This is a genomic window from Aurantimonas sp. (genome assembly GCF_964217435.1).
In the GTDB taxonomy this organism is placed as follows: domain Bacteria; phylum Pseudomonadota; class Alphaproteobacteria; order Rhizobiales; family Rhizobiaceae; genus Aurantimonas; species Aurantimonas coralicida.
Genome location: NZ_CAXPJM010000037.1, coordinates 113,823 through 295,859 on the forward strand (window position 1 = coordinate 113,823; position 182,037 = coordinate 295,859).

At 68.0% G+C, this 182,037-nt stretch carries 153 protein-coding genes, 1 tRNA gene and 2 pseudogenes (1 of these 156 cut by a window edge); 84 read left to right on the forward strand and 72 right to left on the reverse strand.

The features are described 5' to 3' along the window. A protein-coding gene (locus ACEQX1_RS14530; protein WP_370193793.1) for a glycosyltransferase family 25 protein crosses the window boundary here: on the reverse strand, positions 1-298 show its start. The gene continues 386 nt to the left of window position 1, outside the view; only the first 298 of its 684 coding nucleotides appear in the window; the start codon lies at positions 296-298; its stop codon lies beyond the left edge, outside the window. Between ACEQX1_RS14530 and ACEQX1_RS14535 the strand changes: the two genes are divergently transcribed. Beyond that, positions 179-445, forward strand: coding sequence for a hypothetical protein (locus tag ACEQX1_RS14535; protein ID WP_370193770.1), 267 nt, complete (start codon positions 179-181; stop codon positions 443-445). The two genes, ACEQX1_RS14530 and ACEQX1_RS14535, sit on opposite strands and share 120 nt — an antisense overlap. A 152-nt stretch (positions 446-597) precedes the next feature. Here ACEQX1_RS14535 and xseA read toward each other — a convergent pair whose 3' ends face one another. After that, positions 598-2,235, reverse strand: coding sequence for an exodeoxyribonuclease VII large subunit (gene xseA / locus ACEQX1_RS14540; RefSeq protein WP_370193771.1), 1,638 nt, complete (start codon positions 2,233-2,235; stop codon positions 598-600). 150 nt (positions 2,236-2,385) lie between these two features. Between xseA and ACEQX1_RS14545 the strand changes: the two genes are divergently transcribed. Then, positions 2,386-3,195 carry a pentapeptide repeat-containing protein gene (locus ACEQX1_RS14545; RefSeq protein ID WP_370196972.1) on the forward strand — a complete coding sequence of 270 codons (810 nt, stop codon included), beginning with the start codon at positions 2,386-2,388 and terminating at the stop codon, positions 3,193-3,195. Between the two features lie 31 nt (positions 3,196-3,226). On the opposite strand, the gene ACEQX1_RS14550 is transcribed toward ACEQX1_RS14545, so the two are convergent. Then, positions 3,227-4,180: a LysR family transcriptional regulator gene (locus ACEQX1_RS14550; RefSeq protein ID WP_024349296.1), complete on the reverse strand. Its 954-nt coding sequence runs from the start codon at positions 4,178-4,180 to the stop codon at positions 3,227-3,229. 175 nt (positions 4,181-4,355) lie between these two features. Here ACEQX1_RS14550 and ACEQX1_RS14555 point away from each other — a divergent pair, with 175 nt between their 5' ends. Then, a complete protein-coding gene (locus ACEQX1_RS14555) occupies positions 4,356-4,634 on the forward strand; it encodes a DUF1127 domain-containing protein (RefSeq protein WP_230786708.1) in 279 nt (92 codons plus the stop codon). 100 nt (positions 4,635-4,734) lie between these two features. On the opposite strand, the gene ACEQX1_RS14560 is transcribed toward ACEQX1_RS14555, so the two are convergent. From ACEQX1_RS14560 to ACEQX1_RS14575, 4 genes are all read right to left on the reverse strand, one after another. Further along, positions 4,735-6,042: a hemolysin family protein gene (locus ACEQX1_RS14560; protein WP_370193774.1), complete on the reverse strand. Its 1,308-nt coding sequence runs from the start codon at positions 6,040-6,042 to the stop codon at positions 4,735-4,737. Between the two features lie 111 nt (positions 6,043-6,153). Next, on the reverse strand, positions 6,154-7,164 hold the full coding sequence (locus ACEQX1_RS14565; RefSeq protein WP_370193775.1) for a hypothetical protein: 1,011 nt from the start codon (positions 7,162-7,164) through the stop codon (positions 6,154-6,156). 169 nt (positions 7,165-7,333) lie between these two features. Beyond that, on the reverse strand, positions 7,334-8,707 hold the full coding sequence (locus tag ACEQX1_RS14570) for a glutamate--cysteine ligase (protein WP_370193776.1): 1,374 nt from the start codon (positions 8,705-8,707) through the stop codon (positions 7,334-7,336). 130 nt (positions 8,708-8,837) lie between these two features. Continuing rightward, positions 8,838-9,584 carry a 16S rRNA (uracil(1498)-N(3))-methyltransferase gene (locus ACEQX1_RS14575; RefSeq protein ID WP_370193777.1) on the reverse strand — a complete coding sequence of 249 codons (747 nt, stop codon included), beginning with the start codon at positions 9,582-9,584 and terminating at the stop codon, positions 8,838-8,840. 129 nt (positions 9,585-9,713) lie between these two features. Between ACEQX1_RS14575 and ACEQX1_RS14580 the strand changes: the two genes are divergently transcribed. Further along, the gene (locus ACEQX1_RS14580; RefSeq protein ID WP_370193778.1) at positions 9,714-10,511 is read left to right on the forward strand and encodes an SDR family NAD(P)-dependent oxidoreductase; all 798 of its coding nucleotides are present in this window, start codon (positions 9,714-9,716) and stop codon (positions 10,509-10,511) included. 112 nt (positions 10,512-10,623) lie between these two features. Here ACEQX1_RS14580 and ACEQX1_RS14585 read toward each other — a convergent pair whose 3' ends face one another. The 6 genes from ACEQX1_RS14585 to ACEQX1_RS14610 all read right to left on the reverse strand — a co-directional run bounded on the left by ACEQX1_RS14585 (position 10,624) and on the right by ACEQX1_RS14610 (position 15,403). After that, a complete protein-coding gene (locus ACEQX1_RS14585) occupies positions 10,624-10,836 on the reverse strand; it encodes a hypothetical protein (RefSeq protein ID WP_370193779.1) in 213 nt (70 codons plus the stop codon). Between the two features lie 91 nt (positions 10,837-10,927). Continuing rightward, positions 10,928-11,593 (reverse strand): LysE family translocator, encoded by a 666-nt coding sequence (locus tag ACEQX1_RS14590; RefSeq protein WP_370193780.1) that lies wholly within the window; start codon positions 11,591-11,593, stop codon positions 10,928-10,930. A gap of 130 nt (positions 11,594-11,723) precedes the next feature. Then, the gene (locus ACEQX1_RS14595) at positions 11,724-12,095 is read right to left on the reverse strand and encodes a hypothetical protein (protein WP_370193781.1); all 372 of its coding nucleotides are present in this window, start codon (positions 12,093-12,095) and stop codon (positions 11,724-11,726) included. Positions 12,096-12,230: 135 nt separating this feature from the next. Then, the gene (locus tag ACEQX1_RS14600) at positions 12,231-12,905 is read right to left on the reverse strand and encodes a lactate utilization protein C (protein ID WP_370193782.1); all 675 of its coding nucleotides are present in this window, start codon (positions 12,903-12,905) and stop codon (positions 12,231-12,233) included. Then, positions 12,902-14,338 carry a LutB/LldF family L-lactate oxidation iron-sulfur protein gene (locus ACEQX1_RS14605; protein ID WP_187392082.1) on the reverse strand — a complete coding sequence of 479 codons (1,437 nt, stop codon included), beginning with the start codon at positions 14,336-14,338 and terminating at the stop codon, positions 12,902-12,904. The genes ACEQX1_RS14600 and ACEQX1_RS14605 overlap by 4 nt, the downstream gene beginning before the upstream one ends. A gap of 114 nt (positions 14,339-14,452) precedes the next feature. Further along, entirely contained in the window at positions 14,453-15,403 is a 951-nt protein-coding gene (locus ACEQX1_RS14610; protein ID WP_228238453.1) for a (Fe-S)-binding protein, read from the reverse strand. Between ACEQX1_RS14610 and ACEQX1_RS14615 the strand changes: the two genes are divergently transcribed. From ACEQX1_RS14615 to glcF, 4 genes are all read left to right on the forward strand, one after another. Continuing rightward, complete coding sequence (locus tag ACEQX1_RS14615; protein ID WP_009208277.1) at positions 15,393-16,691, forward strand: DUF3422 family protein; 1,299 nt, start codon at positions 15,393-15,395, stop codon at positions 16,689-16,691. The genes ACEQX1_RS14610 and ACEQX1_RS14615 overlap by 11 nt on opposite strands. A 79-nt stretch (positions 16,692-16,770) precedes the next feature. Further along, the gene (locus ACEQX1_RS14620) at positions 16,771-18,264 is read left to right on the forward strand and encodes an FAD-linked oxidase C-terminal domain-containing protein (RefSeq protein WP_187392085.1); all 1,494 of its coding nucleotides are present in this window, start codon (positions 16,771-16,773) and stop codon (positions 18,262-18,264) included. A gap of 2 nt (positions 18,265-18,266) precedes the next feature. Beyond that, positions 18,267-19,508, forward strand: coding sequence for a glycolate oxidase subunit GlcE (gene glcE, locus ACEQX1_RS14625; protein ID WP_370196973.1), 1,242 nt, complete (start codon positions 18,267-18,269; stop codon positions 19,506-19,508). Positions 19,509-19,571: 63 nt separating this feature from the next. Next, a complete protein-coding gene (gene glcF, locus ACEQX1_RS14630; RefSeq protein WP_370193785.1) occupies positions 19,572-20,915 on the forward strand; it encodes a glycolate oxidase subunit GlcF in 1,344 nt (447 codons plus the stop codon). 64 nt (positions 20,916-20,979) lie between these two features. On the opposite strand, the gene ACEQX1_RS14635 is transcribed toward glcF, so the two are convergent. Together ACEQX1_RS14635 and ACEQX1_RS14640 are read right to left on the reverse strand one after the other, a co-directional pair. After that, positions 20,980-21,714: a L,D-transpeptidase gene (locus ACEQX1_RS14635; RefSeq protein WP_370196974.1), complete on the reverse strand. Its 735-nt coding sequence runs from the start codon at positions 21,712-21,714 to the stop codon at positions 20,980-20,982. 148 nt (positions 21,715-21,862) lie between these two features. Further along, positions 21,863-22,726 (reverse strand): L,D-transpeptidase, encoded by an 864-nt coding sequence (locus ACEQX1_RS14640; protein WP_370196975.1) that lies wholly within the window; start codon positions 22,724-22,726, stop codon positions 21,863-21,865. A gap of 429 nt (positions 22,727-23,155) precedes the next feature. Here ACEQX1_RS14640 and ACEQX1_RS14645 point away from each other — a divergent pair, with 429 nt between their 5' ends. The 6 genes and pseudogenes from ACEQX1_RS14645 (at position 23,156) to hisG (ending at position 28,605) form a co-directional block, all read left to right on the forward strand. Continuing rightward, on the forward strand, positions 23,156-23,350 hold the full coding sequence (locus tag ACEQX1_RS14645) for a hypothetical protein (RefSeq protein ID WP_024349277.1): 195 nt from the start codon (positions 23,156-23,158) through the stop codon (positions 23,348-23,350). Between the two features lie 77 nt (positions 23,351-23,427). Then, a complete protein-coding gene (locus ACEQX1_RS14650; RefSeq protein WP_370193787.1) occupies positions 23,428-24,072 on the forward strand; it encodes a DNA-3-methyladenine glycosylase I in 645 nt (214 codons plus the stop codon). 382 nt (positions 24,073-24,454) lie between these two features. Then, a pseudogene (locus ACEQX1_RS14655) lies at positions 24,455-24,742 on the forward strand (GIY-YIG nuclease family protein). 452 nt (positions 24,743-25,194) lie between these two features. Further along, on the forward strand, positions 25,195-26,757 hold the full coding sequence (gene hisS, locus ACEQX1_RS14660) for a histidine--tRNA ligase (RefSeq protein ID WP_370193788.1): 1,563 nt from the start codon (positions 25,195-25,197) through the stop codon (positions 26,755-26,757). A gap of 4 nt (positions 26,758-26,761) precedes the next feature. After that, on the forward strand, positions 26,762-27,907 hold the full coding sequence (locus tag ACEQX1_RS14665; protein ID WP_370196976.1) for an ATP phosphoribosyltransferase regulatory subunit: 1,146 nt from the start codon (positions 26,762-26,764) through the stop codon (positions 27,905-27,907). Continuing rightward, complete coding sequence (hisG, locus tag ACEQX1_RS14670; protein WP_370196977.1) at positions 27,904-28,605, forward strand: ATP phosphoribosyltransferase; 702 nt, start codon at positions 27,904-27,906, stop codon at positions 28,603-28,605. Before ACEQX1_RS14665 ends, hisG begins: the two co-directional genes overlap by 4 nt. 57 nt (positions 28,606-28,662) lie before the next feature. Here the strand turns inward: hisG and ACEQX1_RS14675 are convergent, their stop codons facing one another. From ACEQX1_RS14675 to groES, 11 genes are all read right to left on the reverse strand, one after another. Then, the gene (locus tag ACEQX1_RS14675; protein WP_370193791.1) at positions 28,663-28,947 is read right to left on the reverse strand and encodes a hypothetical protein; all 285 of its coding nucleotides are present in this window, start codon (positions 28,945-28,947) and stop codon (positions 28,663-28,665) included. A 118-nt stretch (positions 28,948-29,065) separates the two neighbouring features. Continuing rightward, the gene (locus tag ACEQX1_RS14680; protein WP_035694448.1) at positions 29,066-29,446 is read right to left on the reverse strand and encodes a DoxX family protein; all 381 of its coding nucleotides are present in this window, start codon (positions 29,444-29,446) and stop codon (positions 29,066-29,068) included. Between the two features lie 204 nt (positions 29,447-29,650). After that, positions 29,651-31,039 (reverse strand): class II fumarate hydratase, encoded by a 1,389-nt coding sequence (fumC, locus tag ACEQX1_RS14685; RefSeq protein ID WP_228238440.1) that lies wholly within the window; start codon positions 31,037-31,039, stop codon positions 29,651-29,653. A gap of 169 nt (positions 31,040-31,208) precedes the next feature. Continuing rightward, the gene (locus ACEQX1_RS14690) at positions 31,209-31,892 is read right to left on the reverse strand and encodes an Isoquinoline 1-oxidoreductase subunit (RefSeq protein WP_370193794.1); all 684 of its coding nucleotides are present in this window, start codon (positions 31,890-31,892) and stop codon (positions 31,209-31,211) included. Between the two features lie 26 nt (positions 31,893-31,918). Then, the gene (locus ACEQX1_RS14695; protein ID WP_024349266.1) at positions 31,919-34,075 is read right to left on the reverse strand and encodes a xanthine dehydrogenase family protein molybdopterin-binding subunit; all 2,157 of its coding nucleotides are present in this window, start codon (positions 34,073-34,075) and stop codon (positions 31,919-31,921) included. Positions 34,076-34,079: 4 nt separating this feature from the next. Further along, positions 34,080-34,538 (reverse strand): (2Fe-2S)-binding protein, encoded by a 459-nt coding sequence (locus tag ACEQX1_RS14700; RefSeq protein WP_009208293.1) that lies wholly within the window; start codon positions 34,536-34,538, stop codon positions 34,080-34,082. Between the two features lie 272 nt (positions 34,539-34,810). Beyond that, complete coding sequence (locus ACEQX1_RS14705; RefSeq protein WP_187392159.1) at positions 34,811-34,993, reverse strand: CsbD family protein; 183 nt, start codon at positions 34,991-34,993, stop codon at positions 34,811-34,813. A 95-nt stretch (positions 34,994-35,088) separates the two neighbouring features. After that, entirely contained in the window at positions 35,089-35,859 is a 771-nt protein-coding gene (locus ACEQX1_RS14710; protein WP_370195668.1) for a sulfite exporter TauE/SafE family protein, read from the reverse strand. Positions 35,860-36,059: 200 nt separating this feature from the next. Then, complete coding sequence (locus ACEQX1_RS14715; RefSeq protein ID WP_370195669.1) at positions 36,060-36,479, reverse strand: Rrf2 family transcriptional regulator; 420 nt, start codon at positions 36,477-36,479, stop codon at positions 36,060-36,062. 140 nt (positions 36,480-36,619) lie between these two features. Next, complete coding sequence (gene groL / locus ACEQX1_RS14720) at positions 36,620-38,275, reverse strand: chaperonin GroEL (protein WP_009208296.1); 1,656 nt, start codon at positions 38,273-38,275, stop codon at positions 36,620-36,622. 83 nt (positions 38,276-38,358) lie between these two features. Next, complete coding sequence (gene groES / locus ACEQX1_RS14725; protein ID WP_024349261.1) at positions 38,359-38,655, reverse strand: co-chaperone GroES; 297 nt, start codon at positions 38,653-38,655, stop codon at positions 38,359-38,361. Positions 38,656-38,955: 300 nt separating this feature from the next. Between groES and ACEQX1_RS14730 the strand changes: the two genes are divergently transcribed. The 4 genes from ACEQX1_RS14730 (at position 38,956) to ACEQX1_RS14745 (ending at position 44,929) form a co-directional block, all read left to right on the forward strand. Beyond that, entirely contained in the window at positions 38,956-39,846 is an 891-nt protein-coding gene (locus ACEQX1_RS14730; RefSeq protein ID WP_370196978.1) for a TIGR01459 family HAD-type hydrolase, read from the forward strand. Next, on the forward strand, positions 39,846-40,826 hold the full coding sequence (locus ACEQX1_RS14735; protein ID WP_370195719.1) for a bifunctional riboflavin kinase/FAD synthetase: 981 nt from the start codon (positions 39,846-39,848) through the stop codon (positions 40,824-40,826). Before ACEQX1_RS14730 ends, ACEQX1_RS14735 begins: the two co-directional genes overlap by 1 nt. 239 nt (positions 40,827-41,065) lie before the next feature. After that, positions 41,066-44,065, forward strand: a complete 3,000-nt coding sequence (gene ileS / locus ACEQX1_RS14740) for an isoleucine--tRNA ligase (RefSeq protein ID WP_370196979.1) — start codon at positions 41,066-41,068, stop codon at positions 44,063-44,065. Between the two features lie 180 nt (positions 44,066-44,245). Continuing rightward, a complete protein-coding gene (locus ACEQX1_RS14745; protein WP_024349257.1) occupies positions 44,246-44,929 on the forward strand; it encodes a hypothetical protein in 684 nt (227 codons plus the stop codon). A 69-nt stretch (positions 44,930-44,998) separates the two neighbouring features. On the opposite strand, the gene ACEQX1_RS14750 is transcribed toward ACEQX1_RS14745, so the two are convergent. Further along, positions 44,999-45,481 carry a nucleoside deaminase gene (locus ACEQX1_RS14750; RefSeq protein WP_370195712.1) on the reverse strand — a complete coding sequence of 161 codons (483 nt, stop codon included), beginning with the start codon at positions 45,479-45,481 and terminating at the stop codon, positions 44,999-45,001. Between the two features lie 177 nt (positions 45,482-45,658). Here ACEQX1_RS14750 and ACEQX1_RS14755 point away from each other — a divergent pair, with 177 nt between their 5' ends. The 5 genes from ACEQX1_RS14755 to ACEQX1_RS14775 all read left to right on the forward strand — a co-directional run bounded on the left by ACEQX1_RS14755 (position 45,659) and on the right by ACEQX1_RS14775 (position 51,670). After that, on the forward strand, positions 45,659-47,302 hold the full coding sequence (locus tag ACEQX1_RS14755; RefSeq protein ID WP_370196980.1) for a pseudouridine synthase: 1,644 nt from the start codon (positions 45,659-45,661) through the stop codon (positions 47,300-47,302). Between the two features lie 6 nt (positions 47,303-47,308). Continuing rightward, positions 47,309-47,869, forward strand: coding sequence for a 16S rRNA (guanine(966)-N(2))-methyltransferase RsmD (gene rsmD, locus ACEQX1_RS14760; protein ID WP_370195711.1), 561 nt, complete (start codon positions 47,309-47,311; stop codon positions 47,867-47,869). Positions 47,870-47,978: 109 nt separating this feature from the next. Next, the gene (locus tag ACEQX1_RS14765; RefSeq protein ID WP_370195710.1) at positions 47,979-49,433 is read left to right on the forward strand and encodes a M16 family metallopeptidase; all 1,455 of its coding nucleotides are present in this window, start codon (positions 47,979-47,981) and stop codon (positions 49,431-49,433) included. Then, positions 49,414-50,793: a M16 family metallopeptidase gene (locus ACEQX1_RS14770; RefSeq protein ID WP_370196981.1), complete on the forward strand. Its 1,380-nt coding sequence runs from the start codon at positions 49,414-49,416 to the stop codon at positions 50,791-50,793. The genes ACEQX1_RS14765 and ACEQX1_RS14770 overlap by 20 nt, the downstream gene beginning before the upstream one ends. 4 nt (positions 50,794-50,797) lie before the next feature. Then, a complete protein-coding gene (locus ACEQX1_RS14775; protein WP_370195708.1) occupies positions 50,798-51,670 on the forward strand; it encodes a patatin-like phospholipase family protein in 873 nt (290 codons plus the stop codon). A 21-nt stretch (positions 51,671-51,691) separates the two neighbouring features. Here the strand turns inward: ACEQX1_RS14775 and ACEQX1_RS14780 are convergent, their stop codons facing one another. Beyond that, positions 51,692-52,822, reverse strand: a complete 1,131-nt coding sequence (locus ACEQX1_RS14780) for a DNA topoisomerase IB (protein ID WP_370195707.1) — start codon at positions 52,820-52,822, stop codon at positions 51,692-51,694. A 176-nt stretch (positions 52,823-52,998) separates the two neighbouring features. Between ACEQX1_RS14780 and ACEQX1_RS14785 the strand changes: the two genes are divergently transcribed. Further along, positions 52,999-53,217 carry a DUF2945 domain-containing protein gene (locus ACEQX1_RS14785; protein WP_370195706.1) on the forward strand — a complete coding sequence of 73 codons (219 nt, stop codon included), beginning with the start codon at positions 52,999-53,001 and terminating at the stop codon, positions 53,215-53,217. A 64-nt stretch (positions 53,218-53,281) separates the two neighbouring features. On the opposite strand, the gene ACEQX1_RS14790 is transcribed toward ACEQX1_RS14785, so the two are convergent. Next, positions 53,282-55,174, reverse strand: coding sequence for a monovalent cation:proton antiporter-2 (CPA2) family protein (locus ACEQX1_RS14790; RefSeq protein WP_370195705.1), 1,893 nt, complete (start codon positions 55,172-55,174; stop codon positions 53,282-53,284). A gap of 119 nt (positions 55,175-55,293) precedes the next feature. Between ACEQX1_RS14790 and ACEQX1_RS14795 the strand changes: the two genes are divergently transcribed. The 6 genes from ACEQX1_RS14795 (at position 55,294) to lpxK (ending at position 60,959) form a co-directional block, all read left to right on the forward strand. Continuing rightward, on the forward strand, positions 55,294-56,637 hold the full coding sequence (locus ACEQX1_RS14795) for a TldD/PmbA family protein (RefSeq protein WP_370195704.1): 1,344 nt from the start codon (positions 55,294-55,296) through the stop codon (positions 56,635-56,637). Further along, positions 56,634-57,431 carry a 3'(2'),5'-bisphosphate nucleotidase CysQ gene (locus ACEQX1_RS14800; RefSeq protein WP_370195703.1) on the forward strand — a complete coding sequence of 266 codons (798 nt, stop codon included), beginning with the start codon at positions 56,634-56,636 and terminating at the stop codon, positions 57,429-57,431. The genes ACEQX1_RS14795 and ACEQX1_RS14800 overlap by 4 nt, the downstream gene beginning before the upstream one ends. 110 nt (positions 57,432-57,541) lie before the next feature. Beyond that, a complete protein-coding gene (locus ACEQX1_RS14805; RefSeq protein ID WP_370195702.1) occupies positions 57,542-57,778 on the forward strand; it encodes a DUF4170 domain-containing protein in 237 nt (78 codons plus the stop codon). Positions 57,779-57,832: 54 nt separating this feature from the next. Continuing rightward, positions 57,833-58,606 (forward strand): lysophospholipid acyltransferase family protein, encoded by a 774-nt coding sequence (locus ACEQX1_RS14810; RefSeq protein WP_370195701.1) that lies wholly within the window; start codon positions 57,833-57,835, stop codon positions 58,604-58,606. Further along, positions 58,603-59,931, forward strand: coding sequence for a lipid IV(A) 3-deoxy-D-manno-octulosonic acid transferase (gene waaA, locus ACEQX1_RS14815; RefSeq protein WP_370195700.1), 1,329 nt, complete (start codon positions 58,603-58,605; stop codon positions 59,929-59,931). The genes ACEQX1_RS14810 and waaA overlap by 4 nt, the downstream gene beginning before the upstream one ends. Next, positions 59,931-60,959: a tetraacyldisaccharide 4'-kinase gene (lpxK, locus tag ACEQX1_RS14820; protein ID WP_370195716.1), complete on the forward strand. Its 1,029-nt coding sequence runs from the start codon at positions 59,931-59,933 to the stop codon at positions 60,957-60,959. Before waaA ends, lpxK begins: the two co-directional genes overlap by 1 nt. Positions 60,960-60,978: 19 nt before the next feature. Here lpxK and ACEQX1_RS14825 read toward each other — a convergent pair whose 3' ends face one another. The 12 genes from ACEQX1_RS14825 to ACEQX1_RS14880 all read right to left on the reverse strand — a co-directional run bounded on the left by ACEQX1_RS14825 (position 60,979) and on the right by ACEQX1_RS14880 (position 84,331). Continuing rightward, positions 60,979-61,191, reverse strand: coding sequence for a DUF2093 domain-containing protein (locus tag ACEQX1_RS14825; RefSeq protein ID WP_040325093.1), 213 nt, complete (start codon positions 61,189-61,191; stop codon positions 60,979-60,981). 97 nt (positions 61,192-61,288) lie between these two features. Then, positions 61,289-63,160, reverse strand: coding sequence for a DNA mismatch repair endonuclease MutL (gene mutL / locus ACEQX1_RS14830; protein ID WP_370195699.1), 1,872 nt, complete (start codon positions 63,158-63,160; stop codon positions 61,289-61,291). 122 nt (positions 63,161-63,282) lie between these two features. Continuing rightward, positions 63,283-65,337 (reverse strand): glycogen debranching protein GlgX, encoded by a 2,055-nt coding sequence (gene glgX / locus ACEQX1_RS14835; protein ID WP_370196982.1) that lies wholly within the window; start codon positions 65,335-65,337, stop codon positions 63,283-63,285. Between the two features lie 13 nt (positions 65,338-65,350). Then, positions 65,351-66,979, reverse strand: coding sequence for an alpha-D-glucose phosphate-specific phosphoglucomutase (locus ACEQX1_RS14840; protein ID WP_370196983.1), 1,629 nt, complete (start codon positions 66,977-66,979; stop codon positions 65,351-65,353). Further along, entirely contained in the window at positions 66,976-68,427 is a 1,452-nt protein-coding gene (gene glgA / locus ACEQX1_RS14845) for a glycogen synthase GlgA (RefSeq protein ID WP_370196984.1), read from the reverse strand. Before glgA ends, ACEQX1_RS14840 begins: the two co-directional genes overlap by 4 nt. Beyond that, a complete protein-coding gene (gene glgC, locus ACEQX1_RS14850) occupies positions 68,427-69,698 on the reverse strand; it encodes a glucose-1-phosphate adenylyltransferase (RefSeq protein WP_009208321.1) in 1,272 nt (423 codons plus the stop codon). Before glgC ends, glgA begins: the two co-directional genes overlap by 1 nt. 157 nt (positions 69,699-69,855) lie before the next feature. Further along, positions 69,856-72,354 carry a glycogen/starch/alpha-glucan phosphorylase gene (locus ACEQX1_RS14855; RefSeq protein WP_370196985.1) on the reverse strand — a complete coding sequence of 833 codons (2,499 nt, stop codon included), beginning with the start codon at positions 72,352-72,354 and terminating at the stop codon, positions 69,856-69,858. Then, positions 72,351-74,003: a glucose-6-phosphate isomerase gene (pgi, locus tag ACEQX1_RS14860; RefSeq protein WP_370196986.1), complete on the reverse strand. Its 1,653-nt coding sequence runs from the start codon at positions 74,001-74,003 to the stop codon at positions 72,351-72,353. The genes ACEQX1_RS14855 and pgi overlap by 4 nt, the downstream gene beginning before the upstream one ends. A gap of 222 nt (positions 74,004-74,225) precedes the next feature. After that, positions 74,226-75,587 (reverse strand): NAD-dependent succinate-semialdehyde dehydrogenase, encoded by a 1,362-nt coding sequence (locus tag ACEQX1_RS14865; RefSeq protein WP_370195071.1) that lies wholly within the window; start codon positions 75,585-75,587, stop codon positions 74,226-74,228. A 136-nt stretch (positions 75,588-75,723) separates the two neighbouring features. Beyond that, positions 75,724-75,948, reverse strand: coding sequence for a hypothetical protein (locus tag ACEQX1_RS14870; RefSeq protein ID WP_024349233.1), 225 nt, complete (start codon positions 75,946-75,948; stop codon positions 75,724-75,726). A 170-nt stretch (positions 75,949-76,118) separates the two neighbouring features. Beyond that, positions 76,119-82,394 (reverse strand): translocation/assembly module TamB domain-containing protein, encoded by a 6,276-nt coding sequence (locus ACEQX1_RS14875; protein WP_370196987.1) that lies wholly within the window; start codon positions 82,392-82,394, stop codon positions 76,119-76,121. Next, the gene (locus ACEQX1_RS14880; RefSeq protein WP_370196988.1) at positions 82,394-84,331 is read right to left on the reverse strand and encodes an autotransporter assembly complex family protein; all 1,938 of its coding nucleotides are present in this window, start codon (positions 84,329-84,331) and stop codon (positions 82,394-82,396) included. Before ACEQX1_RS14880 ends, ACEQX1_RS14875 begins: the two co-directional genes overlap by 1 nt. A gap of 524 nt (positions 84,332-84,855) precedes the next feature. On the opposite strand from ACEQX1_RS14880, the gene ACEQX1_RS14885 reads away from it, so the two are divergent. The 5 genes from ACEQX1_RS14885 (at position 84,856) to ACEQX1_RS14905 (ending at position 91,743) form a co-directional block, all read left to right on the forward strand. Next, positions 84,856-85,344: a (2Fe-2S)-binding protein gene (locus ACEQX1_RS14885; RefSeq protein ID WP_024349230.1), complete on the forward strand. Its 489-nt coding sequence runs from the start codon at positions 84,856-84,858 to the stop codon at positions 85,342-85,344. A gap of 94 nt (positions 85,345-85,438) precedes the next feature. Further along, complete coding sequence (locus ACEQX1_RS14890) at positions 85,439-87,784, forward strand: xanthine dehydrogenase family protein molybdopterin-binding subunit (protein ID WP_370196989.1); 2,346 nt, start codon at positions 85,439-85,441, stop codon at positions 87,782-87,784. Between the two features lie 136 nt (positions 87,785-87,920). Then, positions 87,921-88,727, forward strand: coding sequence for a xanthine dehydrogenase family protein subunit M (locus ACEQX1_RS14895; protein ID WP_370195336.1), 807 nt, complete (start codon positions 87,921-87,923; stop codon positions 88,725-88,727). A gap of 203 nt (positions 88,728-88,930) precedes the next feature. Further along, complete coding sequence (locus ACEQX1_RS14900; RefSeq protein ID WP_370195337.1) at positions 88,931-90,175, forward strand: putative DNA modification/repair radical SAM protein; 1,245 nt, start codon at positions 88,931-88,933, stop codon at positions 90,173-90,175. Between the two features lie 104 nt (positions 90,176-90,279). Then, complete coding sequence (locus ACEQX1_RS14905; RefSeq protein ID WP_370196990.1) at positions 90,280-91,743, forward strand: UdgX family uracil-DNA binding protein; 1,464 nt, start codon at positions 90,280-90,282, stop codon at positions 91,741-91,743. Here ACEQX1_RS14905 and ACEQX1_RS14910 read toward each other — a convergent pair. From ACEQX1_RS14910 to ACEQX1_RS14920, 3 genes are read right to left on the reverse strand one after another with little or no spacing between them, the layout of a single operon-like run. Further along, the gene (locus tag ACEQX1_RS14910) at positions 91,740-91,892 is read right to left on the reverse strand and encodes a DUF2474 domain-containing protein (protein ID WP_370195339.1); all 153 of its coding nucleotides are present in this window, start codon (positions 91,890-91,892) and stop codon (positions 91,740-91,742) included. The two genes, ACEQX1_RS14905 and ACEQX1_RS14910, sit on opposite strands and share 4 nt — an antisense overlap. Beyond that, positions 91,889-92,890 carry a cytochrome d ubiquinol oxidase subunit II gene (gene cydB, locus ACEQX1_RS14915; RefSeq protein WP_024349225.1) on the reverse strand — a complete coding sequence of 334 codons (1,002 nt, stop codon included), beginning with the start codon at positions 92,888-92,890 and terminating at the stop codon, positions 91,889-91,891. Before cydB ends, ACEQX1_RS14910 begins: the two co-directional genes overlap by 4 nt. Positions 92,891-92,903: 13 nt before the next feature. Continuing rightward, on the reverse strand, positions 92,904-94,325 hold the full coding sequence (locus ACEQX1_RS14920; RefSeq protein WP_024349224.1) for a cytochrome ubiquinol oxidase subunit I: 1,422 nt from the start codon (positions 94,323-94,325) through the stop codon (positions 92,904-92,906). A 217-nt stretch (positions 94,326-94,542) separates the two neighbouring features. Here ACEQX1_RS14920 and ACEQX1_RS14925 point away from each other — a divergent pair, with 217 nt between their 5' ends. The 7 genes from ACEQX1_RS14925 (at position 94,543) to ACEQX1_RS14955 (ending at position 103,481) form a co-directional block, all read left to right on the forward strand. Beyond that, on the forward strand, positions 94,543-95,859 hold the full coding sequence (locus tag ACEQX1_RS14925) for a glycerate kinase (RefSeq protein WP_370196991.1): 1,317 nt from the start codon (positions 94,543-94,545) through the stop codon (positions 95,857-95,859). Beyond that, positions 95,856-96,539: a D-lyxose/D-mannose family sugar isomerase gene (locus ACEQX1_RS14930; RefSeq protein ID WP_187392129.1), complete on the forward strand. Its 684-nt coding sequence runs from the start codon at positions 95,856-95,858 to the stop codon at positions 96,537-96,539. Before ACEQX1_RS14925 ends, ACEQX1_RS14930 begins: the two co-directional genes overlap by 4 nt. 197 nt (positions 96,540-96,736) lie before the next feature. Further along, complete coding sequence (locus ACEQX1_RS14935) at positions 96,737-98,296, forward strand: ATP-binding protein (RefSeq protein ID WP_370194337.1); 1,560 nt, start codon at positions 96,737-96,739, stop codon at positions 98,294-98,296. A 209-nt stretch (positions 98,297-98,505) separates the two neighbouring features. Further along, positions 98,506-99,783, forward strand: coding sequence for a glycosyltransferase (locus ACEQX1_RS14940; protein WP_370194338.1), 1,278 nt, complete (start codon positions 98,506-98,508; stop codon positions 99,781-99,783). Positions 99,784-99,794: 11 nt separating this feature from the next. Further along, positions 99,795-100,979, forward strand: coding sequence for a lycopene beta-cyclase CrtY (gene crtY / locus ACEQX1_RS14945; RefSeq protein WP_370194339.1), 1,185 nt, complete (start codon positions 99,795-99,797; stop codon positions 100,977-100,979). Next, entirely contained in the window at positions 100,976-102,490 is a 1,515-nt protein-coding gene (locus ACEQX1_RS14950) for a phytoene desaturase (protein WP_370194340.1), read from the forward strand. The genes crtY and ACEQX1_RS14950 overlap by 4 nt, the downstream gene beginning before the upstream one ends. Before the next feature lies 1 nt (position 102,491). Continuing rightward, positions 102,492-103,481, forward strand: a complete 990-nt coding sequence (locus ACEQX1_RS14955) for a phytoene/squalene synthase family protein (protein WP_370196992.1) — start codon at positions 102,492-102,494, stop codon at positions 103,479-103,481. A 42-nt stretch (positions 103,482-103,523) separates the two neighbouring features. On the opposite strand, the gene ACEQX1_RS14960 is transcribed toward ACEQX1_RS14955, so the two are convergent. Next, a complete protein-coding gene (locus ACEQX1_RS14960) occupies positions 103,524-104,480 on the reverse strand; it encodes a polyprenyl synthetase family protein (RefSeq protein WP_370194342.1) in 957 nt (318 codons plus the stop codon). Positions 104,481-104,628: 148 nt separating this feature from the next. Here ACEQX1_RS14960 and fni point away from each other — a divergent pair, with 148 nt between their 5' ends. After that, positions 104,629-105,699, forward strand: coding sequence for a type 2 isopentenyl-diphosphate Delta-isomerase (fni, locus tag ACEQX1_RS14965; protein WP_370194343.1), 1,071 nt, complete (start codon positions 104,629-104,631; stop codon positions 105,697-105,699). 10 nt (positions 105,700-105,709) lie between these two features. Here fni and ACEQX1_RS14970 read toward each other — a convergent pair whose 3' ends face one another. Then, a complete protein-coding gene (locus ACEQX1_RS14970) occupies positions 105,710-106,702 on the reverse strand; it encodes a LysR family transcriptional regulator (RefSeq protein ID WP_370194344.1) in 993 nt (330 codons plus the stop codon). Between the two features lie 129 nt (positions 106,703-106,831). Between ACEQX1_RS14970 and ACEQX1_RS14975 the strand changes: the two genes are divergently transcribed. From ACEQX1_RS14975 to ACEQX1_RS15015, 9 genes and pseudogenes are all read left to right on the forward strand, one after another. Next, positions 106,832-107,869 carry a class 1 fructose-bisphosphatase gene (locus ACEQX1_RS14975; RefSeq protein WP_187392121.1) on the forward strand — a complete coding sequence of 346 codons (1,038 nt, stop codon included), beginning with the start codon at positions 106,832-106,834 and terminating at the stop codon, positions 107,867-107,869. A 55-nt stretch (positions 107,870-107,924) separates the two neighbouring features. Then, positions 107,925-108,800, forward strand: coding sequence for a phosphoribulokinase (locus ACEQX1_RS14980; RefSeq protein ID WP_024349213.1), 876 nt, complete (start codon positions 107,925-107,927; stop codon positions 108,798-108,800). A gap of 26 nt (positions 108,801-108,826) precedes the next feature. After that, on the forward strand, positions 108,827-110,827 hold the full coding sequence (gene tkt / locus ACEQX1_RS14985; protein WP_370194345.1) for a transketolase: 2,001 nt from the start codon (positions 108,827-108,829) through the stop codon (positions 110,825-110,827). 34 nt (positions 110,828-110,861) lie between these two features. Beyond that, positions 110,862-111,941: pseudogene (gene fba, locus ACEQX1_RS14990) on the forward strand (class II fructose-bisphosphate aldolase); the annotation flags it as partial. Positions 111,942-112,117: 176 nt separating this feature from the next. Beyond that, a complete protein-coding gene (locus ACEQX1_RS14995) occupies positions 112,118-113,578 on the forward strand; it encodes a form I ribulose bisphosphate carboxylase large subunit (RefSeq protein WP_370194347.1) in 1,461 nt (486 codons plus the stop codon). 114 nt (positions 113,579-113,692) lie between these two features. Then, a complete protein-coding gene (locus ACEQX1_RS15000; protein ID WP_024349209.1) occupies positions 113,693-114,115 on the forward strand; it encodes a ribulose bisphosphate carboxylase small subunit in 423 nt (140 codons plus the stop codon). A gap of 128 nt (positions 114,116-114,243) precedes the next feature. Beyond that, complete coding sequence (gene cbbX, locus ACEQX1_RS15005; protein WP_370196993.1) at positions 114,244-115,185, forward strand: CbbX protein; 942 nt, start codon at positions 114,244-114,246, stop codon at positions 115,183-115,185. Positions 115,186-115,206: 21 nt separating this feature from the next. Further along, the gene (gene rpe, locus ACEQX1_RS15010; protein WP_370194349.1) at positions 115,207-115,887 is read left to right on the forward strand and encodes a ribulose-phosphate 3-epimerase; all 681 of its coding nucleotides are present in this window, start codon (positions 115,207-115,209) and stop codon (positions 115,885-115,887) included. Between the two features lie 133 nt (positions 115,888-116,020). After that, complete coding sequence (locus tag ACEQX1_RS15015; protein ID WP_370194350.1) at positions 116,021-116,326, forward strand: hypothetical protein; 306 nt, start codon at positions 116,021-116,023, stop codon at positions 116,324-116,326. Between the two features lie 55 nt (positions 116,327-116,381). Here ACEQX1_RS15015 and guaB read toward each other — a convergent pair whose 3' ends face one another. Next, positions 116,382-117,887, reverse strand: a complete 1,506-nt coding sequence (gene guaB, locus ACEQX1_RS15020; RefSeq protein ID WP_024349205.1) for an IMP dehydrogenase — start codon at positions 117,885-117,887, stop codon at positions 116,382-116,384. Positions 117,888-118,078: 191 nt separating this feature from the next. Between guaB and ACEQX1_RS15025 the strand changes: the two genes are divergently transcribed. After that, a complete protein-coding gene (locus tag ACEQX1_RS15025; RefSeq protein WP_370194352.1) occupies positions 118,079-118,318 on the forward strand; it encodes an excalibur calcium-binding domain-containing protein in 240 nt (79 codons plus the stop codon). A 67-nt stretch (positions 118,319-118,385) separates the two neighbouring features. Here ACEQX1_RS15025 and ACEQX1_RS15030 read toward each other — a convergent pair whose 3' ends face one another. Further along, complete coding sequence (locus ACEQX1_RS15030) at positions 118,386-119,423, reverse strand: MBL fold metallo-hydrolase (protein ID WP_370194353.1); 1,038 nt, start codon at positions 119,421-119,423, stop codon at positions 118,386-118,388. Positions 119,424-119,616: 193 nt separating this feature from the next. Between ACEQX1_RS15030 and ACEQX1_RS15035 the strand changes: the two genes are divergently transcribed. Beyond that, positions 119,617-121,005, forward strand: a complete 1,389-nt coding sequence (locus ACEQX1_RS15035) for an MFS transporter (protein WP_370196994.1) — start codon at positions 119,617-119,619, stop codon at positions 121,003-121,005. A 31-nt stretch (positions 121,006-121,036) separates the two neighbouring features. Here the strand turns inward: ACEQX1_RS15035 and ACEQX1_RS15040 are convergent, their stop codons facing one another. Then, positions 121,037-121,804, reverse strand: a complete 768-nt coding sequence (locus ACEQX1_RS15040) for an RlmE family RNA methyltransferase (protein WP_024349201.1) — start codon at positions 121,802-121,804, stop codon at positions 121,037-121,039. Further along, positions 121,801-123,291, reverse strand: coding sequence for a Ppx/GppA family phosphatase (locus tag ACEQX1_RS15045; RefSeq protein WP_370197004.1), 1,491 nt, complete (start codon positions 123,289-123,291; stop codon positions 121,801-121,803). The genes ACEQX1_RS15040 and ACEQX1_RS15045 overlap by 4 nt, the downstream gene beginning before the upstream one ends. 644 nt (positions 123,292-123,935) lie before the next feature. On the opposite strand from ACEQX1_RS15045, the gene ACEQX1_RS15050 reads away from it, so the two are divergent. Beyond that, a tRNA-Gln gene (locus tag ACEQX1_RS15050) sits at positions 123,936-124,009 on the forward strand. Between the two features lie 104 nt (positions 124,010-124,113). Beyond that, entirely contained in the window at positions 124,114-124,290 is a 177-nt protein-coding gene (locus ACEQX1_RS15055; protein WP_370194356.1) for a hypothetical protein, read from the forward strand. On the opposite strand, the gene ACEQX1_RS15060 is transcribed toward ACEQX1_RS15055, so the two are convergent. The 6 genes from ACEQX1_RS15060 to ACEQX1_RS15085 all read right to left on the reverse strand — a co-directional run bounded on the left by ACEQX1_RS15060 (position 124,268) and on the right by ACEQX1_RS15085 (position 131,858). Next, positions 124,268-125,365, reverse strand: coding sequence for an AbrB family transcriptional regulator (locus ACEQX1_RS15060; protein WP_372521582.1), 1,098 nt, complete (start codon positions 125,363-125,365; stop codon positions 124,268-124,270). The genes ACEQX1_RS15055 and ACEQX1_RS15060 overlap by 23 nt on opposite strands. Positions 125,366-125,390: 25 nt before the next feature. Beyond that, the gene (locus ACEQX1_RS15065) at positions 125,391-126,869 is read right to left on the reverse strand and encodes an aldehyde dehydrogenase family protein (protein ID WP_370194358.1); all 1,479 of its coding nucleotides are present in this window, start codon (positions 126,867-126,869) and stop codon (positions 125,391-125,393) included. Continuing rightward, positions 126,866-128,407 carry a tripartite tricarboxylate transporter permease gene (locus ACEQX1_RS15070; RefSeq protein WP_024349197.1) on the reverse strand — a complete coding sequence of 514 codons (1,542 nt, stop codon included), beginning with the start codon at positions 128,405-128,407 and terminating at the stop codon, positions 126,866-126,868. The genes ACEQX1_RS15065 and ACEQX1_RS15070 overlap by 4 nt, the downstream gene beginning before the upstream one ends. Positions 128,408-128,425: 18 nt before the next feature. Continuing rightward, complete coding sequence (locus tag ACEQX1_RS15075; RefSeq protein WP_370194359.1) at positions 128,426-128,890, reverse strand: tripartite tricarboxylate transporter TctB family protein; 465 nt, start codon at positions 128,888-128,890, stop codon at positions 128,426-128,428. Between the two features lie 40 nt (positions 128,891-128,930). Next, the gene (locus ACEQX1_RS15080; RefSeq protein WP_370194360.1) at positions 128,931-129,917 is read right to left on the reverse strand and encodes a tripartite tricarboxylate transporter substrate binding protein; all 987 of its coding nucleotides are present in this window, start codon (positions 129,915-129,917) and stop codon (positions 128,931-128,933) included. Positions 129,918-130,031: 114 nt separating this feature from the next. Beyond that, complete coding sequence (locus tag ACEQX1_RS15085) at positions 130,032-131,858, reverse strand: thiamine pyrophosphate-binding protein (protein WP_370194361.1); 1,827 nt, start codon at positions 131,856-131,858, stop codon at positions 130,032-130,034. A gap of 252 nt (positions 131,859-132,110) precedes the next feature. Between ACEQX1_RS15085 and ACEQX1_RS15090 the strand changes: the two genes are divergently transcribed. Beyond that, positions 132,111-133,337 carry a LysR family transcriptional regulator gene (locus ACEQX1_RS15090; RefSeq protein WP_370194362.1) on the forward strand — a complete coding sequence of 409 codons (1,227 nt, stop codon included), beginning with the start codon at positions 132,111-132,113 and terminating at the stop codon, positions 133,335-133,337. Positions 133,338-133,341: 4 nt separating this feature from the next. Here ACEQX1_RS15090 and ACEQX1_RS15095 read toward each other — a convergent pair whose 3' ends face one another. Continuing rightward, positions 133,342-134,043, reverse strand: coding sequence for a class II aldolase/adducin family protein (locus ACEQX1_RS15095; RefSeq protein ID WP_370194363.1), 702 nt, complete (start codon positions 134,041-134,043; stop codon positions 133,342-133,344). 116 nt (positions 134,044-134,159) lie between these two features. Between ACEQX1_RS15095 and ACEQX1_RS15100 the strand changes: the two genes are divergently transcribed. Beyond that, positions 134,160-135,143, forward strand: a complete 984-nt coding sequence (locus ACEQX1_RS15100) for an ABC transporter substrate-binding protein (RefSeq protein WP_230785425.1) — start codon at positions 134,160-134,162, stop codon at positions 135,141-135,143. 29 nt (positions 135,144-135,172) lie between these two features. On the opposite strand, the gene ACEQX1_RS15105 is transcribed toward ACEQX1_RS15100, so the two are convergent. Further along, positions 135,173-135,889 (reverse strand): FadR/GntR family transcriptional regulator, encoded by a 717-nt coding sequence (locus ACEQX1_RS15105; protein WP_277025052.1) that lies wholly within the window; start codon positions 135,887-135,889, stop codon positions 135,173-135,175. Positions 135,890-135,996: 107 nt separating this feature from the next. Here ACEQX1_RS15105 and ACEQX1_RS15110 point away from each other — a divergent pair, with 107 nt between their 5' ends. After that, complete coding sequence (locus tag ACEQX1_RS15110) at positions 135,997-136,683, forward strand: fumarylacetoacetate hydrolase family protein (protein WP_370194067.1); 687 nt, start codon at positions 135,997-135,999, stop codon at positions 136,681-136,683. Between the two features lie 7 nt (positions 136,684-136,690). On the opposite strand, the gene ACEQX1_RS15115 is transcribed toward ACEQX1_RS15110, so the two are convergent. Further along, entirely contained in the window at positions 136,691-137,371 is a 681-nt protein-coding gene (locus ACEQX1_RS15115) for a FadR/GntR family transcriptional regulator (protein WP_370194066.1), read from the reverse strand. Between the two features lie 238 nt (positions 137,372-137,609). Between ACEQX1_RS15115 and ACEQX1_RS15120 the strand changes: the two genes are divergently transcribed. The 7 genes from ACEQX1_RS15120 to ACEQX1_RS15150 all read left to right on the forward strand — a co-directional run bounded on the left by ACEQX1_RS15120 (position 137,610) and on the right by ACEQX1_RS15150 (position 147,218). Continuing rightward, entirely contained in the window at positions 137,610-138,542 is a 933-nt protein-coding gene (locus ACEQX1_RS15120) for a fumarylacetoacetate hydrolase family protein (protein WP_370194065.1), read from the forward strand. A 62-nt stretch (positions 138,543-138,604) separates the two neighbouring features. Next, positions 138,605-139,633, forward strand: coding sequence for an ABC transporter substrate-binding protein (locus ACEQX1_RS15125; RefSeq protein ID WP_370194064.1), 1,029 nt, complete (start codon positions 138,605-138,607; stop codon positions 139,631-139,633). Beyond that, complete coding sequence (locus tag ACEQX1_RS15130; RefSeq protein ID WP_024349185.1) at positions 139,633-140,442, forward strand: ABC transporter ATP-binding protein; 810 nt, start codon at positions 139,633-139,635, stop codon at positions 140,440-140,442. The genes ACEQX1_RS15125 and ACEQX1_RS15130 overlap by 1 nt, the downstream gene beginning before the upstream one ends. Then, positions 140,439-141,308 carry an ABC transporter permease gene (locus ACEQX1_RS15135; RefSeq protein WP_024349184.1) on the forward strand — a complete coding sequence of 290 codons (870 nt, stop codon included), beginning with the start codon at positions 140,439-140,441 and terminating at the stop codon, positions 141,306-141,308. Before ACEQX1_RS15130 ends, ACEQX1_RS15135 begins: the two co-directional genes overlap by 4 nt. Before the next feature lie 3 nt (positions 141,309-141,311). Next, positions 141,312-142,358 carry an Ldh family oxidoreductase gene (locus tag ACEQX1_RS15140; protein ID WP_370194063.1) on the forward strand — a complete coding sequence of 349 codons (1,047 nt, stop codon included), beginning with the start codon at positions 141,312-141,314 and terminating at the stop codon, positions 142,356-142,358. Positions 142,359-142,514: 156 nt separating this feature from the next. Next, complete coding sequence (locus ACEQX1_RS15145; RefSeq protein WP_370196995.1) at positions 142,515-145,874, forward strand: DEAD/DEAH box helicase; 3,360 nt, start codon at positions 142,515-142,517, stop codon at positions 145,872-145,874. Positions 145,875-145,994: 120 nt separating this feature from the next. Next, positions 145,995-147,218, forward strand: a complete 1,224-nt coding sequence (locus tag ACEQX1_RS15150; RefSeq protein WP_370193637.1) for an MFS transporter — start codon at positions 145,995-145,997, stop codon at positions 147,216-147,218. Positions 147,219-147,270: 52 nt separating this feature from the next. Here the strand turns inward: ACEQX1_RS15150 and ACEQX1_RS15155 are convergent, their stop codons facing one another. Continuing rightward, entirely contained in the window at positions 147,271-148,074 is an 804-nt protein-coding gene (locus ACEQX1_RS15155; protein ID WP_370193638.1) for a fatty acid desaturase, read from the reverse strand. A gap of 193 nt (positions 148,075-148,267) precedes the next feature. Between ACEQX1_RS15155 and ACEQX1_RS15160 the strand changes: the two genes are divergently transcribed. From ACEQX1_RS15160 to ACEQX1_RS15210, 11 genes are all read left to right on the forward strand, one after another. Then, entirely contained in the window at positions 148,268-148,873 is a 606-nt protein-coding gene (locus tag ACEQX1_RS15160; RefSeq protein WP_370193639.1) for a DUF2585 family protein, read from the forward strand. 128 nt (positions 148,874-149,001) lie between these two features. Continuing rightward, positions 149,002-149,544 (forward strand): sterol desaturase family protein, encoded by a 543-nt coding sequence (locus ACEQX1_RS15165; RefSeq protein ID WP_024349178.1) that lies wholly within the window; start codon positions 149,002-149,004, stop codon positions 149,542-149,544. 84 nt (positions 149,545-149,628) lie between these two features. Further along, positions 149,629-149,979 carry a hypothetical protein gene (locus ACEQX1_RS15170; RefSeq protein WP_370193640.1) on the forward strand — a complete coding sequence of 117 codons (351 nt, stop codon included), beginning with the start codon at positions 149,629-149,631 and terminating at the stop codon, positions 149,977-149,979. An 86-nt stretch (positions 149,980-150,065) separates the two neighbouring features. Beyond that, entirely contained in the window at positions 150,066-150,575 is a 510-nt protein-coding gene (locus ACEQX1_RS15175) for a 2'-5' RNA ligase family protein (RefSeq protein ID WP_370193641.1), read from the forward strand. A 255-nt stretch (positions 150,576-150,830) separates the two neighbouring features. Then, positions 150,831-152,165 (forward strand): sugar ABC transporter substrate-binding protein, encoded by a 1,335-nt coding sequence (locus tag ACEQX1_RS15180; RefSeq protein WP_370193642.1) that lies wholly within the window; start codon positions 150,831-150,833, stop codon positions 152,163-152,165. Between the two features lie 286 nt (positions 152,166-152,451). After that, complete coding sequence (locus tag ACEQX1_RS15185) at positions 152,452-153,324, forward strand: carbohydrate ABC transporter permease (RefSeq protein WP_024349174.1); 873 nt, start codon at positions 152,452-152,454, stop codon at positions 153,322-153,324. A 13-nt stretch (positions 153,325-153,337) separates the two neighbouring features. Then, the gene (locus ACEQX1_RS15190; protein ID WP_187392642.1) at positions 153,338-154,168 is read left to right on the forward strand and encodes a carbohydrate ABC transporter permease; all 831 of its coding nucleotides are present in this window, start codon (positions 153,338-153,340) and stop codon (positions 154,166-154,168) included. Positions 154,169-154,180: 12 nt separating this feature from the next. Next, entirely contained in the window at positions 154,181-155,185 is a 1,005-nt protein-coding gene (locus ACEQX1_RS15195) for an ABC transporter ATP-binding protein (protein ID WP_370196996.1), read from the forward strand. 119 nt (positions 155,186-155,304) lie between these two features. Next, complete coding sequence (locus ACEQX1_RS15200) at positions 155,305-156,777, forward strand: mannitol dehydrogenase family protein (protein WP_370196997.1); 1,473 nt, start codon at positions 155,305-155,307, stop codon at positions 156,775-156,777. Between the two features lie 563 nt (positions 156,778-157,340). Continuing rightward, the gene (locus ACEQX1_RS15205; RefSeq protein ID WP_009208420.1) at positions 157,341-157,790 is read left to right on the forward strand and encodes a DUF2383 domain-containing protein; all 450 of its coding nucleotides are present in this window, start codon (positions 157,341-157,343) and stop codon (positions 157,788-157,790) included. A gap of 66 nt (positions 157,791-157,856) precedes the next feature. Beyond that, positions 157,857-158,681 carry a manganese catalase family protein gene (locus tag ACEQX1_RS15210; protein ID WP_009208421.1) on the forward strand — a complete coding sequence of 275 codons (825 nt, stop codon included), beginning with the start codon at positions 157,857-157,859 and terminating at the stop codon, positions 158,679-158,681. Between the two features lie 123 nt (positions 158,682-158,804). Here the strand turns inward: ACEQX1_RS15210 and dinB are convergent, their stop codons facing one another. Continuing rightward, the gene (gene dinB / locus ACEQX1_RS15215) at positions 158,805-159,926 is read right to left on the reverse strand and encodes a DNA polymerase IV (protein WP_370196998.1); all 1,122 of its coding nucleotides are present in this window, start codon (positions 159,924-159,926) and stop codon (positions 158,805-158,807) included. Between the two features lie 343 nt (positions 159,927-160,269). Here dinB and ACEQX1_RS15220 point away from each other — a divergent pair, with 343 nt between their 5' ends. From ACEQX1_RS15220 to ACEQX1_RS15230, 3 genes are all read left to right on the forward strand, one after another. Then, positions 160,270-160,488, forward strand: coding sequence for an HNH endonuclease (locus ACEQX1_RS15220; RefSeq protein ID WP_370194516.1), 219 nt, complete (start codon positions 160,270-160,272; stop codon positions 160,486-160,488). Between the two features lie 101 nt (positions 160,489-160,589). Further along, the gene (locus ACEQX1_RS15225; RefSeq protein WP_370194517.1) at positions 160,590-161,204 is read left to right on the forward strand and encodes a hypothetical protein; all 615 of its coding nucleotides are present in this window, start codon (positions 160,590-160,592) and stop codon (positions 161,202-161,204) included. A gap of 241 nt (positions 161,205-161,445) precedes the next feature. Then, positions 161,446-162,570 carry a glycosyltransferase gene (locus ACEQX1_RS15230; protein ID WP_370194518.1) on the forward strand — a complete coding sequence of 375 codons (1,125 nt, stop codon included), beginning with the start codon at positions 161,446-161,448 and terminating at the stop codon, positions 162,568-162,570. Positions 162,571-162,605: 35 nt separating this feature from the next. Here the strand turns inward: ACEQX1_RS15230 and ACEQX1_RS15235 are convergent, their stop codons facing one another. After that, the gene (locus ACEQX1_RS15235) at positions 162,606-163,469 is read right to left on the reverse strand and encodes a glycosyltransferase family 2 protein (protein WP_370194519.1); all 864 of its coding nucleotides are present in this window, start codon (positions 163,467-163,469) and stop codon (positions 162,606-162,608) included. Then, entirely contained in the window at positions 163,466-165,547 is a 2,082-nt protein-coding gene (locus ACEQX1_RS15240) for an HAD-IIB family hydrolase (protein ID WP_370194520.1), read from the reverse strand. The genes ACEQX1_RS15235 and ACEQX1_RS15240 overlap by 4 nt, the downstream gene beginning before the upstream one ends. Positions 165,548-165,607: 60 nt before the next feature. Between ACEQX1_RS15240 and ACEQX1_RS15245 the strand changes: the two genes are divergently transcribed. Together ACEQX1_RS15245 and ACEQX1_RS15250 are read left to right on the forward strand one after the other, a co-directional pair. After that, positions 165,608-166,654, forward strand: coding sequence for a glycosyltransferase family 4 protein (locus ACEQX1_RS15245; RefSeq protein WP_370194521.1), 1,047 nt, complete (start codon positions 165,608-165,610; stop codon positions 166,652-166,654). Further along, positions 166,651-167,844 (forward strand): glycosyltransferase family 4 protein, encoded by a 1,194-nt coding sequence (locus ACEQX1_RS15250; protein ID WP_370196999.1) that lies wholly within the window; start codon positions 166,651-166,653, stop codon positions 167,842-167,844. The genes ACEQX1_RS15245 and ACEQX1_RS15250 overlap by 4 nt, the downstream gene beginning before the upstream one ends. On the opposite strand, the gene ACEQX1_RS15255 is transcribed toward ACEQX1_RS15250, so the two are convergent. Continuing rightward, the gene (locus tag ACEQX1_RS15255; RefSeq protein ID WP_370197000.1) at positions 167,832-168,797 is read right to left on the reverse strand and encodes a hypothetical protein; all 966 of its coding nucleotides are present in this window, start codon (positions 168,795-168,797) and stop codon (positions 167,832-167,834) included. The two genes, ACEQX1_RS15250 and ACEQX1_RS15255, sit on opposite strands and share 13 nt — an antisense overlap. 64 nt (positions 168,798-168,861) lie before the next feature. Next, complete coding sequence (locus tag ACEQX1_RS15260) at positions 168,862-169,710, reverse strand: SDR family oxidoreductase (RefSeq protein WP_370194524.1); 849 nt, start codon at positions 169,708-169,710, stop codon at positions 168,862-168,864. Between the two features lie 237 nt (positions 169,711-169,947). Here ACEQX1_RS15260 and ACEQX1_RS15265 point away from each other — a divergent pair, with 237 nt between their 5' ends. Then, positions 169,948-171,075, forward strand: coding sequence for a siderophore-interacting protein (locus ACEQX1_RS15265; RefSeq protein ID WP_370194525.1), 1,128 nt, complete (start codon positions 169,948-169,950; stop codon positions 171,073-171,075). A 57-nt stretch (positions 171,076-171,132) separates the two neighbouring features. Here ACEQX1_RS15265 and ACEQX1_RS15270 read toward each other — a convergent pair whose 3' ends face one another. The 7 genes from ACEQX1_RS15270 to ACEQX1_RS15300 all read right to left on the reverse strand — a co-directional run bounded on the left by ACEQX1_RS15270 (position 171,133) and on the right by ACEQX1_RS15300 (position 179,471). Beyond that, positions 171,133-172,878: an ABC transporter ATP-binding protein gene (locus ACEQX1_RS15270; protein WP_370194526.1), complete on the reverse strand. Its 1,746-nt coding sequence runs from the start codon at positions 172,876-172,878 to the stop codon at positions 171,133-171,135. A 121-nt stretch (positions 172,879-172,999) separates the two neighbouring features. After that, positions 173,000-173,953, reverse strand: a complete 954-nt coding sequence (locus ACEQX1_RS15275) for an energy transducer TonB (RefSeq protein ID WP_370194527.1) — start codon at positions 173,951-173,953, stop codon at positions 173,000-173,002. Positions 173,954-173,957: 4 nt separating this feature from the next. Next, complete coding sequence (gene exbD, locus ACEQX1_RS15280; protein WP_024349155.1) at positions 173,958-174,425, reverse strand: TonB system transport protein ExbD; 468 nt, start codon at positions 174,423-174,425, stop codon at positions 173,958-173,960. Between the two features lie 4 nt (positions 174,426-174,429). Next, the gene (gene exbB, locus ACEQX1_RS15285) at positions 174,430-175,644 is read right to left on the reverse strand and encodes a tonB-system energizer ExbB (protein ID WP_370194528.1); all 1,215 of its coding nucleotides are present in this window, start codon (positions 175,642-175,644) and stop codon (positions 174,430-174,432) included. Positions 175,645-175,807: 163 nt separating this feature from the next. Further along, positions 175,808-176,584: an ATP-binding cassette domain-containing protein gene (locus ACEQX1_RS15290; RefSeq protein WP_187390444.1), complete on the reverse strand. Its 777-nt coding sequence runs from the start codon at positions 176,582-176,584 to the stop codon at positions 175,808-175,810. After that, the gene (gene fhuB, locus ACEQX1_RS15295) at positions 176,581-178,566 is read right to left on the reverse strand and encodes a Fe(3+)-hydroxamate ABC transporter permease FhuB (RefSeq protein ID WP_370194529.1); all 1,986 of its coding nucleotides are present in this window, start codon (positions 178,564-178,566) and stop codon (positions 176,581-176,583) included. Before fhuB ends, ACEQX1_RS15290 begins: the two co-directional genes overlap by 4 nt. Further along, on the reverse strand, positions 178,563-179,471 hold the full coding sequence (locus ACEQX1_RS15300; protein ID WP_370197001.1) for an ABC transporter substrate-binding protein: 909 nt from the start codon (positions 179,469-179,471) through the stop codon (positions 178,563-178,565). The genes fhuB and ACEQX1_RS15300 overlap by 4 nt, the downstream gene beginning before the upstream one ends. Before the next feature lie 286 nt (positions 179,472-179,757). Between ACEQX1_RS15300 and ACEQX1_RS15305 the strand changes: the two genes are divergently transcribed. Then, complete coding sequence (locus tag ACEQX1_RS15305; RefSeq protein ID WP_370197002.1) at positions 179,758-181,950, forward strand: TonB-dependent siderophore receptor; 2,193 nt, start codon at positions 179,758-179,760, stop codon at positions 181,948-181,950. The last annotated feature ends 87 nt before the right edge of the window (positions 181,951-182,037 follow it).

Here is a 182,037-nt window from a genome sequence, read left to right on the forward strand (position 1 = left end):
GGACGTGCAGGTTTGGCTTCTGTTTAAGGATGGCGGCGACGGCGGCAGGCGTCTCGGGCTTCAGGACGATGTCGTCCTCGCAGATCACCGCGACCGCTTCGCCGGAATCGATCACCGCCTGCAGGGCCGCAAGGTGGCTGCTATAGCAGCCATATTCGCCGGGAAGGATGATCCGTCCATGGCTGCGCCGAAAGCGGTCGTGATCGACGTTGCGCCATTCGGCCACCGGAATGGCCGCGCCGTCAGTGCCGGGAACCCGGGTGACGTCGACGCCGATGTCAGCGGCCGACTGGCCGATCTCGTGCCATCGCTCGGTCGACCGGTCGAGATTGATAACGAAAAACCGCAGTGCCTTCGCCTCGATTGTATGCTGGCCGGCATCCGGCGGATCGCATCCGACCGCCCTGCCGGGTCCTTTGCCGCTTCAGCGCGTGTTCCGTGCTAGCGCGAAAAGGTGTTGGAACCGTTTGCCGCCGCGCCGCAAGCCTTGCGGCGTGGAAAAGCAGATTCCGGCTGATGAATCCAGAGCCGCAGCGCTTGAGCTGGCGGGGGACTCGTTCCTCGGGTCATTGTTCCGCCAAGCGCTCCGGCCCGGCCTCAGAACAGCGTGCCCTGATCCTCTTCGGCGGCTTTGGCGGCAGGACGTCGCTTCGCCCGCGGTTTCGGCGGTTCCGTTTCCGCGGGCTCTGATGCCGCATCGCCCGGACCCGTCGGCGCGACACCGGCACCGGACTCGCCGGTCGCCACCGCGCCGCGCCGCTGGTCATGGGCGAACTGCACCTCGAAGGCCATGCCCGGCTTCAGACCCGACGCCCGCACGATCGGCTCGCCGTCCGGTCCGCGCACGATGGTGTAGCCGCGCTCCAGCACCCGCATCGGGTTGAGGCTGTCGGCCACCCGCCATGCGGAGGCGAGGGCCTGGCGCCGTCCGGTGGCGGCCAGGGCCTGCGCGGCGGCCAGCCGCTCGCCGAGCGTGCCGAGACGCAGGCGCGCGGCCTCGGCCCGGGCATTGATCCGGTGCGGCTGCAGGTCGGCGGCAATGCGTTCGAAACGCTGGCGCTTGCGCTGCACGAGCCCGGTCACGGCGTGGGCCGCATGGCTCTGGTGATGGCGCAGATCGGCGCGCTTTTCGCGTAGCAGCGCCTCGAGGCTGGAGGGCGCGAGCCGGGTCGCGACCTCGCCATAGGCCCGGCGCTTCTCCGACAGGTTCACCCGCAGGCATTGGCCGAGCGAGGTCGCGGCCTCGTCCAGCCGGCGGCGCGGCAGCGCCAGCAGCATGTCGGGCGAGGGCAGGGCGCGGGCGGTGGCGGAGACGGCGCGGCGGTCCTGGTCGAGCCGGCGGGAAATCGCGCCCGAATGGCGGGCGGCGAGCGCGGCGACCGCAGCGACGAGATCGGCGCGCACGGGCACCGCCATCTCGGCGGCACCGGTCGGCGTCGGCGCGCGCATGTCGGCGGCGTGGTCGATCAGCGTCCAGTCGGTCTCGTGGCCGACGGCGGAAATCAGCGGGATCGCCGAGGCAGCGGCGGCGCGCACCACCACCTCGTCATTGAAGCCCCAGAGATCCTCCAGACTGCCGCCGCCGCGCGCGACGATGATCAGGTCCGGTCGGGCGATGGCACCGCCTTCGGGAAAGCTGTTGAAGCCCTCGATGGCGCGGGCGACTTCCTCGCCGGAGGTCTCGCCCTGCACCCGCACCGGCCAGACGAGGAGATGCACCGGAAAGCGGTCGGCGATGCGGTGGTGGATGTCGCGTATGACGGCGCCGGTCGGAGACGTGACGACGCCGATGACGCGCGGCATGAAGGGCAGCGGCCGCTTGCGCTCGGCGGCGAACAGGCCTTCGGCTTCGAGCTTGCGCCGGCGTTCGTTGAGGAGCGCCATCAGCGCGCCGGCGCCGGCCGGCTCGATCTGCTCGATGACGATCTGGTATTTCGAAGAGCCCGGATAGGTGGTCAGCTTGCCGGTGGCGACGACCTCCAGCCCTTCCTCGGGCTTGAAGGCGAGCTTGGAAAAGGCGGTGCGCCAGATCACGGCGTCGATGCGGGCGCGGTCGTCCTTCAGCGAGAAATAGGCATGGCCGGACGAATGCGGGCCGCGATAGCCGGAGACCTCGCCGCGCAGGCGGACATGGCCGAAGCGCTCCTCCACGGTCCGCTTCAGCGCACCGGAGATTTCCGAGACGCTGTATTCGGCGACGTTCGACATGGGGGCGGATTCGGGGCTGCGGCTCATGCCTCCAGTGTCAGGACCACGGCGCCCGGGTCAAGCGAATGTGCCGAGAATGCCGGATACCAAGCCGGGCTGATCACCGCGATGCGCTTTGACCCTGGGGCAGGTCGGGTGTCAGGGTCGTCTGACGATCTGGCCGATTGGGAGCGCATGATGGAACGGCCCGGTGCGACGGAGCGGCGGCGGCGCCATGTGCGTCCGGCCGTCTTCTCCCTGATTCTCTTCATTCTCCTGGCGGTGTCGCTGCTGGTGGTGCCGGCCTCGGGGCAGGACATGATGCGCGGCCTCGACCTGACCTCGCCGCGCATGACCGAAGCCGCGATGACCCGGGCCGAGGTCGAGGCGTTGCTGGCGAGGGCAACGAAAGCCGAGCCCGCCGATCTCAGCCGGGCCGAACTGAACGGCCTCGATCTCTCCGGCCTCGATCTGGCCGGCGCCGACCTGACCAGCGCCTATCTCAACGGCACGGATCTCTCGAACGCCGATCTCGCCGGGGCCAAGCTCGATCAGGCCTGGGGCCTCGGGGCGAAGTTCACCGAGGCGGATCTGTCCGGCGCCAGCCTGTTCCAGTCGCAGATGCAGGATGCGACATTCGACGGCGCCGATCTGTCGGCGGCGCGGATCGCCGGCGATTTCAGTCGCGCCTCCTTCGTGCGGGCGAACATGAGCGGCGCGGATTTTTCCGCCGACATGCGCAACCAGTCGATGGGCCTGATGCGCGGCGTCCTCAACTCCGCCGATCTGACCGAAGCGGACCTTTCCGGCGCCAATCTGTCGCGCGCCGCGGCGGAGTTCGCCGACTTTACCGAAGCCGATCTGTCGGGCGCCGACCTCACGCGTTTCGAGGCCTCGGGCGCCAATTTCAACGGCACGATGGTCGAAGGCGCGGATTTTGCCGATGCCGAACTGCAATCGGCGAAGATGGACGACATTCGCGGCACGGCGAAGAATCTGCGCCGCTAGGCGGTCCGGTTCGCGCCGCGACGCTCCGCCGTCAGCCGGCGACCTTCAACCGGCCATTCCCCAGCGCCGGACGCATGGGCCGCAGTTCCGGCAGGCGCGACGGGCGGGCTTTGCCATCGGGCGGCGACAAATTGGCGAGGCTCTCGCGGATATGCTCGACCAGCGCGGTGATCACCGGCCCGTCGGCATTGCGCGACTTCACGACGCCGATCTCTGTGTCGAGCAGGGTCGGAAAGCCCTCATATTCGCCCAGCACCCGCATGCCCGGTCGCAGCGCGCATTCGGGCAGCACGCTGACCGCCAGGCCGGAGAGAACCGCCGAGGTGACGATCTGTGCCGACCAGGAGGTGAACAGCACCTTGTAGCGCCGGCCGATCCGGCCGAGGGCTTCGCAGCCCTCGCGGCGCCAGACGCAGTCCGGCCGGCCGAGCGCCAGGGGCAGGATCTCTTCATTATGGGTGTCGTGCGAGGCCGAGGTCACGAAATGCAGCGGCTCGCGGCGCACGATCTCCGGCAGCGAGGCGCCGGGATAGCAGTCCGACACCAGCGCCACGTCGAGGCGGCCCTTGTCGATATGTTCGGCCAGGTTGGAGGAGGGCTCGCAGGCGATCTGCAGTTCCACCAGCGGGTTCGAGCGGGAGAACCGCGCGAGGATTTCCGGCAGGAAGCGCTCGGCATAATCGTCCGGCAGGCCGATCCGGACATGACCCTGCATGGCCTCGTCGTCAAAGGCCGACAGGGTTTCCTGGCTCAGCGCCAGCATGCGCCTGGCATAGGTCAGCAGCCGGGCGCCCTCGCTGGTGATGCGGATGGTGCGGCCGTTGCGCTCGAACAGGCTGACGCCGAGGCGCTCTTCCAGCCGCCGCATCTGCATCGACACGGCCGACTGGGTCTTGAACACGTCGTCCGCTGCCCGGGTGAAGCTGCCGGCGTCGACGATGGCGACGAAGGTGCGCAGATGGTCGAGATCGAGGGGCGTGCTCATGGCTTTTCCCATCACCGATGATGATGGCTGAGATTATTAACATTCGTTGGTCTGATCAATAGCGGGCGCATATCTTTGTGGCTGTCAGGAAGAACTTGGGAGCGCCGGTCCGTCACATGCGGAGGGCCTCCCGCCTTTTTCCCGATCCCCCGATGGCACGAAAGGAGACACGGCCATGGCGATCACAACGAAGACGCGGCTCAGCCCGACCCTTGCTCACCCGGCGCAGGCAGCCAAGCTGCTCGTCGTGGCGGCCCGTGCGATCGTCAAAACCATGCTCAACCGCCGCAAGGTCCGCGCGATGAGCGAGATGTCCGACTACATGCTGAAGGACATCGGCCTGCGGCGGGACGATATTCACGAGGCGCTGCACACCGACTGGCGCGAGGACCCGACGTGGCGGCTGGCCGTCGCGGCCGCGCGGCGCCGTCGCGGCGGCTACGACTGGGAATAGGGCCAAGCCCCGCCCGATATTCTTCGAGACATTCACGCGGCGGCCGGCCAGTCCGGTCGCCGCGTTTTGCGTTCAGCCCGCCAGTGCCGGCGGGCGAGGGTCAGCTCTCGGCCGGCCTGGCCGGTGCCTGGTCCGTCGCCATCATCAGGAGCTTGTCGATGCGGTGCCCGTCCATGTCGACCACCTCGATGCGCCAGCCCTTCCACTGGAAGTGCTCGCCGACCTCGGGGATATGGCCCAGCCGGTCCAGCACCAGCCCGGCCATGGTCTCGTAATCCCGCTTCTTGGGGAATTCGAGCTCCGGGATGGCGCTTTCCAGGAGATGGATCGGGATCGCGGCATCGATCAGGCGCGAGCCGTCCTCGCGCTCGACGACATGCGGGTCGTGGTGGTCGCCCTCGGGCAGCGAGCCGGCGATGGCCGCGAGAATGTCGGTCGGCGTGGCGACGCCTTCGAAGGAGCCATATTCGTCGAGGACGATGGCCATGTGGATCTGCGCGGCGCGGAAGCGTTCCAGAAGCTGCAGGATCGGCATCGTCTCGTTGACATAGAGCGGTTCGCGCATCACCGAGGCGACGTCGACCGTGCCGGTTTCCCGCTGCTGCTCCAGCATGTCCTTGGTCTGGACGACGCCGACGACGTCGTCGGTCTCCGTGTCGATCACCGGATAGCGGGAATGATTGGCCTCCAGAATCTTCTCGAAGACCGCCTCGGGACCATCGTCCACCGCCACCCACACGACGCCCGGCCGCGGCACCATGATCGAGCGCACATTGCGGTCGGCCATGCGGATCACGCCTTCCAGAAGCTCGCGCTCCTTCGGCTTGAAGACGCCGATCTGGGTGCCCTCGGCGATCATCGCCCGCACGTCCTCTTCGGTGACGCCATCGTCGCGCTCGCCGTCGCTGAAGATGCTGGTGATGGCGTTGGTCGAGACCCGCAGGAGCCAGACAATGGGTGCACCGACCTTGGCGATGACCGCCATGATCGGGGCGACCTTGATGGCGATCGCCTCGGCCCGGCTGAGGGCGAAGCGCTTGGGCGCCAGTTCGCCGACCACCAGCGACAGATAGGTGATGACCATGACCACAGCGACGAAGGCGACGGTGCCGGCATAGGGGCCGATCAACGGCCAGTCCTCGATGATCCCGGCCAGCGGCCCGGCAAAGGTCGAACCGCCGAAAGCGCCGGCGAAGATGCCGACAAGGGTGATGCCGATCTGGACGGTCGACAGGAAGCCGGTGGGGTCCTCGATCAGCTTGAGGGCGCTGGCGGCGCCACGCCGGCCCTCGTCGCGCATCTGCTCGACACGCGATTTTCGTGCCGAGACGACGGCGAGCTCCGACATGGCGAAGAAGCCGTTGATGAGAACCAGGAGGACGATGATGAAGGCGTAGAAGATGAGCAAGGAGATGGCCGTGTTGTCGGGGCGGGCCACCCGGCGGGCAGCCCTGGACGCTGTGACCTAGCGCGCGGCGGCGCGAGGGAAACGCAGCGCCCGGCTCAACCCTCCTGCCGGCTAGGTCTTGCGGCTGTCCCCGGAGGCCGGTCCGTCGCTGGCGTCGTCGGCGGGTTTCGCCGATCCGGTGCCCTGGAACAGATCGAGCATCTGCCGCGCGAACTCTTCCTGCATGGTCATGCCGGCTCGGGCGAGGTCGTCGAAGCCACCCGCCGCCTTGTCCGACGCCTCGGCCTCGCTCGTCATTTCGGAGGCCGGTTCCTGTGCGGGCGTGCGGGCCTCGGGTTCGGCGGGCTGCTGCGAGCCAGCGCTTCCGGTCGCATCCGCGCCCGACATGCCGCTGGCGAAATGCGCCATCATGGCGTCGAAGGGTTGGAAGGGGTCGAAGGCCGCCGGCGTCTCGTTCGTACGATCCGCGGGCCTGGCGCGGGCGCCGGTCTCGCCGGTGCTCGGCGGCAGCCAGGGCAGGCGGCCATTGAGCGCGTCGGAAAACAGCCCGGTGAGATAGTCCGAACCCATGGCGCCGGGGGCGCTGCGCCGATGCGGTTCGTCGGAGGGCCGGCCCATGGCTTCCATGGCATTGGCGCTGCGCCGCATCATCTCGGCCATGGCGACCGGGTAGTTGCCTTCGGCAAATCCGGCCGGCTGCTGGCGCGCCATGTTGGCCAGCATCATCTGCATCATCGTCTGAATGCTCATCACCGACAGGCTGCGCATCAACTTCTCGACCGTGTCGGGTGCGATGTCGCTCATGGTCGAGACCTTGCGCGCCACCTCCAGAAAGATGTCGCGCGAACCGAACAGATTGTCGGCGAGGTTCTTGGCCGCCGGGCTGCGGGCGGTCTCCGGCCCGGGCGTGCCGACGGCGTTCATGAAGGGCAGGAAGTGCCGGGACACCTCGGACCAGGCATTGGGGTCCGACATCGCCCGCTGCAGGGCCAGTGTGAAGGCCGGCGCGAGGGCTTCCGTGGTCTGGCGGATCTCCCTGCGGCTCAGCTTGAAGGCATCGGCGAGCCTGTCGGTACCAAGGCCGCCGTCATTTACCGTCAACCAGTCGAAAAAGTCCGTCATGGCGACCTCGCTCGCAGGCGTGCCCAGGCAGAACGGGGCACAGACCGATCATCCTGTCAAACCGCCGGGGGAAAGCCAATCACAAAGCAAGACCACCTGTTGCAGCGTCGGGCTGCAACAGGTGGGAACGGTCGAAGGGCGGGGCTGCGGCCGCTCGGCCGGCCGGCGCTCAGTAGGTCAGATGCTTGAAGACGCGCTCCATGGAGCCGTCCCACTGTTCCTCGAACAGCCGGACCAGCTCTTCGCCCGACGTGGTGCCGCGGGCGACGACCTCTTCGAGCGGGGCGAGGAAATGGCTCTCGTCATTGCCTTCCTCGTTGCGCCGGTTGCGGGCAACGAGACCCTGGCGCGACAGCCGGACCGTCTCGCGGGCCAGTTCCAGAACGCTGGAATCGCGGAACGGGGTGCGGAAGCCGTCGCGCGGCACCGCTTCGCGCATCGCCGAGACTTCCTCGAAGGTCCAGTCCTTCGTCAGCGCCTCGGCGGCGTTGAGCGTCGCCTCGTCGTAGAGCAGGCCGACCCAATAGGCGGGCAGGGCGCAGATGCGCCGCCACGGTCCACCATCGGCGCCGCGCATTTCCAGGAAGGTCTTCAGGCGCACATCCGGGAACAACGTCGACAGATGGTTGGTCCAGTCGCCGAGCTGCGGCTCGGGATCGGGAATGCGCCCCTTCAGCGCGCCATCCATGAACTGGCGGAAGGTGACATCGGTGACGTCGGTGTAGCGGCCGTCGCGGGTGACGAAATACATCGGCACGTCGAGGGCCCATTCGGCATAGTCGCGATAGGAGAAATTCTCCTCGAAGACGAAGGGCAGCAGGCCGGAGCGCTGGTTGTCGACGTCGGACCAGACGTCGGAGCGCCAGGAGCAGAGGCCGTTCGGCTTGCCCTCGGTGAAGGGCGAGTTGGCGAAGAGCGCCGTCGCGATCGGCTGCAGCTTCATGCTGGTCTGCATCTTGCGACGCATGTCGGCTTCCGACGAGAAGTCGAGATTGACCTGAATAGTCGCCGTGCGGAACATCATGTCGAGGCCGCGGGTGCCGACCTTGGGCATGTAGCGGCGCATGATCTCGTAGCGCGACTTCGGCATGACCGGGGTCTCGTCGAGGGTCCAGGTCGGCGACGAGCCTATGCCGAGGAAGCCGATGCCGAGTTCCTTGGCGACCGAGCGGACCTGGGCGAGATGCGCGTTGGATTCGCGGCAGGTCTCGTGGATCGTCTCCAGCGGCGCGCCGGACAGCTCGAACTGGCCGCCGGGCTCCAGCGAGATGGCGCCCTGGCCGGCGCTGCCGAACAGGCCGATGATGCGGCCGTCGTCGATGATCGCTTGCCAGCCCGACAGCGCCTGCATGCGCTCCAGAAGCTTGCCGATGCCGCGCTCGCCCTCGTAGGGCACCGGCGACAGGTCTTCGGTGTAGAAGCCGAATTTCTCGTGCTCGGTCCCGATGCGGAACTGCGAGGCCGGCTTCTCGCCTGTCGCCAGATGAGCGGTCAGGTCCTCGACCGAGGTGACCGGCGTCAGATCGGTCGTATCGCGCGCCATGCTCGTCCTTCGAATGGTTCAGCCGGTCCTGCCGGCAGGCGGAGTCCCGCCACAGGAATATCGGCACTGCCGATTTTCCCCTCGGACCGCAACATAATTCGTGTTGACGGTGTGGCCAGTGCGGCGTGCCTCAACCTTGCCGCCAGTCGCCGATCGCGGCCTGCAGCACCGCCATGGCAGCCACCGCCGCCGTGTCGGCCCGCAGGATGCGGGGGCCGAGCGAGATGGCCGTGACGAAGTCGGCGGCGTTCAGCCGCTCGCGCTCCTCGGCCGAAAAGCCGCCTTCCGGGCCGATGACCAGGGCGTACGGGCCTTCGGGCAGCGCGCGCAAAGTATCGATGGGGCTCGCCGCATCGGCCCGTTCGTCGCAGAAGATCAGCCGGCGGCCGTCGTCCCAGCGGTCGAGGATGTCGTTGAACTTCACCGGCTCCTGGCATTCGGGGATCGACAGGATGCCGCATTGCTCGGCCGCCTCGATCGCATTGGCGCGCATGCGCTCGGTATTGAGGCGGGTCGCCTGCACATGCTGGGTCATCACCGGCTGCAGCACGCCGGCACCCATCTCCACGGCCTTCTGGACCATGTAGTCGAGCCGGGCGTGCTTGAGCGGCGCGAAGAGGTAATGCAGATCGGCCGGCGGGGTCTGGTCCCGCACCCTTTCGCGCGGGACGAGGTCGAGCTTCTTCTTGGCCGCCTTGACCAGATCGCAGCGCCATTCGCCGTCGCGGCCGTTGAAGGCCAGCACCTGCGCACCCTCGCCGAGCCGCATGACGTTGAGGAGGTAGTTGGCCTGAACCGGCGTTGCCGGCACCGGGGTCTCGGCGACCAGATCCGCGTCGAGATACAGGCGCGGGCTCTTGAAGTCGTGGTTGGGCATGTCTCGAATCGTCCTTCCCTCGGGCCGTGGCACGGCCCGGATGCGGCATCGTGTCCGCATGGCGGCGAAACCTAATCTCCCCGCAGTCATTGTCACGCGAAACCCTCAGACACAAAGCAAGGACACCGCATGGATCTCCAGATCAAGGATCGTGTCGCGCTGATCACCGGCGCCACCGACGGCATGGGCTTCGAAACCGCCCGCATCCTCGCCGCGGAAGGCTGCAAGCTGGTGCTCTCCGACAAGGAGATCACGCGGCTCGAAAAGGACGCCGCCTCCCTCGACGCGGACTATATCTGCGTGGCGGCGGACGTGACCGACCAGGCGGCCGTCGATGCGATGGCCAGGCAGGCGCTGGATCGCTTCGGCCGGATCGACATCGTCCTGCATACGGCCGGCATCACCGGCGCCAAGGGGCATCCGCTGGAGGTCGCCGACGCCGATTATCTGGAAGCCTGGGAGATCGACTTCATGTCGGCGGTGCGCGTCGCCCGCGCGACCTTCCCGACCATGCGCGCCAACGGCTGGGGCCGCTTCGTCTGCATCACCTCGGAAAACGCCGTGCAGCCCTATTGGGACGAGGCGACCTACAACACCGCCAAGGCGGCGCTGGCGGCCTTCGTGAAGAACCTCTCCTACAAGGAAGCCGAGCACGGCATCCTCTGCAACACTGTCTCGCCGGCCTTCATCGAGACACAGATGACCGACGGCATGATGGAGAAGCGCTCCAAGGAACTGGGCGTCTCCTTCGAGGAAGCCGTCGAGAGCTTCCTGGACGAGGAGCGTCCGGGCATCGCGCTGAAGCGCCGCGGCCGGGCCGAGGAAGTCGCCGCCGCGATCGCGCTGATCGTCTCGGAGCGCGGCTCCTTCATCAACGGCTCGAACATGCGGGTCGATGGCGGCTCGGTGCAGTCCGTCCAGAACTGACCGGACCGACAAAGGCCGGCGGGATCGCCCCCGCCGGCCTTCTTTCTTACCGCGCATGAAAAGCGCCGCGCAGCCCTCAAGGTCGCGCGGCGCTTTTTTGCGTCTGCTGGTGTTACGGCTTGATCGGACCGTCGATGCGGCTCGGCGCGACCGGATCGGAGGCCGGGAAGGTCTCGTCCAGCGCCTCGTCGAGTTCTTCCTCGTCGGTCATCGGCCGGTCGCCGCCACCGGAGGCGGCGTTGTCGTTCGCATCCTTTTCCTCGGCGCGGTCGCGCGGGCCTGCGTGCATGGCATTGTCCATGGCGGATTCGTTCAGCGTCTTCATCTCGGATGCTCCATTCGGAATTGCCAACGAAACGGCGTCACCGGCACCCTGTTCCACGCCGGAGCGAATTCTGCCGGTGCCGGGCGGCGCGTCAGGCCGGCCGGGCGACCAGTGCCGCGGCAATGCCGGCGCCCATCAGGCAGGAGCCGCCGATGCGGACCACGAAGCGCATCACCGACGGGCGGCGGATGAGATCGCGGGCCCGCACGGCGAGCTGCGCATAGAGAAAGGCGTTGCCGGCCGCAAGCAGCACGAAGAGCGCGACGAGGATGGTCGCCTGCGGCCAGTAAGGCCGGCCGGGATCGAGAAACTGCGGCACGAAGGCCACGAAGAACACGATCCCCTTGGGATTGAAGACGGTGACCAGAAAAGCGTCGCGAAAGATGTGGGTGGGCCGCACCGTGCCTGCCTCCGGCAGTCCCGCGGCGGCGGGATCGAGATCGTTCGGCGCCAGCGAAGCCCGCGACAGGGTGCTGCGCCACATGCGCAGGCCCATCCAGACCAGATAGAGCGCCCCCACCCATTTCAGGACGACGAAGGCCGCGGCCGAAGCCGAAAGAAGCGCGCCGACGCCGATCAGCGACAGGCTGGCCGCCACCAGATCGCCAAGTCCCACACCCAGCACGCTGGCCAGCGCGACGTTGCGCCCATGCGCCAGTGCCTGGCCGACGACCATGATGATCGTCGGGCCGGGGATCACGAGAAGGATCAGCGAGGCCAGCGCGAAGGCGGCAAGCGTGGCGGGATCGATGGGCATGAACGCTCCGCTGGCGACCGGGATGCGGAAGAGAGCCATTCGGTGGCGGCGCCGTCAAGCGGGGTTGCGTCGGCACGGGCTGGCCATCCGGAATGTGGTGCCGGCGCCCGGTCTCGCCGCTCAAGAAGCGTCAGTCGCCGCCGCTTCCGTCCGAGGGGACCGTGATGTCGAAGCGTTGCGCGTCGCGGCGTCCGGGCATGAAGATCTCGATGCAATTGCCGGGGCCGTCGGTCAGCATCCAGGGGTGGGTGCGATAGGTCTCGACCCGGAAGCTCTCGCCGGGATTGAGGCTGGCGTAGCTGACCGGCTGTCCGTCGAAGTCGAGGCAATCGACGCTGCGATATTCCCCGGTGCGGTTCACGAAGGTCACGGTGACCGACCGTGCCGATTCCTGCGAGCGCAGGCCGGGAAAGTCCCGGCAGGACGCCGCGCTGGCGGATCCCATGGGAAGCGCTGCCGTGACCACGATCGCCGCAAGGGCCGTCCAAGTCCATCCGGTCATCGCTGCCTCCCTTGGCCGCATCCGGTACGGGCGCGGGAGGGAAAGCCTAGCCCGGTTTGGGGCAAAACTCATCCGCTCCGGCGGAAATATCTCCCCTGCGTCATGCGCGGTCGGCGCAAGCCGCCGCTCGCCGCGTCAGTCGACGATGACGATGTGCAGAGCGCGCGGGCCATGGGCGCCCAGAAGCAGCGTCTGCTCGATGTCGCCGGAGCGCGACGGGCCGGTGACGAAATTCAGCGACCGCGGCATCTCGCCCTTGCCATAGCGCGCGCGCAACATGGGGAAGACGGCTTCCATCTCGCCGCCGATGCTGTCGGCCTTCACCACGACGATGTGGTTTTCCGGCAGGAAGTTGAGGCTGGTCGGGTTCTGTGGACCGGAGACGAGGACCAGCGTGCCGGTCTCGGCGATGGCGGTCTCGGCATGGGAGAGGCCGTTGAGATCGTCGCCGTCGCTGACGCCCTTTCGGATGGTGAGGGACGTGGCGTCGAAATCGGCGTCGGCGAAGCGCGGGTCTTCGGACATTCTGAGATCGGCGGGGAAATTGTTCTCGCGCAGCCAGCGGGAGACCTCGCCGGCCAGGTCGCCATAGCCGGCAATCCGCGCGGTGGTGGCGTTGGCCCGCTCGGCCATGCGGATGAACAGCGCCACCTGCTCGTCCTGGGGCAACTGGCCGCGCCGGGGCACGATGCCGACGGGCGCGCCGGCCATGCGTTCCTCGACGATGCGCCTGCGCTCGGGGTCGTTGGGACGGGCGCCATTGGAGCGGCGGATCCGGCCGAGGACGGCTTCGCGGGTGGATGCGCTCATCGTTTGTCCCCCGTCGTCGCATGGGATTTCTGGGCGTATTGCTGCATGAAGGTGCGCCCTTCGGGCGCCGGCAGGTCGCGCCATTTGGTCCAGCCGCCGGCCAGCGGCAGCGAGGCGAAGCGCCGCTTGCGGCCGGCCGCCAGCTTCAGGAGCGGCATCGCCATCGACACCGCCGCCCGGTAGAGCGCCGGCCGCCGGGCGAAGAACGCCCAGACGCCGAGGCCGGTGCGCTGGGTCCTGGGCTGCAGATGGCTCTCGAACTCCTTCTCGCGCCAGTGCCGCATCATCTTGGGCAGCGGAATGCGCATCGGGCAGACGCTCTCGCAGCGGCCGCAGAAGGTCGAGGCGTTCGGCAGATGGCCGGACTTGTCGACACCGATCAGCGACGGCGTCAGCACCGCGCCCATCGGGCCGGGATAGACCCAGCCATAGGAGTGACCGCCGACGGCGTGATAGACCGGGCAATGGTTCATGCAGGCGCCGCAGCGGATGCAGCGCAGCATTTCCTCGAACTCGGTGCCGAGCATGTTGGAGCGTCCATTGTCGAGGAGGATGACGTGGTATTCCTCCGGCCCGTCGAGATCGGCGTCCCGCTTCGGACCCGTCGAAAGCGTGGTGTAGACGCTCATGTCCTGGCCGGTCGCCGAGCGCGCCAGGATGCGCAGGATCTGGGCGGTGTCCTCCAGCGTCGGCACCAGCTTCTCGATCGAGGCCAGCACCACGTGGCACTTGCCCAGAAGCTGGGTGAGGTCGCCATTGCCCTCGTTGGTGACGATGACCGACGAGCCGGTCTCGGCGATCAGGAAGTTCGCACCGGTCACGCCGATGTCGGCCTCGGCATATTTGCGGCGCAGGATCTGGCGGGCCTCGCCGAGCAGCGTCTCCGGCTCGACCAGATTGCGGTTCGGGTCGAGATCGACATGGACGCGGCGGAAATCCGCCTCGACCTGATCGCGGGTCACGTGGACGGCCGGGGCGATGATGTGGCTCGGATGCTCGCCGCGCAGCTGGATGATGTATTCGCCGAGATCGGTCTCGACCGGCACGATGCCGTTCTCTTCCAGGAAGGCGTTGAGGCCGATCTCCTCGGAGATCATCGTCTTGCCCTTGGTGACGGTCTTGGCGTTCCGCTTCTTGGCGATGTCGAGGAAGATCTTGCGGGCGTGGTCCGCATCCTCCGCGAAATGCACAATGCCGCCGGAGGCTTCGACCTTGGCCACATAGGCCTCGATATAGAGGTCGAGATGCTTCAGCGTGTGGTTCTTGATGGCGACGGCGTTGTCACGCAGGGCGTCGAATTCGGGCAGGGCGTCGACGGCGGTCTGGCGCTTGTCGATGAAGCCCTTCTCGACATGGCCGAGAGCCCGCTGCAGCTCGACATCGGCGAGCGCCTTGACGGTATTGGCCTTGAAGGTATGCGAAGTGATCTGCATGGGGCGGAGCCTATTCGGGCATGAAGTCGGGGTCGCGGCGCTGCTCGACCGTCCACGGGGCGGCGACTGCCGCCGGGACGAGCGCGCGGCCGCTTCGCTGCAGGCGTTGACGCCTCACAGCTTGCCGCCGATCGGCGGAGCGTCGGTCATGCCGGCGAGGACTTCGGCCACGTGACGGACCTCGACGCCGATATTCTCGCGCTTGAGCTTGCCGTCCATGTTCATCAGGCAGCCGAGATCGCCGGCCAGCAGCATGTCGGCGCCGGTCATGCCGACATTGCGCGCCTTCTTGGTGACGATGGCGTTGGAGACGTCGGGATATTTGATGCAGAAGGTGCCGCCGAAACCGCAGCAGACTTCCGAATCGCGCAGTTCCGTCAGTTCCAGCCCCTCGACGCTGTCGAGCAGCATGCGCGGCTGCGCCTTGACGCCGAGCTCGCGCAGGCCCGAGCAGGAATCGTGATAGGTGGCGGTGCCCTCGACCCTGGCGGTGACGCCGGTCATGCCGCGCACGTCGGCCAGGAAGCTGACGAGTTCGAACACCTTGTCGGAAAAGGCGAGGGCACGCGCCTCCCACTCGGCATCGCCGGCGAAGAGCTCGGGATAGTGCTTCTTCAGCATGGCGCCGCACGATCCCGAGGGGGCGACCACGTAGTCGAAGCCCTCGAAGGTGGCGATCACCTGTTCGGCGATGGCTCTCGTGTCGGCCCGGTCGCCGGAATTGTAGGCCGGCTGGCCGCAGCAGGTCTGGGCCGTCGGGACGACGACGTCGCAGCCCGATTCTTCCAGAAGCTTGATGGCCGCGAAGCCGACGCTCGGACGGAACAGATCGACCAGACAGGTAACGAACAGCGCGACTTGCGGACGGGTCTCGCTGCGAACGGCATTCTCGCTCAATGGCTTCTCCTCGTACGTCCTTCGTCGCACATTGGCGGCGGCGTCGGCAACGTTGCAGTTTGGAAACGTTCTGAGCCGGTTTGTCGACAATCGCAATTCCTGCTTGGACCGGACTTGGCCGATCGGGTAGCAAGAGCGGCACCACAAAGGGGAAAAGATGGGCCGCATCACGTTACGCCAGGCGTCGCTCGACCGCTTTCCCACCGATCCGCGCCGGGCCGCCGTCCTCGGCGAGCTGCATGCCAGGCCGTTTCCGCTGATCGAGCTGCCGCGCGCGCTCGTGGTGCTGGCCTTCATGAACGAGGATCACGGCGAGAGCGATCTGGCGATCCTCGCCGAAATGTCGGTGCGCCGCGGCGTGCCGCCGCCGGCCAAGGACGCGCGGACCCATTCCTTCGCCTTCGGCAAGGGCAAGCTGCGCTGGGAGCGGCACACCGAATTCTGCACCTATTCCTGGGAGGGACCGCCGCCCGAACATTTCGGCGACCCGGTCGAAGGCCATCCCTTCGGCGCCGAGTTCCAGGCGCCGGGACCGTTCATCGCCGGAGTGCATCTGGAGTTGCGGCCGAACGACGCTGCCGGCCAGGCGGCGCTCGAGAGCTTCGACAAGTCCAGCTACTGCCATTCGATAATGGAGAGCGGGCTCGCCCATGCGGCGACGGATTTTCGCCAGGACGGCGACGGCATGACGCGCATGCTGGTGCTGGATGACGGGCTGCCGCCGCAACGCGCCGGCGCGCTCGCCATGCGCCTGGTGGAAGTCGAGATCTACCGCACCCTGGCGCTGCTCGGCCTGCCGCTCGCCCATTCGGTGGGGCCGATGGTGGCCTCGCTCGAAAGCCGGCTGATGTCGATCACCGAGGAGATGAAGGGCGGCAACGAGGACAGTCGGCAGCTCCTGCAGGAGATCACCCTGGCGGCGGCCGAGGTCGAGGCCTCCGCCGCCTCGGTGCTGTACCGGTTCGGGGCCAGCCGCGCCTATGACGAGATCGTCAGCGAGCGCCTCGCCTCCGTGGGCGAGCAGCCGATCGCCGGGCAGGAGAGCTGGAGCGCCTTCCTGAAGCGCCGGATGGGGCCGGCCATGCGCACCTGCCGGGCCATCGAGGAGCGGCAGGCCAATCTGTCGGAGAAGCTCAGCCGCGCCGCAAACCTCCTGCGCACCCGCATCGACGTCGAACTGGAGCACCAGAACCGCGACCTTCTGGCCTCCATGGACCGGCGGGCGCGGCTGCAATTGCGGCTGCAGCAGACCGTCGAGGGCCTGTCGGTCGCGGCGATCGGCTACTACGTCGTCGGGCTGTTCGGCTATGTCGCCAAGGCGCTGGAGTATCAGGGACTGCCGGTCTCCGCGACGGTGCTCGTCGCCGGCTTCGTGCCGATCGCGCTGCTCGGGGTCTGGCTGGTCGTGCGCAGCATCCGCAAGCATCACATGCAGGGCGGCGAGGACGGTCATTGAGCCGCAGACGCCTACCGTTCCTCCTGTGGACGCCGGCCCGTGCGGCGCCTAGTTTCGCCTCTCTAATGGGAGTGAGCCGATGTCCGTGATGATGCCCAAGCCGTCCGAGGCGATCCTCGGCCGCCGCCAGTCGATCGTCGACGCCCTGCGCGCGATCGTGCCGGGCGAGGGCGTGGTGGACGCCGCCAACGAGATGGCCGTGTTCGAGTCGGACGGGCTGACCGCCTATCGCCAGATGCCGCTGGTCGTCGTGCTGCCGTCTACGGTCGAGCAGGTCGCACGGGTCCTGCAATATTGTCACGCCAACGAGATCCCGGTGGTGCCGCGCGGCTCCGGCACCTCGCTGTCCGGCGGCGCCTTGCCGCTCGAGGATGGCGTGCTGCTGGTCCTGTCGAAGTTCAACCGGGTGCTGGAGATCGACTACGACAATCGCTGCGCCGTGGTGCAGCCGGGCGTCACCAATCTCGGCATCACCAAGGCGGTGGAAGGCGAGGGCTTCTACTACGCGCCCGATCCGTCCTCGCAGATCGCCTGCTCGATCGGCGGCAATGTCGCGGAGAATTCCGGCGGCGTGCACTGCCTGAAATACGGCCTCACCGCCAACAACGTCCTCGGCATCGAGTTCGTCACCATCGAGGGCGAGGTGGTGCGCCTCGGCGGCAAGCATCTGGAGGCCGAAGGCTACGATTTCCTTGGTCTGATGACCGGCTCGGAAGGCCTGCTCGGCGTCGTGACCGAGGTCACGGTCCGCATCCTGCAGAAGCCGGAGACGGCGCGGGCGGTGCTGATCGGCTTTCCCACCTCCGAACAGGCCGGCGAGTGCGTGGCCGCGATCATCGCCAAGGGTATCATACCGGCGGGTATGGAGATGATGGACCGGCCGGCCATCCACGCGGCGGAGGATTTCGTCCATGCCGGCTATCCCCGCGACGTCGAGGCGCTGCTGATCGTCGAGCTCGACGGGCCGGGCGCCGAGGTCGATCATCTTTTGGCCGAGGTTGCGGCAATTGCCGACGCCAACGGCGCCACCGTCACCAAGGTCTCGAATTCGGAAGAGGAGCGCGCGTCGTTCTGGGCGGGGCGCAAGGCGGCGTTCCCGGCGGTCGGCCGCATCTCGCCGGATTATTACTGCATGGACGGCACCATTCCGCGCAAGGAGCTGCCGCGGGTGCTGGCCGGCATGAAGGCGTTCTCGGAAAAATACGATCTGCGCGTCGCCAATGTCTTCCATGCCGGCGACGGCAATCTGCATCCGCTGATCCTCTACGACGCCAACAAAGAGGGCGAGCTGCACCGGGCCGAGGAGTTCGGCAACGACATCCTGCGCCTGTGCGTGGAGGTCGGCGGCGTCCTGACCGGCGAGCACGGCGTCGGCGTGGAAAAGCGCGACCTGATGCCGGAGATGTTCAGCGAGGACGATCTGCGCCACCAGCAGCGGGTCAAATGCGCCTTCGACGACAAGCATCTGCTCAATCCCGGCAAGGTCTTCCCGCAGCTCCATCGCTGCGCCGAACTCGGCCGGATGCATGTCCACAAGGGGCAGGTGGCCTTTCCCGACCTGCCGAGGTTCTGACCATGAGCGAGTTGCGTTCGACCGGCGCGGCCGGCCCCGCCGCGTCCATCCTGCGCCCCGAGACCGCAATCCAGCTCCGCGACATCGTCGCGGCGGCGGTGTCGCAGGAAGAGCCGCTGGCGGTCGAGGGCACCGGCTCCAAGCGCGGTCTTGGACGGCCGGTGCAGGCGGCGCGCACCCTGTCGCTGTCGGCCATGGCCGGCGTGACCCTGTACGAACCCGAAGAGCTGGTCCTGTCGGCACGCGTCGGCACGCCCATCGCCGAGATCGAGAGGCTTCTGGACGAGGCCGGCCAGCGCCTGGAATTCGAGCCGCTCGACTACGGTCCGCTGCACGGGCTGGAGCCGGGCCTCGGCACGATCGGCGGAGTCGTCGCCTGCAACCTCGCCGGGCCGCGACGGCTGAAGCACGGCGCGGCCCGCGATCACATCCTCGGCGTCCATGCGGTGTCGGGCCGTGGCGAGATGTTCAAGTCCGGCGGTCGGGTGGTCAAGAACGTCACCGGCTACGATCTCTCCAAGGGCCTCACCGGCTCCTTCGGCACGCTGGCGGTGATGACCGACGTGACGCTGAAGGTCCTGCCGAAGACCGAGACCGAGACGACCATCGTGCTGCGCGGTCTCGCCGACGATGCGGCGACCGGCGCCATGGCGGCGGCCATGGGCTCGTCGGCAGAGGCCTCGGGCGCGGCGCATCTGCCGATGTATGTCGCCTCACGCGTCGCCGGCGGCCATCTCGGCAACGACGCGGCGACGCTGATCCGGCTGGAGGGCTTCGGCCCGTCGGTCGCGGCGCGTTCGGCCTATCTCAGCGCCGCGCTCGAGAAGGTCGGCAAGGTCGAGCACCTGGAGGGCGAGGCCTCGCGCGCCGTCTGGCGCGACGTGCGCGACATCCGGCCCTTCGTCGACGGCACCGACAAGCCGGTCTGGCGCCTGTCCGTCACCCCGACGCGCGGCCACGAGATCGTCATGAGCCTGCGCATGCAGGCGGCGATCGACGCCTTCTACGACTGGCAGGGCGGCCTCGTCTGGCTGCGCATGGAAGGCGAGCCGGAGGCCGAGCTGGTGCGCGAGACGATCCGGCGCTTCGGCGGCGGCCATGCCACCTTGGTGCGCGCCTCCGAAAGCGTGCGGGCGGCGACCGCCGTCTTCCAGCCGCAGCCGGGACCGCTGGCGGGCCTCGCCAGCCGGCTGAAGCAGCAGTTCGACCCCGCCGGCGTGCTCAATCCGGGGCGGATGGGCTAGGCGGGCTGCCGCGCCGGCGGTTCGCATCGACGACGTTTCCAGACTCTTTCATGGGCCAGACCTTTGCAAACCACCTTCTCCCCCGCGCAGCTCGCCGATCCCGAGACCGCGCATTCCGAGCAGATCATCCGCAAATGCGTGCATTGCGGCTTCTGCACCGCGACCTGCCCGACCTACGTCACCCTCGGCAACGAGCTCGACAGCCCGCGCGGGCGCATCTACCTGATCAAGGAGATGCTGGAGAACGACCGGCCGGCCGACGAGAAAACCGTCACCCATATCGACCGCTGCCTGTCCTGCCTCGCCTGCATGACGACCTGCCCGTCGGGCGTGAACTACATGCATCTCGTCGACCATGCCCGGGCCCATATCGAGCGGACCTATGAGCGGCCGCTGGCCGACCGGATGATCCGCCGGATCCTGGCGATGACGCTGCCCTATCCCGAGCGGTTCCGCGCAAGCCTCGTCATGGCGCGCATCGGCCGGCCCTTCGCCGGGCTGTTCGATGCGATCAAGCCGCTGAAGCCGCTGGCCGCGATGCTGAAGCTGGCGCCGGGCGCCGTGCCGGCGAAATCGCAGGTCAACGCGCCGGGCGTGCGGCCGGCCGAAGGGCCGCGCAGGAAGCGGGTGGCGCTGCTGCGCGGCTGCGCCCAGTCGGTGCTTGATCCGAAGATCAACGAGGCGACGGTGCGGCTTCTCAACCGGCTCGGCGTCGAGGTGGTGGTGCCGGAGGGCGAGGGCTGCTGCGGCGCGCTGGTCCATCACATGGGCCAGGAAGAGCCGGCGCTGGATTTCGCCCGCCGCAACATCGACGTCTGGTCGCGCACGGCCGAGGCCGACGGCCTCGACGCGATCATCATCACCGCGTCAGGCTGCGGCACGACGATCAAGGATTACGGCCACATGCTGCGGCTGGATCCGGCCTATGCCGAGAAGGCGGCACGGGTCTCTGCCATGGCCAAGGACGTCACCGAGTTCCTGTCCGAGCTGGAACTGCCGCTGCCGGTCAACACGACCGACCTGGTGGTGGCCTATCACTCGGCCTGCTCGATGCAGCACGGCCAGAAGATCACGAAAGCCCCGAAAGTGCTCCTGGCGCAGGCCGGCTTCACCGTTCGCGACGTGCCCGAAGGCCATATCTGCTGCGGTTCGGCCGGCACCTACAACATCCTGCAGCCCGAGATCGCCGCCACACTGCGCGACCGCAAGGTGAAGAACATCGAGAGCATCGCGCCGCAGGCGATCGCCACCGGCAATATCGGTTGCATGACGCAGATCGGTTCGGGCACCGGCATTCCGATCCTGCACACGATCGAGCTCCTCGACTGGGCCTTTGGCGGCGAGAAGCCGGCAAGCCTCGCTGCCGTCCAGCCCCGCGGCGAGCCCGGCCTCGTCGCGGCGGAGTAGCCCTAACGCAAAACGACCCGCCGTCGCCGGCGGGCCGTGATGTCGAAGCGACCGGGCGCTGGGCTCAGCCGCCGAAGATCGAGGCGATGACGTTTTCGCGCACGACGCCGACTTCGGTATAGACGTTCTTCGGGCCCTGGCCGCTGGGGCCGATGACGATGACCTTGGTGCCGTTCGGCACGCGCTCGTACAGGTGCTCGACGTCCTGGTTCATCATGCGGATGCAGCCCGAGGACATGTTCTGGCCGATGGTCCAGGGCTGGTTGGTGCCGTGGATCCGGAACAGCGAATCGCGACCGCCGCGATACAGATACATTGCCCGTGCACCCAGCGGGTTGGCCGGGCCACCCTTCATGTGGGCCGGCAGGATGCGGCCCTTGGCGCGCTCGCGCTTGATCATCGACGGCGGCGGCGTCCAGCCCGGCCATTCGGCCTTGCGGCCGACGCTCATCCGGCCCGACCAGCCGAAGCCGTCGCGGCCGACGCCGACGCCGTAGCGGGTCGCCATGCCGTTGCCCTCGACGAAGTAGAGATATTTGCGCTGGGAATCGACGATGATCGTGCCCGGCTTCTCGCGCGTCTCGATGCGCACCTGCCGGCGGTGATACTGGGCCGCCGGGCCACGCTGGGCGAGGGCCCGGTGCTGCGTGCGGGCGGCGACGCGCTCGGCGCTGACGGTCACCCACTTGTTGGTCGCATGGTCGTAGCGGCGCACGTCTTCGGCGCTGGCCTGTCCGGTCACCGCCAGGGCCATGATCGCCGTCAGGCCGGCTCCGGCCCATCGTGTCCAGTTCTGCATGGGAGGCTCCTCTCGTTTGGCGGGGCGGAGCAAAGCCCACCGTATCCCGCGCCTCGTTGTCGTCATTGTGCCATGGTTTGAACGCATTCTCGCCGCGTTGGTCGCATCGAGTTCCGCATTCCGTTGAGGAAAGTCGGGGCTGTTGCCGTTAGAGCACAACGACCCTGGTGCCGACCTTCACCCGTTCGTAAAGATCCATCACGTCCTGGTTGCGCATGCGGATGCAGCCCGAGGACACCGCCCGGCCGATCGTCCAGGGCTGGTTGGTGCCGTGGATCCGGTAGAGCGTGGAGCCGAGATAGAGTGCGCGGGCGCCCAGCGGGTTGGCTTCGCCGCCCTTCATGTGGGCCGGCAGGATCCGCCCCTTCTTGCGTTCGCGGGCAATCATCGCCTTGGGCGGCGTCCAGCTCGGCCATTCGGCCTTGCGGGTGATCGGATGCCGGCCCTTCCAGCCGAAGCCGGGCTTGCCGACACCGACGCCGTAGCGGCGCGCCGTGCCGTCGCGGCCGACATGGTAGAGGAACTTCGCCCTGGTATCGACGACGATGGTGCCGGGCGCCTCCTTGCCGCTATAGGGCACGGTCTGGGGCAGGAATTGCGGGTCGACCGCATTCGGGGCGGGAAGGTTGCGGGTCGCCAGTGCGGCCTGCTGGCGTCCGGTCACCGGTGCGGCGCTGCGGGTTCCGGGCAGATAGCCGGGCCGCACGCCGGGCGCCTGGCCGCGGACGCGCTGCTGGGTGTAGCCAGGACGCACGACGACGCGGGTGCCGACCGAGGGCGCCGCAGCGCCGCGGCGGCCGCCGAGGACAACCCCCGACGCGGCGGCCCGCTGGTAGCTGCGGGCGACGCCGTCACCCGGCGACAATTGCAGGAGCCAGCGGTCGGCCAGATCGGGCGCGATCTCGACCGGCGGCAGGCTGCGGTATCGCTCCTGCGCCTCGCTCGCCGGGGGGCAGGCCAGAATCGCCAGCAGGCCGACAAGTGCGCGCCGGGCGGATATCGGTATCGCCATGATGTCCCTCGATTGCCGGATTGGGGCCGGCTTGCGCCTGCCGCCTCGACACCAAGCCTCGCTGTAAAGGGCAAGGGAATGGTAAACGCGCCGGTCCGAAACACCCTCGAAAACGGAAACAGTTTCATAAGGTTAAGCAGCGGTTTCGCAGCGTGGTTAAGGGGGCGTTGTGAGTCCGACGCGGATGTGGCGCGCGGAGGTGTCGCAGCATGCCTGCCACACTATGCCGAATTAAAGCGCACGCCGAAATTTCAGGCATTGTGCAATGCAACATAATTGCTAGATTCGATCTCGGCGTCCAAAGGGCGCCATGACGGGCATCAGAACCCGGATGCGGGACGAACGCACGCAATGGCATGAACCGGTCGCACAAGGCTGCGATCGCAACCCCTTCGCCATGGCCGCTGGACCGGCCATAGGAGCCCTGCCATGATCGCTCTGACCCTGATCGTCTGCCTCAACTCCGCCCCTGCCGACTGCCGCCCCGAGCAGGTCGCCTTCGACGGTTCCATCATGCAATGCGCCCTGTTCGGCCAGGCTGCCGCCGTCGAGCATCTGAAGGCGCGGCCGAAATGGCATCTGAAGCGCTATCGCTGCGCGTCGGGCCGCTCGACCAACGCCTGACGCCGGCGGGCGGCGCATCGCTACGGTAGCTTGCCACTTCGACGGGCGCCTGCGAAAACTGCGCCATGGACCCATCGATGCAAGACGCGCCGCCGCCGGACGGCCTGATCCGCGGCCCGGACGGCCTGCTGCGCTGCGCTTGGCACGGCGGCGACGATCTCTATCGTCGCTACCATGACGAGGAATGGGGCCGGCCGACCGCCGACGATGACCGGCTCTATGAAAAGCTCTGCCTGGAAGGGTTTCAGGCAGGGCTCTCCTGGCTGACCATCCTGCGCAAGCGTGAGGCCTTTCGCGAACTGTTCCACGGCTTCACGATCGCGCGGGTGGCGGCGATGGACGAGGCGGACGTGGAGCGGATCGTCCTCGACGCCCGCATCATCCGGCATCGCGGCAAGATCGTTTCGGCGATCAACAATGCCCGCCGCGCCGATGCGCTGCGCGCCGAGCACGGCTCGCTGGCGGGCTTCCTCTGGCGCCACGCGCCGGATGCGGACGAGCGGCCGGCGACGGTGACCGCCGAATGGCTGCGCGCCAATCCGGTCACCCCGGCCTCGACGCGCCTGTCAAAGGCCCTGAAGAAGGCCGGCTTCAGCTTTGTCGGCCCGACCACGGTCTACGCCTTCATGCAGTCGCTGGGCTTCGTGAACGACCACATCGACGGGTGCTGCATGCGCGACGACTGCGCGGCGGCGCGGCACGCGTTCACGCCGCCGGGGTGAGGGGGCGTCGCCGGCGTGTGTAGCGCAGGTGGTGCATGTCGCGGCAGCGGCGGTTGCGGCGTCGCGGCAGGCTATCGCAGTAATCGTCACCGGAGCGGCGGTTGTGGCGCTGAGGCATGGGGCCTCGGGTCAAGCCCGAGGATGACGCCGGGATTTGAGCGATGCCGTCAATCGCCACCGTCTGTGCAGTCGTCGAAGCGTGTGGCATTGAAAGGTCCTCAGCCGCTGCAAAGGTCACAGCCGCTGAAGCCTAGCGAAGACCTTCAACAAGGTCGTCATCCTCGGGCTTGACCCGAGGACCCATGCCAAGCCGGTTCCACCGCCGCATACGCCTCAGAAGACCCTGCTTGACGCCGCCACCGCGACCATCAACGCTTCGACCATGGCCGGCACCGTCTACATCATGGCGTCGCAGAAGAACGGCACGCTCTATATCGGCGTCACGTGAGACCTGCCGCGCCGGGTGTACGAGCACAAGAGCGGCCTGACAAAAGGCTTCGTGAAGGCCCATGGGGTGACGCGGCTGGTCTGGTACGAGGACCATGTCGACATCGGCAGCGCCATCCAGCGGGAGAAATCCCTCAAGCGCTGGCGGCGGCAATGGAAGATCGACCTGAGCGAGGCGATGAACCCGGAGTGGACAGAACTCTATCGCGGCATGGGGTGGTGAGGTGTTGCGCGGGGGTGCGTTGGTGGTTTTCACCGGAGCGGAAGCTGAGATGGCGAGGCATGGGTCCTCGGGTCAAGCCCGAGGATGACGCCGAGATTTGAGCTTTGCTGCCAATCGCCACCGTCTGTGCAGGCGCCGGAACCGGTGGCATCGAAAAGTCCGCAGCCGCCGCAAAGGTCCACAGCCGCTGGAAAGGTCCACAACGGCCGGAGTGTAGCGAAGACCTCCAACAAGGTCGTCATCCTCGGGCTTGACCCGAGGACCCATGCCAAATCGTTGACGTTGCCCTCCGCTTCTCCGATCTGCCGTCTCGCCGCGTTTACGCCGCACCCCACCACGCTACGCTTGCAAAACCGCCTTGCCTTGCCGAAATCGGGCGCACGGGGTAGGGGATCGCCCGCAGGAAAGGGTGCATCCGAGCGCCCGTCAAACCGTTTGGACGCAGCGCATTCATGGCCGACAAGAAGAAGAAACCGTCGAGGGTCCAGGCACGGGTGCCGCGCGGCTTCGTCGATCGCGACGCCAGCGATCTGCGCGCCCAGGACGCCATGCTGGCGAAGATCCGCCGGGTCTACGAGACCTACGGCTTCGAGCCGGTGGAGACGCCGGTGTTCGAATATACAGACGCGCTGGGCAAGTTCCTGCCGGATGCCGACCGGCCGAATGCCGGCGTGTTCTCGCTGCAGGACGACGACGAGGCGTGGATGAGCCTGCGCTACGATCTGACGGCGCCGCTCGCCCGCTATGTGGCGGAGAATTACGAGAGCCTGCCCAAGCCCTATCGCAGCTACCGGGCCGGCTATGTCTTCCGCAACGAAAAGCCGGGGCCGGGCCGCTTCCGCCAGTTCATGCAGTTCGACGCCGACATCGTCGGCGCGCCGAACGTCTCGGCCGATGCCGAGATGGCGATGATGATGGCCGACACGATGGAGGCGCTGGGCATCCCGCGCGGCCAGTATGTCATCCGTGTCAACAACCGGAAGGTGCTCGACGGCGTCCTTGAGGCGATCGGCCTCGGCGGCGACGAGAATGCCGGCCGCCGGCTGACCGTGCTCCGGGCGATCGACAAGCTGGACAAGTTCGGCCCCGAGGGCGTCAAGCTGCTGCTCGGCAAGGGACGCTGGGACGGCGGGCAGGAAGGCGAGGGCGATTTCACGCCGGGCGCCGGGCTGGACGACGCGCAGACCGGGAAGATCCTCGGCTTTGTCGGCGCATCGAAGATCGATGAGCTTGCCGGCATATTTCCCGGCCAGGCCGGCGAAGGACGGATGGGCGAGGGCATTGCCGAGCTGAACGATATCCAGGCGTATCTGGACGGTGCGGGCTATCTGGGCCGGGTTTCGATCGACCCCTCCGTCGTCCGCGGCCTCGAATATTATACCGGGCCGGTCTTCGAGGCGGAGCTGCTGTTCGACGTCACCAACGAGAAGGGCCAGAAGGTCCAGTTCGGCTCGGTCGGCGGCGGCGGGCGCTATGACGGGCTGGTGTCGCGCTTCATGAGCCAGCCGGTGCCGGCGACGGGCTTTTCCATCGGCGTCTCCCGCCTGATGACGGCGCTCAAGAATCTCGGCCGGCTCGACGCTGCCGAGCGGACCGGGCCGGTGGTGGTCACCGTGATGGACCGCGACCGCATGGCCGACTACCAGGCCATGGCGACGACGCTGCGCGCGGCGCTGAACACCGACGAGAACGGCAATCCGACGGCGACACCGGTGTCCGTCGAGGTGTTCCAGGGCAACCCCAAGCAGTTCGGCAAGCAGCTGCAATATGCCGACCGGCGCAATGCCCCGGTGGTGGTCATCCAGGGCGACGACGAGAAGGCGGCCGGCAAGGTGCAGGTCAAGGATCTGGCGCTCGGCAAGGAACTGTCCGCCGAGATCACCGACAATGCCGAATGGCGCGAGGCGCGGGCCGGACAGGAAATGGTCGACGAGGCCGACATGGTCGCGGCGGTGAAGGCGATCCTGGCGCGTCAGAATGGCCGTTCCGGCGGCGATGCCGGCAGCGGAGCCTGAGGCCGTGAGCGCCGAGACACGCGCCGGAACGGGCGCGCCCTACGATGCCGAGCTCGGCGCGCTGTTCGCCGCCCGCGGCGCGGCGCGGGTCGACGTGCCGATCATCCAGCCGGCCGATCCCTATCTCGACACGGCAGGCGAGGCGCTGCGCCGGCGCATCTTCCTGACCCGCGGCGAGGCCGGCGAGACCCTGTGCCTGCGGCCCGACTTCACCATCCCCGTCTGCCGGGACCATGTCGGCCACGGTGCGACGCTGCCGCGCCGCTACAGCTATGTCGGGCTGGTGTTCCGCCAGCGGCCGACCGGGCCCGGCGAGTTCTACCAGGCCGGGATCGAGGATCTGGGCGAGGAGAACGCCGCGACCGCCGATGCACGGGCGCTGGCCGATGCCCTGGCGGGGCTGGAGACCTGCGGTCTCGAAGCCGGCGAGCTCGATCTCGTTCTCGGCGACCAGGGCCTGTTCGAGGCGTTCCTGCGGGCGCTGGGCCTGCCGGAGGGCTGGCAGCGCCGGCTGGTGCGCACCTTCGGCCATGACGATCAGCTGGAAGCGGCACTCGCCGCGCTGGCGCGTGGCGGCAGCGGCGCGCTGGACGCGCTCGATCCGGAATTTGCGGAACTCGCCCGTCTCGGCGAGCAGGGCGCGCTGACTTTCAAAATTCGCGAACGCATGGAGGAGGCGGGGCTGCCGCCGCATTCCGGGCGCTCGCCGGGCGAGGTCGCGGCGCGGCTGATCGAGAAGGTGGCGATCGCCGAGGCCCGGCTCAGCGAGGGCTCCCTGCAGCTTCTGCGCCGGTTCCTGGCCATCGACGCCCCCCTGTCGGAGGCCGGCACGGTCATCGGCGATCTCGCCGGCGCGGCCGGCCTCGATCTCGGCCGGGCGCTGACCTTCTTCGAGACCCGCAATCTCGCGCTGCGGGCGGCCGGCGTCGATCTCGCCGCGGTGCGCTATCGCGCTGCCTTCGGTCGGCCGATCGACTATTACACCGGCCTCGTCTTCGAGGCGCGCCGCAAGGGTTCCAACGAGCCGCTGGCGGGCGGCGGGCGCTATGACCGGCTGTTGAGCATACTGGGCGCCGAGCGGCCCGTGCCGGCCGTCGGCTTTTCGCTCTGGCTCGACCGCATCGCCAGCCGGACGGGAGACGCGGCATGACGCTCACCCTCGCGATCCCCTCCAAGGGGCGGTTGAAGGACAAGGCCGTCGCGGCGCTGGCCGAGGCCGGCATCCATGTCGCGTCGGCCGAGGATTCGCGCAGCTACCGCACCAGCGTCACCGGCGCGCCGGGACTGGAAGTGCTGCTGCTGTCGGCCTCGGAGATTGCTCGCGAACTGCGCGACGGAGCGATCGATTTCGGCATCACCGGCGAGGATCTGATCCGCGAGACCATCGCAGAGCCCGAACAAATGGTGGAAACGGTCGCCCGCCTCGGCTTCGGTCATGCCGACGTGGTGGTGGCCGTGCCCGATGCCTGGGTCGACGTGGAGACGATGGAAGACCTGAACGACGTGGCAGGCGGCTATCGTGCCCGGCACGGGCGCCGCCTGCGCGTGGCGACGAAATACTGGCGGCTGACCCAGAGCTTCTTCACGCGGCGCAACGGGATCCAGAGCTACCGCATCGTGGAGAGCCTCGGTGCGACCGAGGGCACGCCGGCGGCCGGCTCGGCGGATGTCATCGTCGACATCACCTCGACCGGCTCCACCCTGACCGCGAACCATCTCAAGATCCTGTCCGACGGGGTGATTTTGCGGTCGCAGGCCTGCCTGATCCGTTCGCTGGTCGCGCGCGACCGGCAGGATGTGGCCGAGGCGGACGCCCTTGCCGCCCGGTTCGGTTCGGCGCCGGACTGATCAGTCCGGTGGTGCCGCCGCTTCCTCTGGGGAAGCGGCGGTCTGTTCTGCTCAGGACTATCCGGGTCTGTGGCCGCCCGTCGCCTGCAGGCATTCGACGAAGAGATCGAGAACATATTTCCGGTCAGGACTGTTGCGTCTGATGTCGGCCTCCGAATGGATGACCTTTTCCATCAACATCCAGGCGACGTATTCCCGGCTGACCTGGCCGGAATTGATACTGACACGTTCCGTCATATTTCCCCCATCGAACCTGCTGGCCGGCGTCACGTGGCGAATCTCACGCGCCGCGATGCTATAAGAAGAGAATTCGATAAGGCAACAGAACTGACGTAAAGGCATCCGCCGTTCGGCGAGTGTTCGGTTGGGGGGGGGCGGTTCGGGGGCGTGCGCACGAAAAAGCCGCCCCGGCGCGTTGGCGACCGGAGCGGCTGAAGTGTTCTTCGGACCTTTGGGCTCGTCAGGCGTAGCGGCTTTCGCGCTTCGGCTTGTCGACGGCCAGCGCGCCGGCACCGGCGCCGGCAAGGGCGAGGAAGCCGCCGGCAAGGGCGATGTTCTTGAGCAGCGCGGTCTGGTCGTCGATATGGGCGAGGAGACCGGTGGCGACGCAGAAGGCGGCAAGCGCGATGGCCACGGCCCGCGTCTGGAAGCCGACGAGGACCGCGATGCCGGCCAGAAGCTCGAAGGCGCCGACGACATAGGCCATCACGAGCGGTGCGGGCACGCCGAGACTGGACAGATAACCCGAGAAGCCCGCGGCCCCGGCGAGCTTGCCGAAGCCCGACAAGATGAAGATGATCGACAGGAGAACCCTGCCGAGAAGGATGAGATTGGCGTTCATGGCGATGTCTCCTGGGCGGCGTCCTTGCGGTGGATGATGTTCCGCAGTGCCTTTGTCGGTTGAACCGATGCACAGGTAAACTGCCGCGCCGGAACTTGCATCCCGGCCCGGCGCCGACAATTCGTCAACCAAAAACGATACAATCGCAGTTCTGGTGGCGACGACCGATAGGCAGGCATCGATCGTCGCCGTCTGTCACCCGGATCAGCCCGGCGCGATCATGGTGCGCGGATCGACGATCCGGTCGTAATCCGCCTCGGAGACGAGGCCGCTCGCGACGGCTTCCTCGCGCAGGGTCGTGCCGTTCTGATGCGCCGTCTTGGCGATCTTGGCGGCCGCATCGTAGCCGATGGTCGGTGCCAGCGCGGTCACCAGCATCAGCGACTGCTCCATCAGGCTCTGGATGCGCTCCTCGTTCGCCTCGATGCCGTCGACGCAATGTTCGGCGAAGCTGACCATGGAATCGGCCAGAAGCCGGATCGAGGACAGGACGGCGTTGGCGATGACCGGCTTGAAGACGTTCAACTCGAAATGGCCCTGCGAGGCGGCGACCGTCACGGTGGTGTCGTGGCCGAAGATCTCGGTGGCGACCATGGTGATGGCCTCGGCCTGGGTCGGGTTGACCTTGCCCGGCATGATCGACGAGCCGGGCTCGTTGGCCGGCAGGTTGAGTTCGCCGAGACCGGAGCGCGGGCCGGAGCCGAGGAAGCGGATGTCGTTGGCGATCTTCATCAGATCGGCGGCCAGCGAGTTGAGCGCGCCGTGGAAGAAGGTCAGCGCGCCATGCGAGGCCAGCGCCTCGAACTTGTTGGTCGCGGTGCGGAACGCCTCGCCGGTGAGCTTGGCGACCTCGGCAGCAACCGCCGTATCGAAGCCCTCGGGGGCGTTGAGGCCGGTGCCGACGGCCGTGCCGCCCTGGGCCAGCGCCAGGACACCGTCGAGAGCGTCGTTGATGCGCTTCTTGGAGAGCTCCAGCGCCGCGGCGTAGCCGGAGAATTCCTGGCCGAGCGTCACCGGCGTGGCGTCCTGGGTATGGGTGCGGCCGATCTTGATGATCGCCGCATATTGCTTCGCCTTGGCGTCCAGCGAGCCATGCAGCCGGTCGAGCGCCGGCAGCAGCAGGCGCCGGGTCTCCAGGACGGTGGCGACATGCATGGCCGTCGGGAAGACGTCGTTGGACGACTGGCTCATATTGACGTGGTCGTTGGGATGGACCGGCTTCTTGCTGCCCATGGTGCCGCCGAGCATCTCGATTGCCCGGTTCGAGATGACCTCGTTGACGTTCATGTTGGTCTGGGTGCCCGAGCCGGTCTGCCAGACGACGAGGGGGAAGTGGTCGTCGAGCTTGCCCGCGACGATCTCGTCGGCGGCGCTCTCGATGGCATCGGCGATCTGGCCGTCGAGGCGGCCCATCGAGGTGTTCACCCGGGCGACGGCCTTCTTGACGAGGGCAAGGGCGTGGATCAGCGGCAGCGGCTGGCGGTCGCCGCCGATGCGGAAATTGTTGCGCGACCGTTCGGTCTGGGCGCCCCAGTAGCGGTCGGCCTCGACTTCGATGGCGCCGATGGAATCGGTTTCGGTACGGGTGCTCATCTTCTGCCCTTCGCAGCTCGTGTACAGGTCGGGCATGGCTTACCGGGCGCGCCGCCGGATCGGAAGGGGCGGACGCAGGGTAAAATCGGTTTAGGCGGCGGAGCCCCAAACGAAACAGGCGGGCCCCCGGGGAACCCGCCTGCAAGCTGTCGTCATGAATGGTGGCCGGTCAGCCGGCCGGGCAGTGCGCCCCGGTCGCGGCCCAGGCCTCGTAGAGCGCGCCGAACTGCTCCTGCGTGCCCGGCACCTTCTCGCGGCCCTGGCCCGGATTCCAGCCCCAGCCGACCAGATCGTCGGCGGCCATGTGCTCGACGAGCTCGGCCAGGGTCTTGCCGCCATTGCGGTCCTGATCCTTGATCTGCACGCAGATCTCGGCCAGCGAACGGCCTTCCCAGGCCATCTCGATCGGCGCGACATGCCAGTTCGGATTGCCGGGGATCGAGCGGATGCCCTCGGCCTGCGCCACCACCTCGACATTCTCGGGGCCATGGCAGGTGTTGCACATCATGCCGGGGGCGCCGAAATTGGAATCGCCGCGCACGACGGGCGGCTGGTGCTCGCGCATCTCCATGCCCTGGAGCGGCGAATTGCCCGCCGGATGGCAGTTCACGCAGCGCGGATGCAGAAGCACCTTGCCGGTTTCCTCGAAGATGGCGATCGAGCGCTGGGTCTCGTCGGCGATTCCGTCGAAGGCGGAGACCGGCTTCAGGGTCCGCTCGGGATCGGCCTGGGGCGCGACGGCAGGCGTCGAGGGTTCGGGCGCCGCGGGCGCGCGTTCCTGCGCACCGACCGGTCCCATGACGAGGCCGGCGGCGACGAGGATGCCGGCGAAGCGGCCGGCCAGGGATGTCATTGACGTCACAGATGCTGTCCTGTCGTTCACGAGACGAGATTGCCGACGATCGGCAGGCGGCGCACCGGCTGGCCGGTCAGGCGACGCCAGGCATTGGCGACGGCCGGTCCGATCGGCGGAGTGCCGGGTTCGCCGACACCCGTCGGCGGCTCGCTGGAAGGGATGATGGCGACCTCGACCTCGGGCATCTCGTTGATGCGCAGCGAGCGATAGTCGTGGAAGTTGGACTGGACGACGCGGCCGCCGTCGCCGAGCGTGATCTGGTCGTAGAGGATCGCGCCGAGGCCGTAGCCGATGCCGCCCTCCATCTGGGCCCGGATGATGTTCGGATTGACGGCGACGCCGCAATCGACCGCGCACCAGACCTTGTGGACCTTGGGAGCCCCGTCCTCGCCGATGGAGACCTCGGCGATCTCCGCGACATAGGTGTTGAAGCTCTTGTGGACGGCGACGCCGCGCTGACGGCCTTCCGGGGCGGGCGTGCCCCAGCCGGCGATCTCGGCGACCTTCTTCAGGACGGCCGTGTGGCGCGGATGCTCGCCGAGCAGCGCCAGGCGCCCCTCGACGGGATCCTTGCCGGCCTTTTCCAGCATCTCGTCGAGGAAGGTCTCGACGGCGAAGGCAGTGTGGGTGTGACCCACCGAACGCCACCACAGGATGGGAACCGGAAGCTCGGTCTGATGCGCGTAGACCCGGCGATTGGGGATCGCATAGGGCAGGTCCGAGGCGCCCTCGACCGTCGTCTCGTCGAGCTCGGTCTTGTTCATGATCGACTGGCCGGCGATCTTGTGGTCCCAGGCGACGATGTTGCCCTCAGCATCGATGGCGCCCTTGATCGCGTGGACGTAGATCGGGCGGTAGAAGCCGCCGCGAATGTCGTCCTCGCGGGTCCACATGTGCTTGATCGGACGGTCCATGCCGGACGCCTTGAAGGCGGCTGCCGCCTCGCGCATGTAGGGCGAGCCGAACTGGGCGCGGCGGCCGAAGCTGCCGCCGGCAAGCTGCATGTTCACCCGCACCTTCGACGCGTCGACGCCGCAGACCTCGGCGATCGCGGCCTTGTCCTGGCCGGGGAACTGCGAGCCGTTGTAGCAGTCGATCGAGCCGTCCTCCTGCTTGATCAGCACCGCATCGAGCGGCTCCATCGGGGCATGGGCGAGGAAGGGGAAGACGAGGTCGGAGTGCATCGTGGTGATGCCGTTCGCCGAGGAGGCGCCGTCGACATCGCCTTCATTGGCCGCCTCGAGCCCTTCGCCGGAGAACAGCGCGCGGTAATCCTCGTAGATCTCCTCGCTGGAGCGCGACTCGGCGGTGGTCAGGTCCCAGACGATCTTCAGCGCATCGCGCGCCTTCAGGGCGGCATAGGTGTTCTCGGCATAGACCGCGATGCCCTGCGGAATCTGCTGGATGTCCACGACGCCGGGGATCTGGCGAGCCGCAGTATCGTCGAAACTCTGCACCGTGGCGCCGAAATGGGCCGGATGCGCGACCATGGCGATCATCATGTTGTCGGCGAGGACGTCGAGGGTGAAGACCGCCTTGCCATTGGTCTTTTCCGGCGTGTCGAGCTTCGGCCGGTCGGTGCCGATCAGGACGAAGTCCTTCGGATCCTTGAGGACCGGATCGGAAGGTGCATCCATGGTGGCGGCCTTGTCGGCGAGTTCGCCGAAGCCGGATTCCTTGCCGGAGGCCGCATGGGCGATGCGACCCTTGGAGACGGTGATCTCCTCGGCCGGTACGCCCCATTCCTCGGCCGCCGCGGCGACCAGCATGGCCCGTGCGGTGGCGCCGGCCTTGCGCATCTGCTCGTAGGAATTGGCAATCGACGTCGACCCGCCGGTGCCCTGCAGGCCGAAGGCGAGGTTCTTGTAGGTCTCGTCCGCAGGCGCCGCGGCGGCGCGCATCTGGCTCCAGTCGGCGTCGAGTTCCTCGGCGACCAGCGTGGTCAGGCCCGTATAGGGCCCCTGGCCGAACTCGATATGCTTCGACAGGACCGTGACCGTGCTGTCCGGAGCGATGCGCACGAAGGCGTTGAACTCGCTGGCGGGGCCGGCGGGACCGGCCGGCGCACCCTGGATCAGGGCAGCGGCGGCCTTCGTCCGCGAGGCCAGCGCCACGCCGATGACGAGACCGGTGCCGATCAGGAAGTTGCGGCGGGTCGGGTTGATGGTCTGGATACCCATGGGATCAGCCCTCCAGCGTGTCGGAGGCGTCGTGGATCGCCTGGCGGATGCGTTGATAGGTGGCACAGCGGCAGATGTTGCCGGCCATGGCGTTGTCGATGTCTTCGTCGCTCGGCGTCGGATTGAACTGCAGCAGCGAGACGGCCGACATGATCTGGCCGGACTGGCAATAGCCGCATTGCGGCACGTCGATGGCGGTCCAGGCGGCCTGCACGGCCTCCGCTTCCGCGCCCTCGACGCCCTCGATGGTGGTGACGCTGGAGCCGTCGACGGTGGAGATCGGCGTGATGCAGGAGCGCCGGGTCATGCCGTCGAGATGCACGGTGCAGGCGCCGCACTGGGCGATGCCGCAGCCATATTTGGTGCCGGTCAGGCGCTCGGCGTCACGGATGACCCAGAGCAGGGGCGTGTCGGGATCGCCGTCGAACGTCTTCTGTTCGCCGTTGAGTGTGAAACTGATCAAGGGAAGCCTCCTTCAGGGCGGCCGGTCAGGCAGGTGCCGCCACGCGGCTCCGTCATGATTTGGATCGATTCCAAAATAGCCGAACAACGGGAAACGGCAACCACAATCGGGTGTCCGCACCGTCGTCGAGAGGGGAGGAGGGTTCGGAATTGCTGCGGCGCACACAGTGCGTCACGCAGGGCCCAATGGTGCGACGTGCGGCTGGATTCCGCACATGAAAAAGGCCGCCCCATGGGGACGACCTCTCGAAACGTCTGCGGCTCGTGGCGCGATCAGCTGGTCTGGTCGTTCACCGCGTCCTTGACCTTGCCGTAATTCTTCTGGGTCTTGCCTTCGACTTCGTCGGCTGCACCCTCGCCCTTCAGGCGCTCGTTGCCGGTCAGGTCGCCGGCAGCCTGCTTGAGCTTGCCACCGGCTTCGGTGGCGGCACCCTTGACTTCGTTCTTGTCGACCATTGGACATTCCTTTGCTTCGTTGCCGGCAGTGTCTGCCAAGCTTCGATATCCAAACGGTTTTCGGGTGCGGTTGTTCCGGGAAAACTGCGGCGGGTTCAGCGGATGAGGCCGACGATCTGCGTGATGGCCAGACCGCAGACGAGAAGACCGACGATGCGCAACAGCGCCGTCTCCGGGATCCGGCGCACGATCACGCCGGCGAAGGGCGCCGCCGCGACGCCGCCGACGATCAGGCCGAGAATCGCGAGGCCGTGGGTCGTCAGATCGCCGGCCTCCTCCCAATGTCCGGTGACGAGCGCGAAGACGAAGGTCAGCGAGACCGAGAGGGTGACGAGGAACTCGGCCGTGTTGACCGTGCCGATGACGTAGCGCGGCTGGCCGCCGGCGCCGAGCAGGCCGGAGGTCACGATCGGTCCCCAGCCGCCGCCGCCGACCGCGTCGAGGAAGCCGCCGCAGGCGGCCAGCGGCATGGAGGTCGCAGGCGAAACCGGCTTGCTGGGGATTTTCCGGAACGAGCGGACGAGAAGATAGACGCCGATCACCGCCAGATAGGCGCCGACATAGGGGCGCAGGATGCTGCCGGAGATGCTGGTCAGGACGTACGTGCCGAGAACGCCGCCGAGAATGCCGAGGGGCACGAGGCGCCAGAACAGCCTCCAGTCGACATTGCGGTTGGCGAGATGCGCGGTGCCCGACGCCGCCGTGGTGAAGAGTTCGGCCGTGTGGACCGAGGCCGAGGCCGCGGCGGGCGCGACGCCGAAGGACAGGAGCACGGTGGAGGAGACGATGCCGTAAGCCATGCCGAGCGCGCCATCGACGAGCTGGGCGAGGAAGCCGACGGCAAGAAACAGGAGGAAGTCGCTCATGGAAGACCCGGTCGTTGGAGACCGGATCAGGCTACCTTATTCCTATCTCCTGGATAGGAATAGAAGTTCGGCAGAGGGGCTGCCGCGCGCACATCCTGTGCGTATTTCGCCGACCCATGAGATCGCTCATCTTCGACGCCGCGAGCGGTGCGACCGCATATGCCAGGGCGGACGCCGGGGCGGATGGGGTGCATCCCGGCCTAGACGGGATCGTCGGTCCGGTCCCCGTCGCCGAAATGCCGGGCTTCCAGAATGGCGGCGGTGGCGTCGCGCACCGCCAGAAGCGCGGTGCGGGTCTCGCAGGTCTCCACGTCGCGACAATCCTCGCAACGGCGATAGGCGGTGCGGGACGCGCAAGGGGCCAGCGCCAGCGGACCGTCCACGACGCGCAGGACATCGGCGAAGCTGATCTGGTCGCCGGGCCGTGCCAGGCGGTAGCCGCCACGCGCCCCCCGCAGGCTGACGAGGAGGCCGGCCTGTTTCAGCTCGGCCAGGATCGCTTCGAGAAACTTGCGCGGAATCTGCTCTTCGGCGGCGATGACGGCGGCCGACACGGGCGCGGCCCGCGGCGCGATGTTCCTCAGGGAGCGGATGGCGTAGCGGGCGCGCTGCGAGATCATGGCATGTCTATCGCAAGGCGGGCGCGGCCGGGCAAGCCGGTGCTGCCGGGGGAAGGCAAGGGGAGAGCGCACGTAAAAAGGGGCCCGGCGATGCCGAGCCCCTCGATAGTCCGGATGAATGTCCGGCCGGTTCGGACTTCTTAGAAGTCCATACCGCCCATGCCACCCATGCCGCCCATGCCACCCGGCATGCCACCGCCGCCGCCGGCCGACTCCTTCTTCGGAGCCTCCGAGATCATGGCTTCGGTGGTGACCAGCAGGCCGGCGACCGATGCCGCGTCCTGGAGAGCCGAGCGAACGACCTTGACCGGATCGACGATGCCCATCTGGATCATGTCGCCATACTCGCCCGTCGCGGCGTTGTAGCCGAAGGACAGGGACTCGTTCTCGAGGATCTTGCCCACGATGATCGAGCCTTCCGCACCGGCGTTCTGGACGATCTGACGGATCGGAGCCTGAAGCGCCTTGCGGACGATGGCGATGCCGGCGTCCTGGTCGGCATTGATGCCCTTGATGGTGACGGCGTTGGAAGCGCGCAGCAGCGCGACGCCACCACCGGCCACGATACCTTCTTCGACGGCCGCACGGGTCGCGTTGAGGGCGTCGTCGACGCGATCCTTCTTCTCCTTGACTTCGACTTCCGTCGCACCGCCGACGCGGATGACGGCGACGCCGCCTGCGAGCTTGGCAAGACGCTCCTGGAGCTTCTCGCGGTCGTAGTCCGAGGTGGTCTCCTCGATCTGACCCTTGATCTGGCCGACGCGGGCTTCGATCTGGGTCTTCTCACCGGCACCATCGACGATGGTGGTGTTTTCCTTGGTGATCGAGACCTTCTTGGCGCGGCCGAGCATGTCGAGGGTGACGTTCTCGAGCTTGATGCCGACGTCCTCGGAGATGACCGTACCGCCCGTCAGGACAGCGATGTCCTCAAGCATGGCCTTGCGGCGATCGCCGAAGCCCGGTGCCTTGACGGCCGCGATCTTCAGGCCGCCACGCAGCTTGTTGACGACCAGCGTGGCCAGGGCCTCGCCCTCGACGTCCTCGGCGATGATGAGGAGCGGCTTGGAGGACTGCACGACGGACTCGAGGACCGGCAGCAGCGCCTGGAGGTTGGAGAGCTTCTTCTCGTGCAGGAGGATGTAGCAATCCTCGAGCTCGGCGACCATCTTCTCCGGGTTGGTCACGAAGTACGGCGACAGGTAGCCGCGGTCGAACTGCATACCTTCGACGACTTCGAGCTCGGTCTCGGCGGTCTTGGCTTCCTCGACGGTGATGACACCCTCGTTGCCGACCTTCTGCATGGCCGAGGCGATCATCTCGCCGATTTCCTTCTCGCCATTGGCGGAGATGGTGCCGACCTGGGCGACTTCGTCCGAGGTGTCGATCGAGCGGGCGGCAACGCCGAGCGCCTCGACGACCTTCAGAACGGCCGCGTCGATGCCGCGCTTGACGTCCATCGGGTTCATGCCGGCGGCAACGGCCTTGGCACCCTCGCGGACGATCGCCTGGGCGAGAACCGTCGCGGTGGTCGTGCCGTCACCGGCCTTGTCGTTGGTCTTCGAGGCCACTTCGCGCACCATCTGGGCGCCCATGTTCTCGAACTTGTCCTCGAGCTCGATCTCCTTGGCGACCGAGACACCGTCCTTGGTGATGCGCGGGGCGCCGAAGGACTTGTCGATGACGACGTTACGGCCCTTCGGGCCGAGGGTCACCTTGACCGCGTCGGCAAGAATGTCGACGCCACGCAGCATGCGCTCACGTGCGTCGCGGCCGAACTTTACTTCTTTAGCTGCCATGTTCGTATTCTCCCGGGCGCGCCATCTGATCAGGCCGCGCCGTTTCGAAGTTTCGTGGAATTACGGAAATCGCAGGCGCCTGATCAGGCGACGACGCCCATGATGTCGGATTCCTTCATGATCAGGAAGTCTTCGCCGTTCAGCTTGACCTCGGTGCCCGACCACTTGCCGAAGAGGACGCGATCGCCCGCCTTCACGTCCAGCGGCACGACCTTGCCCGAATCGTCACGAGCACCGGAACCGACGGCGACGATCTCGCCCTCCTGCGGCTTCTCCTTGGCGGTGTCCGGAATGATGATGCCGCCAGCCGTCTTGGCTTCGGATTCCACCCGACGGACCACGACGCGGTCGTGCAGAGGACGGAAATTCACAGCTGCCATGTTCGTTGAACCCTTCGTTGACGGATATGGCCGGACCCGCTTTTCGGCATCCGGCGTGAACAACTGGCACTCACCTGGGGCGAGTGCTAACGACGATGGAGATAGTGTCGCAGCCGGCGCGGTGTCAAGCGGTCGGCGCATCGCGTCATCGAAGTTTCGTTAATCGCCGTGCGGGATCGGCCCGGCATCCCTGGGCGGGGTTGATGCGGCAGGTGCAGGCGCTTGCGACAGCGCTTCGCCTTGACCGGTCGGCAGGCCGCCTCTATCGGCACGGGACAGGCAATGGCAGCGTGGACACCGATGGAAACTTCTCTCTCCGACACCGGCCGCGGGGCGGATACCGTCCGACCGCCGCAGGACGTCCGGCCGATCGCCGCGCTGGCCGAGATCGCCGGCGACTACGACGCGATCTTCTGCGACGTCTGGGGCGTCGTCCACAACGGCGTCGTCAAGCATCCGGCCGCCGAGGCGGCGCTGACTGCGGCGCGTGCGGCGGGCGTCAAGGTGGTGCTCCTGACCAACTCGCCGCGCCCGTCGGCCGGGGTCGTTGCGCAGCTCGGCACGATGGATTTCTCCCACGACGCCTATGACGCGATCGTCACCTCCGGCGACGCCACGCGCGCCCTGATCGCCGATGTCGCGGGGCCGGTCTTCCACATCGGGCCGGAGCGCGACTACGACCTCTTCGCCGGTATCGACGTCGATCTGGTCGGCGAGGCCGAGGCGAGGGCGGTGATCGTCACGGGCCTTTACAATGACGAGGTCGAGACGCCGGCGGACTATGCCGACATGCTGGCCCGGCTGCAGGCGCTCGACCTGCCGATGATCTGCGCCAATCCGGACATCGTCGTGCATCGCGGCGAACGGCTGATTCCGTGTTCCGGGGCGCTGGCGCGCGACTACAGCCTGATCGGCGGCACGGTGCGCCTCGCCGGCAAGCCGCACCGGCCGATCTACGACGTCGCGTCGCGCGTCCTCGATCTTAAGTCCTCGTCGCGGGTGCTGGCGATCGGCGACGGGCTGATGACCGACGTGAAGGGCGCCAACGATTTCGGCGCCGACGCACTGCTGATCACCGACGGCATCCACGGCGAGGAACTGGCGTCGGCGGATTCGGCGACGCAGACCGTCGCCGCCGTCCTCTCGGAACGCGGCCTGACGGCGCGCTACTTCATGGCTGCCCTGACATGATGCCAGACGCGATCGCGCGTCTCGGCTCGGTCGCGGACGTGCCGGCGGATCTGCGCGGCGCCGTCGTGGCGGTGGGCAATTTCGACGGCGTGCATCGCGGCCATCAGGCCGTCCTGGGAGAGGCCCGGACCATCGCGGCGGCCGAAGGACGGCCGCTCGTCTGCCTGACCTTCGAGCCGCATCCGCGCTCGGTGTTCCGGCCCGACCAGCCGGTGGCGCGGCTGACGCCGGCGCCGATGAAGGCGCGCCTCCTGGAGATGCTCGGCTTCGACGCGGTGGTCGAACAGGGGTTCACCCGCGAATTCGCCGGTCTTGCGCCGGAAGCCTTCGTAGAGACCGTGCTGGTCGAGGCGATGGGCGCCCATCACGTGGTTGCCGGCTTCGACTTCCATTATGGCGCCAAGCGGGGCGGCACGCCCGAGACGCTGGCCGAGGCGGGCCGGATGCATGGCTTCGGCGCCACCCTGGTGCCGGCCTTCGTCGACGAGGGCGGCGAGACGGTGTCGTCGAGCCGGATCCGCGACTGCCTCGGGGAGGGCACCGTCGCCGAGGCCGCGGGGCTGCTCGGCTATCGCTGGACGATTGCCGGCGAGGTGGTCGGCGGTGCCAGGCTCGGCCGCACGCTGGGCTATCCGACCGCCAACATGGTCATCGAGCCGGACAGCCTGTTGAAGCACGGCATCTACGCGGTGCGCCTGCGCCGTGCTGACGGCACGCTGCATGACGGCGTGGCGAGCTTCGGCCGCCGCCCGACCTTCGACAATGGCGCGGCGCTGTTCGAGACCTTCCTGTTCGACTTTTCGGGCGATCTTTATGGCGAGACCGTTTCGGTGTCGCTGTTCGGTTTCCTGCGCGGCGAGGAGCGCTTCGACGGCGCCGAGGCGCTGATTGCCCAGATGGATCGCGACGCGGACGAAGCCCCGGCCATGCTCGCCGGCGTCGCGCCGCTCGGCGACCTCGACCGGCGCATGGCGTTCTGAGCCTTCACCCGCGAGCGGCGACGCCAGCCCTGCGGCGGGGCGTTCTTTCCATCCGGGCGCGGAGTTGCTAAAGCCACGCCATGTTGGATCCACGCGCAATACTCCGTCCGGGCCGAATTAGTCGCCCGGCCTTCTGACCGGCCAGGCCGGAGAAGGTCCGGGTTGCCGGCCATTTGCGCCACCACGCCTCCTTTTCTCGCGCCGCCGTCACGACCGCGGCAGACGACATGGCTGAATTCATGAGCGACACCAAGAACGACACTGCGGCCGGTTCCGCCACCGGGATCGACTACGCCAAGACGCTGTTCCTGCCCGAAACGCCGTTTCCCATGCGCGCCGGCCTGCCCAAGGCCGAGCCCGAATGGATCGGCAAGTGGGACGCGATGGACCTCTACGGCACCCTGCGCCGGGAATCGGCCGGCCGGCCGAAATACGTGCTGCATGACGGGCCGCCCTACGCCAACGGCAACCTCCATATCGGCCACGCCCTGAACAAGGTGCTGAAGGACGTCATCACCCGCTCGTTCCAGATGCGCGGCTACGACGCCAATTACGTGCCGGGCTGGGACTGCCACGGCCTGCCGATCGAGTGGAAGATCGAGGAGCAGTACCGGGCCAAGGGCAAGAACAAGGACGAGGTGCCGGTCAACGAGTTCCGCAAGGAATGCCGCGACTTCGCCGCCCATTGGGTGGGCGTGCAGACCGAGGAGTTCCGCCGCCTCGGCGTCGAGGGCGACTTCAAGGACCCGTATCTGACCATGGCCTACGGGGCGGAGTCGGTGATCGCCGGCGAGCTCCTGAAATTCGCCATGTCGGGCCAGCTCTATCGCGGCTCCAAGCCGATCATGTGGTCGGTGGTGGAAAAGACCGCGCTGGCCGAGGCCGAGGTCGAGTATCACGACCACGAGTCCGACACGATCTGGACCAAGTTCCCGGTGCGCGGCAGCGAGGCGCTTGCCGGTGCGGCCGTCGTCATCTGGACGACCACCCCCTGGACGATCCCGGGCAACCGGGCGATCGCCTATTCGCCGCGCATCGCCTACGGCCTCTACGAGGTGACGGCCGGGGAAGACGCCGAGAATCCGCGCTGGGCGAAGGCCGGCGACCGGCTGGTGCTGGCCGACGCGCTGGCCGCCGACGTCCTGTCTAAGGCGCGGGTGCCGGAGGACGGCTATCGCCGCGTGGCGGACGTTCCGGCCGGCGATCTCGCGGGCCTCGCCTGCGATCATCCGCTCAAGGGTGTCGGCGGTGGCTACGACTTCGCCGTGCCGCTGCTCGAGGGTGACCACGTCACCGACGATGCCGGTACCGGCTTCGTCCATACCGCGCCGGGGCATGGCCGCGAGGATTTCGACGCCTGGATGGATGCGCGCCGCGACCTCGAAAAGCGTGGCATCGACACGACCATCCCCTTCACCGTCGACGACGACGGCTTCTACACCAAGGACGCGCCGGGCTTCGGCCCCGACGCGGACGGCGGAGCCGCGCGGGTCATCGACGACAAGGGCAAGAAGGGCGATGCCAACAAGCGGGTCATCGCCGCGCTGATCGAGCATGGCAACCTGATCGCCCGCGGCCGGCTGAAGCATTCCTATCCGCATAGCTGGCGGTCCAAGAAGCCGGTGATCTTCCGCAACACGCCGCAATGGTTCGTGCATATGGACCAGGACCTCGGCGGCTACGGCCTCGACGGCCAGTCGGTAAACGCCGGCACCGAGGACACGCTGCGCAACCGCGCGCTCGGCGCCATCGACGCGACGCGCTTCGTGCCGGCGTCCGGCCAGAACCGGCTGCGCGGCATGATCGCCGACCGGCCGGACTGGGTGTTGTCGCGCCAGCGCGCCTGGGGCGTGCCGATCTGCGTCTTCGCCGACGAGAATGGCGAGGTGCTGAAGGACGAGGCGGTCAACGCCCGCATCCTCGAAGCCTTCGCGGCCGAGGGCGCCGACGCCTGGTTCGCCGACGGCGCCAAGGAGCGCTTCCTCGGCAACGGGCACGATGCCGGCAAGTGGACCATGGTCCGCGACATCCTCGACGTGTGGTTCGATTCCGGCTCCACCCACGCCTTCTGCCTGGAGAAGCGGCCCGACCTGAAATGGCCGGCCGACCTCTATCTGGAAGGCTCGGACCAGCATCGCGGCTGGTTCCATTCCTCGCTCTTGGAATCCTGCGGCACCCGCGGCCGGGCGCCCTATGACGCCGTCCTCACCCATGGCTTCGTCATGGACGAGGAGGGGCGCAAGATGTCGAAGTCGCTCGGCAACGTCGTCACCCCGCAGGATGTCATCAAGCAGTCCGGCGCCGACATCCTGCGGCTCTGGGTGGTCAGCTCCGACTATTCGGAGGATCTGAGGCTCGGCAAGACGATCCTGCAGACCAACATCGACAGCTACCGCAAGCTGCGCAACACGTTGCGCTGGATGCTGGGCACGCTCTCCCACGACGAGGGCGAGACGGTGCCGCTGGCCGAGATGCCGGAGCTGGAGCGGCTGATGCTCAACCGGCTGGCCGAGATCGACGAGATCGTGCGCAAGGGCTACGATTCCTTCGACTTCAAGCGGATCAGCCGGACGCTGCTCGACTTCGTGGTGGTGGAGCTGTCGGCGTTCTATTTCGACATCCGCAAGGACGCGCTCTATTGCGATCCGCTGTCCTCGACGCGCCGCAAGGCGTCGCTGCAGGTGGTCCGCATCCTGTTCGACCACCTGGTGACCTGGATGGCGCCGATGCTGCCCTTCACCATGGAGGAGGCGTGGCTGTCGCGCTATCCGGAGGCGAAGTCCGTGCATCTGGAGAGCTTCCGCGACGTCGATCCGGCCTGGCGTGACGGCGAGCTGGCGGCCCGCTGGCAGAAGCTGCGCCGGGTGCGCCGCGTCGTCATGGGGGCGCTGGAGGAAAAGCGCCGCGAGAAGGTGATCGGCTCGTCGCTGGAAGCCTCGCCGGTGGTCCATGTCGAGGATGCCGAACTGCGGGCAGAGGCGGCCTCGGTCGACTTCGCCGAGATCGCCATCACCTCGGGTCTCGTCATCTCGGCCGAGCCGGCCCCGACGGATGCCTTCCGTCTGGCCGACACGCCGGGCGTCGCCGTTGTCTTCCGCAAGGCGGAGGGCACCAAATGCGCCCGCTCGTGGAAGATCACCGGCGATGTCGGCTCGGACCCGGCCTTCCCGGACGTGTCGGCGCGCGATGCGGCGGCGCTGCACGAGCTGAAGGCGGCGCAGCGGCTGACGGCCGCCTGAGCGTCGAGACAATCGAGGCGTGCGGCGGCCCCGGCGGTGGCCGCACGCTTGCAGAACCCATTGCAGCAGCCTAGAACTGCGCCCGGAATTCGCCAGATTTCCGTGACATGCGCAGGGTCCGCCCGACCGGCCGGATGCCGGTATGGGGGGCGGAAATGATCGGCTAGGGGGCCGTACCGGATGACATCGAAGACAGTCCGCAATGCGCTTCGCGCTACGGCTATCGGAGCGGCCAGCCTGGCGCTGACCGGCTGTCTGGGACCGACCTACGGCACCGGCAAGTCGCAGGGCGAGACGCTGTTCGACGACCTCAACAACGTCGTCAGCCTCGGCGGCGACAACAAGAGCGCCGAGATCGCCTATGCGCCGCGCCCCGAGCTGGTGAAGCCCGAGAACACCGGTGTGCTGCCGGCGCCGCAGACGGCGCGCAACACGACCGGTGATCCGAACTGGCCGGAATCGCCCGAACAGCGCAGCGCCCGCCTGCAGGCCGCTGCCTATCAGGGCGACGGACCTATCCCGGCCGATGTCGCGACCGCCCGCAAGGAAGGCGTGACGCAGGCCTATCTCGATCGCACCAGCAGCGACGGCTTCGACTTCGGCAAGAACAACGACGACGCGCCCTTGTTGACGCCGCAGCAGCTGCGCAGTCGCGGCGAACTCGTGCGTGCCCGCCTCAAGGAGCGCGCACAGGGCAGCCCGGCCCAGCGCAAATATCTGAGCGAGCCGCCGGTCGCCTATCGCCAGCCCGCGGCCACCGCCCCGGTCGGCGATCCGGGCGTCGACGAGAGCGTCAAGGAACGGCGCCTGCGCGGCAGCGGCGAGGGCCTCGGCTCGAAGATCCGCGACCTCCTGCCGTTCTGATCACGCCCGTTCGCTGGGCCGTCGGCCCTTAAGACACGCGCATGGGATGTCGCCGGTGGGCGGACGCGGTCAGGACCGCCGCGCCCGGAAGAAACCGCGCAGAAGCTCCGCGCTTTCGCGGGCCGCGATGTCGGAATAGACCTCGGGCGCGTGGTGGCAGGTGGGCTGGCTGAAGAAGCGCGGCCCGGCATCGACGCCGCCGCCCTTGGGATCGGCCGCGCCGTAATAGAGCCGCCGGATGCGCGCAAACGAGATCGCCGCCGCACACATGGCGCAGGGCTCCAGCGTCACATAGAGATCGCAGTCCGGCAGGCGCTCGGAACCGAGGCGGGCACCCGCCGCACGGATCGCGACGATCTCGGCATGGGCGGTGGGATCGTTGCGCTGGCGGGTCTCGTTGCCGCCGCGGGCGATGACCTCGTCGCCGCGCACGATGACCGCACCGACGGGCGTCTCGTTCCGCGCTGCGGCCAGCCGGGCTTCTTCGAGGGCGATGTCCATGAAGGTCGGGCGGGGCAGAGGCGGCTCCTTGGTCTGTAGATCCGGCCGCATGGCGCGGTCCGAATCCCGTTCCCCTTTGACGGGCGATGCTGTAGAGCCACCTGCTAATCCATTCGCGGGTCGGCGCAAGCGTTCCAGCTCCTCAGGGGCGAACCGCGCCGCCGATCCTTTCACCATCTCGACGGTGGTGAGCCGGCGCGAGCGCCGGTCCGAGCAGATAGCCGCCGCATGAGAGGCAGTTGCATGAGCGATACGACGAACGGCGACGACGGAAAAGGTCGCGGACGCGGACCCGGTGGCAAACGGGGCGCAGGTGGCGGTGACCGCGAGCGCGGCGACCGGCCGAAGCCGCGCGAGGGCGGCAAGCCCTTCACGCCGAAAAGCCGTGGCATGTTCTCCCATGGCGGCGCGCGCGACGACAAGGGCGAGGGGGCCAAGCCCCGCAGCTTCGGACGGCTGCAGCATGATGCGCCGAGAGGCGATCGCCCGGAGCGGTCCGGCGGCGAACGCCGCCCGGTGCGTGACGACCGGCCGAAGCGGGCGCCGCGCGACGATCGTGCGCCCCGGGCCGAAACCGAATCCGCCGTTGGCGAGATGCGGATCGCCAAGCGCCTGGCGCGCGCCGGCATCGCTTCGCGCCGCGACGCCGAGGGCATGATCGCCGATGGCCGCGTCAAGCTGAACGGCAAGGTCCTCGACACGCCGGCCGTCGTGGTCACGGCGTCCGACCGGATCGAGATCGACAACGCGCCGCTGCCGGCCATCGAGCGGACACGGCTGTGGCTGTTCCACAAGGCCGCCGGCACGGTGACCACCAACCGCGACCCGGAAGGCCGGCCGACGATCTTCGACCGCCTGCCCGGCGACATGCCGCGGGTGCTCACCGTCGGACGCCTCGACATCAACACCGAGGGGCTGCTGCTCCTGACCAACGATGGCGGGCTCGCCCGAATCCTGGAGCTGCCGGCGACCGGCTGGCTGCGGCGCTACCGCGTGCGCGCCCATGGCGCGATTACCCAGGCACGTCTCGACGAGCTGCGCCAGGGCATTGCCATCGACGGGGTCTTCTACGGCGCCATCGAGGCGACGATGGACCGCGAGCAGGGCTCCAATGTCTGGCTGACGCTCGGCCTGCGCGAGGGCAAGAACCGCGAGGTCAAGAAGGTGCTGGCGCATCTCGGCCTCGAGGTGAACCGGCTGATCCGCCTGTCCTTCGGCCCGTTCCAGCTCGGCGACCTCAAGGAAGGCTCGGTGCAGGAAATCAAGGGCCGCATGCTGCGCGACCAGCTCGGCGAGCGGCTGATCGAGGAATCGGGCGCCGATTTCGACGCGCCGGTGGCCAAGCCCTTCTCCAACCGCCCGGTCGAGGCGGAGCGCACGGAGCGGCCGAAGAAGTCCGACGAGTGGATTTCCGCCAGCGAGACCGCGCCGAACAAGAAGCGGGTCCGCGAGGCCAAGCGCGAGGATGCGCTGGGCCGGCTCGATACCCGTGCGGGACGGCCCGAGCGCGGCGATCGCAAGCCGTTCGGCGAGCGTCCGGGCAAGCGCTTCGAGGGCCCGAAGAAGCCATATGGCGATCGCGACGCCGCCGGCGGCCGCGACGATGCGGCGAGCCCGCCCAAGCGTCCGATCGATGCGCCCAAGCGCAGCGCCAATGTCTGGATGGCGCCGGGCGCACGGCCGCAGGGGACCAAGAAGGCGCTGGGCTCGCAGGCCGGCCGGCCCGACCGGGGCCCGTCCCGCGGCGAACGGCCGTCCGGCCCGTCGGCGCCGCGTGGTGGCGCGGGCAAGCCCGCCGGTCGTCCGCCGCGCTCCGGCGGCGACGCGCCGCAGCGTCCGGGGCGCCCGCCGCGTCCGCCGCGCAAGGGCTGATCCGGCATGCGCATCGTCGGGGGTGAACTGAAGGGGCGGCGGCTGGCCGTCCCGAAGACCGATACGATCCGGCCGACCACGGATCGCAACCGCGAGACCCTGTTCAACATCCTGACGCACCGGCCGGGCTTTCAGCTCGACGGCGCCCGGGTGCTCGACCTGTTCTCCGGCACAGGCGCGCTCGGCATCGAGGCGCTGTCGCGCGGCGCCCGCTTCTGCTTGTTCGTCGAGGAGGGCGTCGAGGGCCGCGGCCTCATCCGCGAGAACATCGAGGCCTTCGGCCTGCAGGGACGGTCCAAGATCTTCCGGCGCGACGCCACCAGCCTCGGCATCGTGGGAACGATGGAGCCGTTCGACTGCGTCGTCGCCGATCCGCCCTATGGTCGCGGTCTCGGCACGGCGGCGCTCGTCTCGGCGCGCGATGGCGGCTGGCTGAAGCCGGGTGCGCTGGTGATCGTCGAGGAAGCGCTGGCCGCGCCGTTCGAGGTGCCGGGCGGGTTCGAGCAGACGGACGAGCGCGCCATGGGCGAGACGGTGCTGCGCTTTCTTGTCGCCCCGGGCCGCTGACCGCCATCCTCACGGCGACCTAAACAAACCTTAATTGGCAAGGATTCTCGGCATCCGGCATAGTCGCGAGGCTTGCAACAGGGTGCAACAACGAGGATCAGACCGAACGATGACGCATCACTTCCGCCCCATCGGCCTGCCGGCGCTCGCCGTCGCTTTCGTGCTGCCCCTGACGCTGTCGGCCGGTGCCCAGACAGAGCCGGCCCCGGCGCAGGCCGAGGTGACCGACCCGTCCGACACGGCGCCGACGACGCCCGAGACCGCGGCGCGCGAAAACGGGCCGGATCTCACCACCTTCACCCTCGACAACGGCCTGCAGGTCGTGGTGCTGCCCGACAATCGAGCGCCGATCGTCACCCAGATGGTCTATTACCATGTCGGCTCGGCGGACGAGGCGCCCGGCAAGAGCGGCATCGCGCATTTCCTCGAACACCTCATGTTCAAGGGCACCAAGAATCACCCCACCGGCGAGTATTCGCGCCGCGTCGCCGATATCGGCGGCCAGGAAAACGCCTTCACCACCTCCGACTATACCGGCTACTACCAGCAGGTGCCGGCCGATGCGCTGGCGATGGTGATGGAGATGGAAGCCGACCGGATGGAGAACCTCGTTCTCTCCGAGGAGGCGGTCCTGCCGGAACGCGATGTCATCCTGGAAGAGCGCCGCATGCGGATCGACAACGATCCGGGTTCGCAGCTCTCGGAAGCCGTGCAGGCGGCGCTGTTCCAGAACAGCCCCTACGGCACGCCGGTGATCGGCTGGCGGCAGGAGATGGAAGGCCTGACGCGCGACGACGCGATCGCCTTCTACGACAAATATTATACGCCGAACAACGCGACCTTGCTGATCGCCGGTGACGTCGACGTTACCGAGGTCCGCGATCTCGTCGCCGAGACCTACGGCAAGGTCGAGCGGCGCGCCGATCCGGGCGACCGGGTCCGTCCGGTCGAGCCGGAGCCGCTGGCTGAGCGCACCGTCACGCTGACCGATCCGCGCGTCACACAGCCGTCGCTGCAGACGGCCTATCTGGTGCCGTCGGAAACGACGGACGAGAATGGCGAGGCCGAGGCGCTGGACATTCTGGCGGACATTCTGGGCGGCGGCACCACCAGCCGCCTCTATCGCGGACTGGTCGTCGACCGGGCGCTGGCGGCCGCCACCGGCACCTATTACGGCGGCACGGCGCTCAAAGAGGCCCAGTTCGTCGTCTACGGCACGCCGCGCGACGGTGCCTCCCTCGATGCCGTCGAGGCGGCGCTCGACGAGGAAATCGCGACGCTGATCGAAGACGGCGTCACCGAGGCGGAACTGGACCGGGCCAAGAACCGGGTGCGCAAGAACATGATCTATCTGCGCGACAGCCAGACCTCCATGGCTCGCCGCTACGCCGCGGCCCTGGCCACCGGCCGCACCATCGAGGATGTCGAGGCATGGCCCGAGCGCATCGAGGCGGTGACCGTCGAGGACGTCAACGCCGTCGCCCGCAAATATCTGCGGCCCCAGCGCTCGGTCACCGGCTATCTCAGGCCCGAGGCCCAGCCGGATGCCGACACGCGCTCCTGATCTTTCCCTTCGCAGAAGGAATCTCCCGTTGAAGTCATTCGTCCCCGCGCTCGGTGGCACGATCGCCGCCCTGGCCCTGTCGTTCAGCCTGTCCTTCGCATCGGTCGGCACCGCCGAGGCCGTCGATATCCAGACCGTCACCAGTCCCGGCGGCATCAAGGCGCTGCTGGTCGAGGATCACACCAATCCGCTGATCGCGATGAAATTCGCCTTCAAGGGCGGCGGCTCGACCCAGGACGAGCCCGGCAAGGAAGGCACCGCGAACCTCATGTCCGGTCTCCTCGACGAGGGGGCCGGCGACATCGACAGCCAGGAGTTCCAGGCGCGGCTCGACGATCTCGGCGTGTCGCTGAGCTATGACGCCAGCCTCGACAATTTCTCGGGCAGCTTCCGGACCATCACCGAGGTCAATGACGACGCCTTCGCGCTTCTGAAGGCATCGATCAACGATCCGCGTTTCGACGAGGAGCCGGTGGCGCGGATCCGCGGCCAGATCATGGCCGGGATCCTTGCCGAGCAGAACGACCCCGGCGAGCTCGCCGGCAAGGCCTTCTCGCGCACGGTCTTCGCCGATCACCCCTATGCGCGGCCGACCAAGGGCACGCTGGAGACGCTGGGAACGGTCGGCGCCGCCGACCTCGAGGCGTTCAGGACACGCATCTTCGCGCGGGACAATCTCTATGTCGGCGTCGTCGGCGACATCACGCCGGACGAACTCGGCAAGCGGCTCGACGAGGTCTTCGGCGCGCTGCCCGAAACACCCGAGCTGAAGCCCGTGGCAAACGTCCAGCCGGTCCTCGGCAAGACCGAGGCCGTCGACCTGGCGGTGCCGCAGACGACGATCCAGATGGCCCTGCCGGGCGTGATGCGCGACGACGACGAGTTCTTCGCCGCCTATCTGATGAACCACATCCTGGGCGGCGGCTCTTTCACGTCGCGGCTTTACGAGGAAATCCGCGAGAAGCGCGGCCTCGCCTATGGCGCCGGCTCGTTCCTGGCCAGCTACGACCATGCGGCGGTGCTCGGCATCAGCACCGCGACACGGGCGGAAAAGGCCGAGGAAAGCATCGCGATCATCCGCGAGCAGCTGGCCGATCTCGCCGAAAACGGCCCGACGGCCGAGGAACTGGCGAAAGCGAAAGCCTATGTGAAGGGCGCCTACGCCATCCGCAATCTGGATTCCTCGGCGGCGATCGCCTCGACGCTGCTGGGCATTCAGCTCGACGATCTCGGCATCGACTATATCGACAAGCGCCAGGACCTGATCGACGCGGTCACGCTCGACGACGTCAAGGCGCAGGCCGAGGCGCTGCTGTCGGCGCCGCCGACGATCATCACCGTCGGCCCCGCGGGAGCCTGACGGCGTGACGACGCTCGGGCTCGCCCTCGGCGGCGGCGGCGCGCGCGGGCTCGCCCATATCCACGTGCTCGAAGCCTTCGACGAACTCGGGCTCGTGCCGGATCGCATCGTCGGTTCGTCGATCGGCGCCATCATGGGCGCCGGCCGCGCCTCGGGCATGAGCGGCCGCGACGTCCGCGCCTTCGTCCTCGACTGCTTTGCCGGCAAGAGCCTCGTCTTCGGCCGGCTCTGGCGCACCCGTCCGGGCAGCTTCCAGGAATTCCTCGCCGATGGCGGACTGCGTCTCGGCCAGCTCAATGCCGAGCGCGTCGTGCGGGCCTTCCTGCCGCTCGACCTGCCGCTGCATTTCAGCGAGCTGAAGATCCCGCTCGGGGTGATGGCGACCGATTTCTACGGCAAGCTGGAATGCGAGATCGATTCCGGCGAGCTGTTCAGCGCGCTGGCGGCGACGGCTGCGCTGCCAGCGGTCTTCCGGCCAGTGCGCCGGGACGGGCGGATCCTGATCGACGGCGGCATCTTCAACCCGCTGCCCTTCGACCGGCTGCAGGGCAAGGTGGACAAGGTCATCGCCGTGGACGTCAATGGCGGACCGAAGGGCGGGCCGGACATCATGCCGACGCCGCTGGAGGCGCTGTTCGGGGCGTCGCAATTGATGATGCAGTCGATCATCGACACCAAGGTCCACATGCATCCGCCAAACCTCCTGATCTGCCCGCCGGTGTCGCATTATGGCGTGCTCGATTTCCTGCGCACCAAGCAGATCCTCGACGAGACCAGTCCGGTGAAGGAAGAGACCAAGCGGTCGCTCGACGCGCTGCTCTCGTCCAGGAATAGCGGTCGGCGTCAACACGGGATCACGTCGGTCAAGGCCGGATAGGCTACGCCGTCGCTGGCCCGCCTATTCGGCGGCTTCGAGGATCCGTTCGTCCAGCCGACCGGTTTCCGGCGGTGTTTCCGCCGCCTCGCTCATGGCCTCGTCCTGCCCGGCCGTGACCGGCTTGCGGGCCGCCTGTTCGAGGAAGCGCATCAGCCCGGTCTCGACGCGGGTGAGCCCTTCGCGGCAACGCCCCTTCAGGAGGTCGGGCGACAATTCGCCGGCCTCGAAGGCAGCGACGATCTGCGGGTGGACATAGGACGCGCGGGCAACGGCCGGCGTGTTGCGCAGGACCGTGGAGACCGAGCGCATGGCTGCGGCGACGGCGCGCTTGCGCTTCGACTTGCTGTTCACCTTGTCCCCGGCATCCTCGACCAGATAGCGCAGCGCCTCGGCCGAGCCGTGGAAGGTGCGGAAGTCCTTGGCCGAGACCGGCGCGTCGGCGGCCTCGTGCAGATAGTCGTTGAGGAGGTTGGCGGTCAGCTCGCGCTGCTCCTTGCGGGCATCAGGGAAGCGGAACAGGCGCTTGCCCTTGCCCTTGCGGACCCGCTTCAGCGACTTGACCATCGGCCGGTCGAGGATCTCGATGCGCTGCGGCTTGTTGGACTTGGCGACGAACTTCAGCACCGCCGCCTTCTTGACGATGCGCAGATTGTCCTTGCGCAGGGACGCGACGCCGCGCCCGCCATCGCTGGCATATTTCTCGTGGCCGGGCCGCATGGCGGTCAGGTCGATCAGCCGGGTGGCGATCGCCGAGGTGGTCAGGCGGTCGAGCTTGCGGCGTCGCATGTCCTTCTCGACCCGGCGGCGCAGCCGGGGCAGGGCATGGCCGAAGCGCAGCAGCCGCTCGGTTTTCACCGCGTCGCGCACATTCACCCATTCGTCGTGATAGCGATATTGCAGCCGGCCCTTCTCGTCGCGCCCGATCGCTTGGATGTGGCCGCTCTCGTCCATGCAGATCTTCACCTCGGTCCAGGCCGGGGGAATGGCGAGGGTCTTCACCCGCTTGCGCAGGCGCTTGTCGGCGATCGGTTCGCCGTTGGAAAAGCAGATCTTGAACCCCTTGCCGCATTTGCGGCGCTCGACCTCGAACCGGTGCGGATCGGTGAGGGCGAGGCCGAATTGTTCGGCGTGATAGGCAAGGCGAGGGTTCATGACGGGGCCGATGGATGGAAGGCCGCAAGGGCCGGGACGAGTCTGCAAACGGCGGCCTTTGGACTCCGGTTCCGCGCCCGGTCTGCGGCTATTTGGCTGGCCTGGACGCAAAGCCCTGCGGGAACGCATCCGCCGCGAAATCGCTTCGCGCCTATCCAATCAACAGGAGGCGAGCGATGGCGAAGTACCGCAAGGGCGAATGGGTCGAATGGAACTGGGGGGCGGGGACCGGCACCGGGAAGGTCAGCGACACCTTCACCGAAAAGGTCACGCGCACGATCGAGGGCAGCGAGATCACCCGCAACGCTGACACGGACAACCCCGCCTACATGATCGAGCAGGAGGATGGCAGCCGGGTGCTGAAGTCGGAATCGGAACTGTCCAAGCCGGACTGAGCTCCGGCTCCCCGGGCGCCTCGCAGGACCGGGGCCGGCGAATGACGCTGCGGCCTGTCGCGTGTCAGCGCGACTGGATCTTGCCGAAGTCGCGGCGGCGCCCGCGGAAGGGGCGGCCGCGGCGGCGCTTGATCGGCGCCCCGTCATCCGGGCTCGCGCCGGCGTCGTCATCGGTCGGCGAGCGCTCGATGTCCTTGAGGGCCGGGCGCGGCTTGACCAGCGGTTCGGGCGTTACGACGCGGTTCGTGATCATGTCGGTGCCGGCATAGAAGCCCTCGGCCTCCTGCAGCTTGAGGCGGGCAAGATCGCGCCGGCGCACATCCTCGGTGATCCGGTCGGCCAGCTCGTCCTCGATGCCCAGGGCGTCGAGCGTCGCCCGTCCGAAGGCGAGGGCGGATTCCACCGTCTCGCGGATCTCGTAATCGACGCCGCGGGCGCGCAGCGACAGAGCATGGCTGCGGTCATAGGCGCGGACATAAAGCCGGACATTGGGAAAATCGGCGCGGATCAGGTCGACGATCCGGTCGGTGGTTTCGCGCTTGTTGGTACAGATGGCGACCAGCCGCGTCTTGCGGATGCCGGCCGCTTCCAGGACGTCCTTGCGCAGCCCCGAGCCGAAATAGATGCGGAAGCCGAAGGCCTCGGCCGTGCGGATGCGCTCGGCCGAGGAATCGATGATGGTCACGTCGGTACCGCTCGACAGCAGCACCTGTGCCGTCATCTGCCCGAAGCGCGAGAAGCCGATCATCAGCACCGAGGCGCCGGCGCCGGCGAAATCCTCGTCCAGCACCTCCTCGTCGCCATTCGCCTCGGCGCTGAGCCGGCGTCCGAGCCAGGTCGTCAGAGGCGTCAGCATCATCGACAGGGTGACGATGGCGATGAGGAACGAGGCCGTCGCCTCGGAGATGAGCATCCCCGCCGAGGCGGCGGTGAACAGGACGAAGCCGAATTCGCCGCCCTGGGCCAGCAGGCCGGAGACGCGGGTGGCGGTGTTGCCGGTTTCGCCGAAGGCCCGCGACAGGAGATAGATGATCGCCGCCTTCGCCAGCATCAGCGCCGGCGTCAGGGCGAGGATCGCCAGCCAGTCGCGCATGACGACGGCCAGATCGAGTGACAGCCCGACCCCCATGAAGAACAGGCCCAGCAGCAGGCCGCGGAACGGCTCGATATTGGCCTCGAGCTCGTGGCGATAGGTGGATTCGGCCAGGAGCACGCCGGCGATGAAGGCGCCCATGGCCATGGAGAAGCCGGCCGCCTCCATCAGCATGGCCGATCCCAGCACCACGAAGAGCGCGGCGCCGAGCATCACCTCGCGGGCGCCGGAGGTGGCCATGAGGCGGAACAGCGGATTGAGCAGGTAGCGCCCACCGACCACCAGCGCCGCGACGGCACCGACCGAGATGGCGATTTCCACCGGGTCGATCGCCGTGTCGCCCGAGGCCGGCGCCAGGAACGGGATCGCGGCGAGAAGCGGCACCACCGCCAGATCCTGGAACAGGAGGATCGAAAAGGCCGACTGGCCGTGGCGGGTATTGGTCTCGCCGGCCTCGTCGAGCAATTGCAGGCCGAAGGCGGTGGAGGACAGAGCGAGGCCGAAGCCGATCAGGACGCTCGCCTGCCACGAGAAGTCGAACAGGAAGGCGACGCCCGCCAGCACCAGGCCGGACAGCACCACCTGGGCAAGGCCGAGGCCGAAGATCTGGCGCCGCATCGCCCAGAGGCGGCCGACCTTCAGCTCCAGTCCGATGATGAACAGCAGGAAGACGACACCGAGCTCGCCGATATGCAGGATTTCCTCGCCGTCGGCGACGACGCGGAAGACCGGGCCGAGCAGAATGCCGGCAAACAGATAGCCCAGAACCGTGCCGAGCCCGATGCGCTGGAACAGCGTGCCTGCGACGATTCCGCCGCCCAGAAGCAGCACGACTTCCAGAAAGATCGAGGTTGTGTGCTCCACCGAAGCTCCCGTTCCCGGTTGCTGCACGCGCGGCCGGCTGCAATCGCGTGCAATGACGCCTTGATGGCTATGGCATCGCACAATAAATGGTTCGGTGACGAACACCAGCAGGCAGGTTCATGGACGACGACAGCACGCGGCTCCTTTCGGTCGCCGAGCGGCTCATCGAGACCGCACGAAAGGCCGGGGCAGACGCCTGCGACGTGGCGGTGGTCCGCTCCTTCGGGCGATCGGTTTCGGTCCGGCTCGGCGAGGTCGAGGATACGGAGAATTCCGAGAGCGAGGACATGTCGCTCCGCGTCTTCGTCGGTCGGCGCGTCGCCACCGTCTCGGGCGACATCCACAGCGATCCGCAGCCGCTGGTCGAACGGGCGATCGCCATGGCGAAGGTCTCCCCGGAGGATCCCTTCGCGCGGCTCGCCGATGCCGACCGCCTGGCCGACGGCCGCGACGATCCCGGTCTCGATCTCTACGACGACACCGATCTGGCGACGACGGCGATGATCGACGAGGCGCTGGCGATGGAAGAGGCCGCGCGCGGCGTTGCCGGCGTGACCAATTCCGGCGGCGCCTCGGTCTCGGCGGGGGCGGCAGGCCTCGTGCTGGCGACCTCCTCGGGCTTTGCCGGCCATCGCATGCGCTCGGGCTTTTCGCGCTCGATCAGCGTCATTGCCGGCACCGGCGTTGGCATGCAGCGGGACTATGATTTCGATTCCCGCATTCATTACGCCGATCTCGACGACCCCGAAGCGATCGGTCGGCGCGCCGGCGAGCGGACCGTGCGGCGCCTGAACCCGAGCACGGCGGCCACCGGTCGCATGCCGATCCTCTACGATCCGCGCATCGCGCGGGGGCTGATCGGCAGCATCGTGGCTGCGGTCAATGGCGCCGCGATCGCCCGCGGCACGAGTTTCCTGAAGGACCGCATGGGGCAGGCGATCCTGCCGGAAAGCTTCACGCTGACCGACAACCCGCTTTTGCCGCGGCGGCCGGGCTCGCGCCCCTTCGACGGCGAGGGCGTGCGCGGCGCGCCGATGGCGCTGGTCGAGAACGGCATCCTGCGCAACTGGCTGCTCGACACAGCGACCGCGACGGAGCTGGGCCTTCAGAGCAACGGCCGGGCGGCGCGCGGCGGCAACGGCGTGTCGCCCTCGTCGAGCAACGTCCTCCTGTCGCCCGGGCGGATGTCGCGCGAGGCGCTGATCCGCGAGACCGGCACCGGGCTCTATATCGACGAGCTGATCGGCCACGGCACCAATCTGGTGACCGGCGACTACAGCTGCGGCGCCTCGGGCTATCTGATCGAGAATGGCGAACTGACCACGCCGGTGTCCGAGCTGACGATTGCCGGCAACCTCACCGACATGCTGGCCTCGTTGACGGCGGCCGACGATCTCGACGAACGGTTCTCCACCGTGGTGCCGACCCTGCGGATCGGCTCCATGACCGTGGCGGGCGCGTGATCTTGTCCGGCTACCAGGACGATCTGGAACTGGTGAAGGCGGCGGCCGTCGAGGCCGGCGAGATCGCGCTCGGCTTCTTCCGCCGCGACCCCAAGGTCTGGTGGAAGGAGGGCAACTCCCCGGTCAGCGAGGCGGATTTCGCCGTCGACCTGATGCTGCGCAACACGCTGGTGGGCGCCCGGCCGGACTATGGCTGGGTGTCGGAGGAGATGCAGCCGGGCGACGCACGGGAGGGCGCCGGCAGCCGCTTCTTCGTGGTCGATCCGATCGACGGCACGCGAGCCTATCTGCGCGGCGAGGACACCTGGTGCGTGTCGATCGCCGTCGTCGAGAACGGCCGTCCGGTGGTCGGCGTCATCGTGGCGCCCTCGATGGGCGAGATCTTCGAGGTGACCGCCGACGGCACGCCGCTGATGAACGGGACCCCTTGCGCCGTCGCCGAGCCGGGGCCGGGCGACCGGATGCGGCTGGCGATGCCCGATTCCATGCGCAAGCGCGTCGAGGCCTCCGCTGGCGAGGCCTTCGCCAGCGAGAAGGCGGTGCCGTCGCTGGCCTACCGGCTGGCGCTGGTCGCCTGCGGGCGGCTCGACGGCACGCTGATCCGGCCGCGCGCCAGCGACTGGGATATCGCCGCCGCCGATCTCCTGATCGAGCGGGCGGGCGGCCTTCTGTGCGGCCGGGCCGGCCTGCCGACCGTCTATCGCAGCGAGGGGCGCCGGCACGAGATCCTGATGGCCGCCTCGCTGGCAGCGATGCCGCGGCTGCAAAGGCTCGCCGAGGCCGTTCCCGACTGAACGGCGCCGCCGCCTTGGAGCGGACGGTATTTTGGTGCAGGACAAGGCTGCACCCGGTAACAACACCCCAGTCTGCGCCGCGCGCGGCGCGGTGCAGGACGAAAGAGGACATGATGGAAGAGCAGAAACCCAAGCAGCTTCTTCACCTGGTCTTCGGTGGCGAACTGGACGATCTCCAGAGCGTCGATTTCAAGGACCTCGACAATCTCGACATCGTCGGCATCTTTCCCAACTACGCCTCGGCCCTGGCGGCCTGGCGGTCGAAGGCGCAGCAGACCGTGGACAACGCCGCCATGCGGTATTTCATCGTCCACATGCACCGGCTGATGGACCCGGACAAGCAGTGAGGCCGGTCTGTCCCCGGACAGGCGGTCAGGCTGACGTCGATGTCGGATGAATTGATGGCACAGGCTCGAACCGGCGAGGACGGCGCTCCGCCGAAACGCCCGCGGGGGACCCTGCGCGCGTGGCGCAAGCGCGTCCGGCGCCTGCTCCGCAGCCCGGCGACCATGGCGGTCGGCGGCAGCGCGATCTATCGCGGCCTGCGTCTCGTCCATGCGACCCAAAAGGAAGCGCCCGGCTCGACCGACTGGCGGGCCCGGCTGACCGCCGAGCATCCGGCGATCGTCGGCCTGTGGCACGGGCAGCATCTCCTGGCGCCGTTCTTCCGGCCGGCCGAACTGCCCTATGTCGCGCTCCTGTCGCGCAATGCCGATGCCGAGATGAACGCCGCCGTGGTCGCGCGCTTCGGCATCGAGACGGTGCGCGGCTCGGGCGGCCGCGCCGGGCCGGTGCGGGCCCAGAAGGGCGGGGCCAAGGCACTGATCGCGCTGCGCCGCTATCTCGCCCGCGGCTTTGGCGTCTGCATGATCGCCGACGTGCCGAAGGGCGTGCCGCGCGACGCGGGGCTCGGCATCGTCACGCTGGCGCGGATTTCCGGCCGGCCGGTCCTGCCGTCCGCGGCGGTCACCAGCCGGCGCTACGTCGTCGAGAGTTCCTGGGACAAGACGACGGTGCCGCTGCCCTTCGGCCGCATCGCGGTGGTGGTCGGCGATCCGATCCATGTGGCGGCCGATGCCGACGCGGAGGAGATGGAGGCCAAACGGCGCGAGATCACGCTGGCGATCGAGGCGGCAAATGTCGCGGCCGAGCGGCTGGTCGGGAGGGTTGCGTGAGCGATTTCCTGGCACGCGCCGCACTCGCCTCCTACCGGGCGGCCGGCACGCTCGTCTATCCGCTGCTCGGTCCCTATGTCGGCTACCGCACCTCGCGGGGCAAGGAAGACCCCTTGCGCCGCCGCGAACGCTACGGCCATGCCAGCGTCGAGCGCCCGGCCGGTCCGCTGGTCTGGGTGCATGCGGCGAGCGTCGGCGAAAGCGCCGCGGTCACGCCGCTGGTGCGGGCGATCGCCGCCGACGGCATCTCCGTCCTGATGACCACAGGCACGATGACCTCTGCGACGCTCGTCGCCGAACGGCTCGGCGACTGCGTTATCCACCAATATGTGCCGCTCGATCTCGGTCCCTCCATCCATCGCTTCCTCGACCATTGGTGCCCGGACGTGGCGATCGTGGCGGAGAGCGAGATCTGGCCGACGACGCTGATGGAGCTGAACCGGCGGCGCATCCCGCAGGTGCTGGTCAATGCGCGCCTGTCGGACCGGTCCTTCAAGCGCTGGAAGTCGGCGCCGTGGCTGGCCGAGGCGCTGATGGAAACACTGGCGCATGTGGTCGCCCAGTCGGATGTGGACGGCGAGCGCTTCCATCTCCTGGGCGCGCGGGCCGTCTCGGTGGCGGGCAATCTGAAGGCCGATACCGCTCCGCCGCCAAGCCCCGGCGCGGCGCTGGACGAGATGATCGCGGCGCTGGGCGCGCGGCCCCGCTGGGCGGCGCTGTCGACCCATGCTGGCGAAGAGACGCTGGCTGGCGAGGTGCATCGCAAGCTGGCCGCGAGCCATCCCGGCCTTCTGAGCATCATCGTGCCGCGCCACACCACGCGCGGCGACGAGATCGAGGCCGAACTGACCGGCGCCGGCCTCAAGGTCGCGCGGCGCAGCCGGGGTGACCTTCCCGATGCGGACACCGATATCCTGCTCGGCGACACGATGGGCGAGATGGGGCTCTATCTGCGGCTCACCGACATCGCCTTTCTCGGCAAGTCGGTGACCGGCGAGGGTGGCCAGAACCCGCTCGAGGCAGCGATGCTGGGCACCGCGATCCTGTCGGGCCGCTATGTCCAGAATTTCCGCGACGCCTATCAGCGGCTGTTGAAGAATGGCGGCGCCAAGATCGTGCGCGACGGTGACACGCTGGCGGCCTGTCTTGCGCAGATCCTCGACGATCCCGCCGCGCTCGCCCGCATGAAGCGCGCCTCGGCGACGACGGTGGAGGAGATGCGCGGCGCGCTGCCGCGGACCATGCAGGCGCTGCAGCCCTTCCTGCATCCGCTGAAGCTGTCGGTGGGGCTCGATCGCTGCAACCGTCCGGCGGCGCCGCGATGATGCGGGCCGAGACGCCGCCCTTCTGGTGGCGGCCGAAAGCCTGGCAGAGCCTGATGCTGGCACCGGCGGCGGCGGTCTACGGGCGGGTGGCCCGGCGCAATCTGGAGCACGGCGAGCGCGCCGATGTCGGGGTGCCGGTGCTGTGCGTCGGCAATTTCACCGTCGGCGGGGGCGGCAAGACGCCGACCGCCATGGCGCTCGGGCGGGCGGCGCTCGCCGAAGGGCTGCGCCCCGGCTTCGTGTCGCGCGGCCACGGGCGGGCCAGCCGCGGCGCCGTGCTGGTCGATCCGGCGCATCACAGCGCGGCCGAGGTCGGCGACGAGCCGCTGCTCCTGGCGAGCGTCGCGCCGACCTGCGTCGCGGTGAACCGCCGGCAGGCCGCGCAGAAGCTGCTCGCCGAGCGCGGCGTCGACTTCATCATCATGGATGACGGCTTCCAGAGCGCCCGGCTGGCGATCGACTTCGCGCTGATCGCGGTGGATGCGCGGCGCGGTCTCGGCAATGGCGCCGTGGTGCCGGCCGGGCCGGTGCGCGCGCCGCTCATCGACCAGATCCGCTATGCCGACGCGCTGCTGGTGATCGGCGAGGGGGACGCCGGCGACGCGGTCATCCGGCAGACGGCGCGGGGCAACAAGCCGATCTTCGAGGCGGCACTGGAGCCGGAGAACGGCGCCCGTTTCGCCGGGCTGCGGGTGCTGGCCTTCGCCGGCATCGCCGATCCGGCGAAATTCTACGCCAGCCTGACCGCGCTCGGCGCCGAGATCGTCGAGACCCGCGACTTTCCCGACCACCACGTCTTTTCCAGCGACGACATGGACGATCTGTCGGCCTCGGCCTGGCGCGAAGGCCTGCAGATGGTGACGACGCGCAAGGATGCAGTGCGGCTGGCGACCGGATCTGCTGCCATGCAGCTGTTCCTGAAGGAATGCGAGGTGCTCGACGTGACGCTCGGCTTTGCACCGCAGAGCCTCGGCGCCCGCATCATCCGCGATACGCGACGCGCCTTCCGCCGGCGCAAATTCGGCTGACCCCCGGGAGCCTGCCGTCTCAGCCCTTGCCGGCGACTTCCTTTTCGCGGCGGAACGAGGCCTCGCCGTCGACATAGGCTTCCTGGCGCTCGACGCTCCAGTAGCGCAACAGGTCGAGCGGGATCGCCTCGCCGGTCACGGCGCAGCGCACATAGGCGCCGGGCCGCACGACCTGAAAATCGGGCGTGCCGTAGCGCAGCTTCGCCTCGCCGCCATTCTCCATGCGGTTCATGGATGTCTCCGCTGTCGGTGGACCGGCTTTCCCAGCCGGTCGGTCGGCTTCTGACTAACGCCGGGCCGGGGAGCCGTCAAATGGCACGGCGCCGCGCTCAGCGGCGGCCGAACATCTTCTCGATGTCGGCGAGCTTCAGCTCGATGAAGGTCGGCCGGCCGTGATTGCACTGGCCCGAGCCGGGCGTCGCCTCCATGTCGCGCAGGAGCGCGTTCATCTCTTCCGGCTTCATCAGCCGTCCCGAGCGCACCGAGCCGTGGCAGGCGATGGTCGCGGCGACATGGTCGATGCGGCCGCGCACGGCGTCGGCGGTGCCGGCCTCGGCGAGTTCGTCGGCAAGATCGCGCACCAGGCGCTGGCAATCGACGCTGCCGAGGATCGCCGGCGTCTCGCGCACGGCCACCGCGCCGGGACCGAAGCGCTCGATGCCAAGGCCGAGGCGGGCGAAGGTCTCCGCCTGCTCGGCGAGGCGATCGACGTCGTCCTCGGGCAGATCAACGATCTCAGGGATCAGCAGCAGCTGCGAGGCGAGGGGACGGCCGTGCAGGGCAGTCTTCAGCGCCTCGTAGACGAGACGCTCATGGGCGGCGTGCTGGTCGACGATGACGATGCCGTCCTCGGTCTCGGACACGATGAAGTTGCGGTGGAACTGCGCCTTGGCCGCGCCCAGCGGATGGTCTGCTGCTCCGTTCGCCGCGTTCTCGGTGGGCTCGGTGTCTGCGGCAGCGAAGGCGACGGGCGCCGGCGTGGCGGCGGAGCCGGCGTCAGCTGCGCAGTCGAGGGTCGCGGCATCGGCGCCCATATCGAGCGGCCGGTAGGGCGAGGCCTCGGCGGCATAGGCGGCCTGGCGCGGCGCGGCGAAGCCGCCGGGCGCGAAGCCGTCGAAACGGCGCGGGGCCGGCGTCACCGGTGCCGGCTCGGCCGGGGCGGCGCCCCGGAAGCGGGCCATCAGACCGGAGGCATTGGTGGTCGCCGAACGCAGGCCGGCCTCGTTGAAGGCCTGGCGCAGCGAGCCGACGATCAGGCCGCGCACCAGCCCCGGATCGCGGAACCGCACATCGGCCTTGGCCGGATGGACATTGACGTCGACAAGGGCCGGGTCGAGGTCGAGAAACAGGACCGCGACGGGATGGCGGTCGCGGGCCAGAACGTCGGCATAGGCGCCGCGCAGGGCCGAATGCAGCGTCTTGTCGCGCACCGGGCGGCCGTTGACGTAGAAGAATTGCTGCTGGCCGTTGCCGCGATTGTAGGTCGGGATGCCGGCAAAGCCGCGCAGCCGCACGTCCTCGCGCATGGCGTCCACCGGGATGGCATTGTCGGCGAAGTCCGGGGTCAGGACGTCGGCGATGCGCGGCATCGGTGCGTCGCCGGGCACCGCCTCGAACACCGTCGTCGTGCGATCGGGGCCGGACAGCTCGAAGCGGACACCCGGAAAGGCGATGGCGATGCGCCGGACGATCTCGGTGATGGCGCTGGATTCGGCCCGGTCGCTCTTCAGGAATTTCAGCCGGGCGGGCACGGCGTGGAAGAGATCACGGACCTCGATCACCGTGCCCCGGGACAGGGCGGTGGGGCGCAACTCGGAGGGGCGACCCGCCTCGACGCAGATCTCGTAGGCTTCGTCGCTGCCGGCGGCCCGCGACTTCAGGCTGAGCCGGCCGACCGAGCCGATCGAGGGCAGGGCCTCGCCGCGAAAGCCGAGCGTGCCGATGGCGTCGAGGCCGCCGGCGAGCTTGGAGGTGCAGTGACGGCGGACCGCCAGCGGCATCTCGGCGGCCGGAATGCCGCAGCCGTCGTCGCTGATGCGGATGAGGTTCTTGCCGCCGCCGGCCGTGGCGATCTCGATGCGCCTTGCGCCGGCGTCGAGGGCGTTCTCGACCAGTTCCTTGACGACACTGGCCGGCCGCTCGACGACTTCGCCGGCGGCGATCTGGTCGATCAGGGCATCGGAGAGCTGCTGGATGGGCATGGGACACGGGCCCGGTTCGCGGTCAAGGGGGCGCGGAGCATCGCCGCGCGCCTGCCGTTCTTACCGGCTCGCCGGGGCGGCAGCAAACCGGTCCGGTGCCATGCCTGTGGACGGCGCGGCGATCAGAGCCTCTCCTCAAGGATGACGAACACCGAACGGGACTGGACGATGAGCCCGTCCGCCGCGTCGATCCGCCGGGGTTCGAGATGCGGCCAGTCCGACTGGAGATGCAGGCAATAGGCGTGGTCGGCGCGCGGCGGCGGCAGCGTGACCGCGATGTCGGCGTCGCCGGCATTGAGATAGATCACCGCCCGCTCGCTCTCGATGTCGTCTTCGCCGCGCGGCGCATAGACCGACATGCCGAGGAAGCGCCTTTCCAGGTCGGACCAGTCGCCGGGCTCCATGGGGGCGCCATCCTCGCGCAGCCAGACGACGTCCTCGACGTCGCCGCCCTCGACCGGGCGGCCGGTGAGGAAGCGGTCGGCATTCAGCGCCGGATGGGCGCGGCGCAGTTGCGACAGCCGGGCGACGAAGGCGGCGAGATCGGTGTCGGCCCGCGCCCAGTCGAGCCAGGTGATCTCGTTGTCCTGGGCATAGCCATTGTTGTTGCCGCCCTGGCTGCGGCCGAATTCGTCGCCGGCGACGATCATCGGCGTGCCACGCGCGACCATCAGCGTCGCCAGCATGGCGCGGATGCCCTTGCCGCGCGCGTCGAGAATGGCCGGATCGTGGGTGTCGCCCTCGACGCCGTTGTTCCAGGAGTGGTTGTCGTTGTGGCCGTCGCGATTGCCCTCGCAATTGGCCGCGTTGTGCTTCCCGGCATAGGCGGCGATGTCGGCCAGCGAGAAGCCGTCATGGGCGGCGATGAAATTGACGCCGCTCGACGGGCGGCGGCCGTCGCGGTCGTAGAGGTCGGCCGAGCCGGCGAGGCGCGTCGCCAGCGCCCCGACCATGCCGGCATCGCCGCGCCAGAAGCGGCGGACATCGTCGCGGAACTTGTCCTGCCACTCGAACCAGGGCTTGGGAAACCGGCCGACCTGGTAGCCGCCGGGGCCGATGTCCCAGGGTTCGGCGACATGGATGCGGTGCTTCAGGACGGGATCGGCGGCGAGCATGCGGAAGAAGGGCGCGTCGGTGGAGAAGCCGTCGTCGAGCCGTCCCATCACCGGGGCGAGATCGTAGCGGAAGCCGTCGAGGCCGGTCGCCTCGACCCAGGTCCGCAATGCGTCGATGCACAGCCGCGCCACCGGTTCGCGGTGGGTGGCGAGGGTATTGCCGGTGCCGGTGTCGTTGACGAGCAGGCCCGGCTCGTCCTCGGCGTGGCGGTAGTAGAGGAGATTGTCGAGGCCGCGATAGCAGACGGTCGGCCCGTCCTCGTCGCCCTCGCCGGAATGGTTCAGCACCACGTCGAGCAGCACCTTGATGCCGCGCGCATGGAGGGCGTCGACCACCCGGCGGATCTCGGGAAAGCCGCCCGGCGCAAGCCGCGCATCGGGCGCCATGTGGGTGATGGGGTTGTAGCCCCAGGCATTGGTCAGGCCGTGCGCCGAAAGGTGGCCCTCGTCGATCCAGGCGGCGAGGGGCATCAGCTCGACAGTCTCGACGCCGAGCTTTTCCATGTGGTCGAGGAAGACCGGTTCGGCGAGGGCGGCAACCGTGCCGCGGATTTCGGCGGGGACATCGGGATGGCGCTGGGAATAGGCGCGGACCAGCACCTCGTAGGTCAGGCCGGGGGCGGCGAAGGGCAGGGGCGCGGCGCTGCGATCAAGCGCGGTGACGAGCGCCCGCGGCATGTAGGGCGCGCTGTCGAGCTGGCGCTCGGGGGGCGCTGCCAGCACCGGATGATAAAGGAAGGGGCGGTCGAGCTGCACCGCATAGGGATCGGCGAGGAGCTTGGACGGGTCGAAGCGATGGCCGTCCTTCGGTCGGTAGGGGCCAAGCGCACGAAGGCCGTAGCGGGCGCCGGCCGCCAGCCCCGGCACGAAGCCGTAATGGCGACCGTCCTTGTCGCCGGGCAGGACGAGCCGCGCGGTTTCCCGCGTGCCGGTCGCGTCGAAGAGGCAGAGCTGGATGGCGTCGGCATTCTCGGAATGGACGGCGAAATGGACGCCGTCGCCGTCGAGCGTCGCGCCGAGCGCGGCGGGCTTGCCGCGCTCGGCCGTGATTGCGTAGGTCATGCCGTCCCTGCGGTCAGGTGATGACGTCCGGCGCGGTGCGGCCGGTGCGCTTGCCGATCTCGCCGATCGCCGAGGCCGTGTCGATGAGCTCGGCCAGCGCCTGTTCGGGGGCAATGTCGTGGCGGGTGCGGTCGGGCTCGAAGCGCTCGATATAGACGCGCAGGGTGGCGCCCTTGGTGCCGGTGCCCGACAGGCGGTAGACGATGCGCGAGCCGCCGGAGAAGACGATCCGCACGCCCTGGCCGGTGGCGACCGAGCCGTCGACCGGGTCCTTGTAGGAAAAATCGTCGGCCTCGGAGACGACCAGCGTGCCGAAGCGCTGGCCGGCCATCGAGGCGAGGCGGTCGTGGAGCGAGCCCATCAGCCCCTCTGCCGCCTTGGCGTCGACCTCCTCGTAGTCGTGGCGCTGGTAGTAATTGCGCCCGAACTCGGCCCAGTGGCTCTCCAGGATCGCCTGCACGCTCTCGCGGCGCACAGCCAGGATGTTGAGCCACAGGAGCACCGCCCACAGGCCATCCTTCTCGCGGACATGATCGGAGCCGGTGCCGGCGCTCTCCTCGCCGCAGATGGTCACCTTGCCGGCATCGAGCAGCGTGCCGAAGAACTTCCAGCCGGTGGGCGTCTCGTACATGCCGATGCCGCGCTTGGCGGCGACCCGGTCGGCGGCCTGGCTGGTCGGCATGGAGCGGGCAATGCCGGCGATGCCGTCCTTGTAGGCCGGCGCCAGATGAGCGTTGGCGGCCAAGACCGCCAGCGAATCCGAGGGCGAAACGACGATGCCCTTGCCGACGATCAGGTTGCGGTCGCCGTCGCCGTCGGAAGCCGCACCGAAATCCGGTCCGTTGGGTGCCATCAGCTGGTTGATCAGCGTCGCGGCGTGGACGGCGTTGGGGTCGGGATGACCACCGCCGAAATCCTCCAGCGGCTCGCCATTGATCACCGTGCCGAGCGGTGCGCCGAGCCGGTTCTCCAATATTTCAGTGGCATAGGGGCCGGTCACGGCGTGCATGGCGTCGAAGCGCAGGGTGAAGCCCGAGGCGATCAGGTCGCGGATCTGGCCGAAATCGAACAGTTTTTCCATCAGCGCGGCATAGTCGGCGACCGGGTCGATGACCTCGACCACCATGTCGCCGAGCTTCGTCTCGCCGAGTTCGGCAAGGCTCGGGGCGTCGCCGGACCAGATGCGGTACTGCGACATCGTCCGCGTGCGCTCGAAGATCGCGGTGGTGATCTTTTCCGGGGCGGGGCCGCCATTGGCGACATTGTACTTGATGCCGAAATCGCCCTTCGGGCCGCCGGGATTGTGGCTGGCCGACAGGATGATGCCGCCGGCCGCCTTGCGGATGCGAATGAGGTTCGAGGCGGCCGGCGTCGACAGGATGCCGCCGCGGCCGACCACAACGCGGCCATAGCCGTTGCCAGCCGCCATGCGGATCGCGGTCTGGATCACCTCACGATTGTAGAAGCGGCCATCGCCGCCGATCACGAGCGTCTCGCCGTCATGGCTGTCGGCGGCGTCGAAGATCGCCTGGATGAAATTCTCGGCGTAATTGGCCTGGCGGAAGTGCGGAACGCTCTTGCGCAGGCCCGAGGTGCCGGGCTTCTGGTCGTTGAAGGGCTTGGTGGCGATCGTCTCGATCATGGCCGCTGGTCTCCGATAAGATCGCGGAAGAGTTGGGCGTAGTGCCCGGCGCTGCTGCGCCAGGATACGTCGGATTGCATCGCGCTGAGCTGTAGCTGGCGCCAGGCGGCCGGGTCGGCATAGAGCCGCTGCATCCGGTCGACGGCGTCGATGAGATCGTCGCGCGTGGGCGGCGCGAAGATGAAGCCGGTGGCGACGCCGGCGGTGATGGCGGCGTGGTTGGCGTCGATCACCGTGTCGGCGAGGCCGCCGACCTTGGCGACCACCGGAATGCAGCCATAGCGCAGGCCGTAGAGCTGGGTGAGGCCGCAGGGCTCGAAGCGCGACGGCACGAGGATCGCGTCGGCGCCGGCCTGGACCCTGTGGGACAGCGCCTCGTCATAGCCGATGCGCACGCCGATCTTGTTCGGATGCCGGGTATGGGCGGCCTGGAAACTGCCCTCGATCATCGGCTCGCCGGAGCCGACCACGACCATGCGCACGCCGCGTTCGACAAGGTCGTCGCAGGCGTCGGCCACGAGGTCGAGACCCTTCTGCCAGGTCAGGCGGCTGACCACGGCGACGATCGGGCCGTCCTCATGGGCGAGGCCGAACTCGGTCTCCAGCGCGCGCTTGTTGCGCTGGCGCGCCTTGGGGGAACGGGCGCTGTAATGATGCGGGATGTCGGGATCGGTCTTCGGGTTCCAGACGTCGGTGTCGATGCCGTTGACGATGCCAACCAGCCGTTCGCCGCGCCCGCGCAACAGTCCGTCGAGCCCCATGCCGCCGCCCGGCGTCAGGATTTCCTCGGCATAGGTCGGGCTGACCGTGGTGACCGCGTCGGCGGCGTGCAGGCCGCCCTTCAGATAGCCGACATTGCCGTAATATTCGACGCCCTCGATCGACCAGGCGGATGGCGGCAGGCCGAGGCGCGGGAAGATCTGGTAGGGGAAATTGCCCTGGAAGGCGAGGTTGTGAATGGTCACCACGGTGCGCGGCCGCGGCTTGCCGGACACCGCGAGATAGACCGGCGTCAGCGCCGCCTGCCAGTCATGGGCATGGACGATTGCCGGTGCGAAGCCCGGGATCGCCCCCTGGCCGATCTCGGCGCCGGCCTTCGACAGCGCCGCGAAGCGGGCCCAGTTGTCGGCGTGGTCGTGGCCGGCGCTCGACACATAGGGACCGCCGGTCCGATCGAAGAGATGCGGCGCGTCGAGGACGAGAAGGTCGAGCCCGCCGGCGGTCGCCGCGAGAACGCGCGCCGGCCCGCCGAAGAGATCGTCGAAACGACAGGCGATGTCGGCGTTGTCGATCTGCCGCATGACATCGGGATAGCCCGGCATCAGCGTGCGCACGGCAAAATCGTGGGCCGCCAGCGAGGCGGGAAGCGCCCCCGCCACGTCCGCCAGCCCGCCGGTCTTGATCAGCGGGAAGACTTCCGAGGCGACGGAGAGCACGCCGGTGGTCATCAGTAGGTGAGCCTGTCGATCATCGGCTTGGTGACGAGGCATATGCCGTTCGCCGTGCGGCGGAACCGCTTGGCGTCGAGCTCGGGATCCTCACCGATCACCAGGCCGTCGGGGATTTCCACGCCGCGGTCGAGCACCGCCCTGGTGATGCGGGCGTGGCGGCCGATACGGCACTGGGGCAACACGACCGCGTGGTCGAGCATGGAATAGGAGCGCTGGCGCACCCCGGTGAACAGCAGCGAGCGGTGCAGCTGACCGCCGGAGATGATGCAGTCGCCCGAGACCAGCGAGGAGATCGCCGAACCCCGGCGGCCGTCTTCGTCATGGACGAACTTGGCCGGCGGCACCACGTCGGCATAGGTCCAGATCGGCCAGTCGCGGTCGTAGATGTCGAGCGGCGGGATGATGTCGGTCAGGTCGATATTGGCCTGCCAGTAGGCGTCGACCGTGCCGACGTCGCGCCAGTAGGCCTCGTCGTCCGGCTCGTTCTCCGAGCGCACCACCGACAGGTTGAAGCGATGGGCGACGGCGCGGCCGTGCTTGACGATATGCGGGATGATGTTCTTGCCGAAGTCGCGGCTCGAGCCCGGATCGGCGGCGTCGCGGCGCAGCTGGTCCATCAGGAAGTTGGTCTCGAAGACATAGATGCCCATCGAGGCCAGCGCCGTGTCGGGACGGCCCGGAATGGCGGGGGGATCGGCCGGCTTTTCGACGAAATCGGTAATGTTGTAGTTCTCGTCGACATGCATGACGCCGAAGGCGACAGCCTCCATGCGCGGCACTTCGAGGCAGCCGACCGTCACGTCCGCACCCGAATCCACATGCTGCTGGAGCATGATCTCGTAGTCCATCTTGTAGACGTGGTCGCCGGCCAGGATGACGATGTAGCGCGGCGCGTAGGATTCGATGATGTCGATGTTCTGGTACACGGCGTCGGCGGTGCCGGCGTACCACTGGTCCTCGGACACGCGCTGGCTTGCCGGCAGGATGTCGAAGCTCTCGTTGCGGCCCGGCCGCAGGAAGTTCCAGCCGTTCTGCAGGTGCCGGATCAGGCTGTGGGCCTTGTACTGGGTGGCGACGCCGATGCGGCGGATACCGGAATTGATGGCGTTGGAGAGCGCGAAGTCGATGATCCGCGTCTTGCCGCCGAAGAAGACGGCCGGCTTGGCGCGGCTGTCGGTCATCTCCATCAGCCGACTGCCGCGTCCGCCGGCCAATACGTAGGCCATCGTCTCGCGGGCCAGCGGTCCGGCGCGTCTGTTCTCTGCCATGAACTCCTCCCTGGATCATCCATGGGGCAGACGGCTCTCCGGATGGCCGGCTGACTGGCCCGGCACCCGATCGTTCCTCCCCCACACGTGACGAACATAGCGCAGACGCGGCCCGACGCCATGCCGGATCGCGATCAATCGCCTCTGGCGACGGGTATCAGGCGTCCGGACCGGCCTTCCAGATGTCGCGGGCATATTCGCGGATCGAACGGTCGGAGGAGAACCAGCCCATCCGCGCGGTGTTGCGCACGGCCTTGGCCTGCCACTCGTCCTGGTCCTGCCAGAGCACGTCCAGACGGCGCTGGGTGTCCCAATAGGCTTGGAAGTCGGCGCAGGTCATCCACCAGTCGTTGTTGTAGAGGTTCGAGACCAGGTCGTGGTAGCGCGCCGGGTCCTCCGGCGAGAAGACGCCCGAGGAGATGGCGTCCAGCGCCTCGCGCAGCAGCGGCAGCTCGGCGATGATCGAGCGGCCGCTATGGGCCTCGCGCCGCCGCTGGGCGACCTCCTCGGCGGTCAGGCCGAAGATGAAGATGTTGTCCTCGCCGACATGCTCCAGCATCTCGACATTGGCGCCGTCGAGGGTGCCGATGGTCAGCGCGCCGTTCATGGCGAACTTCATGTTGCCGGTACCGGACGCCTCGAGGCCGGCCGTCGAGATCTGCTCCGACAGGTCGGCCGCCGGCATGATGATCTCGGCGAGGCTGACATTGTAGTTCGGGATGAACACCACCTTCAGGAGGTCGCGGACCGCCGGATCGCTGTTGATCGTGCGGGCGACGTCATTGGCGAGGTGGATGATCTCCTTGGCCTGGGCGTAGCTCGGCGCCGCCTTGCCGGCGAAGATCTTGACCCGCGGCGACCAGTCGCGCTCGGGATGCGAGCGGATCTGGTCGTAGAGGGCGATCGCCTCGATGATGTTCAGGAACTGGCGCTTGTATTCGTGGATGCGCTTGACCTGGATGTCGAAGATCGCGCCCGGATCGACCTGCGTCGCCATGCGCTCGCCGATGAGGTTGGAGAGCTGCTCCTTGTTGCGGCGCTTGACCGCCGCGAAGCGCTCGCGGAAGGCGGCGTCGTCGGCCAGCGGATCGAGATCGGCGATCTTCTCGATATCGTCGAGGAAGGCCGGGCCGATCGCATCGGTCACGAGTTCGGTGAGGCCGGGATTGGCCTGCATGATCCAGCGGCGCGGGGTGACGCCATTGGTCTTGTTCTCGATGCGGTCGGGATAGAGCAGGTGGAGATGGTGGAACACCGTCTCCTTCATCAGTTCGGTGTGCAGGGCCGAGACGCCGTTGACGGCATGGCTGCCGACGAAGGCGAGCTGGCCCATGCGCACGCGCCGGCCATTGCCCTCGTCGATCAGCGAGATCGCGGCGATCCGGGAATCGTCGAAGCCCTTCTCCTGCGCCGCCTCGCGGATGACGCCGGCATTGATGGCGTAGATGATCTGCATCTGGCGCGGCAGGAGCCGCTCGAACAGATGGATCGGCCAGTGCTCCAGCGCCTCGGGCAGCAGCGTGTGGTTGGTATAGGAGAAGGTGTTGCGGGTGATCTCCCAGGCCTCGGCCCATTCGTGGCCATGCACGTCGATCAGGAGCCGCATCAGCTCGGCGACCGAGACCGCCGGATGGGTGTCGTTGAGCTGGATCGAGAACTTGTCGGCGAGGTTCGACAGATTCTCGTTGGCGTGGAGATGGCGCCGGATGATGTCCTGCAGCGAGGCGGAGGAGAAGAAGTATTCCTGCCGCAGGCGCAGTTCCTGGCCGGCCTGGTGCGAGTCGGCCGGATAGAGGATACGGGTGATCGCCTCGGCCTTGTTGGACTCGACCAGGGCGCCGATGTGATCGCCGGAATTGAAGGCGTCGAGCAGGATCGGGTCGAGCGGCTGGGCGCTCCACAGGCGCAGCGTGTTCACGCGGCGTCCGCGCCAGCCGACGATCGGCGTGTCGTAGGCGACGGCGAGAACGCGCTCGGCCGGGCGCCAGACCTGCCGGGCCGGGCGACCGGGCTCCTGGATGGTGGTGACCTTGCCGCCGAAGCCGATCTCGTAGGCGAGCTCGCGGCGCTCGAACTCCCAGGGATTGCCATGGGCGAGCCAGGTTTCGGGCAGCTCCACCTGCGCGCCGTCGGCGATTTCCTGGCGGAAGAAGCCGTGGACGTAGCGGATGCCGTAGCCGAAGCCGGGAATGTCGGTGGAGGCCATCGACTCCATGAAGCAGGCGGCGAGGCGGCCGAGGCCACCATTGCCGAGCGCGGCGTCGGGCTCCAGCAGTTCGACGAGATCGAGATCGACGCCGTAGCGCGACAGCGCCTCGCGGATCGGCTCGGTCAGGTTGAGATTGTTGATCGCATCGCGCAGCAGGCGGCCGATCAGGAATTCCATCGACAGGTAGCAGACGCGCTTCTCGCCGCTGGTCTTGGCGCGCTGGGAGGATTCCATCCACTGGTCGATGATCCGGTCGCGGATGACCAGTGTCGTCGCTTCGAGCCAGTCGTAGCGCCGCGCCTCGGCCGGTGTCTTGCCGACGGCGTAGGTCAGCTTCTCGACGATCTGCCGGGCCAGCGTCTCCGGGTCGTTCTTGCGGGGTGCAGGTGTCGGGGCACCGGTTCCGTCCAGGGCGGAATCGACCTCGTTCGTCATGTCGGCCATCATGACCCCCTCAGTTTGTGGATTGCTGCAACGAGACCGGCGGTGGAGCTGTCGCGCCCCTCTGCCGAGGTCTCGCCGGTGATGACGGGAACCAGCCGGTTGGCCAGTTCCTTGCCGAGTTCGACGCCCCATTGATCGAAGGCGTTGATGCCGTAGAGCTGGGCTTCGACGAAGACGCGGTGCTCGTAGAGCGCGATCAGGCGGCCGAGCGTGGCCGGGTCGAGCTGGCGGTAGAGAAGGGTGATCGACGGCCGGTCGCCGGGGAACACGCGATGCGGCGCGATCCGCTCGGCTTGTTCGGGCTCCATGCCGCCGTCGAGAAGCTGCTGGCGGGCCTCGTCGAGCGTGCGGCCGCGCATCAGCGCCTCGCTCTGGGCCAGGCAATTGGCCAGCAGCAGATCCTGATGGACCCGCATCTCGGCCGGCTCGTGGGCATTGGCGCCGACCAGGAACTCGACCGGGATGATGTCGGTGCCCTGGTGTATGAGCTGGAAGAAGGCGTGCTGGCCGTTGGTGCCGGGCTCGCCCCAGACCACCGGACCGCTCACGGGAACGGTTTTGCCGTCGAGGCCGACCCGCTTGCCGTTCGATTCCATGTCGAGCTGCTGGAGATAGGCGGGGAAGCGCGAGAGCCGCTGGTCGTAGGGGATGACAGCGCGGGTCGGATAGTCGCAGAGCGCCCGGTGCCAATAGCCGACGAGCCCGAGCAGGACCGGCAGGTTCTGGTCCAGCGGAGCGGTGCGGAAATGGGTGTCCATCTCGCGGGCACCGGCGAGGAAGTCGCGGAAGCCAGATGCGCCGATGGCGATCATCAGCGGCAGGCCGATCGCCGACCAGATCGAGTAGCGACCGCCGACCCAGTCCCAGAAGCCGAAGATGCGCTCCGAGGCGATGCCGAAATCGGCGACCTTGTCGAGCGCGGTGGAGACGGCGACGAAATGCTCGCCGACCGCGTCCTCGCCCAGCGCGTCGCTGATCCAGCGGCGCGCGGCGGCGGCGTTGGTCATGGTCTCGATGGTGGTGAAGGTCTTCGACGCGATGATGAAGAGCGTCGACGCCGGGTCCAGGGTCTTCAGCGTGTCGGCGATATGCGCGCCGTCGACATTGGAGACGAAATGCGTGCGTGGCCCGTCGTGATAGGGCGCCAGCGCCAGGGTCGCCATGGCCGGGCCGAGATCTGAGCCGCCGATGCCGATATTGACCACGTCGGTGATCTGCGTGTCGCGGGCGCCGGTGATGGTGCCGTTGCGCACGCCCTCGGCGAAGGCGCTCATCGCCTTCAGAACGTCCGCCACGGCGCCGCTGACCGGGTTGCCGGCGGCGCGGAAGCCGTCCATCGGCTCGGCGCGCAGCGCCATGTGCAGCACCGAGCGGTCCTCGGTGAAGTTGATCGGCTCGCCGGCGAACATGGCGTCGCGCCGGGCCTCGACACCGCGGCTGCGGGCCAATGCGATCAGGGCGTCACGGGCGTCGTCGTCAATGGCCGTCTTGGAATAGTCGAGGACGAGATCGCCCAGCGCGGCGGAAAATTCCGAATAGCGGCTCGGATCGTCGGAAAACAGCGAACGGATGCCGCGATCGGCGGCCTGCCGGGCCATGCCGGTCAGTTCCGCAGCCGCAGGAGAAGCGCCGGAATCGGACGTCTGGCTCATGAATTGCCCTGCCATGATGTGTGATGCGGTCGTCGCAAGAAAGCGCCTGCCTGCGGCCTTTTATGCCGGTTGTGGATAGGAGGCAAACGCCGGGTCGGCGCCGCGCATGGCCTGATGTGCCCTATTATAGTGCACATATCGGCGATGCTGCAATTCGCGGCGCTCGATTTCGTTAAAGAGAGCCGGCAGGTGCGAAACCTGCCGGCCCCTTCAGCTGTCGTCTCAGTCGATCGTGACGGTCTTCACATTCATGAATTCCAGCATGCCTTCGTGCGCCAGTTCGCGGCCGTAGCCGGACCGCTTGACGCCGCCGAAGGGCAGACGCTGGTCGGAGGCGGTCATGCGGTTGATGTGGGTGCCGCCCTGATCGAGCTCGCGGATGAAGCGTTCCTGCTCGGCCGGCTCGGTGGTCCAGGCCGAACCGCCGAGACCGAATTCGGAATCATTGGCGAGGTCGATGGCCTCGTCGATCGACTTGACCTTGAACATGATCGCGCAGGGGCCGAACAGCTCTTCGCGATAGGCCGGCGCGCTTTCCGGCACGTCGGCGAGGATCGACGGCTGGAAGAAATAGCCCGGACCCTCCGGCGCCTTGCCGCCGGTCACGAGCTTGGCCCCGGCACTGACCGATCTGTCGATCTGGTCCTTCAGGTCGTCGACGCCGGCCTTCATGGCCAGCGGGCCCATGCCGGTGTCGTCGGCCATCGGGTCGCCGAGCTTGATGGCTTCGACGGCCTCGGTGTAGCGGCCGAGATAATCCTCGTAGACGTCCTCATGGACGATGAAGCGCTTGGCGGCGATGCAGCTCTGGCCGTTGTTCTGCATGCGGGCGGTGACGCCCACCTCGACCGCCTTGGCGATGTCGGCGGAGGGCATGACGATGAAGGGGTCGGAGCCGCCGAGCTCCAGCACGGTCTTCTTGATCTCGGAGCCGGCGGTCGATGCGACGGCCGAGCCGGCGCCCTCGCTGCCGGTCAGGGTGGCGGCGCGCACGCGGCTGTCTTTGAGGATCCCCTCGACCTTGGAGGAGGAGATCAGAAGGGTCTGGAAGACGCCCTGCGGCGCGTCGGCGTCGAGGAAGATGCGCTCGATCTCCAGCGCGCATTGGCTGACATTGGAGGCGTGCTTCAGGATGCCGACATTGCCGGCCATGATCGCCGGGGCGGCGAAGCGCATGCACTGCCAGTAGGGGAAGTTCCACGGCATGACCGCCAGAACCGGGCCGATCGGCAGATAGGTCACGAAATTGCGGCCGGCGGGGCCGTCCCGCACGTCGTCGGCGACGAACTTCTCGGCGTTCTCGGCGTAGAAGCGCAGGGCGTTGGCGCATTTGCCGACCTCGGCCTCGGCTTCCTTCAGCCGCTTGCCCATCTCCATGGTGGCGATGCGGGCGAGCTCGGTCTTGCGGGTGTCCATCTGGTCGGCGGCCCGCATCAGAACCTCGGCGCGCCGGGCGAAGGAGGTCTTGCGCCAGTCGCGGAAGGCCAGATCGGCATTGGCGAGGGTGCGCTCGATATCGGCGTCGGTGTGCGCGGCGAATTCCTCGATGGTCTCGCCCGTCGCCGGATTGATGCTCGTGGGCATGGTCTCTCCTGATGGTCACGCGTCGTTTCATGCACCGGTCCGCGCCGTCCGGCCGGGCCGCTTCGCTAGTTAGCACGAAGCCGGCGCGCGGACAGAGGCGCGGATCGGACCGTCGGGCGGGGCCGACGGCGACGGATCAGGTACGTGCGGCCGACAGCTTCTCGATCGCGGCATCGAGGGACTCGCTGGTGGCCTTCACCTCGGGCACGTTCGGGTCGTTCTTCAGGATCTGCTGCAGCGACGAGCGCCATTCCGACAGGATGGTTTCCTTCTCGCCGTCGGATAGCCGGTCGTCCTTCAGGACGTCCTCGGGCTTATCGTACGAGCCATGGGTCGGGTGATCGAATTTCGACGACATCATTGTCGGTCTCCTGCCTGTCGTTTCGGGGCGGGCGCGGCGGGCCGGACATGCCGGCGCGCTCGTGCCTTCTGGGTCCCCAACGGGCCGACGGCGAGAAAGGTTCATCCGAGAATGTCGTGGCAAAGCCCTGACGGTGGCGACACTGCGTCACCGCTCTCCGGGTCGGACGTCTAGAACTCGCCTTCGTAGAAGACGCCGACCTCGCCGCCACCGGAGGAGGTCACCGCGCCGCGGGCGCTGAGGCCCGAGCCGAGATCGAGGTCGATGGTCACCCGGCCGCTGGTGTCAACGCCGACATAGGTGTTCTCGTTCAGATACTTGCCGACACCGACCGCGGTGGTGCCGTCGGCGGCGGTGCGGATGTCGAGATCGTCGACGCCGAGCTGCGAGCGCAGATTCTCCAGAAGGCCGCTGCTGCCGCCGACGCCGGCCAGCGAGGCCGCGGCCTCGGCGAGCTGGGCGATCTGCAGCGGCGACAGGTCGGAGGTGCCTTGGCCGAAGATCAGCCGCGCCAGCACCTCGTCCTGGGGCAGGGTCGGCTCCGAGGAGAAGTTGAAGCTCGGATCGTCGGCCGGACCGGTGACGGTGATGAACACGGTGGCGTCGCCGGCGGTGGAGCGGGCCACGAGGTCGAGATAGGGCGTGAGGCCGCCGGTGAAGCTCAGCCGGCCGCGATCGAAGTCGAGACGCTTGCCGAGGATGGAGAAGCGGCCGCGCTGCAGGTCGAAGCCGCCGACGACATTCGGGAAGGCGGCCGAGCCGGTGATGGTGATCCGGCCGCCGAGTTCGACGTCGAGGCCGCGGCCGCGCACGAACACCCGGTTGGGCGCGTTGAAGGTCAGGTCGAGATCGATGCCGCCGCCGCCATTGCCGCCATCGGCGCGCTCGGGCGAGATCTCGCGCTGCTGCTCGTAGACGGCGGGCGCCGCGTTGCGATGGGTCACGTCGATGCGGGCAAGCGAGCTCGGCAGGTTTTCCGGTACGAGAACGTTGATCTCTTCGGCATTGATGGTGCCGGCCAGACGCGGCGTGCCGGTCAGCGGCCCGGTGATGGTCAGTTCGGCGTCGAGCCTGGCAGTGACGAGTTCGCCCTTGTTGTAGCGGCCATCGTCGAGCCGGATCGTGATGTCGGCCGGAAAGCCGCCGTCGAGGCCGACCGTGCCGGATACGTCGAGCGTGCCGCCGGCGGACAGGTTCGCGTCGAAGGCGCGAATTGTGGCGGTGCGCCCGTCGAGCGAGATGGTTGTCGAGATGTCGTTGAGGGCGAGATTGGCGCCGGTGTCGATGAAGCGCGCGCCGGTGGTCGAGACCGTGCCGACGATCGCGGGCTGGGACACGGGACCGGTCACGCGGGCATCGACGAGGACGGTGCCCTGCACGGAGCGGCCGCCTTCGGCGAGGATCCGGTTGGCGAGCGACAGCGGCGCCGAGCCGTTCAGGGAGAGGTCGAGCTGCGGGCCGCCGGCAAGGTTCACCGAACCGGTGGCGCTGAAGTCGAGACCGTCGCCGGTCAGGCTGGTGTCGGTGGTGACCACCTGGTCGGCGAAGCGGCCGCTGGTGGTGACCGCCAGGGCGCCGACGCCGGCGGCGCGGGTCTGCTGGATCGACACGCCGCTGGCATTGATGTCGTAGGTGACCGACGGGTTGGACGGGGCGCCGGTGGCGCGGACCGTGCCGTTGATGGTGCCCTGCGGGGCGATGCCCGCCGCCGCGGCGCTGGCGATCGAGGCGGGCAGGACGCTGATCTCGGCGGTGATGTCGAGGGCATTGGCGCCGGCCGAACCGGTGACGGTGATGGCGCCGCCGCCAACGTCGATGCGGGCATTGCCGAGGTTCAGCGTGCCGCCGGCATAGCGGCCTTCCGCGACCGCCTGCAGCGCCGGCGCGCCTGCGGCGCGGCTCTGGGCGACGGAGACGTCGGAGGCGGTGATGTCGAAGCTGGCGTCGGGATCGGTGAGCGAGCCCGTGGCCGAGGCCGAGCCGGAGACGGTGCCGCGGGCGCCGAGGCCGTCGACGAAGCCGTTGGCAAGCCCGACGGGCAAGGCGTCGATGGCAACATCGATGGCGAGCCGCTCACCGACCGTGCCGGTGGCCCGGAGCGAGCCGTCGCCGACGGTGACGTCGGCGCGCTCGATGGTGGCCGTCCCATCGGCATAGGAGCCGGCGGCGTCGAGGACGAGGGGCGCGACGCCGGACTGGGCGATCTGGCGGGTGGTGATGCCGCTGCCGGCGAGATCGAAACGGGCCTGCGGATCGGACAGGGAGCCGGTGGCCGTGGCCGAACCGGTGATCGTGCCCTCTGCGCCGAGACCGTCGACGAAACCGTTGGCGAGGCCGACGGGTAGGGCGTCGATGGCAAGGCGGAGGTCGAGCTGTTCGCCGACGGTGCCGGTGGCCCTGAGCGAGCCGTCGCCGACGGTCAGGTCGGCGCGCTCGATGGTGGCTGTCCCATCAGCATAGGCGCCGGCGGCGTCGAGGGCGAAGGGCGCGACGCCGGACTGGGCGATCTGGCGTGTCGTGATGCCGGTGCCGGAAAGGTCGAAGCGGGCCTGCGGGTCGGCGAGCGAACCGGTGGCGGTCGCGGTGCCGGAGATCGTGCCCTCGGCGCCGAGATCGGGGGCGATGCCATTGGCAAGGCCGACCGGGATGGCGTTGACGGCAACGCGCAGGTCGAGGGTCTCGCCGATTGTGCCCTCGGCGGTCAGCGAGCCGTCACCGACGGCGATCTCGGCTTCGGAGAGGGTCAGCGTGCCATCGGCATAGCGGCCCGCGGCGTCCACCGTCAGCGGGTCGATGCCGCTCTCGGCGATGGCGTCGGCGGTGATGCCCGTGCCGGTCAGGTCGAAGCTGGCGGTCGGATTGTCGAGCGTGCCGGTGGCTGTGCCCTTGCCGGAGACCGTGCCGCGGGCGGCGAGGCCATCGACGAAGCCGTTGGCGAGACCGACCGGCAGATTGGTCATAGTCACGTCGAGGTCGAGATTCTGGCCGACGCGGCCGGTGGCAACCAACGAGCCGTCGCCGACATTGATGACGGCGGTTTCCAGCGCGGCGGTGGCGTCGGCATAGGTGCCGGTCAGGCGCAGGGCCAGCGGCGCGACGCCGGAGCGGGCGATCTGCCGGGTGGTGATGCCGGTGCCCGAGACGTCGAAGACGGCTTCAGGGTCGATGGTGGAACCCGACGCCGAAGCGGTGCCGGACAGGGTGCCGCTGGCGTCGAGGCCGGGGACGAAGCCGTTGACCAGGCCAACCGGCAGGCGGCGCATGGCCAGCTCGATGTCGAGCTCTTCGCCGACCGTGCCGGAGGCGCTGAGCGAGCCGTCGCCGACGATCAGTTCGGCGCGGTCGAGGGTCGCGGTGCCGTCGGCATAGGCGCCGGCGACGTCGAGTGTCAGCGGATCGATGCCGGCCGCGGCGATCTCTTCGGCGGTGATGCCGGTGCCGGACAGGGCGAAGGTCGCCTGCGGATCGCTGCGCGGACCGGTGGCGGTCGCCGTGCCGGTCAGCGTGCCTTCGGCGTCGAGCCCGTCGACGAAGCCGTTGGCCAGCGCCACCGGGACGGAATCCATCGCGACCTCGAGATCGAGCTGGTCACCGATCGTGCCGGAGGCGTCGAGCGAGCCGTCGCCGAGATCGAGCCTTGCGGTCTGCAGGGTCAGCGTTCCGCCGGCATAGCTGCCGGTGAGGTTCGCCTGGATCGCCGGTACGCTGGCGGCGCGCGAACTGGCGACGGCGAGGTCGGTGCCGACAATGGCGAAGGTCGCGGCGGGATCGTTTGCCGCGCCGGAGACGGCGGCGGTGCCGCCGATGGTGCCGGCGGCGGCAAGGCCCGGCACGAAGGGATTGGCGGCGGCGGCCGGCACATCCGTCAGGCGCAGCGCGAGGTCGAGGGTTTCGCCGGCGGTGCCGTCGAGGGAAAGGTCCCCGTCCCCGACGTCGACACGGATGCCGGACAGGGTCGTCACGCCGTCCTCGATCCGCACGATGGCCTCTTCGGCGAGACGGATCGCGGCGTCCTCGATGTCGGCGGTCAAGCGGGTCAGGCGGACCAGCGTCGTGTCGGGCTCGAACAGCACATTGCCGGCCAGGGCGAAGGGCACGGCGTTGACCTTCGCCTCGGCGACGAGATCGGTGCCCTGTTCGTCCTCGCGCAGCGCCACGTCGAGGTCGCTGACGGCGATGCCGGGCGCGGCGATGGCGCGGGCGGTGACGGTGCCGGTCGGGCGCGGAATGCCGAGATAGTCCTTTACCGACAGGTCGATGCGGGCGCCGTCGAGCGTGTTGCCGGCAACGGAAAGGCGCTCGCCGGTCAGGTCGATGGCGGCGACGGGCATGCCGTCGTTCTCGACGGTGAGGTCCACCTGCCCGACCACGTCGCCGGAGGCGTCGAGGCTGCCGAGCGCGGCCAGCGGGCCGATGTCGCTGACGTCGATGGCGAGGGTGCCGACGGGCGCGAAGGCGTCGGTCAGGCGCAGATCGCCGGTGATGCTGTTGGGACCCTGGCGGATGGCGAGGTCGGTGATCCGGCGGTCGCCATTGTCCAGCGTCTCGACGGTGGCGTTGCCCGACAGGGGCTGGCCGTCGAGCGTGCCGGTGATGGCGACGCTGCCCGAGGGCGATGCCGGGTTGAGCGTGCCGCGGGCCTCGACCTTGAGATCGGCGAGTTCGCGGCCGTTGATCGACAGGCCGTTGCCGGAGATCTGCAGATCGAGGTCGGGCTTTTCGACCGGGCCGGAGGCGGTCAGGCTGAATGTCGCCGCACCGGCCAGGGCACCGCTGACGGAGCCGGCCTCGTTGAGGGAACCGGAAATGTCGGCAGAGACCGTGTCGTTTGTCAGCGCGGCGGTGCCATCGATCGTCAGGCCGTCGCCACGCACGGTCAGCGCCTCGGCGCTCAGCGCGCCGTCCGGGGTGCGGGCGAAGCGGCCGCCGACGGCAAGTTCCTCGCCGGCCAGCGGCACTACGGCGGCCGAGAGGGCGCTGGTCTGGAAGCGCGACTGCACGTCGAGGGCGAAGGTCGAGAAGTTCAGCGCGGCCTCGCCCTCGAGCTGCAGATTGGCGACGTCGGTCACCGCCTCGCTCGGCCGGAAGGTCAGGCCCGTGTCGGTCAGGTTGCCGGCAAGCGCGATCTTCACCGGGCCGTTGAGGAAGCGCTGCTGGATACCGTCGGGCGCGGCGACGGACTGGGCTTCCAGATCGGCATCGAAAGCGCCCCGGAAGTCGGTCAGGTCGAAGCCGGCGCTGGCGATCTTCGCGCTGATCCCCTGGGCCTGATATTCGCCGGAACCGGCGCGCGGCAGGCGCAGCGTCAGATCGAGCGCTGCGGCAGACAGTGCGCCCTTCAGCGTGCCGTCGATGCCGGCAAGCTGGATCCTCGTCTCGCCCGGCGCCTCGCCGAATACGAAGGGGATCGGATCACCGTCGCGCGAGGCGACCGACAGATTCAGGTCGTTGGCAGTGCCCGACAGGTCCAGCGTGCCGCCGGCCGTTGCCGACAGTGCGTCGGAGGAGAGGACCGCCTGCTCGATGGCGTAGGTGCCGTCGTCGCGGATCACCATCTGCAGGTCGAGCGCCGTGCCGCCGGCGACGTAGCGCTGGAACTGTTCGGGCACGAAGCGCTCGGCGGCGACGTTGAGCGAGGCCGAGACGCGCAGGCCAGCATCGACGTCGTCGGCGCGGGCAGTGAGGGTGGCCGCGGTCTCTGCGCCGACCTCCAGCGAGCCGTTGGCCATGAAGGCCGACAGCGGCCCGGAACCGTTGATGGTCAGGTCGACGGCCGGGCGATCCGGAATGTCGAGCAGCGTCGCGACGAGACCGCCGGCCGGCTCGCTGGCCTTGACGTCGATCTTCAGCTGGTTCTCGGCGGGCGCATAGCCGATCTCCAGCGCGATCTGGCCGGGCTGGTCGAGGCGCTCGATGTCGGCCTTCACGTTCAGATCGGTCGGATCGGCGGCAAGCTGCAGGCTGGCATTGGCGCGCAGGCGGGCGCGGGTTCCGGCGATCGCCTCGCCGAGCACGAATTCCTCGATCGCCAGGCGGCGGATGTCGGCGGTGATCGAGGGCAGCGAGAAACCGCCGGATTCCTCGTCGGGCAGGGTTTCCGGCTGGCCGGTCGGCAGGCGTTCCAGGACGATGCTGCCGGCAGTCAGCGCGTCGATCGAGACGTTGGAGCGAACGAGAGAGAGCGGCGACCAGTCCATGGCGAGGTCGCTGGCGGTCAGGAAGACGCCCTGCGGATCGGAGACGGTGACGTTCTCGATGCGGATGTCGCCGCTCAGCGCGCCGGACAGGCCCTCGATCTTCACCTGCATGGTGTCGGTGGAGACGAGGTTCTCGATCTGGGTCGCGAGGAACTGCTGGGCCTGCGCCGGGCGGCTCGGGGCGAGGGCCACGAAGCCACCCAGGACGAGGGTCGCCGCGATCTGCAGGAGGCGTCCGGCACGTATCATCAGAAGGCCTGTCCGATTCCGGCATAGAACTGGAAGCTGGCGTCGCGCGGGCCCGGATCGAGCGGCACCGCGACGTCGACGCGGATCGGCCCGAAGCTGGTCAGGTAGCGCAGGCCGACGCCGGCGCCGAGCTTGAACGCGTTGAAGTCGGGCACGAGGTCGTCCGACACCGTGCCGCCGTCGACAAAGGGTACGATCTGGATCTTGTCGGTCACCGCGACGCGGGCTTCGAGCGAGGCTTCGAACAGCGACAGGCCGCCGGTGGGCGTGTCGGTGAAGTCGGGATTGAAGCCGCTGCCGGCCGGCACGCTGGACGGATAATAGGGGCCGATCGACTGGAATTCGTAGCCGCGGACCGAGCCGCCACCGCCGGCGAAGAAGCGCCGGTCGTTGGGCACTTCGCCGAGATCGGCGCCGAAGATGGTGCCGTAGCCGACGCGGCCGGCGAGGACGAGCCTGTCGTTCTCGGTCAGCGACAGGTAGCTCGACGCATCGACACGCGTCTTCACGAAGGCGGCGCCGTCGTCGACATTGTAGGTCGGCTCGGCGAAGGCCTTGGCGAAGATGCCCTCGGTCGGGTTCAGCTCGTTGTCGCGGCTGTCGAAGGTGTAGGTCACCGGCACCGAGGCGAGCAGATAGTCCCGCTCCCCGAGGAAGTCGCCGATGGTCTCGTATTCGCCGCGCACCGTGGCGCTCAGCTTCTGCTGCTCGTCGATCTTGTATTCGACGCCGCTGGTGACGGCGACGAATTCGCGGTCATAGGCCAGCGGCTGCTGCCGGCCGGCCTCGATCGAGCCGATATAGACCGAATCGGGACCGAGCACGCCGGGCTTCTTGAACACCAGCGAGGTGGCGTAGTCCGGGCCGCTGATCTCGCGGGCCTCGTCGCTGATGGCGGTGGCGCCGATGCGCGAGATCGAGGCGTCGAGGCGGATCGATTCCGCCCGGCCGAACAGGTTGCGATAGCCGACATAGCCGGAGGCGCCGGCGCCCTCGGTGTTGGAATAGGTGGCGCCGAGGCCGTAGAAGCCGAATTTGCGCTCGGCCACTTCGACCTGCACCGGCAGGGTGCCGTCGGCGGCCTGGGCCGCGCCGGGCTTCACCGTCACGCTGGAGAACACGCCGAGCTCGACGAGGCGCTTGCGGGCCGCGGCCAGCTCGTCGGGCGAGAACACCTCGCCGGCCTTCACGCCGGCCATGTAGGCGACGAAGCCAGGATCGACGTCGGTGGTGCCGTCCACCCAGGTCTCGCCGAAGGGGACGATGTCGCCGGGCGACACGTCGAGGGAATAGTCCAGCTCGTCGGTGGCGGCGTCCGCCACGGTCTCGCGGCCGGTCACGGCGACGAAGGGGCGGCCCTGGTTGCGCAGGTCGCGCAGGAGCTTCGCCTCGCCTTCCAGGACATCGACGGAGTTCGCCGAGCCGCCGCGCACCAGGCCGTATTCGGCCGGATCGACGGGCAGGCCGCCGGTGGTGATCGCCACGCGGCCGAGCTCGTAGACCGGACCGGGCGTCACACGGATCGTCACCGGCACGGGGCGCGAGGTGTCGAATTTCGTGTCCGGCGGCAGGTCGGCGAGGTTGCGGCCCTCGATGAAGATGTCGACGAGGCCGTCGTATCGGGCGTTCTCGTAGAGCGTCGCGACGAGGCGCTTGCGGTCGGTCTTCGCCTTGGCGATCAGGCCGAGCGACCCGGAGACCGGATCGCTGGCGTCGGAGACGAGGACCGAGGCATCGTTCAGGGCTGTTTCGATGTCGCCGTCGGCGGTGACTCCCGGCGCCAGCGACAAGGATGCCGTGTAGGAGATCGGGTTGATGACGTCGGTGGCGTCGTCGGTCTCGTCCTCGAAGAACTTGAATCCGAAGATCTCGAAGGCCGCGGCGCGCTGCGGAGCCGCCATGACGAGCACCGCCCCGAGGGCAGCACGTGCAAGCATGTGGCTGGTGTGGAACCGATACCGCAAAGACGCCAGTTTCCCGTTGACCGCATTGACCGTTGGAGCGGCACCCGAAGCCGGCTTCACGATGTCCGGTGACGGCGCGCGAAAGGCCGCCGCGCCCCCTCCTCGGGCTGGCGGTCAGCATGCTGGGATTTGATGAAATAACAACCTACTGGCGGGGATATTTCGCTCGGTGACGTTAACGTGTAGCTGATTTTCGCCCGTCCCGTGCCGCCGGGGTCACACCTGTCGGAACGTCATTGCGACGCTTGGCCGCGAGGTCGGGCGGCGGACGATTTGGAGGGCACGCGGCGGCCTCTCCGCGCCGGTGGTTTCGGCTGCAACCAGACCCGCGCCGGCGACCTCGTACCATGGAACGATTCTGAAAAGCGCTTGAAGCGATCCCCGGCAAAGGGCAAGCTCGCGCCGGAGCCGTGGCGTGGGTAGTCGACGCCGCGCAGATATTCGCCCGTCCGGCAGCGATGCGGGACGATGCGATCAGACCCCCGGGGAGGATATCGATGAGTGACGTGACGATCACGGTGAACGGTCGGGAGATGAAGGGCGCGGTCGAAGACCGCACGCTGCTCGTCACCTTCCTGCGCGAAAATCTCGGCCTGACCGGCACCCATGTCGGCTGCGACACCTCGCAGTGCGGGGCCTGCGTGGTCCATGTGGACGGCAAGGCCGTGAAGTCCTGCACCATGCTGGCCGTCCAGGCCTCGGGCGCCTCGGTGACGACGATCGAGGGACTGGCCGACGGCGCCGAGCTGCATCCGGTGCAGACGGCCTTCCGCGAGCATCACGGCCTGCAGTGCGGCTTCTGCACCCCGGGCATGATCATGACGGCGGTGGACCTGATCCGCCAGCACGGCAGCGCGCTCGACGAGAAGGCGGTGCGCGACGGCCTCGAGGGCAATATCTGCCGCTGCACCGGCTACCACAACATCGTCAAGGCGATCCTGGCTGCCGCCGGCGCATCGCAGCCGCAGCAGGTCGCGGCCGAATAGGGAGGCAGGGCGGCCTTCGGGTCGCCACGGATCAGGGCGGCCGCAGCGATCCCGACGGTGATCCCGGCCCCCAGCGAAAATTGGGAGGTTTTCTATGGGTATCGAAGGCATCGGCGCAAAGGTTCTGCGCAAGGAGGATCGCCGGTTCATCACCGGGCGTGGCCGCTATGTCGACGACATGGTCGTGCCGGGCATGAAATACGCGGCGTTCGTGCGCTCGCCCCATGCCCATGCCACGATCTCCGGCATCGACATGGACGAAGCCAAGGGAATGCCGGGCGTCATCGGCATCCTGACCGGCGAGCAGCTGCAGGGCGACGGCATCGGCAATCTGATCTGCGGCTGGGCGGTGTCCTCCAAGGACGGCACGCCGATGAAGATGGGCGCCTGGCCGGCGCTGGCGGTGGAGAAGGTCCGCCATGTGGGCCAGGCCGTCGCGGTGGTCGTGGCCGAAACCCAGATGCAGGCGCGCGACGCGGCCGAAGCGGTGATGGTCGACTATGACGAGCTGCCGGCCGTGGTCAGCGCCGTCGAGGCGCTGAAGGAGGGCGCGCCGCAGCTCCATCCGGAAGCCGAGAACAACCTGATCTTCGACTGGGAACTGGGCGACAAGGGCGCGACGGACGCGGCTTTCACCAATGCCGCGCACGTCACTAAGCTGCACATCGTCAACAACCGGCTGGTGCCGAACCCGATGGAGCCGCGCGCGGCACTCGGCCATTACGACGCCGCCGACGACCACTACACCTGCTGGACCACCTCGCAGAACCCGCATGTCGCCCGGCTGGTGATGAGCGCTTTCTACAATGTCGCGCCGGAGCACAAGCTGCGGGTGATCGCGCCGGATGTGGGCGGCGGCTTCGGCTCCAAGATCTACATCTATCCCGAAGAGATCGTCTGCCTGTGGGCATCCAAGCGCACCGGCGTGCCGGTGAAGTGGACGTCCGATCGTACCGAGGCGTTCCTGACCGACGCCCATGGCCGCGACCACGTGACCGAAGTCGAGATGGCGCTGGACGCCGACAACAAGATCCTCGGTCTCAAGGTCGACACGGTGGCCAATCTGGGCGCCTACATGTCGCTGTTCTCGTCGGCGACCCCGACCTATCTCTACGCGACGCTCCTGTCGGGCCAGTACGACATCCCGGCGATCCACGCCAATGTCAGGGCCGTCTACACCAACACCGTGCCGGTCGACGCCTATCGCGGCGCCGGCCGGCCCGAGGCCACCTACGTCATCGAGCGGACCATGGAGACGGCGGCGCGCGAGCTCGGCGTCTCGCCGGCGGAACTGCGCCGCAAGAACTTCATCCGCTCCTTCCCGCACCAGACGCCGGTCATCATGGCCTATGACGCCGGCGATTTCGACGCGACGCTGGATGCCGGCATGCAGGCGGCGGACGTCGCGGGCTTCGAGGCCCGCCGGGCCGAGGCACAGTCGCGCGGCAAGCTGCGCGGTCTCGGCATGAGCTGCTACATTGAGGCCTGCGGCATTGCGCCGTCGAAGGCCGTGGGCTCGCTCGGCGCCGGCGTCGGGCTGTGGGAATCGGCCGAGGTCCGGGTCAATCCCGTCGGCACGATCGAGATCCTCACCGGCTCGCACAGCCACGGCCAGGGCCACGAGACGACCTTCGCCCAGCTCGTCGCCGAGCGTTTCGGCCTGCCGGTCGACAACGTCCAGGTGATCCATGGCGACACCGACAAGGTGCAGTTCGGCATGGGCACCTACGGCTCGCGCTCCGGCGCGGTCGGCATGTCGGCGATCCACAAGGCGCTCGACAAGGTCGAGGCCAAGGCCAAGAAGATCGCCGCGCATCTGCTGGAAGCCGACGAGGGCGACATCGTCATCGAGAATGGCGAGGTGAAGGTCGCGGGCACTGACAAGTCGCTCGGCTGGCACGAGGTCTGTCTCGGCGCCTATACCGGCCACAATCTGCCGGACGGCATGGAGCCCGGCCTGAAGGAAGGCGCGTTCTACGATCCGACCAACTTCACCTTCCCGGCCGGCTGCTACATCTGCGAGGTCGAAGTGGATCCGGAGACCGGCACCACCGAGATCGTGCAGTTCGTCGCCGCCGACGATTTCGGCCGGGTGATCAACCCGATGATCGTCGAGGGACAGGTGCATGGCGGTCTCGCCCAGGGCATCGGCCAGGCACTTCTGGAAGGCGCCCATTACGACGAGACCGGCCAGCTCGTGACGGCGTCCTACATGGACTACGCCATGCCGCGGGCCTGGGACCTGCCGATGTTCGACGTGTCGACCAACGAGACGCTGTGCCCCGGCAATCCGCTCGGCATGAAGGGCTGCGGCGAGGCCGGCGCGATCGGTTCGCCGCCGGCCGTCATCAACGCCATCACCGACGCCATCGGCAACAACGACCTGACCATGCCGGCGACGCCGCAGAAGGTGTGGCGCGCCATCCACGCCGTCACCTGACGGCGGCCTGATCGTCCGGCGGCCGCAGACCGGCCGCCGGCAGCGTTCCGGGACCCCTGGTCCCATCGAGACAGCCGCGCCGCGCGGCCCGCGCCTGAACAGGACAGGCGCGACCCGGCGCCAAGGGAGACCTGAGATGTACGAGACCACCTATCATCGCCCCTCGACCCTCGACGAGGCCGTCCGGCTGGTCGGCGACAGCGGCGGGGAGGGCAAGTTCCTCTCCGGCGGCATGACGCTGATCCCGACCATGAAGCAACGGCTTGCCGCGCCGACGGCGCTGGTCGATCTGCGCCATGTCGGCGAGCTCAAGGGCATCAGCGTCGAGGGCCGCTCGATCCGCATCGGCGGCGGCACGACCCATGCCGAGATCGCCGCCCATGAGGGCATCAAGTCGACCTGTCCGGGCTTCGCCTCGCTGGCCGGGCTGATCGGCGACATCGCCGTGCGCCACATGGGCACGATCGGTGGCTCGGTCGCCAATTACGACCCGGCCGCCGATTATCCGGCCGCCCTGAAGGCGATGGGCGCGACGATCCACACCTCCAAGCGCGAAATGCCGGCGGACGAATTCTTCGTCAGCCTGTTCGAGACGGCGCTGGAAGAGGACGAGATCGTCACCGCGGTGTCCTTCGAGGCGCCGGATCAGTGCGGCTACGAGAAATTCCGCAATCCGGCCTCGCGCTACGCCATGTGCGGCGTCTTCGTCGCCAAGCGCGGCGATGGCGTGAAGGTCGGCGTCACCGGCGCGGGCTCGAACGGCACCTTCCGCTGGGAAGCCGCCGAGCAGGCGCTGTCGGCGAATTTCGACGGCTCCGCCATCGAGGGGCTGTCGGTCGATCCGAGCGACATGCTGGCCGATCTGCACGGCTCGTCGGATTACCGCGCCAACCTCGTCAAGGTCGTCACCAAGCGCGCGGTCGCCAAGGCGCAGTCGCACTAGGCTCCGGCAAAGCTTTCATGATGCGACGGCCGGGCTTCAGCCCGGCCGTTTTCGTTTGTGGCGTCGCGCAGGACGGCACCCCGCCTCTGGTGCAGGCCTAAGCTCCCAAAGCGGCTCCGGAGTGACCACCTGCGACAGCCTGTAGCAGGGCAATCCGGCGGTGACCGCTCGCAGGAACATTCCGAGAACCCTATACAGGCGGGATGGCCAAGACCACGCTCATCGACAAGCTGGCGATCCTCTCGGACGCCGCCAAATACGACGCCTCCTGCGCGTCCAGCGGCTCGACCCGCCGCGACTCGGCGAAGTCCGGCGGCATCGGCTCGACCGAAGGCTCGGGCATCTGCCATGCCTATGCCCCGGACGGGCGCTGCATCTCGCTGCTCAAGATCCTGATGACGAATTTCTGCGTCTATGACTGCGTCTATTGCGTCAATCGCTCGTCGTCGAACGTGCCGCGGGCGCGCTTTTCAGTGCAGGAGGTTGTCGACCTGACGATGTCCTTCTACCGACGCAACTACATCGAGGGGCTGTTTCTCTCCTCCGGCATCATCCGCAGCTCCGACTACACGATGGAGGAGATGGTGCGGATCGCCCGAAAGCTGCGGCTGGAGGAAAATTTCCGCGGCTACATCCATCTGAAGACGATCCCCGATGCCGCGCCGGCGCTGATCGAGGAGGCGGGGCTGTTCGCCGACCGCCTGTCGATCAACATCGAGCTGCCGACCGACGTGACGCTGGAAGCCTTCGCGCCGGAAAAGAACCCGCGCGACATCCGCCGGTCGATGGGGCATCTGCGCGCCAAGATCGAGGAGCACAAGGGCGAGAAGCGGGACCGGGCGAAGCCGAAGCGCTTTGCGCCCGGCGGCCAGTCGACCCAGATGATCATCGGCGCCGACGGATCAAACGACGACGCGATCCTCGGCCGCTCGGAAAATCTCTACGGCAATTATCACCTGAAGCGGGTCTATTACTCGGCCTTCTCGCCGATCCCCGACGCCTCGAGCCGGCTGCCGCTCTCCAAGCCGCCGCTGATGCGCGAGCACCGGCTCTACCAGGCCGACTGGCTGATGCGCTTCTACGGCTTCGACCGTGGCGAGATCGTCGCGGGCGGCGATGACGGCATGCTGGATCTGGCGATCGACCCGAAGCTCGCCTGGGCGCTGAAGCATCGCGAGCGGTTTCCCGTCAACGTCAACCGCGCCGACCGCGAGATGCTCTTGCGGGTGCCGGGCCTTGGCACGCGGGCGGTGAACCGCATCCTGTCGACGCGGCGGCATCGCAGCCTGCGCCTCGACGACGTGGCGCGGCTCTGCCAGTCGGTGGACAAGGTGCGGCCGTTCATCGAGGCGCTCGACTGGTCGCCGGGCGCGGCGACGGACAGCGCCGGCCTGCGCGAGCGCTTCGTGCCGAAGGTGCAGCGGACGGCGCAGCTCGAACTGTTCTGAGCGTCGGGCCTCACACGGGCCGCGGCAGCCGGGCCGCGGAGCATTGGCGGAACCGCGGCACCGCCACGCAGGTTTCATTCCGTCCCGCAGGCGAGCCCGATCCCATGTATGTTGCGCGTCTTTCCTTCTCCGCCGATTTCGACGCGTGGCGCCAGGCGGCGCGCACGGCGCTGGCGCTTGGCGTGCCGCCGGAGGAGATGAGCTTCACAGTCGGTGACGAAACCGCGGGCCTCTTCGCCGGGCCGCTGCCGCCGGCACCCGCCGGCGCGCCGCAGCCGACCGTGCCGAAGGCGTTTCCCGAACTGGCGGCCAAGCTGGTCTGCCATGCCGATGCCGACCGCTTCGTCTTCGCTTATCGTCTGCTGTGGCGACTGCAACGGGAGAAGAAGCTCCTGGAGATCGCGTCGGACCGGGACATCCTGCGCGCCTCCGAGATGGAAAAGGCGGTCCGCCGCGACAGCCACAAGATGAAGGCCTTCGTGCGCTTTCGCGAGATCGAGGACGACGAAGGCCGCCGCCACTACGTCGCTTGGTTCGAACCGTTCCACCACATCGTCGAACACACCGCGCCCTTCTTCGCCCGGCGCTTCGCCGGGATGGTCTGGACCATCCTGACGCCGGAGCGCAGCGCCCATTGGGACGGCAGCGAACTGACCTTTCTGCCCGGCGCGACGAAGGACATGCGACCGGAGGGCGACGACATGGAAGCCCTGTGGCTCACCTATTACGCGTCGATCTTCAACCCGGCGCGGCTCAAGGTGAACGCCATGCGCGCCGAGATGCCGAAGAAATACTGGGCAAACATGCCCGAGACGGTGCTGATCAAGCCGCTGATCGCCGGGGCAGAGGCGGCGTCGCGGCGGATGATCGAGACCGCGCCGACCTTGCCCAGCCTGCGGCACGAACGCCAGAAGGAGCGCGACATGGCACGACAACCCGAGCTGGCGGCGCAGCCGGCGGACGAGCGCCCGACATCGATCGCCGCGGCGCGCGAGGCGGCCAGTCACTGCCGCGCTTGCCCGCTCTGGGAGCCGGCGACCCAGACGGTGTTCGGGCGAGGGCCGGAGGATGCACCGGTCATCTTCGTCGGCGAGCAGCCGGGCGATCAGGAGGACATTGCCGGCGAGCCCTTCATCGGGCCGGCGGGCAAGGTGTTCGACACGGCGCTGGGCGAGGCCGGGATCGACCGCAGCCGCGCCTATGTCACCAATGCCGTGAAGCACTTCAAGTTCGCGCCGCGCGGCAAGCGGCGCATCCACGCCAAGCCGAATGGTGGCGAGGTGCGGGCCTGCCGTTGGTGGCTGGACCTCGAACGCGACCTGATCCGGCCGAAGCTGATCGTGGCGCTGGGCGCGACCGCTGCCTCCGCCGTCCTCGGCAAGACCGTGACGATCCGCGACACGCGGTCGAAGCTGATCGACCTCGACGAGGGGACGCGGGCGCTGGTCACCGTGCATCCGTCCTACATCCTGCGGCTGCCCGACAAGGCCACGCAGGAGCGCGAGCGCGAAGCTTTTCACGCGGACATGGCGCTGGTGCGCGAGACGGTGCCGGAACTGGCGCTCTAGCCGATCAGGACGAGACGGATGCCGTAGCCGACCGTGGCGACGGCGGCGACGCCGCCGAGCCACAGGAGCGCGAACCAGCCGAGCCGGCTTTTCAGGCTACCCGGCGCCTTGTCCCCGGTCTCCGGGCGGTCGCCGTGCCGCGCCGTCAATGGTGGTATCCTTCGCCCTCGCGGACCTTGCCGCGGAAGACCCAGTAGGAATAGCCGGTATAGGCGAGGATCAGCGGGATCAGCACCGTCGCCCCGACCAGGAGGAACATCAGCGAGGATTCCGGTGCGGCCGCCTCCCAGATGGTGACATGGGGCGGGATGATGTCCGGATAGAAGGTGATCCCGAGCCCGGCGAAGGACAGGACGAAGATCGCCAGCGCCGACAGGAACGGCCGGATCTCCTTGCCGGTCGCCAGCGACTGGAACAGGCTGAAGGTGGCGAGCGCGACGAGGATCGGCACCGGCGCCACGTAGAAGATCTGCGGGAAGGTGAACCAGCGCAGATAGAACTGGTCTTCCATGAACGGCATCCACAGGCTGACCACGCCGATCAGGACCATGGTGCCGACCGCCGAGATCCACGCGTAGCGGCGGGCGATGTCGTGCAGTTCGCCCTCGGTCTTCATGACCAGCCAGGTGGCGCCCAGCAGCGCGTAGCCGACCACGACGGCAACGCCGGTCATCAACGAGAAGGGCGTCAGCCAGTCGAACCAGCCGCCGGCATAGGCGCGGCCGTCGATGTCGATGCCCTGGACCAGCGTGCCGAGGGCAACGCCCTGGCTGAAGGCGGCGACGATCGAGCCGACGAAGAACGACACGTCCCACATCCAGCGCCCGCGTACCGTCTTGAAGCGGAACTCGAAGGCCACCCCGCGGAAGATCAGCGCCAGGAGCATGGCGATGACCGGCGCGTAGATGGCCGGCATGATGATCGCGTAGGCCAGCGGGAAGACCGCGAACAGGCCGCCGCCGCCCAGCACCAGCCAGGTTTCGTTGCCGTCCCAGATCGGCGCCACCGTGTTCATGGCGGTGTCGCGGTTCTCGTGCCGGCCGAGCAGCGGGAACAGGATGCCGGTGCCCAGGTCGAAGCCGTCGAGAATGACATAGGCAATGACCGCGAAGGCGATGATGAAGGCCCAGAGTACAGCGAGATCCATCTGCGTCGGCCTCCTATTCCGCCGGTTCGGGTTTGTTGCGGCCTTCCAGCGAGAAGGCGGGCGTGATGCCGGCCGAGCGCGTCGGATGATGATCCGGCGTGTCGTCCTCTGCCGGGCTGGGCAGCTTCGACATCAGGCGCATGATGTAGAATGTCCCGGCGCCGAACAGCACGAAATACACCACGATGAACGCCACCAGTGAGGTGCCCACCGCTTCGGCGGCGATCGGCGAATGGCTCTCGGCGGTCCGCAGCAGGCCGAAGACCGTGAAGGGCTGGCGCCCCATCTCGGTGGTAACCCAGCCGCAGATCACCGCGACGAAGCCCATCGGCCCCATGGCGATCATGGCGCGCTGCAGCCAGGGCGAATCGTAGAGCGAACCGCGGAAGCGCTTGAACAGCGACCACAGGCCGATGCCGAGCATGGCGAAGCCGATGCCGACCATCACCCGGAAGGTCCAGAAGATCACCGTCGAGTTCGGCCAGTCCTCGCGCGGGAAGGCGTCGAGGCCCTGCACCTCGCCGTCGAGCGAATGGGTGAGGATCAGCGAGCCGAGATAGGGCACGTTGACGGCATAGTCGGTCCGGCCTTCCTCCATGTTCGGGATGCCGAACAGGGTGAGCGGCATCGCACCGTCGGAATTCGTCTCGAAATGCCCTTCGATCGCAGCGATCTTGGCGGGCTGGTGTTCCAGCGTGTTGGTGCCGTGCAGGTCGCCGGCAACGATCTGGATCGGCGCGACGATGGTCGCCATCCACAGCGCCATGGAGAACATGGTGCGGGCCATCTGGTTGCTGCGGTCGCGCAGCAGATGGAACGCCCCGACCGCGCCGACGATGAAGGCCGTGGTGAGATAGGCGGCCAGCACCATGTGCACCAGCCGGTAGGGGAAGGACGGGTTGAAGACGATCGCCCACCAGTCCTCCGGCACGAACTGGCCGGCGGCATTGTAGCTGAAGCCCGCCGGCGTCTGCATCCAGGAGTTCACGGAGAGGATCCAGAAGGCCGAGAACAGCGTGCCGAGGGCGACGACGACCGTGGCGGCGAAGTGCAGCTTGTCGCCGACGCGCTTGCGGCCGAACAGCATGATGCCGAGGAAACCGGCCTCCAGGAAGAAGGCGGACAGCACCTCATAGCCCATCATGGGGCCGAGGATCGGCCCGGTCTTGTCGGAGAAGACCGACCAGTTGGTGCCGAACTGGTAGCTCATCACGATGCCGGAGACGACGCCCATGCCGAAGCTCAGGGCGAAGATCTTGATCCAGTAGTTGAAGGTGTCGATGTAGACCGACCGCCCGGTCGCCAGCCACAGGCCCTCGAGAACCGCGAGGAACGAGGCGAGGCCGATGGTGAACGCCGGAAATATGATGTGGAACGAGATGGTGAAGGCGAACTGGAAGCGGGCGAGGGTGACCGGGTCGAAACCTTCGAACATGGTTTTGCCTTCAACATTATCTGGCGCGTGAATGCACCCAAGATGGACGCTGCGACAAGGTCAGAGTAGGCCTCTGCGACCATTTTGCCAGCGTATGGGCGCAAGGCCGCGCGGCTTTTTCCGCGCGCCGTGACCCGATCTCGATCGCCACTTGTGCGGTTTCCCCGTGCCGTTCTTCTGGTATGGATGCCCCGGGACGATGCGGGGAGGGATTTGCATGAACACGACGGCATGGTCGGGGGACCTGACGACGATCTTTGAGGCGGCCGTTGCGGCGGCCCATCCGGCGAGCATTCTCGCCGCGCATCTGCCGCCGCCGCCGCCGGGGCGCATCGTCGTCCTCGCTGCCGGCAAGGCCGCCGCCTCGATGGCCGCCGCCGCGGTCGCCCATTACACGCAGACGCACGGCGTGCCGGCCAACCGGCTCACCGGCATCGCGGTCACCCGCGATGGCTATGCGCTCGACGCCGGGCCGATCCCGGTGGTCGAGGCCGGGCACCCGCTGCCCAACGAACACGGGCTGGCGGCGACGGCGAAGGTGGTCGCGCTCGCCGAAGCGGCTGGGCCGGACGACCTCGTGCTGGCGCTGATCTCCGGTGGCGGCTCGGCCAACTGGCTGCTGCCCGCCGAGGGCATTTCGCTCGCCGACAAGCAGGCGGTGACGAAGGCGATGCTGCGCAGCGGCGCCGGCATCGGCGAGATCAACTGCGTGCGCAAGCATCTGTCGCGGATCAAGGGTGGACGCCTCGCCCATGCCTGCGGCGCGGCGCGGCTGATCACCCTGGCGATCTCCGACGTGCCGGGCGACGATCCGAGCGTCATCGCCTCCGGCCCCACCGTGCCGGACGCAACGACCCTCGCCGATGCGCGGGCAATCATCGAGAAGCGTGGCATCGATCTGCCGGCTTCCTGCCGCGCAGCGCTGGACGATCCGGCCAACGAGACGCCGAAGCCGGGCAATCCGGTCTTCGAGCAGGCTGAATACAAGATCGTGGCCACCCCTGCCGCCTCGCTCGACGCCGCCGCGAAGACGGCCGAGCGGCTCGGCTACAGGGTGGTCAGCTTCGGCGCCGACGTGGAGGGCGAGGCGCGGGACGTGGCGGCCGAACATGCCCGCATCGCGCTGGAGGCCATCGAGGCCGGCGACCGGGTCGCGATCCTGTCGGGCGGCGAACTGACGGTGACGATCCGCGGCGAGGGGCGCGGCGGGCCGAACCAGGAATATGCGCTGGCCCTGGCGCTGGCGCTGGGCGCCCATCCCGGCATCGCGGTGCTGTCCGGCGACACGGACGGCACCGATGGCGGGACCGGCCTTGCCAGCGATCCGGCCGGCGCCTTCGTCCTGCCGGACACGCTGGCCAAGGCGGCGGCTGCCGGGCTCGACGCCGAGGCGGCACTGGCGGCGAACGATTCGACCGGCTTCTTCGAGGCCATCGACGGCCTGTTCGTGCCGGGTCCGACCCACACCAATGTCAACGATTGCCGGATCATCCTCGTCGATCCGGCGGCGAGCTCCGAAGGGAGGCCGGCATGAAGCGTTCCCGCGTCAACGAGATCCTCAGGGAAGCGGATTCCTACATCCGCTCCTTCGGCTACGTCATGCCGCCCTTCGCCTATCTTTCCCCGAACGAGATGAAGGCGCGGCGGGCCGATCTGTCGACCATCGTGGAGCGCCGGCTCGGCTGGGACGTGACCGATTACGGCAAGGGCGATTTCGACCGGATGGGGCTGTTCCTCTTCACCACGCGCAACGGCGACGCGGCGGATCTGAAGGCCGGCGGCGGGATGCTCTATGCCGAGAAGATCATGATCTCCCGCCACGACCAGTATTCGCCGATGCACCGGCACATCGTCAAAGCCGAGGACATCATCAATCGCGGCGGTGCCAAGCTGGCGATCCAGATGCATGAAAGCGCGCCCGACGGCTCCGTCGACGAGAGCGCCGAGGTCACCGTCGTCACCGACGGGATCACCCGGCGGCTGCCGGCCGGCGGCGTCCTGATGCTGGAGCCCGGCGAAAGTGTGACGCTGCTGCCCGGCAACTGGCACGCCTTCTGGGGCGAGGGCGGCGACGTCCTGATCGGCGAGGTCTCCACCGTCAACGACGACCTGACCGACAATGTCTTCCGCGAGCCGCTTGGCCGGTTTTCCGAGATCGAGGAGGACGAGGACCCGATGCTGCTGCTCGTCTCCGACTACGACAAGTGGCTCTGATCCGGTCGGAGCAACGCTGAAGCCTGCTTCGGCGCCGGACTCCGGCCCGCGGTCGCGCCTTCCTGTGGACAGGTCGTCGCCGTCTCGACTCTCGCCGGGGCGGGCGTGATAGGTTCCGGCCACGTCCCCTCGACGACCGGACCGCGCCGCCAAGGCGGGCGGTCGTTCACGACATCGCCAGCACCGAAAGGCCTGCAATGACCGTTGCCGTCGATCTCGGCACGACCCAAACCGGCGAACCGGCGGAGCTCGATCTGGAGGAGCTGCTGTCGACGCGCCTGCTCGTCCAGGGCAATTCGGGCTCGGGCAAGTCGCATCTCCTGCGCCGGCTTCTGGAGCGCAGCGCGGACTGGGTGCAGCAGGCGGTGATCGATCCGGAAGGCGACTTCGTGTCGCTGGCCGAGCGCTACGGCCATGTGGTCGTCGATGCCAATCGCACGCCGGCCGAGCTGACCCGCATCGCACGGCGCATCCGCGAGCATCGCGCCTCGGTGGTGCTCGATCTGGAAGGGCTCGACGCCGAGGTGCAGATGATGTGCTCGGCGGCCTTCCTGAACGGCTTGTTCGATGCCGACCGGGCGCACTGGTTCCCGATGTTGATCGCCGTCGACGAGGCGCATCTGTTCGCGCCGGCGATGTCCGGCGAGCATTCGGAAGAAGCCCGCCGGGCCTCGCTGGGCGCGATGACCAACCTGATGTGCCGCGGTCGCAAGCGCGGCCTTGCCGGGGTCATCGCCACCCAGCGCCTGGCCAAGCTCGCCAAGAACGTCGCTGCCGAGGCGTCGAACTTCCTGATGGGCCGGACCTTCCTCGACATCGACATGCAGCGCGCCGCCGACCTGCTCGGCATGGACCGGCGCGCCGCCGAACGCTTCCGCGACCTGGAGACCGGCAATTTCGTCGCGCTTGGACCGGCATTGTCGCGGCGGCCCATGCCGATCCGCATCGGTCCCGTCGAGACGGCGGGTCGCAGTGGGCGGCCGTCGCTGATGCCGCTGCCGGAGACGCCGCGCGAGGCGATGGAAGACCTGATCTTCACCGCGACGGAAGAGGACAAGGCGGCCGAGCGGCGGGCCATCGAGCGCCCGCAATCTAACGCCGCCCTGCGCATCGAGGGCGCCGCTGCGGCGATCGCCACGCGCGAGCTTCTGGAGCGGGTGGCCGCTGCCCCGTCCGTGTCGGAGCGGCACGAGCCGATCGACGACGATCCGCGCTCGCCGGAAGAGCGCGCCGCCGCCGTCGATGCGATCTTCGCCGAGATGCTGCAGGACCCGGACGCGGCCTTCCGGCCGGTGCCGGTACTCTATCAGGACTTCCTCACCCATTGCCGGCTGAAGCGTCTGCGCGGCGCCGAGACCGACATGGCGGCCTTCCGCCGGCGCCTGTCGCTGGCACGGGCCGGCGTGTCCTGCGAGACCGACGACGAGGAATGGCAGGGCGTCGTCGACCGGGCCGCCGATCTGCCCGAGGAGATGCAGGGCGTCTTCATGATGCTGGCCCGCGCGGCCCGCGACGAGGCGGAATGCCCCGAGGACGCGGCGCTGGCCCGCGCCTATGGCAGCCATTCGCCGTCGCGCGGCCGGTTCCTGTTGTCCTTCATGGCCGAGCGCGGGCTGATCACCGCCGAAGCCGATTTCCGCGGCAACCGCGTCGTCGGCATCACCGGCACCGACTGGCGGACGAAACTGCCGCAGGTCAAGCTGGACGCGGCCGACGAGGCGCGGGCCCGGCGGGCGGCACGGCTGGCACGCGGCTGACGCTGGAAAGGACGGCCGGCCAGCTTGAAACGCCGAGCCGCGCCCCTGCGTTCGTTACGCCGGGACCGGACGTCGCAGGGACGGCTTCGGGCGGAAACGTGGTAGCAGGCGGGGCAGCCGATCCTGCGGGCGTCGGTGCTCGGCCGGGCTGCAGAGCGTCGCCGCATGTCTTTCGCCATTCACGCTGAACCGGACGCAACATCGCCGCCATGGCTCATTTCGCGCTGATCTGTCCGCCCTATTACAGCCATCTGCAGGTCTTCGCCGTGCTCGGCGCGGAACTCGTGCGGCGCGGCCACCGGGCGAGCTTCGTCGTCAATGGCGGGGCGGGCGAGTTGCTCGCGGCAAAGGCTCCGGCGGGCATCGCGATCCACGAGGCCGGGGCGGGCGGCCCGGAACGCCTCGAGCGGATCATTGCCCGGGCGGCGCGGCCGAGCGGTCCCCTCGGCATCCTGCGCACGGTTTCCGACGCGGCCGGCCTGACCGACCAGCTCTGCCGCTTTGCCCCGGACATTCTGCGCGGCATCGGCGCGACGGCCATCCTCGGCGACCAGATGGAGCCGGCGGCCGGGCTTCTCGCCCGGCATCTCGGCCTGCCCTTCGTTTCGGTCGCCGCCGCCCTGCCGGTGCATGCCGATCCTGCCGTGCCGCTGCCCTTCCTGCCCTGGCCGTACGATCCGAGCGACAAGGGCCTGAAGCGCAATCGCGGCGGCGAACGCGTCGCCGACCTCCTGATGACCGCGCAGCGCCGAATGATCGCTGGCTGGGCGGAGCGGTTTGGTCTTGGACCCCACGCCGGGCATGCCGATTGCCTGTCCTCGCTGGCGCAGATCTCGCAGCTCGTGCCGGACTTCGACTTCCCGCGTCCCGCCGCCCCGCACCGCCACGCCGTCGGACCGATCCGCCCGCCATCGGAAAGTGCACCGGACCTTCCGGCCGAGCTTCAGGCGCGGCTCGACCCGGAACGGCCGCTGGTCTTCGCCTCGCTCGGCACGCTGCAGGGCCACCGCGCCGGCATCTTTCGCGCCGTGGCTGGCGCCTGCCGCGACCTCGGCGCGCAATGCGTCGTCGCCCATTGCGGCCGGCTGGATGCGCGGTCCGCTGCGCGCATCGATGCCGATATCGTCACCGACTTCGTGCCGCAGCGGGCGATGCTGTTGCGCGCCGCGGTCTGCGTGACCCATGCCGGCATGAACACGGTGCTGGATTCGCTGGAAGCCGGCGTTCCGATGCTGGCCCTGCCGATCGCCTTCGACCAGCCGGGGATCGGCGCGCGGATCGTCCATCACGGTGTCGGCGAGCGGCTGCCCCGCGTCCTTCTGTCCCGCGCGAAACTGCGCAATTCGCTTGAGCGGCTGCTGGCGGAGCCTAGGTTCCGCAACGCGGCGCAGCGGATCGGCCAGGACATCCGCATGTCCGGCGGCACGCGACGCGCGGCGGACATCATCGAGGATGCGGTGACCGGCAAACCCGCCGGCACCGGGTAGGAAGGCAAGGCATGAGCGGCGTCGAGCGCCACGACAGACCGATCGACGTGGCGTTCGTGGGCGGCGGCCTGGCCAATGGCCTTGCCGCATACCGGCTGGCGCGCGCACGACCGGAGCTGTCGATCCGCGTTTTCGAGGCCGGCGAGAAAGTCGGCGGCAACCACACATGGTCGTTTCATGCCGGCGACCTCAGCGCCGCCGAACATGACTGGCTGGCGCCCTTCGTGAGATATCGCTGGGATGCCTATGACGTGCGCTTTCCCCAGCGCCGACGCCAGATCGCAACGGGCTATCGCAGCGTGTCCTCCGAGCAGTTCCGGGCGGTGATCGAGGCCGAGCTCGGCGGCCGGATCGAGACGCACGCGCCGGTGCGGGCGGTCACGCCGACGACGCTCAGCCTGGAGAACGGACGCGAGATCGCCGCAGGCTGCGTCATCGACGGCCGCGGCCATGCGCCGAGCCCGCATCTGACCCTCGGCTTCCAGAAATTCCTCGGCCAGGAGATCGAACTCGCCGCGCCGCATGGCCTGTCGCGGCCGATCATCATGGACGCGACGGTCGCGCAGGAGGACGGCTATCGCTTCGTCTATGTGCTGCCGCTGACCGCGACGACGCTGCTCGTCGAGGACACCTATTACGCCGACGGGCCGGCCCTGTCCAAGGACCGCCTGCGCACGACCATCGCGGATTATCTCGCAACCCATGGCTGGACGGCGAAGGCGGTGCTGCGCGAGGAACGCGGCGTTCTGCCGATCGCGCTGGACGGCGACATCGACGCCTTCTGGGCGGACAGGCAGGGCGTTCCCGCGATGGGCCTTGCGGCGGCGCTGTTTCACCCGACCACCGGCTATTCGCTGCCCGACGCTGTGCGCCTTGCCGACCGGATCGCGGGCCTCACCGACCTGTCGGCCGGCGCGGTCTTTGCCGCGACGCGGGCGCATTCGGTGGCGGCGTGGCGGGGGCGGGGCTTCTTTCGCCTGCTCAACCGTCTCCTGTTCTTCGCCGGTGTCCCGTCGAAGCGCTACGAGATCCTGCAGCACTTCCACCGGCTGCCCGACACGCTGATCGGCCGGTTCTACGCGGCGCAGCTCTCACGGCTGGACATGGTCCGCATCATGACGGGGCGGCCGCCCGTGCCCGTCGGCAACGCATTGAAGGTGCTGGCACGGCACCGCCTCACAGGGGAACTGGCATGAGCGCTACGATGAACGGCGCGGGAGCGGGCGAGCGCACGGCCATCGTCATCGGCTCCGGCTTCGGCGGCCTGGCGCTGGCCATTCGCCTGCAGGCGAATGGCATCCAGACGACGCTTCTGGAGAAGCGCGACAAGCCGGGCGGCCGCGCCTATGTCTACGAGGATCAGGGCTTCATCTTCGATGCCGGTCCGACGGTGATCACCGATCCCTCGGCGCTGGAAGAGCTGTTCACGGCCGCCGGCCGGAAGATGGCGGACTATGTCGAGCTCCTGCCGGTAAAGCCCTTCTACCGCCTGTGCTGGGAAGACGGCTACAGCTTCGACTATGCCAACGACCAGGACGAGCTGGATCGCCAGATCCATGCGAAGAACCCGGCCGACATCGAGGGCTACCGCAAGTTCCTGGCCTATTCGCGGGAGGTGTTCCGCGAGGGCTACGAGAAGCTCGGCACGGTGCCGTTCCTGAACTTCCGCGACATGGTCAAGGCCGGACCGCAACTGGCGAAGCTGCAGGCGTGGCGCAGCGTCTATTCCAAGGTGGCGCAATATATCGAGGACGAGCAGCTCCGGCAGGCCTTCTCCTTCCACTCGCTGCTGGTCGGCGGCAATCCCTTCGCCACCTCCTCGATCTACGCGCTGATCCATGCGCTGGAGCGCGAATGGGGCGTCTGGTTCCCGCGCGGCGGCACCGGCGCGCTGGTCCGCGGCCTCGTCAGGCTGTTCGAGGATATGGGCGGCCGGGTCGAATTGTCGGCCGAGGCGGCACAGATCGAGGTGGAGGGCGACAGGGCGAAGGCCGTGGTGCTCAAGGACGGTCGCCGCTTCGAGGCCGACCGCATCGCCTCCAATGCCGACGTCGTCCACACCTACGGAACGCTGATGGCGGGCACCCGGCGCGGCGAGAAGGAGGCCAAGCGCCTCAAGGCGCGGCGCTTCTCCATGTCGCTCTTCGTGATCTATTTCGGCCTGAAGCGTCACCGGCCGGAACTGCAGCATCACACGGTCTGCTTCGGACCGCGCTACCGGCCGCTGATCGACGAGATCTTCAAGGGCGGGGAACTGCCGGGCGATTTCTCGCTCTATCTGCACAGCCCCTGCGCCACCGATCCCTCGCTGGCCCCGGAGGGCGCGGGCAGCTATTATGTCCTCGCCCCGGTTCCGCATCTCGGCAATACCGACATCGACTGGGAGATCGAGGGTCCGAAATATCGGGACCGCATCCTCGACTATCTCGAAGAACGCTACATTCCCGATCTCAGGGCCGACCTCGTGACCAGCCGCATCTTCACGCCATTCGATTTCCGCGACGAGCTGAACGCCCATGTCGGCTCGGCCTTCTCGCTCGATCCGGTGCTGACCCAGAGCGCCTGGTTCCGGCCGCACAATCGCGATGCCGACATTCCCAATCTCTATTTCGTCGGCGCGGGCACCCATCCGGGCGCCGGCGTGCCGGGCGTCGTCGGGTCCGCCAAGGCGACGGCCGGGCTGATGATCGCCGATTCGAGAGCCTGAGATGCTCGCCTCCCAACCCATCGCCGTGCCGCTCGATCCGGCGGCGCGGGCCGATCTGGCGGCCATGGCCGAGGATACGATCGCCAAGGGCTCCAGGAGCTTCGCGGCGGCGGCCAGGCTGTTCGATGCCGAGACCCGGCGCAGCGCCATGATGCTCTATGCCTGGTGCCGGCATTGCGACGACACCATCGACGACCAGGTGCTGGGCTTTGCCCGGCGGCCGCTCGGCACGCTCGGCTCGGGCGCGGAACGGCTGGCGCTGCTGGAAACGGAGACGCTGGCTGCCCTGCGCGGCGAGCCGACCTCGCATCCCAGCTTTCGCGCCGTGGCCGATGTCGTGGCCCGGCACGGCCTGCCGCAGGAGCTGCTGCTGCAGCATCTTGAAGGCTACCGAATGGATGTCGAGGAGCGGCATTACGCGACCGTCACCGACACGCTGACCTATTGCTACCATGTCGCCGGCGTCGTCGGCGTGATGATGAGCATGGTGATGGGGGCGAAGGACGAGACGACGCTCGACCGCGCCAGCGATCTGGGCATCGCCTTTCAGCTCACCAACATCGCCCGCGACATCGTCGAGGATGCCCGGGTCGGCCGGGTCTATCTGCCGGCGGAATGGCTGGCCGACGCCGATCTGAAACCCGGCGATCTCGCCGATCCGCGCCAGCGGCCGGTGGTGTCGCTGGTCGCCAACCGGCTGATCGATCTCGCCGAACCCTATTACGCCTCGGCCTTCCACGGCCTGCGGGAACTTCCGCCGCGTTCGGCCTGGGCGGTCGCGACGGCGCATGGCGTCTATCGTGAGATCGGCATGCAGGTGAAGGGGCTGGGCGCCCATGCCTGGGACGCGCGCGTCTCCACCGGGCGGCGGCAGAAGCTCGGCCATGTCGCCCGCGGCGCAGCCAAGGCGGCGCTGGCGCGGCGTGGCGGACCGGCGGGCCGCTCCGAGGCGTTGTGGACCCGGCCCCGGCTGACGGGCCCCGCGCGCTAGGCCCCCTCAGGCCGCCGGGCCTCGCCCCCTGGAAGCAGATCGTCAGCGTGCGCCGGCTTCGGGTTCGCGAAATCGCGTCTCGTCGCACGCCGTGTCGGCGACGGTTCTACCGGGCAGGGCGACGATCGCGTCGGTCAGGCGATGCAGCCGGCTCGACGCCCCGAACACCGAGGTCAGCTCGCCATGGGCAGCTTCCACATGCCGTTCGATTCGATGCTCCACCGAGGCACGGCCCAGCATCGAGACGATGGTCGACTTGCCGGCGTCCTTGTTGACGTCCTTGCCGATCGTCGCGGCGCTCGGGCCGCCATCGAGCAGATCGTCGAGAAGCTGGAAGGCGTGGCCGAGCTCTGTGGCAAAGCCGCGCAGATGCGCGCGGGTCGTCTCGCCCGCACCCGCCGCGATCGCGCCGATCTCGACGGCGGCCAGGAACAGCGCGCCGGTCTTGCGGCCGTTGGTCGCCGCGATCTCATGGAGCGGCCGTTCGGCGCGGCCGCCGCGCAGGTCGGCGAACTGGCCACCGACGAGGCCTTCGACGCCCACGGCGCGGGTCAGCACCGTTACCGCCTCGAGCCGCGCGGCGGGCGACAGGCCCTCTACCCTGGCGAGCATCTCATAGGCACCGGACAGGATGGCGATCGCCGACAGGACGGCGACATCCTCGCCGTGGGTGACATGGGCGGCCGGTCTGCCACGACGCATCGTGGCGTCGTCCATGCAGGGCAGGTCGTCGAGAATCAGCGAAGAGGCATGCACCATCTCCACGGCGCAGCCGGCATCGACCGCCACGCCCTCGTCGCCGCCGAGATCGCCTGCCGTCAGCGCCGCCATCATCGGCCGCAGGCGCTTGCCGGGCGCCAGCACGCTCTCGCGGATCGCCAGGTCGAGCCCGGTCTGGCCGGGCAGGGCGCGGGGCACCAGCACCGCCAGCCGCGCGTCGATCCTGGCGATCAGGGCGGCAGCCTCGGTCCTGAAGCCGTCGGTTTCATTGCACGTCATGCCGGGAGGGTCGCCTTCGGTTCTGGCATTTTGTCACGGGTCATTCGCTACACGTGACGTTGCAACTGATGCTAACACGATCATTGGCAAACGCGACGACCGGGGAGCGTCCGGTTTCGCAATCTGCGACGATAGGACATAGGGTTACGTGAGCGTCTCAGGAGACACACCGGCCGCCGGCGACATCGCCGCGCGCAAGAGCGATCATCTCGACATCGTGCTGCATCCCTCGCTGGCGGCGCGGCGGGCCGACAGCGGCCTGTCGCAGATCGTCTTCGAACATGTCGCGCTGCCGGAGATCTCGCTGGCCGAGATCGACCTGTCGACGCAGTTTCTCGGCCGCCGGCTCGCAGCGCCGCTGCTGATCTCGTCGATGACCGGCGGGCCGGAACGGGCGGCACGCATCAACCGCAATCTCGCCGAGGCGGCACAGGCACTCGGCATCGCCCTTGCGGTCGGCTCGCAGCGCATCGCCATCGAGGGCCGCGCCTCGGGCGGGCTCGACCGGCAGTTGCGCGATGCGGCGCCGGACGTGTCGATCCTCGCCAATGTCGGCGCGGCGCAACTGGTGCTCGGCTACGGCCTGACGGAGGTGCGGCGGGCCGTGGACATGATCGATGCCGACGCGCTGATCGTGCATCTCAACCCGCTGCAGGAAGCGGTGCAGTCGGGCGGCGACACGAACTGGCGCGGGGTCCTCGCGGCCATCGGCGAGTTGGCGCGCACGCTGCCGGTGCCGATCGTAGTCAAGGAAGTCGGGGCGGGCATTTCGGCGACGGTCGCCCGGCGGCTGGTCGATGCGGGCATCCACGCCATCGACGTCGCCGGCGCCGGCGGCACGAGCTGGGCGGCCGTCGAGGCCGAGCGTTCGCCGGACCCCGCGCAGCGCGCCACCGCGCTGGCCTTTTCCGACTGGGGCATCTCGACCGCGAGGGCGATCGTCGACGTGCGGGCCGCCTGTCCGCAGACCGTCGTCATCGGCTCGGGCGGCATCCGCGACGGGCTCGACGCCGCCAAGGCGATCCGCCTCGGCGCCGATCTCGCCGGCCAGGCCGCCGCTTCGCTCGGCAGCGCCGACGCCTCGCCGGAAGCGGCCGTGGCGCATTTCCAGCAGGTGATCGCGCAATTGCGGATCGCCTGCTTCTGCACCGGATCGGCCGATCTGGCGGCGCTGCGGCGCGCACCGCTGCTGGCGCCCGCGAGCCCGGGCTCGTTCTGACCTGCGGGTCTTACGCTGGGGAGGGCGCTTCTGCGGTCTCGCCTGTTGCTGGCGGTGAAGCCGCCTCACCGGCGTCGGCCGGATAGAGCCGGTCGAGCAGCGGCAGATAGCTGGCACCGCGCTGCATCAGAAAATTCTTGAAGGCGATGTCGGCGGGCGCCGGAATGCGCTCCTTGCGGCTGACGGCGAACCATTGCCGGCGGATCGGCATGTGCGAGACGTCCAAAATCGCCAGCCGTCCGGTTTCCACCTCGAAGGCGATGGTGTGGGCCGAGATGAAGGCGATGCCGAGCCCGGCCATCACCGCCTGCTTGATGGTCTCGTTGGAGCCCATCTCGGCCGTGCGCGTCTCCAGGGCGTCGGGATGGTCGCCGAAGAAGATTGCCAGCGCCGCGCGCGTGCCCGAGCCGGGCTCGCGGATGATGATGGTCTCCTCGAGCAGGCGCTCGCGGGTGATCTCGCGGGTTGCGGCCAGCGGATGGTCGGGCGGCGCGATCATCACCAGCGGATGATCGCCGAACACCGTCGCCTCGACCGGAAACTCCACCGGCGGGCGCCCCATCAGGGCGATGTCCAGCCGGTAGGCGCGCAATTGCTCGATGATCTCCAGCCGGTTGCCGACGATCAGCCGGATCTCGATGTCGGGATAGTCGCGCCGGAAGGCGGCGATCAGCCGGGGCGCGAAATATTTCGCGGTGGAGACCACGCCGAGCCGGATGGTCCCTGACCGCACGCCCTTGATCGCCTGGATCTCGTCGGCGAGCGCGCGCAGGGTCGTCTCGATGGCGTTGGCCGCGCCCAGAACCGCGGCGCCGGCGGCGGTGAGGCGCATGCCGTCATTCGTGCGGTCGAACAGTGCCAGGCCGAAATCGTCCTCCAGCTGCTTGACCTGCAGGGTCACGGCCGGCGGGGTCAGGCCCAACTGGCGCGCAGCCGCGGCGATGGTACGGTGCTCGTTGATCGCCTGGATCGATCGCAACTGGCGCAGTGTGAGGGTTCGCATGGCCTCTTCTAAAAGAACTTACTGATGCCGTAAAGAGAATGAATTTTACTTATGCGCTCGCAGAATCCACCATCCACCCATAGACGAGTGGACGGAGCCGAAGCGCTCGACGCCACTCAGGAGGAATGCATGTCATCGTCTCTCGACGCACATCTGGGATCCGAATGCGGGTCCGACCCGATCGGCCGGCAGGTCGCCGATACCATTCGCCAGCTGTGCGCCGCCTCGATCAAGCTTCGCAACACGATCATCGCGGGGGGCGTCGAAGCCCGGTCCGGCGGCGGCGACACCAATGCCGGCGGCGACGTGCAGAAGCCCCTCGACATCGTCGCCGACCAGATGTTCCTCGATGCCGCCAAGGCCTCGGCGATCGCCGTCTACGGCTCGGAGGAGCAGGACGCCGCGGTGGTGATCGACCCGGCCGCGCCGCTCGCCTTGGCCATCGACCCGCTGGACGGCTCGTCCAACATCGACACCAATGTCTCGATCGGCACGATCTTCTCGCTCTTGCCGGTGGGCGAGGAGCATCGCTCCGATCCGACCAGCGCGCTGCTGCAGCCGGGCAACCGGCAGCTTGCCGCCGGCTTCTTCATCTACGGGCCGCAGCTCCTGCTGGTGCTGTCGGTCGGCAAGGGAACGCGGGTGTTCCTGTTCTCGCCGAGCTTCGGCGGCTTCGTCGAGCATATCGGCTCGGTGGCGATCCCCGAGGAGACCAGCGAATTCGCCACCAATGCCGCGAACTACCGCCACTGGGACCCGCAGATCCGCAGCTATATCGACGACTGCCTGGCCGGCGAGGAAGGCCCGCGCGAGCGCAATTTCAACATGCGCTGGATCGCCTCGATGGTGGCCGACTGCTACCGCATCTTCGTGCGCGGCGGCATCTTCCTGTATCTGGGCGACGGCCGGAAGGGCTACACCGAGGGGCGCCTGCGCCTCGTCTACGAGGCCAATCCGGTCGCCTTCTGCGTCGAGCAGGCCGGCGGCGCCGCCACCGACGGCTCGTCGCGCATTCTCGACATCGTGCCGCGTGACTTGCATGCCCGCACGCCGCTGGTCTTCGGCTCGAAGCACGAGGTGGACCGCGTCGCCCGCTACGTGGCCGATCCGTCGGCGCTGACCGATCGCTCGCCGCTATTCGGCAAACGCAGCCTGTTCAGGACCTAGGCAGGAGGAATGGCCCGGCGCGAGGGAGCGTGTCGGGCCGGGGGGAGGACATCGCATGTCGACCAAGCATCCGATCATCGCGATCACCGGTTCGTCCGGAGCGGGCACGACGTCGGTCAAGAACATCTTCGACCAGATCTTCCGCCGCGAACACGTCAAGGCGGCCTATATCGAGGGGGACGCGTTCCATCGCTACGACCGCCAGGCGATGAAGGAGAAGATGGCCGAGGAAGAGAGGAACGGAAACCGCAACTTCTCCCATTTCAGCCCCGAGGCGAACATTCTCGACAGGCTGCAGGAGGTGTTCTCGGAGTTCGGCCGCAAGGGGCGCGGCGAGACCCGGCACTACATCCACGACGAGGCGGAAGCGAAGATCTACGGCAGCGCGCCGGGCACCTTCTCGCAGTGGAGTTCGCTCGGCGAGGAGTCCGACCTACTTTTCTACGAGGGCCTGCATGGCTGCGTGAAGACCGATACAGTCGATCTCGCGCCGCTGGCCGACCTGAAGATCGGCGTGGTGCCCGTCATCAATCTGGAGTGGATCCAGAAGATCCACCGGGACAAGGCCAGCCGGGGCTATTCGACGGATGCGGTGATGGACGTCATCCTGCGTCGGATGCCCGACTATGTGAAATATATCTGCCCGCAATTCGCGCGGACCGATATCAACTTTCAACGGGTGCCCATCGTCGATACATCCGATCCGTTCATCGCTCGCTGGATTCCGACGGCCGACGAGTCGATGATCGTCATTCGCTTCGCCAACCCGCGCGGGATAGACTTTCCGTATCTGCTCTCGATGATCCACGGCAGTTTCATGTCCCGCGCCAACTCCATCGTCGCGCCTGGCAACAAGCTCGACATCGCCATGCAACTGATCCTGACGCCGCTGATCTTGCAGCTGATGGAAAGACGCCGACGGGCCTCCTGAGGCCTTCGACGAAAGGAATGCAAACCATGTCTTCGACCGCGAAACCATCGCCCGAAACCACCGACCGCAATCCCCGCGACATGGCCAACGCCATCCGCGCCCTCGCCATGGACGCCGTGCAGCGGGCGAAGTCCGGTCATCCCGGCATGCCGATGGGCATGGCCGACGTCGCCACCGTCCTGTTCCAGAAGTTCATCAACATCGACCCGTCGCGCCCCGACTGGCCGGACCGCGACCGCTTCGTCCTGTCGGCCGGCCACGGCTCGATGCTGCTCTACGCACTGCACCATCTGGTCGGCTATGCCGACATGGACATCGAGCAGCTGAAGAATTTCCGCCAGCTCGGCAGCCGCACCGCCGGCCATCCCGAATACGGCCACGCGCTGGGCATCGAGACGACCACCGGGCCGCTCGGCCAGGGCCTGTCCACCGCCGTCGGCATGGCGCTCGCCGAGCGCATGATGCATGCCCGCTTCGGCGGTGACCTCGTCGACCACTACACCTACACCATCGTCGGCGACGGCTGCCTGATGGAGGGCATCAGCCACGAGGCCATCGATCTGGCCGGCACGCTGAGACTGTCCAAGCTCGTGGTCCTGTGGGACGACAACGGCATCTCCATCGACGGCAAGGTCGACATCGCCACCGCCACCGACCAGATCGCCCGCTTCAAGGCGGCCGGCTGGAACACCTGGGCCGTCGATGGCCACGACGCGGACGCCGTCGAGACGGCGATCGCCGAGGCGCGCAAGAGCGACAAGCCGGCCTTCATCGCCTGCAAGACGATCATCGGCTACGGCGCGCCCAATCGCGGCGGCACCGCTAAGGCCCATGGCGAGGCACTGGGCGACGAGGAGATCGCGCTGGCGCGTGAGCAGCTGGTCTGGAAGTCCGAGCCGTTCGAGCTGCCCGAGGCGGTCGTCAAGGGCTGGCGCGAGGTCGGCACCCGCGGCCGCGAGGTCCGCGAGACCTGGGAGAAGCGGCTGGCGTCGAGCGCCGATCGCGAGCGCTTCCAGTCCGCCGTCGCCACGACCCTGCCGTCGGGCCTGGCCGGTGAGCTCGCCTCCTTCCGGCAGGCCCTGTCGGTCGACGCGCCGAAGGTCGCCACCCGCAAGGCGTCCGAGATGGCGCTGGAGGTCATCAACCGCGTCACCGACATGACCATCGGCGGTTCGGCCGATCTGACCGGCTCCAACAACACCCTGACCAAGGGCATGCAGTCGATCACCCCGGACGACTTCTCCGGCCGCTACATCCATTACGGCGTGCGCGAGCACGGCATGGCCGCGGCGATGAACGGCCTCGCCCTGCATGGCGGCTTCGTGCCCTATGGCGGCACGTTCCTGGTCTTCGCCGATTATGCCCGCGGGGCGATCCGCCTGTCGGCGCTGATGGGGCTGCGTGTCGTCTACGTGCTGACCCACGATTCCATCGGCCTTGGCGAGGATGGCCCGACCCATCAGCCGATCGAGCATCTGGCGATGCTGCGGGCGACGCCGAACCTTCTGGTCTTCCGTCCGGCCGACGCGATCGAGACCGCCGAGTGCTGGGAAATCGCGCTGACCGAGCGCCATCGTCCGTCGGTGCTCGCGCTGACCCGACAGGGCCTGCCGACGGTGCGCGCCGGCGATGTCGGCGAAAACCGCTCGGCCCGCGGCGGCTACGTGCTGAAGGAGGCCGACGGCCCGCGCGACGTGACCATCATGGCCACCGGTTCGGAAGTCGAGATCGCGCTCGCCGCGGCCAAGACGCTGGCCGAATCCGGCAAGCAGGCGGCGGTGCTGTCGATGCCCTGCCTCGATCTCTTCGAGGAGCAGGACGAGGCCTACCGCAAGTCGGTCCTCGGCACGGCGCCACGCATTGCCATCGAGGCGGCCGCCCGGCTCGGCTGGGATCGCTGGATCGGCGAGAATGGCCGCTTCATCGGCATGACCGGCTTCGGCGCCTCGGCACCCGCGCCGCAGCTCTACGAGAAGTTCGGCATCACGCCGCAGGCCGTGGTCGACGCGGCGCTGGAGATCGCGTGATGGCACCGGACCGGTTCAGGAGGGACATCTAGACATGGCAAAGATCACACTTCGCCAGCTTCTCGATCATGCCGCCGAGAACGGCTACGGCGTGCCTGCCTTCAACATCAACAACATGGAGCAGGGTCTCGCGATCATGGAGGCGGCCGCGAAAAGCGACGCCCCCGTCATCATGCAGGCGTCGCGCGGCGCCCGGTCCTACGCCAAGGACATCATGCTGGAAAAGATGATGGAGGCCCTGGTGGAGATGTTCCCCCAGATCCCGGTCTGCATCCATCAGGACCATGGCAATGACGAGCAGACCTGCCTGACGGCGATCCGCCACGGCTTCACCTCGGTGATGATGGACGGTTCGCTCGAGGCCGACATGAAGACGCCCGCCTCCTACGAGTACAATGTCGCGATCACCGAGCGGGTGACGCGCATGGCGCACTGGGTCGGCGCCTCGGTCGAGGGCGAGCTCGGCGTCCTCGGTTCGCTGGAAAGCGGCGAGGGCGAGAAGGAGGACGGCCACGGCTTCGAGGGCAAGCTGTCGGAAGACCAGCTGCTCACCGATCCGGACCAGGCGGTGGACTTCGTGCGGCAGACCCATGTGGACGCCCTGGCGATTGCCATGGGCACCTCGCATGGCGCCTACAAGTTCACCCGCAAGCCGGACGGCGACATCCTCGCGATGAACATCATCGAGGAGATCCACGCCAAGCTGCCGAACACGCATCTCGTCATGCACGGCTCCTCCTCGGTGCCGGAAGAGCTGCAGGCCATCATCAACCAGTATGGCGGCCGCATGCGCGAGACCTACGGCGTGCCGGTGGACGAGATCGTGCGCGGCATCAAGCACGGCGTGCGCAAGGTCAACATCGACACCGACTGCCGGATGGCCATGACCGGGCAGTTCCGCAAGGTGGCCATGGAGAAGCCGGAGGAGTTCGATCCGCGCAAGTTCATGATCCCCGCCATGGACGCGCTCAAGACCCTCTGCCTCGACCGTTACGAGCGCTTCGGCTGTGCCGGCCAGGCCTCGAAGATCCGCGTATTGTCGCTCGACGCGATGGCCGCCCGCTATGCCGGTGGCGAACTCGACCCGCGCATCGACGCGCACGCCGCCGCCGCCTGCGGCGACAACGCCCCCGGCCGGTCGCCTGACCGGCCGGGCCCTGCGACACCGAAACTGACAGCATTGCCTGAATGGACGGCGCGAACCCCTTTCGCGCCGAAGGGAGACGCTTGTCCGAAATCCGCCGGAAACGGCGCTGCGGACGCAACCGGGATCAACGAAGGAGGACCGTCATGGATCAGGGCTCGCAGACCATCAAGGGCAAGGACCGCTACAAGTCCGGTGTCATGGAATACCGCAAGATGGGCTATTGGGAGCCCGACTACGAACCCAAGGAAACGGACGTCATCGCCTGTTTCCGGATCACACCCCAGGACGGCGTCGATCCGATCGAGGCGGCGGCGGCGGTGGCCGGCGAATCCTCCACCGCGACATGGACCGTCGTGTGGACCGACCGGCTGACGGCGGCCGAGAAGTACCGGGCCAAGGCCTACCGGGTCGACCAGGTGCCGAACGCCGACGACCAGTATTTCGCCTATATCGCCTACGATCTCGACCTGTTCGAGAACGGCTCGATCGCCAATCTGACGGCCTCGATCATCGGCAATGTCTTCGGCTTCAAGCCGCTGAAGGGCCTGCGCCTCGAGGACATGCGCCTGCCAACGGCCTATGTGAAGACCTTCCAGGGGCCGGCGACCGGCATCGTCGTCGAGCGCGAACGCCTCGACAAGTTCGGCCGGCCGCTGCTCGGCGCCACGGTGAAGCCCAAGCTCGGCCTGTCGGGCCGCAATTACGGCCGCGTCGTCTACGAGGCGCTGAAGGGCGGGCTCGACTTCACCAAGGACGACGAGAACATCAACTCGCAGCCCTTCATGGATTGGCGCGAGCGGTTTCTCTACTGCATGGAAGCGGTGAACAAGGCCCAGGCCGCTACCGGCGAAATCAAGGGCACCTATCTCAACGTCACCGCCGCCACCATGGAGGACATGTACGAGCGCGCCGAGTTCGCCAGGGACCTGGGCTCCAACATCATCATGATCGACCTCGTCATCGGCTGGACCGCCATGCAGTCCATGGCCAAATGGGCGCGGCGCAACAACATGATCCTGCATCTGCACCGGGCGGGCCACTCGACCTATACCCGCCAGAAGACCCATGGCGTGTCGTTCCGCGTGATCGCCAAATGGGCGCGGCTGGCCGGTGTCGACCACATCCATGCCGGCACGGTCGTCGGCAAGCTGGAGGGCGATCCGGCGACGACCAAGGGCTATTACGGCATCTGCCGGGACGAGTTCACCCACCAGAAGCTCGAGAACGGCATCTTCTTCGACCAGCCCTGGGCCTCGCTCAACAAGATGATGCCGGTGGCCTCGGGCGGCATCCATGCCGGCCAGATGCACCAGCTCCTCGATCTTCTCGGCGAGGACACCGTGCTGCAGTTCGGCGGCGGCACGATAGGCCATCCCATGGGCATCGCCGCCGGCGCGACCGCCAACCGGGTGGCGCTGGAATGCATGGTTCTTGCCCGCAACGAGGGGCGGGACATCGTCAATGAGGGACCGGAGATCCTGCAGGAGGCGGCCAGGAGCTGCACGCCGCTGCAGCAGGCGCTCGAGACGTGGAAGGACGTGACCTTCGACTACACCTCGACCGATTCCCCCGACTACGCGGTGACGGCGACGGCCTCGGCCTGATCCATCCCGCGTCAGGACGGGGCGAGCCTCCCAACGCCCCGTCCTCCCCATCGTTCGAACCCGGCCGGCGCGGCTTGCGAAGCTCGGCGCCGAAACCCGAAGAGGATATCGACCATGCGCATCACCCAAGGGGCCTTCTCGTTCCTGCCCGACCTCACCGACACGCAGATCACCGCGCAGATTCAGTACTGCCTCGACAATGGCTGGGCGGTGAATCTGGAGCACACCGACGACCCGCATCCCCGCAACACCTACTGGGACATGTGGGGCCACCCGATGTTCGACATCGCCGATGCGGCCGGCGTCATGATGGAGTTCACCGAGTGCCGCAAGGTCCATGGCGACCGCTACATCCGCATGTCGGCCTTCGACTCCACCGCGGGCTGGGAGTCGGTGAAGCTGTCCTTCATCGTCAACCGGCCGGCCAACGAGCCGGGCTTCCGGCTTCGCCGCTCGGAAATGGAAGGCCGCACCATCCGCTACACGACGGAATCCTACGCTGCCGACAGGCCGGAAGGCGCCCGCTACGCCGAGTAGCCGTCGGTTGAGCCGCTCCCTCTCCCGGCGGGAGAGGGAGGACGCGGCCAGGGCAGGCAGATGGGGAGGGCGGCTTCGCCCGCCATTCCAGCCTGTGATCGCAGCGTGACGGATTGAGGAGCAGGACGATGGATGCAGAATCCGAGACCCAGGACGCGCCGGGCGAGGACACCCCCACGGCCATCGATCTTCGGCAGGAATATCGCGATGCCGGCGTGGCCGATGTTCTGGACGAGCTCGACCGCGAGCTGATCGGCCTGGCGCCGGTCAAGAAGCGCATTCGCGAGACGGCGGCGCTGCTGCTCGTCGAGCGGGCCCGCAAGCGGCTGGGACTGGCCCACGACACACCTACGCTGCACATGAGCTTCACCGGCAATCCCGGCACCGGCAAGACCACGGTGGCGATGAAGATGGCGAACCTCCTCCACCGCCTCGGCTATATCCGCAAGGGCCATCTGGTGTCGGTGACCCGCGACGATCTGGTCGGCCAGTATATCGGCCATACGGCTCCGAAGACCCGCGACATCCTGAAGAAGGCGATGGGCGGCGTCCTGTTCATCGACGAGGCCTATTATCTCTACCGGCCGGAGAACGAGCGCGATTACGGCCAGGAGGCGATCGAGATGCTGCTGCAGGTGATGGAGAACCAGCGCGACGACCTCGTGGTGATCCTCGCCGGCTATGCCGACCGGATGGACACCTTCTTCGCGAGCAATCCCGGCTTCCGGTCGCGCATCGCCCACCACATCGACTTTCCGGACTATTCCGACGACGAATTGCTGGAGATCTCGGTCGGCATGCTGGAGCGCCAGAACTACCATCTGACCGGGGACGCGAAGGCGGTTCTCGCCCGCTATATCGCGCGGCGCCGGACGCAGCCGCATTTCGCCAATGCCCGCTCGATCCGCAACGCCCTCGACCGGGCGCGGCTGCGCCAGGCCAACCGTTTGTTCGAACTGGATGGAGGGCCCTTGAACGCGGAGGCGCTTTCGCGCATCGAAGCAGCCGATATCGCCGCCAGCCGCGTCTTCGCCGGCGCGGACCCGGAACCGGCCTCGGCGCCGGGCTGACAGAACAGGCAGGAGACTGAAATGGCCAAGCCCGTCATCATCGCCCCCTCGATCCTCTCGGCCGATTTCGCGCGGCTTGGCGAAGAGGTGACGGCCGTCGACAAGGCCGGGGCGGACTGGATCCATCTCGACGTCATGGACGGGCATTTCGTGCCGAACATCACCTTCGGCCCGCCGGTCATCAAGGCGGTGCGCGGCGCCTCGCAAAAGATCTTCGACTGCCATCTGATGATCGAGCCGTGCGATCCGTATCTGGAAGCCTTCGCCGAAGCCGGCTGCGACTACATCACCGTCCATGCCGAGGCGACGAAGCATCTCGACCGGTCGCTCCAGGCAATCCGCAATCTCGGCAAGAAGGCCGGCGTCTCGCTCAACCCGTCGACCCCCGAGGACGTCATCGCCTATGTGCTCGACCGGCTCGACCTGGTGCTCTTGATGACCGTCAATCCGGGCTTCGGCGGCCAGGCCTTCATTCCTTCAGTCGTCGAGAAGGTGCGGCGGGTGAAGGCGATGATCGGCGATCGCGACATACATATCGAGATCGACGGCGGCGTGACGCCCGAGACCGCCCCGCTGGTGGTCGAGGCCGGCGCGAACGTCCTGGTCGCCGGATCGGCTGTGTTCAAGGGCGGCACGCCCGAGCATTACCGTGCCAATATCGCGGCGATCCGCGCGGCGGGGAGCGGGGCCGTCGCCGCCTGAGCGGATGGCGAACGGAGGAGTTGTCTCGACTGCCAGCGTCGTTAGCCGGACAGTGATTTCGGCGGCATTAGCAAGGGAACCGACAGGAATATTCTCTCGTTCCGTCCTTGGCTATATCCGGGATGGAGAGTTGATGATGCCTGTTCAGAAGCTGAGAAACGGAACCGGGCGGACGCGGCACCTCGACAATCTCGTCGATGTGACCGAAATCCTGCAGGTCGATATCGCCAGGCGGGAGATCACGGTTCGCGATGCCGAAGGCCCGCGGATCGTTCCGGTGCGCGAAAGCTTCTTCATGCGCTCGATCCCGCGACCGGGCGACGTCCTGATCGCCTATGCTGACGGCCATCTTTCCCATGCGCGGACCTGGCCGAAGCCGATCGCCAATTCGAACCTGGTGCCGCCGGTGCAGCAGCCCGAGCGGGTCGCCCGGGTCTGACACTCGGAACATTGCAGCGCTTCCCGCCATAAGCAGGAAGCGCCGACTTCTCTTCTCAAACCAGCTGGCCCGGATAGTTCGGGCTCTCGCGGGTGATGGTCACGTCATGGGCGTGGCTCTCGCGCAGGCCCGCATTGGAGATGCGCACGAAGCGCGCATCGCGCCGGAAGTCCTCCAGCGTCGCCGCCCCGACATAGCCCATCGCCGCCCGCAGGCCACCGGTCAGCTGATGCAGCACCGCCGCGACCTGTCCCTTGTAGGCGACCTGTCCCTCGATGCCCTCGGGCACCAGCTTCAGCGTGTCGCGCACTTCCGCCTGGAAGTAGCGATCGGCCGAGCCGCGCGCCATCGCACCGACCGAGCCCATGCCGCGATAGGCTTTGTAGGAACGGCCCTGGTGCAGGTAGATCTCGCCAGGGCTCTCGTCGGTGCCGGCCAGCAGCGAGCCGATCATCGCGGCCGACGCGCCGGCGGCCAGCGCCTTGGCCAGATCGCCCGAGAACTTGATGCCGCCATCGGCGATGACCGGGATGCCGGCCTTGTTGGCTTCTTCGGCGGCGCCCATGATGGCCGAGAGCTGCGGCATGCCGACACCGGCGACGATGCGGGTGGTGCAGATCGAGCCGGGGCCGATGCCGACCTTGACGCCGTCGGCGCCCGCGTCGATCAGCGCCTTGGTGCCGTCCGGGGTCGCCACGTTGCCGGCGAGGATCTGGACCTCGTTGGACATGCGCTTCACCCGCGCGACGGCGTCCAGCACCTTCTGGGAATGCCCATGGGCGGTGTCGATGACCAAAAGGTCGATGCCGGCGTCGATCAGCCGCTCGGCGCGCTCGAAGCCGTCGTCGCCGACGCTGGTGGCGGCGGCTGCCAGCAGCCGGCCATGGGCGTCCTTCGAGGCGCTCGGATTGAGCTGCGACTTCTCGATGTCCTTGACGGTGATCAGCCCGATGCAATGGTGCTGGTCGTCGACGACCAGCAGCTTCTCGATGCGGTGATGATGCAGAAGCCGCTTGGCCTCGTCCTGATCGACATTGTCGCGGACCGTGATCAGCTTTTCCTTGGTCATCAGCTCGTGGATCGGCTGGCGATCGTCGGAAGCGAAGCGCACGTCGCGATTGGTCAGGATGCCGACCAGCCTGCCGCGGTTCTGGCCGCCCGAACCGCCATTCTCGACGACCGGAATGCCGGAGATGTTGTGCTGGGTCATCAGCGCGCGGGCATCGCCCAGCGTCGCGTCCGGGCCGATGGTGACCGGATTGACCACCATGCCGCTTTCGAACTTCTTGACCTGGCGGACCTCCTCGGCCTGCTCGACCGGGGTGAGGTTGCGGTGGATGACGCCGATGCCGCCGGCCTGCGCCATCGCAATGGCCAGCCGCGCCTCGGTGACCGTGTCCATCGCCGCCGACAGGATCGGGATGTTGAGCTTCAGCGTGCGGGTGATCGCGGTGCGCACGTCGACCTGGCCCGGCATGACTTCCGAATGCCCTGGCTGCAGCAGGACGTCGTCGAAAGTCAGTGCTGTGCCGCCGGTTGCGGTGTCGATGATGCGGGCCATGCCAGTCCTCTTGAACGATGCGTCCGCCGGCAGGAGCGCGAGTCGGCGGGAGAAGGATTGGCAAGGGCTGCTAGCACGCCATCATGACATTGGAAAGCGGGCCTGACATTCGGCGCCCCCGTCCGCTTGACGCGATGTGCCGGCTCTGGGAGATGGTCGTAAGGACAGCTTAGGAACGGTATCTTCCGCACATGACCATCAGACAATTGCGCGCATTGGGGCTGGCGGCCCTGATGATTCTGGCGCTCGGCGCCGAAGCACACGCCGCCACGTGCAAGTCTTATCGGAGCTGCCGCGAGGCCGTGATCGCATGGTGCGCCGGCCAGCATCCGCGGGCCGACGGGGACAATGACGGCATCCCTTGCGAGAATGTCTGCCGGTCGCGTGCCGATGTCGTGGCGATCATGGCCGAGATCGGCTGTTCGCGCTGATTCTGAGCATAAAGGATCGAGGCGGAGCCGACGGCTCCGCCTCGATCGGAAAACGTCGGATCGCCGATCAGGCGTCCGCGTCGACATCCAGCTGGTAGGTTTCCGGAATGAACCGGTAGCCGCCGCCGTCCAGCTTTTCGGCATAGCCGATGGCCGGGAAGGGCATGTGGTAGCCGATGAACGGAATGCGTTCCTCGGCGATCCGGTCGAAGACGCGCTTGCGGGTCGCGGCCGCCGCGTCCTTGTCCTGGTCGAACCTGACCTCCCAGTCCGGCTTCTGCAGCGACGCGACGAAATGGTTGGCGGTGTCTGCGGTCAGCCACAGGCGGCGGTCGCCCGAGGCGATCTCGAAGATCAGGTGGCCGGGGGTGTGGCCGAAGGCCTCCATGGCGGTGATCCCGGACACGACCTCGTCACCCTCGGCGACGAAGGTCATCTTGTCCTTCAGCGGCACGACCATCTGTTCGACCAGCTTGGCACCGCCGGCGCGGTCGCCATTCCTGGCCTCGTCCGACGTCCACCAGTCGAACTCGGCCTGGCCGGCGACATAGCGGGCATTGCGGAAGGTCGGCTCACCGCCGGTCATCAGGCCCTGGATGTGGTCGCCGTGGAAATGCGTCAGGACCACGATGGTCACGTCGTCGGGGCCGTAGCCGGCTTCCGCCATCCGCTCGACCAGCTTGCCGAAACCGTTCTCCTTGCCGGATTCGCCGAAGCCGGTGTCGAACAGGACGAGATTGTCGTCGAGATCGACGAGCACCGGCGTGAAGCCGTTCACGAACTGGGTCTCGGGCAGGTAGTTCGCCCGCATCAGCTCGGCCATCGCCTCCTGGCTCTGGTCGGCACCGAAGGTGGGGTAGGGGCCTTCGCCGGGGCGCAGTCCGTCGAGGATCGTGGTGATGCGGGCATCGCCGAGTTCGATCCGGTGCCAGCCCGGCGACGGCATGCGCGCCCGTTCGCTGGCCGCCGCCGCGGCCGTCGACTGGTCCTGCGCATGGGCGGCGCGGCCCTGCATGATGCCGGTCATGGCCGCGCCGCCGGCGGCCGCGAGTTGCAGGGCGGTGCGGCGGCTGAAGAGAGATCGTGCATCGGTGGGCTTGCTCATGGAAACCTCGTGTCGTCGAAGATCGGAATGAGAATGGGTGCACGCATGCCAACTGGCCCGTCGAAGACGGCCGGCAACCATTCGCACGGCTTGTTGAAGACGCAGGCGGCGAACGGGCTGCCATTTCGCCGGCTTCGGCCTATGTCTTCACCGCGTCCCTAAGCCCGCCTTACCCATACCCCGAGGACCGCAGTTGAACCGCATCGTTCCGGTCGTGCTCGCCGTCGCGCTGTTCATGGAGAACATGGACTCGACGGTCATCGCGACCTCGCTTCCGGCCATCGCCGCAGACATCGGCACGAGCCCGATCGCGCTCAAGCTCGCCCTGACCAGCTATTACGTCTCGCTGGCGGTGTTCATCCCGATCTCCGGGCGGATCGCCGATCACTGGGGGCCGAAGCTCGTCTTCCGGCTGACGATCGCGGTGTTCGTCGTCGGATCGCTGGCCTGCGCCATGGCGGATTCGCTCGGCGCCTTCGTCGTCGCCCGTTTCCTGCAGGGCATGGGCGGAGCGATGATGACGCCGGTCGGGCGGCTGCTGCTGGTGCGCGCCGTGCCGAAATCCGACCTTGTCGGTGCCATGGCCTGGTTCACCATCCCCGCGCTGATGGGGCCGCTGATCGGACCGCCCGTGGGCGGGGCCATCGCGACCTACGCCGACTGGCGCTGGATCTTCCTGATCAATCTGCCGATCGGCGTTGTCGGCATCTGGCTGGCCGGGCGTTTCCTGCCCAGGGTCGATCGGGTGGCGGGCGTGCATTTCGACTGGCCGGGGTTTCTCCTGTCCGGCTTTGCCTGCGCCGGCATCGTCTTCGGCCTGTCGGTGGTGTCGCTGCCGGCGCTGCCGCCGGCCTTCGGTGTCGCCATGGCGCTTGCCGGCGCGGTCGCGGCGGGCCTGTTCGTGCGCCATGCGCGCCGCATCGACCAGCCGGTGCTGCGGCTGTCGCTCTTGCGGATCACCACGCTGCGCGCGGCCGTCACCGGCGGGGCGCTGTTCCGCATCGGTTCGGGCGCGGTTCCCTTCCTCCTGCCGCTGATGCTGCAGCTCGGCTTCGGCTATACGCCGCTGGAATCGGGCCTCGTGACCTGCGTCGCCATCGGCGGCGCCATGGCCATGAAGCTCCTGGCCAAGCCGATCCTGCAGCGCTTCGGCTTCCGCACCACGCTGGTCGTGACGACCATCGTCGGCGGTGCGCTGACGGCGGCCCTCGGGCTCTACCGGCCCGACATATCGCTGGCCGTCCTGATCCCGCTGCTGCTCGTCGGCGGGTTCTTCCGCTCGCTGTTCTTCACCTCGATCAACGCGCTGGCCTTTGCCGACGTGCCGCGCGAATCGACGGGCGACGCCACCGCAATGATGGGCGCACTGCAGCAGGTGGCGATCGCCACGGGCGTCGCGCTGGCCGGTGCCGTGCTGGAGATCGGCATGGTGATGTCAGGCCGTGACATGGCCGCGCCGGTGGACTTCTCCGCCGCCTTCCTCGTCGTCGGGCTGGTCACCATGTCGGCGGCCGTCGCCTTCATCCCGATGGGGCGCGAGGCCGGCAGCGAGGTGTCGGGTCGCCGGGTGCCGGCCGAGTAGGGCGGCACGGCTCCCGACAGGTCAGAAAGCTTCAGCCGAGCGGGCCGGCGTCCTCGTCGGCCTGGTCATGGATCCGGGGATCTTCGACCTCGTCGCCCAATTCCTCGGCTTCGGCGCGTTTGCCCTTGAAGCTCTTGGCGAGAATGTAGAGCTCCACCGACCCCTCGCGAGAGGCGGGCGGCTTGACGTGATGGACGCTGACGAAGTGGCGCTTGAGCAGCGTCAGCAATTCGCGCTCGGTGCCGCCCTGGAAGGTCTTGGCGAGAAAGTGCCCGCCTGGCTTCAGGGTACGGATGGCGAAGTCGGCGGCGACGTCGCAGAGATGCATGGTCCGGATATGATCGGTGGGACGATGACCGGTGGTCGGCGCGGCCAGATCCGACAGGACGATGTCCGGCGCCTCGCCGAGGGTTTCCATCAGCTTGTCAGGCGCCGCATCGTCGAGGAAGTCCATGAGCAGGATCGTCGCGCCGGCAACCGGCTCGACCGTCAGATAATCGATGCCGACGACGCGCACGTCCGCGGCCGTCGAGCCGGTGCGATCGACGGCGACCTGGCACCAGCCGCCGGGCGCCGCCCCCAGATCGACGATCCGGTGGCCGGGCTTCAGCAGCTTGTAGCGGTCGTCCATCTCGATCAGCTTGTAGGCCGCACGCGAGCGATAGCCGTCGGCCTTGGCGCGCCGCACATAGGGATCGTTGAGCTGGCGCTCGAGCCAGCGCCGGGACGAGAGCTTGAGCCCGCGCTTCTTCTTGACCTTGACGGTCATGCCTCGACTGTCGCTGCGTCCGCCGCTCATGTCCCGGTATTCCTTGTCGGATCCCTGCGGCGCCAGACGCCGTCAGCGACCATCATTTCCATCAGAAGGCCCTCGCGCAGGCCGCGATCAGCCACGCGCAGGGTCGGGGCCGGCCAGACCCTGCGGATCGCCTGCAGGATCGCGCAGCCTGCCAGTACCAGATCGGCGCGATCGCTGCCGATGCAAGGGTTGGCGATCCGTTCCTCGAAGCTCCAGCCGGCAATTCGGGCGACCAGCTCGTCGGCTTCCAGGTCCGTCAGCCAGAGGCCGTCGACCTGGCGCCGGTCGTAGCGCTCCAGCTTCAGGTGCACGCCGGCCAGCGTCGTCACCGTGCCGGAGGTGCCCAGGAGGTGGAAGCGGTCGGTGCCGACCAGCGCGCCGAGCTTGTCGCGGCCCTTGAAGCCGCGGATCATCTCGACGGTTTCCTGGATCATCGCCTCGAAGATCTCGGGCGTCACGTCGCGGCCGCCATGGCGCTCGGCCAGGGTCACCACGCCGACCGGCAGCGAGGTCCAGGCGACGATCTGCTTCGACAGCCGGCGGGTGTCGCGGCCGCGCAGGTCGAGCAGCGCGATCTCCGACGAGCCGCCGCCGATGTCGAACAGCACCGCGCCGCGGGCCGAGCGCTCGATCAGCGATCCGCAACCCGACACGGCCAGCCGCGCCTCGGTCTCGCGGGAGACGATCTCCAGTTCCAGCCCGGTCTCGCGCGCGACCTGCTCGATGAATTCGGCGCCGTTGGCCGCAGCGCGGCAGGCTTCCGTCGCGATCAGGCGGCAGCGCACGACGTCGCGGGCCGACAGTTTCTGGGCGCAGATCGCCAGCGCCGCGATCGCCCGGTCCATGGCGCCGCGCGACAGGCTGCCGGTGCGGCTGAGGCCTTCGCCGAGGCGCACGATGCGCGAGAAGGCGTCGATCACCCGGAACTGGCCGGGCCGGGTCGGAATGGCGATCAGGAGCCGGCAATTGTTGGTGCCGAGATCGAGGGCGGCATAGACCGGCGCGCGCCGCACGGGCGGCGGCATGGGCGCGGCAGGCACCGTGGGCGCCGCGTGGTCGTTCGCTGCGGGGCGGGGGGCAGGCTGACTGAGCGGCGCGGCCGGCGAGCCGGTATCCGCATGGGCCGGCGCGGGCGGCCCGCTGGCCCCGGCAAAGCGCCGCGACCGGCGCCGACGCGGCTTGCGCCCCGGCTTCGGCCGAGCCGGTGCATCCGCAGGCGCCTCGTTCACGGCGGTGTCCTCAGGCGCGTCGACGCGCGCCGCGGGTGGGGCCGCAGCGTTCTTGCCAGTCTTGCGCCGCCGGCGGCGCTTGCGCGTGGTCAGCGGCGCGCCGTCGACGGTAGCCGAGGAGGCAGAATCAGCCTGTGCGCCCGTCGGCGGCCCGTCGGCGGATGCTCCGCGAGGGGCGGCTTCATTCTTGCGGGCGTGCGACGTCGACGGCTCGTTCGGCCCGGATGCCTCGTGCGCAGAGGCGCGCTGCCCGGGCACGGCCTGTTGTCCGGGGCGGGTCCGTTCCTGTCGCTGATCCTGCCGTCCGGAGCCGGATTGGGCCCGCGGACCCGTATCGCCCGGCCCATCGGCGTTGCCGGGTTCAGGGGCATGGCGGTCGTTCAGGGTGTCCGCCGTCCCGCGCTCATGCCCGTGCCGGCTTCCGGCGTCCGGTGCAGCAGCTAAATCGGCCGCGCTCCGCGCCGGGCTGTCGGCGCTGCCGGGCGCCTGCGCCGACGAATGCACCGCCGTGCGGCGTTCCGGACCCGTCGCGGCGTCGGGCGAGGGCGTCTCGGCATGCGGACGATAGGCCGGGGCTCTGGGCCTTCCGGCTGGAATCAACGATGGACGGTTTCTCCCACCGATTTCATGGTCACTCACACTGTCTCTCCGGCGCCGCGCTCGAACGGGCAACGCCTCAGGTTGCTTGGTTAAGGCGAGTGTACCAAGCCGGGGGTGAGGTGCAAGGGCAGGCGAAAAACAGGGCGACGATTGCCGCCGGAAGCCCCGGAGCCCGGCATCGGGAAGGCCGCCGAACGCGCGCATGACGCCGGATGCGAAATTTTCCCCGACAGAGGGTTCACAGCCGCCCCTCACATGAGTATATGGAGGCCGTCACGCCGCGGCGACGCTCGGCTGACCGTTGGGGAATAGGTTAACGGTAGACCCACGGACTCTGACTCCGTTAGTCCTGGTTCGAATCCAGGTTCCCCAGCCACCCTTTTCAGTCCATTGAAGTCGCTATTGTTTTCCGCCGCTGAGAATCCTCTCGGTGCCATCTGCGTGCCTTGGGCCCAAACCTGTAGCCCAGAGGTGATGCCCATGCGGCCGATCCTGGGCCCCAAGCTCAAGGGATCCGGGCAGTGGCTCGACGGCATGACATCAGCAATCTCGAACGACGCGGCCGCTTACCTTCGATGCGGAATGTCCCGCGCGCGCGCCTTGCTCTTGCGCGACGGCATTTCGGAGCGGCGCGTCATGATGCTCCATCGCGGCTGAGCCAGCGGTAGGCTCGGGGCAGTACGGCGACGGCGAAGAAGATGCGGTAGATGTGGTGCAGCGTGACGAAGGGCACGCTGAGATGCAGCGACAGGGCGATGAGGCTCATCTCGGCGAGGCCGCCCGGCGCGAAGGCGAGAATCAGCGTTTGAACGTCGCGGTCGGGATAAGCGTGGATGGCGACGGCGACCGCGAAGGCCATGGCGAAGACCAGTGCGAAGGCGCCGAGCGCCAGGCCGATCGCCCGCGCAATCTCGCCGCGCCCGATGCCGACGAAGCCGACACCGAGCGACGTGCCGACCATGAGCTGCGTCAGCGCAATCAGGATCTGCGGCAGCTGGCCGTCCGACCAGCCGGCGAGATGGACTATGGCGCTGGCGGCGATCGCGCCAGATATGTCGGGGGCCGGGAATCTCAGCCTGCGTCCGATCAGCGTTCCCGCCATGCCGGCGACAATCAGGATCAGGAGTTCGACGGGCGCAATGCTGCCGCGCGTCCCCATCGCCGTGCCGGAGGCACTGCCGACCGCATGGCCGCTTGCCCACCAGAACAGCAGCGGCACCAGCAGCACGATCAGCGACATGCGCAGGAAATGCTGCACCAGGATGATGCGCTGGTTGCCGCCGGCTTCCGCACCCATCAGCGTCGCCTCGACGAAGCCGCCGGGGAAGGAGGCGAAGAAGGCCGTCGGCAGATCGTAGCCGCCGATGTGCCGGAACATCGCGAAAACCAGCGCGTGCGCCACCACCAGGAAAACCGACAGTACCAGCAGGCTCGGCCACCATTCCGGCACCTGGGCGAGGATCTCCATGGTGAAGGCGCTGCCGATCATCACGCCGAGGACGGGCAGGAAAATGTCGCGGCTGGCGCGGGGCCAGTGGGGCGGCGCGCCGAACAGCTCGATGCGCATCAGCGCGACGATGCAGAGCGCGAGCTGCGCGCCGATCAGCCACGGCAGCGGCAGCCCGGCAAGGCTCGCCAGCCAGCCGCCGAATGCGGCGATGGCGAGCGTTGCGAGCGCCGTCTTCACGCCGCCCTTCGGGGCGTCCGGCTTCAGGTCGGATCCCGCCGGCACCGAGCCGTCCGGAGCTTCGACACTGTCAGTCGAGCGCAATGTGGATGTTCTTCTCGCGGGTGAAATCGAGCATTTCGCCGATGCATTCCTCGCGCCCGATGCCCGACTGCTTCACGCCGCCGAAGGGCGCCCCGAGGAAATGCGGACCGGCCTTGTTGACCCAGACGAAGCCGGCTTCGGCCTGCCGTGCCAGACGATGCGCCCGGGCGAGATCCTTCGTGAAGATCGCGCAGCTCAGGCCGAACTCGACGGCGTTGACCGCCTCCATCATCGCCGCCTCGTCGCGCCATTTGAGGACGGAGAGGACCGGGCCGAAGATCTCCTCGCGGGCGATGGTCATGTCGGGCGTGACATCGGCGAAGACGGTGGGCTCGACGAAGAAGCCGCTCCGAAGGCCCGGCACGTCCGGTACCTTGCCGCCGCAGACGAGGCGTGCGCCTTCGCGTCTGGCGGTCTCGATATAGCGCAGCGTCTTTTCCTGCGCCGCCTTCGAGGCGAGGGCGCCCATATTGGTGGCGGGATCGGTCGGGTCGCCGGGCGCGAAGTCGGCGCACAATTCCGCGACGCGGGAGAGCACGGCGTCGTGGATGTCCTCGTGCAGGAAGGCACGGCTGGTTGAGCCGCAGGACTGGCCGCACCAGGCGAAGTTCATGCCGGCGACGACGCCGCGCGCGGTGCGCTCGACATCGGCGTCGGGGCATCCGATCAGCGCGTTCTTGCCGCCGAGTTCGAGCATCACGCCCTTCAGCGTGTCCGAGGCGGCGCGCATGACGGCGCGGCCCGTGGCGACGCTGCCGATCAGCCCGACCTTGGCGATCCTGCCGTGGCTCGCGAGCCGCTGGCCGGCCTCGACGCCGCCATGGACCATGTTGAACACACCCGGCGGCAGCACGCCTTCGATCAGCTCGACGAAGCGCAGGACGGAGAGCGGCGCGAGCTCGGCCGGCTTGATGACGACCGTGTTGCCTGCGGCCAGCGGCGCGGCCATCTTTGCCGCGCAGAACATCAGCGGGTGATTGTAGGCGACGATGCGACCGACCACGCCGACCGGTTCGCGCACGGTCAGGTTCAGGATTTCCGGCCCCATCGGGATCGTGTCGCCCTTCATCTCCGTGACGAGGCCGGCGAAGAAGTCGAGCTGCGATGTCGCGATATCGATGTCTCTCGCCATGGCGGTGACCGGATTGCCGCTGTCGGCCGCGTCGATGAGGGCAAGCTCGTCACGGTTCGCCCGCATGATGTCGGCGATCTTCCGCAGACACCGTGCGCGTTCGAGCGGGGCGGTGTCGCGCCAGGCCGGGAAGGCGGCGTGCGCGGCCTCGATCGCCGCGTCCATGTCGGCGGCTCCCCCATAGGCGACAGTGCAGAAACTCTCGCCTGTCGCGGGGTTGATCGTGTCGCGCGTCTCGCCCGACAGCGCCGGCATCCAGCGCCCGCCGTAATAGAGTTCGCGATGCTCCGGCAATGTCACGGTCCGTTTCGAAGGGGTCGTTGTGGCGGTCATGAGGTCGCTTCCTGGGGGGCGCCGGCCGCCTGAGGCCGCAGGGGCCGGCTCAGATTGGATCGCAGGATGCGCCAGACCGAGAAGATCGTGAGCGCCACGAAGAACACCACGATCGGCCGGGTGAAAAGGTCGAGCGGCTGGTCCTTGAACAGGATGACCGACTGGCGCACCGACTGCTCGAAGGTTTCGCCGAGGGCGAAGCCGATGATGAAGGTGGCGAAGGAGAAGTCGAATTTGCGCATCAGATAGCCGAAGACGGCGGCCACCATCATCACCGCGACCGCGAACATCGAGTTGCCGTTGGCATAGGCGCCGGCGATGCACAGCAGAACGACGACCGGATGGATGACGGATTTCGGCACGCTGACGATCAGCGCGAAGAGCCGCAGCCCGAGATTGCCGATGACGAAATTGATCCAGTTCGCCATGAACATGGCCGCGAAGATGCCGTAGACGAGGCGGCCATGCTCGCGGAAGATCAGCGGTCCCGGATCGACGCCGTGCATCAGGAAGGCGCCGATCAGGATCGCCGCCGAAAGACTGCCGGGAATGCCGAGGGCGAGCAGCGGGATCAGATTGGCGCCGACCACCGCGCTGTTGGCGGCTTCCGTCGCGGCGACGCCCTCGAGCTTGCCGGTGCCGAATTCCTCGGGGTTCCTGGAGGCGCGGCGCGCCGCACCGTAGCCGAGGAAGCCCGCCACGATCGCGCCGATGCCGGGCATGGCGCCGACGCCGGTGCCGATCACGGCAGAGCGGATGATGGTGCGCAGGCAACTGCGATATTCGGCCCAGCTGACGCGCTTGTCCTCCGGCGGGATGTCCTTGCCGAATACGTTGTAGGTGCCGACATTCTTCTCGCGGCCGAGGACGCGGGCTTCGACCTGGATGATGATCTCGGACAGGGCGAGGAGGCCGATCGTCAGCGGGATGATCGGCACGCCCTCGATCAGCTCGCCCATGCCGAAGGTCAGGCGCGGCTGGGCGGTCTCTATGTCGAGGCCGACGCAGGCGACGAAGGCGCCGAGGATCGCCGCGAGCAGGCCGCGGAGCATCGACTTGCCCGACAGGCCGGCGATGATCGTCAGCGAAAAGGCGAAGACGGCCGCCATTTCGGGCGGGCCCATGCGCAGCGCGACGAGAGCGAGCGGCGCGGCGACGGTGAACAGCACGAGGTCGGAGAAGATGTCGCCGGTCACCGACGAATAAAGCGCCATCTTCAGCGCCTTCATGCCCTTGCCCTTCTTGACGAGGGGGTAGCCGTCGAAGGCGGTCGAGGTGGATTCGGGCGAGCCCGGCGTATTGAGGAGGATCGCGGAGATCGAGCCGCCGAAGGTGCCGCCCTTGTTGATGCCGATCAGGAAGGCGACGGCGGCGAGCGGGTCCATGTAGTAGGTCAGCGGCACGGCGACGGCGATCGCCATCGGCCCGTTCAGGCCGGGAATGGCCCCCACCATGATGCCCATGAACACGCCGAAGGCGATGTAGGCGAAGTTCATCAGCGTGAAGGCGTCGCCAATGCCGGCGAGGATCGTGTCCATTGTCGTTCGCCTTCGAGATCAGCTGGGCAGATAGACGAGGAAAAGGTGCTTGAAGCCGTAGAAGATGACCGGCGGTGCGGCGAGCGTGACGAGGACGAGGCGCACCGGGTTGGACCGCAGGCTGCCCATCAGCACGCCGACGACGCCCAGAACGAAGATGCCGGCGATAACGAAGCCGAAATGCACCATCAGCTGCCATGTCGCGGCGAGGAAGACCGAGATGCCGGTGATGAACATCCAGTCCGCAAGCTTCATCGGTGCGGGGCCCTCGGTCTCGGGCCTGCCGCGCCAGGCGGTCCACGCCCTGTGGCCGACTAGGAGGACGGCGAACAGGACGAAGAGCCACATCAGGACGCGGGGGAAGAAGTCCGGCCCGAGGCCGTAGGCTGAACGGCCGCCGATCTCCGCCGGGATGACCACGTAGATCGCGATCAGCCCGGCGACGACCAGGAACACGCCGGCGAACATGTCGGCCTTGCGCACGGACTCCCCTCCCGTCTCTTCGTTCGTCAGGCCTGGCCGGTCACTCGGCCGGCTTCTCGCCGCCCTCGGCCATCATCTTGTCGACGAAGGGCTTCACCTCGTCGCGCTGCATGGTGAGATAGTCGTCGGTTTCCTGCGGCCCGCGATAGTCGGCCGACAGATACATCTTCTCGCGCAGTTCCTTGACGAGCTCCGGCGACAGCGCGGTCTTCACGGCATCGGCGAGCTTCTTCTCGACATCTTCCGGCAGGCCCTTGGGCGCCGACAGCATGAAGGTGTCGACGAAGGCATAGTCGATGCCGAGTTCCTTGGCGGTCGGGATGTCCTGGAAGTCGGCATTGCGCTCGTAGCCGAGCGAGAGGATCGGCTTCATCTCGCCGGCCTCGACCTGTGCGTGCCAGCCGGATGCGCCCCAGGTCATGTCGGTGTGGCCGCCGAGCACCTGCTGGATGCCGGCCGAGCCGCCCTTGACCGGGACCACCTCGATCTCGATGCCTTCCTTCTCCTCGATGGCGATGGCCATGAGGCGCGAGACGGAGACCTGGGACGACAGCGACAGCGCCTTGCCGTTGTCCTTGGCGTCCTTGACCAGATCCTCGTAGGTGTTCCAGGGCGCGTCCTTCTTCACGACGAGGGCGTCCTGCGGGATCGAGACGGTCGCGATATGGGCGAAGTCGTCGATCATGTCGTACTGGATGTCGGTGTTGAGCAGCGGGGCCAGCGCATAGGCGGCGCTTGCGCCCATGCCGATGGTGTAGCCGTCAGCCTTCTGATGCATCAGCGTGGTCGCCATGACGGTGCCGCCGCCGCCGGGCTTCTGCACCGCGATCACCGGGACGCCGAGCGCTGCCTCGAGGTTCTTCTGCAGGAGCCGGGCGGTCGTATCGACGGCGCCGCCGGGGTTGAAGCCGATATACATGGTGATCGGCTTGTCCGGGAATTCCGCGAATGCCGGGCTTGCCGCAGCGACGATGGTCGCCGTGAGCGCCGCGGCTGCAAGCCGCTTCGTGATGTGTCTGCCGTTCATGGTCACCTCCCCTGGATATTGTTGTCGATGCCGGTCTTCTGGTTCGCCGGCTTCTACGTTCGCTGCGTGCTCAAGGCCGGCAGCAATTTCTCTGTCTTCGGTGCCGGGCCCGGATCATTCGCCGAAGTCGCCGGCATAGCCAGGCTCGATGCGGGCATCGATGATGATGCGGCCGCCGGATGCGACCGTCTTCGCGCCGGCCTGCAGCGCGTCGTCGAGTGCGGCGCGCGTGCGGACGGGGCCAATGGTCTCGAAGCCCTGCGCGCGCGCCATCGCCAGGACGTCGATCTCAGGATCGGTCAGGCGCTGTCCGATCCAGCGGTTTTCCGCCGGCCGTTCGCGGCTGTTGGCGACGCGCTCCTGATGCAGTTCGTCGTTGAAGTATGAGGCGTTGTTGGCGACCACGATCAGCAGCGGCAGGCCGAAATGGCTCGCTGTCCACAGGGCGTTGATGCCCATCAGCGTGTCGCCGTCGCCCAGCACCGCGGTGACGATGCGGCCGGTGTCGCGCAGGGCGAGTGCCGCGCCGACCGCATGGCCCGGGCCGACGCCGACCGCCGCGCCGCCATCCTTGCCGAGATAGGAGAGGGGATGGGTGAAATGGCTGGCGGCGCGCGGCCAGCCGAGCGGCAGCCGGACGAAGGTGACATCGTTGTCGATCCCGTGCCGGCGGATCGCCATGGCGAAGTCGCCGAGCGCGATGCAGCCATCCCTGTCGCCGAGCGGCGCGGTGGGCAGGCGCGACGTCCAGTGCGGGCCGGAGAAATTCCAGTCCGTGGCGGGTGGCTGCGCCTCCTGCAGCATGTCGAGAAGGTCGGCGGCAAAGGCGTCCGGATGCGCCATCACCGAGATATCGACCGCGGCGAGCGCCTGGTGGTCCATGCTCCAGCCATTGGTCATCGTGGCATCGAGCGAGCAGCCGACGATGGTCGTTTCGATCGGCGCCTGGGTCTGGGCATTGTCGGTGCAACTGCGCAGATAGCCGGCGAGATCGAGCCAGTCGAAGCTGACGATCAGATCGGCTTCGGCGACAAGGGCGCGCTCGCGCGCCGAACGCTGCTCGCCGCACGGTGCGAGAAGATGCTGCCGGTGGTCGGTGGGGAAGCAGGACGGGTTGTGGATGCTCGTCATCACCGCCGCGCCGGTCGCTTCGGCCAGCGCGATGCGGGCGTCCCAGTCGGCCTGCGACCGGGACATGCGGCCGAACAGGAAGAGGGGCTTCTTCGCGCCGGCCAGTGCCGCGACGACCGAACGCAGCGTGGTGCGCGAAGCCGAGGGCAGGTCCGGCGGCGCGAAGCGGCCCGGCGCCGGCACCTGTACTTTGCGATCCAGCCGATCCTCCTGCATCGACACGTCGAGGCAGACATAGGTCGGCCCGAAGGGGGCCGTTGTGGCGATCTGGTGCGCGCGCAGCACCGCCTCCACGGCGGCCTCGGCGGAACCCGGCTGGTTGTCCCATTTGACGTAGGAGCGCACCAGGGCGCCCTGGTCGGCGGCGGTGTGGACCCAGTCGATCCACGGTCGACGCTTGTGGGCATCGACCGGGCCGGTCGCCCCGAGGATCACCATCGGCACACGGTCGCACCAAGCGTTGAAGACCGACATGGCCGCATGCATCAACCCGACATTGGCATGCAGCGCCACCGCCATCGGCCTGTCGGTTGCGCGGCCATAGCCGTCGGCGATCGCCACGGCATGCTCCTCGTGCAGGCAGAGCACGATCTGCGGGTCGCTGTTACCGAGATAGTTGACGATGGAATCCTGCAGGCCGCGGAAGCTCGAGCCCGGCACCATGGCGACGTAGGGCAGGCCGAGCGCCCGCACCGTCGCGGCGACGACGTCGCTGCCCCATTCGGCAGGGCGATCCTCGTGCCCCGCCGGCCGCTCGATGAGGTCGCTCGCGTGCCGGGTTGCAGGCGTGTGTCGGCCGGCGTCGTCCATGAAGTCCGCATTCCCCCCGAGAACCACGCGCTGTCGAAACGGGTTTCACAGGGCCCCGCGACGCTCGCTTGTCGTTGTCTTCTGTCGACACTGTGCGGCCGCAGCCGGCTCAGGGATAATGCCTTCTGCATTTGATCCATGCGAAACAGTTATAGCCAGATGTGCCGGCGATTTCGGTGATGCTACATCATCCTGAAAACAATGGCGGATCGGCATCATTCGGATGCACTTTCGGCTTGAGGGGAGGACCGGTTGGCGAAGCTGCGCAAGCTTCGGGTGGCGCTCGCGATCGCAGAGGGCGGGGCCATCGCCAATGCGGCGCGGCAGCTTGGGCTGTCGCAGCCGGCCGTTTCGCGCGCGCTCCAGTCGCTGGAAGCCGAGCTCGGCATCACGCTGTTTCATCGCTCGTCGCGCCGCCTGGCCGCCAGCGAGGCCGGTATCCTGCTCGTCAGACGCATCGGACGGGCGCAGGAGCAATTGCGGATCGCCGAACTCGAACTGCCGGCGATGTCCGGCGAGGCGGCCCGCTCCCGGCCGTCGCTGACCGTGCATGCCGCCGACCACGAGTTTGCTGCCCTGCTGGCGGTCGCCGCGCATGGCACCGTCAGCGCCGGCGCGCGCCAAGCCGGCCTGTCCCAGCCGGCTCTCAACCGATCACTCCGGGCGCTGGAGAACCGCGCCGGCCTGCCGCTCTTTCACCGCACCACCGCGGGCATGCGGCTGACCCCGCCCGGCGAGGCGCTGCTGCGCCGGGTGAAACTGTGCTTCTCCGAGATCCGACAGGGGCTGGAGGAAGTGGAGATCCTGAAAGGTGCGACCGGCGGGCAGATCCGCATCGGCGCGCTGCCGCTGACCCGCGTCCGCCTTGCGCCCGTCGCGGTCGAGCGCCTGCTGACGCGCTACCCGGAGGCCGAGATCGCGATCGTCGACGGCACCTATGGCTCGCTGCTGATGGCGCTGCGCCAGGGCGACATCGACGTGCTGGTCGGCACCATCCGGCGGCCGGCGCCGGTCGAAGGCATCGTGTCGGAGGAACTGTTCGAGGACGACGTCGTGATGGTCGTCGGTGCGCGCCACCCGCTTGCCGGACGCGGCAGGGTGGACCTTGCCGATTGTCTGGGTTTTCCGTGGGTGCTGCCCTTCAAGGGCGTGCCACTGCGCCTGCAGTTCGAGGCGGCGCTGCGCGCCTTCGGGCTGGATGCGCCCAAACGGGTGATCGAGACCGATTCCGTCGTTGCCGTGCGCACGCTGTTGATGAATGGCGAGCGAGTCGCGATCCTGTCGCGCCATCAGGTGCATCACGAGGTCGAGGCCGGCACGCTGACGATACTGCCGGTCAGGATCGAGTGCACGAACCGGCAGGTCGGCCTGACCATGCGGGCCGATTATGTGCCGACCCCGCTGGCCGCGGCGTTGCTCGACGAATTGCGCGGGGTCGCCGCCGAGATCAGCGAGGCGCGGCCCCATGATGCGGCCTGAGGTGTCACCCCCGAATGCGCGACGCCCAGTACTCCCAGGCGCGGGCGACAGGCGCGCCGCCATCGTGCTTGGCTGCAGCCTGCGCGATCTCGCCGGGCGTCAGATAGGACGGCTCGCCGAGCGCCAACGCCTTGGCGAGAAGCTCAGCATTGTCGCGCATGCAGATCGACACGAAGACCGCCTGGGCGATATCGCGCCCGACGCAGACGGCGCCGTGACGCTTGAGCAGCACGGCCGGCCGGTCGCCGAGCGCGGCCGCGAGGGAGGTGGCCATCGGCATGTCGGAGACCAGAAGGCTGGTGTCGCCGAACGCGTCCTGGCTGTCCCACACCGGCACCGTCTCGCCGGCGACGGCACCGAGATGGAAGACCGGCCTGAGCCTTGTCTCCACCAGCGCGAAGGGCAGCACCGCCGGCGCGTGATGGTGGACGACCGAGGCGACATCGGGCCGGGCCTTCAGGATCGCGCCGTGGATCACCCGCTCCAGATAGGGCTTGCCGTCGCCCTCCAGGACGTTGCCGTCCAGATCGAAACGCATGATATCGCCGGCCGCGACGAGGCCCGGGCTGCGCGAGCAGGAGAGGTAGAAGGCGTTCGCGTCGTCGGGGTCGCGCACGCTGACATGGCCGAACGCGTCCAGCACGCCCTCATGCGCCAGGATGCGGTTCGCCAGAACCAGCTCGTCGATCAGCACTGCCTTGTTCATCTGCCCGCGTCTCCGTCCCGTGGCGCGGCAGGGGAGCCGATGCGACGCGCGAACGCAAGCGACCGCACCTGCGCCATCCCCCAGCACAATCCGGAAACAACAGGAGGAACCCCCGCATGTCCAAGCTGAACCTGTCCGTCGCCGTCGGCGATTATGACCGCGCCCGACCCATCGTCGACGGCCGCGTCCAGATCGACGGCGTCGAGCCGACCTGCATGGTGCTGTCGCCCGAAGAGATCTTCTTCCGCGCCTTCCGCCATGCCGAATTCGACATCTGCGAATTGTCGCTGTCGAGCTTCACCGTGAAGACGGCGAATGACGACTGCCCCTATGTCGGCGTGCCGGCGTTCCTCTCCCGCGCCTTCCGCCACACTTCGCTCTATGTCCGCACCGACCGGATCAGGTCCCCCGCCGACCTCAAGGGCAAGCGCATCGGCGTCGCCGAATATCAGCTCACCGCCAATGTCTGGGTGCGCGCCATTCTGCAGGAACATGGCGTCGAGCCGGAGGACGTGACCTGGGTGCGCGGCGGGCTGGAGCAGCCGGGGCGGCCGGAAAAGATCGCGCTGAAGCTGCCGGATGCGATCCGCATCGAAACCGCGCCGGAGGACAAGTCGCTGTCGCAGCTGCTGCTCGACGGCGAGATCGAGGCGATCATCACGCCGCGCATGCCGTCATGCCACGGGGCCGAGAACAATGTCGGCTGGCTTTTTCCGGATCCCACCGCCGCGGCGATGGACTGGTACGAACGCACGCAGATCTTCCCGATCATGCACATTGTCGGGGTCCGCAAGGAACTTGCCGAGGCGCATCCCTGGCTGCCGGGCGCGGTGCTCAAGGCGATGACCGAGGCGAAGACGCTGGCGCTGGCGCAGCTCGCCGACACCTCGGCCACCAAGGTGACGTTGCCTTTCGTCGAGGAGCAACTGGCGCGGGCGCGTGACCTGATGGGCGAGGATTTCTGGTCCTACGGCATCGCTGCCAACCGCCCGACGCTCGATGCCTTCCTGCAGCAGCACCATGCGCAGGGCCTGTCGCGCCGCCGGCTGACGCCGGAAGAGCTGTTCCACCCCTCCACGCATGAGGCATTCCTGATCTGAGGGCCTGTGCTGCCCCCGGCCCCGATCGGCTAGCGCAGCAGGCGGTCTTCGACGGAGCGCAGATGGGTGCGCATGGCGTTCTGGGCAGCGTCGGGGCTGCGCTGGGCGATGGCGTCGACGACACGGTCGTGTTCGGCAAAGCTGCCGTGCTCGGCCGGCGGGCGTGGGCCCTCGCGCACCACGCGGCCCCAGGAGACCATGCGCCGCAGGGTGTTCAGCTGGTCGAACAGCGCCAGAAGCGTGGTCGAGCCACTGGCTTCGGCGATCTGGCGGTGAAACTCGTTGTCCAGCGCCTCGTATTCCCGCCATGTCGCGGCCTGCCGCGTGCGGTCCGTGGTCAGTTGCAGCCGGCCGATTGCCGAGGCCGAGGCGTGCAGCGCCGCGTCGCGGGCAATCGCCGGCTCCAACGCCGCCCTGGCGCGCATCACGTCGGCGGGGCTGACCTTGCGGGCCAGCTGGTCGAAGGGGCCGGCAGCGTCATCGGGCTCCTGATCGGTCAGGAAGGTGCCCTTGCCGACATGCCGCCACAGCCGGTTTTCCTGCTCCAGCACGCCCAGCGCCTGGCGCAGATCGCTGCGCTTCAGTCCGAGTTCGACACACAGGACGCGTTCGGGCGGCAGGCGCTGGCCCGGCTGCAGCCTGCGGTCGGCGATGAAGGCGCGCAATTGCGCCAGTGCCGACTGGCCCGACAATTGCGCATCCGGGGCATCCACACGCTGTGCCGGCGGGCTGGAATCGTCGAGCATGGCCAAAACGGTCTCTATTGGTTCGCTAAACGCGGATTGATTTCGATTGATTAGCCGGGTGGAATCTGGGATGCAAGGACATCGTTGCTTCAAGGAGAGCCGTCTTCATGCCGAACTACGCGATCAATACGCCCCCGGTCGTCACCCTTCCGATCGAAGGGTCGAACGCGGAGTTCCCCGTTCGCCGCGTCTATTGCATCGGCCGCAACTACGCCGCCCATGCCATCGAGATGGGGCATGATCCGGACCGGGAGCCGCCGTTCTTCTTCCAGAAGAACCCGAACAATCTGACGGTCGGCGACAGTTTCCCGTATCCGCCCAAGTCCGAGGACGTGCACCACGAGATCGAAATGGTCGTGGCACTGAAGTCTGGCGGCGTGAACATCCCGGTGGATGCGGCGCTCGATCACGTCTGGGGCTATGGCGTTGGCCTCGACATGACGCGGCGCGACCTGCAGGGCGAGGCCAAGAAGATGGGCCGCCCCTGGGAAATCGGCAAGGCGTTCGAGGCATCGGCCCCGGTCAGCGCCCTGCGCCCGGTGTCGGAGGTCGGGCATCCCGCGTCCGGCCTGGTCGAGCTCAAGGTGAATGGCGAAGCGAAGCAGACCGGCGATCTCAACCAGATGATCTGGAAGGTGCCCGAGATGATCTCCTACCTGTCGGACTATTTCGAGCTCGCCGCCGGCGACGTCATCATGACCGGCACGCCCTCGGGCGTCGGCGCCGTGGTCAAAGGCGACGTCATGGAATGCCATGTCGCCGGCGTTGGCGACCTGAAAGTCACCGTCGTCTGATCATCGCTCAGACCGGCTGTCGGCCCGAAATGGCCGGCAGCACCCGGTCGCGCACGGAATCGAGATGGGCGCGCATGCACTGCGCGGCGCCATTGGCATCCCGGGCCTCGATGGCCGCGCAGATCGCATCGTGTTCCGGGAAACTCTTGTGGTCGCGGGACGGCAGGCTGGTCGTGCGCGGCTGTCCCCAGACCGTCGACCGCCGCACCACGTTCAACATGTCGAACAGGTGGATGAGCAGCTTGTTGTGGGTCGCCTTGGCGACGGCGTGGTGGAGCTTGTTGTCCCAGGCCTCGTAGCTGCGCCAGTCCAAAGCTGTACGACAGCGGACCCGGCAGGCATCGATTTCCTCGAAATCCGACCGCGTTCCGTGGACCGCCGCAAGCCGCGCCAGTTCCGGCTCGACCGCAAGGCGTGCGGCGATCACCTGGGCCGGGCTCGCCAGTTCGCCCAGATAGGCCATGTCGGCGAGGTTCAGGACGGAACGCGCGCCGATGAAGGTGCCGCGGCCGACATGCCGCCAGATCAGGCCGCCGCTCTCCAGCTCGGCCAGGGCCTTGCGCAGCTCGCCGCGCGTGACGCCGAACTCCCGGCTCAACTCGCGCTCCGGCGGCAGCCGTTCGTTGTGACGGAAGCGCCGCTCGGCGATGTACTGCTTGATCTGCTCGGCCAGGGACACGGTGATCATGGCGCGATGCTAGACCAATTGTCGCATTGGTTAAATGCGAAAACTATCCGGCGCCAGAAAACCTGCTAGCATCGCTTCGTCAAGTCAGACGCCCGCCGGGCCGGTCAGCACGGCCCGACACACTGTAATTGCTGTGTATTCGCCGTGATATGGCGCCTTTTCGTCCGGTGGTCGCCTGTCCGGCAACGTGACATCGCCAACTGCCTGTACGCCTTCAAAACGATGGACATCTGAACCAATGCGTCTTGCTACGATCAAGCTCTCTTCGGGACCGGCCTGCGCGGTGGAGATGCCCGCCGGGGGGTATCTGCCGGTGGCGGCCGCCGCCGCGGCGACGGGATCGAGCGAGCCGGCGCTATTGGACGGGCGCCTTCAGGCGCTGATCGAGGGCGGGGATGCGGCGCTGGCGGCTTTGGCCAGGCTGGTTTCCGCGGCCGAGGCCGGTGAGGCGGCGCTTGCGGCCCTGATCGTTGCGCCCGGCGATGCGGACCTGCTCGCGCCGCTGCCGCGTCCGGAAAAGAACGTCTTCTGTGTCGGGCGCAATTACGCCGAGCATATCGCCGAGGGCGCCCGGGCGCAGAACGCCGTCGTGAACGTCACCGAGGTGCCGGTCTTCTTCACCAAGCCGAGGACGGCGGTGATCGGGGAGGGCGCGACCATCCCGCTGTTTCCCCATGTCTCGACCCATATCGACTACGAGGTCGAGCTTGCGGTCATCATCGGCAAGGCGGGTCGCGACATTGCCAGGGACGACGCCTACGCGCACGTCTTCGGTTACACCATCCTCAACGACGTCACTGCGCGCGACGTGCAGCGCCGCCATGGCGGGCAGTACTTCAAGGGGAAGGGGCTCGACGGGTCCTGCCCGATGGGGCCCGTGGTGGTGACGAAGGACGAACTTCCCGACCCGCAGAACACCGGCCTGCGTCTGTTCGTGAACGGCGAGCGCCGCCAGAACAGCACGACCGCGCAGATGATCTTCGACATTCCCGCGCTGATCGCCTCGCTCTCGGAAGGGCTGACGCTGGAGCCGGGCGATGTCCTGGCGACCGGCACGCCGTCGGGAGTCGGCTATGCCATGGAGCCGCCCCGCTTCCTGACGGATGGCGACGAGGTGGTCTGCGAAATCGATGGAATCGGGCGTCTGACCAACACGGTCCGCCCTGCATGAACCAACCGGCCGACAGAGCTGGAGGTAGGAGACTGCGCATCTAACATTCTGGGAGGAATGACATGCTGAACAGACGAATCTTCACAGCGCTCTTGGCCGGGGCCATGGCGGCGACACCGCTGGCAATGGCGGGCCCCGCGTTTGCACAGGACATGACGAAGGTCACCTTCGTCCAGCCCAGCCCCTCCGCCATCAACTCGTTCAACGTGTTCGTCGCCATCGGCGAGGGATATTTCGCGGAAGAAGGCCTCGACGTCTCGGTCGAGGCGATCAACGGCTCCGGCGCCGTCCTGCAGGCCCTGTCCTCGGGCCAGGCCCAGTTCGGCCGGCCGGGTCCGGGACCGGTCCTCGCCGCCCGCAGCCGCGGCGTCGACGTGGTGTTCATCTACAATTTCGCCGCCCGCTCCAATTTCGGCATCGTCGTGCCGGAAGCCAGCGAGATCCAGGCGCCGGAAGAGCTGAAGGGCAAGGTTGTCGGCACCGGCACGGCAGATGGGGCCGAGGTCGGATTTGCCCGCAACGTCTTGTCGGGTTCGGGCCTGACCGAAGGCACCGACTACACCTTCCTGACCGTCGGCGACGGCGGACCGGCCGTCGCAGCCTTTTCGCAGGATGCCATCGCCGCCTATTCGTCCTCGACCGCAGATGCCGCGATCCTGAACCAGCGCGGGCAGGCGGTGCGCGACATCACCCCGCCGGAATATGCGCGCTTCTTCGGCAACGGCTTCGCCACGACCGGCGAGCTGATCCGCGACGACCCGGAGCTGGTCGAGAAGTTCGTGCGGGCGATCCACAAGGGTCATGTCTTCGCCCTCGACGACGCCAATCGCGACAAGGTGCTGGAGCACATGGCGGCCGGCAATCCGCAGGAGAGCGAGGATCGCGACTTCGCCGCGGCCCTGTTCGATGCGGTGCGCAGCAAGACCGTCCCGGTCGACCAGTCCAAGGGCCTCGGCTACCAGCCGCCCGAAGTCTGGGAAGAATGGCAGGAGGTCCAGGTCACCGGTGGTGAAATGGCCGAGCCGCTGGCCGACCTGACCGAAGCGTACACCAATGACTTCACGATGAAGGTCAACGGGAGCGCACAGTAATGCAGGCTGCCGCAACCCTGATCGAGCCGACGGAGAGCCATAGCGAGCTCGTCTATCAGCTCCGAAACGTGGGCAAGACCTACGCCCGCAATGCGATCACGGCACTGGAAGGGGTCAATCTGACCCTGACCCGGGGCAGCTTCTCGGCCGTGATCGGGTCCAGTGGTTGCGGCAAGTCGACCTTGCTGAAGATCATGTCGGGACTGATCCCGCCATCCACGGGGCGGGTGGTTCTCCAGGACCGCCCCGTGACCGGCCCGCGCCGCGACATCGGCATGATGTTCCAGCAGGCGACGCTGTTTCCGTGGCGCACGACGCTGCAGAACATCGTGCTGCCGATCGAGATCCGGGACGGACGGGCGGCGGCCAAGGCCGCGCAGGAGCCGGCCCGCGAACTCCTCGAACTCGTCGGCCTGAAGGGGTTCGAGAATTCCTATCCCGGCGATCTGTCCGGCGGCATGGCGCAGCGCGCCTCGATCTGCCGGATGCTGATCACCGAGCCGGCCGTCTTGCTGCTCGACGAGCCGTTCAGTGCGCTGGACGAACTGACCCGCGACTTCATGAACATGGAGCTGCAGCGCATCTGCATGTCGCGCAACGCGACCGCCTTCCTGGTCACCCACTCGATCCAGGAAGCCGTGATCCTGTCGGACGTGGTCTATGTGATGAAGCCGCGCCCCGGCCGGATTGCCGAAGTGGTCGAGATCGACCTGCCCCGTCCCCGCACGCTCGACATGATGACGACGCCGAAATTCGGCGAGATCGTCGAACATATCCGGAGCCGTCTGGACAAGGAGGCATTCATATGACGGGTCTCGAACGGATTGCCGATCGGGCGCCGACGGCGGAGGACGATACGGTCTGGACGGTCCATGTCGGCTGGCTGGACAGCGTGCCGCGCAGCATCCAGATGCTGTTCGTGTTCGGCGTCTTCGTGCTGGTCTGGGACCTCATCACCCGTTTCGGCCTCGTCAGCCCGATCATCCTGCCGACGCCCGGCGAGACGCTGGCCGACATGATCTTCGTCGGCAAGAACATCCTGACCGGCGGCTACATGCTGCCGGCGCTCTGGATCACGCTGAAGGAGGTGTTCTACGGCTTCCTCCTCGCCATCGCGATCGGCTTCAGCCTCGGCGTGATCGTCGGCGAGACGGCTTTCGGGGAACGGGCGATCATGCCCTATCTCGTGGCCATCGACACCATGCCGAAGGTCGCCTTTGCGCCGCTCTTCGTCGCCTGGCTCGGCTTCGACATCGACAGCAAGGTGGCGCTGGGCGCCTTCATCGCGACCTTCCCCATCGTGGTGGGAACCGCGGCCGGGCTGCATGCCGCCGACACCAACAGCCGCAACCTGTTCAAGACGATGGGCGCCACACGCTGGCAGGCGCTGACCAAGATGAAGCTGCCGATGGCGCTGCCGCAGATCTTCACCGGCCTGAAGATCGGCTCGGTCGGCGTCATGGCGGGGGCGATCACCGCCGAGTTTCTCGGCGGTGGCAAGGGCTTCGGCGAGCTGATCCGCATCGCGGCCAGCCAGTTGAACACGCCGCGGGTGTTCTCGCTGATCTTCTACCTGTCCTTCGTGGGGCTCGGCCTCTTCGCCTTCGTGAGCTGGGTCCAGCGCCGCTTCGTGTTCTGGCACAAGGAACGGGTCTCGACCGTCACGGAGGGTTAGGGCGTGACCGGGGCACCTGTTTCGGGGGCGGCGCTGGCGGATTTCGCCGCCCGCGCCTTCACCAGCGTCCGGGTTCCCGAAGGGGATGCGCGGGCGGTGGCCGAGCTGATGGTCGAGGCGGACCTTCTCGGCTACGACACCCATGGCCTGTTCCGGCTGCGCCAATATGTGAACCGCCTGCGGGACGGCGGCTGCAACCCGGCGGCCAAGCCGCATGTCCTGCGCGAGACCGTTGCCACGGCGCTTGTCGATGGTGACAACGGCCTCGGCCAACTGGCGATGGCGCAGGCCTGCGACATGGCGATTACCAAGGCACGGCAGGCAGGGATCGGCTGGGTAGGCGTGCGCGGAGGCAACCATGCCGGGCCCGCCGCCCTGTATGTACGGCCTCAGGCCAAGGCCGGGATGATCGGCATCTGCGCCGCCGTCGGCAGCGCCAATCACGTCGCGCCCTATGGCGGCACCGACCTGCTTCTCGGCACCAACCCCATCGCCTTCGCCATGCCGGGCGGGGCGGATCCCTTCGTTCTGGACATGGCGACCACCGTCGCCGCGATGGGCAAGATCAAGACCCTGGCCCAGAAGGGCGAGCCGATGCCCGAGGGCTGGATGGTCGGCCGCGACGGCAAGCCCCTGACCGACCCGAACCGCAAGGACGAGGGGTTCCTCCTGCCGATCGGCGGGCCCAAGGGCTACGGTCTCGCCATGGTCATCGGGCTTCTGGCGGGCGTCCTGAACGGTGCCGCCTTCGGGGCCGACGTGGTGGATTTCACCAAGGACACCGAGAGCCCGACCAATACGGGCCAGTTCGTCGCCGCCATCGACATCGCGGCCTTCGGCGATCTCGGCGACTTCACCGCGACGGCGAACCGCGTCTTTGCCGAGATGCGCGCCTCGACGCCGTTGCCGGGCTATCCGGCGGTCCGCGTGCCCGGCGACGGACGCGAGGCGGCGCGCACGCAGCGCGTCGCCGGAGGGATCGCCCTGCACCCGGCGCTACGGGCCGAGCTCGACCGCATCGCGCAGGATCTGGCCATCGCCCCGCTCTGAGGACTGGATCGGCGCTCGTAACCTGAGTTTCCACTGCTGCACCGACTGCCCGTCGATCGCCCCGCCGTCCGTGCGGCGCGCGATCCGGAGCAATATGTCGCGGATCGTTTTGCCCTCCCGCCCGTTCGATGGTGCGGATTTTTCAAAGGGCGGGACATGCATCATTCGACGACGAGCCAGGATCGCAGGAGCGGGAACAAACGGGTCTTCCCGCTGCATCCCATCGGGGTCGTCGCCGCCATGATCGCAAGGCGGGTCTCGGACAACCGGCGTCCGCTGATCTACATCGCCGAGACCGGCAGGCGCCGGCACGACATTTTCGCGCTGGCCAGCATTCTCGCGGGCCCCGGCTCGGTCTGCGAGCTCGACGCGCCGGACGGGTTTCCCGGCGACGGCCTGCCGGTGACGGTGGCGACCGCCGGCAACAGGATGGCGATGCTGCGCTGGCTTCTCGACGCGGAGAAGCGTCCCTCCGTCCTGATCACCACCCCGGCGGCGCTGATCCGCAAGGTGCCGCCGAAATCGGTGTGGGAGGGGCTGCATCTGGAAATCCGGGTCGGCGAGACGCTCGACCAGACGGCGCTGCAGGCGAAGCTGCAGCATCTCGGCTACTGGCTCGACGACCGGGTCGACGAGCCGGGCGAGGCGGCGTTTCGCGGCAAGGTGCTGGAGATCTTTCCCGCCGCTGCGCCGCGGCCCTGCCGCATCGAGCATGAGGACGGGGTGGTGACCGCGATCCGCTCCTATGATCCGGTCAGCCAGCGCTCCGTCACCGAAACCGACTGCCTCATCGTCGATCCGGCCAGCGAGATCGTCGGAGCCGACGACGGCGCCACGGGGCGGCAGGAGATCGATGGCGAAACGCTTCAGACCGGCGCGCCTGACAGCGAGCGGTTCCTCTGCCGGCAATACGAACGGGCCGAGACCGTCTTCGACTATCTGCAGGATGCGGACATGGTGCTGGAGACCGGCGCCGAGATCCGCGCCGACGAGGTCTTTGATGCGCTGCAGCGGATCGATGCGGACGATCCGCACCGTCACGCCGTTCACGCCGATCACCTGGACCGCGAGACCTGGGACACGCTCGTCGCGGAGCGGGTGACGGCGCTCGTCGACGATTTGGAGGCCGACTATTCCGTGCCGGTCTTCGCGACGGAGCGGCAGCCCTACAAGGCGCTGGCCTCCTTCGTGGAGCCGCTGCGCGACGACGGCTACCGCATCGTCCTGGCAGGGCCTGACGGCCGCGTCATGCGATCGGCAGCCCGCAAGGCCGGCACGGCGCTCGACGGCGCCTTCGAGCCGGCCGCGGACTGGGATGCGATCTGCAACGCCGCGCCGTCGTCGCTGCTGCTCTTCGATGCACCGATCACGGAAGGGTTCGTCGCCGCCGAAAGCGGTGTCGCCGTCATCAGCCTCCGCAACCTCGAAGGCCAGAAGGCAGCCGCCGCGGTCGCCGGCCCGTCGGACGGGTTCGCGCCGCAGGTCGATACCTTCCTGACCGGCGACCGGGTCGTTCATATCGAACACGGGGTCGCGGTTCTCGACGGCCTCGTGCCGATCGATCCGAACGGCAATGGCGGCGATCCGGAAGGCGAGGCCTTGAGCCTGCGCTACCGCAATGACGAGACGCTGCTGGTGCCAATGTCCGACATCGGCGCGGTCTGGCGCTATGGCGGTGCCTCCACCGACGTGACGCTCGACGATCTGAAGGGCCGGACATGGCAGAAGCGCCGCAACGAGATCTTCGGCGCAATCTCGGTGACCGCCGACCGCATGGTCGAACGGCTGACGGAAAAGGCCCAGGCGAAGGCACCGAAGATCGTGCCCGACCGGGTCTCCTTCGAGCGGTTCTGTGCGCGCTTTGCCTATGAGCTGACGGCCGACCAGAACAATGCCTGCCTGGACGTGCTCGACGATCTGGCCTCCGGTCGTCCGATGGACCGTCTGGTCTGCGGCGATGTCGGCTACGGCAAGACCGAGGTGGCGCTGCGCGCCGCCGCCGCCGCGGTGTTTTCCGGCAGGCAGGTGGCGGTAATCGCGCCGACGACGGTTCTCGCCCAGCAGCATTTTCGGGAGTTTTCCGCCCACTTCGGCGCTCAGGGTGTCGAGATCGTCCGGCTGTCGCGCCTCGTCGGCAAGGACGAGGCGGATGCCGCCAAGTCCGCCATGCAGGATGGGACCGCGAAGATCGTCGTCGGGACCCACGCCATCCTCGCCGATGATCTGGCCTTCGACGATCTGGCGCTGGTGATCATCGACGAGGAACAGCGCATCGGCAGCGAGCAGAAGGCCGCGATGCGCACGCTGGCCGACGGCGTCCACATTCTCACGATGACGGCGACGCCCATTCCGCGCACCCTCCAGTCCGGTTTCGTCGGGCTGAGCGATCTCAGCATCATCGCGACCCCGCCCAACCGGCGAAGCCCGGTGAAGACCCGGGTCGGACCGTTCGACGACGCCGCCGTTCGCGATGCCCTGGCGGCGGAACGTGCGCGCGGCGGGCAGAGCTTCGTCGTGTGCCCGCGCATCGAGGATCTCGAGCCGATGGCGGCGAAGCTGCAGGAACTGATGCCGGAGCAGACCACGGTCACGCTGCACGGCAAGATGAAGCCCGACGAGGTGGAGGACGCGATGCTGGCCTTCGCCCATGGCGAGCACGACGTTCTCCTGGCGACCGCCATCGTGGAAAGCGGGCTCGATGTCGCCAATGCCAACACCATGGTCGTGTGCCATGCCGACCGCTTCGGTCTGGCCGAACTGCACCAGTTGCGCGGCCGGGTCGGCCGGGGCGCGCGCCGCGGCCACGTCCTTTTGACCACCGAAGCGGACAGGGAGCTCGGCGAGCACGCCCGAAGCCGGCTCGAGGCGCTGGAGGAATTCAGCACGCTCGGTGCAGGCTTCGACATCGCCGCGCGCGATCTCGATCTGCGCGGGACGGGCGAACTCCTGGGCGACGAGCAGGTCGGCCATGTCCAGACGATCGGCATCGGGCTGTATCGCAAGATCCTCGAACGCGCCGTCGCGCTGGCGCAGGGCCAGCCGGAGCCGGACGATGTCCGCCCGGTGATCGCCCTTGGGCTGCCGGCGACGATCCCGTCCGACTACGTTCCCGAACCGGATATGCGGATCGAGCTGGCGCTGCTGCTCGAACGGGTCTCGGATGCCGCGACCCTCGACGCGTTGCGGGTGGAGATCGAGGACCGGTTCGGGCCAATGCCGGCAACGCTCCTGACCCATTTCGGGCTGGCCGAACTCAGGCTCCGCTGTCGCGCGGCCGGGGTCGCGAAACTCGATCACGGCCCGAAGGCGACGGCCCTGAGCTTCACGCCGGCAATGTCCGCGACGCTGCAGGAGGCCGGGATCGAAGACCGGCTCGACGATGCCAAATGGTCGAAGAACCGGCTGATCTTCCCGGCACCCGAGCAGAGCGAGACGGACCCGCTGGCGCACGCGAACGATCTGCTGGATCGCCTGGCAGCGGTGATGCCGGCGGCCGAGGGATCGGACGAAGCGTAAACCGGGCCGGGATTTCTCACCGCCGGAGATATTCAGGGGAGCATACGATCTGATACTGTCTGCCGCCGCCGTTTGCTGTAATCGTTGCGGCCTGCGTCGGCGAATGACGGATTGCCCGAGATGAACACCGCTCCAGCCATGTCCCTGAAGCCCCGGACCTACACGGGCGTCCTGGTCGTTCTGGGTGTCGCGCATCTCCTCAACGACCTCATGCAGTCGCTGATCCCGGCGATTTATCCGATCATCCAGCGCAGCTACGGGCTCGATTTCTGGCAGATCGGCATGATCACGCTGACCTTCCAGATCGCCGGCTCGCTGCTGCAGCCGCTGGTCGGCTTCTATACGGACCGGCGGCCGGCGCCCTATTCGCCGGTCATGGGAATGATGTTCACCCTGTCGGGCCTGCTCGGACTCGCCTTCGCGACGAGCTACGGAGCCATCCTCTTCGCCGTGGCGCTGATCGGCATCGGCTCCTCGATCTTCCATCCCGAAGCCACGCGCATGGCGCGCTATGCGGCCGGCGGCCGGCAGGGGCTGGCGCAGGGCATCTTCCAGGTCGGCGGGCAGGCGGGCGGCGCGCTCGGCCCGGTCTTCGCCGCGCTGATCATCGTGCCTTTGGGCCAGCCGAGCCTTGCGTGGTTCACCGCCGCGGCGCTGGCGGCCATGTTGCTGCTAACCTGGATCGGCCGGCAACAGGCGGCGATCAGCCGGCATTTCTCCGATCTGCGCGCGTCGCTGGCCGGCCAGCATGCCGACCTGCCGCGACACGGCACGGCGACCATCGCCATCGGGCTGACGGTGCTGACGCTGCTGATGTTCTCCAAGAACGCCTATGCGGAGAGTTTCCGGTCCTTCTACACCTTCTACCTGATCGAGCAGTTCGGCCTGTCGATCCCGCAGTCGCAGATGATGCTGTTCATCTTCCTGATCTCGGCCGCCGCCGGCGCGCTGATCGGCGGGATCGTCGGCGACCGCATCGGCCGCTACCGGATCATCTGGATCTCGGTGCTCGGGCCGCTGCCGCTGACCCTGCTGTTGCCCTATGCCGACCTGTTCTGGACGGGCGTCCTGACCATCGCGATCAACCTCGTCATGGCCAGCGCCTTCGCCTCGATCCTGATCTACGCCATGGAGTTGCTGCCCAACCGGATCGGCCTCATCGGCGGCCTGTTCTACGGATTGAACTTCGGCCTGGGTGGCATTGCCGCGGCGATCCTCGGCGGCCTTGCCGACAGCTACGGCATCGAGACCGTCTACCGCATCTGCTCGTTCCTGCCGCTGGCGGGGCTCCTGGCCTGGTTCCTGCCGCGGCTCGACACCGACCGGTATCGGCCCGCGGGCTGAGGCTGGCCATCGCCGCATCGGCAGGGCTAAGTCTGCCGAGCGCCTGGCGGCCTCAGGACGTCTGGCGCTGCCGCCATTGGCTGGGCAGACCCCACCACGGCACCCAGGGTTCGGCATGGTGTTCGTGGTGGTAGCCGAAATGGAAGCAGGAGAGCAGCGAGGCGACGTAGCCGAACTCGTTGGAGCGCGCATTGTGCGCGTCGACGAAGCCTTCCTCTTCGTGCCGGTGCGGCTGGAACGTGCCGAAATAGAAGAGCTGCAGCGACGAAAGCAGGGACGGAAGCCCGTAGAACAGGACGACGTTGAGCACCGGCGCGCCGAGCACAAGGATATAGACGGTGACCACCGTGCACACGAACAGGATCGAGCGCCGGCCGAAATAGCGCAGGAAGAAGGCGCGGAACCAGGGCCAGAAGCGATCGGGCTCGTCGACGAAGAAATCCGGATCGTCGGCCGTGCCCGGTGCGTCGTGATGGGCCATGTGCGCGCCCCGGACCCGGCGCCAGGCAAAGCCGGCATAGATCGTCAGGATGAAGGCGCCGATGCCGGCGTTCAGGCGCGGCCATCCCGGAGCGAGCGAGCCGTGCATGGCATCATGCGCGACGATGAAAAGCCCGACGGTCAGCCAGCACTGCACGGCGATGAGGACGGGCACGAGGGGCAGCGTGCGCCATCCGACATCGAGAAAGAACACCGCACCGACATGGATGGCGATCCATGCCGCCAGAACGCAGCCCGCCAGCGTCAGGCCGATCGCCGCCTGGAACGGCCGCAGCACCGGTTTGCGCGTGCGCGCGGAGGAGGGGGCCTGTCCGGCCGGGATGGCGACGTCGTTCATTGGGGCAAAGCTAAACATCCGGACGTCCATGAAAAGCCGAGTGCGGCGTTTCGCCCATGCTGCGGGACTCGGGCCGGGGTGCGCCTCCCAGCCGATCACGGGAGGTACAAGGCGGCCTCGCAGCGAGTATCCGGAGAATGACGCGTCCTTGAATGCAACACTGTCACATCGGGCGTGACCATTGCGCCGAACCTCCCATATCCACGCAGGCATGAAACTCGCCTATCCGAATGCCAGAGACAGTTCGCTCGATGCGCTCGCCACCACGGGACCCGGAGGTGCGGGCCGGCCGTCGCTTGCGCTCTGCGTGCTCTTGTGCCTTGCCGCCAACGCCCTCGCGGCGTTGTCCCTCTGGCTGTTCGGGCGTCCGCTGGTGCCGGTGCAGGAGCCCTTGCGCCTCTGGTCATCGAGCTTCGAGCTGGTGGCGAATTCGCAGCATCTGAGCGACCCCTATTCCTTCATGCATGTCCTGTTCGGGGCAGGTCTCTATGTCTTCGTCGACGGGCTGAAGCCCGGGTGGCCGGCACGCTCCAAGCTGGTGGTGGTCGTTCTGGGAAGCGTTGTCTGGGAGATCGTCGAGAACACCCCGCCGGTGGTTCGCCTGTTCAACGAAACAAGCCAGCCGGGGGCCTATGCCGGCGACAGCATCGTCAATTCGCTGAGCGACACGGCCTGCGTGACCCTTGGCTTCTTCATCGCCCGGCTCCTGGGCTGGCGCGCCACGCTGCTGGCGGCCGTAATGGTCGAGATCGCTCTGGTCGTGTCGATCCATGACGGTCTGGTGCTTGGCACGCTGAGAGTGCTGGGCGCAGTCTGAGCCGCTCGCGCCGTCCTCCTTGCGCGGTTTTTACGCGTCCGGCTGGTGCTTGGCAGCACGGGACCTCCTCGCCATATTGAAAGAATGGGCGCGCGCCAGAGCGCGGGCCCGCAACCTGCAGAGCCGCCATGTTTTTCGAGATCCTCCTCTACGCCCTGATCGTGATCGCCACCGTGGCCGCGATGGAAGCGTTTGCCTGGGCGATGCACAAATTCGTCATGCACGGACGCAGCGGATGGGGCTGGCACAAATCCCATCACGAGGAGACCGAGGGCTTCTTCGAGAAGAACGATCTCTACGCCGTCGTCTTCAGCCTCATGGCGGTCGCCCTGTTCTTCGTCGGACAGGCGCTTTCGCCCGTTCTCCTGGCGATCGCATGGGGCATCACGCTCTACGGGCTTCTCTATTTCGTCGCCCATGACGGGCTGGTGCACCAGCGCTGGCCGTTCCGCTACGTGCCGCATCGCGGCTATGCCAAGCGTCTCGTGCAGGCGCACCGGCTTCACCACGCGGTGGAGGGGCGCGACCATTGCGTCTCCTTCGGGTTTCTCTATGCCCCGCCGATCGACAAGCTGAAGGCGGAGCTGCGCGCCTCGGGCGTGCTGGATCGCGAGCGGATCGACCGCTCGGTGACGGCGCAGGGCTCGGCCCATGCACCCGTGCGCAACTAGGCACCCGGCCATGCCGGATCGCGAGACTCGCGGGGCTGCCATCGGCACCCGGCGGGGGCTTCGGCACCGGCCCATGGTGTCGTAATGGCGCAGAACGGCAAGGCCGCCACGACACCAGCCAAGGCGTATCCGACGACGCCGGACGGACGCTATTTCGTCGTGCGGGGCCGGCTCTGGCGAACTAGCGACCCGTCGCTCGATCCCGAACGGCGCCAGCATCTCGTCAACGAACTGATGGCCGCCCGCCGCGCGGTCCGCGACGCCAGGGACGATGCCGCACTGAAGGCTGAGGCGCGGCAACGCGTGGACGCGGCGAAGACAAGCCTCGGCGAACGCGGGCCCGTCTGGTGGACGGATGGCGCGCCCGACCTCAATCGGCGGATGGTGGCGGGGACCGCCTATGCCGAATGGTATGAGAGCCTTGGCGACGGGTAGCGAAGCCGGGTGCCTTCGACGGCCCGGCGGGCGTGACGGCGGGGCTGTCGAGGCAAGACACCCTGCGTTCCGGGACGATCGACGCCATGGATGACGCTCCGCTGATCCTGACACTGCGCTTCGATGCGACGAGCTTTGCGCGTTTCGACCGGGAGCGGCGGCAGCATTTTCCGCCGGAGCGCAATCTGATCCCGGCGCATCTCACCCTGTTCCATCATCTGCCGGGCGAGCGATACCGGGAGATCTGCGATGTGCTCGCCGCGCGGGCGGCTGAGCAACCGGGCTTTACGATGCCGGTGACGTCGCTGCGGTTCCTGGGGCAGGGCACGGCCTATGCCATCGAGAGCCCCGCCCTGGCCGCGCTCCGGCAGGATCTCGCGCGGCTCTGGTCCGGGCATTTGACGCGGCAGGATGCGCAGGGCTTTCGCCCGCATGTGACGATCCAGAACAAGGTCCGGGCTGCCGAAGCCAGGGCGCTTCATGATGCGATGTCGTCGGTGTTCGTGCCGTTCCAGGTGACGGCCACCGGCCTGCTGCTGTGGCATTACCGGGGAGGTCCGTGGGAGGCCGCCGGGGAATTTGCCTTTGCGGGCTGACCGCGAACCGGTGCTGCGTCTCACGATGTCACCGTCGCCTCGCAGGCGTTGCGACCGAGGCCAATACCAGCCGCAAGGCTGACGGACGATGCCGTTTCAAATGATACCATCTTGCGGTTGCGCCAAACCGCGCCGTCCGCGGCGGCCAACTCATCGCCGATGGACGTATTGCCGTTAGGGGATTCCCAAGGCAGACTGGTTCGAAATCGGAAGAGAGCCGGTCAACGGCCAGTCGAGTGAACCGGGAGGACCGAGATGAACTATTCGACGATCAGGACGGTACTTGCAGCTGCAACTGCCTTGGCGGCCTTCGCCTGGCAGGCGCCGGCCCATGCCCAGACAACCCTGACGATTGGTACCGTCAACAACAGCGACATGGTCCGCATGCAGGGGCTGTCGTCGGAATTCGAGGCGGCCCATCCCGATATCAAGCTCGACTGGGTGACGCTGGAGGAGAACATCCTGCGCCAGCGCGTGACGACCGACATCGCCACCAATGGCGGCCAGTTCGACGTCATGACCATCGGCACCTACGAGGTTCCGATCTGGGCCAAGCAGGACTGGCTGAAGCCGCTGGACGGTCTCGGAGACGATTACGACGCGGACGATCTGATCCCGGCGATCCGCAACGCGCTGTCGGTCGACGGCACGCTCTACGCGGCACCCTTCTATGCCGAGAGCGTGTTGACGCTCTATCGCACTGATCTGTTCGAGAAGGCCGGGCTGGAGATGCCCGAGCAGCCGACCTGGGACTTCATCGCCGAGGCGGCCGAGAAGATCACCGACCAGGATGCCGGCGTCTACGGCCTCTGCCTGCGCGGCAAGCCCGGCTGGGGCGAGAATATGGGCTTCCTCGGCAACATGGCCCGCTCGTTCGGCGCGAATTACTTCGATGCCGACTGGCAGCCGCAGTTCGAGGGCGAAGGCTGGACGAAGGCCATCACCCTCTATGTCGACCTGATGAACAAATACGGTCCTCCGGGCGCCGCCTCCAACGGCTTCAACGAGAATCTCTCGCTGTTCGGCCAGGGCAAATGCGGCATGTGGATGGACGCCTCGGTCGCCGCGTCCTTCGTGACCGACCCGAAGCAGAGCCAGGTGCCCGATCAGGTCGGTTTCGCGCCGGCGCCCTGCGGCATCGAGAACTGCCCGAACAACGGCTACAACTGGCTGTGGGCCTGGTCGCTTGCGGTCCCGGCATCGTCTGAAAAGGCCGAGGCCGCGCAGACCTTCATCGGCTGGGCGACCTCCAAGGAATATCTCGCCCTCGTCGCCGAGAAGGAAGGCTGGGCCAACGTGCCTCCTGGTACGCGCACCTCGCTCTACGAGAACTCGGAATACACCGAGGCTGCGCCCTTCGCCGACGCGACCCTGACGGCGATCAACAATGCCGATCCGTCGATGACGGACGACAAGCCCTATGTCGGTCTGCAATTCGCCGCGATCCCCGAATTCCAGGGGCTCGGCACGGCGGTCGGCCAGCAGATGGCCGCGGCTCTGTCGGGGGCATCGACCGTCGAGCAGGCGCTGCAGCAGTCGCAGGCGATCGCGGTCCGCGAGATGACCCGCGGCGGCTACATCAAGAACTGATCCCGGGGCGCGCGACGCCCGGCGGACGATCATGGGCAAGGGCGGCCGCCGAACGAGCCGCCCTGCCGAAAGGGCCGCCGGTTCGCGGACGATGACGCGAGCGCGAAACCACCTCGACCGCGTCCGCAGATTTCTCCGTTGGCCCGCCCTGCAATATGCGCGCGGCCCGGCACCATCGCCGGGCCCGTGTGACCCGCCAGGAAAGCCGTGACGCCGTCCGCGTGGCCGGCGACCGGGTTCGAACTTCAGGCTCCGCGCCACCCGGTGCGGCAGAGGGGGGAGTGTCATGGCCACCTTGCACACCAAAGCCGCGGCCCGCGCGATGATGGCGCCGGCGGTGATCGTCCTCCTGATCTGGATGATCGTGCCGCTGGCGATGACGCTGTATTTCTCCACGCTGAACTACACGCTCTACAATCCTCTCTCCCAGCCCTTTGTCGGCTTCGAGAACTACAGCTACTTCCTCACTGACCCGACCTTTCTCGCCGCCCTCGGCAACACGCTGGTGCTGGTGCTCGGCGTTCTCGCCATCACGGTGGGCGGCGGTATTCTGGTCGCCCTGCTGCTCGACCACGACGTCTACGGGGTGAACTTCGTCCGGCTTCTGGTGATCGCACCGTTCTTCGTCATGCCGACCGTGGCGGCGCTGGTCTGGAAGAACATGATGATGAACCCGGTCTACGGGGTCATCGGTCAGTTCCTGACCGGGCTCGGCTTCACGCCGATCGACTGGATGACCGACGTGCCGCTTCTGTCGATCATCATTATCGTCGCCTGGCAGTGGCTGCCCTTCGCCACGCTGATCCTCCTGACCGCCCTGCAGTCCCTGTCGACCGACCAGAAGGAGGCGGCCGAGATGGACGGGGCGGGGGCGCTGTCGATCTTCTTCTACATCACCCTGCCGCATATGAGCCGGGCGATCACCGTGGTGATCCTCATCCAGACGATCTTCCTCCTGTCGATCTATGCCGAGATCCTGGTGACGACGCAGGGCGGGCCGGGATCGCAATCGACCAACATCACCTATCTCGTGGCGCAGCAGGCGACCTCCTACGGCGATATCGGCGCGGCCTCGGCCGGCGGCATCGTGGCGGTGATCCTTGCCAATATCGTCGCGATCTTCCTCGTCCGCCTGATCGGCAAGAATCTCGACGCCTGAGGAGGGCTGCCAGATGTCACGTCGCATGACCACGAGCCGCAAGATCTCGATGACGGTACTCGCATGGTTCGTCGGGCTGGTGATCTTCTTCCCGATCCTGTGGACCTTCCTGACCTCGTTCAAGACCGAGCTCCAGGCGATCTCCACCCCGGCGGTCTTCGTCGGCTTCGAATGGACGCTGGAGAACTACCGGACCATCCAGACCCAGTCGAACTACCTCCACTACATGATGAACTCGATCTATTTGTCGCTCGGCTCGACGGCGCTGGGGCTGATCTTCGCCATTCCCGCGGCCTGGGCGATGGCCTTCTCGCCGACCAAGCGGACCAAGGACATCCTGCTGTGGATGCTGTCCACCAAGATGCTGCCGGCCGTCGGCGTGCTGATCCCGATCTACCTGCTGTTCGTGCGCTTCGGCCTTCTGGATTCCCGGCTCGGCCTGATCGTCGTCCTGTTCCTGATCAACCTGCCGATCATCGTCTGGATGCTCTACACCTACTTCAAGGAGATCCCCGGCGAGATCCTTGAGGCGGCGCGCATGGACGGCGCCAATCTGCGCAAGGAGATCACCCAGGTGCTGGCGCCGATGGCAGTGCCGGGCATCGCCTCGACGGTGCTCCTGAACATCATCCTGTCGTGGAACGAAGCGTTCTGGACGCTGAACCTGACGACCTCGAACGCGGCGCCGCTGACCGCCTTCATCGCCTCGTTCTCCAGCCCGCAGGGCAATTTCTACGCCAAGCTCTCCGCGGCCTCGATGCTTGCCATCGCGCCAATCCTCATCGTCGGATGGTTCTCGCAAAAACAGCTTGTGCGTGGCCTCACCTTCGGCGCCGTCAAGTAAGGAGCTTCCGCCATGGGACAGATCCACCTCGAAAAGGTTCGCAAGACCTTCGGCGACGTCGTCATCATTCCCGAGCTCGACCTGAAGATCGAGGACGGCGAGTTCGTGGTCTTCGTCGGCCCGTCCGGCTGCGGCAAGTCCACCCTCCTGCGGCTGATCGCCGGGCTGGAGGATGTGACCGCCGGGCAGATCATGATCGACGGCCAGAATGCTACCGAGCTGCCGCCCGCCAGGCGCGGCCTCGCCATGGTGTTCCAGTCCTACGCGCTCTATCCGCATATGAGCGTGCGCAAGAACATCGCCTTCCCGCTGAAGATGGCCAATATGGACAAGGCCGAGATCGACCGGCGGGTGGATTACGCGGCCAAGACGCTCAATCTCGACGCCTATATCGACCGGCGACCGGGGCAGTTGTCCGGCGGCCAGCGGCAGCGCGTCGCCATCGGCCGGGCAATCGTGCGCGAGCCGGCGGCGTTCCTCTTCGACGAGCCGCTCTCCAATCTCGACGCGGCGCTGCGGGTCGGCATGCGGCTGGAGATTTCCGAGCTGCACCAGCGGCTGAAGACGACGATGGTCTACGTGACCCACGACCAGGTCGAGGCGATGACCATGGCCGACAAGATCGTCGTCCTGCGCGCCGGCAAGGTCGAGCAGGTGGGCTCGCCGCTCGACCTCTACACGGCGCCGCAGAACACCTTCGTCGCCGGCTTCATCGGCTCGCCGAAGATGAATCTCGTGACGGGCGCGGAGGCGCAGCGCTACGGCGTCGAGACGATCGGCATCCGGCCGGAGCACCTCACTCTGTCGACCACGGAAGGGGCCTGGACAGGCACCGTGAAGGTCGCCGAGCATCTGGGCTCCGACACCTTCCTTCATGTGGAATCGCCCATTCACCACGAGCCGCTGACCGTTCGCGCCGGCGGCGAGTTCCCTGTCCATCACGGCGACACGGTCTATCTGACCCCGCAGGAAGACAAGCTGCACCGCTTCGACGGCCAGGGTCTGGCCGTCCGCTAGGACGAGGGCGGCCGGCGGGATCCGCCGCCCCGCAACCGTTCTTGCCCGAACAGCGTCCTGCCGTTCCTGCGCACGCCGAACGCTCGGCAGCCGCGACGATCAGCCCGAGGAGACCTGCCATGAGCGTCCGGCTTTGCGCCGCCAATCTTCCCGACATTGCCGGCAAGGCCGCGGTGCCGAGCTACGACCGCTCGGGCTTGCGTGCCGGCATCGTGCATTTCGGCATCGGCAATTTCCATCGCTCCCATCAGGCGGTCTATCTCGACGCCCTGTTCGAGATGGGGGAGGGGCACGATTTCGCGATCCTCGGCGCGGGCGTCATGCCCTCCGACCAAGCCATGCGCGACAGGCTGGCGGGGCAGGATTACCTGACCACCGTCGTCGAGCAGGACAATGCCAGCACCAGCGCCCGGGTGACCGGCGCGATGATCGACATGCTGCCGGTGGGCGACACGCCGGCCATCGTCGAAAAGCTCGCCGATCCGGCGATCCGGATCGTCTCCCTGACGGTGACCGAGGGCGGCTATTTCATCGACCCGGACGGCAAGTTCGATCCGGCCCATCCGGCGATCGTCGCCGACGCGCAGAACCCCGAGGCGCCGACGACGGTGTTCGGCCTGATCTGCGCCGGGCTGAGGACGCGGCATGCACGCGGCGTTGCGCCCTTCACGGTGATGTCCTGCGACAACATTCCCCATAATGGCAAGGTCTGCGCGGCCGCCGTCATCGGCATGGCGAGTCTCGTCGATGGCGCGCTGGCCGAATGGATCGCGGCGAATGTCGCCTTTCCGAACGGCATGGTGGACCGCATCACCCCGGCGACCAGCCAACGCGAGATCGATCATTGCCGTGAGACACTGGGCATCGACGATGCCTGGCCGGTCTATTGCGAGGAATTCAAGCAATGGGTGCTGGAGGACGATTTTCCCGCCGGACGGCCGGCGCTGGAGAAGGTCGGCGTGCAGTTCGTGCCCGACGTCACACCCTACGAGCATATGAAGATCCGCATCCTCAATGGCGGCCATGCGATCATCGCCTATCCGGCGGGGCTGCTGGACGTGCATTTCGTGCATGAGGCGATGCAGACCGATCTCGTTGCGCGCTTTCTCGACAAGATCGAGACCGAGGAAATCCTGCCGATCCTGCCGCCGGTGCCCGACACCGATCTCGGCACCTATTACGCCCTGATCAAGCGGCGGTTCGGCAATCCGAAGATCGGCGACACGATCCGCCGCCTGTGCCTCGACGGCTCGAACCGCCAGCCGAAATTCATCGTGCCGTCGGTGCTCGACAATCTGCAGGCGGGGCGCAGCCCCACGGGCCTGGCGCTCGAAAGCGCGCTGTGGTGCCGCTACTGCCGGGGTGTCACCGATTCCGGCGCGGCGATCGCGCCCAACGATCCGGATTGGGATCACCTGACCGAACGGGCCCGGGCCGCCGAAACCGACCCGATGGCCTGGCTCTCGATGGAGGCGGTCTATGGCGGGCTGAAGGACGAGTCGCGCTTTGCCGAGCCCTTTGCGGACTGGCTGCGCATGCTGGCGGCGAAAGGCACCGCCGACACGCTCCGGACTTATCTCGGGCAAGACTGACGCGGTCCCAGCTTCCGGATACGGACGCGGCCCGTCGAGCTTCCCACGCAGGTTGATCCGGTCGTTCCCGTAGCCGGCGGATCGCTTCTTCATGAGGATTTCCGCGTTTCCGGAGCAGGTCGCATACGCTGTCGGCTCGTAAGGTTTCGCAAGGATTACGGATCGCCATGGCAGCGCGCCACGAGCGCGCTGGGTGATTAATCATGATCAGATTTGTCATGTTATGATCCGCAGCCGGCGATGGTCCATCGCCGACCGCGCTTGATGGTGCCCCGCGCGCGGCGCTGCCGGTATAGTCGCGGTCTGCGCGAATATATTCCTCAGAACTACTCGTCCTCATTCCCGGCTTGGAAGTTTAGGCGCGCATGCGCGCCAGCTCCGTAGGCACCTATCCGTCCCGCAGTCGACCTTTCCTTTAGCCGCGCAAGCAACTCGGATGAAACGTTCGGCGCGGTCACCGCCTTTCTCGGGTCAGGCAACGAGGAACGCTCGGCTGAGCGATCCGCGCATCAACCCGCCAGTTCGCAGGGTGAACCGCGCATGCGCCGACAAAGGAGACGATCATGGTTACGACAGTTGGAACAGAGACCGACATCAAGTCGCTGGTTCGCGATCTCATCATCCTCGAGCACGATGCCATCGCGGCGTATGAGACCTGCATCGAGAATCTGAGCGACAAGAGCCTTGCGACGCAGGTTGCCGCCTTCCGCAAGGATCACCAGCAGCATCTCGACGTGCTGCATGAGATGGCCCGCGAACTCTCGTTCGATCCGCCGACCTCCGGCGACATGAAGCAGGTCCTGACCACGGGCAAGGTCGCGCTGGCCGGGCTCATGGGCGACGCCACGATCCTCAAGGCCATGAAGACCAACGAGGACGACACCGTCGCGGCCTATCGGCGCGCCGCCGACCATGGCGATGCGGTGCCGAAGTCCAAGGCCTTCTTCGCCAGCGCGCTGGCCGATGAGGAGCGTCACCGCGCCTGGATGGACAGCACGGCGGCCAGCCTCTGATCTCCGGATATCCCGGCATCCGCCGGCCCCACTGAACCAGACTTACCGAAACTGAAGGGACAGATCATGTTTCACCATTCGTCCAAGCTCCAGTACACCGTCCGCGTCGACAAGCCCGATCCGCAGTTCGCCAAGCTCCTGCAGCAGGCGATCGGCGGCATCGAGGGCGAGATCCGCGTCGCCATGCAGTATTTCTTCCAGGCCATGGGCGCGCGGGGCGACGACCGCATCCGCAACCTGCTGATGTCGACCGCGACGGAAGAGCTGTCCCATATCGAGTTCCTCGGCCATGCGGTCGCGCTGAACCTTGAGGGCGCCCCGGTGAGCGCACAGGAGGAAGCGGCCAAGGATCCGGTGGTCCACGCCATTCTCGGCGGCGCCAATCCGCGCCACCTCCTGTCCTCGGGTCTGTCGGCCATGCCGGTGAACGCGAACGGCGTGCCCTTCGATCTCAGCCATGTCTATGCCACCGGCAACGTCGCCGCCGACATGATGGCGAATGTCACCGCCGAGGCCGGCGGCCGCGTGCTGGCGTCGCGGCTCTACAACTGGACCGAGGATGCCGGCATGAAGGACATGCTGTCCTTCCTGATCGCCCGCGACACCATGCACCAGCAGCAGTGGCTGGCCGTGCTGGAAGAGATGGGCGGCCTGACGGCGTCGCTGCCGGTGCCGAACTCCACGCCGGAGAGCCACGAGGCGACCGAGCACTCCTACTACTACCTCAACACGCATCTCGACGAGGACGCCCCGCAGGGTCGCTGGGCCTCCGGTCCGTCCCTGGACGGCCGCGGCGAGTTCTCCGTCAAGGCGCAGCCTGAGCCGCTCGGCCAGAAGCCGACGCTCGGCAAGGCCAAGCCGAATTCCGGCGCCCAGACCGAGCAGATCTGAGCCTGAAACGTGCCGGGCGGGACAATTCCCGCCCGGCACTCCGTCTTATCCGATGCGGCACGCGCCGGTCTCGTCACGCCCTTGGCGGCGACGGGGCCGGCGTTGTCGTTCGCGCGCTCTGGTTCAGAGCGGCAGGCTGAACTGCGTTGGGATCTCATCCGGCATACCCTCGCGTATGAGCGAGGAGAGCGCGACGCCCAGGAGCCGCACGCCCTTGTCGAAGGGCATGGCCGCGCCCAGCAGGGAGAGTGCGATGCGTTCGAGATCATCGCGCGAGGCAACCGGCTGGACCGCGGAGCGGGCCCGGGTGATCTGCTGGAAATCGGCAAACTTGACCTTCAGCGTGACCGTGCGGCCGCGAATGGTGCTGGTCTCGCAATAGCGCCAGACCTTGTCGAGGACCGGCTGCAGGGCCTCGCGCATCTCGTCAAAGGCGAAGAGATCGGTGCCGAAGGTGTTTTCCGCGCCCACCGACTTGCGGATGCGGTTGGCGCGCACCGGGCGTTCGTCGACGCCGCGGGAGATGGAATAGTAATAGGGGCCGGTCTTGCCGAAATGCTCCTGCAGGAAGGGAAGCGATTTGTCGCGGAGGTCGCGCCCTGTGTGAATGCCGAAGCGCTGCATCTTGGCCGCCGTCGCCGGACCGACGCCATGGAAGCGGCCAACCGGGAGATCCTCGACGAAGCCCGGCCCCATGGCCGGTGTGACGACGAAGATTCCGTCCGGCTTGCGGTAGTCGGACGCCAGCTTGGCGAGGAACTTGTTGTAGGACACGCCGGCCGAGGCGGTCAGCCCGGTCACGTCCCGGATGCGCTGGCGGATCATTTCCGCGATCTGCGTCGCGGAGGGGATGTCGTGGAGGTTCTCGGTGACGTCGAGATAGGCCTCGTCCAGCGACAGCGGCTCGATGATCGGTGTGTGCTCGGCGAAGATCGCGCGGATCTCGGCCGAGATCGCCTTGTAGACCTCGAAGCGCGGCTTGACGAAGATCAGGTCGGGGCAGCGCCGCCGCGCGGTGACCGAGGGCATGGCGGAGCGCACGCCGTACACCCGCGCCTCGTAGCTCGCCGCCGCCACGACGCCGCGTTCGCGCGAGCCGCCGACTGCGACAGGCCGCCCGCGCAGGGACGGATCGTCCCGCTGCTCGACCGAGGCATAGAAGGCGTCCATGTCGATATGGATGATCTTGCGCTGCCTGGCGGGCGCGGCGGGCTGCGCATCCGGCGCGTCGCCTGCCGCCGGCATGTGCGTCTCCCGCACGATCGCGTTGTCTGGGGGCGCCTCGTCCATCCGCCTGCCGTCGTCACCACATCCGTCCGACATTCCGCTTGCGCGGTCACGCTGGCGGGCAAAGGCTCCGCGCGGCGCGCACCGGGGCGTGGCGGTTCGGCGTTTGTTCGACCTAGCAGAAACGCGCCGGACTGGCTGCAGCAAAACCGTGACATCATGTCCTGCCGTACGCCCCGCTTCCGGCGATTGGCGCCATGGCACGCCGCACCTAGATAGCGCGCATGGCGGGGCAGAAGGGCAGGCGTGACGAGGCGGAGGAGTGCTGGCTGTGCGGCCGGACGCTGGGCCGTCGCATCGAATGCATCATCCGCAGCCCAAGAGCCGCGGCGGACGACAGGTCGTCCCGGTCCACCCGATCTGCCATCGCACCATCCACGCCAGCTTTACCAATGCGGAACTCGACCGGATGACGGCGGACGGGATTTCGATGTCGCAGCATCCCGCCATCGCGCGGTTCCTCGGCTGGATCGCCGGCAAGCCGCCGGATTTCCACGCGCCCACCCGCAAGAAGAGCTGAGGACGGCGACAGCGGCGGTCGCACACGTGCCTTGGAACCTTGCGCGCGCTGCGCCGCTGTTGCCACGCGCCTTCGCCCGCAATCGGACAACCCGGCCTGTCATGACCCAGCCCAGCATCAGCCTTGTCGGCAACGCCCCGCACGAGCGGGACCGCTCCGCCGCGATCGACGCCAGCGACATCATCATCCGCATCAACAATTGCTTCGGCCTCGGCGGGGTCAACGGCAGTCGCACGACGCATCTCTTCCTGATCAATTGCGGCGGGCAGATGCGGGAATGGCTGGACGATCCCGATTTCCTGGCACGTCCGGCGGTAGCCCAGGCCGGCGAAATCCTGCTGCCGATCCATCCGGGCAAGGACGACCTGATCGCGCCGCCCCTCACCGATGCCGAACGCAAAGTCCCCGATGCCCGCAACTGGGCGCCGGAAGCCGAAGCGATGCTGCGTGCCGATGGCCGGACGGTGACCCGGGTCGACGTCGACATTTTCCTGCGGGCATGCGCCGTCATCGGCTATGCGCGGCCGCAGCGCGACATGAGCGCCCCGTCCACGGGTCTCATCGCGCTCCTCTGGGCGCTCGAGACGTTCGGCGGCCCGATCGACGTCTACGGCTTCGGCTTCGGCGGCTGGGACGGACATCGCTGGAACCGCGAACGGGCGTTTTTCGAGCGGATGCAGGACGAGGGCCGGGCGCGGCTGCATCCGCTTTCCTGACCGCGACGCATCGTCGCTTTCGCGAAGTGTCCTGCCGTTGCAGCGGCATATTCGTGTTCTGGCTGCTCCCGCGATGCGGAATTTTCGTTTGCCGCGACCATGAATCGGCAGCCGTGCCGGGCCGCCGCGCTACCTGCCATGTCCTGTTTCCCATTGATCGAAAGCACGACATGGCAGCGTTCGACATCCATTTCGCGAGCGGCACCGACCCGCGGTCCCTCATCCAGCGGGAGGGCCGGGCATGACCAGGCCGATCGCGTTTTTCGTGCATCACCAGGGGCGGGGGCATGCCAACCGGACGATGGCGCTGGTCGAGGCGTTTTCGCGCACGCGGCCGGTGTCGGTGCTGACGGCGGGACCGCATCTGTTCGAGGGTTTCTCGCGGGACATCGAGCTGATCACGCTGCCGAACATGATCGGCGCCGGCGTGCCGACGGAGCGGCTCTATGCCGAGCCGACACCGCCGGCGCTGCATTGCGTGCCGCTGGGTCTGAAGGAAATGCGCGGCACGATGCGCGCCATCATCGACCATCTCGATGCGCGTGACGTCGGGCTGTTCGTCGTGGACGTGTCGTCGGAGATCGCGCTTCTGTCGCGGATCGCCTCGGTCCCCGCCGTGCAGATCCGCATGCATGGCGACCGCTCGGATACCGGCCATATCGCCAGCTACGAATCCAGCGTCGGCATGCTGGCGCCTTTCGACGAAAGCCTCGAACAGGACGATTATCCGGCGCATCTGCGCGCCAAGACCTTCTATTCGGGCGGGCTCTGCACGACCCGCGATCCGGTGCCGACGCGCGAGGCGGCGCGGCGCAAGCTCGGCCTCGATCCGACGCGCGAAACCATCGTCGTCCTGACCGGCGGTGGCGGCGCCGGCACGCCCTACGCGCCGCTCACCGTCGGCGCGCGCGCCCTGCCGGAGGCCGACTGGCTGGTGCTCGGGCCGACGCTCAAGGAGGGCCACGAGACCGACTTTTCCAATCTGCGCGAACTCGGCTGGGTGTCGAACGTCACCGACTACCTGGCGGCGGCCGACATCGTCGTGGCGTCCGCGGGCGACAACACGGTCACCGAGATCGCCCGGGTCGGCCGGCCGCTCGTGATCGCCCCGGAATGGCGCTATTTCAACGAGCAGACCCGCAAGGCCGAGGCGATGGCTGCAGTGGGCGCCGCCGTCCACGCCCAGCGCTGGCCCGGCGATCTCGCCGGCTGGCAGGGCCTGATGGAGGAGGCGCGGCGGCTCGACCCGGCGCGGATCGCACCGCTCTACCGCAAGGATGCCGCACAGAGGGCGGCGAACTGGCTAGAAAGCCTGACGGACGAATTGTGGGGCGAGGGCCAGCAGCCGCTGGCCGCCACCGGCTAGGGTGCGCGAAGCCGCGACCAGTGTCCGCTTCGCGCCTAGCTGAAGCGGACGCTGTCCGGCTGGCGGGCGGCTGCCAACTCTTCGGGTGTCGGCCGGCGCCGCGCGACGATCTCGTCGCCGGCCGGGTCCCAGTCGATCAGGCCCCGTTCGGCGAACTGGCCGAGCCAGTAATTCATGCACCAGCGCCGATGCTTGGCGTGGAAGCGGCGGGCATTGGCCAGAATGGCGTCGAAATGCGGCAGCGGCGGCACGTGGACCGTGTGATGCTGGTGATAGGCACGGGCCCCGGCCGTCCAGTAGAGCGGCACGCCGGCCGGATCGAGACGCGCGGCGAGATCTGTCTCTTCGCCGCCATAGCCGACGAAGCGCTCGTCCATGCCGCCGAGCCGCTCCCAGGTGGCCTTGCGCACCGCGAAGGACAGGCCCCAGAACTCGCCCGTATTCGCCTCGCGCCGCAGGCCGGTGCGGGGCATGTCGGGCTTGGACGGGTGCACGATGCCGACGGCGTCGAGCGCGTCGAAATCCAGCGCGCCGTCAATGGCGCCGCCCGGCAGATACAGGACATCGCCGAGGAAGAAGCCGTCGGTCTCAGCGCAGGCCTCGGTGAAGCGCGCGACGACGCCGGGTGCGGCGACGCAGTCCACATCGAGAAAGATCAGCGTCTCGCCCGTCGCCGCCTCGGCGGCGCGGTTGCGCGCGGCGGCCAAAGGCAGGTCGTCGCCCGCCACCGTGAACTGGCGTACCGGGATGCCGATCTCCGGCAGGTCCGGCTCGATGGCCGGCTGCATGCAGGCGATGACGAGTTCGTCCGGCTTGCGGGTCTGCCGGCGCAGGCTCTCCATCAGGTTCAGAAGATGCGGCCGCCGGTTACGGGTCAGGGTGAGAAGGCTGACCGTCACTGGATCGGCGCCCGTCCGGCGCGGGTCCGGAAATGGGTCACGCCCTCGATGATGCCGCGGGCATGGCTCTGCCGCGCGACATAGGAATGGGACAGGTCGGACCGGCTGGCGAGACTGTCGGAATAGTTCGCCACGATGATCGACTGTGGCACCGAGCGCAGCATCTCGATATCGTTGCCGCTGTCGCCGGCCGCAAAGACCGCCTCGTCGGGCAGGGACAGGCGCTGGCGCAGATAGGTGATCGCCGCGCCCTTCGATGCGGTGACCGGCAGGATGTCGAGATAGCGGCCGTGGCTGTGGATGACGGCGGCGGCCAGTCCGCGGCGCTGGAGATGCGCCCGGATGCCGGCGACGATGCTGCGGTCGCCCTCGGCCAGATAGCTGAGCTTGAAGGCGCGCTGTTCCAGCGGCGCCTGCGGGGCGATGCCCGGATAGTCGGCCAGCGCCGCGGCGATCCGCCGGCGCTGCCAGCCGGTGGCGATGCGCCGGCTCCAATCGCGGTCGCGCCGGTAGGTGACGCCGTTCGGCTCGAGGAAATAGATCTCGGTGCCGACCGAGGAGATGATGATCTTCGGGTTCGGTGCGGCCTGCTGTTCGAGGATCGAGAGCGCGCTGTGCAGCGAGCGTCCGGTCGCGACGGCGAAGTCCAGCGCGGTCTCGCGGGCATGCCAGCGGGTGAAGGCCTGGATGCAGGCGTCCGAGCCGGTCAGCGTGTTGTCGATGTCGCAGACGAGCAGCTGCGGCTGGTGGATGATCTGCGCCGGCTTCGCACCGGCGACCAGCCGTTCGACCAGTTGCCGGCAGCGCTCGGCATGCCGGGTCCAGTCATAGGCGTCCACGGCTATGGCACCGTTGGCGGCGTAGGTCGCGTGAAGCGCCGGATCCTCGAGAATCGCGCGGCAGGCGCCGGCAATGGCGTCGGGTTCGTGCGGGTTGACGAGGCGGCCGTTGTTGCAGCGCTCGATGATATCGTTCGGCCCACCACTGTCGGTGGCCACGAGCGGCAGCCCGCTTGCCGCCGCTTCCAGCAGCGTCAGGCCGAAGGGCTCGTTCAGTGCCGGATTGACGAAGATGCCGCCGCGGGCGCGGGCATGGGCGTAGAGGGCCGGAATGTCTGACGGCCGATGGGTCTTGGGCACCGCGACGCGGCCATAGAGGTCGTGGCGATCGATCGCCTCCAGGATCGCGCGCATCTGGCCGGCGGCTTCCTCGCCGAGCTCGCAGAGATCGCCGCGGGTGCCGGCGACGATCACCAGATTGGCGTTCTCGCGCAGCCAGGGATCGCGGCCGAAGGCTTCGACGAGCATCGGCAGGTTCTTCTTGGCGACCGGGCGGGCGATCGCCAGGACGACCGGTTTGTCCGGTTCGCGCAGGAAAGGCGCGATCATCGCATCGACGGCTTCGGTGGTGGTCGCGCCGCGATAGGCCTCGAGATCGCTGCCGGGCTCGATGATCCGGATCTTGCCCGGCTCGTAGCTGTCATAGGCGGCGTACTGGACCTCGGCCTCGTCGCGCGACGAGGCGATGACAAGGTTGGCGGCCGCGAAGGTCCGTTCCTCGATGGCGATGCGCCGGTCGAGGACGGCAGCGGTCTCCGCCGGGATATCGCCGGTGCTCATGGCCGCGCGCTTGACGCGGCCGAGCGAATGGCCGGTGAACAGGAAGGGAATGCCGGTCTTCGCGCGCACCAGTTCGGCGACGGTCCCGGCATCGGCGTAATGGGCGTGCAGGCAGGTTGGCGCCTCGGGCTGATCGCCGAGCCATTCCAGCAAATGCCCGGCGAAGCTGGCGGTCTCGGTGAAGAGTTCCTCCTTCGCCAGATATTCGGGACGGTCGGTCGGCAGCCGGAGGATCTCGACCTTGTCGTCGATCCGCTCCCAGCCCGGCCGGTACTCGTCGCCATACTCGCTGTCGAAGCCGCGCGTGGCGATGACGATACGGTCGATGCCGGGCGTCCTGGCCTGGGCCGCCACCAGCTCGAGCAGATATTTGATGTGGCCGCCCGTGTCCGGGGTCAGGCCATAGCTGACATCGGTTGCCCGGAGGCAGCCCTGAAGAGCGACGTGTACGACGAACAAGGCGCCTACCTCTTCCGTTTGGATACTGACGAATTGGTCTGACCGCCCATATGGCCGGCGATGAAACCGCTTCGAGTCGCTCAGGTCGCCCCTAACATTTTTCCGACGCCCCCGGATCTGTCCGGCGGGACGGAACGGATCGTTCACGATCTGTCCAAGGCGTTGGATTCACTGGGGGTCTCCGTCACCCTCTTCGCCCCCTCCGACAGCAGGTGCGACATTCCGCGCATCGGTACGCTGCCGAGCCTGAAGGGGCTGGAAGAGCGCCATGGGTCGGTTCCACCTTCGATCCCGCAGGTTCTGGAGGCGGTCCAGATGGAGGAATTGCGCAGACGGCTAAGCGATTTCGATATCGTCCACTGCCATGGCGAGTTCTTCCATGCAGCGCTCCTGGGCGAGCGGCGGCGGCATTCGCTGACCACCATTCACTGGCGCGTCGACGAACTCGACCGGGAGCTGTTCTTCGCCGCCTTCCCCGACCTGCCTGTGGCCGGCATCTCGCAAAGCCAGCTCGACCGGATTCCGGCCGCCAACCGCGCCGGCGTGGTGCATCATGGCCTCGACGAGAGCCGCTATCGCGCAGGGCCGGGCGACGGGGGCTATGCCGCCTTCGTAGGCCGGATGACCGACCAGAAGCAGCCGGATGCCGCGATCCGCATCGCACAGGCTGCGGGCATGCCGATCCGGCTGGCCGGGGCCGTCGATGTCGGCAATCCCACCTATTTCGACGAGAAGGTCGCGCCGCTGCTCGGCGAGGAGGCCCGGTTCGTCGGTCCGGTGGACGATGCGGGCAAGCAGGCCTTGCTCGGCGCGGCGACGGCGCTGCTGTTTCCCATCGACTGGCCCGAACCCTTCGGCCTCGTGATGATCGAGGCAATGGCCTGCGGAACACCGGTGATCGCCTTCGACCGGGGCTCGGTGCCCGAGATCGTCGAGGATGGCGTCACCGGCTTCGTGGTGCGCGACGAGGCCGAGGCGGCGGCGGCGCTGCGGAAAATCGGCACTCTCGACCGCGATGCGATCCGTGCGCGCTTCGAGGCGCGGTTCACCGCCAGGCGGATGGCCGAGGATTACCTGCGGCTCTATCGCGAGCTTCTGGCCCGATGAGCCGGTTTCGCACCGCGCTGATCGCCTGGGACTATCCGCCGAGCGCCAGCGGCCTTGCCGTCGCCGCCCGCGAGATCGCCGAAAGCCTCGCGGCGGCCGGCGCGGAGGCCTATGTCTACACGCTGGACCGGGAGGGGAGCGAAGTGATCGGGGGCGTGCGGGTGATCGGTTGCCAGCCGCCCGAAGGCGGGGCCGGACCCTGGCTGCGGCGACGGGCGGCGATCGGCCATCTGGTGGCGCCGCGCTGGTTCGCGGCCCGCATCGCGGCAGATCATCGGCAGAGGCCCTTCGACTGTCTGGAGGCGACGAACTGGTACGCGCCGGGGGCGTTTGCCAGCCGGATCCCGGACCTGCCCTTCGTCACCCGCCATTCCACCCCGGCGATCTCGACCGGCGCCATCTCCGGCGGCCTGCGCGACCGGCTTGACGGACGCTATGCCTGCCACCTGGAGGCGAGGACGGCGCGGCGGTCGGCCGGCCATATCTTCAACACGCAGAGCCATGGTGAGAAGGTGCGGGCCCTCTACGGGCTCGATGAGACCTCGCCGCAGGCGGTCATCGGCCTGTCGCTGCCGCCGGAGCGTCTGGCGCGCGCGGCCGGGGCACCCTATCCGCCGGCGGGGGAGGAACTGCGCCTGCTCTTTGTCGGCCGCGCCGAGGCGCGCAAGGGCTTCGATTGCCTGATGGGGGCGCTGTCGATCCTTGCCGACGACGTCGCCACTGGAGCATTGCCGCGCTTCCGGCTCGATCTCGTCGGGATCGGCGCGGAAGATCTGCCGCCGCTCGACGATCGCGCCCGGTCCTGTCTCATGCTGCACGGCCGGCTCGACGACGCTGAGCTCGATGCGGCCTACCGGGAGGCCGACCTGGTCGTCGCGCCATCGCGCTACGAATCCTTCGGCCTCGTCTACCAGGAGGCGCTGGCCTTCGGGCGACCGGTGATCGGGCTGTCCGTAGACCCGTCCGCCCGCCGGGTCGTCGTCGACAGCGGGGCCGGTCTCCTGGCCGCCGACGCCTCCGGCGCGGCCCTTGCCGATGTCCTGCGCCCGGCCCTGGGCGATGCCGATCTGCGCCTGAAACTCCATCGCCGGGCGGTGGCGGCGGCGGGGCGCTTTACCCGCCAGACGCTCGGCGAGGAGACGCTGGCGCTATACGAAGCGGCGAGGGCGTTCCGGCGTCAGTCGGCGTAGGGCGTCAGCAGCGCGTCGCGCTCGAACAGGCGGCCCTTGCCGGGCTGCAACGCCTCGTAGCGCTCGGAGCGTCGTTCGACATGGGCCCGGGACAGATGGTGCTCGATGACGAGGTTCGGGGCGACGAAGCTGTCGCGCCAGCCACCGGCGAGGGCCGGCCGTTCATGGACCTTGCCGGCATAGCGCAGGGAGCGACGGTTCAGACGGTACTGGATGTCGGGGAAGAGATCGGAGAGGACCCCGTCCACGCGGTTGCGGCGCGCCAGCCCGACGGAGAGGCAGCCGCCCGCGTCGGCAAGGGCCGCGACATGGCCGAGGGCGGCGAGCGTTTCCCCATCAACGGTTTCGTCGGCGTCGAGCTGCAGCACCCACTCGTGCCGGGCCATCTCCTGTCCAGCATTGCGCTGGGCCGCGAAATCGCCGGCGAGCGGCCGTTGCAGGATGCGGATCGTGTCGGGCCAGTCGGCCGGCGGCATGAGGTCGGCCGTGGGCGGTTCGTCGACGACGATGCAGAGATCGTCGAGGATGCTGGCGACCGGGCCGAGCTGATCGCGAAGATTGCTCAGGTCGCCGGGACGGCAGATGACCACGAGCGACACCGGCACCGGAGGGGACGCGGCGAGTGGATGGAGGTCGGTGATGGCCGGGCAGTCCGTATAGGGATTGCGCAGGCCCGCCCGCTGTTCGTCGCCCACCGGGCTGGCGACGAGGCCGCGTGACAGTGCCAGGGTCCGCGCGCTGTAGCTTTCGACGAAGAACGGGTCCTCCGGCGCCAGAGTGAAACGCCCGCTGGCCAGGCGGGCATCGATCAGGGCCGGCAGCCGCCCCGATGCGAGGGCGGCCGCGTCTACGAGAAGACCGCAATGGCCGCATTCGCGCCAGGCCGCCTGGTGGCGGGCGGCGCGCTCGGTGACCCGTATGTCGCGGGCGCGGCAGACGGGACAACGCGGCAACCGGGTCTCCGGCGCAGCGGCCATCGGAACCGTGCCTCGTGTCCCGTCCTGAAGCGTCACGCCGTCAGGCCCCGACGATGTAGCCACCATTCGGGTGAAGGACCTGGCCGGTCATGTAGGAGGAGTCCTGGCAGGCGAGGAACAGCACCGACGGGGCGATCTCGTTGGGCTGTCCCGCCCGCTTCATCGGGGCCTGCTCGCCGAACCCCTCGACCTTCTCGGCCGGCATCGACATGGGAATGAACGGCGTCCAGACCGGCCCCGGCGCAACACCGTTCACGCGGATATTGCGGTCGAGGAGGTTGCTGGCCATGGAGCGGGTGAGGGCGGTGATCGCACCCTTGGTGGAGGAATAGGCGATCAGGGAATCGTTCCCCTTGTAGCTGTTCACCGAGGTCACGTTCACGATGGCCGCGCCGTCCGGCAGGTGATCCAGCGCCGCCTGCATCATGTAGACATAGCCGTAGACATTGGTCTCGAAATGCTTGGCGAGTTCGGCCTGCGAAAGGTTCTGCAGGTCGTTCTCCTCCATCTGGTGGGCGGCGTTGTTGACCAGCACGTCCAGCCCGCCGAAGGCCTCGACCGTCCGCTTCACGGCGTCGGTGCAGAACGCCTTGTCGCGCACGTCGCCGCGGATCAGCAGGCACTCGGCGCCCTCCGCCTCGATGGCGTTCTTCGTCTCCTCGGCGTCCTTGTCCTCCTCGAGATAGAGGATCGCGACCTTGGCCTTCTCGCGGGCAAACAGCACCGCCGAGGCGCGCCCGATGCCGCTGTCGCCGCCGGTGATCAGGGCCACCTTGCCGTCGAGCCGCCCGGAGCTCGGGTAGCGGGGCATGTAGTCCGGCGCCGGCGTCATCTCGGTCTCGCGGCCCGGCGTCGCGTCCTGGTGCTGGGCGGGAATGGAACTCGTCATCTGGCTATCCTTCTGTTCGTCGTCCGCTTTTGGGGAAAGACGCAGAAGGCCGGCGGTCCGTTCCCTCCTCGGCCGCTCGAACTTGACTATGAAAGTCATATTATTATACCCGCCCTGACGGGGGCAAACACGGGGAACGGACATGACCGACATTCATCGGAGCGGCATCGGCTGGCCGAAACGGCCGTGCAGCATCCGCGTCCGGTTCTGTGCGGCGGTCCGGTTGCGAGGCCTCACATGGTGACGTCTCGCGTGCCCGACGGTGACGACGACCCCGCACGCGACGCGGAAACGAAGTTTTGCGCCGCGGTGGAGATCGCCACCCAGACTCCCGCCGGCTTCCTCGATCATCTTGCCGGCATCCTCGCCGATCACATGCCGCCGTCCCGCAAGCCCGGCGACGGCCTGGCGCTCGACCTCTATGGCGCGCGGGCGCGGATCGAGGGCCGCGGCGAGGCACTGGCCGCCTGCGCCGATGCCAGCGACCGCGGCGCGCTTGCCAACATGAAATATCTCATCGCCTGGAACATGCGCGAGTTCTTCGGCCCCGATGTCGAGATCGCATGGTCGGGCGACGGCGAGGGCACGTCCGAGCTGCCGCAGTTCCGCGAGATGCGGGTGGTCGATGCGTGGCAGGTGACGCCGAAGCTGCGCCGGGTGCGCCTGACCGGCCACGATCTGGCGCGGTTTCAAAGCGGCGGGCTGCACATCCAGATCCTGATTCCGCCGAAGGGGCGCAAGCCGGTGTGGCCGAGTGCCGTGCCGTCGGGCATTCCGGCTTGGCCGGAAGGCGAGGACAAGCTGGTGCTGCGGACCTACACGATCCGGCACATCGACCCCGGTGCCGGCTTTGTCGACATCGATATCGTGCTGCATGACGGCGAAAGCCCGGGCTCGGACTGGGCCCGCACCGTCCGGCCCGGCGATCCGGTGGGAATGATCGGTCCGGGCGGCGGCGGCGCGGTCCCGGCCGGGCGGATGTTGCTGGCCGGCGACGAGACCGCCCTGCCGGCGATCGCCCGGATGCTGGAGGAAATGCCGGCCGATGCCGTCGGTACGGCGATCATCGAGGTCGAGGATGCCGGCGAGATCCAGTCGCTCGCCCATCCGGCGGGCTTCGAACTGGTCTGGCTGAACCGCGAAGGCCGGGCTGCCGGGACGACGACGCTCCTGGAAGAGGCGGTCGTGGCGCTCGACTGGCCGTCGGAGGCCGGCACCTCGGTGTGGATCGGCTGCGAGTTCAAGGCGTTCAAGCGGCTGCGCCACCATTGCCGCCGCCACTGGGGGCTGAAGGCGCGCGACCATCTGGTCGTCGCCTACTGGCGCGGCGAGGCCGAACCGGCGGCGGGCGGCGTGCATCGCTAGCCGCAAAGGCATCTTCCGCACTGCCTGAGAGGGCGGGCCGGAGCCCGCCCGGACCGCTCATTCCGCTGCGAGGATCGCCGGACGCAGGACGTCCTGTTCCTGCGCCAGAACCAGCCGGCGATACGCTCCGTCCTGCTGCAGCAAGGCGTCATGCGCGCCCTCCTCGACGATCCGGCCGGCCTCGACGACGACGATGCGGTCGGCGTGGCGGATGGTCGACAGGCGATGGGCGACGACCAGCGTGGTGCGGCCCCTGGCGAGTTCGGCGAGCGCCGTCTGGATGGCGCGCTCGGTCGCGGTGTCGAGCGCCGAGGTCGCCTCGTCGAGGATCAGGATCGCCGGATCCTTGAGGAACATGCGGGCGATGGACAGCCGCTGCTTCTGGCCACCTGACAGCTTCAGGCCGCGCTCGCCGACGATGGTGTCGAGGCCGTCCGGCAGGCGCTTCACGGTGTCGGCGAGATGGGCGCGTTGCAGCGCTTCCCAGATCTGCGCGTCGCCGGCATCGAGGCGCCCATAGGCGACGTTGTCGCGGATGGTGCCGCCGAACAGGAAGACGTCCTGCTGCACGACGCCGATATGGCTGCGCAGCGCGGCAAGCCGCATGTCCCGGATGTCGATGCCGTCGATGGTGATGGCGCCCTCGATCAGATCGTAGAAGCGCGGCACCAGCGCGCAGATCGTCGTCTTGCCGGCGCCGGAGGGGCCGACGAAGGCGATCGTCTCGCCGGCCTTCACCGACAGATCGATGCCGTTCAGCACCGGGTGGCCGGTCGAATAGGTGAAGTGGACGTTCGAGAAACGGATGTCGCCGGCGAGCCTGTCGACGGCGCGGGCGCCCGGCCGGTCGACAATGTCGGGCTCGGTGTCGAGAAAGTCGCAATAGCGGCGGAAGCCGGCAATGCCCTTCGGATAGCTCTCCAGCACGGCGGCGATCTTCTCGACCGGGCGGAAGAACACGCCGACCAGGAGCAGGAAGCCGACGAAGCCGCCATTCGTCAGGTCGCCCTCGATGACGTAATAGGTGCCGGCGACCATGACGATCACCTGGGTCAGCCGCATCGACAGATAGTTCAGCGACTGGCTGACCGACATGATGCGGTAGGCGTCGAGCTTGCGGCCGCGATATTGCGCGTTGTCGCGGGCAAAGAGCGCGCGCTCGTGATCCTCGTTGGCGAAGGCCTGCACGACGCGGATGCCGCCGACATTCTCCTCGATGCGGGCGTTGAAGGCGCCGACGCTGCTGTAGATCGCACGCCAGGTGTCGGTCATGCGGGCGCCGTAGCGCACGGTCAGGATGGTACCGACCGGCACGACGATGGCGGTGATCAGCGCCAGCTCGACATGGACGAACAGCATCAGGACGAAGGCGCCCAGGAAGGTCATCACCGCGATGAACAGATCCTCGGGCCCGTGATGGGCGATTTCACCGATCTCCTCCAGATCCTTGGTCAGGCGGCCGACGAGATGTCCGGTCTTCTGGTTGTCGAAATAGCCGAAGGAGAGCTTCTGGAGATGGTCGAAGGCGCGGCGGCGCATCTCCGTCTCGATATTGATGCCGAGCATGTGGCCCCAATAGGTGACCACCGCCATCAGGCCCGTATTGAGCAGATAGATCGCCAGGAGCCCGATTGCCGCGGCGATGATCAGGTTCCATTCGCCGCTCGGCAGCAGCGTGTCGATGAAGACCTTCACCGCGATGGGAAAGGCGAGCTCCAGGAGGCCGGCCAGCACCGCGCAGCCGAAATCGAGAACGAACAGCCCGCGCCACGGGGCATAATAGGAAAAGAACCGCGCAAGCATCGGGGCCTCGTCTTCATCTCTGGAGCGCCGTGACGGACGACACGGCTTATGCCGCGGCGCCCGTCCGGTCGCGCGTTTCTTCGATTGGGGCGGGCACGCCGGTCCGCGCGGCTAAGCGAGCTTACCGGAAGCGGATCGGCACCGTCAGCGAAACCCCCTTGCCACCGGGCGGCGCGGGGAACGGGCTGGCTCGTCGCAGCAGCGAGACCGCCGCATCGTCGAGGATCCGGCCGGCCGAACGGGCGACCCGCACCGAGGTGACGCGACCGTTGCCATCCATGCGGAAGGAAACCGTCACGGTGCCGGACCCGCCGCCGCGCGGGCTGCGCTTGTAGCGGTTGAGCCGCGCCTGCACGGCATTGCGCCAGCTTGTCAGGGCCGAGCGCGAGACCGTCGCCCCTTGCGAGACCTGCCGCTGCTTGCGCCCCTTGGTGGCAGTCGAGGGCGGCGGCGCGGCCTTCTTCACCTGCCGTCGCTGCTTCTTGCGCTCGACCTTCTGGCGAGGCTTGCGCGGCTTGATCTCCTGCTTCTTCTCGCGCACGGCCTGCCGGACCTTGGGCGGCGGTGTCGGGCGGAAGGTGGGCACCGGCACGACATCGGGCGCCGCCTCGACGACGGGCTCCGGTTCGGGCGCAGGCTCAGGCGTCGGCTCAGGCTCGGGCTCCGGTTCCTCGACTTCGGGAGGAACCGGGTCGGGGGTCGGCTCGGGCTCGACCTGCTCTTCCGGCTCCGGTTCGGGGACCGGTTCCGGCTCAGGCTCAGGCTCAGGCTCGATTTCGGGCTCCGGCTCCGGCTCGGGCGTCTCGACCTCGGGCGGCGGCTCGGTGGCTTCCGGCTCGGCAACGGCTTCGGTGGAGGCGATGTCGGGCGTTGCCGCGGGCGCGGCGAGCTCGATCAGGATCGGCGCCTGCTCGTTGCCGGCCGGCGGCTCGTCGGGAACCCGTGCGAGCACCGCATAGGCGACGGCGCCATGGGCCGCGACCACGAGCAGCGCCGCCAGCGGCCAGCGCACGAGGCCGGCGCGCAGTGGCCGGGTGCCGTCGCCGAAGGGGATGCGATCGCCGTGGCGGGCCATGGGCTCAGGTCCGTCCCGCGGCTGCCGCCCCGGCGGCGCCGGCGCCTGCATCTTCGAGGCCGACGAGACCGATCTTCAGATAGCCGGCGGTCCGCAGCTGGTTCATCACCTCCATCAGGTCGCCATAGGCAATGGCGCCGTCGGCGCGCAGGAGAATGCGCTCGTCGCGATTGCCACCCGTGGCGGCGTCCAGCCCTTGGGCCAGCGCTGCGGGATCGACCTCGTCGTCGCCGATCAGCAGCGTGTTGTCGGCCTGGACCGTCAGATAGATCGGCTCGTCCGGCCGGTCCTGCGGCTCGGCGTTGGACAGCGGCAGGTCGACGGGCGCATCGACCGTGGAGAGCGGCGCGGCGACCATGAAGATGATCAGCAGCACCAGCACCACGTCGATGAAGGGCGTGACGTTGATCTCGGAGACTTCGCCGGCGCCGCCCAGATCGTCGCCGCCACCCTGGTTGAGGTTGATCCCCATCGGCCTACTCCGCGGCGGCCATCAACGGCGCCGCCTCCCGGGTCGTGTGGCGACGGTCGAGGTCGCGCGACAGGTGCTGCAGGACCAGCGCCGAGCCGTCGGACAGGACGGCGCGATAGCCGGCGATGGAGCGGGCGAAGACATTGTAGACGATGACCGCCGGGATCGCGGCGACGAGACCGATGGCGGTGGCCAGGAGGGCCTCGGCGATGCCCGGCGCGACGACGGCGAGATTGGTGGTGTTGGCCTGACTGATGCCGATGAAGGAGTTCATGATGCCCCAGACGGTGCCGAACAGGCCGACGAAGGGGGCGGTCGAGCCGATGGTGGCGAGAATGCCGGTGCCACGGGAGATCGAGCGGCCGGCGCCGGCCTCGATGCGCGACAGCGCGACCGAGACGCGCTCCTTGATGCCCTCGTCGGACAGGTCGGCGGACCGCGCCCGCTCGGCCTCCGCGCTCTGGGCAAGGGCTGCCACCGGACCGCGCCAGCGGCGGCGGTTCGCGGTCAGGGCCTCCGTCAGCGTCTCGGCGCGGGCGAGACGGCGCACGCCGACCCGGGCGCGGCGCTTGGCCAGTGCCAGTTCCATCGCCTTGGACAGGCCGATGGTCCAGGTGACCAGCGAGGCGAAGGCGAGGCCGATCATCACGGCCTTCACCACCCAGTCGGCGGCCATGAACATGCCCATGGGCGACAGATCGTGGGGCAGCGCCGCGTTGCGTTCGTCGGGAGCGACCGGCGAAGCGGGGGCGAGGTCCGGCTCCGCCGCCGTGGCGTCTGCGACCGGCTCGTCCAGCACGGCCGGCTCCGTGCCAGCGGCCGGAACTGGCGGCGTGACGGCGGTGGACGGGGCAGGCGTCGTGGCCTCGTCGGTCACCGCGGTGTCCGGTTCGGCCGTGGCGGGCGCCGCCGGCTGCGCTTCGGCGGGGGCTGCCGGCGTTGCGGGTGTCGCCGGGGCTGCGGGTGCGGTTTGCGTTGCCTCGGTTTCCGCCGCCGGGACGCCGGTCGGGGCTTCGGCCTCGGAGGTGGCTTCGGATGCCGCGTCCGGCGTTGCGGTCGGCGCCGGCTGCGTCGGCTCGGCCGCCGCGGGCGACTTGTCGAGGGCGTCCTGCGCCATGGCCCGATCCGCCACTTGCGGCGTCGCCACGACGGCGAGGGCCAGGAGGATTGCGATGGAAAGCCGGGGCAGGGCAGACCTGCGGGCAGAAAGATGGGTCATGATCGGCCGTTCGTCTTTCGGGCATTGCCCGGTCACTGTCCCGCCAGGACCGGCCGGACGCGGTCGGCTGCCGGGCACGGAAATGGGCGCGTTGCGCAGCGCTTAATATAATCTGATAGTAATAGTCAACTTTGCGCCCGGTGGTTGTCCACGGGTCTCCCACTCACCGTGCGAAGGCCAGTTTGCGCGTGCCCGAAGGCTCCGGCAGGACGTCCATCGGGATGCCGTAGATCGCCTCGAGGCAGGCCGGCGTCATGATCTGGGCAGGGTCGCCGCGGGCGACGAGATGCCCCTGTTTCAGCGCGATGATCTCGTCGCAGAAGCGCGCCGCCATGTTGATCTCGTGCAGGACGACGATGACGCCGACGCCGCGGCGATCGCAGAGGTCGCGCACCAGCGACAGGACCTCGATCTGGTGGGCGACGTCGAGGGCCGAGATCGGCTCGTCGAGCAGCAGGTAGCCCGCATCCTGGGCCACCAGCATGGCCAGCCAGACGCGCTGGCGTTCGCCGCCCGACAGGCTTTCCACGAAGCGGTCGGCGAAGGCCGTGGTGTCGGTCAGCGCCATCGCCTCTTCGACCTTGTCCCGGTCGGCGGGGCCGAATCGACCGAGGGCGCCGTGCCAGGGGTAACGGCCGAGCGCGACGAGCTCGCGCGCCAGCATGCCGGGCGCGAGCGGCGTGTGCTGGGGCAGATAGGCGATCCGGCGGGCAAGTTCCCGGTCACCCCATGCGTCGAGCGGGCGGCCGTCGAAGCCGATGCCGCCGGTCGTGGGCCGAAGCTGGCGGGCGAGAAGTTTCAGGAGCGTCGATTTGCCGGAGCCGTTGTGACCGACGAGCCCGGTCACGGTGCCCTGGCCGAGTTCGAGCGACAGTGGCGCCAGCAGCGTGCGCGCCGGCACGCTGAGGCTGGCAGCATCCAGGGTGAAGGCGGCGGTCATGATGTCGAACCTCTTCGGCCGAGAAGGATCAGCAGGACGGGCGCGCCGACGAGGGCGGCGACCAGCCCGGTCGGCAATTGGTAGGGAAAGGCGATGGTGCGGGCGAGGAAATCGGCGACCGCCATGATCGCCGCGCCGGCCAGCGCCGCGACGAGCAGCGTCGGCAGGGGGCGGCGAATCCCCAGCATGCGGACGACATGCGGGGCCATCAGGCCGACGAAGGTCAGCGGTCCGATGATCGGCGTGGCGGCGGCGGTCAGCAGCGCGGCGAGCACCAGAAGGCAGGGCCGCGCATAGGCCAGCGGCACGCCGAGCGCGGCCGCCTGCCGGTCGCCGAGGGGGAGAATCGCCAGCCAGCGCAGCACCGGCAGACTTGCTGCCACAAGAACGAGCGCGGCGATGGCGACGGGAATCGCGTCGGCCATGGTCAGGCCCTGCGTCGAGCCGCCCATCCAGTCCACGAGGATGAAGGCGCGCGGGTCGCCGCCCGCCGCCAGCACCCCGACAAAGGCGTCGAGAAGGGCATTGAGCGCGATGCCGGCGAGAAGGATCGTCTCCGGCGAAAAACCGGTGCGCCGGGCATAGAAGATGATCGCGACGAGGACGGCGAGCCCGCCGAGGCTGGTCACCAGGCTTTCGCCGAGAAGGCCGAGATCATCGAAGATGAACAGTGACAGCGCGAAGGCGAAGGCCGCGCCGGCGCTGACGCCCAGAACCTCGGGGCTCGCCATCTCGTTGCCGGTCAGCCGCTGCAGGATGAAGCCCGCGACCGCGACCATCGCACCGGCGGCGGCCGCCGCGATGAGGCGCGGCGCGCGCCAGGGCAGGATCTCCGCCCAGGCGTCCGGAGGCAGGATCTGCCAGGCACCGGTCGCATCGCGTCCAAGGAAAAGAACCGCGACGAGAGAAAGGGCGAGGCTCACGCAGAGGGCGAGCCTGAGGGCAGGAGAGAAGCGGGCGGCCGCCTGCGGGACAGAGGCTTCGAAGGGAGGGCGGACGCTGGCGCGCAGGCGCGGCAGCAGAAAGAGCAGCAGCGGCGAGCCGAAGATCGCGGTCACCGCGCCGGTCGGCAGGAATTCCGCCGAGACGCCCGACAGCAGCGTGACCGCGCAGTCGGTCGCCAGCAAGAGGAGGGCGCCGATGATGCTCGACCAGACAAGCCGCTCGCCGAACTGCCGGGCGCCGGCCAGCCGCGCCAGGATCGGCGCGACGAGGCCGATGAAGCCGATGACGCCGACGGCGCTGGTCACGAAGCCGGCGAGGAGTACGGCGAGGCCGATCGCGCCGATCCTGATCCGGGTGACGTTCAGGCCGAGCGAGGCGACGCTGGCATCACCGAGTTCCAGGAGCGACAGCGGCCGCACCAGCAGCCACGCCGGGACGACGAGAACGGCGAGCCGCATCGTCAGGTCAATGGTCGGCTGCCAGCTCTGCTGCGCCAGCGAGCCGGCGCCCCAGATGAACAGGCTGACCAGATAGCGGTCCTTGATCATGATCAGGATCGCCGACAGCGCGCCGCAATACAGGCTGACGACCAGACCGGCGAGGATCAGCGAGACCGCCGAGAAATTGCGCCGCACCAGGAAGAAGACGATCAGCGTCGAGGCGGCACTCCCGACGATCGCCACCAGGTCGCGTCCGAAGCCGAAGAGGGCCGGCGCGAACAGGGTGGCCAGGGCCAGCGCCAGCCGGGCACCGGCATCGATGCCGAGCGTCGTCGGGGCGGCGAGGGGATTGCGCAGCACCTGCTGCAGGATCGTGCCGGATGCCGACAGGGCGGCGCCGCACAGCACCGCCATCGCAAGCCGCGGCAATTCGGCATGAAGGAACAGGATGCGGGCGGGGTCGTAGCCGCCGGTCGGTGCGCCCGCCCATAGATGTGCGATCGGGCCGGCGACGACGGCGACCGTCAGCACGGCGGCAACAAGGGCCAGCGCCGCGCTGAAGCGGGCCGGGCCGGTCAGGCTCTGCGACAGGATCATGCGGGGGCGCCGTCCCCAGGCCGCGCCGCCGGACCGGCGAGCGCGTCGGTGAGAAGCTCGGCGAAGCGCAGCGCCGAGGGCAGTGCGCCGAACATCAGCGTGGGCGGCAGCACGGTGACCTGTCCGGCCTTCACGAAGGGGAGCTGTCGCCAGAGCGGGCTGGCGCCGAGCGTCTGCATCAAGGTTGGCGGCAGCGGCTCGAAGGCGAAGAGCCGCACGTCGCGGGCGGTGGCCAGCGTCTCGACACCGACGGTGGCAAACCCCCAGTAATTGGTCTCGCCTTCATAGGCGTTGGTCACGCCCAGGCGGTCGAGGACGGACTGGTAGAGGCCATGCCGGCCGAAGATCCGCGCATGGCGCGTGTCCATGAAGGCGACGAGATAGACCGGCGGCAGGGGCAGCCCGGCCAGGCGGCGTGCGCAGGCCGATACCGTCGCGTCGATCTCTGCAAGGAACGCGTCGGCCGCGTCCTGGCGGCCGGTGCGATCGGCCAGGGTGCGCGTCACATCGTGGGCGCGCTGCAGGGGATCGGTGCCCTCCTGATAGATGGTCAGGCGCTCGACCGGCGCGATGCGAGAGAGTGCGGTCTCCTGGCGCGCGACATAGTCGGTGGTGAGGATCAGGTCCGGCTCGAGCAGCGCGAGGCGCTCGAAATTCACCTGCAGGCTGGAGCCGAGATCGGCGACCCCTTCCGGCAGCGCCGGTTCGACGACCCACTCGTCCCAGTCGCTTGCGGCGGTCTGGGCGATCGGCGGATGGCCGAGCGCCAGCAGGGTCTCCGTCAGCGCGTAATCGAGGGAGGCGATGCGGGGCCCGGGCTCCGGCAGCCTGGTCGCCCGGGCGGTGCGAACGGTGGCGGCCGTTGCGGCGATTCCCCCCAGAAGCGCACGTCTGTCGATCACCATCGGGCTGCGGCCTTCGGTGTATCGTATTGATTGGCCTCAGAGATTTTAATCATTCCAAATTCAGTGTCTTTTTCGCCACAGCCGCGACACAGTTCGCCGGCCCGGCCCTTCGGCATGTCTGTTTCCGGCTTCGTCCAACCGCCTGTTGCGCAGTCCATTCGTGCCTGCGACGGCGGTTTCGGCCCGTTCGAGCCGCATTCGCTTAATGTTGACTCTGCAATTCATGTTTATCTATCGCTCGGTCCGTTCCGAGGGCAAGGGGTCCTCGACAGAATGGATGTGCGACATGCGTAACTCACCGGCCGACCGAGGCTTTTCATCGAATGCGACCCACCGTCTGACGCGGTTCCTGTCCCTGTCGGCCGCGGGTCTCGCCCTCGCTCCGGGCTTGGCACAGGCGCAGGACGCCCCGGTGGTGCTGGACACGGTGACGATCGAGGCGGCCGGCGGTGAGGCGGACGGCATGTTGGGCGGCGCCATTGCCGGGGCGGCAGGCGCCGACTACGCCGTGGACGGCTACGTCGCCGACACCACCGCATCGGCCACCAAGACCGACCTGCCGATCGTCAGGGTGCCGCAGATGGTCGCGGTGATCACCGAAGAGCAGCTCGACGATCGCAACGTCCAGTCGCTGACCGAGGCGCTGACCTATTCGGCGTCGGCGCGGGCGGGCGCCTTCGGCCTCGATCCCCGCTTCGATTCCTTCTACATTCGCGGCTTCGACGCGACCTATACGGGCGTCTTCCGCGACGGGCTGCGGGACTTCTCCAACAGCTTCCTCCTGAGCCAGGTCGAGCCTTACGGCCTGCAGTCGCTGTCGGTTCTCAAGGGTCCCTCATCGGGCCTCTACGGCTCGGCCAATGCCGGCGGCATCATCGACTTGACGTCGAAGCGGCCGACCACGGAGAGCTTCCGCGAGATCGGCGCCGAATACGGCACCAACAACCGCTACCAGGCGACCTTCGACGCCTCGGGGCCGCTCGGCGGGTCCGGCTCGACCTTCTACCGGATGACCGGTGTCGCCCGCGATTCGGACACCGACAACCCGTTCGTGTCGGACGACGAGCTGCTGATCGCGCCGGCGATCACCTACGCGCCGGATGCCGACACCAGCTTCACGGTTCTTAGCGAGTTGCAGCGGGTCCACACCGGCGGCACCGCCGCCTATGTCCAGGGCAACCGGGACGTGACCGACGTGCCCTATGCCGACCCGAACTTCAACGATCTCGACCAGACCCAGGGCCGCATCGGCTATGAGTTCGAGCAGCGCCTGTCCGACGTCTTCACCTTCCGCCAGAAGGCCCGCTACCAGGGCATGGATATCTACGGCGAGTATCTCTACCCGTATGGGGCGGCGGTGAACGGGGTGCTTGCCCGCGGCTCGGGCGTCGTGGCGCAGACGTTGCACGGCGGCGTCGCCGACACCCAGCTCGAGGCCAAGTTCGACACCGGCATCCTGCGGCACACCATGACCGGCGGCATCGACGGCTACTACACCGAGTTCACCAACAAGGAAGGCTACGGCACCGCGCCGTCCCTGAATCTTGCCAGCCTCGACTACAGCCGCGGCATAGACCGCCCTGACTATACGGTCGCCGAGGAGCAGACCCAGCGCCAGCTCGGCCTGTATCTGCAGGACATCATCGAGATCGACCGCCTGACCGTCGCGCTGGGCGCGCGCCACGACTGGGTGAAGACCGAGACGGCGACCGGCGCCCCCGGCAATCTCGGCGATGCGGAAGACCAGAGCGACGATGCTTTCACGGGCCGCGTCGGCGTCAGCTACCTCTTCGATAACGGCATTGCGCCCTATGCCAGCTACTCGACGTCCTTCTCGCCCAATATCGGCCTGAATCCGGACGGCTCGGCCTTCGTGCCGACGACGGCCGAGCAGTACGAGCTGGGCGTCAAGTATCAGGTGCCGGACGTCAATCTGCTGGTGTCGGCCGCGATCTACCAGATCGAGCAGGAGAAGGGCGTCTTCCTGCAGCCGAGCGCCGATTTCTCGACCAGCGTGCAGGTGCAGCTCGACAAGCTGCGCAGCCGCGGCTTCGAAATCGAAGCGGCGGCCGGCCTCGCCGACGGGCTGAACCTGACCCTGTCCTATGCCTATCTCGACATGGAGATCATCGAGGGCGTGCCTGGCACCGAGGGCAACACGCTGTCCTCGCGCCCGCAGCACACTGCCGCGGCCTGGCTCGACTACACGGTGCAGAACGGCTTCGCGAAGGGCTTCGGCATCGGCGGCGGCGTGCGCTTCGTCGGCGAGAGCTTCGGCAACGACCGCAACAGCTTCAAGAACGATGCCCGGGCCTATGTCGACGCGGCGCTGCATTACGACGTGCAGGCGGTCGAGGGGCTGCGCGTGCAGGTCAACGCCACCAACATCTTCGACGAGGATGCGGCGCTCTGCACCGAAGGCTTCTGCTACGCAGAGCAGGAGCGCCAGGTCATCGGCAGCGTGCGCTACCGGTTCTGAGAACTCGGGCAAACGCAGCACGATATGGAGAAGGGGCGGCCCGGCGGGCCCCCCCGTTTGAATACGGGGGGGCGAGGGCCCCACCCC

Coding starts and splice junctions, on each gene's coding strand:
- ACEQX1_RS14535 (WP_370193770.1), top strand. CDS start 179: ATGGCTGCGCCGAAAGCGGTCGTGATCGACGTTGCGCCATTCGGCCAC.
- xseA (WP_370193771.1), bottom strand. CDS start 2,235: ATGAGCCGCAGCCCCGAATCCGCCCCCATGTCGAACGTCGCCGAATAC.
- ACEQX1_RS14545 (WP_370196972.1), top strand. CDS start 2,386: ATGGAACGGCCCGGTGCGACGGAGCGGCGGCGGCGCCATGTGCGTCCG.
- ACEQX1_RS14550 (WP_024349296.1), bottom strand. CDS start 4,180: ATGAGCACGCCCCTCGATCTCGACCATCTGCGCACCTTCGTCGCCATC.
- ACEQX1_RS14555 (WP_230786708.1), top strand. CDS start 4,356: ATGGCGATCACAACGAAGACGCGGCTCAGCCCGACCCTTGCTCACCCG.
- ACEQX1_RS14565 (WP_370193775.1), bottom strand. CDS start 7,164: ATGACGGACTTTTTCGACTGGTTGACGGTAAATGACGGCGGCCTTGGT.
- ACEQX1_RS14570 (WP_370193776.1), bottom strand. CDS start 8,707: ATGGCGCGCGATACGACCGATCTGACGCCGGTCACCTCGGTCGAGGAC.
- ACEQX1_RS14575 (WP_370193777.1), bottom strand. CDS start 9,584: ATGCCCAACCACGACTTCAAGAGCCCGCGCCTGTATCTCGACGCGGAT.
- ACEQX1_RS14580 (WP_370193778.1), top strand. CDS start 9,714: ATGGATCTCCAGATCAAGGATCGTGTCGCGCTGATCACCGGCGCCACC.
- ACEQX1_RS14585 (WP_370193779.1), bottom strand. CDS start 10,836: ATGAAGACGCTGAACGAATCCGCCATGGACAATGCCATGCACGCAGGC.
- ACEQX1_RS14590 (WP_370193780.1), bottom strand. CDS start 11,593: ATGCCCATCGATCCCGCCACGCTTGCCGCCTTCGCGCTGGCCTCGCTG.
- ACEQX1_RS14595 (WP_370193781.1), bottom strand. CDS start 12,095: ATGACCGGATGGACTTGGACGGCCCTTGCGGCGATCGTGGTCACGGCA.
- ACEQX1_RS14600 (WP_370193782.1), bottom strand. CDS start 12,905: ATGAGCGCATCCACCCGCGAAGCCGTCCTCGGCCGGATCCGCCGCTCC.
- ACEQX1_RS14605 (WP_187392082.1), bottom strand. CDS start 14,338: ATGCAGATCACTTCGCATACCTTCAAGGCCAATACCGTCAAGGCGCTC.
- ACEQX1_RS14615 (WP_009208277.1), top strand. CDS start 15,393: ATGGGCCGCATCACGTTACGCCAGGCGTCGCTCGACCGCTTTCCCACC.
- ACEQX1_RS14610 (WP_228238453.1), bottom strand. CDS start 15,403: ATGCGGCCCATCTTTTCCCCTTTGTGGTGCCGCTCTTGCTACCCGATC.
- ACEQX1_RS14620 (WP_187392085.1), top strand. CDS start 16,771: ATGTCCGTGATGATGCCCAAGCCGTCCGAGGCGATCCTCGGCCGCCGC.
- glcE (WP_370196973.1), top strand. CDS start 18,267: ATGAGCGAGTTGCGTTCGACCGGCGCGGCCGGCCCCGCCGCGTCCATC.
- ACEQX1_RS14635 (WP_370196974.1), bottom strand. CDS start 21,714: ATGCAGAACTGGACACGATGGGCCGGAGCCGGCCTGACGGCGATCATG.
- ACEQX1_RS14640 (WP_370196975.1), bottom strand. CDS start 22,726: ATGGCGATACCGATATCCGCCCGGCGCGCACTTGTCGGCCTGCTGGCG.
- ACEQX1_RS14645 (WP_024349277.1), top strand. CDS start 23,156: ATGATCGCTCTGACCCTGATCGTCTGCCTCAACTCCGCCCCTGCCGAC.
- ACEQX1_RS14650 (WP_370193787.1), top strand. CDS start 23,428: ATGCAAGACGCGCCGCCGCCGGACGGCCTGATCCGCGGCCCGGACGGC.
- hisS (WP_370193788.1), top strand. CDS start 25,195: ATGGCCGACAAGAAGAAGAAACCGTCGAGGGTCCAGGCACGGGTGCCG.
- hisG (WP_370196977.1), top strand. CDS start 27,904: ATGACGCTCACCCTCGCGATCCCCTCCAAGGGGCGGTTGAAGGACAAG.
- ACEQX1_RS14675 (WP_370193791.1), bottom strand. CDS start 28,947: ATGCCTTTACGTCAGTTCTGTTGCCTTATCGAATTCTCTTCTTATAGC.
- ACEQX1_RS14680 (WP_035694448.1), bottom strand. CDS start 29,446: ATGAACGCCAATCTCATCCTTCTCGGCAGGGTTCTCCTGTCGATCATC.
- fumC (WP_228238440.1), bottom strand. CDS start 31,039: ATGAGCACCCGTACCGAAACCGATTCCATCGGCGCCATCGAAGTCGAG.
- ACEQX1_RS14690 (WP_370193794.1), bottom strand. CDS start 31,892: ATGACATCCCTGGCCGGCCGCTTCGCCGGCATCCTCGTCGCCGCCGGC.
- ACEQX1_RS14695 (WP_024349266.1), bottom strand. CDS start 34,075: ATGGGTATCCAGACCATCAACCCGACCCGCCGCAACTTCCTGATCGGC.
- ACEQX1_RS14705 (WP_187392159.1), bottom strand. CDS start 34,993: ATGGTCGACAAGAACGAAGTCAAGGGTGCCGCCACCGAAGCCGGTGGC.
- ACEQX1_RS14710 (WP_370195668.1), bottom strand. CDS start 35,859: ATGAGCGACTTCCTCCTGTTTCTTGCCGTCGGCTTCCTCGCCCAGCTC.
- ACEQX1_RS14715 (WP_370195669.1), bottom strand. CDS start 36,479: ATGATCTCGCAGCGCGCCCGCTACGCCATCCGCTCCCTGAGGAACATC.
- groL (WP_009208296.1), bottom strand. CDS start 38,275: ATGGCAGCTAAAGAAGTAAAGTTCGGCCGCGACGCACGTGAGCGCATG.
- groES (WP_024349261.1), bottom strand. CDS start 38,655: ATGGCAGCTGTGAATTTCCGTCCTCTGCACGACCGCGTCGTGGTCCGT.
- ACEQX1_RS14730 (WP_370196978.1), top strand. CDS start 38,956: ATGGAAACTTCTCTCTCCGACACCGGCCGCGGGGCGGATACCGTCCGA.
- ACEQX1_RS14735 (WP_370195719.1), top strand. CDS start 39,846: ATGCCAGACGCGATCGCGCGTCTCGGCTCGGTCGCGGACGTGCCGGCG.
- ileS (WP_370196979.1), top strand. CDS start 41,066: ATGAGCGACACCAAGAACGACACTGCGGCCGGTTCCGCCACCGGGATC.
- ACEQX1_RS14745 (WP_024349257.1), top strand. CDS start 44,246: ATGACATCGAAGACAGTCCGCAATGCGCTTCGCGCTACGGCTATCGGA.
- ACEQX1_RS14750 (WP_370195712.1), bottom strand. CDS start 45,481: ATGCGGCCGGATCTACAGACCAAGGAGCCGCCTCTGCCCCGCCCGACC.
- ACEQX1_RS14755 (WP_370196980.1), top strand. CDS start 45,659: ATGAGAGGCAGTTGCATGAGCGATACGACGAACGGCGACGACGGAAAA.
- rsmD (WP_370195711.1), top strand. CDS start 47,309: ATGCGCATCGTCGGGGGTGAACTGAAGGGGCGGCGGCTGGCCGTCCCG.
- ACEQX1_RS14765 (WP_370195710.1), top strand. CDS start 47,979: ATGACGCATCACTTCCGCCCCATCGGCCTGCCGGCGCTCGCCGTCGCT.
- ACEQX1_RS14770 (WP_370196981.1), top strand. CDS start 49,414: ATGCCGACACGCGCTCCTGATCTTTCCCTTCGCAGAAGGAATCTCCCG.
- ACEQX1_RS14780 (WP_370195707.1), bottom strand. CDS start 52,822: ATGAACCCTCGCCTTGCCTATCACGCCGAACAATTCGGCCTCGCCCTC.
- ACEQX1_RS14785 (WP_370195706.1), top strand. CDS start 52,999: ATGGCGAAGTACCGCAAGGGCGAATGGGTCGAATGGAACTGGGGGGCG.
- ACEQX1_RS14795 (WP_370195704.1), top strand. CDS start 55,294: ATGGACGACGACAGCACGCGGCTCCTTTCGGTCGCCGAGCGGCTCATC.
- ACEQX1_RS14805 (WP_370195702.1), top strand. CDS start 57,542: ATGATGGAAGAGCAGAAACCCAAGCAGCTTCTTCACCTGGTCTTCGGT.
- ACEQX1_RS14810 (WP_370195701.1), top strand. CDS start 57,833: ATGGCACAGGCTCGAACCGGCGAGGACGGCGCTCCGCCGAAACGCCCG.
- lpxK (WP_370195716.1), top strand. CDS start 59,931: ATGCGGGCCGAGACGCCGCCCTTCTGGTGGCGGCCGAAAGCCTGGCAG.
- ACEQX1_RS14825 (WP_040325093.1), bottom strand. CDS start 61,191: ATGAACCGCATGGAGAATGGCGGCGAGGCGAAGCTGCGCTACGGCACG.
- mutL (WP_370195699.1), bottom strand. CDS start 63,160: ATGCCCATCCAGCAGCTCTCCGATGCCCTGATCGACCAGATCGCCGCC.
- glgX (WP_370196982.1), bottom strand. CDS start 65,337: ATGACCTACGCAATCACGGCCGAGCGCGGCAAGCCCGCCGCGCTCGGC.
- ACEQX1_RS14840 (WP_370196983.1), bottom strand. CDS start 66,979: ATGATCGAGACGATCGCCACCAAGCCCTTCAACGACCAGAAGCCCGGC.
- glgA (WP_370196984.1), bottom strand. CDS start 68,427: ATGACCACCGGCGTGCTCTCCGTCGCCTCGGAAGTCTTCCCGCTGATC.
- glgC (WP_009208321.1), bottom strand. CDS start 69,698: ATGGCAGAGAACAGACGCGCCGGACCGCTGGCCCGCGAGACGATGGCC.
- ACEQX1_RS14855 (WP_370196985.1), bottom strand. CDS start 72,354: ATGATGGCCGACATGACGAACGAGGTCGATTCCGCCCTGGACGGAACC.
- pgi (WP_370196986.1), bottom strand. CDS start 74,003: ATGAGCCAGACGTCCGATTCCGGCGCTTCTCCTGCGGCTGCGGAACTG.
- ACEQX1_RS14865 (WP_370195071.1), bottom strand. CDS start 75,587: ATGCCCACGAGCATCAATCCGGCGACGGGCGAGACCATCGAGGAATTC.
- ACEQX1_RS14870 (WP_024349233.1), bottom strand. CDS start 75,948: ATGATGTCGTCGAAATTCGATCACCCGACCCATGGCTCGTACGATAAG.
- ACEQX1_RS14875 (WP_370196987.1), bottom strand. CDS start 82,394: ATGATACGTGCCGGACGCCTCCTGCAGATCGCGGCGACCCTCGTCCTG.
- ACEQX1_RS14880 (WP_370196988.1), bottom strand. CDS start 84,331: ATGCTTGCACGTGCTGCCCTCGGGGCGGTGCTCGTCATGGCGGCTCCG.
- ACEQX1_RS14885 (WP_024349230.1), top strand. CDS start 84,856: ATGAGTGACGTGACGATCACGGTGAACGGTCGGGAGATGAAGGGCGCG.
- ACEQX1_RS14890 (WP_370196989.1), top strand. CDS start 85,439: ATGGGTATCGAAGGCATCGGCGCAAAGGTTCTGCGCAAGGAGGATCGC.
- ACEQX1_RS14895 (WP_370195336.1), top strand. CDS start 87,921: ATGTACGAGACCACCTATCATCGCCCCTCGACCCTCGACGAGGCCGTC.
- ACEQX1_RS14900 (WP_370195337.1), top strand. CDS start 88,931: ATGGCCAAGACCACGCTCATCGACAAGCTGGCGATCCTCTCGGACGCC.
- ACEQX1_RS14905 (WP_370196990.1), top strand. CDS start 90,280: ATGTATGTTGCGCGTCTTTCCTTCTCCGCCGATTTCGACGCGTGGCGC.
- cydB (WP_024349225.1), bottom strand. CDS start 92,890: ATGGATCTCGCTGTACTCTGGGCCTTCATCATCGCCTTCGCGGTCATT.
- ACEQX1_RS14920 (WP_024349224.1), bottom strand. CDS start 94,325: ATGTTCGAAGGTTTCGACCCGGTCACCCTCGCCCGCTTCCAGTTCGCC.
- ACEQX1_RS14925 (WP_370196991.1), top strand. CDS start 94,543: ATGAACACGACGGCATGGTCGGGGGACCTGACGACGATCTTTGAGGCG.
- ACEQX1_RS14930 (WP_187392129.1), top strand. CDS start 95,856: ATGAAGCGTTCCCGCGTCAACGAGATCCTCAGGGAAGCGGATTCCTAC.
- ACEQX1_RS14935 (WP_370194337.1), top strand. CDS start 96,737: ATGACCGTTGCCGTCGATCTCGGCACGACCCAAACCGGCGAACCGGCG.
- ACEQX1_RS14940 (WP_370194338.1), top strand. CDS start 98,506: ATGGCTCATTTCGCGCTGATCTGTCCGCCCTATTACAGCCATCTGCAG.
- crtY (WP_370194339.1), top strand. CDS start 99,795: ATGAGCGGCGTCGAGCGCCACGACAGACCGATCGACGTGGCGTTCGTG.
- ACEQX1_RS14950 (WP_370194340.1), top strand. CDS start 100,976: ATGAGCGCTACGATGAACGGCGCGGGAGCGGGCGAGCGCACGGCCATC.
- ACEQX1_RS14955 (WP_370196992.1), top strand. CDS start 102,492: ATGCTCGCCTCCCAACCCATCGCCGTGCCGCTCGATCCGGCGGCGCGG.
- ACEQX1_RS14960 (WP_370194342.1), bottom strand. CDS start 104,480: ATGACGTGCAATGAAACCGACGGCTTCAGGACCGAGGCTGCCGCCCTG.
- ACEQX1_RS14970 (WP_370194344.1), bottom strand. CDS start 106,702: ATGCGAACCCTCACACTGCGCCAGTTGCGATCGATCCAGGCGATCAAC.
- ACEQX1_RS14975 (WP_187392121.1), top strand. CDS start 106,832: ATGTCATCGTCTCTCGACGCACATCTGGGATCCGAATGCGGGTCCGAC.
- ACEQX1_RS14980 (WP_024349213.1), top strand. CDS start 107,925: ATGTCGACCAAGCATCCGATCATCGCGATCACCGGTTCGTCCGGAGCG.
- tkt (WP_370194345.1), top strand. CDS start 108,827: ATGTCTTCGACCGCGAAACCATCGCCCGAAACCACCGACCGCAATCCC.
- ACEQX1_RS14995 (WP_370194347.1), top strand. CDS start 112,118: ATGGATCAGGGCTCGCAGACCATCAAGGGCAAGGACCGCTACAAGTCC.
- ACEQX1_RS15000 (WP_024349209.1), top strand. CDS start 113,693: ATGCGCATCACCCAAGGGGCCTTCTCGTTCCTGCCCGACCTCACCGAC.
- cbbX (WP_370196993.1), top strand. CDS start 114,244: ATGGATGCAGAATCCGAGACCCAGGACGCGCCGGGCGAGGACACCCCC.
- rpe (WP_370194349.1), top strand. CDS start 115,207: ATGGCCAAGCCCGTCATCATCGCCCCCTCGATCCTCTCGGCCGATTTC.
- ACEQX1_RS15015 (WP_370194350.1), top strand. CDS start 116,021: ATGATGCCTGTTCAGAAGCTGAGAAACGGAACCGGGCGGACGCGGCAC.
- guaB (WP_024349205.1), bottom strand. CDS start 117,887: ATGGCCCGCATCATCGACACCGCAACCGGCGGCACAGCACTGACTTTC.
- ACEQX1_RS15025 (WP_370194352.1), top strand. CDS start 118,079: ATGACCATCAGACAATTGCGCGCATTGGGGCTGGCGGCCCTGATGATT.
- ACEQX1_RS15030 (WP_370194353.1), bottom strand. CDS start 119,423: ATGAGCAAGCCCACCGATGCACGATCTCTCTTCAGCCGCCGCACCGCC.
- ACEQX1_RS15040 (WP_024349201.1), bottom strand. CDS start 121,804: ATGAGCGGCGGACGCAGCGACAGTCGAGGCATGACCGTCAAGGTCAAG.
- ACEQX1_RS15055 (WP_370194356.1), top strand. CDS start 124,114: ATGCGGCCGATCCTGGGCCCCAAGCTCAAGGGATCCGGGCAGTGGCTC.
- ACEQX1_RS15065 (WP_370194358.1), bottom strand. CDS start 126,869: ATGACCGCCACAACGACCCCTTCGAAACGGACCGTGACATTGCCGGAG.
- ACEQX1_RS15070 (WP_024349197.1), bottom strand. CDS start 128,407: ATGGACACGATCCTCGCCGGCATTGGCGACGCCTTCACGCTGATGAAC.
- ACEQX1_RS15080 (WP_370194360.1), bottom strand. CDS start 129,917: ATGAACGGCAGACACATCACGAAGCGGCTTGCAGCCGCGGCGCTCACG.
- ACEQX1_RS15085 (WP_370194361.1), bottom strand. CDS start 131,858: ATGGACGACGCCGGCCGACACACGCCTGCAACCCGGCACGCGAGCGAC.
- ACEQX1_RS15095 (WP_370194363.1), bottom strand. CDS start 134,043: ATGAACAAGGCAGTGCTGATCGACGAGCTGGTTCTGGCGAACCGCATC.
- ACEQX1_RS15100 (WP_230785425.1), top strand. CDS start 134,160: ATGTCCAAGCTGAACCTGTCCGTCGCCGTCGGCGATTATGACCGCGCC.
- ACEQX1_RS15105 (WP_277025052.1), bottom strand. CDS start 135,889: ATGCTCGACGATTCCAGCCCGCCGGCACAGCGTGTGGATGCCCCGGAT.
- ACEQX1_RS15110 (WP_370194067.1), top strand. CDS start 135,997: ATGCCGAACTACGCGATCAATACGCCCCCGGTCGTCACCCTTCCGATC.
- ACEQX1_RS15115 (WP_370194066.1), bottom strand. CDS start 137,371: ATGATCACCGTGTCCCTGGCCGAGCAGATCAAGCAGTACATCGCCGAG.
- ACEQX1_RS15120 (WP_370194065.1), top strand. CDS start 137,610: ATGCGTCTTGCTACGATCAAGCTCTCTTCGGGACCGGCCTGCGCGGTG.
- ACEQX1_RS15125 (WP_370194064.1), top strand. CDS start 138,605: ATGCTGAACAGACGAATCTTCACAGCGCTCTTGGCCGGGGCCATGGCG.
- ACEQX1_RS15130 (WP_024349185.1), top strand. CDS start 139,633: ATGCAGGCTGCCGCAACCCTGATCGAGCCGACGGAGAGCCATAGCGAG.
- ACEQX1_RS15135 (WP_024349184.1), top strand. CDS start 140,439: ATGACGGGTCTCGAACGGATTGCCGATCGGGCGCCGACGGCGGAGGAC.
- ACEQX1_RS15145 (WP_370196995.1), top strand. CDS start 142,515: ATGCATCATTCGACGACGAGCCAGGATCGCAGGAGCGGGAACAAACGG.
- ACEQX1_RS15150 (WP_370193637.1), top strand. CDS start 145,995: ATGAACACCGCTCCAGCCATGTCCCTGAAGCCCCGGACCTACACGGGC.
- ACEQX1_RS15155 (WP_370193638.1), bottom strand. CDS start 148,074: ATGTTTAGCTTTGCCCCAATGAACGACGTCGCCATCCCGGCCGGACAG.
- ACEQX1_RS15160 (WP_370193639.1), top strand. CDS start 148,268: ATGAAACTCGCCTATCCGAATGCCAGAGACAGTTCGCTCGATGCGCTC.
- ACEQX1_RS15165 (WP_024349178.1), top strand. CDS start 149,002: ATGTTTTTCGAGATCCTCCTCTACGCCCTGATCGTGATCGCCACCGTG.
- ACEQX1_RS15170 (WP_370193640.1), top strand. CDS start 149,629: ATGGCGCAGAACGGCAAGGCCGCCACGACACCAGCCAAGGCGTATCCG.
- ACEQX1_RS15175 (WP_370193641.1), top strand. CDS start 150,066: ATGGATGACGCTCCGCTGATCCTGACACTGCGCTTCGATGCGACGAGC.
- ACEQX1_RS15180 (WP_370193642.1), top strand. CDS start 150,831: ATGAACTATTCGACGATCAGGACGGTACTTGCAGCTGCAACTGCCTTG.
- ACEQX1_RS15185 (WP_024349174.1), top strand. CDS start 152,452: ATGGCCACCTTGCACACCAAAGCCGCGGCCCGCGCGATGATGGCGCCG.
- ACEQX1_RS15190 (WP_187392642.1), top strand. CDS start 153,338: ATGTCACGTCGCATGACCACGAGCCGCAAGATCTCGATGACGGTACTC.
- ACEQX1_RS15195 (WP_370196996.1), top strand. CDS start 154,181: ATGGGACAGATCCACCTCGAAAAGGTTCGCAAGACCTTCGGCGACGTC.
- ACEQX1_RS15200 (WP_370196997.1), top strand. CDS start 155,305: ATGAGCGTCCGGCTTTGCGCCGCCAATCTTCCCGACATTGCCGGCAAG.
- ACEQX1_RS15205 (WP_009208420.1), top strand. CDS start 157,341: ATGGTTACGACAGTTGGAACAGAGACCGACATCAAGTCGCTGGTTCGC.
- ACEQX1_RS15210 (WP_009208421.1), top strand. CDS start 157,857: ATGTTTCACCATTCGTCCAAGCTCCAGTACACCGTCCGCGTCGACAAG.
- dinB (WP_370196998.1), bottom strand. CDS start 159,926: ATGCCGGCGGCAGGCGACGCGCCGGATGCGCAGCCCGCCGCGCCCGCC.
- ACEQX1_RS15220 (WP_370194516.1), top strand. CDS start 160,270: ATGCATCATCCGCAGCCCAAGAGCCGCGGCGGACGACAGGTCGTCCCG.
- ACEQX1_RS15225 (WP_370194517.1), top strand. CDS start 160,590: ATGACCCAGCCCAGCATCAGCCTTGTCGGCAACGCCCCGCACGAGCGG.
- ACEQX1_RS15230 (WP_370194518.1), top strand. CDS start 161,446: ATGACCAGGCCGATCGCGTTTTTCGTGCATCACCAGGGGCGGGGGCAT.
- ACEQX1_RS15245 (WP_370194521.1), top strand. CDS start 165,608: ATGAAACCGCTTCGAGTCGCTCAGGTCGCCCCTAACATTTTTCCGACG.
- ACEQX1_RS15250 (WP_370196999.1), top strand. CDS start 166,651: ATGAGCCGGTTTCGCACCGCGCTGATCGCCTGGGACTATCCGCCGAGC.
- ACEQX1_RS15260 (WP_370194524.1), bottom strand. CDS start 169,710: ATGACGAGTTCCATTCCCGCCCAGCACCAGGACGCGACGCCGGGCCGC.
- ACEQX1_RS15265 (WP_370194525.1), top strand. CDS start 169,948: ATGGTGACGTCTCGCGTGCCCGACGGTGACGACGACCCCGCACGCGAC.
- ACEQX1_RS15270 (WP_370194526.1), bottom strand. CDS start 172,878: ATGCTTGCGCGGTTCTTTTCCTATTATGCCCCGTGGCGCGGGCTGTTC.
- ACEQX1_RS15275 (WP_370194527.1), bottom strand. CDS start 173,953: ATGGCCCGCCACGGCGATCGCATCCCCTTCGGCGACGGCACCCGGCCA.
- exbD (WP_024349155.1), bottom strand. CDS start 174,425: ATGGGGATCAACCTCAACCAGGGTGGCGGCGACGATCTGGGCGGCGCC.
- exbB (WP_370194528.1), bottom strand. CDS start 175,644: ATGACCCATCTTTCTGCCCGCAGGTCTGCCCTGCCCCGGCTTTCCATC.
- ACEQX1_RS15290 (WP_187390444.1), bottom strand. CDS start 176,584: ATGACCGCCGCCTTCACCCTGGATGCTGCCAGCCTCAGCGTGCCGGCG.
- fhuB (WP_370194529.1), bottom strand. CDS start 178,566: ATGATCCTGTCGCAGAGCCTGACCGGCCCGGCCCGCTTCAGCGCGGCG.
- ACEQX1_RS15300 (WP_370197001.1), bottom strand. CDS start 179,471: ATGGTGATCGACAGACGTGCGCTTCTGGGGGGAATCGCCGCAACGGCC.
- ACEQX1_RS15305 (WP_370197002.1), top strand. CDS start 179,758: ATGCGTAACTCACCGGCCGACCGAGGCTTTTCATCGAATGCGACCCAC.